The organism is Galbibacter mesophilus, assembly GCF_023721415.1.
GTDB lineage: Bacteria > Bacteroidota > Bacteroidia > Flavobacteriales > Flavobacteriaceae > Galbibacter > Galbibacter mesophilus.
In genome coordinates this window covers 980,414-1,211,099 of sequence record NZ_JAMQVC010000001.1, presented here as the reverse complement: position 1 = coordinate 1,211,099, position 230,686 = coordinate 980,414, and the positions used below count along the sequence as shown (strand labels likewise).

Here is a 230,686-nt window from a genome sequence, read left to right as displayed (position 1 = left end):
TGACCAGCTTTGTACAAATGAACCAAAAGAATAATGGGTACCAAACTACCAATATGAAGTGAATCGGAAGTAGGATCAAAACCAATATAAGCGGTTGTCATTTCCTTGGTAAGTTGCTCTTCTGTTCCCGGCATCATATCGTGCACCATGCCTCTCCAACGGAGTTCTTCAACTAAATTTGTTGTCATTTTGAATTCTTTTAAAACAGCCGCAAAGATAGGATAATTGATTTATACTGGGAAAGGTTTAAAGAAGGAAAGGTAAATAGCATTTTGGGCTACAAAGACAGGTTGTTTAAACATGCTTCACCTCAACGTCGTCTAGAATTTCCTCACCTCGAAGACGTAGAAATATCTGTGCTACGGCAATAACGTCTTTTTCACAATAGTTTATAATCTTATCAATGTCATTTTCCTGATAATAAACATGGGCCACCATGCTTCCGTCAATATCGTCTTTTGGCGATGGGATATTGAGAATGTGGGTTAAAAGCTTCAAGGAAGTAAAATGTTTATAGTCGCCAAATTTCCAAAGCTCCATAGTATCCAAATGAGGAATTTCCCAAGGTTTTTTCCCGAAAAGATTTAGTTTAGACGGCAGTTTTATTCCGTGGATAATCATTCTTCTGGCGATAAAAGGAAAATCAAACTCTTTGGCATTGTGCCCACACAAAAGCTTGTATGGTTCACTGAAATGTGACTCCAAAAGCGTTTTAAATTCATTTAAAATAGTTTTTTCCTCACCATGAAAGGATGTTACCCGAAAGGTACGCCCATCCCCTTTGAAAGTAAAATAGCCCACCGAAATACAAATTATTTTACCAAACTCTGCCCAAATACCAGCTCGGTCATAAAATTCTTCAGGCGTAAAATCCTCTTTTCGTTGATACTGTGTTTTATGCGCCCATAAATCTTTGCTTTCATCACTCAACGAATTGAAATCTCCCTTTTCCGGAACGGTTTCAATATCTAAAAACAAAATGTTTTCCAAAGAAATTTTATAAAGCATCTCCCAGTATTTTATAGGTTTCTTCAATATACTGATAAATATCTTCTGTATATGCGTCTTTGCCTTTTTTCGCAGTTGAATGACCAAGCCTCGTAATCATAATATTATCTTCTGGTTGTATAATTACATATTGCCCTAAATGCCCTCTCAGCATGAAGAAATCCTTATTTTTAAAATTCAAGAGCCAAAGTCCGAGCCCGTACACCTCACCGTTCTCAAAATGTGGCCGTGTGGCTTTGGAGACGAAAGAGGAGTCTAGCATTTGAGTACCGTTCCAGTTTCCTGAATTTTTATATAATTTTCCGAACCTAGAGAAATCCCTAGCGGTGGCAGCAATGCAACAATATGCTTTAACCAAACCGTTTTCTTCACTATCGAGTTGCCAGAGAGCAATATTTTCTGCTCCCATAGGTTGCCAAAAATTTCTGGAGAGATAATTGGCTAAACTTTGCTTGGTAGCTTTTTCAATAATCATGGCCAACAGTTGTGTATTTCCACTAAGGTATTTAAAGGATTTCCCTGGTTCTTCAACCACCTCCAAACCTAAAATCACCTTGGCCAAATCATCATCAAAATAGGCACGGGTAGTAATGGAAAACGGACTGTAGTAGGCTTCGTCCCAATTTAATCCACTCGACATTGCGGCGAGGTCCCCAACCGTCAATTTCTTTCCCATAGCGCTATTAAACTGGGGATAAAAATCTGCAACTGGTTGTTCCATACTTTCAATATATCCTTGTTGGATTGCTTTTTGCATTAGGGTGACCACTAGGGTTTTTGCCATTGAAAAAGAGTTGCTTTTAGAGGTTTCAGTATAGTTTTCATAATATTTTTCCCTATAAAGGCTATCATTTTTAATTATTAAAAAACTTACACTTTTATAGGTTTTGTTCAATTCATCCAATTCGGGCGAAAGTTTCGTGTTATAGTTTTTGGATTGAGGCCAGGGTTCTGGATGGTTTCCCTTTTGTATTAACTGATTATCGAAATATTTATAATCTTCTAGAAAAGCCGTTGAGTGTCCATTTAGATACGTTACGTTAACAGCTTTTATAAGGTAGTCGTACCCAAAAATATAGAGAGCAATAATGAGCAACGCTGTAAGAAAAAGTATGAATTTGATGATGCGTAAAACTATTTTCATAAAGGACAAGTATGACTATGATTATACCGTTCAATATAGCAATTTTCCCCTAAAATAGTTTTTGTTGCGGTGAGGGACTTTCATGTTCCAAAAGCCATTTTTTGCGCCATAATCCACCTGCATAACCTGTAAGCGAACCATCACTTCCAATAACACGATGACAGGGGACTATAATCCAAAGCGGGTTTTTGCCATTGGCGGCCGCAACGGCCCGAATGGCCTTAACATCGCCTATTTTTTTAGAAAGCTCCAAATAAGATGTCGTTTTTCCGAAGGGGATTTCCAATAATTCTTTCCAAACTTTTTTCTGAAAATCGGTTCCCTCTGGATTTAAAGTAAAAGTGAAGTTATTTCTGTCACCAGCAAAATATTCTTTTAACTGACGCACGGCCTCTTCTAGTTCCGAAGGAATTATTTCATCTTCCTTCAAGCGCTCCTCTAAAACGGTAATTGAAGAAATTCCGCTCTCATCTCCAACAATTTTGGTAAAGCCTAACGGCGTTTTAATGACCGCTTGTTTCATCGCTTTCGTTGTTTTGCGCTGGTGGATTCTCAAAAATCCCCATTCTTTCGGCTCTTATTTGCCAATTTCTTCTGGCCAACAACTGTAAATCTTCCACATTATCGCTTTCATCAACAATTTCCAACCCTAAAATGGTTTCAATCAAATCTTCCATGGTTACCAATCCACTTATGGAGCCATATTCATCTACCACAAGCGCAATATGATCTTGATTTCCGATGAATTTTTCGAACAATTCCGGAAGTGGAATGCTTCTCTTGGCAACTAAAATATCCCGTCTTAGGGTGCTTAATTTCTCGCCCCCTTGTCCGTTTATCATTGCCTCCAACACTTGGTCCTTGAGTACAAATCCGGTAATGTTGTCTACATTGCTCTTATAAACCGGTATTCGGGAAAAGCGCAGCTTTGGATTTTTCTGAAAAAAAGCTTCAATGGTAGTATCTTCAGAAGCGGTTTTCATAACCGTTCGCGGTGTCATAATATCTTTAGCCAAGATTTGGTCGAAACGCATTAGGTTTTTAATCATTGTGGATTCTGACTCTTGGAAAACACCTTCCTCTTGCGCGATATCTGCCATGGCCGTAAAATCTTCTCTGCTGAAAACAGAACCGTGGGCACTTTTACCGCCAATCACCTTTGTGGTAAGTTTTAACAACCAAATCATTCCAGTCCATTTCAGCGGAAAAATCATAAGAGTTAGAGCTTTAGCCGTAAAATTCCCTAAACTTCTCCAATACGTTGCACCAATGGTTTTGGGTATAATCTCTGAAACCACTAAAATTAAAATCGTCATAATGGCGGAAACCACTCCAACGATATTGAATCCAAAAATATCAATCTTATAAGGCAATTTTTCTGCCTGAACACCCACTAAAATTGCGCCAACGGTATGGGCAACGGTATTAATGGTTAGTATAGCAATTAAGGGTTCATCTACGTTATGCTTTAATCGCTCCAGCGTGAAGGCATACGCTTTCCCTTCCTGCTTTTTTACATTGATAAAAGTTGGCGTAACACTTAAAAAAACCGCTTCTAACACCGAGCATAGAAACGAAAAAAAGATTGATATCAGGGCAAATAAAATGAGTAATCCCATAGAAATGATTTGTAGCGAATTTAGCGATATATACGTTAAGAAGCAAAAGAAGAATAAAGGATGTGACTGTATTTATACATTGCGTTGTTATATTGTTAAAGGCTGCAAACTAAAACGATGAAAATAGAATAATAACCAAACCTTTGTAAGAAACACAAAATTAAGAATGTTCAACAAGCCTACCACCCGACATACTTCGGAGGCTTGATGTGGTTAAGATTTAAATAGACAATAATTTGTCCACGGTGGTGGGTAACATGGTCCTGAAGCAGATTAAGTATTTGCAGTTTTGTTTTCTCCCCAGCAAAAAAATCTACCTTTTTATGGAGTTCCTCTTCTGAAGTTTTTAGAACTGCTATTTTAACAGCATCGAAAGATTGCGCTATGACTTCTATAAGTTTCTGCTTGGTAAGTTTCTCCGGATTTTCTTCAATTTCAGCATTAAAATAAGTCTTGCCTAACCAGTTCATATTTTGCTGAATATGAATAAGTTGCTCCTTAAAACTCATTTCTCTTTCAGTAGGTTTGTAGTCGTAATTTTCTTCGGGCATGGATTGGGCGATTTCCAATAAATAGTTTTTGGAATTTTCCCATTTTTCAGTAAAAGTTACTACCGAAAAACTCTGAGCTTGGGATAGTGTTAGCATCAAAAGTGCACAAACCAGTAAAGTTCCCTTCATTTTTCTTAAGAAATCAGTTTTACTACATCTTTGGCAAAATAGCTAGCAATAATATCGGCGCCAGCCCTTTTTATAGCCATGGTTTGCTCGAGTACAACCGCATCGTGATCTAGCCATCCTTTTTCCGAAGCAGCTTTTATCATAGCGTATTCCCCGCTCACCTGATAAACTGCCACCGGTACTTCAAAAGCATTTTTTAAATCCCTAACAATATCCAAATAGCAAAGTCCGGGTTTTACCATAACTATATCCGCCCCTTCGTCGATATCCATTTGGGTTTCTTTTAATGCTTCCGTGCGGTTGGCGGGGTCCATTTGGTAGGTTTTTTTATCTTTAGGAATATCTTTTGCGTCCACAGGGGCAGAATCCAATGCATCCCGAAATGGCCCATAAAATGCCGATGCATATTTGGCGCTATAGCTCATAATTCCGGTGTTGATAAAGCCTTCGCCTTCCAATGCCTCCCGAAGCTTTAAAATCCTACCGTCCATCATATCGCTGGGCGCCACAAAATCTGCTCCGGCTTGTGCGTGGGAAACTGCCATTTTGGCCAATACTTCCGAAGAAGCATCATTTAAAATTTCTCCGTTTTCAACAATGCCATCATGTCCAAAAGCGGAATAGGGATCAAGCGCTACGTCTGTCATTACCAACATTTCTGGAACAGCATTTTTAACCGTTTTTATGGCTCGCTGCATAAGTCCGTTTGCGTTGAGTGCTTCCGTTCCTTTATTATCCTTTAAATTATCAGGAACTTTCACAAATAGCAACACCGATTTTAAACCAAGACTCCATAGTTCCTTTACCTCCTTTTCCAATAAATCTAAACTGAAGCGGAAATAATTGGGCATTGAAGCAATTTCTTCCTTTATATTACTTCCTTCCACTACAAAAAGCGGCACCAGAAAATCATTAGGTGTAATGATGGTTTCTTGCACTAAACTTCTTATGGCTTCGTTGGTTCTCAACCTTCTATTTCTTCTTAACGGATACATTTTATATATTTTATAATGTTTAGACTACACCAAAAATCAATCATTTAATTTTGGTAGACGTAACGTTTCATTTACTTTATCGGCAGTTTTATCTAGAATTTTAGGTGCTTTAAAACGGTAGCCTATAAAAAATTCAACAAACCGAATATTATCATTTAATTTAATACGATTACTTCCTTGATAATTTCGCATAGACAGATTGGTGTAAACACCTCCAAAAAACCTATCATAATTGAATCCTAAGGTAGCACTTCCGCCAAGCAAAAATACGGAAGAAACGATAGAATTATCACCAAAATCGTTATAGTTTAATCCAAAGCCCACATCGACACCGGCTGCCAAAAAGAGATTCTCACTAAACACATAATTATAGTAATAGCCCGGTGTAATTCCTAAATTGAGCGCATTTACATTATTTTCAAAGCCACTGGACTCCAACACGAAATTGGTATAATCATAAGAAACTTTGTATAAAACACTTCCTACACTCTTTAACTGCTTTTCTTTCTGACCAATAGTTGCACGGAACGAAAAATCTTCATTAAAAGAATAAGCCGTTGAGCCCGCGAATTTATTAGTTTCCAAGAAAGGTGCTTCCCTTATTTCTCCATTCTCCTCCAAGGTAAATCCGCGTTGATGATAAATGGTAAGCGTTTGTATCCACCCTTTATAAAACCCTTTGGCATTAAGATTATAAATTTTCGAGTCGATAGAATCGGATGTTCGATTACCTGGCAATCCGCTGGGAGAAATCCCAATGTTTGCTTCAATCGCGCGGTATTGAATACCTAATAAAATACGGTTCTTTTTATTTGGGAACGCTTTAAACTCACGATTCTGCCCATCTTCTTTCTGATTATAACTAAACCTATTTTCAGTAATAACATAAGAAACCTTCATTGCCAACTGATTTGGAAATGTTTGGATGTATTCACTCTTTTGAAGCGAATCATTTTGAGCCATTCCTAACCCGTGAAAAAGAAAGACTAAGAGGACAAGTATTTTGTTTACATAAAAACGCATTAAAATGGTCGCATGTTATTTCCCAGTTTTTTTATCATCTCTATGTTTTTACTTGGCAACGATAGCTTTACAACCAGTTTTTAGGATTTTCCAAAACCTTAATTAGCCTTTCTTCTTCGCTTCCTTTCTCGGGATGATGGTCGTACACCCATTGCACATGCGGAGGAAGACTCATTAAAATACTTTCTATGCGTCCGTTCGTTTTTAATCCGAATAAAGTACCCTTATCGTGAACCAAGTTAAATTCTACATAACGCCCGCGTCTAATTTCCTGCCAATTTTTGTTCGCTTCAGAATATGAAATTTCCTTTCTTTCCTCAACAATTGGCACATACGCTTCCAGAAAGCTGTTACCAACTTCCGTTACAAAATTATACCAATCCTCCATGGATTTTTCTTCGGAAGCCTTACAGTAATCAAAAAAGAGACCACCTATACCACGGGCTTCGTTTCGGTGGGCATTCCAAAAATATTCATCACACTTCTTTTTGTATTCAGGATAGAAATTAGCATCATGCTTATCACAAGATGTTTTACATACCTGATGAAAATGCGTGGCATCTTCTTCAAACAAATAATACGGCGTTAGGTCTTGGCCGCCACCAAACCAGCTATCAACAATTTCACCCTGCTTGTTGTACATCTCAAAATAACGCCAATTGGCATGCACGGTAGGCACAAACGGATTTTTAGGGTGAAGCACCAAACTCAATCCGCAAGCGAAAAAATCGCAGTCCTCTACATTAAAATATTTTTGCATCGCAGGAGGCAAAGGCCCATGGACTGCTGAAATATTTACCCCGCCTTTTTCGAAAACGGCTCCGTTTTCAATAACCCGAGTTCTTCCACCGCCACCTTCTGGGCGTTCCCAAAGGTCTTCTTGAAAGGTTGCTTTTCCATCCACCGCTTCCAATTTAGAAGTGATGGTATCTTGTAATTCCTGTATGTATTTATAGAATTTTTCTTTCATTTTTTCTTTTCTGAATGAGAAACTAGTTTTGCTTCAATAATTGCTAGTGCGCTGTAATACAAAACGCCTAAACAGAGCGCTGTTTGCGGCACATCAACAAAAGTGCCGGTTGCACTTTTAATGGCATTGTATCCCGATTTCTCCAAAAACTCAGCTGTGAGTCCGAATTCTGGGAGGATTTCCGCACTAAATAGCACCACAAAGGTAAGCACAAAATAAACGATGAGCGCAAAAACTGAAAATGCCGCTGCTCTTTCCTTCAATCTTTTATCAGCATTAAAAAAAGCAAAACGCATTCTGTTTAAAACAACCACCAAATAGGTGATTAAAACAACATTATTGGGGACAGCATGATTAAATGCCCAAGCAAAAACCCCATAAAACGGAATAAAAATGAAAAACGACCATTTCTTTGGCATTACAGCCATAAAAACACCGGAATGTACCATGACAAATTCAAAAATGATTAAAAATGACATGGAATATATTTTTTCAGCCTGTGTTTCTTCGGGGAAAAGCCAAAGCTGAAAAAATTGGCTTGCAATAAATACATACATGGCTATTCCCACATATTCAAATTGCTTGTCGTATTTTTCTATGATGTTCAAGGGCATATTTCTTTCGCTATTCACAAGCCAAATTTGATATTATGTTTTTGAATCTAAATTTCTTATAACTTGTACAGACATTAAAAGTTACTTTCGAAACGTCTTCTGCAGAAAATTTAAAACGGTATAAAAACTCTTCCTTCTTAAACATATTTTGGTCTATAAATCTGGTTGCAACGCTTTCTCCATTCACTTTCGTTTCTTGATCAAAAAAGTACTGCGAGTACTTTGCAGCAATTTCTTCCCCTTTTGAATTGTAAAATTTAAACGAATAGCCATCCAAATCAGGCTTTCTAACTTCTAGAAAGACGGTATCTTTATTAAACCATATTTTGTACTTAGAATTTTCAGTATTGGAAGTAACCTCAATTTTCTTTCGTTTTTGGGGTTTCCATACCGTAACATCCATACTAGTTTTATATACTTCCGGTTTTTTTTCATAGAAATTGTAATGATAAAATCCGAATAGAGCAGCAGAATCAGGCAAATTGCACGAAGTTAAATCTACTACATTCCCTTTCTTATTAAAATATGTAATATTATTGATTTTTATTTTTCCCCCGGCAGTAATTGGCAACATCTCCTTTTCTGTGGCACCGTGACTAACGGATAAATAATAGAATCCCACTTGCTCATCCTCGTAAATTGAAAAGTTATTTATGTAATTTTCTACCATATTACTTAGATCTTCATTAGCATCAACCAATGAAGGTATCTCCTTATACATATAATCAAAAAAATGCGGTTTCAATGGTTGCCCGCCTCTATCCTGCATGGCAAAGTAAGGTTTTATTCCGAAAAATTCTTCGTGTAAACTCGGAGCTTCGTAGTCAGTAAGTTTACTAATCATTAAAATATCATTGGCGTATTTGGCGACTGCAATGAATTTTGTATAAAGTGGAATTCCTGTTTTTCTATCAAGAACATATTTTACTGCCAAATCTGTTGTTATATTTCCATTGGTTATAGTGCCATTTCCCTTTACAACTACCTCCTTAGCAGTAATGTCATTTACATTGAAGTTGAAGTCGATTTCCATTTTTCTCAATCTATTAAAATCGACAACGATGGAGTCGGTTTGTTTCCAAGAATGCCCTTTTCTTAAAACTAAGTTTTCATAAAGACTATTGTAAATTGGGTTGTTCGCCTCTATAACTTCCTTTATGATTTTTTCTGTTCTATCTTGTTTATCAGATTTCGAACCATATTTAAAATGGTTGTCGGCGCGTACATACTGAAAAGAATTAAGTTTTGATAGCGTCTTTTCAGACTGAAAACTATTGTCATTATAACCTTTATTGGAATCTATAATGGTATCTGTTGTGTTTGCTCGAAAACGGACCGGAGTAATCTCAAGCTCATTTTTAGACAAGAATTGAGCATCATATTCTAGTCTTGATGCAAAATCCACTCCCCCATAAATTTCATGTGAAATTATTTCGTTTTCGTAGTGATATACTTTATCGGTTTTGGGTAGTAGTGAAAGCTCTTGACCTTTTACGGTTAGCGAAAGCAATAAAAGCAATATGAAGGTTCTCATTGAGAAATTGTATTTAATTATTAATAAAAATTGAATGAAAATAACGTATTATATACATTGGCTAGCGGCTTACTATTACCAATCTCTCTCGTCGACTGTTTTCTTATACTGATACTCTTTGTAATTCAGAAGCTCATCAAAAGTAACCTTAGAAACTCCTTTTGCTAAAAAATTAAGGTTGAGTTCCAATTCATTTTTGTTCTCTATTTGACCCATTATAAATGCATTCGCAATGGCTTTATTACCAATATATTCATCTAGTGTCAGGTAAGCTACCTGTACCATAACCGAATCTAATTCTTTACCATCTTCATTAAAAAACTTAAATGATAATGCATCTACCGACGTAAACTCTTTTACGCTCACCTTAACAGTGTCTTTCGCGAAGGTTAATTCATACTTTGAATTCTTCAAATTTGAAGTAGTACTTACAATTTCACGCTTGGTAGCTTTAAAAAAAGAAATAATGGCCTCTGTTCTTTCAATTTTACCAAGTTTTACAAAAGGCTCACAATAAACCGTTCCGAAGGCTTTGAACATTTTAAATTTGTCATTGGACATATCATGGTTTAATTTTTCACCATTTTTGTCGTAAAAATTAATTGTGTTTATTTCTAGATGGCTACCTGTTAGCAAAGCTTCAAATTTTTTTTCTAAAAGCTCAAAATCCAAATCTGATGAAAATATTAACGAGTTATCAGCATCAAAATACAACCTTTGACTGCTCATATATTCGTTCAACATTCGCTTTACCTCCTTTTTGTTTTTTTCTAGTGGAAATCTTCTAAACTGATACTTCATGGGCTCACTATCCATTATTTCGAGTGCTCCCTTATTATCCAACAACGGTCTTATCTTCACCGCCTCTTCAAATAAACTTGGTGCCTCATATTCAGGGATTTTAGTAATCATCAATATAGCTCCACTAAGTTCAGTGCTTGGGATAATAATTTGTTTGATGTAAAGTGGCATTCCGGTATTTTTATCCAAAACATATTTTATCGCTACATCTGCTTCCTCTCCTTCAAAAGGAATCGAACCCGTTCCCGAAATGATTATCTCTTTCCTTGTAATCTTATCTACAGATAATAAATACGAAATAGCCTGTTTTTCATCGGTGTCGTAATCAATCTTTATTGAATCTGTTCGCTCCCAAGAATACCCTTCTTTTAAATAAACTTTATTACTATTTGAAGTATCATCAAAGTAATCGTTTTGAATAGCTCGATTGAAGAATGTTTCTTGTCGCTTATTGAGTTTTTTTGAATTCTCTAAACGAAATCCATTTTGAGTAGGCTTAAAAATGTATGGCTCAGCGGTTAATTTAGATACCAGAATACTATCACTGCCACTCACATCCCTCGAATCAAAAACTAAATTGGGCAATTTCCCTCCATAATGATTTACCTTCACACTTAACCTGTCATCTTTTAAAAAGGTAACGTCGTAATCTATGTTAAAGGATAAAAAACCAAGGGAGTTCATTTTGTAAGCGAATGTTTCACTTTTATAATGGTAAGTATGATTTTTTTTAGGCTGAAAAATTAAATGCTGTCCATAAATGCTGAAAGATGCCAACAAAAATAGAAAGGAGAATTTTGTCATGTTCTGTTTTTTGAATTCACTGGCGCAAGAAAAGATTTTTTTTTGCCCCGAACATGACGAGTAACATTGGCAATAAATTATAATGTTTTTCCACCATAATTTATTGCCAATTTTTGAAGATTATTTAGTTTCCGTATTCTTTTACGGCTTCTATAAATGCCTTTGCATGGTCTACGGGAACATGCGGTAAAATACCATGACCTAGGTTCACTACATATTTATCTTTCCCAAACTCATCTATCATTTCATGAACCATCTTTTTAATGGTTGGAATAGGCGACAACAATCTCGACGGATCGAAATTACCTTGTAATGTAATATTTCCACCCGTTAAATAACGCGCGTTTTTAGGAGAGCACGTCCAATCTACGCCCAAAGCAGATGCCTTACTTTTTGCCATATCTCCCAAAGCAAACCAACACCCTTTACCAAAAACAATCACTTCGGTTTCATCGGCAAGTGCTTCTACAATCTGGTTGATATATTTCCATGAAAACTCCTGATAATCGGTTGGGGAAAGCATTCCGCCCCAAGAATCGAATATCTGCACAGCATTCACTCCATTTTTAACTTTTTCCTTTAAATATAGAATTGTGGTATCAGTGATTTTTTGAAGTAATGCATGCGCTGCTTCGGGTTGAGAAAAGCAAAAACCTTTGGCTTTGTCGAAGCTTTTCGAGCCCTGCCCTTCCACTGCGTAACAAAGAATCGTCCATGGCGAGCCAGCAAAACCGATTAGCGGCACCTCATCGTTCAACATTTCTTTGGTGAGCTTTATGGCATCCATAACATACCCCAACTCCTCATTGATTTCCGGCACCACCACTTGCTCAACATCTTTTGCAGAACGTATTGGGTTTGGCAACCAAGGTCCAACACCCGGTTTCATTTCCACCTCAATATTCATCGCTTGCGGAATTACCAAAATGTCAGAAAACAGAATGGCGGCATCCGGTTTTACAATGCGGATAGGCTGTACAGTAATTTCAGAAGCCAATTCGGGAGTACGGCAACGCGTAAAGAAATCGTATTTTTCTTTTAAAGCCATAAATTCCGGCAAATACCTTCCAGCTTGACGCATCATCCATACTGGAGGTCTACTTACTGATTCGCCTTTTAAGGCCTTTAAGAATAAATCGTTTTTTATCATATATCTTGTTTTTCCGCAGGATTTACAATCTATCTTGCAGGAGGTTATCTATTCAAAATGTTTTATTACTTGAACAATCACATTTTCAATAGTTGTTCTATTAGCGGTTATAATATTATTGGTATGTTTTCTTGCTTCTGCCTCTGTGGTTTTCCCCAAACAGAATACAGTGATATCTTCAAAAAGGTTTCGCTGCGCATAACTTTCCACGGCACTCGGGCTAAAAAATAAAATCCCATCAAAAGAACGAATCATATTTTTAGAGGTAAGAACGGTTTCATATACTTCTATTTCGGTTAACGTTACCCTATTTTCCTGTAGCAATTTTGGCAACTCTTCCCTACGGATGTTCCCACAAAAAAGTGTAAATGCTTTATCAGCATGCTTTTTTACTATTTGTTCGGCCAAAGCTTTTGCTTGATATGCTTTTTCTACTACGTTAAATCCATTTCTTTTAAGATAGGCTTCGGTCTTATCGCCTACACAAAAACAATTATTTATCGTAATTTCACGTTTAAGAATTGATTTAACGGCATTTTTACTAGTAAAAATAGCGTTTTCAATACTTTTTTCACTTTTAAATTTTTTTGGATTTATTTGGATAAAGTTCTCGTCAATACACTTTATACCTTCATTCAATAATAGTTCTTTTTGAGCGTTGGTTAATTTTTTGGTACTCAATACTTCTATCATATCATCTTATCATTTAGTCATTTCCTCACCAAAATTCGCAATATCTTCGTTTCTACCAAAGACAATTAACTGATCATTTTTTTGAATTTTAGTGTTGTTATCCGGTAACCCAATTACTTCTTTTTTCTTCAATTTATTTCCTAAAAAATTCTTTTTTTCGCAAGGACGAATTATGGTAACTACATTTAAATTATATTTTTTTCTAAAATCTAACTCATGTAGTGATTTCCCTTGAAATGAGTCTTTTGCTATAACTTCGGAAATGGAATATTCATCATCTAAATTAAAGTTATCCAAAACATTTTTTAGGTTAATTTTTCCGGTAAGGTTGGCTGCCGCTTCTTGCTCTGGATGAATTATATTGTTTATTCCCATTGCCTTTAGCACCGTATCATGCACTGGAGACAAAGATCTACTGATAATTTTAGCTTCAGTTTTGTCTTTTAATATTGCCGTAGTAATAATGGCTGCACCTTCATTTTCTCCAATGGCAACAATAGCAATATGTGCATCTTTTAATGGGAGTCTATCATAGGCTAGTTCGTTGGTAGCATCTAAACAAATGGTGTGTGCAATTTTATCTTTTAAAAGATTTACCTTTTCCATTTTTATATCTACTCCAATTACTTCGTTACCCGATTCGGTTAACTTTAAAGCTAACGAACTTCCAAAATTCCCTAAACCAAAAACGACAATTTTCATCTATTTAAAATTTCTATTCTACTAAAAAATGAAATAAAAAATTTTATTATTTCAGCGGGTAAGTAAAAATTAAATTTGTTTATGTTCATTTCAAATGATCAAATTTTCAACCTCTACTTACTTCAAAATTAGTTAATTAATATGTTTTCTTTAGGATATTCATAAAACTGATTATTCATCTGCCTTAAAACACCCACAAGTATATTTAGCATTCCAATTCTTCCTATAAACATAACTACTGTTATTACAATTTTACTGGGGTTGCTTAATGATGGTGTAAGGTTTAAGCTTAGCCCGACTGTACTGTAAGCTGAAAATGCTTCGAAAGCTACTGATATTAAATTGAGTTGAGGCTCGAAAAAAAGCAGCAATATAATAGCAATTCCAATAGTAATTAAGGATATAGAAACTATGGCAAAAGCACGATTCAAAGTGGCGTTGCTTATACTTCTCGTGCCGATTTCTATACGTTTTCTATTTCTGGCAATATTAAAAATGTTCAACGTTGCCAATGCAAAAGTGGTCGTTTTAATACCTCCAGCGGTTGAAGCTGGCGAACCACCAATCCACATTAATAAAATTACAAACAATAGGGATGGCATGGTGAGCTCTGCATAGTTTATTGTATTGAACCCTGCCGTTCTAGGAGTTACCGACTGAAAAGCAGTAGCGGTAATTTTCCCAAAAAGGGTTTGATGCTCTGAAAGCGTATTGTTTCCTTCGGAAAAATAGAAAAAAACAAAACCAGCAACTAGCAGAATAACCGTAGTTGCCATGACAAGTTTAGAATTGAGGGTTAACAACCTTACCAAATGTTTGCTATGCTTTTTATTGAAAAGGTTTAAAACATATATTTTTAGGTAATTATAGAAGTTGAAAATAATATTATACCCTAAACCGCCAATTATCACCAATAACATTATCACCCATTGAAAAGGATAGTCAAAACGCAAATTGTCGTTAAATAATCCGTCGCCCATATTGGAAAAACCAGCGTTACAAAAAGCAGAAATAGCATGGAAAATACTAAAAAAGATAGGGTGCTCAACCTTATTAAGATCTTCAATAGAAAGATATATAAATATAGCTCCAACAAGCTCAATAGCAAAAGTGAACAACACTATATTCATAGCAAATTTAAGCGCATCTTTTAAGGTTTCTGAAGCAACATAATCTTTTACATAAAGACTTTCCTTAAAAGAAGATCCTCCTTTAAAAAAGTATGCGAAAAAGGACGTAAAAGTCAAAATTCCCAATCCGCCCAGCTGAATTAAAAATAGAATAACCCCCTGGCCAAACAGTGTGAAATCGGCTGAAGTATCTAGAACCGCAAGACCCGTAACACAAACTGCACTTGTGGAAGTAAAAAGTGCGTTGATAAAATCTATTTGGCCAGAAGTTGTTGCTTTTGGCAGCATTAGCAAGAAGGCGCCCAACAAATCGAAAATAAAAAAGCTTCCTACAAATAATATCGCTGGATTAAAATAAACACTGTATAAATAGCGTATCAAAATACTTAATCGCATAATTAAGTATAGCAACAAAGCCCCTTCAATAAAAGGTTTTACACTTAAAAGGTATGCTTCCATGGCCTTTTCAGGACCAAATAGATAAAAGCCTGCGCTTAAAAATATAGCCGCACCGAATAGGCATGCGTAAGTTAGGCTTAAAATTTTTCTAGTTTTATCTGTATGTACCTTGTACCTATAAACATAGGTAACCAAAAGAATTACAATTATTACAGCTATTACAAGAAGTTTATGTGAGGTAAATTGTTCGTAAGCAATAAAGCCAAAATCAAAAATAAGAAAGCTTATGACAATAAAGTCAATCAATAAAAAAAACAGTCTTTGCTGACTTACTTTTTTCATCTGTTTACATTTTAAGCGTTTCTAATTTGAAAAGTATCCTTAAAAATAGGGAATACTCATTTTACAAGTTAAGCTCTTTGCGCAACTTATTCATTATTTCTTTCCCGCCATTTTGCAAAACTTCCTGCGCGCACAGTGCCCCAAGTCCGTCGCAATTTTCAATCAGCACCCTTTTTTCCACTATTACCTTCTGTTTTCCTTCCAAAGAAAACAATCCACCAGTAAACGTAACGTAATCTACATCAATAGTAGCTAAAGCACCAATAGGAGCTGTACAGCCACCCTCTAAGGTACTTAAAAATTCCCTTTCTATCGTTGTGCAAATATCTGTTTCGTAATGGTTTAAAGACTTTAAAGCTTCGCGGGAATACGCATCGTTTACCATAGCAACTACCAGCATTGCTCCCTGTGCGGGGGCAGGTATCATCCAGTCCAGAACAGTATGGTTTTTTGGCTTGAGGTTAATTCTTTCTAATCCGGCGGCCGCAAAAACAGCACCTTCCCAAGCGTTATTTTTAAGCTTTTCCAATCGTGTATTTACATTTCCGCGAAGGTCTTCCACTTTATTTTTCGGGAATTTACTTAACCACTGCGCCTTTCTGCGCAAGCTTCCCGTAGCTATAGTAGCCTTTTCAGGAAGCTTGTTAAGATCAACAATCTTGTCTTTGTGCAAAAACAAATCCATAGGATTAGCACGCTCCAAAACTGCTGCTTTAACCACATTTTTAGGCAACTTTGTTGGCACGTCTTTCATGCTATGCACGGCAATATCCACCATTCCTTTATGCATGGCCACATCCAAGGTTTTTGTAAAAACTCCCGTAATGCCAAGTTCATGAAGTGGTTTGTCTAACATTAAATCCCCATCTGATTTTACAGGAACTATTTCTGTTGCATACCCGTTATTTTCGAGTAGATTTTTAACATGGTTCGCTTGCCATAACGCCAATTCGCTATCGCGCGTACCAATACGTATTACTTTATTCATTTTGAAGTTTCTAATTGAAACACTTTTTTGATTAGTTCGATGCTTTCATCGGAGGTATTGGAGTTCCCTTTCAAATGGTTGGCGAAATGGGTGGTTATTTTTTGAATGATACGGTTGCTTATAATTTCCGCCTGCTCATCGTTGAAATCATCTATTTTCTTCCGCTGGAAATCTATTTCTGCATCCTTCAACGTTCTAAGCTTCTTTTTCAAAGCCTTAATGGTAGGCGCGAATTTTCTGGTTTCCAACCAACTTTTAAATTCCAATTCTACTTCAGCAATTATGCTTTCTGCTTTGGGGATAAACATTTCCCTCCTTCGCAAAGTATCGTCTGTAATTTTTGAAAGCTGGTCTAAATGAACCAACGTAACATTTGGAAGCGTTTCTACATTCGGGTCTACATTTTGTGGGATAGACAAATCTAAAACCAACAAATTTTTAGACGTATGGATCAATTCTTTAGAAACAGTAGGTTTTTGCGCCCCTGTAGCCACAATAAGCACATCTGCCTTACGTATCTCCTCTTGCAGCGCCCCATATTCTTTTACCTTAAGGTTAAACTTTCCTGCTACCTTTTCCGCTTTATCTTTAGTACGATTTATTAAAACAATATGGTCGTTTTTGGTATGTTTCACCAAATTTTCGCAAGTATTCCTCCCTATTTTTCCAGTTCCGAAAAGCAAAATGTTTTTTTCTGAAATATGGGGAACACGTGCCAAAATGTATTGTACAGATGCAAACGCCACCGAAGTGGCTCCAGAAGATATTTCGGTTTCATTTTTAATACGTTTACTGGCCTGTATAACACAATTGCACAGTCGCTCTAGAAAATGATTGGTGAGTCCTTTTTCTTTTGAAAAATAAAAACTTTGCTTTATCTGACTTATAATTTCGAAATCCCCCAAAATCTGGCTGTCGAGCCCAGTACCCACACGGAATAGGTGAGAAATAGCATTGTTATTTTTGTATACATAACCAATTGCCTGAAACTCTTCTACCGTTCCATTAGAATTCCCACACAAGAGCTGAATTAATTGAAAAGGGTGTTGGGCAAAGCCGTAAATTTCTGTTCTGTTACAGGTTGAAGTTACCAAAATGCCATCAATCCCGGCAGACTTAGCTTGGTCTAACAAGGCATTTTTTGCCGTTTCGTCCAAACTAAACTTACCCCTCAATGCTGCATCGGCTTTTTTATAACTTATTCCAATGGCGTAAAAAGAACTATGTTTTGATATATTGTAAGCTTCCATTCAGTTTTTTCTGAAGTCGGCACAAAATTAATTTTTAAAGAACTAAAAAAATAACGCTAGAAGAACTTTTTATATCGCTGCAAGAAAATTAGAAATCCATTCCTACATAATTCAGCAAAATACCTTATTTTTGAAGTAAAATAAACCTTTTTGAGCTAAATAGTTTAGAATAATTCTAAATAGTAAAGATCTATCGATCGGTTTGAAGGAGCAAAAAAAATATCGCTGTAAGTACCATGGAAGAAATTGTAATTGAAGACGGGTTTACATTGCTGAAAATACAAAATGAAACAAATGATATACAACATTTTAGCAAGCAAATAGACAGCAGTTTTATTCAGTTCCACTTTTGCTTAAAAGGAGGTGCCATCTTCCGTTTTAACCAAGGAAATTATGCGTTAGACATTAAAGAAGAAGAAGCGCTTTTGTTATACAATCCGCAACGGGATTTGCCCATAAATTTAGAAATGAATTCTAAAACTTGGCTCATTGCTGTGCTAATCCCAATAAAAAAATTCCATTCATTGTTTTCTTCAGAAGCCAATTACATCCATTTTTTAAATGAAGAAAATAAGGACAAGAAATATTACAACATTACACCAGTAACACCTGTAATGTCTGTAGTACTAAGTCAAATGATGAATTATAACCTGCATCAATCCATAAAAAGTTTGTACTTAAAAGGAAAAGTATACGAATTGCTTGGCCTTTATTTTAACAAACCCGAAGATGCCGATATTGAACAATGCCCGTTTTTAATAGATGAAGACAATGTAAGGCGCATCCGTAAAGCAAAAGATATTGTAATTTCCCGCATGGCAGAACCGCCCTCTTTGCAAGAACTTTCCGATGAAATAGGATTGAACCTTAAAAAACTCAAAGAAGGATTTAAACAAGTTTATGGCGACTCTGTGTACAGCTTTCTTTTCGACTACAAAATGGAGTATGCCAGAAAAATGCTAGAAACTGGCGACCTCAATGTAAATGAAGTTGGCTTAAAAGTAGGCTACAGTACCGCCAGCCATTTTATCGCTGCATTTAAGAAAAAATATAGCACTACGCCCAAAAAATATATAATGTCACTTAACAATTAAACCTAATCAAATTAATACAATTAAAAATGAAACACTTTTTTTTATCCGTAATACTACTAGCTTTTGTTGCATGTAACGACACTAAAGAAGAAAAAACCGATGAAACACCCCAAACCGTTGAAGAAAACGATTCTGTATCTACCAGCGCAGACAAAGTATTGGTTTTTACTAAAACAGCAGGTTTTAGACATAAATCTATAGAAACCGGAGTGGAACTCATTAAAAAACTTGGTAATGAAAACGATTTTAGCGTTACCCAAACAGAAGATTCTTTGCAGTTTAATACAGAAAATCTAAAGAAATACGATTTGGTAATGTTCCTTTCTACCACTATGGATGTTTTGGGTGAAGAACAACAAAACGCGTTTGAGGGCTACATACAAAATGGAGGAAGCTTTATGGGCATCCACGCTGCCGCAGATACTGAATACGAATGGCCGTGGTACGGTAAACTGGTAGGCGCTTATTTTGAAAACCACCCCAAAGGAACTCCAGAGGCTACAATTACAGTTTTAGATAGAAACCATGTCTCTACAAAAGGACTTCCTGAGAAGTGGATTAGAAAAGACGAGTGGTATAATTATAAAGATATAAACTCAGACATCAATGTGTTGATGAATCTTGAGGAATCTACATATGAAGGAGGAACTAATGGTGAAAACCACCCCATTGCTTGGTATCATGAATTTGATGGCGGTCGCGCTTTTTACACAGGAGGCGGTCATACAAAAGAATCTTTTGAAGAGCCACTATTTGTAGAACACGTTCTGGGGGGTATTTTTTATTGCTTGGAAAGGGAATAGTTCCAGTTCATTTAATCGAAGTAAAGTTTTTAAGGTATTCATTTGAAATAAGAAATGGAAATAACATCGATTATCTCTATATCGCCATAGAAACCTTAACATAAAATAGCAATCATTTCAGGCCGTAAAGCGGTAATTTTACACCAAATAAATCAGCTTATAAAAATTTTTATAACTATTGAAACATCCATCTGCCCATAAGACAGATGTTACAAAAACAACATATAAAAACACATGAAAGGAGTTTTATTGGTGAATTTGGGCTCTCCAGATTCTACAGACCCAAAAGATGTAAAACGCTATTTGGAAGAGTTTTTAATGGACGAACGTGTAATCGACCTTCCTTTGTGGCTTCGTACATTTATTGTAAAAGGCATTATTCTAAATACCCGTCCGAAAAAATCGGCGGCCGCCTATGAAAAAATTTGGTGGGAAGAAGGTTCTCCATTAATTGTTTTATCAGAGAGGTTGCAAGATAAAGTAGATTCTTTAACGGGGGTTTCCGTTGCTTTAGCGATGCGCTATGGAAACCCGTCTATAAAAAGTGGTCTAGAAACACTGAAAAAGGAAGGCGTTACAGAGGTTCTGCTCGTTCCATTATACCCTCAGTTTGCCATGGCCACTACGGAAACTATCTTGGTTTTGGCAGAAGAACTACGTAAACAGTATTTCCCTGAAATGCAGTTTACCAATGTTCCTGCTTTTTATAACCACCCAGATTACATTCGTGTTTTGTCAGAATCTATTCAGGAAAACCTGAAAGATAAGGAATGGGAGCATATCCTTTTTTCTTACCACGGAGTACCGGAAAGACACATCAAAAAATCAGATATTACTAAATCACATTGTAAAATCGACGGTCAGTGTTGTAAAACACTTTCTCCGGCACATCAATTTTGTTATCGCCACCAATGCTACGAAACCACTAGACAAGTTGCTGAATATTTAGGATTGAAAGAAGGAACCTACAGCTCTTCTTTTCAATCGCGCTTGGGTATTGATCCATGGCTACAACCGTTTACTGATAAAACCATTAATAAATTTGCAGAAGACGGTCTGAAAAAATTAGCTGTAGTAACCCCAGCTTTTGTTTCCGATTGTTTGGAAACTCTCGAGGAAATAGGCATGGAAGCCCAACATGAATTCAAAGAAAATGGCGGGGATGAATTTCATCTAGTTCCCTGCTTAAATGATGATGAAGCTTGGGTAAAAGTACTTTCCAGATGGATTGATGAATGGGCGTTAACTCCAGTGGAAAAGTAAATTATGGCAAACGTATCTTCTAAAGAGCTAGGAACAGATGCTATCGGAAAGCTATTGGTTAAGCAGGCTGTACCTGCTTCCATTGGTATTTTGGTAATGTCCCTTAACATTTTAGTGGACACCATTTTTGTTGGTAATTGGATTGGCTCGGTAGCCATCGCCGCAATTAATGTGGTGCTACCGGTTTCCTTTTTTATTGCCGCATTGGGTATGTCTATTGGAATTGGAGGATCTTCTATTATTTCCAGAGCTTTGGGAGCTGAAGATAAAGAAAAGGCCTTACAATCGTTTGGTAATCAAATCACCCTTACCATATTATTAACTTCCCTGTTGGTTGCTGTTGGATTGATTTTCGTTGACAGTATAATCCCAAGTTTCGGTGGAAAAGGACCCATTTTTGAACCCGCAAAAGTATATTATAAAGTTGTTTTATACGGAGTGCCTTTTTTAGCGCTCTGTATGATGGGAAACACCGTCATCCGTGCGGAAGGCAAACCAAAATTTGCCATGATTGCCATGATTATCCCTTCCGCAGGGAACTTAATTCTAGATTACCTATTTATTAATGTGTTGGATTTAGGTATGCTAGGTGCAGCTTGGGCTACAACAGGTTCTTACTTATGTTGCTTTGTTTATATTTTGTGGTTCTTTCTGTCTAAAAAATCAGAATTAAAAATAAGTTGGTCTCATTTCGGATTGAACACCCCTATAGTTTCAGAAATCGCCTCCCTTGGTGGCGTAACGCTGGCAAGACAAGCAGTGGTAAGCATTACTTATTTATTCCTGAACAATATTTTATTTGAATTAGGAGGCGCTTCTTCAGTTACGGTTTATGCAATTATTGGGCGCATGCTTATGTTTGCCCTCTTTCCTGTTTTAGGTATTACACAAGGATTTTTACCCATTGCTGGCTACAACTACGGAGCACAATTGTATGAAAGAGTTCGAGAATCTATAAACACTGCGATTAAATATGCCATTTTATTGGGGTTTTTAATTTTCCTGTTAATCATGCTTTTTCCCGAGCAAATAACCAGCGTGTTTACGCAAGATAATGAAGTATTAAAAGAAACTCCAGATGCCATGCGATGGGTTTTTGCCGCGACTCCCATTGTAGTCATCCAACTCATTGGTTCGGCATATTTTCAAGCGATAGGAAAGGCTATTCCCGCATTACTGCTAACACTGAGTAGGCAAGGATTCTTTTTTATCCCACTGATCCTTATTTTACCAAGATTTTACGGGGAGTTTGGGGTTTGGATATCCTTCCCAATTGCCGATGTACTTTCAACTTTAGTTACTGGTTATTTTTTGAATAGAGAAATTAAAAATAACTTAGTAGTTCCGAACGAACCTGAGACGTAATACTTACAAAATTTTAATTTAGCTGAAGGATGGATTACTACAATTATATTAAATCATTACACCTCATCTTCGTAATTACTTGGTTTGCCGGATTGTTTTATATCCCAAGACTGTTCGTTTACCAAATTGAAGCGTTCCACAAGCCATCGCCGGAAAAGGAAATCTTAGGCACGCAATTAAAATTAATGGCAAAGCGATTATGGTTTATCATTACCTGGCCTTCGGCTATTTTAGCAATTATCTTTGCGGTTTGGCTGCTTATTATCATGCCACAGTGGTTGCAACAAGGCTGGATGCACGTTAAGCTATTGTTTGTTTTACTGCTGATTGTATATCATTTAAAAACGCATCAAATTTTTAAACAACTTCAACGTGACGAGGTGAAATATACTTCACGATTCATGCGCATTTGGAATGAAGGTGCTACGATTATATTGTTTTCTGTAGTGTTTTTAGTTATTCTGAAAAACAGCCTGAATTGGATTTTTGGAGTAGCAGGTATTTTTGTACTCGCAATTCTATTGATGCTTGGAATTAAAATTTATAAGAGAATTCGGGATAAGAATCCGGAAGCTTAATTAGTTCTTTCTAAAACTATACAAATTCTGAAAATACAATCCGTAAACCTTTCTTCAACTTTAAATTAAACAAGTTTTCAATTTACTCATCCAACACGAAGTCTTCCACCGTCTCGGTTTCATCCACGTGCATCAAAGCTTCAAGCATTGGGTCGTTATCCTTCAAAATACGTTGTTGTGCATTTTTTCCGTAGAGTTGTTCCGCAAAGGTAGATTTAATGTGACGTTTCAGATTTTCCCGATACGGATTTAAATCGATTTTGAGTCCTCGATCTTCAGCATAATAAATAAAATCATCTACGGTAGCATCTTCAACTTCAATATTTTCAATAAAATCTTCTTCTGAAATAGCTGCAAATTTATTGCGATGGCCATCTAAATACTCAAAACTGAAGAATGACATGAAACCTGACTTCAACAACGTATTTACCCAAGCTGCCTCTTGTGACTCTTCCAAAGGCACAAAAACGTCTGGAATAATCCCGCCACCGCCATACACAATTTTTCCTTTGGGTGTTTTAAAAATTAGAGAATCAGCTACTTTTATGCTATCTGCTGAAAAAAGTTCTCCATTTTCATACCTTTTGTAAAATTGATTATAATAATCTTTTGTACCATTTTCGTACGACCGCTGGATGGACCTTCCCGTGGGTGTATAATAGCGGGAAACGGTAAGCCGCACCGAAGAGCCGTCTCCAAGACCCATTTCCCTTTGCACCAAACCTTTCCCAAAAGACCGTCTCCCTATAATCGTACCGCGATCGTTATCTTGGATAGCGCCCGCAACAATTTCACTGGCAGAAGCTGATTTTTCGTTAATCAACACATATATTTCGCCATCTTCAAAATCGCCCTTTCTGGTGGCAAAAGCTTTGTCGATAGCGCCACTTTTGTTTTTGGTAAAAAGAATAAGTTTATCATCCTCCAAAAATTCGTCAGCAATTTGCTCCGCAATACCTAAGTAGCCTCCAGGATTGTTACGCAAGTCAAGCGCTAACTTGGTTATCCCCTTTTCCTGAAGTTCATCCAATGCTGTTTTAAATTCACGATACGTACTTTCCGCAAACCGATTTATCCTAATATATCCGAAGTTATCACTCAATAAATAGTAAGAATCGACGCTTTTTAACGGCACAGCTGCCCTTTTAATGGTAATATCAAGGATTTTGGCTTCTGAAGGTCTGTAAACACTTAATTTTATCTTCGTTTTATCATCCCCTTTAAGAGTATTCACAATTTCCTGGCTACTCAAATTTTTTCCGTAAAGGGTATCTTGATTGGCTACAAGAATCCTATCCCCAGCTTTTATCCCCGCTTTAATGCTCGGTCCGCCTTCTATCGGTCGAATCACCGCAAGGGAATCTCTATACATATAAAAACTAATGCCTACACCTACAAAATCCCCTTTCATACTTTCGGCAACCCGTGCCTGTTGTTCCTTCGGAATATAAACGGAATGCGGGTCTAGCTTGTCCAAGATGTTGTTTACGGTAACATCTACAATACTATCGGTATTTACATCATCTACATACTCATAGTCGATGTAATCTATCAACCGATTAAGCTTATCCTTTTTGGAATTGGTTGAAAATAACTTTTCTGGCGTATCGTTAAAACTTAATTTTCCACCAATAAAAACCCCTACGGCTACAGCCGCAGCAATAATAATTGGCAATAAATATGTTTTGTTCTTTAACATCTATTCTTCTTCTATATTTTCCAAATGAAGCAGTTCCACACCAGCTTTTGCGAGAAATTGGAGTCCTTCATCATCTTTGTAAGCCCTGCTATACACCACTCTTTTAATCCCCGCTTGATGTACCAATTTGCTACATTCCTTGCAAGGCGAAAGTGTTATGTAAAGTGTTGCCCCATTACAAGATTGCGTTGAGGAAGCCACTTTTAAAATCGCATTTGCCTCGGCATGTAAAACGTACCATTTGGTAATATTATCCTCGTCTTCACATTTGTTTTCAAATCCGGTAGGCGTACCATTGTAACCATCAGAGATAATCATTCTATCCTTAACAATAATTGCGCCAACTTGTTTTCTTTTACAATGGGATAATTTTCCCCATTCACGAGCCATACGTAAATACGCTCTGTCGTATCTTTCTTGTTTCTTACTCATTAAATGAGAATTTAAAACCCGACTGCTGTCGGGAAAATTGTTTTAGGGTATGCACTTTTCCGCTGAAAGTAGGCAAAAAACGACGATGCATTTTTTAACCTAATGTTCTACAAAGGTTTTACATTGTTTGTCGTTTTAAAACGAAATAACTTAACCTTATTCTTGGGATATTACTTGCTAAAACCCATAGGTCGACTAAGATAACCGCTTTGGGATATATTTACAAAAGGAAGGTCGTTAATTTTAACCTAATTAAAAGCACATGTATCCAATAACATTGGTATAACAAAACCAACCACAATGGAAGAAGTAACCATAATCCAGTCTCGCTTATTAAACCTGAACACAGACTGAATTAAAAAGCCTATTATTAAAACGACTAAAGCAACAATAATTTGTGAAGCTTCAATTCCCAAAGCAAATTCAAGCAAAGGAATTATTTTGTTTGAAGAGCTGGCCACTATTTGTTTGAAATACGTGGAAAATCCGAGCCCATGTATGAGTCCGAAAAACAAAGTCGTAAAAAAAGTGAGTCCGAATTTTTCATTTTTAGCCCCTTTTCCTGCCGTAAAAATATTGAAGACAGCCGTAATAAAAATGGTAACGGGAATAAGACATTCCACTAAACTCGAGCTTATTCTTACTACTCCGTAGGTTGCCAAAATTAAAGAAAGTGTGTGACCTATGGTAAACATAGTTACTAGCCAAAGAATCTTTTTCCAATTGGCAAATGTATAAGGAACGATAAGTGCTATGAAAAACAGCACATGATCGTAAGCATTAATGTCTAAAACGTGGTCGAGACCCAGTTTAAAATAGAACCAAAATTGATCCATGGTAATTAGCGATTAAAGGATTTTCCAAACTTACAATTTTTTGGAAAAAAGGTTTTTATTTACTTCGATTTTTTCTGAAGGATTACATCCCGCGTTCCTTTTGAATCTGTTCGTAGGCGCGTTGCACTTCCTTAAACTTTTCTTCAGCGCCTTTTTTTATGGCTTCATCATTCGTACGCACTTTATCGGGGTGGTACTTCTTTACCATCTGCCTATAAGCTGCTTTTACGTCGGCATCGCTGGCTTCTTTGCGAACTTCCAGAATTTTATAAGCATTGTCGGCCGACTTAACAAACATTGCCATAACGCTTTCAAAATCGCGGTAATGAACTCTCAAATACCCAGCAATCTCCCTTATTTTTAAGGTCTCGGCTTCGGTTACGGCGCCATCGGCTTGCGCTATTCCGAAGAGAAAATGAATCAGCTGGACCCGCACTTCATAACGCGTTCTTTGATTGAGGTAATTACAAATTCTTTCCGCAGAAACCTCCCTTTTTTTAATTACTTCATTAAATGTTCTAAAAATAGCGTTTGCTTTGTCCTTTCCGTAGGTAGAAACAAAATACGAACGAACGTATTGAAGTTCATTATCGTTCACCTTTCCATCTGCTTTTATCACGATAGAACAAAGTGAAAGCAAGTTCAACTCAAAATCAGCAGGGGAAACTTCGTTTCTATTATTAAAATTAGTAGAGACTTGAATGCCTCCTTTTCTGTAACCATCTATTACACTTCCTAAAATAAAACCGATAATAGCACCAGGAAACCGCAAAAAATAATAGCCCGCAAAGGCTAAAATCCATTTAAACATAGTTTGTTTGTTTTTAACAGATGTCAAATATAAGTTTAATTTATCTTCAATAGAAGTCATTGTCTAAGAGATATTACTCCACTAAAAAGCTCATGGCTTTAGATTATCTAAAGTGTATGTTTTTCTTTATCTTTGCGACACAATTATGTAAGATATCCAAGGTATTCCCGAAAGGTATTTTTAGGGGTGGCAAAAACTACCTCCCAAACTGTTTGCAGTAATGCAGAAACAAAACCCTCAACGAGGTATTTAACAAAAATAATTTTAAAAAACATAACAGTTATGTATCCAGCAGAATTAGTAAAACCAATGAAAGAAGACCTTGTTGTTGCAGGTTTTCAAGAATTACATTCCCCAGCAGAAGTTGACGCTGCCATGGAAAAAAAGGGAACTACACTTGTTGTAGTAAACTCTGTTTGTGGCTGTGCAGCTGCAAACGCTAGACCGGGTGCTAAAATGAGCCTTAAAAACGCTAAAACACCTGACAACCTATTCACCGTTTTCGCCGGTTTTGACAAAGAAGCAACCGACAAAGCGCGTGAATACATGCTTCCGTTCCCTCCATCTTCTCCATGTATGGCCTTGTTTAAAGATGGCGAATTGGTACACATGTTAGAAAGACATCATATTGAAGGGCGTCCAGCAGAGATTATTGCAGACAACCTTACCGAAGCATACAACGAACATTGCTAAAAACAGACTATTTATTTTGGCAATTTATAACTTAAAAGACCACGTTTACACGTGGTTTTTTTAATTTTGCCTAAAGAAAATCAATCATCTCGGGATAACCCTTCCTTTGCCACAGGCAAGCATAAATTGCTTTTTTGGCAGGTGGAACCTCGAGAAAAACCCCTCGATGAGGGATAAATTACTGTTTTGGAAAACCGAATTTTATTTCTTTGCACAGGAAACTACTACCGCAGTAGGTTTGCAGAAATGCTTTTTAACCATTTGGCAGAAAAGAAAGGTCTAGCATATACCGCCTTTTCCAAAGGACTTCGCTTGTCCAAACGCAACAAAGGGCCGGTCTCTATACACACTGAGACCTATTTTAAAAATAAAGGTATCGAAGTTATTCCTACTTCCCGAATGCCCATCCCCGTCACAAAGCAAGATTTCGACTTCTATAATCGTATTATTGCGTTGGATGAAAAAGAACACAGGGATTTAATGAAGCAATTCTTTCCAGACAAAGAAACTGAAATTGAATACTGGAATTTTGCAGATGATTATATTGAAGAACCGGCAACGGTTTTACCAAGGTTAGAAGAAAAGGTTTATAGTTTAATAGAACAACTAAAAAAATAATTTTGCTGAAAATTTAAAATGAGAAAAATACTTGCTTACCCACTTACGGTCGTTTACTTTATAGTATTCGGACTTCTACTGGTGATTTTTCACCCCGTACAATGGCTATGTTTTAACGTTTTTGGCTACCAAGCGCATAAAAAAAGTGTAGATGTTCTCAACTTTTTCCTCGCATACTCACTCTTGCTTTTAGGCGATTGGATTATATTTAGGAATCCGCATAACATTCCTACAGACAAGCCTTGTATTATCGTGGCAAACCATCAAAGCATGTACGATATTTCGCCCATTATTTGGCATATGCGTAAGCATCACCCAAAATTTATCAGCAAAAAAGAGTTGGGTCGTGGCATCCCTAGTATTTCCTATAATTTGCGGCACGGCGGCTCTGCGCTTATAGACCGAAAAGACAAGGAACAAGCTTTCAAAGAAATTATAAACATTGCCAATTATGCCAATAAAAACAATCGGTCGGTAGTTATTTTTCCTGAAGGAACCCGAAGTAGGGACGGAAAACCCAAGCGCTTTCAAACAGGTGGTTTAAAAATTCTATTGAAGAAAATGCCGAACGCGCATGTGGTGCCTATTTCCATCAATAACTCTTGGAAAACGCTTCGCTACGGTAAATTCCCAATGGGCATTGGTATAAACATTACGTTTGACGTTCACAAACCACTCGGTGCAAGAGACCTTCCTGCGGAAGAACTGATTGAAAAAGTGGAGGAAATCGTTAGTAATGGTATAAAAGCATAAAAATGAGCAACACCGATACCATTGAGCAAACCATTGCTTTTGTAAAGGAAACACTAAAAAATGCAGAAGGCGGACATGATTGGTTCCACATACAGCGCGTCTTTAAAAACTCCCTTTTAATAGCCAAAGATGAAAAAAAAGCTGACCCGCTAGTAGTTGGACTGGGCGCTTTGCTACACGATATCGCAGACGCCAAATTTTATGATGGGGATGAAACGGTTGGTCCAAAAATGGCACAAGAGTTTTTAAGTAGTATCGGAGTTAAAAAAAACATAATAAATCATGTGGTTAAAATCATTGAGAACATCTCGTTTAAAGGCGGTAATTTTTCTCAAAAGTTTACATCCCTTGAACTTAATATTGTTCAGGATGCCGATAGACTAGACGCCATAGGCGCCATTGGTATCGCCCGATGTTTTAATTATGGCGGTTTCAAGAACCGGAAATTATACGACCCCGATATTGAGCCAAAAATGAATATGACCAAAGAGCAATACAAGAAAAATGATTCCCCTACCATCAATCATTTTTATGAAAAGCTTTTATTGCTGAAAGATAGAATGAATACGGAAACAGGAAAAAAGTTAGCCGAAAAAAGACATGATTACATGGAAACTTTTTTAAAGCAATTTTACGATGAAATCAATGGAAGAGCTTAATTTCTTCACCATTTCAGGAAAACTTTCCAATGATGAAATTGCTTTCATCGAAAAGGTGTATGTCCAAATTTTTGAAGATTACCAAAGAGATTCTTTCCTTAAAAGAATTTCAGAAGCTAAAAATCTATTTTCAGTTTACGCATCTTTAAATAACGAGGTGGTAGGATTTAAAATTGGCTACGAAACGTCCCCTGATACTTTTTATAGTTGGGTTGGCGGGGTTAAAGAAGAATACAGACGAATGGGAATCGCGAAAAAGCTTCAATCAATACAAGAAAAATACGTCGCAGAGAAAGGCTGCCAAAAACTAACCACCAAATCCACCAACAAGTTCAAACCCATGATGCAATTCAACTTAAAAAACGGATTTGACATCGTTGGTGCGGAACCCTCCAAAAACGGATTAAAAATCTTGTTTGAGAAGCGATTAGACCATTAAAAATAAACCCCAAAGGTTTTGGAAATCTTTGGGGTTTTGAAACTATTTTCCAGGAAAATCTGCTTTTCTTTTTTCTAGAAAGGCTGTGGTTCCTTCTTTAAAGTCTTCGGTACCGAAACATTCGCCAAAAGCTTCAATTTCTTTTTTATAACCACTTCCGCTAAAGCTGGCGTTAATAGCATTGATAGCCGCCGAAATAGCAACGGGTGAATTATTAATCATTTTTCCAGCCATTTTTTTGCAGAAAGGGATTAACTGCTCTTGAGCTACCATGTGATTTATCAAGCCAGACATGAGCGCTTGCTCCGTCCCTATCATTCCTGCAGTTAAAATCATTTCCATAGCGCGTCCCTTCCCTACCAATTGAGGAAGTCGTTGCGTACCACCGTACCCAGGAATAAGTCCGAGGGATGTTTCCGGCAATCCCATCCTTGCGTGATCGTTTGCTACTCTTATATGACAAGCCATAGCCAACTCCAAACCACCTCCTAAGGCAAAACCATTTATAGCGGCTATAACCGGTGTCTCCAAGCTTTCAATTAAATTGAAAAGAAGTTCTTGGCCTTTGGCGGCTAATTGAGACCCTTCATAGACCGAAAAATTAGAAAACTCTGCAATGTCTGCCCCAGCTACAAAAGCCTTTTCACCAGCACCAGTAATAATTATTGCCCGTACATCCTCATTTTCATCCATTGCAATAAATGCGTGATGCAACTCTTCTATGGTTGCTTTATTAAGCGCATTTAGCTTATTTGGCCGATTAATAGTTATTAACCCTATTTTATCTTCAACTTCGGTAATAATATTTTCAAAATCCATAGAATTCTATTTGTTTTTATTCTGTTTTAAATTTAGGAAAAGAAACTGTGAAAACCGTACCTTTTCCTAAAACTGATGACAAACCTATATTTCCGCTATACGTTTTCACGATATTTTTTACCATTCCCAAACCTAATCCCATTCCACTAGTTTTTGTGGTAAATTTGGGTTCGAAGATCTTCTCTTGGTTTTCTTCAGCAATCCCAACGCCATTATCGGAAATTGAAATTTTAACGGTATCCTTTTCTGTATAAACGTTCACTACGATTTTAGGCTCCCTCTCTTCTGGAATGGCTTGAATAGCATTTTTCACCAAATTGGTAATTACACGAATAAGCTGGGTACGATCTAACTTTACAATAATCTCTTTTTCATCAGCAATAAAACGAATGTAATCTTCATTAAAAATATCAACCGAAAGCTTTACAACTTCAATTACATTGAGCGTTTCGTTTTGTTGGGCAGGCATATTAGCAAAGCTTCCAAAGGCAGAAGCAATATTACTCATGGTATCTATCTGCTGAATAAGTGTTTTTGAAAACTCTTCGATTTTATTTTTGGCATTTTCATCACTGGGATCGAACTTTCTTTCAAAACTTTGAACGCTCAGGCGCATTGGTGTAAGCGGATTCTTAATTTCGTGCGCCACTTGTTTGGCCATTTCCCGCCACGCCTGTTCCCGTTCACTTTTAGCGAGTAGGGTGGCACTGCGCTCCAATTCATCAATCATGTCGTTATACGCATCTACCAAGGCGCCAATTTCTTCGCTAGGGTCTTCTAAATAAATCTTTTGGTTACGCTTACTTAGTCGGGTTTGGTGTAATTTATCACTTATGGCCTTAAGCGACCGAGTAATATATTTTGAAATAATATAGGCTAGTAGAACCGCCAATGCCAACAGCAAAATATAAACCGCTGCCAGCCGGAGCAGAAATTCCTTTAGTTCGTTATTATTGAAGGTATCATCTTCGTAATAGGGAATGTGAAGAATCCCGATAGGTTTAAATTTTGGATCTAAAATATAGCTGTAAGACGATTGAAAACGGTCTCCAGCGGCTTTCGTTTTTTCAATAAACCTTTTGTTAGCACTTGAGGCCAATCCTTGGATCACATCAAAATCTAATTTTCTTGAAAACTCATCAGCTTCAATCCTAGGTTTAGAACTTATGATTAGATTACCGTTAAGATCGTATACATTGAAGTTTATATCGAGTACATCCGAAGCTTCATAAATAGCATGTTTATATTCAAGAATGTATTGTAGATTTTCGGTCTTAACCTCCCAAGTAGTGTTTTTTAAAATGTAGTCAATCTGAGCGTTCAATTGGTCTTCTTTCCGCTCCAAATAGGCTTTATGATAATCTTCCGCTTGTTCTTTGTATTGATAGATGGTTACACCGGCAATTAAAACAGATGCCAGTACCACTATAAAAATCATAGTGATGAAGATGCGGGTTCTAAGCGATAGTTTGTTGTACAAAAGCGTTTGTTTTCCAAGCTAAATATAGCAATAATTACGCCAAGAAATTGATGGGTGAAATTTTCAGCAGAGAAATCTATTCTGCAATTTTATCGTGTACCTTGGTATGTTTTCCACCGTTCCAAAGCGTAAGTATGTCGGTAGCAACTTGAGCGCCACTTCCGGCGGCAATGGCAAACTGACTACGTCCTCCCGCCAATGTTCCAGCAACATATAGGTTTTCTTCCACCAAGTAATTGTTGTTTCTAAGCTGAACACGGTTCTTTTCAGCAGGGGATAAACGGTGCGGCTCGACATATTTCATCAATCCGTCGATAGAAAAAGTATCTGTGTATCCTAATGCTACAACAACGATTTTAGCTGAATGCTTGTTTTTATTGGTAACAACTTCAAAAAAACCGTCTTTCTTTTCTACGGAAAGAACCTTTTCCTTGGTGATTTGCGAAACGTGGGGATATAAATCGGTGAGTTGTTTTTTGCCTTGTTCCAAAATTTCCATTCCAGAAGTACCTGCCGGAATACCCAAAACATTATTCAACAAAGCCGATTGTAGATGCGATGCCCTTTGATGCATTACAATCGCAATATTCTTATCACTGGCGTAGGCTGTTTTCTTTGCTGAACCCAATACCAAAGCACATTGCATGCCAGCGGCACCGCCACCAATAATCAACACGTCCAACATTATTCCTGATCTTTTATTTTGTCCTGAATTCGCTTCGATTGATAAAATATTGCCAAAATTAAAATCGCACAAAAGGCAGCTACAATACCGATTAAGGCGATTAAACTGTCTCCTTCGAATAAATTATCAAAGTCGAGCATGGTAACGTTTACGCCGATCATAACAACCGCTACCAACATAAATATTATAGTAAAAATTTTCATTTTTATTTTTTATTAGATTCTTTAAAATGGAGAGATTTAAACTTTTTTCAGCTTAAAACAACCCAGTAACATTGCTTGCAAAAAGCTTAACTGCAATTGCCAACAAAACTACGCCAAAAACTTTACGTATAACAGCCAATCCAGATTTACCTAACACCTTTCCTATTTTGCTAGAGGACTTTAAAACCCCGTAAACAATGATTATGTTTACCACAATGGCCACAATAATGTTCTCCACATGATACTCTGCCCTTAAAGAAAGTAAGGTAGTCATGGTACCGGCACCGGCAATTAACGGAAAAGCTAATGGCACAATAGAGGCTGTTTCAGGTGCATCATCTTTATAGAGTGAAATCCCTAAAATCATTTCTATGGCTAGAAAAAATAAAATAAATGAACCGGCGACCGCAAAAGAATTTACATCAATCCCAATCAATTTTAAAATTTCTTCCCCAATAAACAGAAAAGCCACCATAATAACGGCCGCTACAATAGATGCTTTTTCCGATTGAATATGGCCAACTTTATTACGTAAATCGATAATTATAGGCACATTACCTACAATATCGATTACGGCAAAAAGGATCATTCCTGCTGTTACTATTTCTTTGATGCTGAAGTTCATAACCTTACTTTTAAAAAACGGTGCAAAGCTATAAATAACTAATTGATTTTTAGTCGCTAATTTCTATAAAAAGTGTAAAACTTTTTGTGCTTTTAAAGGCGCTAAAAATGCGTATCTTTGCGGCATGTTTCAACTAGGAAAAACAATCGTTTCAGAAGAGATTTTAGAGAATGATTTTGTATGCAACATTTCAGCATGCAAAGGGGCTTGCTGTGTGCATGGCGAGGCAGGTGCTCCCGTGGAGGATAATGAAACTAAAATTTTGCAAGAAATTTATCCAAAGGTGAAACCTTTTTTAAGAAAAGAAGGTATTAACGCTATTGAAAACCAAGGAACCTTCGTAAAAGGTGAAGATGGAGAATGGGAAACCCCATTGGTTAACGGCAGCGAATGTGCGTACGTTACTTTTACCGATAACGGCACAGCTCTGTGTGGAATAGAACAAGCCTACAATGCAGGGGAAGTAGCATGGAAAAAACCTATTTCCTGTTATTTATATCCAGTTAGGATTAAACAATATCAAGAATTTGCAGCGGTCAACTATCACAAATGGCACATCTGCGATGATGCCTGTTCACTTGGAAAAGAATTACAAGTGCCCGTTTATAAATTTGTGAAAGACGCACTTATTGAAAAATTCGGTGAACAATGGTATACTGAATTGGAGCAAGTGGCTAAAGATTTAGGACATTAATATTTTCTATCCGAAGAAAACAAATCAAAAGTATCTTTTTTTTATTTCTTAATACATTTTTTTCAATGGAACCGCTAGCGTTATTTTTTGTAGGTAACGCAATTTGTTCCAGCGTTTTAGATACTTCATCGTAGAATACCAAATACTTTTAACGATGTTTCTTGTTAATTCATCGAGCTTTTAACAAATTGATTAACAATATCTTAACAAGCCTTTGTTTTCAACAGCTCAAAGCACATTTCAACAATTCATGTTAAAAACTTTTAGAATTATTAATGTTAATAACCTTTCAATTTCGCCGTCATTTTTCAATCTTTGTTAGTCCCGAGTCACTCGAAAATTTCAAATAATAAATCGCTAAAAATCAGAAGAAATGTCAGCAGCAGTAGAGCCAATTTTACAAGAGAATAAAGACCGATTTGTCATTTTTCCTATTCAACACCATGATATTTGGGAGTGGTACAAGAAACAAGAGGCTTGTTTTTGGACCGCAGAGGAAATCGATCTTCATCAGGATTTGACGGATTGGAACTCAAAACTTAATGCCGACGAGCAATATTTTATAAAACACATTTTGGCCTTCTTTGCGGCTTCCGATGGTATTGTAAATGAAAATTTAGCTGAAAATTTTGTAAATGAAGTACAATATTCTGAAGCAAAATTCTTTTACGGTTTCCAAATTATGATGGAAAACATCCATTCTGAAACCTATTCGTTGCTGATTGATACGTACGTTAAAAACGAAAAAGAAAAAAATACGCTGTTTCAAGCTATTGAGAATTTCCCTGCCATTAAAAAGAAAGCCGATTGGGCCTTAAAGTGGATAGAATCTCCAAGCTTTGCAGAACGATTAATCGCTTTTGCTGCTGTAGAAGGAATATTCTTCTCTGGAGCTTTCTGTTCTATCTTCTGGTTGAAAAAACGCGGATTGATGCCGGGACTTACCTTTTCCAATGAACTTATTTCCCGTGATGAAGGAATGCACTGCGATTTTGCCGTTCACCTGCACAACAACCACTTGAAAAATAAAGTGAGTAAAGAGCGTATAAAAGAAATTATTATAGATGCTTTGGATATAGAGCGTGAGTTTATAACTGAATCGCTTCCTATTAGCTTAATTGGCATGAATGCTAAGCTAATGACGCAATATTTGGAATTTGTTACCGACAGGCTCTTGGTAGAATTGGAATGTGAGAAAGTTTACAATTCTAAAAATCCTTTTGATTTTATGGATATGATTTCCCTTCAAGGAAAAACAAATTTCTTTGAAAAAAGAGTATCAGAATATCAAAAAGCAGGCGTGCTAAGCAAAGATGACGACGACCAAAAAATTAGTTTTGACGCCGATTTCTAGAAAATTACTTCGGTAGTTTCTAAAAACCATTTTCAGTAAAAAATAAATAACCCTTGATACGGGCGTAAACCCCCAAGTTTACAAAAACATCAAAAAAATCATTCAGGCGTAAAGTCTGGACAGGAATCACTATCCTTTAACTTTAAAATTTTGTAGCGTATGTATGTAATCAAAAGAGACGGTAGGCAAGAACCCATCATGTTCGACAAAATTACGGCAAGAGTTCGTAAGCTTTGTTACGGTTTAAACGAATTAGTAGACCCTGTAAAAGTAGCCATGCGAGTAATAGAAGGGCTTTACGACGGTGTAACCACTTCAGAGTTGGATAATTTGGCAGCAGAAATTGCCGCTACAATGACTACCACTCACCCAGACTATGCACGTTTGGCAGCGAGAATTTCGGTTTCTAACCTTCATAAAAATACTAAAAAGTCGTTTTCTGAAACGATGACAGATCTTTATGAATACGTGAATCCGCGTACCGGCAAAAAAGCACCTTTACTTTCTGATGAAGTATATAAGGTAATTCAGGAGAATGCCGACAAACTGGATTCTATGATTATCTACAACCGTGATTTTGGATATGATTACTTCGGATTCAAAACGTTGGAACGCTCTTACCTTTTAAAGTTAAATGGAAAAATAGCGGAACGCCCACAACACATGTTGATGCGTGTTTCCGTAGGGATTCACCTAGACGACATAGACAGCGTACTGGAAACGTACGAACTTATGTCTAAAAAGTATTTTACGCACGCTACGCCTACCCTATTTAATTCAGGTACACCAAAACCGCAAATGTCTTCTTGCTTTTTGCTTACTGCAAAAGAAGATAGTATTGACGGTATTTACGATACGCTAAAACAAACGGCTAAAATATCACAATCTGCCGGTGGTATTGGACTTTCTATTCACAACATACGCGCTACAGGAAGTTATATTGCTGGAACTAACGGTACTTCCAACGGGATTGTTCCTATGCTAAAGGTTTTTAACGACACCGCTCGTTATGTAGATCAAGGTGGTGGAAAACGTAAAGGTTCTTTTGCTATTTATATTGAACCATGGCATGCCGATATTTTTGATTTCCTAGATCTTAAAAAGAACCACGGAAAAGAGGAAATGCGCGCCCGTGACCTTTTCTACGCCATGTGGATGCCAGATTTATTTATGAAGCGTGTTGAAGAGAACGGCGAATGGACACTTATGTGCCCGAATGAATGTCCTGGCCTTTGCGATGTACACAGCGAAGAGTTTGATGCATTATACACCAAATACGAAGCGGAAGGCAAAGGAAGAAAGACCATAAAAGCCCGTGAACTTTGGGAGAAAATACTGGAATCTCAAATTGAAACCGGTACTCCGTACATGCTTTACAAAGACGCGGCCAACAGAAAATCAAACCAAAAGAATTTGGGAACTATTCGTTCTTCCAACCTTTGTACTGAAATCATGGAGTACACTTCTCCAGATGAAGTAGCGGTTTGTAACTTGGCCTCTATCGCTTTACCAATGTTTGTAAAGGGAAAAGAATTCGACCACAAAGAATTGTATAAGGTTACCAAACGCGTAACCAAAAACCTTAACCGTGTAATCGACAGAAATTACTATCCAGTAAAAGAGGCGCAAAACTCTAATTTCCGTCATAGACCAATTGGTTTGGGGGTACAAGGACTGGCAGATACGTTTATAAAACTGCGCATGCCTTTTACTTCTGATGAAGCTAAAAAATTAAACCAAGATATTTTTGAAACACTCTATTTCGCTGCAGTAACTGCATCCATGGAAATGGCAAAAGAAGAAGGTGTTTACGAATCGTATGAAGGTTCTCCTATTTCTAAAGGCGAATTCCAACACAACCTTTGGGGAATTAAAGATGACGAACTTTCCGGTAATTGGGATTGGGAGAAATTGAGAAAAGACGTAAAGAAAAATGGAGTGCGAAACTCATTGTTAATGGCACCAATGCCAACAGCTTCTACTTCTCAAATTCTCGGAAACAACGAGTGTTTTGAGCCTTACACTTCCAATATTTATACAAGAAGGGTGCTTTCGGGAGAGTTTATCGTAGTAAACAAGCATCTTTTGGAAGATTTAGTAGAACTTGGACTGTGGACCGAAGAATTGAAGCAAGAGTTAATGAGAGCCAATGGTTCCATTCAGCATATTGAAACCATTCCGCAAGAAATTAGAGATCTTTATAAAACGGTTTGGGAATTGAGTATGAAAGACATTATCGACATGTCTCGCCACAGAGGATATTTCATAGATCAGTCACAATCGCTTAACCTGTTTATGGAAGGCGCCAATTACGCCAAGCTTACTTCTATGCATTTCTATGCTTGGAAAAGCGGCCTAAAAACAGGAATGTATTACTTACGTACGAAATCTGCAGTAGATGCTATTAAGTTTACGTTAGACAATACCAAGAAAACCGAAAAAGTTCCGGCTGAAGCAGCACAAATGCAAGCAGAAGCCGCAACAAAAGCAGCTCCCGTAGCTGTAGAACCGTTATCACCTCAAGAATTGAAGGAAATGTTGGCAAAATCGAGAGATGCCGAGGATGATGACTGCCTAATGTGTGGATCTTAGAGATCTTTTCATTTATATAATTGAGAAAGGGAAGTTGTGTAAAACAGCTTCCCTTTTTTTGTAACAGCACTTCAGCCAGTTATTACTTAAATCCACTGCATTTGCTTAGCCAATGCAATCAATTCGATTGAATTCTTAGTATTGGTTTTATTTAAAATGTTCTTTCTATGAGTAGAAACAGTTAAGGAACTTATACACAAATTATCGGCAATCTCTTTGGTTGTTTTGCCTAAGGACATATGCGCCACTACCTCGAGTTCCCTCCTAGTGACTTTTACTTCTGGAGAAAGTTTACACCCCTTTAAAACGTCACTCTTGTTGCCCTGATTGTTTTTAAGCGCCAATTTTAGGGTAAGGACAAGCTGATTGTTGTTAAATGGTTTTGTAAGGAAAGCATAAGGAGAAACCCGTTCCACTTTTTTTATTGTTTTATCATCGCTGTAAGCAGTTAAAAAAACAACCGGTATTTGATCTTTAATAACATCTTTCACGAAGTCAACCCCGTTTAATTGTTGATTTAAGTTAATATCGCAAACAGCAGCATCAAAACGATGTTGTTTAAAAAGAACTTCGCCCTTAGAATAACGAGTAGCAACAAGAACGTCGAAGTTATTTCTTGTTAAATCCAGTTGAATACTTTTAGCAATAACAATATCGTCCTCTAAAACCAAAATTTTCTTCCTCATTTAGCCGAAATTTTTACTTGTTGTTTCATAATTTCTTATTGAAGATTCCTTTCCCTTTTCCACAAAAACAAAATGGCTTCCTTTGGTTGTTTTCACTATAAACTCCATACCAAGTTCATCTATAAGAAGCTCTATCAATTTAAAGCCCATACTTTCTGAAGTGTCAATATCTTCTTTTGAACACCCCTTACCATTATCACGATATTCAAATACCAATTGATCATCTTGATTTTTCAAGAACAAAGATATTATCGGGGTATCCTTCGTGTCTTCGAAAGCATGTTTAATGGAATTAGTTATAAGCTCATTCAAAACAAGCCCAACATATGTCAATTTATCATTCGGAAATACCATCGGGATAAACTCTGTTTCAAGTTTGATGTAAAAACCCGAGAATGAAATAATATCTAAAGTAAGTTGATGAATAAATTTATCCAGCCGCACATTTTTGGAAATCTCCTTTTGCTGACTAAGGGAGTCATGAATTTTTGCTAGGGTAAAAATACGCGACTGCAACTGTTTAAGTTGACTACTTTGTAATTCGTCTCTGGAATTTATACTTTGAAAATCAATCAGACTTGTCATTAACTGCAAGTTGTTTTTAACTCTATGATTTAATTCTTGCATAAGGTATGAGATGTTCTTTTTTTGTTTTCTAGTAACCTCCAAAGAATCTTTTAGAGCAATATTCGTCTTTACAAGCTTATTGGTTCGCTCCTCAACCATTTCGCTCAACATTCTATTAACTTTTATTTGTCGTTTGTGCCTAAAATGAACCGCCCCTGCAAGAATCACAAAAAAGGAAAACGCCATCAATATTTTAAACCACAAGGTCTGGTACCAAGGTGCTTTAATGTTAATGCGAAAGCTATCTGTATTTCCCCATAACATTTCATTATTAGCGCCCTGTACCTTAAACGTATAGGTACCAGGGTTTAAGTTTGTGTAGGTTGAAGAATGTTGCTGGGTAACGGGTCGCCAGTCCTTATCAAAACCTTTCAGCATAAATCGGAAATGGTTTTTCTCCGGCCATAAATAATTTAAATTAACAAAGTTAAATGTAATTACATCTTCTTCATAGGACAAGTCAAGTGATTTATTGTAGACCACATTCGCGTCAATTGATTTCCCGAATAACTGAATATCTTCAACAATAGTATTTCCAGCAACATCATTCATAGCAATACTATCGATATTGATGATGTTGTAACCATTCATCCCCCCGAAATAGAGGTTTCCATAATTATCTTTATAGGAGGCTTTTCCGTTAAATTCATTGTTTTGAAGACCATCCTGTTCGGTGTAATTCGTAAATGTTTCGGTTTGCGTGTCAAGTTGGGACAAACCATAGTTTGTGCTCACCCAAATATTATTCTTTTTATCGACTTCGAGACCATAGATAAAATCATTTGGCAAACCTTCCTGCTGTTTGTAATAAGTTATTTCACCTGTTTCTGTATTTATTTTATTCAATCCCTTCGCTGTTCCAGCCCATATATTACCATTTAGGTCTTCAGCAATACAAAATACCCTTTCATTGGATAATGAACTGTAATACTCCGTTTCATCCTTATTCACTTGGTATAAACCATTATCGCTCGCAAGCCAAACATCACCATTAGAATCTACCAAACTATTTCTGGAACGGATTAAAGATGTACCGTTAAATACTTTTTTAGTCAGTTTTTGATTATGAATATTCATGGCATATATCCCTTCAGACCATGTATGAATCCATATAGAATCTTTTGATACTGGTGTAATTTGTATAACATCTTTATCTGAAATAGGCAACGTGACATTTTCAAAAATGTCTGATTTTCTATTATACCTCAAAAGGCCATCCCCGAAACCACCTGCCCATAACGTTCCCCTTGCGTCCTTAGCCAAGGTATAATCAAGATTGTTTGTAAGGTATAGTTTATATTGGTCTGTACTTTTTTGATGTCTAGCCAAGCCAAACTCAGTCGCCATCCATAAAGTATCGCCTTCTTTCAAGAAATTGAATATGCTAATAAAATCTTTTTTGGGAGCATTTGATACCGAAATGCGATGAGGTGTAAATTTTTGTTGTTCCGGATGATAATAAAACACCCCACGACCTTTAGTCCCCATCCAAATACCTCCTTGGTTATCTTTAGATAAACTACAGATGGTGGTCTGCATAGCACTCCCCTTATGCCCTATAAAAATAAGTTCCTTACATTGAAAATTACGATTTATCAGGTAATTATGGTTTGCGGCCGATACAAGAATATTTTTATCATCCCAACGAAAGAATCCAGATATATTCTTTTTTCCTATGGCGCTAGGCAACTCTTTAAGAACACCTTCAATTAAGTCATACACGAAAAGTCCTTTTTCGGTCCCAATGAGTATCCGCTCTTCATCCAGTTTTATTAGCGCCTGTACACCCTTAGGTTTCGCAACAAACGGAGATAAGCATTTTTCGGAAAAATTAAATACATAGGTTCTCTTGTAGTTTGTTGACAATAGAAAAGATCCATTTTTAAAAGGAATTATTGAAGTAATATACTCATTATCAACGCCACTATTTATCGGAAAAACTTCAAACTCCAATGTTTTTCGATCTATCAATACGCAATAATCGATAGTTCCCGCCAATAAATATCGTTCATTGATGGGGGTAAGCGTATATGCAAATTTTAGAGATGGAAATTTGTTAAAATCAAGTTTATCTTCAAAGGATAAGAATTTATTGCGCTTTTGAACATATGCGCAGATGGAATGTGTATTGGTAGCCAACCAAAGCGTATCATTACTGTGGTACATCGCTCTAATATGATCGTCTTTTAGTTGATGCGGCTTCGTACCAGTCTTGAAGACCGTCATCTGATGTCCGTTGTAACGATTCAAGCCATTCTCCGTTCCAATCCAAAGATACCCCAGACGATCAAAATCTAAGGTTAAAGCATTCAGTTGCGACAAACCATCTTCTTGGGCTATTGTTTTTACTGAAATAGTATCCGAAGGGATAAGCTGTGCCTTTCCGTAGAAAACAGAGGCACAAAAAAGCATAATGTATAGTTTTAATTGGTTTGGCATACTAGTTAGGGACGGGGAAAATAATATATATGAAAAAGATTACAAAATAATTTCTAAAATATACCTATAAATAGGTATATCCATTCCTAAAAAAATGTGTAATCAGCGCCAAAACATTCACTATACCATGCCTTAACAGCAATTCAGGTGTTTTTCCTGCAACAAATATCCTTGAAAATGTTAGGAAGAAATATTGTTAGATTGTTCTCCTCTCGCATCGAAATATACTTATAAATAGGTATTGTTTTCTACACAGGAAATACCTCCTTTTGTAACCGTAACACAATTTAAATCAATACCTATGAAAAATTTTAATCTAAGTTTACGAAAATCCTATTTGGTCACCTTACTGGGAGCAACAATGATTGCTTCTTGTTCTACAGACGACACTCCGTCTGAAGAAGTAACCGCAATTAGGCAAGCCGAATCGGCCAATTTAATGGCGAATGCAGAGGTTGCCGCAGCGCAGGCAGCCCTCATTAATGCTCAAGTACAAGTAGAAATTGCACAAGCTGCACAGATAGCACTGGAAAATGCACTACTAGAAATAGAAAATGCAACAGCTCAAGCAGAGGCAGACCTAACTTTTGCCCAGCTTCAAGAAGACATGTTAAGAGCGGAACAAGCAAAAGTAGAAGCACAACTTGCTTTGGATCAAGCAATCAATGCTATGCAAGAAGCCATGGCAGAAATGCAAGTAGAGGATGTGAAACAGCTAATGGGCAAACTTGCTGTGGAGCAAGAAAAAATGAATGGTTTGACAAACGAAAGACATGAACTTGCACAAAATATCAAACTTAAAAAGTATAGTCTCGAATTTGGTGTAGATCACTCTAATGAACAGGAATTAATTGGCTTAAATGCAGAGTTGGCCGACAGAAACGAATATATTTCAGATTTAGAATCCGATTTAGCTTTCTTGAAAGAAACCGCCGAAGGCAATCAAGATGTAGAAACAGTTTTAAACACACTTAAATCTGAAGAGATTGCACTACAACACAAAATCGATAGTTTAAGCAATATAGATTCCCAACTATCTATTGAAGCATCATCGGTATGGAATAAAATCAATGACGCCTTCAATTTAAAACAAACGTTCGAAAACTACTCCAATCAAGTTGCCAATTCTCAAGCTATAAAAGAGAACTTAGAAACTGAAATCGAAGATTTAAAACTAATGTTAACGGATGGCGAAGAAGAGTTGGCACTCAGCAAAAATAAATTGAGTGAAGCCAAAGCAAGGCTAACCACAGCAAATGCAGATTACGAAGCACGAATGGAAGCAACGGCTACTGCCAAAGCAAAATTACCTGCTTTGGAAACTGCAGTAGAATCAGCACAATTAGCATATAACACGGCGGTGGCCAAAAGAGACGAATACAACGGTACCGATCCAGCCGTAATCAGCCAATTGAATGAAGCTGTAACGGAAGCTGAAACAGCTTACAACGAAGCTGAAACAGCTTTAAATGAAGCAGAAGTAGTGTATAATGACAAATTAACACTACAGCAAGATTTCTACAACCGTGTGGTATTACATGAAGAAAACACCATTGAAAACCTTGAAAACAATATTACTTTTCTTACAAACTCACTGGAAACAGCCAAAATTGATATAAAAGACAAAGAGCTAGCGTTAGCAGAATATTCTTCAAACATGGTTCTTGCTCAAACTTTTATTGCTGAAAATGAAGAAGCCTACAACCTAGTGGTAGAAGAATATAGCAAGCTACTTGCTGAAATGCAAAAACTACAGGCTGAAAGAGCCGTTGTTGGCAATATGATGAACTCATTATACAACCAAAAAGCTAATAAAATGAGTTTGATTTCTCATTATACCAACATTGACAACAACAATGCTTACAACGATATAATGGTTAAAAATAAGGAAGAGCAAATCGCGAACGAACTTCTTAACTTAAAAGAACTAGAAGCCTATATCGGTGAAATTGAAAACAACATGATTGTTAATGCCGAAGATTTGCAACAAGAAATTGATATGCTAACAACAAAGCTTGCGTCTCTTGATTCCCAAATTGAAGGACAAACAGCTGTTGTTAACCACTACAAAGATTTACTATCTGCAGCCTTAACAGAATAACGTGATTGGGTATTGAAAAGAAGGCCACTATCCATTAATTTGAATTTAGCGGCCTTCTTTATCTCATGTTTAATTATAAATTTTAAATACTCAAAATCATGATTAGAAAAATTTTTGTAGCATGCGCATTATTGCTTTCAATACTAACTTATGCGCAATCAACTTCAGAAGGAACAACAACTCCGTTAAAAGGGGATTTCACTGGTTCTCTATTATTGGGCAGAGGGAGGTTTTTACAAGGTGGACTAACTGTTCCCCCACCTGTACCGCAAACCGTATCAGGCGACGCACCCTACAACAATACGGTAAGTGCAAACAGTAATGACGTCACAAATATGATTGGTGCAGAAGGTCGTTACTTCGTTACAGATCGTATATCCCTATTGATGAGCGGAGGTGCAATTATTAGAAAAACTCCAGGCATGACCAATATTCCAGGAGTGGATACGGGAAATAATGCTTCTTCTATTCCAGCATTCGAATCTGTCGTGGAAACAAGCAACGTAGACCTTAATGTAAATGTAGGTTCCCAGTACTTTTTTAATACAAAGTACAAACGGGTTCATCCTTATATGGGAGTAACCATTCCATTTTATTATGCTAAAAGATCACAATACGACCCTGCCATTCTCGGCAACGAAATAGTTGATGTAAGCGAGAGAAGAGTATCCTTGCATGGCATAGGTGCACAAAGCACAGCTGGAATAGATTATTATTTCGCCGAGGCATTATTTTTAGGAATTGAAATAAAAACTGTAAATTACGTTTTTGCTAAAACGAGTAAATATGCCGGACCTGGTTTTGGAGAAAGATCTGCCCAAACGTCTACAGTATCTTTCTTTTCCCAACCTTTTATTCGTTTAGGATTTAAGTTCTAAGGCATTCCTTATCTCTAAAATAAAGAATGAAAAAGATTTCATTTTTCCCTTCAAATACCTCGATGGGTTTTTTTAGACTCTAAATAGTCTGGCTACTCTGAGGATGTTAATTTAATACGTATAAAGAGACCGTTCTTCACGATTACGGTCTCTTTTACTTTGAAACAAAATCACTTAAAGCAATTGTCTTTTCAACTCTTAAACTTTCCAAAAACACCTGTTAATCAATGCTAATATTTTGCGCAACGCTTCTTAAAAGGGTAACTTAAACATTATGGAAAAAGCATTAGTAGCCGGTGCCAACGGTACCACAGGAAAAATAGTAGTTGCACTTTTGAATAAATCGCAATATTTCACACCAGTTGCCATGGTGCGTCAAAAGGATCAAATAGGTCAGTTTGAAGATAAAAACATTGAAACCATTTTAGGCGATTTGCAAGAAGATTTAACCCATACTGTAAAAGGTATAGACAAAATTATTTTTGCGGCTGGATCGGGCGGAAAAAACGTTGTAGAAGTAGATCAAGAAGGGGCTAAACGATTAATCGATGTAGCAAAAATAGCAAACGTGAAAAAATTTGTGATGCTGAGCTCCATGGGAGCGGATGAGCCGGAATCTGTAGAAAAACTACAAGACTATCTAAAAGCAAAGCAGAAGGCAGATGTTCATTTAAGGAACAGCGGATTAAACTATTCCATTGTACGCCCAGGAATGTTGAATAACGAGCAGCCCAGCGGAAAAATTCAATTAAGTGAAAAACTTAATAAACAAGGCGAAATTAGCAGAGCTGATGTTGCTCAAACCTTGGTAAGAGCTTTACACGACGATTCAGCCAACGAGAAAACCTTTGAAATTTTAAATGGAGAAACACTCATTGCTGAAGCTTTGGATAAAGCATAATTCATACAAAATATTAAATAAAAAAGCTTCCTGTGATAGGCAATAATATCCACAGGAAGCTTTTTGTATTCTGATAAATTTATTAAATCTTTTCTATTTATTATCGGTCTCTTCCGTATTTACAACCGGATGAGGAACCGAAGCATCATACTGATCGTAATATAATTCGAGCAGATTCATCGTCGCAACAATTAAATCCTTTGTTTCCGTTAGTAAACTGAAATACAAAGAGGTGTTTTTCGGACTGGATTCTTCGTTGCGTGTTCTAGAAATCTGTTTTTCAATTTTGTTGCTAACACTTTCCAACAACGCTTGTTTTTCCTCTATAATGTGATGAATATCTTCAAAAGCCCGTGCATCAAAACTCTTTTTGATTTTCTCAAACAAAGACTGTATATCATTTTGAAGATCTAGCAATTCTCTGGTCTGATTAAACTTGAGCTTTTTATGATTGTTATTTACATGTTTAAATGAAGCCTTTCCAATATATTCCAACGACTGCCCCATATCTTGTAAATACCCGAGCGCATTGATATAAAAATGACTGGCTCCAACACTGGATTCGTCAAGATTTTTAATAAAATAAAAAACGCTCTCTTGAAGTTCATCAATTTCCGAAGTCAGCTTAGCATTCCCTTTTTTCGACTTTTTGAGCAATTTCAAATCCTCCTTTGCAAGACCTGTAATCGCACCAGAATAAATTTTATGAGCTCTATTGGCCACTGCTGAAATATTATCGGCGCTTTCTTCGATAACTCCTTGAATGGAACTGCTTTCGGCTCTATTCAAACTGTCTTCCTCTTTAGCTCCGCTAGATTGTTTTTTATAATTAATGTAGTTTCTTGCCAAAAGAACAACGGCAAAAAACAAAAGGATAGCAATTGCTGCAGGACCGCCGATATAAATTAAATATGCCATCACAGAAGCCGCTACAAAAGCGATAATCGCGGTAAAAAACCAACCACCAATCACGTTAAAAACTCCTGCAACTCTGTAAACAGCACTTTCACGACCCCAAGCTCTGTCGGCTAGAGACGTACCCATGGCCACCATAAACGTAACGTAGGTAGTAGAAAGCGGTAACTTCATAGAAGTTGCAATGGAAATAAGAATACCGGCAATCATTAAGTTCACAGACGCACGGATAAGGTCGAAAGCTGGCGCCTCATTCGCTTTGTCCTTACTGATAGCCACAACAGGTTTTTCGAATTTAGCATTAATTTTGCGCTGCGTTTCTTTAGAAAGCAACATATTTATACCCAAACTTGTTTTCGTGGAAGCTCTCACAATCCATCTTGAAAGCAAGTTAGGCTGAAATTTTTCTTTTCCTTCATTCTGTCTTGAAAGTCCGATTTCCGTTTCCGCTACCGATCTCGCTTTTTTAGAAAACCATAAAGTTAAAACCATTACACCACCAGCAATGAAAAGTAGCAGTGGTTCTGTTGGCACTTTTTGAGCCAATGACCCCATTGCAAATTGATCTGGAGCAGCTCCAGAGGCTGCCCAAGCTTCGTAGGAGTGATATGCTGCCATTGGAACTCCAATAAAGTTTACCAAGTCGTTTCCAGAAAAGGCCAAGGCCAATCCAAAAGTACCGACAGCAATAATAACCACTAAAATATTTTTCTTAAATACAGTAGCGTACAACTGTGAAAACAAGGTCCAAACGATAAAACTTCCTATAAGAACATATACTTCATTTCCTTCAGTAAAATCTTTTAAATCTGCATAATACGGAGTCCCTTTCAATCCCTTCATGAAGATGAAATAAGTAATTCCCGTTAAGGCACCTCCACCAAAAAGCGCTCCGAAGTACTTCATTTTCTTTTCATACTGAAAGGAAAAAATAAGTCGTGATATAAATTGTACCAAGGCACCAACTGTAAAGGCAATTACTACGGAAAGTAAAATCCCGGAAATAATAACTAAAGCTTGATCTGAATTAATATATTTTGATAAATCGGCTACCGTTTCAGTGTCGTTGGCCGCAATTTTAATTAACGCTACGGCAACCGCTGCTCCTAGCAATTCGAATACTATGGAAACCGTTGTAGAAGTTGGCATTCCCAAGGTATTGAAAAAGTCTAACAAGAGAATATCTGTAATCATTACAGCCATGAAAATGACCATAATTTCATTAAACATAAACTCTTTCGGCATAAAAATCCCTTTACGGGCCACTTCCATCATTCCACTTGAAAACACAGCTCCGATAAAAATACCAATACTGGCAATAATCATAATGGATTTAAAGGAAATCGCTTTGGAACCAATAGCAGAGTTCAAGAAATTAACCGCATCGTTGCTTACTCCAACCACAAGATCTGCCACTGCTAAAATGGCCAATGCAACAATCATTAAAAAATAGATATTCTCCATAACTTAAAATATAAAAATTCGCTTTCGCAAAACTTCTTAGGGTTCTGCCATTTAGCTCCGCAAAAGTACTAAGTTTCTATTAGAAATGAACATCAACTTGTAAGCGGGCCATTAATTGATTGCTACTTTCAATTACCGAAAGGTAGCTAATATCTGTTTGTACCTTTAATTTATGTCCGACCAAATATTTAGAAACACCCAATGTATACTGGTTTTCTGTTGGTTTGCTCGTAATGGCTCGATCAAGGTCAATATTACTGTAACGAGCGGCTACTTCCCAATTATTCTTAAATAAATACCCTCCTTGTAAATTCAGTCCGTTTCCTACTTGCACCACTTGTCCGGTTGTGGTTCCATCTGAATTTTTAGCAATTGGATCATCGGCATTTCTATCGGCATACTCCCCCATAAACGAAAAACCTTTGTATTTAAATACTAAATCAACAAACAAGGTTGAAATGGTAGTTTGGTATAAACCTATATCATTTTCCATATACGTTCCCATGTTACTTCTTGTACGCACAGCATTCGCATTTATATCGTACGTAGAAGCCAACATAAGTTTTGGTGTTTCTTCCCTTTCCAAAGCAGAACCTTCATATTCATTATCATCGGTGAAAGCTCCAAATGGTAATAATTCTACTCTACTTGTATATTGGTAACCTCCAATGTTTCCCACCACAACATTACGTCCTTCCCCTTGGGAAAAAGCAAAAATTTCACGTACTAAAAATTTGGGTCCGAAAGTATGGGAATGTCTTAGTTGCGCACCAACATCTCGATCTATGTTAAATCGAGCGTTCAGCAAAGAACGATCAACCAGCTGAAGGTCTCCGGAAGAAATTACCCGCTCCACGTTTCCAGGCAATTTTGTCTGTCCAAACCATAAAACAAAATTCTTGTAGAAATTCCATTTTACCACCGCATCTAAAATATATCTTGGTGTATTTCCTGTGTAGATAGATCCTCCTGAAATGTCTCGATTGGAAAGTCCGAGCTCAAATTTATACTCAAATTTGTCACTGAACGCAAATCCATCAAACTTCAATCGGGCTCGTCTCACGAGAAAATTCGATTCAAAGTCATTGTAATCTCCATCATTTCCACTCCATGTGCCACTTCCTAAAAGCTGCATTCTAGCCGCAAATTTCAAGCTCCAGGTGCTATCCTTTTGCACAAAATTTAAAATTCCTTTACCAAAGCGCGGCGCTTCAATTTGTTGTGCGTTCACTTGCGTGCATAACAATACGAACAGCAATGCTGCCGATAAAAAATACTTCATTTACATTTTAGTTTTTGTCGCTGCAAAGAACATATTTCAATGTTAAGAAATTGTTTCCTGTGTATTAACTTATCAAGAAATAATCCCTTAAAGTTACTAAAAAAGGGCTGCTCCGTCGAGCAGCCCACATATTTCCATAACTAAGTCGACAAAAACTAAAAGTTAATGAAATATCATTCTATGTAAATGAGCCCCAAAAATCACTTTTTAACTTCAATTGAATGTAAAGAAATAATTAACTTACTATTAATTATAAATATATATCCTTCTATAATTTCAAAAAATGTTGAGATATTTTCATGTAGCTACAGTATCTTGCAACCATAAACTATTACAATGAATTGGGAAGAATTACTATCGCTTAAAAGATATAACGACAAACATAAAAGATTACGAAAGGAGCAGGATGAAACCCGTTTGGGCTTTGAGGTTGATTACGATAGAATTATTTTTTCTTCCGCATTTCGAAGTTTACAAGACAAAACCCAAGTTATACCACTTTCCAAAACCGACTTTGTACATACCCGCCTTACCCATAGCATGGAGGTTTCTGTAGTAGGCAGGAGTTTAGGAAGAAGCGTTGGAACAGCCATTTTAGAAAAACATCCCTATTTAAAAGATACCTACGGATATAAATTCAACGACTTTGGGGCTATTGTTGCGGCGGCGGCGCTGGCCCACGACATTGGCAACCCCCCATTTGGACATAGTGGGGAAAAAGCTATTGGGGAGTATTTTAAAAATGGTAAAGGTGCCCAATACAAAGCACAACTCACCGATAAAGAATACCAAGACCTCATCGATTTTGAAGGAAATGCAAATGGTTTTAAAATTCTTACCCAGAGCAGAAAGGGTATTGTGGGCGGACTGCGATTAAGTTATGCTACCCTTGGCGCTTTTATGAAATATCCGAAAGAGTCCTTGCCTAAAAAGCCTACCCAACAGATTTCAGATAAGAAATTTGGTTTTTTTCAGTCGGAAAAAGAGACTTTTCAAGATGTAGCCAATGAATTGGGGCTAAAACAAACGCGAGAAGGAAACGATATTTCGTATGCAAGACATCCATTAACGTTTTTAGTGGAGGCTGCCGATGACATTTGTTATACCATTATCGATTTTGAAGACGGCATTAATCTCGGACTAATACAGGAAGAATATGCGCTTGAGTATCTTATAAAGTTGGTAAAAGACAGTATTAATACTGATAAATACCACTCGCTTACCACGAAGGAGGATCGTTTGGGTTATCTCCGCGCGCTTTCCATCAATACTTTAATTGCAGATGCCACACGAATTTTTCTTGAAAATGAAGAAGATATCCTTAACGGAAATTTTCACGTGTCCCTTTTGGAAAAAAGCAAGTATAAAGCTCAGATTGAAGATATCATCAATTTAAGTGTTCAAAACATTTACCGAAGCAACGAAGTTATTCAGAAGGAAATTGTGGGGTATAAAATTATTAACCAGTTATTGGACGTGTTCTGCAGTGCTGTAATACGCACAAGTGAAGGTAACGAGACAAATTATGATAAATTACTGCTGAATTTACTTCCAGAGCGCTATAAAATTACCACTGGTGGCTACGCCTCCCTTATGGCCGTAACTCAATTTGTAGCCGGCTTAACGGATGGAAACGCACTTTTGATTTTCAATAAAATAAACGGAAAAATCTAACTTTAGGAATTACAACAGCACATAAAAGAATTAAAAGTTGTAAACAACACCAACACCCAGTGACTGTTTAAATTGGATACGCGGACTAAAAGCCACGGTTTCTCCGGATGCCGTTTCGCGTTCTTCAAATTTCACGTCGTTATCGTAAATGAGTTGGGTGCCCACATTGGCCACGACATATTCATTCACTTTAAGCTCTACATCAAAAATCCAGTTTACATCTATATTTCCGAAGCTATTTAGATAATCGGTGTATAATGTTAATTGGTTAGAGAGAAACATATTTTCATAGATTTTTGTTTGGTATGACCCTGTTAACAGAATACCAAGCTCCGTACGAACGTTTTCCCCATCTCTAATTTTCGCCCCGTTGGCATCATATTTAGCGCCTTCCACACCAAAAGAACCTTGATCGGCCAAATCCTGGTCCAATACAAAAGTTGATTTTTGCGTTATAGGAGAAAAATAGAGTTCGAAATCTTTGTCTTCCGGTGAATATTCACTACCAAAACCGAATAAGAAGTATCCCGGAGCCATAAAATCAGAAATTGGGTTCTCGCGATCTGGATATTTATAACCTTTTGCAAATTGCGTATTGAAATTCGCCTTGGCGGAAAAATACCAATTGGAAAGGCTATTCATTTTAAAACCTAAGGTAGAGTTCACAGCGAAAGCGTCTTCTGTTTTCCGTAGTTTCTGACCTTCTTGGGAGTTTAAACCAAAGCGTACAATCATCTCATTGTTCCATTGTACTTTTTCGTGCTTATAATTTCTTTCGAAACGAGCATTTCCTAGCGCAGTGATCGAGTTGTTTCCCCCCGCATTCCAGTTTACAAAAGCTATTTCGCTAATATTGGCTCCAACTTTATTTACTTTGGTCCATCTTGCCGGAAGCGGTTTGTATTCTGTAATTATTTTGGATAAGTTAACTGTATCCTTACCAGAAATTATGTACACCTCTTTGGTCCTTGGATTGGTAAACACTTGCTGGTCGTCGTCTTGCGCCTGCGCTAAAAATGAGAAAAAGAAAAAACAGAGAATAGCAGAAACTCTCATTAGTACAAAAAATGATTAGTTAGGTTTTACAAAAATGATAAAAAAAGCAATGTTATAAAAATTTATTAAGAACAACGGCTATGCTTTCCGGATTAATGGCAGCCTGCTGTTGCAATTCCTCAACGGTGCCGTGTTCCATAAATTGTTTAGGAACTCCTAAATTTTCAATTTTTAAGGAATATTTATGTTTTACAGCAAATTCGCATATCGCGCTTCCCATGCCACCGGCCACAACATTATCTTCTATGGTAACCACCACTTTGTGGGATGTAAAAACCTCATGTAGCATCGTTTCGTCCAATGGCGCTACAAACCTCAGATCGTAATGGGATACTTTTTTGGAGGCCGGCAAACTTTCAATAGCTATCCTTGCATTCTCAGCCATACTCCCGACCGTAATAACGGCAATCTCACTTCCTTTTTTTAGCTGAACTCCTTTTCCTATTTCAATTTTCTCAAAAGGTTGCCGCCAATCCATCGTAACTCCTCGCCCTCTTGGGTATCGAATGGCTATCGGCAAATCCAATCCAAGTTGGGCAGTGTACATTATATTTCTTAATTCAATTTCATTACGTGGTGCAAAAACAATAAGGTTCGGGATACATCGTAAATAGGAAAGATCGAACACGCCGTGATGCGTAGCCCCATCCTGTCCCACCAGTCCGGCCCTGTCCAAACAAAATATAACTGGTAATTTTTGCAATGCCACATCGTGTATTACTTGGTCGTAGGCACGTTGTAAAAAAGTAGAATAGATATTACAAAAAGGCACCAGCCCCTCTGCGGCCATTCCTGCAGCCAGTGTAACGGCATGCTGCTCGGCGATGCCCACGTCAAAAGCGCGATTTGGGTATTTTTTCATCATATATTTCAACGAACTCCCCGTGGGCATTGCCGGTGTTATACCCACAATTTTTTTGTTCTTGTCCGCCAACTCAATGATAGTCGCTCCAAAGACATCCTGGTATTTTGGTGGCTCTTCTTTTCTTGGCTGTACAATAAGTTCGCCGGTGTGTTTGTTGAATTTCCCAGGCGCATGGTATTTCACTTGATCTTCCTCTGCCTTTTTTAATCCCTTTCCTTTGGTAGTTATGACGTGCAAGAATTTCGGACCCTTTTTTTTCTTCAATCTTTCCAATTCTTTTAATATCCTCGGAATATTGTGCCCGTCAATAGGGCCACTGTAATCAAAATTGAGGGCGCGAATGATATTGTTTTTTGCCAATTTCCTGTCCACCTTCACATTGGTAAGATATTCTTTTAACGCTCCAACACTAGGATCTATACCAATAGCATTATCATTTAAAATAATTAAAAGGTTTGCATCGCTTACACCGGCATGGTTAAGCGCTTCAAAAGCCATTCCGCTGGCAATGGAAGCATCTCCAATAACAGCGATGTGATGTTTTTCGGTTTCCCCTTTTAGATTAGATGCCATTGCCATTCCCAAAGCTGCCGAAATGGAGGTAGAACTATGCCCTACGCCAAAAGCATCATATTGGCTTTCTTCCCGTTTGGGAAAACCACTAATGCCATTTAATTGTCTGTTGGTATGAAAAATATCTTTTCTTCCGGTAAGAATTTTATGTCCGTACGCTTGATGACCCACATCCCAAACCAATTGATCAACCGGTGTATTAAAAGCATAATGCAATGCAATGGTAAGTTCCACCACACCCAAACTTGCGCCTAAATGTCCTTCCTTGGTAGATACAATATCAATGATAAACGCTCGCAGCTCTTTGGCGAGTTTGGGAAGGTCTTCTTTGGAAAGCTTCCGAAGATCTTCAGGGTAAACTATACTATCGAGTAACGCTTGGCTCATTCAGCAAAAATACAAAGTCTAGCGGGTTGTTTATATAAATCTTATAAGTAAAATTATACTATCCTCATCTAAATTTATAGAATTGCGTGCGGCAATAAATCTTACTCCGCGAGCAGACTCAACAACAAGATTAATTATCTTTGCAACATGTACGCTTTGGTAGACTGCAATAACTTTTATGCTTCGTGTGAGCGGGTCTTTCAGCCTATGCTCAACAACCGGCCTGTGGTTATACTTTCCAACAACGATGGTTGTGTAATTTCCCGTAGCGACGAGGCCAAAAAAATAGGCGTTCCCATGGGGGCTCCTGCGTTTAAGTACAAAGCCTTTTTTAAACAACATCAAGTGCACGTTTTCTCATCTAATTATCCTTTATATGGCGATATGAGTTCGCGGGTTATGCGTATTTTAAGGCAATTTACCCCTCTTGTAGAACATTACAGTATTGATGAAGCTTTTTTAAAGTTTTCAGCTTACGGAAATTTAGATTTTCAAGCGGAAGGTGAAGTTATTAAAAAGCGTGTTTTTAAATGGACTGGCATGCCCATAAGCATTGGGATTGCCCCTACAAAAGCGCTCACCAAAATAGCCAATAAAATTGCTAAAAAATACAAAGATCATACAAAAGGTGTGTATGTAATAGATACTGAAGAAAAACGTATAAAAGCCCTAAAATGGACAGAAATACATTCGGTTTGGGGCATTGGCCGTGGCAATACTCAAAGGTTACAGGCGCGGGGCGTTAAAACAGCATGGGGTTTTGTGAATTTGGACGATGCTTGGGTAAAAAGCCATCTCGGTATTGTAGGGCTACGATTAAAAAAGGACTTAGAAGGAGAGCCTACGCTAGGCTTGGAAAACGATGTTACTGCTCCAAAAAAGGCCATTGCTACTACCCGTAGTTTTGAATACACCTTTTCTGATCTGGAAAACTTAAAAGAACGCATTTCTACATTCGCTGGCAGTTGCGCTGAAAAACTTAGAAAGCAAAACAGTAGCTGTAACTATATGTATGTGTTTTTAAGGAGCGATAAACACAAAAAAGAAGAAACGCAGCACCGTCCCGAGTTTTTGGTCACCCTACCCTACGCAACCGATTCTACTTTAACCCTTGTAAAATACGCCACGCAAGCGGTGGAAAAAATGTATCAAAAAGGGATAAAATATAAAAAAGCAGGAGTTGTAGTTTCGGGTTTGGTGCCTGCCAATGCGCGCCAACTAGACTTGTTTATGGAAGAAGACCCAAAACATCACCACCTTATGAAAACCATAGATTCCATCAACACTAAATATGGAAGCCTAAAAATTAAAGTGGCCAACCAAGACCTAAAAAGAACTTGGAAAATGCGGCAAGAACATTTATCGCCCCGCTACACAACTAACATCGATGATATTATAAAAGTGAAATGAAAATGCAAAAGGACAAAATAACCTTTTTTACACCAGAGCATGGCACATCTATGGAGATTGGGATGGCCAATAGTGGCATTTCTGCGGGTTTCCCTTCACCTGCGGAAGATTTTAAAGAAGGTACCATCGATCTCAACTCCGTTTTAATTAAAAATCAGGAAGCTACCTTTTATGCACGGGTAAGCGGCCAATCTATGATAGATGCCGGATTGGAGGATGGCGACCTTTTGGTTATTGACAAAAGTTTAGAGCCTGCTAATGGAAAAATAGCCGTTTGCTTTATTGATGGCGAATTCACCGTTAAACGCCTGAAGCTAGAAAAAGACAACTTATTTTTAATGCCTGAAAACAAAAATTACTCCCCTATAAAAGTTTCTGAAGACAATCAGCTCATCATTTGGGGTATTGTTACCTATGTTATTAAGAAAGTTTAATTTGAAGAGGGTTTCGTTTCTTCTTTGTCGTTCGTTTCTCGCTTAAAAGCTAAGAACATAAAACTGTGAACAAGAGAAAAAAAAAACCAACAGCCTCGTAAATCTAAAATCGTAATTCGTTAATTTGCTTATTCGGTGAGTCGATAAGTCAATTAGTTAATTAGATAATGAGTTAATTTGTTAAAGAGGAAAAGTCATAGTTACTTACCTAAAAACTAAGAACATAAAACTTTTAGCTAAAAACTAGAAACCGCTCCAGTGTTAAATATCCAGCACCCAGCACCTAACCCTTACTCCTTGGCATGTAGCAATCGGGTGAGCTTAATGGAAAGGTCGGTTAGAATGATCTTTGCGTTTCCGTTTCTTTCAATGTGGTAAATAGCATCTTCCAATTCTTTTGTAATCTCCAAAATATTATTACCATGTACAAACGCGGCAAACTTTTCCAACTTGAAATTTTCAACTGAAAAATCCATAAAGGCGAGTTCTTTTGCCTGATAATTTACAAGCATCGCTTGGCGGAAAACATCCATGCAGAACAGCAAAAACTTTTTCTGTGTTTCACGGCCTGTTTTGGCTACCTCTTCACTCCAAGAAAGCAATTCGTGGATAATAGCTTTGTTCCCTCTTGCCTTGAATGCAGCGCGAACCCATACTACAAACCACTTTTCAAACACCAAATCTTCTGAGTCGCGGTTTACTAGATCGATCGCTTTGTTATAATTACCATTCGCCTGATGCGCAATTTTTACCGCCGTATTCTCATCCAAACCTTTTTTCTGCAAAGCTTCCGTAATTACCGCTTCGGCAAGGGGTGGAAAATGCAATACCTGACAACGTGAACGGATCGTTTGTATAATCTGCTCTTCATCTTCAGCAATTAAAATAAAGAAGGTTTTATTGGGTGGTTCTTCTATAAGTTTCAGCAATTTATTGGCGGCCGCCGTATTCATTTTATCGGCCATCCAGATTATCATGGCTTTATAACCACCTTCATACGCTTTTAAAGAAAGGGACTTTACAATATCCTGCGCTTCATCAACTCCAATTTGCCCTTGCTTGTTTTCAATCTCCAGCATTTGGTACCAATCGAATAAATTTCCGTAAGGCTGTTCTTTTAAAAACGTACGCCATTCAGCTAAAAAATGACTGCTCACGGGGTGCGACTTCACCTTGTCTGTGGTTGCCACCGGAAAAGCAAAATGCAAATCGGGATGCGAAAAATTATTCAGCTTGATATTACATGCACTGTTTCCGTTATCATTTTCCCCATCATTATTCCCACATAAAATATATTGCGCATAGGCAATGGCCATGGGCAACACCCCACTCCCTTCTGGCCCAACAAACAACTGGGCATGTGGAATACGGTTATTATCGGCACTGTACGTTAGGTGCTTTTTTATATGTGACTGGCCTAATATTTCGCTGAATAGCATGTTTTGTAATTATGGTGTGAAAGTAACTTTTCTGTTTTATACACGCAAGCCTTATCACTTTTCTTAACCGAATTCAACTGAAAAAGTCTTTGTAAAATAGGTTTCAGAAATTAATAGCAATTTAACTTTATAAAACGTTCAATCTTTTCCTAGCTAATGATAAATAATTAAATTTGCTGCTTAGTTAACCGAATAGTAAAAGGAAGCGCCCACAACCAAACAATGAAAACAGACAAAAATATTTACTCGGGCATTCCGTATCACCTTTAAAAACAATTAAAAACAACAGATGAAAACGATAGACGATTTTAATTTTGAAAATAAAAAAGCTTTAATCCGCGTAGACTTTAACGTGCCTTTGGATGCTGAGTTCAACATTACGGACACCAACCGTATTGAAGCAGCCAAACCTACCATTATTAAAATATTGGAAGACGGCGGGAGCGCAGTTTTAATGAGTCACCTAGGTCGACCTAAAGGAGAAGCCCGTGACGACATGTCTCTAAAGCACTTGGTTAATAAAGCTTCGGAAATCATTGGAGTTCAAGTTAAATTCGTAGAAAAATCCGTTGGTCGTGTAGCCGAAGAAGCTGTGGCTGCCCTGCAACCTGGAGAGGTTTTGTTATTGGAGAACCTGCGTTTTTATGCTGAAGAAGAAAAAGGAGATGCTGCCTTTGCGGAAGAGCTTTCCAAATTGGGTGATATTTATGTAAACGATGCCTTTGGTACTGCGCACCGTGCACACGCTTCTACAACGGTTGTTGCTAATTATTTTGGCGAGAACAAATGTTTTGGCTACCTATTGGCAAAAGAAATAGAATCGATTAAAAAAGTAATGGAAACGGGAGAAAAGCCAGTAACTGCTATCCTTGGTGGTTCTAAAGTTTCTTCAAAAATTACCATTATTGAAAATATATTGGATAAAGTAGACCACTTGATTATTGGTGGTGGTATGACATACACTTTTGTAAAAGCACAAGGAGGAAAAATTGGTGATTCCATTTGTGAAGACGACAAACAGGAGTTGGCTTTAAACATTCTAAAAGAGGCAGAAGCAAAAGGTGTACAAGTGCACCTTCCAGTAGATGTGATTGCTGCAGACGATTTTAATAACGATGCTGAAACACAAATTTGCAAGGTTACTGAAATCCCAGACGGTTGGCAAGGATTGGATGCTGGCCCAGAAACGTTGGAGGATTTTAAAGAAGTAATTTTGAACTCCAAAACCATTCTTTGGAACGGACCTATAGGCGTATTTGAAATGGAGACCTTCTCCAAAGGAACCATTGCCATTGGTCGTTTTATAGAAGAAGCTACTAAAAAAGGTGCTTTTTCCCTTGTTGGTGGTGGTGACTCGGTTGCTGCAGTAAAACAATTTGGTTTTGAGAACAAAGTAAGCTACGTTTCTACTGGCGGTGGCGCTATGTTGGAAAGCTTAGAAGGAAAAACATTGCCTGGTATTGCAGCCATTCAAGAATAATTTTTTCTGATAATATACGGAAGATGCCTCTCAATATTTTGAGGGGCATTTTTTTATGCTGGAAGTTAATTGATGCTAAACGGTAACACTTAAACAATATCCGCTTACCATTCAACAATATTCGCTTTGTTCACAACAATATCCACTTCATGCAAAGCAGGAAGCTCTTCACTTAAAACAATACCCGCTTAGTCTTTAGCAGGGTGCACTTCGGGAGCAACAATATCCACTTCAGTCGCAACAATATCCGCTCCGTGTTCAACAATACCGGCTCGGTGCACTACAATATGCACTCGGCACTCTGCAATATCCACTCCGTGCATTGCATAAACTGTTAAAATTTGAGAAATCCTATGAAAAAAAAGGATTTATCTTAACCATAATTCAAATGCTAAATGAACACCCAAACCACAAGAAATTGGGATTTAACAAAATTGATGTTTTTTTTATCAAAAAAAATACGATTTTTACAAATTGTTCGTTCAAATGAAAATATGTATTGATTGATGAAGAAAGTTTTTATCGTGCTGATGTTCAGCATTTTTAGTACCCTGACTTACGCCCAAAAAAAGACGAATACCACTCAACAAAAAGAACAACCCACCTTTACCGCAGATAGCGTTACCGTGGTGGAGGAAACTTTGTTGGAAGAGGCAGATTCTGTTTTGATTGACGGAAAGCGTTATATCCTTTCCGAAGAAAAAACAAAAATCTACGGATTTGCAGACCACCCTGAAGCTAAGAAAATAGACAGCCTTTGGAAAAGGGAGTTTTTTAGTACTGGATTATCCGATACACTTTACGCCGATATTTCCAACCTCAGCTTTGAACCGGTCGATTATGTTGACCTCCCGACTGATACTTTAAAAGCCCGTCTAGCAAAATTAAACCAAAAAACACCTTTTAATGTAGCTTACAATCCTTCGTTGGAAAGCGTTATTAAAATGTTTTTAAAAAATAAACGTGCATTTCTTACTAGGGTAATGGCACGAAGCAAATTCTATTTTCCACTGTTCGAACAGACGATGGATAACTATGATATTCCGTTGGAAATGAAATATTTGGCGGTAATTGAATCTGCCTTAAATCCGAAGGCAAGATCCCGAGTTGGCGCTACTGGAATTTGGCAATTTATGTATCCTACCGGAAAGATGTATGGCCTAGATGTGAGCAGTTATGTAGACGAACGCAGCGACCCCATAAAATCTACCGAAGCTGCCTGCAAATACTTAGGTAAATTATATGAGATTTTTGGTGATTGGGATTTAGCGTTGGCAGCTTATAATTCTGGACCTGGAAATGTTAGCAAAGCCATTCGCCGAAGTGGAGGTTCTAACAACTATTGGAATTTACGCCCGTATCTTCCACGGGAAACCGCTGGGTATGTTCCCGCATTTCTAGCCACTATGTACATTATGGAATATGCTGAAGAGCATGGCTTTGAAAGCTTTGCCTCTAATGAAGCTGGTTATTATTTTGAAACCGATACTGTGCAAATTAAAAAGTTGATTTCCTTTGATCAAATATCCGAGTATCTGGAAATCGACCGCGAGGAAGTACAGTTTTTCAATCCTTCTTACAAATTGGATATCATTCCTTTTATAGACGACGAAAATTACAGCCTCCGTTTACCAATGGAAGCTATTGGGAGGTTTGTTGCCAATGAGGATTCCATTTATGCAAGGGTAGCCAAAGAGCACGAGAAGAAAGAAAAAACCCTGCCCGAGCTTGTAGAAACAAGCGCCCAAATACGCTACCGCGTTAAAAGTGGTGATGTTTTAGGCACCATTGCAGAAAAGCATGGCGTGCGGGTAAGCGAAATCAAGCGATGGAACGGTCTGCGTAACAATAATATCCGTATTGGTCAGCGCCTAACTATATTCCCCACAAAACCAGTAGCGACTTCAACTAAAAAGACTTCAAGCTCCAGTAACAACAGTGCTTCCAAAGAATATATTGTGAGAAGTGGAGACTCTCTTTGGAGCATCGCTAAAAAATTTCCAGGAATTTCTGTTCAAAATATTCAAGAATGGAACGATATTAGTGGTAGTAAATTAACGCCAGGAACAAAATTGGTTCTTTGCAAGTGCTAAAAATAGCTTTTATTAATAGCTGGTTTAATTAGTTCCTATTGGTTTTTAAACATCCAGCTGTCAGGCTGAGCTTGTCGAAGCCCCTTATGAAACTTTATGTTGTTCTAGTTAATAATTGTTCTTTTTAGCCTAACACGTACGTATTTATTACCGCTGGCTTTGGTTACTTTCTGAAACCAGCATAACAAAAACCTAAAACACAATGAAAAAACTATTCTTTGGTATTTTCGTTTTTTTATTGATTCTTTCTTGTAAAGACAATAAAGAAGAAAAGTATCTTCCTAATTCGGTAGGCGCCATTAACACCTTATCCGTAGTTATCGATAACGACATGTGGAAAGGGCGCGTTGGCGATTCCATAAGAAAATATTATGCCGCAGCCGTAGACGGACTTCCATGGGAGGAGCCGTTATTTTCTATCCATCAAATGCCACCAGAAATTTTTACTGATTTTGCTCGAAATAGCAGAAACATTCTTTACGTAAAAAAAGACTCATCGGTGGTGGCCGGTCTTAAAGAAGATCTTTATGCCAAACCGCAACAAGTAGGCATTATAAAAGCTCCAACGGAAGATGAAATTATAGCGGAGGTTGCTAAAAATGCCCCTCAAATAATTGAAGCATTTAAAAAGAACGACATTAGGGAAAGTCAGCATCGATTTACACGTTCATTGAATAAAGAAAGTGCTTTAGAAGAAGAATTGGGTATTTCCCTTACCATGCCTTCTATTTATAAAATTGCCAAGCAGGAAGGAAACTTCTTTTGGATTGAACGTCAAATACGTAAGGGGACCATGAATATTTTGGTATATGAAATGCCTTTAAACAGCATCCCCAACGATTCTTCCCGAGTAGATGCCATTATTAAAATGCGTGATTCCATCGGAAAGAAATATGTTCCTGGTCGTGAAGAAGGCATGTATATGATTACTGAAAAAGCCTATGCGCCGTATGTTTTTGATAAAGAAATTGCTGGACGCGATGCTATAGAAACTAAAGGAATGTGGGAAGTGAAAAACTTTGCCATGGCCGGCCCTTTCATTAATTACATCGTGGAAGACAAACCGAATGATCGTTTATTGGTAGTAGAAGGATTTACGTTTGCTCCTTCTACCAACAAAAGGGATTATATGTTTGAGCTGGAAGCCGTGCTTAAAACTTTAGAGTTTACAGACCAAGACAACAAAGATCTCGCCAAAGCCACAACTGAATAGCGAAATAATTTTACTGAATATAAAACACTAAAAAGCCCATTTACATTGTGTAAATGGGCTTTTTAAATTCGTTATCGTAAAAAAGAATCTTATTTATTTGTTCTCTTTCGTATGATCAACTTTAGTTTCATCTTCTTCTTTTGAGGCATCTTTAAATTCTTTGATACCGCTTCCAAGACCGCGCATAAGCTCTGGTATTTTCTTGCCACCGAATAAAAGTAGCACTAAAATAACTACAATGGCTATTTGCCAAGGCCCAATCATTCCGAGAAAAATGTTCAATGATATCATCTTAAATAATTTTAGATAACAAATGTAAGAAGAAATGAAGATAATAGATCAACTTTTTTCTTAAAATCATCATTTTTACCGCATTGTATTGTTAGCTTCGTTAAAATAAAACAAAAATTTTACCAGCAGAAACGTGGTAACATCCTTATATTTATATTTGCGATGATGAGTAAAAAGAAAAGAAAAAGAAAGCAGCTTAAGAAAAAGCTACTCCATAAATACCGATTGGTTATTTTAAATGAAGATACTTTCGAAGAGAAGTTGTCATTTAAACTAAACCGATTAAACGTTTTCGTTTTAGGTACCCTATTCGCGGTATTTATAATTGCCTTTACCACATTGCTCATTGCTTTTACACCTTTACGGGAATATATTCCAGGATACTCATCCACGACATTAAAAAGACAAGCAATAGATCTTACCTACAAAGCAGATTCCCTTACCGCCAGGTTACGTGCAAACGAATTGTATTATGACAAAATCCAAAAGGTTTTAAAAGGCGAAATAAACACACAGACCATAAACAAGGATTCCCTTTTTGAAGAGTTTAAAAAAGACACCATCGTAGCCAATTTAAAACCCAACAAACAAGATTCTTTATTACGCGAGCGAGTTGCCAATGAAGACCGTTACAACTTGTTTGAATCGGCCACTGCAAACTCCGATTTTGTGTTGTTCCCACCCGTAAACGGTACAATATCGCAAAAATACAATGCTAAAGAAAAGCATTATGCCGTAGATATCATTGCTCCAAAAGACACCCCCATAAAGGCGGTTGCCGACGGGATGGTTATTTTTGCCGAATGGACTGCAGAGACGGGCTACGTATGTATTATTGAGCATGGCTCTGGACTCATATCCGTTTACAAGCACAATTCTTCTTTGAGTGTTTCTCAGGGGAATATGGTAAAATCGGGAGAGGTAATTGCAATTATTGGCAACACAGGAGAACTTACCACGGGTCCTCATTTACATTTTGAATTGTGGAGCGAAGGGTATCCTGTAGACCCCACAAATTATATTGATTTTCAATAAAAAACTAAGCATGTCTTTAAAATCTTTTGCAGCCAGTCTATTTGCCAAATACATTCATTGGAAAGATCAAAAATGGATCAACAACCCCATTGAAGCCCAAGATGCGGTATTTGCTTCTTTAATTGAAAAAGCAAAAAATACTTCCTTCGGAAAAGACCATCAATTTAACGACATACAATCACACGAAGATTTCACCAAGTATGTTCCTGTTCGCGATTACGAAGCACTGAAACCATATGTAGAAAGAGTAGTTAACGGAGAAGAAGATATTTTATGGCCAGGAAAGCCGTTATATTTCGCCAAAACGTCGGGTACTACATCGGGTGCAAAATACATCCCGATTACTAAAGATTCTATGCCCAACCATATTGAAGCAGCCAGAAATGCCATCCTTAGCTATATCCACGAAACTGGAAATACCAAGTTTGTAGATGGTAAAATGATTTTTCTTCAAGGGAGTCCGGTACTTCAGGAAAAAAACGGAATTAAATTAGGACGCTTATCGGGAATCGTTGCCCATTACGTGCCGGGCTATCTTCAGAAAAATCGTTTGCCTAGCTGGGAAACCAATAAAATTGAAGATTGGGAAACAAAAGTAGATGCAATCGTCGTGGAAACATTGCCCGAAAATATGACTGTTATCAGCGGGATTCCTTCGTGGGTACAGATGTACTTTGAAAAGATTCAACAGAAAACAGGAAAAAAAGTTGGAGACGTCTTCAAAAACTTTAATCTGTTCATCTACGGAGGTGTAAATTTTGAACCCTACCGTGCCAAATTTGAACAGCTTATCGGCCGAAAAGTGGACAGCATAGAACTTTTTCCTGCTAGTGAAGGTTTTTTCGCCTATCAGAACGCTCAAAAAGACCATGGAATGTTGTTACTTTTGGACGCAGGCATCTTTTATGAGTTTATTAAAGCAGATGAATTCTATGAGGAAAATCCACGAAGGCTCACCTTAAAAGATGTGGAAATAGGTGTGAATTACGTGCTTATTATTTCCACAAATGCCGGACTTTGGAGTTATAATGTTGGTGATACGATTCAGTTTACCTCCGTAAAACCCTATAAAGTTATTGTTTCCGGTAGGATAAAACACTTTATTTCGGCTTTTGGTGAGCACGTTATCGCAAAAGAAGTGGAACAAGCCATGAAAGAAGCTTTAACTTCTTTTGATGCCTCCATCAATGAATTTACTGTAGCACCACAGGTAAACCCTGAAAACGCTGAACTGCCCTACCACGAATGGCTTATTGAGTTTGAAAAAGAACCAAGCGATTTGGCTGGTTTGGCCAAGCAAATTGATAAAAGCTTACAACAGCAAAATAGCTATTATTTTGATTTAATTGAAGGCAAAGTGCTTCAGCAGCTTAAAATAACATCATTAAAGAGTGGTGCATTCTCTCGCTACATGAAATCTCAAGGAAAACTTGGTGGCCAAAACAAAGTTCAACGATTGTCTAACGACCGAAAATTAGCGGACGAACTTTATAACGACCGAGAAAGTGACAAAATATAGCCGAATTTCAATCATTTTTTGGGAAAAAGAAAAATTCAAGATGGCTTCGTTAAGTAAATACTCACAAAAAACATAAAATATAAAAAGAACTTGTATTTTTGTTCAGTAAAACAAGGTATGAGTAAAATTAAGTCTAGAACGAGAGCCCAAGAATCTTCTGGGGCGATAGAGCGAATGTATATCGCTATGAGACACCTATTTAACCGTGGTTTCTACAAACCGATGGGTGTTTCAGGAGAAACTTTACGGGAATCTTTATTACAATTACGTCCTGAAATATACGGCTCGGTAGCCGAACAGAAATTAGAATTAAACGGTTTAGTTTATATTCTTGACCGACTTCCTATGGGAATCGAGCAGTGCCGGTACATCAATTTAACTTCTGAAGAGGGATACAAACATTCCAGTTTTCAAGTAATTGTTCCTCCGAAAAGACGCAGAAATTGCTACCGAATCGACAGCGAGCAGATGAATATTGAAATTACCCGTGGTCGGTCGGACATTTATGACATTTTAACACACCTTACCTTTCTTTTTATTGAATCCCACAAAATTGCCGATAATGTTTTTATTGAAGAATCGGGACAAACCATTCGCGATTGGCAAAAATTGGAGGAGGCTGTTAAGAAGAAAAAGCTTACTCAGCCGGAAAGGGAAATAGCACTAAGCCATGCAGCTAGCATTGTTGGTAGAACTTTTGAAGAATGTTTGGCGGCACACAAAGTTTTTGCCACCAAAGAGAATCCAGAACGTTTTTTAAAAATCGTTTATTGGATGGGTAAAATTGCTTTGGAAGAAATTATCGATGCAAACAAGCGAACCATCACATTTAGTCCTGTGCTTCGCGAGCGATTGGGTCACCATATTCATGGGGAAATTTGGGCAAATAACATAAAACGAGTTTTAAAAGAACACAATTTATTACAAAGGCCGCTTCATATTATTAGTGCCAACATGCACAGTGTTATGAACTCCCTTTTTGCTTCGGCCGTGTTGAAGAAAGAATTCAGCAGTCAGAAAAACGATTACGACGTTTACGAAATGCTTAGTCAGCCCGAGAGCTCCTTGCTACGCGGCAAAGTGAAAGCTTTTGCCGAAAAAAATGGCATGATCAGCATAGATGACACTTCTGGGACGAACATCGATGTTCAAATTTTTGATACCGCAAAAATTGATTTTGAGAAAATAAATTTTACTTTTGATGCGCAAGTTGAAAAAGACAACATGCCCGTTCTTTTTGTAATGGATTATGCGTTTGGCGAACAAGCCTATGAAACCATTGATGAGCTATTAAAACCGTACAAATCTAAAGGGGATAAACCAACCTTTTTGAATGTTGAGTCGGTTTCCATCATGGGAAAAGCCGGTATTCTAGAAGGAGGCAAAGGAGATTTAATGATTCCGAATGCCCATATTTTTGAAGGAACCGCCGATAATTACCCATTTAAGAACGAATTGTGCGCTGCTGATTTCGAAGGCAACGGATTAAAAGTTTTTGAAGGAACCATGATAAGTGTTTTGGGCACTTCCCTTCAAAACAAAGATATTTTAAAGTTCTTTTATGACAGCACATGGAATGTAATTGGTTTGGAGATGGAAGGAGCGCATTACCAAAAAGCGATACAATCGGCTTCTAGGATACGCAAGAGTATTTCCGAAGATGTAAAAGTTAGGTATGCTTATTACGCTTCCGATAATCCATTAGAAACAGGAAGTACATTAGCTTCCGGCGGATTGGGAATAACAGGGGTAAAACCTACATACTTAATTACAAGAAAAATTTTAGAACAAATTTTAAATTGCCAAGAGGCAAATCAATAAAGGATTAAAACAACTAACTAAGATGAGCGAACAAGTTCAACCGAATCAAAACCAGCACCAGAATCAAAACAACAGTTCAGAAGAAATTGATTTAGGTCAACTTTTTAAATTAATTGGAGACGGGTTTAGAAAGTTCTTCAACTTTATTGGAAAGATTTTCAAAGGTATTTTCGGACTTATAATCGCCTTTATGCTTTTTATACAAAGGCATATTATAAAATTTGTTATTGCTGGAATTGTTGGTGTTGCTTTTGGAACATTTTTAGATATTATCAAAAAACCAGTGTATGTTTCTACAATGACTCTGGAACCAAATTTTCAAAGTGTTCAGCAGTTGTACAACAATATTAAGTTCTATAACGAGTTGGCAGAGGCAGAAGATTCAGTTGCATTGGCCGAGGCTCTAGATATTACACAAACCGAAGCTGCTAGTATAAAAGAAATTGAAGCAGAATCGTATTCTGATGAAAACCAAAAAATAAAACTTTTTGATGAATTTGTAAGAAGTTTGGACACCACTACGCAAAAGGCAATAGATATGGAAAAATATCTTGAAAACTTCAACTCTTTTGATGCGAGATTTCATACCGTGGTGGTGAAAGCTACAGATAACAAGGTGGCAAAAAAAATACAAAATCCGATTATCGAATCCATATCTAATAATGACTATTTTAAAACTCAAAAGAAAACACGAAAGGATAATTTAAATTTTCAAGATAGGATTTTGGAAAAACAACTTGTGGAAATAGATTCTTTGCAAATGCTCTACAAAAGAGTCATGGAAAAAGAAGCGGAGAAACCCATGCAAGGAACCAACATCAATTTAGCCGATGGAAACGGCCAACAAAACAAAGAACTCGCTCTCATCAAGCAAATCGATGAGATTAAAGAAAGTATTGTAGAAATCCAACAAGAGCGAGCTAATAAGTCGGAGATTGTGAATGTAATTTCTGACTTCCCACGTCGTGGGGTTGAACAAAAAGGGATTTTTAGAAGCTATAAATTTTTAATCCCAGTAGCATTACTTGGCTTGGTATTACTAGCACTTTCCCTTTTAGAGCTGAACAAATTCTTAAAAGAATACAGCCTCCAGCAGAAGAAAAATTAGTGACAAACTAAATAAGCATCAATAAAAAATCCTATCGTTTTCACGATAGGATTTTTTTATAAACTGAAGTTATTTTAAATCTTATTGAACCGGCTGATAAGTATCTTTTTCGTGTTCGCTAAAAATCTTCATTTGCTTCATCCAATAAAAGAAAGCTGCAAAACCAATTAATATAAAGATTGTATTGATAGCGTTAGACAACCACCAGCTATCTAGAAAACGTAATGCGTCCAATGGAACGAACAATACCTCTTCAAATAAATACTGAATACCGTAGAAAAAGTCACTCATGAGTAAAAGAAATATTAAATTTACAGCACAAAAATACAAAAACCCACCATGATTTCAAGCATTTTTGATAGAACTAACCCCGTTAATTTTATAATTTTAGCTTTTTTTCTTTCATTATTTATGGTTGGTGGCTTCTTTCTATATCTCCATGCACCATTTAACATTCAAATTCTCTGGAAACTTTTTCAATCTTTTGTTCTTATTCTAATATCATTGTTCTTAGTCGATTTTGTAAATCGCAAGAACTTTTTAACCCGAAGTCATTCGTATACCATCTTCTTTTTTGTGCTGGTTTTCTGCCTATTCCCGAAAATTTTTAATGAAATAAACCTATTGATCGCTAATGCTTTTATTCTTCTGTCCTTTCGAAGACTCGTAAGTATTCGCTCCAATAAGGATGTGGAAATCAAAATTTTTGACGCCTCACTTTGGGTTTTTATCGCCACCTTTTTCTATAGCTGGTCGGTATTCTTCATTCTTTTGGTTTATGCTAGCATTTTTCTCTACAAGAAGAACGATTACCGAAACTTATTAATTCCATTGGTTGCTTTCTTTACGGTACTTTCCATAACTTTTACTGCCTTCTACCTTCTAAATGATTTGCAAACATTTTATGGGTACTTGCTTTTATTGCCCAAACTTGTACTTGAAAAATATGAAGATTTCCGGTATATCGTCCCTCTCATTTTTCTATTCATTATGGGTGTTTGGAGTACCATTGCTTTTTTTATTCGGAAACAAAGTAAATCGTTTGTAACGAGGGTTCCGGGCATTTTGATTATGGTAATGCTCGGTATTGCCATCTTAGTAGCTATTGTTTCTGAAAGCGCGAATACTTCCGAAGTAATTTTTAGTATTTTTCCTTTATCTGTTATAATGGCCAAATATGTAGAAAGCATTAACCGACTTTGGCTCAAAGAGATTTTTCTTTGGTCTTTTATTGTAATGCCCTTTGTAACGTTATTTCTGTAACCGTTCGCCAAACGCTAAATCGCCGGCGTCACCTAGACCGGGAACAATATACCCTTTTTGGTTCAGTTCTTCATCGATATCCCCAATCCATAATTGGGTGTCTTTTGGCAGCTGTTTTTCTAAAAATTCCACACCTGCCTGCGCACCGACCACAGAAAGTATATGAATTTCTCTTGGTAACCCAACTCTTGAAAGTGCCTCGAAAGTGGCTAAAAGGGACTGCCCCGTGGCCAACATAGGATCTGCCAGCACAAGAACTTTATTATCCAGCTTTTGCGATGCCAAGTATTCTACAGTCACCTCAAACTCATTTTCCGGATTTTGATAACGGTAAGCTGAAATAAAAGAACAATCCGCCCAATCTAAATAATTTAAAACTCCTTGGTGTAATGGCAAACCAGCACGTAAAATGGAACATACTACCAATTCATCGTCAACCAAAGAAGTCTCTTTTTTCCCTAAAGGAGTCGAAACATCTTCTGTTGAAAAATGAAGCGTTTTGCTCATTTCATAAGCAAGCACCTCTCCCATTCGCTCAATATTCCTACGGAAACGCATCCGGTCTTTTTGCGTTTTTTCATTTCTCAATTCAGCTAAAAAATGATTTACTATGGAATTCTCAGCGCTCAGGTTATGAATCTTCATTTTTTTGGTTTTTTAAAGGTGCTTAATTCAAATTTAGGAAATTCATCCTTGTTTAAGCCAGAAGCTATTTAATCTTTTATGAATTGGCTAAAAACTGCCTTTTTGCACCCCTATATCGCATTTTTATTGCTCCGTAGCCCTGCTATGCAGCTCAAAAAACACTTCGTATGGGCACAAAACCATCAATTTTTGCTTCAATTCAAAAAGTTTAAATCACTTCTAAGTATATTTGCGTTTTAAAGAAAGATTAGCATGTTTAGCGAACTCGCCTTTGGTGTTTTTGAAGAAAGTATAAAGAATTACCATATTTTGGATTCGGTTGACCAGCCTCTGGAAAACCCATACCCGAAAGATGATATAAAACATCTTTTATACCGAAAAAATTGGATTGACACTGTGCAATGGCATTATGAAGATATTATTAGAGATCCGAATATCGATGCTGAAGAAGCCTTGATTTTAAAAAGAAAAATTGATGCCTCAAATCAAGATCGAACCGATACGGTTGAATATATTGATAGTTTTTTCCTTCAGAAATATAAAAATATTACTCCCAAACCAAATGCCACTATAAATTCCGAAAGTCCGGCATGGGCCATCGACAGGCTTTCCATTTTGGCTTTGAAGATTTATCATATGGAAGAGGAAGCTAAAAGGGAAGAAGCTTCCGAAGAGCATAAAAACAATTGTCGAGCAAAACTTAACGTACTTTTAGAACAAAAGAAAGACCTTTGTTTGGCGATAAATCAGCTACTATCAGATATTGAAGCTGGAAATAAATACATGAAAGTCTATAAACAGATGAAAATGTACAATGATGAAAGCCTAAATCCAGTACTTTACAAAAAATAGAACATGAGCAATAAAAAAGATATCCATATTTTCTGCATGAAGTGGGGAACTCTCTACGACGCCACTTATGTAAACCGTTTGTACAGCATGGTGAAGCGCAATTTAACTTTGCCGTTTACCATGGTTTGTTTTACTGATGACGAAAAAGGAATTGATGAGGATATAAAATGTTATCCCATTCCGGAAGTAAACATCAACTCCAACCTGCCGGAACGCATGTGGAAAAAATTGACCACCTTAAAACAGGACCTATACGGATTGCAGGGAACAGCTTTGTTTTTAGATTTAGATGTGGTTATTGTAGATAACATCGATTGCTTTTTTGAAGATGATAATGAATTCATGATCATTAAAGACTACAACAAACAATGGCGCATTACAGGGAATTCATCGGTATATCGTTTTGAAATTGGCAAGCACGGCTATGTGTATGATTATTTCGTGGAAAATTTTGATACGATTCGAAAAGACCATCGCAACGAACAGGAATATTTGTCTTGGGCAGTGCATGAAAAAGGACTTTTAAACTACTGGCCTACAGAATGGTGCCCGAGTTATAAATACGATTGCGTGTCCCGAATTCCGTTTGCTTTTTGGAAAACGCCTATCATTCCGGAAGGCGCAAAAATTATTATTTTTCACGGCGAGATTAATCCGCATAAAGCCATAAAAGGTGGTCGGGGAAAATGGTACCGCTACGTTCGCCCTGCAAAATGGGTTGCCGATTATTGGAAATAACTGACATAGCCGGTTTAGCCTAAAGAGATTTTTCTAGCCGGCAACCGTTAAACAAAGCATGGAGAAATAGATTCTATGAAGCAACCAAAACATATTTTAGTTATTCGTTTTTCAGATATTGGGGATGCCGCCATTGCCGTTCCTGTCCTGCGTTGTTTGCTTCAGCAGAATAAAAATCTTCAAGTGACGGTAGCCACCAAATCTTTTTTGACTCCCGTCTTTGAAACCGTGGAAGGTGTGTGTGTTACCCCAGCAGACATTCGAGGAAAACACCAAGGTTTAAAAGGACTTGTAAAATTTTATGCTGAAATAAAAAACAATGGCTTTACGGAAATTGCCGATTTGCACGGTTCCTTACGAAGCAATGTAATTAAAGTGCTTTTTAGATTGAAGGGCGTTCGGAATAAAACGATCGACAAGGGAAGACTAGAGAAAAGAAAACTGATAAATGGCACAAATTTCAGTCAGTTAAAATCCACCGCAGAAAGGTATGCAGATGTCTTTAGAAAACTGGGCTATCAAGTAGACCTTTCCAATCATGTTTTTCCTGAAAAACCCCAATTGCCCGCAAAAGTTTATACCATTTTAGAAAAAGACGCTAAAAAATGGATTGGCATCGCACCTTTTGCTTTTTTTGACTCAAAAATGTACCCGATTGATTTGATGGAAAAGGTAATTGCCCATTTTTCAAAAACTCAACATTACAAAATTATCCTTTTTGGAGGACCAAAAGATGAAAAGGAACTCATCCGCTTGTCAGAATCCTATTCCAATACGGTTTTTACCTTCAAAAAATTATCCTTTTCAGAAGAATTGCAACTTATTCCACATTTAGATTTAATGGTTTCCATGGACAGCGGGAACGGGCATCTGGCGGCGATGTGGAATGTTCCCGTAGTGACACTATGGGGGGTTACCCATCCATATGCCGGATTTTATCCTTTTCAGCAGAATAACAATAACACTTTACTTTCCGACAGGGAAAAATATCCGCTCATTCCAACTTCCATTTATGGGAATAAAGCCCCAGAGGATTATAAAGATGTTATGAGAACAATCAGTCCCACTTCCGTAATAAACAAAATGGAAGAACTGCTGAATACTTAACAAGTTTCAAGTATTTCTCTTTTCTGAAAAAATGTCTGTAAGGAATTCGGTTAAATCATAACAAATCCCTATCATTAGATATAATATAATAATGCGATTACGTATGGTAAATCGTGTTTAATATCTTATTTTTGTAAACTATTTAGAAAGAAAGGTTTTATTATGATAAAAGTTTCTGAAACAGCAAAGAAGAAAATCGCCGAATTGATGTCGGATGATGGTTTCAACGTTGCTCAAGATTTTGTGCGTGTGGGCGTTAGGAGCGGAGGATGCAGCGGATTATCATACGACTTAAAATTTGATAAAAGCAAAGCAGATGAAGATAAAATGTTTGAAGACAATGATGTAAAAATTATTGTTGACAAGAAAAGTTTTTTATACCTCATCGGCACAACATTAGAGTATTCCGGCGGACTAAACGGTAAAGGTTTTGTCTTTAACAACCCAAATGCACAAAGAACCTGCGGTTGCGGGGAGAGTTTTTCGTTGTAGGTTTAAGTTTAAGAGTTAAAAAGGAAATAAGTTAATGGCGGGTGCTACCTTTGAAGATTTAGAAGTATATAAACTTACCATTGCTTTTACTATTAAAGTTTTTGATTTGTTGGATGGCCAACAGCTTAAAAAAGAATTTTCCGTTAAAGACCAATTGAAAAGAGCAACGTTATCCATTTCAAATAATATCGCAGAAGGATTTGAACGTGAAACGGATAAAGAATTAATAAGGTTTTTATATTTCTCTAAAGGCTCTGCCGGTGAAGTGAGAAATATTCTGAACATTTTAAAAGAGACAAATTATATAAATGAAGATAAATGGTTGGCGTTAAGAAGTGAAGTTACTATAATTTCCAAACAGCTTTCTAATTACATTAAATATGTTAAACGGCGCTGTCAAACTCCTTAACTCTTTGACTTTTATCTTATTTACTTAAAAGAATATGGCATATACCGAAGAAGAATTAAAAAAAGAGCTCGAAACGAAAGAATATGAGTACGGGTTTTATACCGATATTGAATCGGATACCTTGCCTGTGGGATTGAATGAAGATATTGTTCGAGCGATTTCCAAGAAGAAAAATGAGCCAGAATGGATGACGGAATGGCGGTTGGAGGCCTATCGCGCTTGGACAGAAATGGAAGAGCCGGAATGGGCAAATGTGAAATACAAAAAACCCGATTTTCAAGCGATTTCCTATTATTCAGCTCCTAAAAAGAAACCTCAGTACGATAGTTTGGACGATGTAGACCCTGAATTGTTGGACACTTTCAAAAAACTTGGAATTTCCATCGACGAGCAGAAAAAACTGGCTGGTGTTGCCGTAGATGTGGTAATGGACTCTGTTTCTGTAGCTACTACATTCAAAAAGACGTTGGCAGAAAAAGGCATTATTTTTTGTTCTATTTCTGAAGCGATTCAGGAACACCCAGAATTAGTGAAGAAATATTTGGGAACCGTTGTTCCGAAAAAAGATAATTTCTATGCAGCTTTAAACTCTGCCGTGTTTTCAGATGGTTCTTTCTGCTACATTCCAAAAGGCGTTCGTTGTCCGATGGAATTATCTACCTATTTCCGTATTAATCAGGCAGGAACTGGACAGTTTGAAAGGACATTGGTAGTTGCTGATGAAAGCAGTTATGTAAGTTATTTAGAAGGTTGTACAGCCCCAATGCGTGATGAAAATCAGCTTCACGCTGCCGTAGTAGAACTTATTGCGCTAGATGGCGCTGAAATAAAATATTCTACTGTACAGAACTGGTTTCCTGGAAATAAAGAAGGAAAAGGTGGGGTATTCAATTTTGTTACCAAAAGAGGACTTTGCGAGAAAAACTCCAAAATTAGCTGGACACAGGTTGAAACAGGTTCTGCCGTAACGTGGAAATATCCTTCTTGTATTTTAAAAGGGGATAATTCCGTAGGTGAATTTTATTCTATCGCAGTGACCAACAACTATCAGCAAGCGGACACGGGTACGAAAATGATTCACCTTGGGAAAAACACCAAGAGTACCATTATTTCCAAAGGTATTTCCGCAGGGAAATCACAAAACAGTTACCGCGGATTGGTACAAGTGCAAGGAAGAGCGGAAAATGCCCGTAATTTCTCTCAATGTGATTCACTTTTGATGGGTAACGAGTGTGGCGCACATACCTTTCCATACATCGAAACGAAAAACAAAACAGCACAAATAGAGCATGAGGCAACTACCAGTAAAATTGGGGAAGACCAAATTTTCTATTGCAACCAACGTGGAATCGATACTGAAAAAGCTATCGCATTAATCGTTAATGGTTTCAGTAAAGAAGTTTTAAATAAACTCCCAATGGAGTTTGCGGTAGAAGCTCAAAAATTATTGGAAATTTCATTAGAAGGTTCCGTAGGATAAAAAATAAGCAGTGTTTCATCAAAAAATGAAATTTAAGGATACGCTAACTGAAAATAACAGTATATAACAGAAAACAAATGTTGAAGATTAAAAATTTACACGCCAGTGTAGAAGATAAAGAAATTCTAAAAGGAATTAATCTTGAAGTAAAACCAGGTGAAGTACACGCCATTATGGGTCCAAATGGTTCCGGTAAAAGTACACTTTCCTCGGTTATAGCTGGAAATGAAGATTTTGAAGTTACTGAAGGAACTATTGAGTTTTTAGGTGAAAATATCGACGAATTGGCTCCGGAAGAAAGAGCGCACAAAGGTATTTTCCTCTCGTTTCAATATCCTGTTGAAATTCCTGGCGTAACGGTTACCAATTTTATGAAAACTGCGATTAATGAAACCCGCAGAGCTCAAGGATTGGAAGATATGCCAGCAAATGAAATGTTGAAAAAAATTCGTGAGAAATCAGAGTTATTGGAAATCGACCGTAAGTTTCTTTCCCGTTCTTTAAACCAAGGTTTTTCTGGGGGAGAGAAGAAGCGAAACGAAATTTTCCAAATGGCCATGTTAGAGCCTAAATTGGCAATTTTGGACGAAACGGATTCTGGTTTGGATATTGACGCCCTTAAAATTGTTTCTGATGGGGTCAACAGACTTAAAAGTAAAGACAACGCAGTAGTAGTTATTACGCACTACCAACGTTTGTTGGAATATATAGTTCCAGATTACGTACACGTTTTATTAAACGGAAGAATCGTTAAATCGGGTACGAAAGAGCTTGCTTTAGAGCTTGAGGAAAAAGGATACGACTGGATTAAACAGGAATTGGCGGTTTAGTTTAAAAACGTTCATAGTTTCTAGTTTCTTGTTTGAAGTTTACTATGGGAACAATAAAACAATTTGAGGATTTAGAAATTTGGCAAGAAGCTAGGAGGCTTACTCAAGAAATTATAAAAATCGTAAAAACTACCCATTTAAATGGGGATTTTAAGTTAAGAGATCAGATTAAAGGCTCTTCAGGTTCTGTTATGGATAATATTGCAGAAGGCTTTGAAAGAGATGGAAATATTGAGTTTAGACAATTTTTATCAATAGCAAAAGGGTCTGCAGGAGAAACGAGGTCTCAACTTTACAGAGTTTACGATTCATCATATATTTCAGAAGAAAAGCTTAATGAATTAGTTAAGGATTATAAAAAGTTAAGTCAAAGAATTGCAGCTTTTATTAATTACCTTAATAGAAAAGAATATAAGGGTATAAAATACAAAGAGTAGCTGTTTTTAGAAAAAGTAACCAGAAACTTGAAACAAGAAACAGCAAACTTGAAACAAGAATATAATGGAATTAAAAGATAAGTTAATATCGTCTTTTATGGCTTTTGAAAATCGTGTGGATGTGGACCATCCTGTACACGATATTCGTACAGAAGCGATAAAGGTTTTTGAAGAAAAAGGATTTCCAACAAAGAAGGATGAAGCGTGGAAATACACTTCCCTTAATGCATTGCTAAAAACCGACTACAGTGTTTTTCCGAAGGAAGAATCTGCGTTGGAGTTTAAAGATGTAAAGAAATACTTTATTCACGATATAGATAGCTACAAAATTGTATTTATCGATGGTATTTACAGTTCGCATCTTTCGCAAACTTCTCATGAAGGTTTGGATGTTTGTTTGATGAGTTCTGCGCTTACAAAGCCTAAATACCGATTGATTATTGAGAATTACTTCAATAAAATAGCTAAGAAGGATGATAGTCTTACTTCCTTGAACACGGCTTTTTCAAGGGAGGGTGCATTTATCAATATTCCGAAGGGAAAAGTTGTAGACAAACCGATACAAATCGTTCATTTGGCAACGGGTAAAGAGTCTTCCATTATGCTTCAACCAAGGTCTTTGGTTGTTGTTGGTGAAAATGCGCACGTTCAAATTATTGAAAGACATCAAAGTCTGACTGAAAATCCAGTTTTAACCAATTCGGTAACTGAAATTTTCACACATAAAAGAGGTATCGTAGATTATTATAAAATTCAAAATGATAATCAGCAGGCTTCTTTAATCGATAATACATACATTTCGCAACAGCAAAACAGTCTTGCCTCTGTGCATACGTTTTCTTTTGGTGGTAAATTAACGCGTAACAATCTTCAATTTATTCATAAAGGGGAACACATTAATTCTACCTTAAAAGGGATTACGATTACGGAAGATAAGCAACATGTGGATCACAGTACGTTAGTGCACCACGCGACTCCGAATTGCGAAAGCCACCAAGATTATAAAGGAATTTATGCTGATAGAAGTACAGGTGTTTTCAACGGAAGAATTATCGTAGAAAAAGAAGCACAGAAAACCAACGGTTTTCAGCAGAACAACAATATTTTAATTGACGACAAAGCTACTATTAACGCTAAACCTCAGCTAGAAATTTTTGCTGATGATGTTAAGTGTTCCCATGGTTGTACAATCGGGCAATTGGATGAAGAAGCTTTGTTCTATCTTCAAGCTCGTGGAATTCCTAAGAAAGAAGCCCGTGCACTTCTTATGTACGCTTTTGCCAACAATGTATTGGAAAGTGTAAAAATACCCGAACTAAAAACACGAATCAATAAACTGATTGCAATGAAATTGAATGTTAATATCGGTTTTGATTTATAAAAGCTTTCAATAACAACTTTTAAACCCCGAATAATCCAATGATTATTCGGGGTTTTTTTATTATCCCTTTTTGTCGCCCTCATCGCCTGTACTGAAACTAGCTTCAGTATGTCAAAGGGAAATTAGTATTTGTGCGTTGATACCCTTCGACAAGCTCAGGGTGACACACCAAGTTCAGGAATCATCAAATTTTTTAATTACTGATTTCCTGTAGTCTGAATAAATCGTATTCTTGTTGTTGATACGGATAATCCCAACAGCCCATTCGGTGGAACAAATCGCCTCCAAATCCTTTTTTATAGATATGAACACCACGCAACGGATGCGAATCATTTATGTTTGGCGCTGATCCAAACATATCATATTCGGTGCAACCGTGTTCCTTCGCTAACTTTATGGATTCCCACTGTAAAGCGTAGCTAGCCATTTTATTATTCGGTAAGGACGCACCGTACAAGTAACTTGCTCTTTTATGAGATAAAACTAAAAACATGGAAGCTAGATATTCGCCTTGATAATCGGCCATCAACATTTTTACGGAAACACCTTTCGAGTTATTGTCTTGATTGGTGAGAATATTTTCAAAAAAATCAACATTCTGCAAAGGCATATCATGACGCAAAGCTGTTTCCAAATATAATTGATACCAATCCTCTATTCCTTCTAATCCATACTCCCGAACATTTATGTCCTTTTTTATCGCCTTACGAATACTGTAACGGGTATTATAACGCATGTTGGCCAACAATTCAGATTCTTTCAAAGTAAGGTCGATGAAAAAAGTGTTTTTCGGTAAACTATCGCTGGCACTCTTACGAAGATTGAAATTATTGGTTTTATAATTCACCCTCATTTCTTGAATATTTACTTCCGGAGGTCCCTGCCAATTTCCGTTTGCATCAAAGTATTCATCTTCCGCAGCCCATTGATTTTCCCATAATAAATCGTATCGTATGAAAATACAGTTTGACGGTAAATTCGGTTTTATTCTTTCCGAAAGCTCTTCCAAAAATAAACCTTGATTTTCAAAAGCCGGTTCCAATTTTGGACCGTACGGCACATAGGCATAGCAAAAATTGTCATTTAAGTATTTTATTAGTACTAATAAATCATCTTTCACTTTCGTCGTTCCACCTTCATCAAAACCCAATAATTCTTTTGAAACCGTTATTTCAAAACCTTTTGGTTGAAACCCTTGATCATCTTTCAATCTTCCCCAATAAGGCGTTTGTGGTAAAACGTTTGTCGGACTAATATTCTCTACTTCTTTTTGCTCTACTTTACACAACATCCCATAAAATTTCGGGCAAAACTATAGATTCCCATTTGGAAAAGAAAGCAATATAAGGTTGATTTTTAAGGAATTGAAAATTCCTAAATAGAAGTCTTAACCGACAAAATACTCCTTTAAAATTCTAGGAAAGTATTGAGAATCTTTCAGAACTGTAACAAAGTCAAATAAAATCCATCTTTATAAGTGCAAATCATCATCAATCAAAAAAATCAAATCAATGAAGAATCACGTATTTACCTTAGTCAAAACTAGAATACTCTTAGCAATTCTATGCACACTCACATTTATACCCTCCTATGCAACTTGGTCTATTATTGCGGTGGACAGAACAACGGGCGAGATAGGAATTGCAGGTGCATCCTGCACTTTTGACGTTTCTGGAATTGCGTCCATAGTCCCCGAAAAAGGTGCTATAGTTGTTCAGGCGGCTAGTAACTATTTTGCCAGAATGAAAGCTGTTGAGCTCATGATGGCTGATGCCAATCCAAATGAAATATTAAATGTACTCAAGAACAAGGATTTTGATCCTGAAAAACAACAATACGCTTTTATTTCCCTTTCGGAAGGCGCAAAACCCATTGTTTATTCCGGAGAGGAAATAACGAACTGGAGCGGTTTCAAAATTGCCACGGATGTGGCCGTACAAGGTAATATCTTAGTAGACGAGAATGTTATAAGCAGCGCTTTCGAAGCTTTTCAAGGTTCGGAAGGTAAATCGCTAAATGAGCGTCTCATGCTGGCGCTGGAAGCTGGCGCAAGTGCGGGAGGCGATAAGCGTTGCGGAAAACAACATGCCCGATCTGCCTTTTTAATGGTTTACGATCCTAAAACAAAGTCCATCAACAAACTATCGGTATTTGGCATCAATAAAGACGGAAAACCCGCCGTATCTTTGCTTAAAAAGAAGTTTGAGAAATCGATGTCCTACCACCCTTCCATTCCTCCTTTTAAAACTCATTTTAAAAATTACGAAGGAAAAAGCTTTTCAAATTTTTTGGGCAAAGGTTCTTTAACCTCAACTATTGATTCCGTAAATGGGTGTGTAAAATTCAAACTATATGCATGTAAATACAATCCTTTTCCTTTTAAAATAAGGTCTTCTCGGCTATATTGTTGATCGCCTAGAATAGGATTTCCAATACTGGACAAATGCTTCCTTAATTGATGCCTTCTTCCTGTTTCGGGAGAAAGTTTTGCCAAATTAAGAAAAGTAAATCGTTTAGAAACTACTGTTTGAAGCACCTCATAATGCGAGCGTGCTTCTTTTTCGTCAATTTGGGATGTAATTTCCCCTGTAGCATCCATTTTTCCGATACAAACGGCAAAGTAAGTTTTCTGAATACGCTTTTCTTCAAATAATTTAGAAAGTTTCCGGATGCTGCTACTCGTCTTTCCAACTAACAACACTCCGGTGGTGGGATAATCCAATCGATGCACGGGTTGCGGTGATGTTGCATCATTGCTGCCACTAGTTAAAAGATTTTGTTCCAAAGCATTGGCAATCGTCTTGAAACGATTACCGCTTACAGCTATGCCTGCCGGTTTAGAAATAACCGCTAAATAATCGTCCTCAAACAAAACCTTCAGAGGAAAAACGAGTTTTTTGATTGAATTTTTTTCCGCGGAAGCGAGAAGCTTAATCTCTTCTCCGCCACAGATGAAAGTTCCCGTTGTGGCAACTACCCCATTCACCAATAATCGTCTTTTTTTGATAGCCTTTTTTAATGCGGACTTTGTTGGAATACTAGAAAAAATACCAACCCCATATTCTTGAAGCCGAATAGGACTTAACTGATTCTCTGCTGTATGGATTTCTAAAATTTTAATACTGAAGCATATAGTTTTCAAGTCTAAATCATTAAAATTTAGAACGATGTGAACGTCAAAAATAATCAATGTTTATTTAATGAATAGATAACATAGAAAATTGTGGACTACTCAGGAATAAAGTACTTTTGAAAATATTATAATGAAAGAATAAAATTTATTTTTTGATGAAAAAAAACTGTATCTCACTTATAGTTTTAGTTACCGTATTGATGACGATTTCTTCTTATTCTCAACAGAAAAAGGTAAAAGGAACTGTTTTTTTAGACCAAAATGAAAACGGTTTGTATGATAAGGGTGAAAGAGGAATAGCCAATGTAGCGCTTTCCAATGGAAGGGATGTCGTACTTACCAACAAAAATGGCGATTATAAAATTAAGGTTGAAAACGACCAAATAGTGTTTTTAATAAAGCCATCAGGTTATATCCCTAAGTTATCAGAAGATTTCGTACAGCAAGCTTACCAAGTTAACAAACCAAATGGCTCTCCAAACCTTCATTTTAAAGGAGCAGCACCAACTACCATACAAAATCCACTAAATTTTCCTCTCTATAAAAATGCTGGAGAAGACACTTTAAAAATAGGTTTAATTGGGGACACACAAACCAAAACTATTGATGACGTTTACTACCTAAGCAAGGTTGTAGCAGAAAAAATGATGGATGAGGAATATGACTTTTTAGTTCCTTTAGGTGATATTACCTACGATAATCTTCGTCTTTTTGAGCCTATAAAAGATGTGTTGGGAAAAGTCCAAGCACCCGTTTATTATGTGTATGGTAACCACGATAGAAATTATGATGGCAAAGACCTAAAATACCGTGATGAGACCTATGAAAACAGCTTTGGCCCTTCGTACTATGCCTTTAATTATGGGTCGCATAGTTTTATAGCGCTGAACAATGTTTTCCCTAAACCTCATCATAATTATGAGGCACGATTGGATGATGACCAATTAAAATTTATAGAAGGCTATTTAAGCACAGTTCCGCAGGAAAACGACGTGCATTTGCTTATGCATATTCCGCTAGAACAATTAATTAATCTGAAAGAATTTTCTCAATTGTTCAAAAATCACCCAAAAGTACACGCTTATGCCGGTCATACGCATACGCAATTTTTTGAAACCATTAAAAACGAAGATGGCTGGAGCGTTAATGCTCCTGTAGAAGAGTTAGTAGCCGGTGCTGTTTGCGGTTCCTGGTGGCATGGGGAAAAAGATATTTTTGGTATCCCGCAAGCAATGATGTCCGACGGTACTCCAAAAGGTTATTGGGTGATGCATTTACAAGCAGATGAAAAAAAATATGAATACAAAGTTTCTGAACCAGACAACCGTCAAATGCATATTTGGACTCCTTTTGACTTTGATAGGGAATTGATTGACTTTGAAGAGAGAAAAATTGTGGCGAATGTCTACGCAGGTAATAAAAATACGGAAGTACAGATAAAAATAGGTGACGGTGATTGGTTGCCGATGAATTATGTGGAAGGATTCGACCCATTCTATGAAAGATTATTTACCCTTCAGAAAAACGGTGTTACTTTAGATCAAAACACGTTGAAAATAGGGAAGCCTAGAAAAAGTTATCACTTATGGGAAATTCCTATTCCAAAAGACCTTGAAAGTGGCATCCACCTCATACAAGTACGCGCCTCCAACGACTACGGATTAGATGTTGAAGGACGCAGCATGCTATTTAATAATACCAATAACGAGCAGTATTTTATTCCGAAGAAGAAAAAGAAATAAAGCTTTCACGTAGCTAATTAATTTATTTGTAGAAAGTTCTATTCCTCCATTTTCAATAATACATACACGGGAAAATGATCGGATGGATATTTTAATGCTTTTGAATCGGTAAGGGTGGCGTATTTTTCAATTCGCAATCCTGATTTTTTATCTGTAAAAATGTAGTCTATTCTTCTGTCGGCAATTTTATCAGCTTTAAATCCGTTAAAAGTACCCTCATTTCCGAAAGTAAGTTTAGCTTCTTTGTAGGAATCCCTCATGGTGTTGGTCAACAACTTTATAGCCTCATCTTCCGGCAAAGAGTTAAAATCCCCCATTAGAACAACGGGTAGGTTTTCTTTATTAATGGCCTTTATTTTAGCTAAAATCAGTTTTACGGATTCCTTTCGGGCTTCTTCTCCCCTATGATCTAAGTGAGTGTTGAGGACATAAAACACTTTCTTGCTATTAGACACTTTAAACTTTCCGTACGTACAAATTCTTGGATACGCAGCATCCCATCCTTTTGAGGGCTGATGTGGCGTTGTAGACAACCAAAAAGTGCCCTGTTTTACATTAGTGAGCTTCTCTGTATTGAAAAATATTGCGCTATGCTCACCTATACTCCCTCCATTTCTTCCTTCTCCGATAAATTTATAATTGGGTAGGCTTTCTTTTATGAATGAAACTTGATGGGGAAGTCCTTCTTGAATTCCCATTACGTCTGGAGCATAAAATTTCACCTGATTTGTTAAAAATTCTTTACGTTTATCCCAAGCATTTTCTCCATCTGAGGCCACGTCCAACCGAATATTGTAGCTCATAAATGCTACATCCTGTGCTTGCATTAACGCTACCGATAGAAATGTGATTATTAAAAGTGCTTTTTTCATTTTTCTGCCTTTTGATATATCCTTACATAATCTACTAGCATTTCTTGTGGGAAAACGCTATCATCAATACCTTTTCTACCGCCCCACATTCCGCCAATGGCAATGTTTATTTTAAGATGGAATTTTTGGTCAAAAGGCCATTCTGCAGTGGTTTTATATTCATTTTTAAATGAGTTATAAACAGTACCGTCGAGCAGAAAATCAATTTTTTCTGGAGTCCATTCAACCGCATAAACATGGTAACTATCATAAGGATCTTCAATAAAAATACTCTTACCTTGCTCAGTTCCGTTCATATGATTGTAAGCCTTGGTATGTACGGTTCCAAAAATAGAATCTGAATTAAAACCAACATGTTCCATTATGTCAATTTCACCTGTTTCTGGCCAACCCACTTCTTTACGATTTTCCCCAAGCATCCAAATGGCTGGCCACAATCCTCTTCCTTTAGGTAATTTGGCTTTTATCTCTATTCGACCATACTTCCAAGCTACTTTACCAGCCGTCGTGACGCTTCCAGCCGAATAACTAGCAAATTCTTCCTTTTCTTGCCATATTTTTCCGTTTGAGTTAAATCTAGCATTCTTGATAGTGTCTTTTTGCGCTCGAATTACCAAATTTCCGTCATTCACAAAAACATTCCTATCGGTATAATATTGTTTTTCCTTATTTCTGATAAAACCCCTTTCAAAATCCCATTTAGTGCTATCTGGCTTGCCATCTTCAGTAAATTCATCTTGCCATACCAGTTGGTATTCTGAATTTACATCTTTAGTTTCTTGACTCTTTTTTGATTCATTGGTACCGCAAGAAACAGCGATAACTGTAAGCGATAAAAAAATTATTCTTTTCATGTGTTGGTGTTTATTTTTTTCAAATGTCACATGGAACCTCCATATTTTCGTCTGTAATGTTTCTAAAAATTATTTATGGATGTTTCATTTTTCTACAAAAAAAATTGGGTGAAGTTGTTTCTTCACCCAATTTACCTATTTTTAAAATTAATATCCGTCGTTTTGGGGGTAGTTTTCTCCCAATAGTTCCAATTCATCCTGTGGAATGGGCCAATTTACCATGTATGGCTGCATTTTTTCCCGAGCCATATCAAAAAAACCTTCGTTACTGGCATGGTCTTGTACATATTCCGTAAGCAAACCTAATCGCTTTAAAAAATAGAAACGTTGCCCTTCGAAACCGAGTTCTCTTGCTTGTTCTTCTACAATATCTATAAGCTGAACAGAAGTTAAAGGAGCCGCATTGGCACGTGTGCGTATAGCATTGATATACTCCAACGCTTTTGATTGGTTTCCTAAGTTTAAATGTGCTTCTGAAGCAATTAAGTAGGTTTCCGCCAGCCTGTAAATCATAATATTACTAATATGGCCTGGTTCGGCTGGTGCAGCATCCTCTTGGCGATATTTTATTACTGAAGGATTCATCGTCCTGTAGTAAAGGTTACGTTGATTTTTATCGCTACTAAATTGATCGTAAACATCTATGGTATCGCCGAGTTCTTTATCTGCCGGTAATGTTGCAGCTTCATTATAAACGTAGTTCATGATGTAATAATTTCCGTTATCACGATCGTCATTTGGATCTTCTTGCAAAAGGTTTCTAAAATAATTATTCATTAATAAAAATCCTCCTCCTCGTGCTCCATTTTCATTGGAAAAAGTAGCACCATCTATTAGGTGATATTGAGGAACGAAGCTAAAATTGATTCTGTTGAAACCTCCACCGCCTACAACGGCCTCTTCGAACTGCATCACAAAAAGGGATTCGCTATGATTCATATCTCCTTCAAAAACCTGCGAAGTTTCAGAAAGAAGGCTGTACCCGCCTTGATTTATGATGGCTTCCGCTTGTTCTGCGGCCTCGTTCCAATCCTTTTGCCATAAAGCATTTTTAGCACGTACGTGTCTGGCAGCCGCTTGCGTCCATCTTCCAAATTCATCGGTTGTCCACGGTAAATATTGAATGGCAAATGCGAGATCTTCATTTATTAAACTGAATATTTCTTCTTTGCTGGATGGCGCCTGAGGACGATCAAAAGCATTGTCTGGGTTTGTTTCTTCCGTAGTAATAAAAATATTACTAAACTGCCTGTAAAGCGTGAAATAAGCCTGTGCTCTTACCATTCTGGCTTCTGCAAGAATTTGGATTTTCTCTTCTTCACTCATTTCAACATTGGGCAGCGCATTAATGATGGCATTGGCCCGGTCTACCAATTTGTACCCATACCGCCAATGTTTTGCCAATCGTTTACTTCCGAAGCTATTTAAGTCGGCTCCCCATCCCAAGCGGGCATAAAACGCTAATTCACCGGTTCTTCCAACGGTAAGATCCGTTTTTGCAATAGGAATTAAAGGTATTGCCGAATTCCACTCAGAATCTGTCCAAATATCCCGTTGTAAATTGTACAATCCCACCACACCAGATTGTAATCCTTCGGGCGTATTGTAAAGGAAATCTGCTGAGGTTTCAGAAAGTAATTCATCTTCTAAATATTCTTCACAAGAAGTGAAACTAATGCCAATAAGCAACAATGCCGCAATTTTTCCTGCTATATCTATTTTTTTCATGACTTTTTGTTTTTATAATCCGAGTTGTACTCCAAATGTTAATCCCCTAGCATCTGGGAACTGTCCTGGGTTGTTTTCAGGACTATACGATTTGTAATCCGTCCACGTAATTAAATTGGTTCCTGTTAGATATATTTTAAACCTTTCCAAACCAATTTGGTCTAAGACCTTCCGTGGTATATTGTAACCAAGTGTTAGCGTGCGTAATCTTTGATAAGAAGCATCATCTACAGCCAAAGATCTTAAGAAGCTAGGTGTTCCTGTACTCGGCCTGATAACTGTGTTGGAGGGGTCTTCTGGAAGGTAGTAATCAACCGCAATTCCGTTTGCTCCACCTTTCAATGCCGCTCCAAGGTTGCCATCAGCAAAGTAAGGGTTGATTTTTGTCGCACCTTCAACAAAGTAAAAATCAGCGAAAAGTTCGAATCCTTTATACCTCACGTTTGTCGTTAAAGAGCCGTACCAATCTGGATTTTGGTCGATAATAATTCTATCATCATCATCTATATCGCCATCGGCATCCAAATCTTTTACCTTTACTTCCCCAACTCTAGCATCTGGCTGCGCAGAGTTTTCTATATCGTCACCGGCTTGCCAAATACCATCAAAAACAAATTGGTGAATGTTATCGATAGACTCTCCAATAAAAAGTCCTTGTGATTCGAAGTCTATTAGATTTCCTTCTTGATCCCTTTCTCCAGCAAGAGAAATCACTTTATTTTCATTTGTAGACCAAATAGCCCCAACCGACCATTGCAATTTGCTGTTGTTGATTATGTTGGTGTTTAAAGTGGCCTCTATTCCTTTGTTTTCTACTTCCCCAATGTTGAATCGGGTAACGTTAAACCCAGAAACCCCTGATAGAATTCTATCCAGCAGAAAGTCTGTTGTAGAAGCATGGTAATATTCTACTGTACCGTTAATAAAGTTGTTGAAGAGCCTAAAATCCAGCCCAGTATTTAAGGTAGTGGTGGTTTCCCATTTTAATGCTGGGTTTGGCAATCTATTTAAAGGAGCAAAACCACCGAATGTATTCCCTCCAAAAACATACGGAAGGTCGTCTGCCAATCCTAAAGATTCACTAGGATTTATACCGTCATTACCTGTGGCACCGTAACTTACACGAAGTTTGAGTTGATTGAACACTTTTGAATCTTTCATAAAAGGTTCCTCATTGATTTTCCAAGCAATGGCTGCTGCTGGGAAATATCCAAATTTTTCATCTTCAGCAAAAACAGAAGACCCATCTGCACGCATGGTTAGCGTTAATAAATACCTATCTAGAAAACTATACCTTGCCCTTCCCATAAAGGAAACCAACCTTCTTCTGCTTACATCACGGGAAGTTGCCCTAATAATATCCGCTTTTCCGTTATAACTCAAATTATCATTGGCAAAACCAGATTTAGTAACTGAAGTTTCGGTTGTTTTTCTTTGGTTAAAAGCATTTACAGCGGTAAAATCCAATGAATGTTTTTCTCCGATATTCGGACTATAATCAAAAATGTTTTCAATTAAATATTCCTCATAGTTGTAATCACCCAATGTGGCAAGTCCCCTTATATCGCCATCGCCTGCAGGGTGCGTAGAAGAATTGTAAATTCCTTGTTTTCCGTCGCGAACTCTTGAAAAGGCATTAAGTTTATACGAAAAGTTTGGAGTGAATTGGTACAATCCTACCAAATTTAAATCCCGAAGGTTTCTAAAAACATCGTTATCTGCTTCCCTAATATTCCAAAGCGGATTAACGGTTAATTTACCGTCTCCTAAAGGTTCCCGTATTAACTCCCCATTTTCGTCGAATGGTTTTGCTAATGGTGAAATATTGATCACGTCTAGATTTCCCGTTTCAATATTCTGTTCACTCTTTTGAATGTTAATATTGGTTTGAAGACTTAACTTATCGGTAATTTGCTGGTCGAGATTTAAACGGAAGGTCCCCCTTTTAAAACCAGAAGTAGGGATGATTCCGTCCTGATTGAAGTAATTTATACTCGTGTAAACTTTAGTTCGTTCCCCTCCACCGGAAGCGCTTAACGTATGGCTGGTAATCAATGCATCGTTAATTACCAGATCTTCCCAATCTACGTAATTTTCATTTTCAATAGCTTCTAATTCAAAAGGTTCAAAAATGGTAGCATCTTCTAAATATTCTTCTTCATTATCAGTCCTAAACGCCTCTCTTCTCACCTGCGCATATTCTTCCGCTGAAAAAATATCGAAGTTTTTAGTAAGGCTTTGGTTGGTGGTATATCCGTGGTAATTCACTTTAAAAACACCTTCCTTTGCTCTTTTTGTAGTGATTAGAATTACTCCGTTGGCCGCCCTTGCCCCATAAATAGCTTGAGAACTGGCATCTTTAAGGATTTCTACGGAAAGAATATCGTCTGGAGCAACATCGTTTATGTTATCGTAAGGAACTCCATCTACAATAATAAGTGGATCGTTACCTACCAAGGAAACCTTTCCCCTTATTAAAATATTGGAACTCCCTCCAGGTCTGGCATCACTTAAATTCACCTGTACCCCAGCAGCCCTACCCCGAATCATTTCTGACACATTGGTAGTGGGCACCGCTGTAGCTTCGTCTACATCTACACTCGTTACAGCGCCTACCACATCACTTTTCTTAAGCGTACCGTAACCCACAACAACCACCTCATCCAACTGGCTTGTGTTTTCGGTTAATACAATGTTTGAAAAATCGTCATTTATATCTTTTTCTATGGTTTTAAACCCAAGAAAAGAGATTAAAACAGCCTCTGCTTTCTCTGGTATTTGTATTTTAAAATTACCGTCGAAATCTGTAACCACTCCTTTTGAAGAGTTCTTAACCGCTACGGTAGCTCCGGGAAGTGGCACCCCCTGCGAATCCACCACTTTTCCAGTGATAGTGTTTTGAGCAATTGCGTTGGTTCCTAGCAACAGTAGAAACAACATAATTGAAGCTCTCAACAATTTCCTAAATTCCATGTGTTTTAATTTTTTTGATTGTTTTGGGCAAATGAAATTGATTTAAAGGGAAGCTATTTTGCCTGTTTGTTAACGAATATTAAATTAATTGCAAACATTGGGTTACTTGAAAAAAGAGGACTTACAAAAGGCATACAGCTTAAGAAATAAGCTAAAAACACTGCCATTCAATAGATTGTGTAGCGGGTAGAAGAAGAATCTTCTCCCGAAAATTTAGGGTGTATTTTAAATTGTAGTGGTGTTGTAGTGGTTACCTAAATGTTAAGTAGCAATAATATAGTCGGTCAAGCTTTCATCGGACTCTAATTCCAGTTTTTTCCGAAGCCTATACCGCCTAACTTCTACACTTTTTACTGAAATATTTAGCAGCGGTGCAATCTCTTTTGAAGACAAATTGAGCCTAAGAAAAGCACAAAACTTTAAATCGTTATTAGTTAGGTTTGGATGTTTCTTTTTAAGTTTTGAAAAGAACTCGTTATCGGCTTGGTTAAATGCCTTCTCAAAAAACTCCCAATCTTCTTTTCCATTGAGGTTTTTATCAATCAGCTGAAAAACAGGATGGTCTTTGTCCAGCTTCAAACTTTTTTTAAGTTCTTTTTTAATATTTCTAAGCACTTCATTTCTTTTTACAATGCTCATGGTAGAAATGGCCAATTCCCTGCTTTTGCTTTCCACCTGTTCACTTAGCCTAGCATTTTTAATTTCAGCTATTTCCTTTTCATTTTGTGCTTTGGTGTATTCTATTTCTTGTTGTTTTCTCAACAAAGCCTTTTCTTGCTTGTTTTTATAATAATTTTTATATGAATAATGGGTTGCAAATACCAATAAAATGAAAAGAGCAGCGTATAAAATGATGGCCATTTTAGAAAGATAAAAAGGCGGTTTTATGGTAAAATCAAAAGTTTCCATATTACTGGAAATCGTATTGCCTATTTTTGCCCGTACTTGAAATGTATAATCTCCGTAAGGTAATTTTTCAAATGTTACCGTTGGTTGTGTTTCCCATTCGCTCCATTCGTTCAAACTCCCTTCTAATTTATACTGATAAAAGGTTTTTTCGTATTTAGTATAATTAGGAACACTAAACTGAAATTTTACAGAGCCCTTTTTATAATCTAGTAGCCCTTTTTCATTCAAATGAAGATAATTTGTGCTTTTGCCTTCCCAATCCGAGCTTTGAACAGTATTTAGATGTACTTTAAAAGGTGCCCTTTGAAATTCAGAAGTATCGAAAATCAAATAATTGTTGGTCCCGCCAATGAGAAATTGATTGTCGGAAATTTGAGAGACATTTTCAAAACTAACAGTTGTTTTTCGGGAGTCCTGACTAAACGGAATTGTCTTTTTTACCAAGCTTTTAGAAGCTGGGCTAGCGTCACTAAAAATTATATTTTCCTTTGAAAACATCCATAAATGGTTTTCATCATCTGCAATCATCTTCCCTGAAAGGAATTTTTCAGATTCCATCAGGCTGTTCAGTTCACTCTTCCGAAGAATATTCGTTTCTGTATCAATTTCAAAAATTCCTTTTTCAGAAGAATAAAGTAACTTGTCATTGTAAAAAAGTAGTCCCGAATTTTTTGCCATCGCGGTACTATCGAGCAGGGTGACCTCTTTAAATCGGGTAAAATTTGCGTTTGGAATAAGTTTAAAAACGCCCTTATATTCATGGCTAACCCAAACCTGTAAACCGGATTCACTATTAATAATTTCGAAAAATCTGCTGGAGTTATCAAATCCCTTTATCAATCCTAAAGATTTCCACGTATCCTTTTGTTTTTCTAAAATGCTCAGCCCATTGTAATTTCCAAGTAGGAGTTTATTTGGGTTGTTTGGTATCGTCCTAAAATTCCAATTTCCTTGAACATTACTAATGCGCGTTGCGAGTCCGTTTTCAATTATAAAAGTTCCAGAAGTGTGTCCACAAAAAAGTTGGTCATCATAAATAAACAACGACCAGACTTGGCCACGTGTTTTTGGTATAAGCTTGAAATCTTCAGAAGAATTAGCCTTTCTATAAAAAAGCCCTTGGTTGGTTCCTAGATACAAATTTCCCTGAAAATTAACCGAAGCATAAATGGTTCCCAAACTACCGGAACTATCAAAATATTCACCCGTTGATGAACCCATATTTAAACAGGAAATTCCATTATCAAGTCCAGTCCATAAATTTCCATCAACATCTTGAAACAGTGCCAAAACAGTATTGTTTTCCAAGCCATCTTGTCGAGAAATTTCATGTAATACTTCCCCTTGCTTGTTGAGGATGAATATCCCGTTTGCTATGGTTCCCAGTGCTATTCTGCCATCTTTTAACTGAATCCCTGCAAAAACTTGGCTTTTTTCAATTAGAGCAGAGACTTTTATGTTCCATTTTTCAAAACTTCCATCTTTAATTTTAAACAAGCCTTTGCTTCGCGTAACGGCAATTAGCTCCCCTTTTTGGTTCTCGAAAACATTCATTATGAGTCCGATTTCCTCCTTTTCTTCAATAGTTGCCATCAGAAGCGTTTCACCGTTGGAAACACGATAAAGATTTCTGTCTTTCTTTTGAAGAAATAACTTATTATCCAGATTATAAATACGATAAAAGTTGTTGGTTTCCGTGAGGATTGTTATTTCTTCTTTGTTCGGATTAAACAAATAAAGTCGGTCATACGATTGAAAAACTACCCACTGGTCAATTTTTTTGATGTTCCATATATTCTCATCCTCAAACATACTTTCCTTCAACTTGGAAGAAACCGATTGGTATTTATACTTCCCGTTTGGTTGAAGTTGCCAGTACCCAAACTCTCGATAAAAACCGCCATACACTCTATCCCCAATGGCTAGAACACTTCTCATTACAGAAGAATTCGGACTTCTATAAAGGTTCCAAGTTGACCCGTTATACTCCAACATTCCAGCATTGTTGGCTACATAAATAAATTTATGGTCGTTTTGTGAAATTTTCCAGTTTTGATTTTCCCCTTCATAAGCAGAAGGCGGGAAGTTCACAATCGGCGGGTTTTGTGAATAAGCAAAACAAAAAATAACAAATACTATGCTGAAAACCAGAAGGTTTTTCATAATTAATCGTTTTACAACTTAATCTATTTTGGTTGTTCATGCACAAACACTACACAAAGTGGGCTGTACAATTGAGGTTGAGTCTAGCAGTACTAAAATTTACTCGAAGATATACAAAAAAGCCTTACATCACTGTAAGGCTTTTGCTTAAAAGTGGTCCCACATGGGCTCGAACCATGGACCCCCTGATTATGAGTCAGGTGCTCTAACCAGCTGAGCTATGGGACCCGCAAATTGCGGATGCAATATTACTACATATTTTTAACCTCTGCAAAACTTTTAACGGATTTTGTCCTGTTATTCGGCCTTTTCAATTTCTTGGCAAAGCTCTATTAATACACCATTGGTTGATTTGGGGTGCAAAAACACCACCCATTTGTTATCGGCTCCCTTTTTGGGCTTTTCGTTCAAAACTACAAATCCCTCTTCTTGAAGCCTTTTTACTTCCTGCTGAATATCGGCCACATCAAAAGCGATATGGTGAATCCCCTCACCTTTTTTTTCTAAAAATTTTGCAATCGGGCTATCTTTATCGGTCGCTTCCAACAACTCTATTTTACTTTCTCCAGTTTTGAAAAATGAAGTCCGCACCCCTTCCGAAGCCACTTCTTCCGTTTTATACGGCGCAACGCCCAAAAGTTTATGGAAAAGTTCATTAGATGCTTCCAAATTCTTCACTGCTATCCCTAAATGTTCTATTTTATTCATACCAATTCAATCTAAAAATGGTTCAACATGGTTTCCTTTCTACCCCTATGCTAGTCAACTACTCGATGCCGGCCTCGGAGATTCAAAAATAATGCTTTAAATTGTAATTATTATTCTCGTACTTTTGCAATATGGAAACAAACAGACAGAAAAAGATTGGTGGCGTTATTCAACGCGATTTGGCAGAAATTCTTCAAAGAGCAGCAAAAGATGGTGGCATGTCTGGAACTCTTATAAGTGTTACAAAGGTTAATGTAACTACAGACCTTTCCATTGCAAAGGTGTATGTAAGTATTTTTCCGCATAACAATGCCGATGAGCTTTTAAAAGGAATGCGCTCAAACCAACCGCTTATAAAGCACGAACTTTCGCAACGAACCAAAAATCAGCTTCGTCGCGTGCCGGATTTGGAATTTTTTATAGATGATTCTTTGGAATATATAGACCGTATCGATAAATCCTTGAAACGCAGCGAAAACCCTATTGAAAATAGAGATTTGTTAGATAAAAGAAAGAAGTCGTAATTTTTTGAATATTTCTCTCTACATAGCCAAGCGGTATCTCATTTCTAAAAGCAGCCAAAATGCGGTAAATATCATCAATTTTGTTACTTTTTTGGTAATCGTTATTGGTGCCGCATCGTTATTTGTGGTACTTTCTGCTTTTGCTGGTTTAAAAACGCTTAGCCTTTCCTTCTCCAATTCGTTCGATCCCGATTTAAAAGCAATTTCTTCGGAAGGAAAATTTTTTGATTTTACTGAAAATGATAAAATCCGTCTCGATGAAATTGAAGGTATTGCTGATTATTCCAAGGAAATTGAAGAACGTATCTTTCTAACTTTTAAACAGAAAAATCATATTGCATACATTAAAGCGGTAGATAGCAATTATACGAAAGTAACCGCTGTAGATAGCCTAATTTATTACGGAGGATGGATGGATGAAGATCCTTACCAAGTAGTTACCGGACTCGGAATTGCGAATATTTTAGGTCTTGGAATTAACGATTATAGGAATCCGTTGAAGATTTTAGCGCCAAAACCTGGAGAAGGAAGTATCACAAGTGGAATTTCGGGCACTAAGAAGCCATATAACGAACTTTCGGTTACGCTTTCGGGTGTTTATGCTGTGAATGATGAATTGGATAAAAAATACGTGTTTGCACGGCTTTCTACGGTTCAGCCACTTTTAGAAAAACATGAAAATCAAATTACAGGGATTAATTTTAAGCTTACCCCAAATGCCAATCCTGATTTGGTGATTCCTAAAATTACGGAAGCGCTAGATGGAAAAGTTACCGTAAAAACCCGGGCCCAGCTAAACGACTCCCTATACAAAATGCTGAATACCGAAAACTTAGCAATCTACCTCATCTTTACATTGGTACTGATTATCGCGCTTTTTAATGTGGTGGGCGCCATCATTATGATGATTCTTGATAAAAAGGAAAATGCTACTACTTTGTACAGCATGGGTGTTTCCATAAAACAGTTGAAGCGTATCTTTTTCCTTCAAGGATTATTGGTAACCGCCGTGGGCGGACTCATAGGAATTGTGGTGGCTTCATTATTGGTTTGGTCGCAAATTGCGTTTCAATGGCTGAAATTAACGCCTTCCTTGGCGTATCCTGTAGAATATCAGTGGGGAAATGTTGCCGTAGTCTTTGTTACTATTTTTGTGCTAGGCTTTATCGCTTCAAAAATTGCTGCCAACCGTGTGAATAAACAGCTTATTCAGTTTAATTAGTATATCTTCGGAAGAATAATCTTGAGCATAAAAAAACCTAAAAGGTTTTGAAGCCTTCTAGGTTTATATTTTTTCCTGCATCCAGTATCCTTTAAATACTAACGCATGGTACAACGGCAATTGCTTAATCCTTGGAAAATATCGATCCCCACCGTAATCATGTGTGTTCCACTACTGTACAGTTGAATTTCATTCAGAATAACTTGGTAAGAATACGCAAAGTAAAAAGCACCTTTTTTAAGACCAACCATCGGACCAACATTTAAGGGATCTAAAAACTGATCATTTAAGAAACGGTAGCTAATACCTGCCCAGTAGTAATCTTCAAAATCCCAATAGCGTACCTTCATGTTTATATCCGTACTGGAACGCTTATCACTTTCAAAAATTTGGTAAAAAACAGAAGGTTCCCATTCCCAATCGGAACGGATGTTCTTTTTGTACCGATACCCTGTGTACAAATAGTAATTACGCAGTTTATTAGGCTCATTGATGGCGAAAACGTTCAATTCTTTATTTAGGATATTTGAAGCGTTAACACTCGCAAAAAAGTTTCCCATACGCAGTAACATTCCCACATCAAAGTTATGGTTAGTAACTGCGCGGTCATCTGTAATGCTTGGGTCTGAATTATCTGGAATTCCGTCTCCATCGGTATCAAAATTGCTCGTATCCAATCTAAACTGGTTGAGGTTATACGAGAGTCCGAAAGAAAGGTAACGGTCTTCCGTAGCGTCCAACGTTAAGTGGTGTGCAAAAGAGATTCTAGCACCCATTTGGCGTGTATTTCCATTTTTATCGTTGTACAGCAAGGCACCCACCCCCGATTTTTGTCCCAATCGGCCATCACCAACAAGCGTTTGAGTGTCCGGAGCATCGTCTATTCCTACCCATTGTGTGAGTCCGTTGGCCCTAATTTTTATGTAGTCACCGATTCCTGCATACGCTGGTGAAATAACAAATTCGTTATCCGCCAAGTATTGGGTAAACGTAGGAAGCGTTAACTCCTGTGCCGAAGCAGAAAGGGCAACTGCCATGGCTAACGTAAGTAGGTACTTTTTCATGATTCTCTTCTATTCAAAATTCGTTCTCATTTCTAATTTGGGGCACAAATATTCTTAACGATACAAGGTAAAATGACCAACAAATTCCCTATCGTCTTCTTCTCCATTCAATTTCACCACATACCAGTAATCTCCTGTTGGTAATTGCTCGCCATTGTAGCGACCATCCCACTCTTCACCAATTCTCAATTCTGCAACCTGTCTTCCGTAGCGATCATACACTTTGGTAAGAATATTTGGGAAATGCAAGGTGTTCTTTGGTGTCCAAGTATCGTTATTGTTATCGCCATCCGGTGTAAATACATTCGGGATATTGATATCAATAAATTCCATTTCTATTTGAGCTATCACTTCACAACCATTCGCATCAATCACCTTTACTTCGTAGATTCCGCTACGTCTAATGATGTATGTTGGATTGCTTCCTTGGGATTCATCATTTACATAATATTGATAAGGTGGCACACCTCCTGTTGGCTCCATGGTAAATTGATTGATATTACTCTGGCCTACCGCCAAGTTTAATGGATCAATCGCATCAATTGTGAAGTCCACCGTTCTTTGACATCCGAAGTAAGAAACCGTAACCGTATGGTCTCCAGGAGCTAAGTTGGTAAATCTGTTCTCAAATTGATCTGGACCACCGTCTATAGAATAGATAACATCATCTAAATCTTGAGCCAACATTATTTCAACTTCATTAGCTGCGCTGTTATCAATACAAAGCATGTTTATTTCTGCTCTTGGAGCAAGATCTACTGGCGCATCTAATGTTACAATTACGTTGGAAGTACAACCGTTGGCATCTTTAATAAAAACAACGTAGGTTTGACCACCTTTAAGATTATCGAAAGTTGTTCTTCCTTCCACAAAAGCCGCATCGTTTTGCGTGTTTAAAGCTGTGGAATATGGAGCCGTTCCTCCCGCTATGTTAACTTCAAAGCTACCGGTGTTATCACCCACGCAATATTCCTGAGACATTACGCTGGCTTTTGCAGCAAGCGGACTAGGAGCTACAATATCTTTTTCGTAAACAAATGGGTTACAACCTTTGGAATCTTGAGCGATAATAGTGTATTTCCCAGGCTCTAGATCTTCAAATACATTTTTGCTTTGGAACTGATCTAAGTTTGGTGAAATCGCATATTGATATTCCCCTGTACCTCCTTGAAGTTCCAATTCTATTCTACCCAAATCCTCAGAGCACATAGGATTATAAATAACCGGCTCTTTAGAGGTTAATTCCATTCCTTCTAGGATTTCAACACGAAGTTGTTCCGAACAATCTTTACTGTCTACTTGAACAAAATACACTCCGGCAGGTAATCTGTTAAAAGTGTTGTCTGTTTGCTGCGGACGAATTTCATTTGTTCCTGAAACATCATATAAAGAATACAAATAGTCTCCTAATCCACCTGTCACATCTACATTAATGTACCCAGTAGCATCTTCATAACAGCTCACATCAGTAACTACATCCGGACTTATTACCAATGGACGAACCGGTTGAATAGTTACTGAATTGGAAACTTTGGATACACACAAGTTGGCATCCCTTACAAAGTACTGGAAGGTGCTTTCTGAAGTCACTGGGCCAGGAACATCAATAGTAACTGTATTATCGTTGGTATTGGTTCCGAAAGGAGTCCATGGACCACTGAGAGATGTACTGTACTCATAATCGGTTTCTGTACCTCCGCTAGCAATTAACTCTATTTGTGCTCCAGTAGCGCAAGTGTTGTTTTTAACTACACTTAACGTAGCCACGACCTCATCGGGTTCTCCAATTGTTATTGGATTGGTATCACTACTACAACCGTAGTTATCAGTTACGGTTACGCTGTACTGACCAGCTGCAAGATTAGTAAATACCGCCGTAGTTTGTGGAGCAGCACTGGAGACAATCACTCCATTACTATCCAATCTGTTTAAAATATACAAGTAATCTAAGGAAGGATCTATTTCTGGTCTACCTCCCGTAACGTTTACTACTGAAATACTAGCCGTTGGATCACCTTCACATAAAATTACATCTCCTTGTATTGCTGAAGCAGTTATATCATTTGGTTGCTGAAGTGTAACTGTTTCAAAAATCTCGTCACAACCTTCTTCATCACGCACATAAACATCGTAACTTCCTGCTGAAACGTCTGTAAATACCGTATTTGAAGCACTATACTGCGCATCCGTTGGTGTTTGTCCCTGCGGAACCATAGCGAATTCATAGAAACCGTAACCACCTGTGGCGCTCACCGTAACTTCTCCCAATTCCGTACAAGAAATGAATTTGGAGACTTCTGCATCTATCACTAATGGATTTTGAGGTTGCGTAATCGTGAAAAATCCTCTATTGGTACAGAAAGGTGTGTCCGTTTGAGTAATTTCAACATAATACGCACCAGCAAACAAATTTATTCCAGTATTGTCGGTATTATTTCCTGTTTTTACCAAACTATCATCCGAAGCTCTATAAATAGTCCAAGTAAACGGACCAGTATATACATCATCTACTAGGTTTACATCTATAATTCCGGTATCCGTTCCGTGGCAAACCACATCTTGTACTTTAATAATCTCCAATTTGAAAGTATTTGGATTGTTAAGTACTGCAGAAGTTTTTAGCTCACAATTCGTAGCATCATTGGTAACTGTAATCACATAGCTTCCAACATCTAATCCTGAGAACGTGTAGGTATCAGCATTAATCGATCCTGATGTTTCTGTAGTACCATCTGGTTTTTGAAGTACATAGGTAAACGTGGCTGCCCCAATTGGAGACTCCAATGTAGCGTTCACTGTAATTTCACCATCGGCACCATTACAAGTAGGTTGAATAACCGAAGTATTTAACTCTTCCAACCCAACATAAGGTTCGATGGTTCTCGTAATACTGGCAGGCGTACAACCATTGTCATCATAAACATTTATGGTAACCGTTCCTCCAATTGGATTTGAAACCAAGAATTCCGTACTTGTTGAACGTTGGGTATAATCTTCTGAAGGGTTTCCATTCGTGTAGATAAATTCATAGACATAATCCCCTGCTATAGCCACTGTACCCCCAATTACGGTTCCCGTGATATCAACACGAGCCACTTGGCTGGAATTGGTGCCAGCAGCACAAGCAAATTCAGTAACTGTCGCATCCAAACCAGTAATTTCCTCTGGTTGTATAATTCTTTGAACTATATCATCTTCACAATTATTGGAAGTAGAAGTAACTGTTATGGTATAATCGATTCCTGCTACAGAGCCTGCTAAGTTTTCAAAAGTTGCAGTGTAACCATCTTCCACAATTGGTAAAATAGGGGTAGTTACACTAGCATCTGTAGCACTTGTGATTTCGAATGTAAACGGACCGTAACCGTTGTCTTCCGCAGAAACGGTAATAGTTCCATTTGCAGCGTTGTAACAACTTACATCCTCAAAATCGTCGATAGTTAGGGTTGGCTCAATAGCTTGAGATACAGTTCTAGTAATTTGTCTAGAACATTCGTCTGGCGTACCCATGTCATAAATAGTGATTACATAAGGTCCATCAATACTAGCACCCGTCCAAACAAACTCGCCAGCTGTTAAAGTAAGTCCTGTTCTAGTTTGATCTACAGTGCCGGGTCCGTCAATTTCGTATTCATAATTACCAGAACCTGTCAAATTTTTAATGGTAATTTCTGCGTTTGCAGCGGTTCCTGGCTGGCAATCGAGTAATTTGGTGATTTGAGCGTTGAATTCTAAAGGAGGATAAATATCAATATTTACCGTTCCGGAAGGACAACCGTTCCGATCCTGCACAACTATGTCGTGCGATCCAGAACTTAATCCTGTTATTTGATATTCATTAGTTGTACTATCAAAAGCAATGTTCTGATAAGCTCCACCATCTACACTAATACTATATGGCGGAATCCCAGGAGATGAAAGCGTAACCGTTACACTAAACTCGCCTTCTGCCGCACAATTGTCGTCAATCGCTGCAGTAATTACTGGTGCTGGGTCAAGACCGACGGTGATTGGTTTTGAAACAATACAATTATTAATGTCTTTAACGTAAACAATGTAATCACCGTCAGAAAGATTAGAGAAATACCCCGACGTGTTTGTACCCGTCCAAGTAGTTGCATCTGGTATAACAGGTGTAGAAACATCTTGACTCTCAATTTGGTATAAATAACCACCTGCTCCATATCTTGCAGTAGTCGTTACTGTACCATCCTCGTTACAAGTGTCATCATTTGTTGCAACAGGGTCTTTTAATTCCAATAGTTGAGGCGCTTCCTCAATTAAGAAAATATCTGATGCCTGCCTACAACCAACATGAGTACCATCTACTTCTTCAAAATAAATATAGTATTGACCAGGGGCAATTCCAGTAGCCGTTTCCACTGTTCCAGGAGTTGCCGTTCCGGTAATGCCTATTCCTGTAAACTCGCTATTGTTATAAATTTCGTAATTAACAGATGTAGCATCAGTGCTCGCTGGATCTATTGTAAAAGTAACCGTTCCATCATTACTTCCAAAACAAGTAACATCTGACTCAGCGTCTAATGTTGCCATTAAGTCTGATTCGGAATCCACTACCACAATATCGTCATCTACAAACTCACAACCAGTAGCGGCGTCATGAACTACAATCGTGTATTTTACACCTGGATCTAAATTTGTAAAAGTATATTCTGTATTAAATCCTAGGCTTTTAGGATCTCCTGTGGCAGCATGCCAATCTGGGTCTGAAGGATCGAAAGGAGCCAAGGTTGATGTGTATATTGCAAAATAGAAATTTCCTGTGGTTAAATCTCCACTGGTGGTATTAGCTTCAACGGTTAATTGTCCTGATCCCGGTAAACATCCAGCAATACTTGAAGCAGATAAAATAAGGTTTGGTGGATTTGCAATCGTAATTTTTTCAATTTTATCACATCCCTCTGAATCTACCACTCTAATTTCGTAATCTCCAAACTTCAAATCGGTGAATGGATGAGAATAGGAAGGTCCACTTGCATTATAGCTATCTGAAAAAGTATTATCTGTTTTCTTTATAAAATATTGATAAGGTGCTGTTCCTCCTGTTGCATCTATAGTAATTGTTCCAAGTACCGTTCCTATCATTGGATCTCCAGAACATGTTATATCTGTTTTAACAGCGTTAGGATTAATTGCCGGAAGCTCATTGATAGTCACCGGATAAGGATCGGACTCACAACCTTTACCATCGGTAACTACTACAACGTAGTCTCCAGCAGGTAAATTAGTGGTTTGCTTTCCGTAAGAAATTGATCCAGGATTATCTGTTCCATCATTATTAAAAATCTCTATGGTAAAAGGTGCTAAACCAACTGTTTCATCAATTAATATATCTAGTTCACCTGTTTCGCTTCCATTACATAAAATATCAGTAGGAGTTACACTCGTTATCACTGGATTATCTGCTGGATTTACTGTAATAGCTTTAGTGACATCTTTACAACCTTTTCCGTCTGTGACTTCAAAATAATAAGTGCCAGCAGTATCTGTTGAAAAAACATTGCTTGCCATTGCTGTAAAAGGTCCTGCATCTGAAGTACCTGAAGCGTAGGTGTAAGTTCCATCCCCTCCCGTGGCAGAAACGGTTATTTGGGCATCTACCAAGCAAGTTAAATCAGTATCTAATTTAGCAGATGGATTAATCTTTCCACCAATCGTAACCGAAATAGCCATTCCGGAACAACCCAACTTATCTTTTACGTTGATGCTATAAGTCCCAGCCGATAGTCCATCAAAAGTAAAAGTGTTACTTGCTGGATTTGGAGTTTGCCAAGTACCGCCATCTATTTGGAATTGGTAGCCTCCATTTCCATCCGTTGCGGTAATTTCAATTTGCCCATCATTGTTTCCACTGTAACAATCGGTAGGTAAGGCTGTGAAAGTAACATTTTTAGGCTCTACCACATCCATTACCGTCGATTTTGCTTGCGAACAATCTTTGTCATCCCTTACGGCAACAACATATTTTCCAGCTGGCAGGTTTTTAAATGTTCGATTTGCTCCGTTGGCATCAAAATCGTAAGGTGCAATTACATTACCCACTTCGTCTTCTAACTGATAATCGTAAGGAGATGTTCCTCCTTGGGCTATCTCAGCTACAATAGTTGCTCCCATATTGTTACAAGAAAATGGCGTTGTTATTTTAGCTTTAACTGTAACTGCTTCAGGCTCGGTAACTTCCGCAGTGAAACTAACTTCACAAGCGGATGGATCGTTTTGGTCTCGTACGTCCCGTACCCAAACGGTGTAAGTCCCAGCTGCTAAGTCTGGAATAGTTACGGTTGGAGTAGTTTGGACTACAGACCAATTAACTTTGTTGTCTATGGAATATTGATACCCTTGCGCAGTATCAAAGTTTTCAGCTCTAAATGTAATGCTGCCATCGTCTTCGCCATTACAAGAAACCGTACCCGTTGCGGTTCTTTCAGCAGAAAAAGCTTCCCCATTAATAACAATGTCTATTTCTTTGGTAAGGTCGCAGATTTGAGGAATTTGGTATGCCAAAATATCGTCAATAGCAATATCGTTACCGCTTACCTCATCGTTTTGGGTGCGGATTACAATATCTAATTCAGTATTGGCACCTGGGTTCAATTCTACTGCATAGTTGTGCCAACTATTTGCATCTATGTGTCGTGGTATTCTATCGGTACTGGTTTGGGTAATTACACTACCATCGTTTCCTACCAATTGAATTACCAAAAATGGATCGTCCCTATTTACCGTTCCTTCTTTAATTAAGTTGAAGGCCTCCAATTCAATACTAATATCCTGATTTGGAACAACATCGAATACTTTCTTTTTAAAGATAACACCGTTAATTCCAGCTACTCCCCCAATATTAATGGCCATGTATCGGCCGTTAACATCTGAAGGGTCTGTATGGTCATTTGGTGAAATCCACCCCGAGAAATTAGCAACACTCGTAGTAATTTCTGAAGTAACGGAATATTCCCCATCGTTAATATCAGTATTGAACTCGCCGTTAGGATCGCAAGTGCTTGAATCTCCACTGTACTGAGACTCATAACAATATACTGGATCTATGTACGGACTCGTAGTATTTGCTCCACGACCAAAATCTTCTTTTAATAAATTGGAATAGGTAACGTAATTTGGATTGTTATAATTTATAACCAATTTATAAGACCCATTCGATAATCCATCTACTGTGAGGGTATCTCCTGAATAACTCGCACCATTTATTTCATAGGAATAATTGTATTCTGGAATACTCGGAATCAATTGAATATTACCAGTACCGTCACAATTGTATGAATAGGTTAAATCTTCGGTAGTTGGTTCCTCTGGTAAAGGAGGAATGGTAACTTCCATTTGGTAAGTACACCCTTCTGCATCTTTAATATATAATGTATGCGTGTTAGCTTCTAAAAAAGCAGTTGAAGAAGAACTATATGATCCCGATTCCCCGCCTCTAAAACTATACTCGTACGGAGGTGTTCCACCAAGTGGATTCGTAATTCTTACCTCAGCTAATTTGTTGTTCGAGCTATCACAACCAGGCAATTTAGAAACACCTGCTGAAGCCGTTAACCTATCTGGTTCAGCAAGGCTAATGGTATCTGTTGTTGCGCAAACTTGTTCTGTTCCAAAATTCTGTGTAACGGTTACTACATAATTTCTTCCAGCAGGAAGACTGGTGAACTCCCCGTCTCCATCATTTACAATTGTACCATCTGGTTTTTTAAGTTCATATGTTAATGCGTAACCATTTAGTGCGCCATGGTTTACTTTTATTACTCCATCATTAGATTGGAAACATTTTAAGTCATCCGCAGATAATGTCCAATCAACCGGTGGATTGTTGGTTATGGTAACGGCAGGAGAAATCGCAAAGCAGTTATTTTTATCGAAAACTATAAACTCATATGTTCCTTCTTCTCCTGGACTGATAGAAATCGGATTTTGTTCAGAGTCCTCAAAGTCCCTGTATTCAGATTCAGGTAAACTTCCCACAGGATCGTTTATATCATAAGATACTTGTACGACTCCTGATGCATCAGTATACTTCCATACAGCAAATGTATCATAATCTGGTGTACCTCCTTCGGCATTTAGTTCAATAATTCCATCGTCACAGGCTATATCTTTTTTAACTTCTGCATTAAGGGTTAGTTTTTCGGGACGAATTAGCTCAACATTAATAGTGTCTTTACATTGGTCTTGAGAACTAACAGTAATAGAATATTTTCCAGGGTTTAATTCTGTGAACGTTGTAAAATTATCGTTCGTGTTAATTTCCGATTTAACTCTATTTGTAAAATCGTTTTCCCTATAAATGTTGAAGGTATATTCTGGTCTAACATTATTAGCAGAAACACTTATAGAACCCTTATCATCAAAACAGCGAGGGTTGTTAATTTCAGTAGCTACCAATTCCATTTCACGGTCTTGAATTTGAACCGTTTCTGTTTTAAATAAACAAGGATTTCTGTCCTGAGGATTTGTGGAAATGTTTTTTTGCTGAATAAACACCGTATAAGTTCCCGGTGTAGTAATATTGTCGAAAACATTATTGTCCGTCCAGCTAGCAGAACTTCTGTCAAAATTTTCTGGGTCATTCGTTATAGCAAATTCATATGCAGAACCTACTCCCGAAACAGTTATTTTTCCTGGGGTTTCACAATAAATATCTTCGCCATCTGCGACAGGAGATACAGAGTTTTGATAGGATTTAAAATGAAATCTATTAAAACATCCTTCTTCATAGGTTACTACCAAACGATACTCTCCTTTATCATCTAGCTTATACGCACTACCGGTTCCAACTTGTTTCCATGTACAACTATTACTTCTTGTTGGACAACTTTCAATGGCTTCGTCTGCACATCCTTCATCAAGTTTTTCCCACACTAAAGATTTTATGCCACTGTAATTAACCGTTAAATTTCTTACATCATTTGCACCACAAAGGAAGAACTCTGGAAGAACTGAACCATCATTAGGGCAGATGGTGGTCTTTTTATCAGCTTGCGAAATAAAGGGGTTCTCAGGGTCTGTATTTCTTTGACGTAAAGTAATTATCTCAACATAATCTTTACATTCAAAGCTTCTCGTTTGATCAAACTGATCTACAATAACTTTATCAGATTGTTTAATTACTTTATAAGTACCAAAATCGTTTGCATCATAACTTTGGCCAGTTTCTCCATCTAGTTTAATAAATTCTCCATCGGCATCCTCCTTGAACCACTGATACCTGTCGAAACCTGAACCAGCCGTTAACGTAGCAGTATCATCACATAATTCCTGAACTCTTTCAAATTCCCCACAACTATCCAAATTGGGTAAAAAGTTAGTAGATCCAGGTAATCCGAAATTACAGTTATCAAACCCATAAAAACTTGGATCATCTGAAATTTCAGTGTCATTAAGAACACCTCGGTATGTTGCATATGCCAAATTCTGTATGATTCCTGAACAGGCATCCCTTAATTTTTCACAATCAGGTTGTACGGTTACTTCAATACGTATCCAATAGCTGTCCCTTGCCAATTCTACATACTTATCGGGAACAGTGAATATAATTTCATTGGTTGCTGGATCATGAGTGTAGGTAACTTCTCCATTGAGATTCGGGTCGAAATAAACATCATCTAAATCAACATTAATAGGTAGAATATCCCTAATGGTAAATTGCGTTCCATCGTCATTACCTACGTTATCAAACTCCAAAATATAATTAATAGTTTGACCAAGCTCCACTTGATCCCCTTCTATATCTACTGCATTGGAAGCATCTTTTACTTGCTTTGCAATTTGAATAATTGGTTCAATAATCTCTACGGAAAAAGAAGAAAAGAAAGCTCCATATCCATCTCCACTGGTGGTAAGTTTTAGTGTTGCCCCAGTTTCATCATTTGGAAGTATTTTGTTATTTGTATTCTTAAGGTCAACCAAATCAATATCCACTCCCAAAGTGTTGGTACCATTCGGGTTTCTGTTTAAAACCTGTTGCCCTTCATTGGTAATGGTTGCATTAAAAAAGTTATCCGCTGGATTCAAAGCATTGGTAACATTTGTGAACCCATCTCCATTAGCTTCTGCAATATCCGATCTAATTTGAAGTCGGTCTCCCTTAATACCTACATCTCCTTCTAAAGCACCTACACCTAATTTAGCATTAACAGGAAAACCAGGAGGTAATGTTCTAAAACCTTGTACTGGAATTTCGGCAGTATTACTACCCTGTACCCCAGCATACCCATCAAAAGTAGAAATAAAGCGTCCTGGCTCTAAGGGATCTTCATAAATGATAACTAGCATCCATCCCGCCGAACTAGACCCTACTCTTCTTCCCCTTGTAGCGTTAATATTTGCAACCGTGTAAGTCCCTTGAGCATTAGGTAAAGTTTGTAGTAAAGCTGTTACATCTCTGTAACAAATTGCCGGAGAATCCTTAAAGGAATTATTAATGTTGTCATAATCATAACCATCAAAAATAATATCGTCTTCTTCTCCTTCTGGATCCGGATTGTTATCCGCAACTATGTCTATATAGTTTCCACCAGGCAATTTAAATTTTATTTGATTCCAAGAGCTGTATCTCGGTGTTCCATCAAATGCAGCATCCTTATTTGTACTTCTTTCATTAGGATAGGTAGATGCCCAATATAACCCAGCATAGGCAATTTTGGCACACGTACGTGGAAATTCCAAATCAGCGCTACTAGAACTAAAGGTAGATGGATCATTATCAATATCAATATATTCCATCCAAAGGTTATTGTTGTTATCATTACCATTGTATGGAGTATTTGCTTGAGTTGTGTCGTTTTGTTGCGCTCGGTTTAATATGTTATTTCCAACGAGAACAATATCCCCTTTTATTCGAATACTACCATCTGGTAATCGTGGAGAGAAAGGCACCGCTAATTGCGCCGATAACGCAGAAATGCCTGCAAAGAATATGCACGCAAATAGGATGAATGATTTTAATGTAAAGTAGTTTTTCTTCATAGTGTTAAGCTTTGGGGACTTGTTACTATTCAATTTTGTTTGCTATGTTTTAATATGTGTGCTAAGTGTGTTTCAACGGCATTATCCAAATATCATTTTTGTAGTTAATGCTGCTTCGGTAAGATACCATCGCTTTGTTCCAACTTTCATACTTACTTAGGTACACATATTTGTAATTGTTTTTGGGGTTAATATAGATGTCAGCATCAAAACCTTCATCTTTTAATTTTTTTACATACCGATAAGCGTTATCATCTTTTGCAAACACATTCGCAATTAAATAATATCCTTTTTCTGGTTGAGGAACATTTTGTGTTATAGCTTCATCGTAATCCAGTTTATCGGAATTTAAAATACTATTTACATACCGATTGGTACAATAACTTAAGCCATTGCTTAAAAGTTCGCTATCGGTATTAATATCTGGGTGGATATTTCTTTTCTCCTTGGAAGTTCTTATGCTTTTCTGATTGCTTGCATATGCTCCTTCTTTTAAAGCGGCATCTGTTGTATTCTTAACATTCATTACCCAAACCTCTCCATTGTACTTTCCATTGAAATTGGATTTACCGGCTAGGCTTGCTTCTGCAGCAGAATTGTATTTGTCTATATACACATACTTAAGTCCGTTTTTCTCGAAGTAACCTGCTTCGATACCTTTGCTTTCAAGGTCGTCTATAAATTTGTGCATGTACGTTTCATCTTGGTACACGTTGGCAATAACGTAAGCTCCCGAGTCTACATTTGCTAGGTTTGTTGTTGCTGATGCAGCTATTCTGTTTTGGGAACTTACGTCTTTATTGCCCACGCTCGGTTTTGGGGAAACCTCATTGCTATTCTGTGCAATGCTATTTTTATTTTTTGTCGGCTTTGGATTGTTCGCAACATACGCACGTTTTTCGTTGGAAGCACCTATGTTGTTATAATCCCTCTCGTATTTTTGTTGCGCCTCATTGTAAGCGTCTTCATCAATTTCTTTCATCATGGCAACGGCACGCTTTTTAACCTCCGCCTCGTTACCTTTCCCTTTGTTATCGTTTACGTATTTTATGATGTAAGCAAAACGCTTGTTGATATCGTTTTTGCGGGCCTCTTCCATGGAATCCTGCTTAAACATCATTTCATCAATTATCATATTGTTTTCAGCAACCAAAGAACGTAACCGCTTAATCTCTGCTTTTTTGTCTGTTATGGTATCTATTGCCTCTTCTTCAGCTAAAAGTTCTTCTTCCTCCAAAACCAAGAGATTTTCATCCTCTTCTAAATCTTCAAATACTCTGTTTTCACTAAGGGTAGGTTGGAAAGCGTAGGCAAAATTGATTTCGTGAGTAACGCCAAAGTTAGCGACTTGACCGCTAACTCCTTTTTCAATTGTGTATCCTAAAGACAGACGTTTTGTAAAATTGAAACCAACGCCAGCGGCCACCCCGTAATAATCGTCGTATCCTGCTTGTACCCAACCAAGTTTAGGCAAGTCGAGAATTAAACTTCCGGAAAGGTTAACATCTCGGTCTGGTACAAAGCGAGCTCTGGAAAGTGCAGCTAATTTAGCATCCTCCATAATTCCTTGTCCGTTTTTAAACCGAGTGGTATACATTAAGTGACCCGTGAAGGTTTTCTCGTCGAATTCAGTTAATTGCTCTCCTTCATCAATGTTGTAATCAAAAGCATTTTCGGCATATACCCCAACATCAAACTTCCCAATGGAAAGGTTTAATCCTGGTTGAAAAGAAATCAGATTACCATCTTCCAAATTGGCAATGGTAGGATCATCCGGATCTGGCGTAATGATATTACTTTGGTCTACACCACTGTTGTAATACGATAAATTGAAACCAAATGTTAGATTACTTATTTCTGAAAGACGAATTCCGTATGCATAATTCGCTATAGCACCAAAGTTGGAAATAGTTCCAAAGCGCTGGTGGTAAACACTTACCCCTACTCCAGAACGATCACTAATTCTACCGGAATAACTTCCCAAATAGGTTTGATAATTATCCTCGAAACTTACCCATTGATTTCTATGATAAAGGTTTAGGTAAGAGAAATCTTCATTTACAGTAGAAAAAGTTGGGTTGATTAAGAACCGATCAAATTTAAGTTGATTTTGCGCCGGAATGTCAATAGCTGCCACAGGAGCATCATCCTGTGCAAAAAAACAGGTGCTCCATAAAAACATAAGTAGCAGTAAGGTTCCGGGGTAAATTCTCATTACTTAATTACGGTTATTGTTCCTTGTTTTAGGGTTTCTTTTCCTTTGGTTATTTGATAATAGTAAATTGGAGGTCTTCCACCTGTGTGAGTAATGCTGGAAGACTCTGGCCAGTTATTTTGGTATCCAGTAGCAGTAAATACAGTCGCTCCAGATTGCTCATAAATATTCACGGTAATGTCTTTCTGGTAGGCATACGATTTCGGTATAACCCATAAATCGTTATAACCATCTCCATTAGGCGTTACGATATTAGGCACTACAAAGCTAACAGCGTGGGTAACTTGCACCTTTTTGGTTACTTGACAGTCGCCTACAGAAGCTAACAACATATATTCACCTTCTTCGGATAAGGTAACCGTGGCATCGCTGCTCATTAATTCATTCTTTGTATTGAACCACTGGTAGCTATCCGCACCTGAAGCGGTAACTACTTTGCTATCCCCTTCTGGTATTGTTACCATTTCTGAAACATTCAAGCTTACTACGGAAGGATTGAATTCTTCAATAATAAACTCATTAGACATGGCAGAACAACCGTAAGCTTCAATCTTCAATTGATACTTCCCGGAAAGGTTTGTTGTAAATGAAGTACCCTTGTCTGTTAAAGCTACGCCATTGCGATACCAAGTGTAGGTGTACTCCGGTTTTTTAACAGTGGATACTATTTCTATAGAATTTCCATTATCACAAGTCACCGAACCATTCCCAGAAATTTGAGGATTTTCGGATATTCCCAATTTCACTTCAAAAGTATTGGAAGTAATTTGCTTTCCACCTTCCAAAGAAACTTGCAAAGCATATTTTCCATTCAACGAAGCTTTGGAAACCGATATAGTTCTATTGGTTTCACCAGTTAAAGGCTTTTGGTTATATACCCATTGGTATGATGCTGTAGCCATCATGCTTTCAGGAAGTTCGTAAGGATTCCCATTACTGTCTTCTGTTTCAATTTTATCTAAAGCAAGAGTAGCAGAAGCGCTCTCACAGGCCGAATAATTACTTGCGTTTATGGAAGCAATATATTCAGAAGGTTCTGTAACGGTAATCGACTCTGTAGTTCTGCTGGCTTGGCAACCTTCAATTTGAGTTACTTTGGCCGCATACTCGCCAGGAACATTTACTTGTAAAACACTGTTAGTTTCACCAGCCAATTCGGTTCCATTTCTGTACCAAGCATAGCTAGCACCTTCAGCATTTGTAGTTACTTCTATGGCAATGGACTGTTGGGGTAATACCAACGTACCATTAGGAGTATTTATGGCAACATCAAAACCTCCAGCTTGAATGCTAACGGTAGATGTTTTTTCATTACAACCACCAGGTCTTTCAATTTGCACGTAATAATCACCTGCAAAGCCAGGGTCGCTTCCTTTTACCTCTAGGGTATTGCTGTTGTTCTTAGTTAATAGTTCGCCGTCTTTATACCAAGCATAAATAACGGTTGGGTCAACAAAATCGGTGGTAAGTGTATAGGTTTGGCTTTCGCATAATGACACTTGTTTAGCGCCGATTAGTTCTACGCCTACTGAATTTTCTATATAAACCTCTACAAGATTTGAAGCGGTGGAAGTAGAACAATAACTTCCGTAGTCAATTTCAGCAAAATAAATTCCCGGTTCGGACACTTCGATGGATGGTCCGTTTTCACCTGGAATCAACGCCATGTCCTTGTACCAGTTATAAGATTCTTCGTTAGGATAATTATCAACTTCTAGAAAAACAGTAGTAGCTTCACAAACGGAAGCTTCTTCAAAATTGTTTACTACCAAAGGCTCTGCAACATTCAGGTAGTAAGCTCCAAATGGATTACTTTCTTTACCGGTTTTAGCAGGATTGGTACTTCTTACGCGAACTTTGTAATTTTCTCCACGAACAGTTTTTGGCATTTTAAAATTAATCGGGAAGTCGAAAGTGGTGTTCTTATCGGCGATGGTTGCCAATGTAGTTGGGGAAGAGAAACTGCCGTTCGCATCGGAAAGTTCGAGAATAAATTGGTTGTCGGATTCCACGATTGGCGTGGGATCCCATTTAAATTGTACGGAAAAACTATTGTAGCCTTCGGAAGCACAAGCATCTGAAAACCCTAGTACGGGTTTCTTCAAATCTTGAGCTTGCATTGTTGCAGCACTGAAACAGAGCGACAGCAGGCAAAGACGAATAGATTTTTTGGGTAAAGTTCTATTCATTGGTTCATGTTTTAATTTGGGTACGTACAAAATAACGACTTTCTAAAATAGAAAACCAAAGTTATTAGTTTTTTTAAACAAATTTTAGCTTTTGTGGTGAAACACCGATTTTTATATGCCAAGTAGGTTTTTTATAAAGTTATTCACAATTACAAACCTTAATATACTTATTGGTATTTGCTGTTTTGTCTGTAAAATTAGGGTTTTAGGGAAATTCCATCAATTCTGGTAGCGTCACTCAAATGACGCAAAATTTTGTTGATAACTTCCATTTTCGGTTACAATTAAACACCGTTTCAGCTCGATTTTCTATTTAGTTTCACCGCTAAGCCGTTTTAAATGGTTTAGGTTGTAATGTTCCTAATATAAATCAGACTATCATTCCCGAAACACTGCAAAATTTACGTAATTTTGCCACTTTAAGTTTTTAAAAACATGGCAGAAGAAACAAAATCATTAAATTTTATTGAGCATATCATTGAGGACGATTTGAAAACCGGTTTTCCAAAAGAAAATTTACGTTTTCGTTTTCCTCCAGAACCCAATGGTTACCTGCATATTGGCCATGCCAGTTCTATATGTCTTAACTTCGGTTTAGGTGAAAAATACAACGCGCCTGTTAATTTACGTTTTGATGATACCAACCCTGCAAAAGAAGAGCAGGAATATGTTGATGCTATTAAACGTGATGTTGCTTGGTTGGGTTATGAATGGGATGAAGAGCGTTATGCCTCCGATTATTTCCAACAGTTGTACGACTGGGCGGTTGAATTAATCAAACAGCGAAAAGCCTATGTGGATAGTCAACCTTCCGAAGCAATTGCAGAACAAAAGGGAACGCCTACAAAGCCAGGAACCGATAGTCCTTATAGAAATCGTTCCGTTGAAGAGAATTTGGAGCTTTTTCAGCAAATGAAAGATGGAAAATTTGATTCCGGCGCTCATGTATTACGGGCCAAAATTGATATGGCTTCTTCTAACATGTTAATGAGAGATCCGATCATGTACCGAATTTTGCATAAAGCGCATCACAGAACAAATACCGATTGGTGTATTTACCCAATGTACGATTGGACACACGGTGAAAGCGATTACATCGAGCAAGTTTCGCATTCCTTCTGTACATTGGAATTTGCCATGCACCGAGAATTATACAATTGGTTTTTAGAGCAAGTTATCGATTCTAAAAAAGTACAACCGAAACAACGCGAATTTGCCAGAAGAAACTTGAGTCATACCGTGGTAAGTAAGCGAAAATTGCTACGTTTGGTAGAAGAGGGCGTTGTAAATGGATGGGACGATCCAAGAATGCCAACCATTTCCGGTTTGCGAAGACGTGGCTATACTCCGGATTCCATTAAAAACTTTGCACATACTATTGGTATTGCAAAAAGGGACAATTTAATTGATGTTTCTTTATTGGAATTTCATGTGCGGGAAGATCTTAATAAAAAGGCGCCGCGTATCATGGGTGTTTTGAATCCGTTAAAGGTGGTTATCACGAATTACCCAGAAGATACCGAAGAGTATGTAGAAGCGGAAAATAATCCAGAGGAAGAAGTACCTACATTTAGAGAAGTTCCTTTTTCACGCGAACTTTATATAGAGCAAGAGGATTTTAGGGAAGAAGCCAATAGAAAATTCTTCCGTTTAAAATTAGGTGGTGAGGTACGTTTGAAAAATGCCTACATCATTAAAGCGGAAAAAGCCATAAAAGACGACGAAGGAAATGTAATCGAAGTACATTGTACTTATGATCCTTTGAGTAAAAGTGGCAGCGGCACCCCTGAAAGTCAGCGAAAAGTGAAAGGAACTTTGCATTGGGTATCCATTAAACACGCCAAAGAGGTGGAAGTTAGGGAATACGACCGTTTATTTACTGTTCCAGAACCAGACCGTCAAGAAGGTAAAGACTTCTTGGAGTTCTTAAATCCTGATTCACTAAATGTAATCAAAGGGTATGTGGAGCCTAGTGTGGCAGATGCAAAAATTGGAGATCATTTTCAATTTCAACGCATCGGGTATTTTAATATTGACAAAGATTCAACACCTGAAAAAATGGTTTTCAACAAAACGGTTGGATTGCGCGACAGTTGGGCGAAAATTGATAAATAACTTATATTTTACACCATATTATTATAGGGGGCATCTCGTAGCAAGATGCCCTTTTTTATTTCCTTAACACAATCTGTTAATAATAAACTAATTACGGCGTTTTATTCGTAAAATTCCTTCATTTTGCGTACCTTAGGTACTACTGATAAATAAATTATTAATTCAAAAAAATAAAACTATGTCAAGCAACACAGGAAATACGTTATTAGCATTATTAACAGGAGCAGCTATCGGTGCCGGAATTGGAATTTTATACGCTCCAGACAAAGGAGATAATACTCGAAAGAAAATTCAGAAGAACGCTAAGAAAACTCAAAAGGAGTTAGAGAAGCAATGGAAAAAAACATCTTCTAAATTAGGTACGAAAGCTGATAAGGCTCGCGCTGAATTTGAATCTAAATTAGAGGACACACTTTCGACAATGAGTTATAAAGCTGATGATATTTTGTTAGCCTTAGAAGACAAACTTGAAGACTTGAGAGCGAAAAATGCTAAGCTTCAAAAAAATACAACTGTTAGCAATGTAGAAAACAAAGTTGCTAAAGCAGTTAAATAATAATATATGGCATTTGATAATATCTCGGAAAGCGCCAGCGAACTACAAAAAAGTTCGAAAGATTTTATAGATAGAAATATTGAATATTATCGACTGAGTGCTTTTAAGAAATTGACCAAAGGAACCACTTCAATGATTATGTTTATAATCATTGGAGCTGTTCTGTTTGGAGCCCTGCTACTTTTAACCTTTGCCATGGCATTATTTATTGGTGCTTGGTTGGACAATTTAGCACTAGGCTTCTTAATACTAGGCGTATTTTATATCCTTGTGTGCTTTATAGTTTACTTCGGATTTAAAAAACGTATAGAACGAAAGGTGCTTATTAAAGCTTCCAAGGATTTTTTTGACGAAGACGACATTTAATAACCCATCCGAAAATAACCAACTGAAGAAACATTTGCCTTTACACCTATATTTATAGTAGTGTTGAAGGTTTTACAGGTGTTACTTCTGAAAAAACAAACGTTAGCACATGAAAGTATATACTTCATTTGAAGAAATAGATAAAGACCTGAAAGTGTTAAAGCTTCAGAAAGACATTGCTAAAGAAGAAATTAAATTGAATTACAACGATTTGAAGGAGGACCTTGGATTTTTGAATGTGGTGGGTAGAACTACCAGTTATATTCTTAGAAGAGCTTTAGCATTAAAAATTTTTCAAAAATTCTTTAAGTAAGATATCTCCCCAGACTTAAGATGCCGTTTGATACCAACGAAGACGGGAGAAGAAAAGCGTTGCTGAAAGTAATTTTCAGCAACGCTTTTTATTTTTTTATGAACTCGTGAGCTTTTAAGCTTCGCCGGAATCTTCCTTGCGTTTGCGTTTCATGGCCTCCCCTATTTGATTACTTGCAGTAAAAGAAGCAACCATATTGTTCAGCATATCACTTCCAGCTTGAGGTGAGTTAGGAAGTAAGATTAGATTACTATTGGTTTCTTCTCCAATTGATTGTAACGTATCGTAATGTTGTGTTACCACTATGAGCGCCGAAGCCTCTTGCGAATTGATACCCACCTTATTCAATACTTCCACTGATTCTTCCAGTCCGCGTGCAATTTCCCTTCTTTGGTCGGCAATACCTTGTCCTTGTAATCGTTTGCTTTCCGCTTCAGCTTTAGCCTTTTCCACAATAAGTATTCTTGCGGCATCTCCTTCAAATTGTGCAGCTATTTTCTCGCGTTCTGAGGCGTTAATTCGGTTCATGGCTGCTTTCACCTGTGCGTCGGGGTCAATGTCCGTTACAAGCGTTTTAATGATGTCAAAACCGTAATCTAACATTGCATCCTGCAATTCTGTCTTTACCGCAATGGCAATATCATCTTTTTTAACGAAGACATCGTCCAATTTCATTTTTGGAACTTCTGCCCGCACCACATCAAAAACGTATGACGTAATTTGTTCGTGTGGATACTCCAACTGATAAAAAGCTTCGTAAACCTTAGTTCGTATCACTACATATTGAACTGATATTTTAAGTTTTACAAAAACATCATCTAACGTTTTTGTTTCTACAATAACATCCAACTGCTGAATTTTAAGGCTTAACCGTCCAGCAATACGGTCTACTATTGGAATCTTTAAGTGCAGACCGGAATTTCGTATACTATGAAACTTACCAAATCGTTCGATGGCGACGGCAGTTTGCTGCTTCACTATAAAAAATCCCGTAAATAGGATAATAATTCCGAAGAAAATAATAGGTGCAAGAAAAATCATAACATTTTAATTTAAATACGTTTAATGCTGTAAATTACGAATTATCCCTATACCATTATGGGTTGTGAAGAAAATAATTGACTTTTCAACTAATATAAAGAAGCATAAACCCCAAAGGTTTTGAAAACCTTCGGGGTTTATATAGGATGTAAACGCCTGTTTACTATTTATCCAAGTGTTTCGACTGCTTTTTTCAAACGGGAAACAGTTTCATCTTTTCCTATCATGGCAATAATATCAAAAACGTGCGGACCTTTCATTTCTCCTACAAGTGCTAATCGCAATGGAGGCATTACTTTTCCAAAGCCCAGTTCTTTATCAGAAATCCACTGCTTTACAACCGTTTCTATATTTTCTGAAGAGAAATCCTCGATACCTATAATTACATCAGCGATTTGATTCATATACTCGCTCGTATTTTCTTTCCATTGCTTTTTGGCAGCTTTTTCTTCATAAGAATCTGGCGCAACGAAGAAGAAACTAGCCAATTCCCAAAAATCCGATACAAAATCGGCTCGCTCTTTAATGAGTCCGACAACTTGGCTAGCATACTCCAAATTGGTATTCACGCCTTGCTCTCCAAGAATGGAAACAAATTTTGAAGCTAACATTTCATTATCCTTTTGCTGCAAATATTGATGATTATACCATTTGGTTTTATCTGGGTCAAAACGTGCGCCTCCTTTATGAACCTTTTCCAGCTCAAAAGCGTTTACTAATTCATCGAGACTAAAAATTTCCTGCTCCGTTCCCGGATTCCAACCTAAAAAGGCCAAGAAATTAATCACTGCATCATGAAAATAACCATCTTCTCTGTATCCACGTGAAACATCTCCGGTTTTAGGGTCCTTCCACTCCATCGGGAAAACAGGAAAACCTAATTTATCTCCATCCCTTTTACTTAATTTTCCTTTTCCTGTTGGTTTTAAAATTAATGGTAAGTGAGCGAATTCCGGCGCTTTCCAATCGAAAGCTCTGTAAAGTAAAACGTGCAATGCTAACGATGGCAACCACTCTTCCCCACGAATTACATGGGTAATATCCATTAAATGATCATCCACAATGTTTGCCAAGTGATATGTGGGCATTCCGTCACTCTTAAAAAGTACTTTATCATCTAGAATATTAGAATCTATTTCAATATCCCCGCGAATTATATCCTTAAGCTGTAATTTTTCATCTTGCGGACATTTAAATCGGATGACATAATCCTCATTATCGTCCAATTTCTTTTGAACTTCTTCCGGAGAAAGGGAAAGCGAGTTCTTCAATTTTAATCGGTTATGCCAATTATAAATAAAGGTTTTACCCTTTTCTTCATGATTTTTTCGGTGCTCGTCCAGTTCTTCAGGAGTATCGAAAGCATAATAAGCCCACCCATTTTCAATAAGGGTTTTAGCATAATCTTCATACAAATATTTGCGCTCACTTTGACGGAACGGGCCGTACTTTTCTTGTACTTCCCGTGGGGAATCAGGCCCTTCATCGTAAGGAATTTGCAGCCAAATTAAAGAGTCAATTATATACTTTTCTGCTCCTTCCACAAAACGGGTTTGGTCGGTGTCTTCAATTCTCAACAGAAAATCACCACCGTGTTTTTTTGCAAATAAGTAGTTGAACAAAGCGGTTCTCACCCCTCCAATATGTAACGGTCCGGTTGGACTCGGTGCAAAACGCACACGCACTTTTGTACTCATCACTTAAATTTTTAGCAAAGATACTTTTTTTGGATGTAGTTGTAAAGAGGGTTTGGCTTTAAAAGTGGGCAGTTTTAGTTTAATGATAATTTTTTGTAGTGGGTTATGTTGCCACTGATTCACTAATGTTATTGTGAATTGTTTGATTGTGGATTTACACGGGTTGCAAAGTTGTAAAGGGACAGAGGGGAAAAGTTTTTTTTGGTGCTGTTTTATAGTAAGCTCTAAGCTTTACGCAATAGGCTTTTTTTTGAAATATTTGCTCGTTAATAGTTGATAGTTGTTCGTTTTTCCAGACAACTCAAAATTCCTGCCAACTGGATACTGACCACTGGCTACTAATTATAGCTTTCAGTATTCAATTAGGTCACAAAGGTTCAAAGTAGCAAAGTGGCAAAGTTGTTCGTTACTCGGGTAGAACTAGAAACTTTAAACTAAAAACCCGCTTCAAAATTAAAAACTTCCAGCATCGGTCTTCAGTCTCCTGTCTTCCAACTCCCATCTATTTGAGTTATTTAATACAGTTTTCACCCTAAATGACCCACTTTTTAGGTTAAACGATGATATTTTTAGGTGGTACACCCAAAGTTTTAGGTAGCAAAACTAAACGTTTAGGTTGTTCTTTTAAACTTTTAGGTGTTTTACCTAAAGTTTTAGGCTTTGAACCTAAAGTTTTAGCCTCAAGACCTAAAATTTTAGGTTCGGGACCTAAAAATTTAGCTTCAGGACCTAAAAATTGCCCGATTTGACCTAATAACTACGTTTTAAGACCTAAAAGGAATGTTATTTGGTCTAAACGGTGGGTTTTTAAACCCAAATGATTGGTTGTTGAGTCGAAAAGTTGTTCAAATGATGAGTGGCAAAGTGGGCAAAAGTTTCGTTGTTTGTTGACTGTCAATCGGTGCTCATTTTTCACAGACAACCGAAAATTCCTGCCAACTGAATACTGACCACTGGCTACTAATTCCAGCTTCAAGCTTCAATTACTTTCTTATTGCTTTATAGACTTTTGAAAATCCGCTGAAAACCAGTAATGCCAAAAAGCCTACAATCAATCCAACTAGAAAATCCTTAATCATACCAGGCATCCACGGAAAAATATGATGCAGATAATCAATGCTATGTGTAAAAATACCACCCGATACCAACAATAACGCAATGGTTCCAATGATGGTAAGTCCTTTAATGACTTTTGGTAAGGCATTCACTAAGAATTCACCCAACTTATGCAAAAAACTAGTTTCACTTTTACTTTTCGCCATAAGTTTTAATCCAGCTTCATCCATTCTAACAATTAATGCCACAATTCCATACACACCAACCGTTGCAATTAAAGCAATAACCGTTACAACCATTACTTGTGTCCAAATGTTTTCTTCTACTACTGTACCAAGGGCAATAATTACTATTTCTACGGAAAGAATAAAGTCGGTAATGATGGCTGATTTTATACGTTCTTTTTCAATAGCTAGAATTTCTTCTTTTGTTTGAACTTCTTTTATTTTTTCAGCTTTAGAATCGTGGTGAGGCACAAAATAATGATAGATTTTTTCGGCACCCTCAAAAGCAAGATAAATTCCTCCCAGCAGAAGTATCACGGTAATGGCAACGGGAAGGAATGCACTCAGAAGAAATGCAACCGGTAGAATTATAACTTTATTGAGCAGTGACCCTTTACTTATAGCCCATAAAACCGGTATTTCCCTTGCGGAAGCAAAGCCCGAAGCCTTTTCAGCATTTACTGCCAAATCATCCCCTAATATACCTGCCGTTTTTTTGGCAGCAACTTTGCTCATTGCGGCTACGTCATCCATTAACGTAGCTATATCGTCTAGAATTGCTAAAATTCCTGATGCCATGGTAAAAATTTAAAATTCAGTATAAAAATAGTGGAATGTTAAGATTAAATCCTAATGGTAATGTTTTAATTTTTTGAAGTCGATAATCTAAAACTTTCAGATGGAAATCAAAACCCACCTAAATGAAATAAAATTAAAAATGTTTTTTTCAATGGTCGTTAAGGTAAAATGATGATGTTTTTTGATTCAAAGACCCTTTTTTCAGGTTAAAACCTTAAATTCTAAATCCTCCTCGTCCAATATTTTAACGTTTCAACAGAATACTTATAGATTTTACGCGGCGATACTGGGTTTCATCTCCGAAGGAATTCTGGGATTCATAATTTTAAACCAAAGCGGTGGAATGAGCGCCAAAACCATTGACGTAGGATAACCATAAGGCATTTGCGGACTTATATCGTGGTATTCCAAAATTTGGTATTTTTTTGATGATCGGTAGTGGTGATCGCTATGACGCGTTAATTCGTACAACATCATACGGCCCAAGACGTGATTGGAATTCCAAGAATGTATTTCCTTAACTCGTTCGTATCTTCCGGAGTCTTTTTTCAGGCGTATCAATCCGTAGTGCTCAATGTAATTAGTAGTTTCCAAAAGTAAGAAACCTACTACTCCACTTAAGACTGCAAAAAGCAAACCTATACCTTGGAAGAGTAGAAATATGGTTACAAGATAAATCATTTGCGCGCAGAGATACCAAAGCATATCATTTTGAATGGCAAAAAAAGATTTATCCTCTCTTCGAAGCAGTTTTAATTGAATTTTCCAAGCACTAATGTATTGGTGCACAATCGACTGTATCCAAAAATTATAAATGTTTTGATTGTATCTAGCGGTAGCTGGGTCTTCATGAGTTGCGGCATTAACGTGATGACCAAAGTTATGCTCAATATAAAAATGCATATAATGAGAAGGCAATAGTAAAAGTTTGGCAAAAAATCTTGCAATTTTCCCCTGTCGATGGCCCAATTCATGTGCAACGTTTATTCCATTGGAACCTAATACAATACCAACTGTAAAAACTAATCCTATAAATTCTGTAGTTGAATAAGCTTCCGAGGTAATCATTTGTAAAGCGGCAAACAAAATTCCAAAAACTATGGGAACGTTAAGGTATAAAAGCGAATCAAAAAATTTAGATTTGGAACGCGATTCTATCTCCTTCGGGCTATAATTACTTGCATCCTGTCGCAGGATAATTTCAAGTATTGGGATAAGAACAAAGGAATAAAAAGGAGTTAGAAATGTAAAAACTCCACCGAGGTAAATTCCAACCGCCGCGGAGATAGGAATGGTGAATGCCATTAGATATTTAAAATCCGATTTCATTTTATCAATTGATTATCAACCTATTAAAGATAATAAAAAAAGAGAAAAGGTTTTTAGTTTATTAAGTTCTAAAATATTTCACGGCATCGAACTGGAGATAAATTTAATTCGTAGCGATAGAAGTGACTGATTATTAATAAAAAACAAATTGTATTTTTACGTACCTGCAGAATTGCTAAGAAGAAAAATTGTATGTCTACATTCACTATCATAAAGAAAAAACTGGAAGGTTTTTTGCGTAAATATTATACCAATGAACTCGTAAAAGGTGCTTTGTTGTTCGTTGGGATAGGTTTGCTGTATTTTATTATTACCGTTTTTTTGGAATATTTCTTATGGTTAGGAACTACTGGAAGGCTTATTCTATTTTGGCTTTTCGTAGGTGTGGAAACTATTCTTTTCGTTAAGTTTATCATCGTGCCAATCCTTTATCTATCTCAAATAAGAAGAGGGATTGATTATAAAAAAGCTTCAGAAATTATCGGTAACCATTTTCCAGAAGTTAACGACAAACTGTTGAACCTTTTGCAGCTTTCCGAAAATCATCAAAAATCGGATTTGCTACTAGCGAGTATAGAACAAAAGAGTGCGAAACTTACTCCTATTCCCTTTCAAACAGCTATCAATTTCCGAAGTAACCTGCGTTATGCTTGGTACGCTCTAATACCTATCTCGATTATACTGATTGTTATATTTTTAGGAAAAGTGAGCTTGTTTACTGATAGTTATAAGCGTGTCGTAGATTACAAAACGGCCTATGAACCTCCTGCTCCATTTCAGTTTTTTATTCTGAATGATTCATTAACAGCGGTAGAAGGAGAAAATTTTATTCTGAAAGTAAATACAGCTGGCGAACTCATTCCAGAAAACGCTCAAATTAATATTGATGGAAATACTTTCTTTTTGAAGCAGGCAAAAATGGGGGCGTTTTCATACACCTTTAACCAACCAAAGGAAAATGTAGCGTTTTCATTATCGGCCAACAACGTGAATTCGCGCCCTTACAATTTAAGGGTGATTCCCACTCCTTCGTTGATTTCTTTTAAAATGAAAGTTACCCATCCCGCTTACACCGGCGGCGAATCGAAAATTTTGGAAAGCACAGGAAATGCAACCGTTCCGGAGGGCAGTCAAATTGAATGGATGTTGGAAACGAAAAAAACAGTATCCGTTGCACTTCAGCTGAAAGATACATCTTTGCAATTTGAAAAAAACGATTCGCAATTTGAGCTCGCAAAGCGTGTTTATCAAAATTTTGACTACAGTATCGCTACAAGCAATGAATTCTTAAAGGATTACGAGAAACTGGGTTATTCCATCGCAGTTGTAAAAGATCAATATCCCGAAATAAAAATTTCTGAAAGAACAGATTCTACACAGTTGAACAGAAAATTATATCTCGGACAAGTCTCCGATGATTATGCGGTAAAAAAAGTCGAACTTGTTTATTTCAAACAGAAAAGTGACAGTTTACAACGACTTGAAATTACTATAAAAAAAGGAAGCTTTGACGAATTTGGATATGCTTTTCCAGGTGACTTGAATTTGGAAAAAGGAACTTCTTACGAATATTATTTTGAGGTTACCGACAACGATGCTATTCACGGAGGTAAATCGACTAAAAGTAGTGTGTTTTCCTACCGAAAACTTACCGACAGCGAAGTAAAGGAACTCCAACTTCAGCAACAGCAGGAAAACATTGAAGATATACAAAAATCGCTAAACGATGCTAATAAATCGCAAAAGGAGCTTCAAGAAATTACCGAAACTAATAAGCAAAAAAGTCAGCTGAATTTCAACGATAAGAAGAAAATAGAGAATTATTTAGAGCGACAGCAACAGCAGGATGAAATGATGAAAAGGTTCCACGATGAACTTAAAGAAAACTTGGAAGAATTTCAAAAAGAAAATAAGGAAGAATCCGATTTTAATGAACTACTGCAAGAACGCTTGGAACGTCAGAAAAAAGAGTTGGAAAAGAATGAAAAATTAATGGAAGAACTGAAAGAAATTTCTGACAAAATAAATAAAGAAGAGTTGGCCAATCGCTTAGAACAACTAGCCAAACAACAGAAAAAAGACAACCGCAGTCTTGAGCAAGTATTAGAACTCACAAAAAGATATTACACTTCTGCGAAAGCAGAAAAGGTAAAACAAGATTTAGAAGAACTAGCCAAAGAACAGGAAGAACTTTCTAAAAAGGAGGGCGACGAAAACAATGCCGAAAAGCAAGATTCTTTAAACAAGAAATTCAAAGACATTCAAAAGGAATTGGATGCACTAGAAAAACAAAATAAGGAATTGCAAAAGCCTATGGAATTGGGCACAGACCCAGATTTGGAAAAGGAAGTGGAACAAAACCAGCAAGAAGCCAAAGACAAACTTGAACAAAAAAAACAGGACCAATCAACCGACCAGAATAAAGAAGATAGTTCTCAAAAATCAGAAAAGGAAGCCAAACAAAAGCAGCGAAATGCAGCCCAAAAAATGAAGGAAATGGGTAAAAAAATGGGGGCTTCTATGCAGGCCGGCGGTCAAGAAGGAATGCAGGAAGATATGGAAATGTTACGTCAAATTCTGGATAATTTATTGGTCTTTTCTTTCGACCAAGAAACCGTCATGGAACGCATTCAGCAGTACAATTCAGAAATATCAAACCTTTCGGTATATTTAAAAAAGCAGAATGAATTACGGACTTTGTTTGAGCACATTGATGACAGTCTTTTCGCACTCTCCTTACGCCAACCAAAAATTTCAGAAAAAATAAATGAGAACATTACGAATGTATATTACCATATCGACAAGACCTTGGAACAATTTGCTGAAAATGAATTGTACCAAGGAGTTGCTAACCAGCAATATACTTTGACGGCAGCGAACGAACTCGCTGATTTTTTAAGTGACGCACTTGACAATATGCAAGAAAGTATGAGTAGCAGTGGAAGTTCGGGCGGCAGCTCTAAAGATTTTCAATTGCCGGATATTATTCAATCCCAAGAACAGCTTAACCAACAAATGCAGGAAGGAATGAAAAAAGGCGAAAAGAGTAAACAGAATTCCGAAAAAGGTAAAAATGGTGAAAAAAACGGTGAAAACGGAGTCCAAAAAAAGGACGGGCAAAAGGATGGTGAAACCGACAATAAAAGTTTTGGAGGCGAACAAATGTCTGAAGAACTCTTTGAAATTTACAAGCAACAGCAACAACTTAGAAATGCATTGGAGGAACAATTGAAAAATTTGAATAGTCCGAGCCAACAACAAAGAGCAAAATCTTTAGCGAAGCAAATGGAACAAATTGAAAACGATTTATTGGAAAAAGGGTTTACCAATGCGACGGAGCAAAAAATGATACAATTGCAACATCAATTATTGAAATTGGAGAACGCCGCATTTGAACAAGGGCAAAAAGAAGAACGTGAAAGCAATACAAACACCAAGGAATATTCTAATTCTTCTACAAATAATTTACAAGAGATACAACAATATTTTAATGAAGTTGAAATATTAAATAGACAAGCCTTACCTTTGCGGCAAAATTACAAGCAAAAAGTAAACGCTTATTTTAAGGAAGATGATTAGTTTTAATTACGAGACGGAATTTAAAATTAAAAATGAAGAAGATTATGTGTCTTGGATTGCTTCCATTTTACAATCTGAGAAAAAAATGGAAGGAGATATCAACTACATTTTTTGCAACGATGCTTACTTGCATAAGATAAATGTTGATTTTTTAAACCACGACACCTTAACAGATATAATAAGTTTTGATTATTCTGATGCCAAAACAATTTCCGGTGATATTTTTATCTCTGTTGAAAGGGTTGAAGAAAATGCCGACGAATACAACGTAGCTTTTGAAACTGAATTAAAAAGAGTGATGGCTCATGGTTTGCTTCATTACTGCGGATATAAAGACAAAACCGAAGAAGATACAAAAATTATGCGTGCAAAAGAGGAAGAAAAAATCGCGCTCTTTAAAAAAGATTAGATCTTTCCATTCGGTTATTCTACATAAAGAACCTAGAAACGGCGAGGTTTAAGAAAGCTGTTTCACGTGGAACCAACTTACCACGTCGTAATATTCCACGATAGTAAATTTTAATAAATAACTCAATTCGGCTTTTGATGTCGATACTGAAAACCCTCAAAAAAAATTAATATAGAAAACCATTTTTTATGTTTGATAAAGAATATGATGTGATTGTTGTTGGAGGCGGACATGCAGGATCTGAAGCTGCTGCTGCTGCTGCAAATATGGGTTCTTCTACCCTACTCATCACAATGAATTTGCAAAATATAGCCCAAATGTCGTGCAATCCGGCCATGGGAGGTATTGCAAAAGGTCAAATAGTTCGAGAAATTGATGCCATGGGCGGCTATTCTGGTATTGTTACTGACAGAACGGCTATTCAATTTAAGATGCTTAACAAATCCAAAGGTCCAGCAATGTGGTCGCCAAGGGCCCAAAGTGACCGAATGCGTTTCGCAGAAGAATGGCGCCTCATGTTAGAACAGACTCCAAATCTAGATTTTTACCAAGAAATGGTTTCTGGATTAGTTATAAAAGACGGAAAAATAACCGGGGTTAGAACCTCTTTAGGCATCGAAGTTAAATGTAAATCGGTTGTGCTTACCAATGGAACATTTTTAAACGGACTCATACATATTGGTGAAAAGCAATTTGGTGGTGGCCGTGCCGGTGAAAGAGCAGCCACTGGAATTACCGAAGATTTAATTAATTGTGGTTTTGAAGCAGGAAGAATGAAAACGGGAACACCACCCAGAGTAGATGGACGTTCATTGGATTTTAGTAAAATGACCGTGCAACCAGGTGATGATAAACCGGAGAAATTTTCATATTCAGACAAAACAAAACCGTTAAATCATCAACGGGATTGTCATATGACTTATACCAGTAATGAAGTTCATGATTTACTTCGTGAAGGTTTTGACCGTTCACCAATGTTCAATGGAAGAATAAAAAGTATTGGTCCGCGATACTGCCCTTCCATTGAAGATAAAATTAACAGGTTTGCTGATAAAGACAGACATCAAATATTTGTTGAACCAGAGGGATGGGATACGGTTGAATATTATGTAAATGGTTTTTCTACTTCCCTTCCAGAGGATGTTCAATTTAAAGCTTTGCGATCTGTAGCAGGTTTTGAAAATGTGAAATTCTTCAGACCTGGTTACGCTATTGAATATGATTACTTCCCTCCTACGCAGTTAAAACATACCCTTGAAACGAAATTGGTGGAAGGTTTATATTTCGCTGGTCAGATAAATGGAACTACTGGATATGAAGAAGCAGCATCTCAAGGTTTAATGGCTGGAATCAATGCAAGTTTAAAAGTACAGGAAAGAGATCCATTTATTCTACAAAGAAACGAAGCTTACATTGGCGTTTTAATTGATGATTTAATTACAAAAGGAACAGAAGAACCTTACAGAATGTTTACTTCCCGTGCTGAGTACAGAACCTTGTTACGACAAGATAATGCCGATCTACGTCTTACTCCAAAAAGTTTTGAAATAGGTCTAGCCACGGAAGAGCAATTGAAAAGGATGGAAGAGAAAGAAAATCTATCGAATGCATTTGTAAATTTCTTTAAAGATACGAGCGTTAAACCAGAAGTAATTAATCCTATTTTAGAAGAAGTTAATTCTGCACCTATGAAACAATCGGATAAAATGTTCAAAATATTCGCCCGTCCAAATGTAACTTTAGAACACTTAAGACAAGTTGAAGAGGTAGAAACTTACATTCAAGAAAATGAATTAGACCAAGAAGTTTTGGACCAAACTGAGATACAAGTTAAATATTCTGGGTACATAGAAAAGGAAAAGAACAATGCTGATAAATTGAATCGTCTAGAGGAAATTAAAATTCCAGAAAATTTCGATTACAGTAAACTCAAATCTTTATCCTTTGAAGCGGCAGAGAAACTAAGAAAAATTAAACCAAGAACTCTTTCACAAGCTTCAAGAATCAGTGGTGTTTCTCCAAGCGATATTAGTGTTATGCTCGTTTATATGGGTAGATAAAAATCAATAAAATAAATTTTATTAAAAGGGTTCCACGTGGAACCCTTTATTTATTGATACAAATTTCCATCAATAAAACAACTCAAAAGTTTAATAACGCAATAAACGGATTACAATAAAATAGTATCTTGGCGGTTTAAATAACTTATGAAATGAGTCATAATAGTTACCTCGATTTCAATAAAAAAATTGAATAGCGAAAACATTCTGACTTAAATGAGTCTAAGAAAAACAGATGAAATCACATACTCCAAATAGAACCTTTATTACCGTCCAAGATAATTTAGTAACGAAGGAAGTTTTTAAGATTGTAACTACTGAAGAAAAAGGATTACTAAGAACAATCCCCACTCCTCCACCAACAGAAATTGGTAAATATTACGAAAGTGAAGAATACATTTCCCACACCGATTCAAAAGAAACCTTCCTCGATAAAATCTATCAAACTGTAAAAAAGATTTCCTTAGGTAAGAAGAAAAAAATAATTAGAAAATATCATTCTTCTGCAAAATATATTTTAGACATCGGCAGCGGAACTGGTGATTTGATTTCATATTTAAAAAACGATTATTCCTGTTACGGGACAGAACCCAATGATAAAGCTCGCAACATTTCACAAACAAAAGGAAATACCGTTTTTAAAAGTTTAGAAGATATTGAAAACAACAAATTTGACGTTATCATGATGTGGCACGTTTTAGAACACGTTCACGATATAGATTCTCAAATTGAAAAGATAAATACTCTTCTAAACAAAAATGGAGTATTAATAATTGCTGTTCCCAATTACGAATCTTACGACGCAAAATACTATCAAGAAGATTGGGCGGCTTATGATGTTCCACGACATCTTTGGCATTTTAATAAAACAGCTATGAAATCACTACTCCAAAAACAATCTTTTTTTGTAGTAAAAATCCTACCTTTGATTTTCGACTCCTTTTATATTAGTCTTCTTTCAGAAAAAAATAAAACTGGTAAACAAAATTTACTAAAGTCATTTTTTATCGGTTTGAAATCAAATTTAAAGGCAAAAGCTTCAAAAAATCATTCATCTCTAATTTACATAGCTAAAAAGGACTAAAAACGAATTTTGAAGCGATTTAAGGCAGTTTTATTCCCTTTGATACAAGAGTACTAAGGAAACACATCGATAACTCTTTAAAATAGCTTTAAAAAATCAGTTCATTATCATTTAAAATTATAGTATTAAGAATTATAATTGTAAATACTTATAATTTATAAACACAATAGAAAAAACCTAAAAATCGGTTTACTTTTCTATTTTTGTCTGAAACAAAAAATTCTAACTTATAATGAAAAAAATACTATTAGTAGCCGCAATTGCTCTTGCTGCCATTTCTTGTGAACAAAATAAAATTGCCTTTGTAGATAATACAAAATTGATAAATGAATATCAGGAGAAAATCGATATAGAAGCTAAATACAAAAACAAGATTGAAAAGTTCGACAAAAAAACGGACAGTCTTTCTAGAGCTTTTCAAAGTGAAGCACAATCTTTTGAAGCTGAAGCGAAAAGTCTTTCTCAAATGAAAGCACAAGAAAAGTACAATGCTTTATTGCAAAAAAGACAAGCTATGAGTCAGCAATTGCAAATGGAAGAGCAACAACTTTCACAAGAAAGTCAGAAAGAGATCGATAGCCTAATTAAAAAAGTAAGAAGTTTTGTAAAAGATTACGCGAAAGAAAAAGGTTATACGTTTGTTTTAGGTTCTAACGAAGCTGGTAGCGTACTTTATGGAGAAGAAAGTAAAGATATTACTTCTGATGTTTTAAAGGCTATTAACGACGATTACAAGGCTAAATAAAACCTAAATACCCAATAATAAGTTAAGGCGCTTTAATAAAGCGCCTTTTTTTGTACCTTACCTTATCGGTTTACTAATAATTTTAATTTTTGAAAAAGAAACTACTTTACACGCTTCTGATATCCTTCGGCATTCTAGCCATTTTAATAATATCAGCAAACCTCCTACTTCCCAGTTTTATAGAAAAGAAAATTAGAAAACAGGTTTCCGAGTATAACTTGGACATTGGAAAAACATACGTGAATGTGCTTACCAGAAACATTTCCTTTGAAGACGTTCATATTTCAAATGAAAAAAAAGACTCCGCCTTTATTGAAAATATTGATATTGAAAGCATAGCCCTTCAAAATCTCTTTAAACCAGATACTTTTAAAATAGGAACTGTATACGTAAATAACGCTAAAGGATTTCTTCAGAAAAAAGAAAAATCAACGAAGAAGAATTCAGCTAAACCCTTTAAGATTTCCATTGAAAACATACAAGTAGAAAATTCAGAAATTAAATATAAAACTGATACCATTAAGGATCCTATTTCGGTAAAAAATATAGCTTTTTACATCAGTGACTTTCTTTTTGATTCCGAAATAGATTCACAATCGAAATTTAATTTTGATGAAATAACTTTATCCTGCGATTCACTTTTGCTCCCTATTAATGAACATTTAAATTTTACTACTGAAAATATTTCAGCAACTAATGACCGAATAAAGTTTTCCCATTCCGGAATTACAACTCTATATTCAAAACAAGAATTACAGAAGCATGTAAAAGTTCAAACCGATTGGATTGCGTTATCGATAGATTCAATTACAATTGATGAATTTAAAAAAGATAAAAACGGTGCACGAGACCTATTTAAATCACCTAGAATCGGAATATATTCAGGCGATTTAGAAATTTATAAGAATAAACTCCTTCCTCCACCCAACAAATATAAACCACTTTATAGCAAAGCCTTACGCCAACTTCCCTTCGACTTAAAAATAGATAGTATTCTTATACATGACACGAAAATAAAATACGCCGAACGCGTTAAAAATCATGATAAACCTGGAAGCATCGTATTTACAGAAATAAATAGCAGTATTGCCCACTTAAATACCTTAGAAAATTCTGGAAAAACAGAAATAGATATCACGTCTAAATTCATGGGTGACGCAGATTTTGAACTTCTTTGGGATTTTGACATTAACAATGAAAACGATTATTTTACCCTGCACGGGAATATGAAACGTTTAAATGCCGAAAAGATTAATGAATTTGTTAAACCCAATATGAATGTAATTACTGAAGGTTCTATTGATAGTATTATATTTGATTTATTTGCTAACGAAGATAATGCAACAGGGACTTTCCTAATGCAATATGATCATTTTAAACTATCCATCCTTCAGAAGGATAAAAAGGTAGTCAACAAATTTGTAACTTCTATTGCTAATATTTTTATCCCGAAGGACAAACATAAAAGCAAGAAAGTTCACATAGAAATAGAACGGAATAAAGAAAAATCCTTCTTTAATTATTTTTGGTTATCCGTAAGGGAAGGTGTAAAACAAACTTTCTTATAAATTGATTCCGTTTGTTAGCAGATATAAGCAAAAAATTGTTGGTATAAGATAGACTACTATTTTCATGGCTCCATCAAAATCTTTTGCGATACGCTGGCCTATTAAAAATATAAATAAAACTATAATGGCCATTAAACAAGCCATCACTCCTACTCCATTACTCCCCTTTAGATAATTAAAAATACCAACCACTGCCCCAATTCCAGCCAACAACTCTAGAAATGTAATAATAAATAAACTAATCGGAACGATACTTGCAACAAATGTATTTTTAAAATGTTCCTTTAAAAAAGAAATATTTCCCTTCCAGTCGCTTACTTTGTCCCAAAAACTAAACAAAAAAGTTATTGCAATAAATAGTAACAAACAAATAACCGGTAACTGTTTGCTAAACTCCATAATCTAAATTGGTTAAACCTTCAATAACATTTTCTATTCTTTCCTTTTCTTCAGGAAAAAAGCCTTGCAACATTAAAACAACTCCAAAAACAATAAGAATTATGCTAATTACCCTTTTTATTTTAAAAATACGTTTTGGTGTTAATTTACTTCTTAACTGCTTAGCCAACAATATTTTAATACAGTCTACAATTAAATAAGTGGTTAAGATAGTAGCGATAAAAACGAAGATTCTGTCTTGATTCATTTCCAGCTTTGGTCCGAAAATAATGATAATTCCCAACCAAAAACCCAGAACACCAACATTGATGAAGTTAAGAAGAAAACCTTTTAAAAATAACCGAACATAATCGTTTCTGCTCATTACTTCCTTAATGGCCTTTCTAATATCTTTTTTATAATCACTTTTATTCTTAAGAAAGGAAATAACTCCGTAGGTTACCAACAACATTCCCCCAAAAACAAATAAAGATGGGTCATCTTTAATTTTATGCAGAATTCTATTGGTACTGTAGTAAGCAATTAAAATGAAAGCCACATCGCCCAACACTACTCCCACATCAAAACTAAATGCTGCCCTAAACCCTTTAATGGCCCCTGTTTCCAATAAAACAAAGAAAACCGGACCTATAGTAAAAGCCAAGAGAATTCCCAATGGTATGGCAGAAAAGATATCTTCAATCATTTACAAAGAATAATTACATGGACGTTTAAACTCCAGAAATTAAAGTTGGTACAGGCTATTAATGTGGTTAACTATTCAAAAATAAAAAATCATCATAACTTTTTTACGATTATGATGATTTAATATATTTAAGTTTGTTCTGTTCTATGGGTTTTCGTTGATGGTACCTCCAACAAAAGTCTGTTTTTCGAGTACTTTTGGATTTCCATATACGTTGATGGTTCCACCTACTTTAACATCGGCGTCCAGAAATTCTGTAGCATTTACATCTGCAACACCACCTGCTTTAACATCTACTTCCGCCTGTTCAGAAATCAACTCTCCACCTTCAAAGCGTCCACCTGTATTAATAGAAACTTCTTGATTTTTAGCAGTTCCAATAAGTGTAATAATTCCACCCGTACTAGCTTTAGAATTTAAACGTTGGATATCAACATCCAAATCTATTTTAGCGCCCTCTTGAGCATTCAATTCCAAATCTACTTGCTTAAATTTTTCATCAGAAGAAATAAATGCATTTTCATTGGCATCCAAACTATGTATTAAATCCTTTGAATGTAAAACAACGAACGTATTGTATCCTTTGAAAACTTCATTAATCTTCATTCGTACTTTGAGCTTCCCTTTCTTATTAACAAAAACAACATCATTGGCATGCTTACCAGTGATAACTGCTTTGTTTTCATTGGATTTTTTGATCTTGATTGAGAGTCCGTCATAAGCTTTCACTTCATGGTACTCTCCTACTTCCTTTGTAACTTCCTTTTGAGCTGATAAAATTCCAGTAAATAAAAAGAAAGCACCTAAAATTATATGTTTCATCATTTTAAACTTTGTTTGTAATTTTTCATAAAGATACTTGAGAAATTTCCACCTGTTAAAATTAAAAATGATAAAAATTGTTAAAGCATTAAACGTTCTAACTGTTGACTTTCTTTCCAGTTAATTCGAAATCCAAATGTCTTTTTACCAAATCTGTACTCTTCAACTTTACAAAGACTTCATCCCCTAATTGATAAGTGTTTTTAGTTACTTCCCCAACCAAAGCGTACTGCTTTTCATCAAAAACATAATAATCATCTTTTATGTCGCGTGTACGAATCATTCCCTCGCATTTGTTTTCAACCAACTCAACATATATTCCCCATTCGGTTACACCGGAAATAACTCCCAAGAACTCCTCATCGTATCGACCTTCCATAAATTTAATCTGCATGTACTTAATGGAATCCCTTTCTGCACTAGTAGCCAAATATTCCATGCTGGAAGAATGTTTGCATTTCTCCTCAAATTTTTCTTCACTTACAGAAGCACCTTTATCCAAATAATGCTGTAACAAACGATGCACCATAACGTCTGGATAACGACGAATGGGCGAGGTAAAATGAGTATAATAGTCAAATCCTAATCCGTAGTGACCAATATTATCTGTTGTGTAGATGGCTTTGCTCATGGTCCGGATAGTCAAAGTATCTACTAAATTTTGCTCTTTTCTTCCTTGAACATCTTCCAATAAGCTATTTAAAGAGCTTGTAATGGTCTTTTTACTCTTCATATTAATACCATAACCAAATTTGGATATAACTCCCTGTAATAGCATTAATTTTTCCTCATCCGGTTCATCGTGTACACGGTAAACAAATGTTTTCTTTTGCTTCCCGATAAACTCCGCTACCTTTTTGTTGGCCAATAACATAAATTCTTCAATGAGTTTATTGGCATCTTTGGCGGTTTTAAAATAAACCCCAATCGGTTCATTTTTATCATTTAATTGAAATTTAACCTCCACTTTATCAAAAGAAATGGCACCCGCTGCAAGTCTTCTTGCGCGCATGAGCTTTGCCATTTTATCCAAAGTAATTATGGCATCAGAAATGTGCTGTTCGACTTCATAAGTATTCCCTGTAAGAGAAACATCTTCCGGAACTATATTGTTTTCATTTTCAATCATCGCTTGCGCTTCTTCATAAGCAAAGCGTCTATCGGAATACGTAACCGTTCTACCAAACCATTGATCCAATACCTGCGCATCTTTGTTCATTTTAAACACTGCAGAGAATGTGTACTTCTCCTCGTTCGGGCGTAAGGAACATGCATTGTTGGAAAGTATTTCCGGTAACATAGGTACTACCCTATCTACCAAATACACCGAAGTAGCACGATTATAGGCTTCTTCATCTAGAATAGAATCGGGAGTTACATAATGTGAAACATCAGCGATATGAATACCTACTTCAAAATTACCATCTTCCAAGATTTGAAAGGAAAGCGCATCATCAAAATCCTTTGCATCTTTTGGGTCTATGGTAAATGTAGGCACATCCCGCATGTCCCTTCGTTTGGCAATTTCCTCTTCGGTTATGGATGTATCGAGCTTATTGGCATAATGTTCCACCTCTTCAGGAAAACTATATGGCAAGCCATATTCGGCTAAAATAGCATGTATCTCGGTATCGTGTTCACCTGGAACACCCAACACTTTTACTATTTTTCCGTAAGGCGAATCTGCATTCTTAGGCCAATCTTGTATTTCTACAATCACCTTTTCGCCATGTTGTGCATCACCAATTTTATTCTTCGGAACAAAAATATCGGTGTACATTTTAAAATCAGTCGGATTTACAAAAGCGAAATTCTTTTGCATTTGAACAATCCCAACGAAAGCGGTTTTCTTTCGCTCTATAATCTTCGTAATTTCACCTTCAAGCTTTTTACCACTACGTCTTCTAGGGAAAACATATACCTCTACAACATCACCGTGCAGCGCTTTATTCAATAAATTAAACGGGACGAAAACATCACTATCCAATTCATCACAAATCACGTATGCATTGTTTCGACCGGTCATGTCGACTACTCCTTCGTAGTAATTTTGTGATTTTATAGCTTTGTATTTTCCTCTTTCTACTTCTTCTATTCTGTTTTTTTCTTTAAGTTGACCTAATCTCTTAATCAACAAATTCCTACTACTCGTATCTTTTATATCCAGTTTTGCAGCAATTTGTTTGTAGTTAAAACTCTGGTCCCGGTTACTTTCCAATACCGTAAAAATGCCCTTTGTAATCTCATTCTTCTGTTGCTTTTGGGCTCTTTTTTTTCTTTTCGTCATAAATTTTATTTCTTCCAGTAAAGTACAAATTATTATACTACCTATCCAATTAATTTTGTGTTACTAAATTCTTCTAACCAATTTCTGAAAAATATTCATTTCAATAATTCATAAAGTATTATTATTTAGAACATTATGATTTGGTTTACTAAATAGCTTCAGTAGAAATTAAAAAAGTTAAAATTTTATTAAATAATCTGTAACAATAGTATTTTTGCATCGTCTATTAAGAAAGTAGCACACATTATAACATTGAAAAAGTTTTATAAAATAGTCCTTTTTTTTATTCTCCTATTTATTTTGGGAGTGGTTTCCTTTGCCAGCTACATCGATTATTCTTTGGAGAAAAAAGAAAAAACGGAAACTGCCAAGTCGATGGAAATGAACTCTAAAAAATACAATAGGTTCAAATCTTTTTTCTTCCTTTAAAAAGAAATTTTAGCTATTTTTATTGACAACGCGCTTTTCTAAGCGAATTAATCCATTTCAGAATGAAAAATTTTGTTCTGGTTGCTACATACACCTATTCGCATGAATATATGGTACTTAAGTTTTTATTGAAAGATGAAGACATTCCTTTCTTTTTTGAAAATGAAACCATGATAGGAATTTCACCATTTTACTCCAATGCTATCGGCGGAATAAAACTATACGTACACAAAGAATACGCAAACTACGTAAAAGAAGTAATAAAAGACCTCGATAAACCAGACTCGCATTTAAAAATTGTTTAATTAGGTATGAGCGAAAAGTAGTTCGTTTTTAACCCTGAAAAAAAACACCCAAAACCTTACATCCAAGAGACATGCATCGGTCGTGGCTAAAAAATTTCAAACCAGAAAACCTTCAAAATTTCTAGACTCATACATCCAACTCAATTCAATAAAAAATTTTAGTTATTAACTATATAAACATATATATCTTTTTCTTTTTTAAAATTTAAAATAAAATTGATTATTATAATAGGGTGTTGATAGTAGGTAAAAGTTTATTCCGCTTTAGTAGTTATCCTAAAATAAATGGAGTTATAAAAAACTATCAACAGTTATTAAAAATATAAATGACTGAGAAAGAATAAATTTTAAGATTTTCTTCACAGTTGTCAACAACTCAACTAACAGGAAAAATTTAATAATTCACCTATAAAATTTCTGTTGATAACTGTTGAAAAGTGGTTGATGAAATGTAAACTAAAAAGCAAAGAAACTGCTTGCGAAAACCAATTATTTTTACAAATTGATACCCAGATTTATATAACCAAATTTTTTTAATAGAATTAAGCATATAAATATCAACAATTTATTGATTTTTATAATTAACTGAAAATTAAGTAATTGTAAAATTAAATTAACAATGGTGTTTATAATTATAAAATCTACTATTTAGTACCTTTGTTATCAACAAAACTCGAAAAAATGAAAATAGCTATAGGAAACGACCACGCAGGTACACAATATAAATTCGCGGTTTCAGAATACTTGAAAAACAAGGGAATAGAAGTTATTAACCACGGTACAGACGAATCTTCCAGTGTGGATTACCCAGATTTTGTACATCCCGTTGCGCAAGCAGTAACAGGGAAAACAGTAGATTTGGGAATTCTAATTTGCGGAAGTGGAAATGGCGTTGCAATGACAGCAAATAAATATCCAGAAGTTCGTGCAGGTTTGTGCTGGAGTAAAGAAATTGTGACACTTATTCGTGCTCATAATAACGCCAATATTTTGTGTATTCCCGCTCGGTTTACAGCGGTGGAACAGGCAATAGAAATGGTAGAAGTATTTTTAAATACTAAGTTTGAGGGTGGCAGACACCAAAACCGAATTAGTAAAATACCGCTGCACTGTTAGTATGGGCCACTCTCATTCTCACAACCATTCCCACACCCCTTTAAAAGGAACAAATTTACTTATCTCCATTGTTCTAAATATTCTTATAACCGTTTCTCAAGTTATTGGCGGATTGGTATCAGGTAGTTTAGCATTGCTTTCCGACGCACTGCATAATCTAACCGATGTTATTTCGTTGGTTATAAGTTACATTGCCAACCGATTGAGCGGAAAAAAAGCATCTACCAATAAAACTTTTGGCTATAAAAGGGCAGAACTTATAGCTGCTTTTGTGAATGCTTCCACGCTAATCGTTATTGCAGTTCTATTGATTATTGAAGCCATTAAACGATTTTTCAATCCGCAAACTATTGCTTCGGAATTGGTTATTTGGCTTTCTCTATTTGGAATCTTGGCAAACGGATTGAGTGTCTTTCTACTGAAAAACGATGCCAAGAAAAATATCAATATGAAATCGGCTTATGCACATCTGTTAACAGATATGTTGGCGAGCATTGCGGTATTGGTTGGCGGACTTCTAATGAAATTCTACCAATTATTTTGGGTAGATAGCGTTCTTACTTTTTTAATTGCGGTGTATTTGGTATACGTTGGTTTTGATTTGCTGAAGAACTCCACTAGAATGTTGATGCTTTTTACCCCTCCGGAAATAGATATTAAAGAAGTGGTGAAAGAAGTGCATAAAATTCCCACCGTAAATAAACTGCACCATATTCATGTTTGGTGTCTAAATGATGAAGAGCTTCATTTAGAAGCGCATTTGGACTTTAAAAAAGACATAAGTTTAAGTGAATTTAATGAAGTTTTAGCTGAAGTGGAAACAGTTTTGCACGATAAATTTGGTATTAACCACGTAAATATTCAACCCGAATTTAATAAAGAAGACGCTAAAGATTTTATTGTACAGGATTAGTTATTGGTAAATGGTGAAAGAGGTAATTTGTTAAGTTGCAAAGGTTCAAAGAGGCAAAGTAGGCTTTATGCTTTACGCAATAGGCAGAGTTTTTGTTAATTTGAAAAAAGCGAAGAGGGAAAAATTGTTCGTTTTTATTTCAAACTAGAAAAAAGAAACACCCCAAACCCCAAAACCAAAGGGCCAACACCCAAGAAACCAACATTCGTGTACCTGCCTTCTGCAGGCAAGGTTCGTGGCAAAAAAAAAAAAATCAAACCAAAAATCTACCGATACTTATTCTTAAACCATACCTTCTGCCATTCCCTTTTCAGCACCAAAAAGGTAACTTCTTCGGAAAGTTGTACCACATCGCTACCGTCCAAGGCTTTTACTTGTGATTCGGGAACATCTATGATATAAAGGAAATTCAAGTAGTCGGCGAAGCGCTCATTTATCAAAATAAAAATGATTTCATGCAAGTCACGTTTTAGTTTTTCAGCAGAAACATCCAATGAAAATTCTTCTTCTAGATTGGCCAGCTTCAAATCTTTATTCAGCTGAAGAATCAACTTTTTAAACAGTTTTTCTTCCGAAGCAACCTGTAAAAGTTCAGTGCTATTTAAAAAGTCCGATTTCATTTTTTCACTCTAGATTCATTCTGTTTCACAAACGCATCCCAACCCGAATAGCTTTTACCGGACACTATTTTTCCACTATTGTAGAAATGACAAACTGCTGCGGCCAAGCCATCGGTTGCATCTAGATTGTCGGGCAATTTTTTAAGTGTTAAAATACTTTGCAGCATTTTAGCCACTTGTTCCTTACTGGCACTTCCGTTACCGGTAATGGCCATTTTTATTTTTTTCGGGGAATATTCCGTAATAGGAATTTGCCTTGAAAGTCCGGCCGCCATAGCCACCCCTTGCGCCCTGCCCAGTTTAAGCATGGATTGCACGTTTTTACCAAAAAAAGGAGCCTCAATAGCAATTTCATCTGGGTGATGAGCCTCTATAAGTCCGATGGTATGCTCAAATATCTTCTGAAGTTTAAGGTAATGATCACTATATTTTTTTAGAATAAGCTCATCCAATTGAATGATTTTCATGTCCGACCCCACACATTTTATGAGTCCGAAACCCATGATGGTAGTCCCGGGGTCAATTCCTAATATTATTCGTTCTTTTTGAGACAAATTGGCTTTTTTTAGAAGTGCTAATGTACAAACTACTCTACTTTTATAATAATAGGAAGCTGTATTTTCATATTCACGGGAATATTTCTTTTAAGTGCTGGATAAACCCTTGGTAACGTTTCCACGCTATTGGCAATTAAGGTATCTATTTCTGGGATTTCTTTAGCAACTTTTTTATTTTTTTTAATCTGAAGAATAGTTACGTGCCCCTCTTTTCCAATGAGTAGGTGAACATTAATAGTATCGTGCAAATGTGTGTGACTTACTAAATGATTGTCGGCTAAAGTAGCTAAAAAATGGGCAGTAAATGTTTCTTGAAAACAAGCAATTTGTTCGTTTCTTGAAGCTGTTTCGTCACAAGTTTCAAAAAGCGGATATTGGTCTACATCGTTCCAATTGATGCTTTTCCGTTCCCTTTCTACAATGGCTTCTTTGGTTTCTTTTTTAGAGGTAAAAAACTCACAAGAAACCAGTAGAAAACAGCACAGAATGACCCCAATTTTCCGCATGAAAATATTTTAAACTGAAAATTACAATTTTTTTGGAGTTATACGGGCTATCGGAGCGAATTAGTATTGTAAAAAGTGATTTTTCTTTTCTAATCAAGAATTCATTAATCGAAAAACCCCAAAGGTTTCCAAAACCTTTGGGGTTTATTGAGGTTTAGTTGTTCGCAGCAAGATGTATTTCCTTTTTCAATTCAGAAATGCGGTTTTTGGCAAGTTTGGTATACAAATTATCAGGAAATACATCCACATAGTTTTTATATAAATTTAAAACATAGTTTTTGTCTTTATAATAATTGTCTGATTCACGGCAAACATTAAATAAAGCGTAGTAGTTTTTAGGATCTTGGTCGTAAGCTTGCTGATAATAGTTGATAGCAGTCTTTATGTTTTTTTCTTCTATCGTTATGTTGGCTAAAGCCATATATTCTGTGTTGAAATTTACTTTCTGTACTTCAATAGCGGTTTTATAATTAATTTTTGCACTGTCCCATTTTTTCTCCCTTGCGTATAAATGACCGAGACCACGATACCCCTCTGGATCTCCATTATCAAGCTGTATGACTGTTTTATAACAATCAAAAGCTTTTTCATATTCCCATTTAAATTCATAGCACTCTGCTAAACTTTTATAAATGTATGTTTTATGTTGATTAAGATCCAATAGCTTTTCAAAATATGGAATGGCGGGTTCTTTCTCGCCGTTGTTAAAATACGCTAAGGCCTTAAGATTGTTTAAATCAATAGAATTAGGTGCCATTTCCAGACCAATATCTGCATATTTGTGAACAGAATCCAACTGCCTCTGTTGAAGATGATGCTTCCCAATTTCATAAATGTTTTTAATGTTGGTGCTATCAAGTTGGTAAGAAGATTTAAAATAGCTTATTGCTTTAAATGGTTGTTTATCTATGTTTTCAATGCGACCCAGTTGATAGTAATAAAAAGGATTGGTATTCTCTGCTGTTACCAGTTTGTAATAAGTCAAACGTGCTTTTTTAAATTCAGAAATCTTAAAATACAGCATTCCCAATTCATTTTGTGCAATAAAAAGAGTGCTGTCTAATTCAATAACAGCTAAATATTGTTTTTCGGCCTTATCGTAATTTCCCAGGGCTTGGTAGGCACGGGCTATCTGTAGTTGAGATTCCGGCGAGGGATCTTCAGCAAATAAATTTATCGCTTTTACATAATTTCCTTTTTGGTAGTCAATTTGTGCGGAATTAAATGCAGCGGATTGGGCACCAACATTAATTACGCTAAGGAGTAAAATAAGGATAAATGGTTTAAACATAATCTGTTATTTGTACCCCAAAGATTTCAAAAAACTTTGGGGTTAGATTCAGTTAAAATCTCTTATTTATCATCTCCCAGTTTAAAAACAATGGGATAGGCAAAAGTTACGGGGTGCAGATTCCCGTTTTGGTCTTTTCCCGGAATAAGTGTTGGCAACGCTTCAATAATTCTTTTCCCTTCGGCGTCCAAGGAAGCCGCAGGAGCCCTAGTATTTAACACCGTAACACTTCCGTCGGTATTTATCCTAAAGTTAATGTAAACGCGTCCTTGTTCACCATTAGCCTTTGCTTCTTCTGGGTATTTAAAAGTTGCCCGTACATGGCTATCCAACTTTTCCTTAAAACAATCAAATTGGTTCTCTTGAGCAACGCCGTCGCAATCTGTAAACATCGGCTTTTGTGGAATAACGGTAAAAGGTACGTCAGCTCCTTGATCTAGTTTGTTCGCATCAAATTCTCCTTTGGAAGTAAATTTCCCTTTGGATGCCTTTACCGAGAGTGAAAAAATTCGTTTTCTTAAATCTGGGGAAATAGCTTCGCTTTCACTTGCCAAAGTAGTTTCCAGTTGTTGGATTTGCTCTTCCAAAGACATTTTCTGATTTTCCACCACAGTGGTTTCCTCTTTTTCACAGGATGTATAAAAAAGCATCCCTAAAACCAATGGAAATAGCAATAAATACTTCAGTTGCCACACTTTTTTAGATTTCGATTTTTGTAACATAACGATTCGTTTTTTGATTAATGAATGATTAAAAAATTGATTGACAAAGGAGATACGTTCCGTCTTAAATACTTCTTCAAGCAGGCGGTTATAATGCTCCTTTTTATTGTTTTTTACCGTTTTGGCATCGGCGATGAACTCGTGCAGTTCGGTAATTCTAGATTGGTAGATGTAAATAAGCGGATTGAACCAAAATACAATGCGAATAACTTCAAAAAAAAGTAAATCCCATGTGTGTTTTTCTTTTATATGAACCAATTCGTGCTCAATAATATGGTCATGCGGTTTTTGTAAGATTTTTTTACCGATAAAAATGGTATTGAAAAACGAAAACGCCACTTCTCTGTCTACTGAAACTCTTCGGTATCTCTGAAAATAATGAATATCCCCCTGATTTTTAAGTTGATGAAGCTGTATAAGTTTATATAAAAACCAACAAACACTTATAAAACTTCCAGCAATTAAAACCCATTCCCAAACAGCAATTGAACTTATAAAATTGACTGTGTTACTTTCAATTGTTTCTGAAGAATTTCCCACTACAACTTCGGGTAATAAAAAAATAGAATCCTCAGAAACGGTGCTTTTAAACTGTTCAATTTTTATGAATGGAAGCAAGAACGAAAGCATGGGCGTTGCTATTAAGTACATTCTGTTCCAGTTGAAGAACGTTTCTTTCTTCAGAAATAAATCATAAATTACCAAAAAAATTAATTGAAAGGTGATGGTTTGGATAATGTAGGACATAATTACTGGTCTTTATCGTTTTCAATTTCCTTTAAAATTGCTTCCATCTCTTTTATGCTGATGTCGTTTTTCTTTACGAAAAAGGAAACCATACTTTTAAAAGAACCTTGGAAATAGCCGTCTACCAATTTGTTGATGGATTGGTGACTGTATTCAGACTTTTTCATTGTAGGATAATAAATATAGCCTCGGCCTTCCTGCACATGGTCAACATAACCCTTGCTTTCCAAAATGCGAACAATGGTAGAAATGGTGTTGTAAGCCGGTTTGGGAGTAGGGAGTTGGTCTATAATGGCCGCCACGTTGGCTCGCTCCAATTGCCATAAAACCTGCATTACTTCTTCTTCTGCTTTGGTAAGTTGTTTCATCTATTTATAAATTTTATACTTTCTGTCACCCTGAGCGGCTCTGCTGAACATAGCTTCAGTATGTCGAAGGGTTTTAACTAATTTTTTAGTTGAATTGTTTATACAAATATAACTAAAAATATAGTTTAAACTAATAATTTAGTTTAAAAAATTTAAATGCTTGATACTTTTGATGAATTTAAATAAGTAATTATCTCTATTTTAACTACCTACGCGATTGTTTCTTAAGCTGATTACTGGTTAGTTCTTTATACTCTTCCCTATTTTTAAAAATATGAATAGCGGTAAAAACGGCTTCTTCAAAAGATTTATGGTTAGCTTCACCTTTTCCGGCAATTTCAAAAGCGGTTCCATGGTCGGGAGAAGTACGCACTTTAGAAAGGCCGGCGGTATAATTAACGCCTTTTCCAAAAGAAAGTGTCTTAAATGGAATTAACCCTTGGTCGTGGTATGAAGCTAAAATAGCATCAAAATTATGATGGTTACCAGACCCGAAAAAACTGTCCGCTGCATACGGACCATAAACTAACTTACCGCTTTCATTTATTTTGTTGATAACTGGGCGCAATACATCATCGTCCTCTTTGCCTATTACGCCATTGTCACCCGTATGCGGATTAATTCCCAGTACAGCAATTTTGGGTTTCCGAACCTTAAAATCTTCCACTAATGACTGATAAATCTTCTTTACCTTATTTTCAACTAATTTAGCAGTAATCTTCTTGCTTACATCCTTCACCGGTACGTGGTCGGTTAAAAGACCTACCTTTAAGTCATCGGTAACCATAAACATAAGCGCTTCACCCTGCAGCTCTTGGGCTAAATAATCAGTATGACCTGGAAATTTAAAATCGTCTGACTGTATGTTGTGTTTATTAATAGGAGCGGTCACCAACACGTCTATTTCATCATTCTTTAAAGACTCCACAGCAGCCTTCAACGACAAAAATGCATATTTACCACCTTCTTCGGTTTCTTTACCTGGTTCTATATTGGGCGTTTCGCGCCATACATTTACTACATTTAACTTTCCATCCACCGCTTTGTTGGCAGCATCAATACCGTTGTAAGCAATCTCCATTTTTAGCATTTTCCGTTGGTAATTAATCACCTTGGTAGAGCCAAAAATAATGGGGGTGCAAAATTCCAGCATTCGGCTGTCTTCAAAGGTTTTAAGAATTACCTCACAACCAATCCCATTTAAATCCCCTATTGAAATTCCAACCCGTATGCTGTTATCTGTACTCATAATAATTTGTTAGTTTAATACCGCTATGCGAATTTATAATTCTTAGGTAGGTTTATGTACCTTTGTAGATAGCAATGTCATACAAATTTAATTAATAAATATAGAAATGTTTACGGGAATTATAGAAGAGTTGGCAGTAGTTACCAATATTGTGAAGAATGGAGAAAATATAGACATCTCTGTAAAAAGTGCTATTACCAATGAACTTAAAATAGACCAAAGCGTGGCGCACAACGGTGTGTGCCTTACCGTAGTTTCTATTGATGGCGAAGAATATACCGTAACGGCAATTAAAGAAACACTCGATAAAACAGCAATTGGCAGTTTACAAATTGGTGATGAAATAAACTTAGAACGAGCCATGAAAATGGGAACCCGTTTAGACGGACATATTGTTCAAGGTCATGTTGACCAAACCGGAATTTGCAAAAACATCGCTGAAGAAGACGGTAGCTGGCGTTTCACTTTTACTTATGATGCTTCTAAAAACAACGTAACCATAGAAAAAGGCTCCATCACGATAGACGGCACCAGTTTAACGGTGGTAGATTCTAAAAAAGATGAGTTTAGCGTAGCCATTATTCCCTATACCTACCAGCATACCCGATTTAAAAACTACCGTATCGGTGATGAGGTTAATTTAGAGTTCGATGTTATTGGAAAATATGTTGCTAGATTGTTGGAGCTGCATAAATAAGAAGTGTTGCCGTATGGATTAAATTCATTATTTTGGTTTTAAATAACCAACCATGCGTTTTACGTTACTTTTATTATTCATTTCGCTATCGGTTACCGCTCAAAATCAACTTGGCGGTGTTATTTTGGATAGCGCTTCAAAAAGACCTTTGGAATTTGTAGATGTTTACAATCGCTATGATTATACTATAACCAACGCCGACGGTTCTTTTCTTTTCCTTTCTGAAGGAGATTCCGTTATACTGAAAAAATTGGGGTATAAAGAGCTTCGAACAACCTTTGAAAAGCTTCAAAATAAAAAGCATATTTTTCTATCGGAAGCTTCCATTGCTTTAGATGAAGTTGTGGTAACCAACGAAAGCAGCATTTTCGATAAAATAAACAAAGCCATTCCTTCCAATTACCCTTTTAGACCTTTTGAAGAACGCTTTATGCTTCGGGCGGTGTTAAAAAAGAACGACAGCATTTTAAAAATCGAGGATCTTTCAGGAAAAGTGAAAAGACAACAGCTGTTAGCAACTAAGGAGTTCCCTTTTCCCAAGAAGAACTTCGAAATAGAGTTGTTAAATATGCGAAAAGCAGGTTTGGAAGAAGAAGATGTTGAATTTAAGTTGAACGATTTTAATGAAATTTTCCGCTGGTTTAACATGTTATTTGTTTCCAGAAAATATGTGGATACCAATATTAAGGCTATTAATGAAAATACGGTTAAAATTGATTTTGCAACCAAAGATTCCGTATTTAAGGCAGACGGTGATAGAATTGAGGGATATTGGATGATAAACACTACGAATCATGCTATTCTTGAAGGGATGATCAGCTCCAATAGGACAAGAATTGAATACAATAAGAGCGGGCCATACCGCTATTGGACACCATTTTTCGCAGTTAATACTATTTTCAGTCAACATGAAAACGGACGCTATTTTATTAAAAATTCCAGAGTAGATTTTAAAACAGAAGTGGTCAACTCAAAAACAGAAAAAAAAGATTTCTACACCTGCAGTTATATTCTTACGAGTCAAGACAATTTTAACTACCTAAATACCAACTCAAATGTTTCCGAAAAGCGAGATATTTTTAAACTGAAGTATCCCTACAATCCGGATTTCTGGGAAAAACAGAACCAATTATTGTTTACAGAAGAAATGCTGGAATTTCTGGCTACGGTAAAAGACGAAAACAACGAATACCGTGCTGTCTCTAATTTGAATTAATTCTTTATTTGCAAAGACGCAGGATGACCGAAGCTAGATGTCGAAATGGTTTCAGGTTTTAAGTTTCAAGTTCTTGGTTCTTTGCTCATCTTTTTGTGTTCAATTTCTACTTGATCGAAGGTCGAAATAACGTCAAGAGTAAGTTAATGTGACATCTCCCTACGGTCGATGTGACTTCTTTTCTCTTTGTCAGGCTGAGCTTGTCGAAGCCTAACCAAAGCTAAACCTTCAACCGTATAAACTTATAAATAAGGATTCCCCAAGAAATAATTAAAAGCGTTCCGCCAATAGGCGTTACAAATCCTATTTTTTTAAAGTTGAAAGAGGTAAGAGCATTAGTTGCCAGTCCGTAAATAGAGCCAGAAAATAAAATTACCCCAATAACCACCAAATACAGAATCGTGCTTTTGGTACCGGAAGAAAGCATGGTAGAACTGCCAACAAAAAGGAGAAGCAGCGCATGGTACATTTGATATTTAACTCCGGTTTCAAACGTTTTTATCGCTTCAGCATCCAAAGCATTTTTTAAAGCATGTGCACCAAAAGCACCTAAAATCACCGCTAAAAATCCGAGAATCGCACCAGCGACCAATATTTCTTTGTTCATTTGTAAACTTTTTATGATTCTTATTGTTGTATTTATAACATTTTAATACATTAGTGTTATAAAATTATAAGCCCAACCGTATGCGAACTATCTTATTAATTGGAGCCGGTAAATCCACTTCACATCTTTTACAATTTCTTTGCGATAAAGCAAAAGCTGAAAATCTTCATATTGAAATTGGCGATATCAACTTAGCAAATGCCCAAAATCTTATAAGTGGAAAACCGAATTGCACCGCTATAAAATTAGATATTTTTGATGAGGACGAACGCAAAAAGGCAATAAAAAAAGCTGATTTGGTTATTTCCATGCTCCCTGCGAGATTTCATATAGAAGTAGCAAAAGATTGTCTTCATTTTAACAAGAATATGGTAACGGCGTCCTACGTAAGCAACGAAATGGAAGCATTGGATGCTGAGGTAAAGCAAAAAGGACTAATTTTTTTAAATGAAATAGGGGTAGACCCGGGCATCGACCACATGAGTGCGATGAAAGTGATAGACCACATTCGAAGCAAAGGTGGGAAAATGATTTTATTCGAATCTTTTACTGGTGGTTTGGTGGCCCCCGAAAGCGACACTAATTTATGGAATTACAAATTCACTTGGAACCCACGAAACGTAGTAGTAGCAGGGCAGGGGGGAACCGCTAAATTTATTCAGGAAGGAACTTATAAATACATCCCGTACCATAAACTATTCAGGCGTACTGAGTTTTTAGAGATTGAAGGTTACGGAAAGTTTGAGGGCTACGCAAACAGGGATTCGCTAAAATACCGAAGTGCTTATGGTTTGGAAAACGTGCTAACGCTTTACCGCGGAACGATTCGGCGGGTTGGCTTTTCCAAAGCCTGGAATATGTTTGTTCAATTGGGAATGACAGACGATAGTTTTGCTTTAGAAGATTCTGAAAACATGAGTTATCGCGAGTTTGTTAACTCCTTTTTACCTTACTCCCCGACTGATTCCGTGGAATTAAAACTTCGTCATTACCTTAAGATTGACCAAGACGATATTATGTGGGAAAAGCTGGTAGAACTGGATCTTTTCGATACCCAAAAGAAAATCGGGATTAAAAATGCCACTCCAGCCCAAGCTTTACAGAAAATTTTGGAAGACCACTGGCTGCTTCACGAAGAAGACAAAGATATGATTGTAATGTACCATAAATTTGGATACGAACTAAACGGTAAAAAACACCAAATCGATTCGAGCATGGTGGCCATTGGCGAAGATAAAATCTATACAGCTATGTCTAAAACCGTGGGATTGCCATTGGGAATTGCCGCCTTGAAAATTTTAAACAAGGAAATTACAGCTACGGGTGTTGTTATACCCATTCATAAGGACATTTATGAGCCCGTTCTTAATGAACTTGAAAACCACGACATAAAATTTACTGAAAAAGAAGTCCCTTACATGGGTTATAACCCTAATAACGTTGCTGGATAATTAAAGAAGTATTCCTGCAAAATCTTTATGGGGTCTGCCAGGAGACAAGTAATTGAGGCAAACTACCTCGGGGCGATCCTGCCTGACCGGCAAAGGCGGGCCCCTGAAGCATTGAAAGGAAATTCAAGTTTAATTTCGACGCAAGCGTCGGAGCATTTAAATCTCGCTTATGGAGTAAAATATAACGTGATTTTAATACTAAATTTAAGGGAGAGTAATATCTTTAAGAACAATTCATTTCAAGTTATTCTTAAAACCGAAATCGCTTAATTAATCCATGTAAAATGAAAGTTTATAATCTTTTTCTTTTCATAGGTCTTGCCGCTATTTACAGCTGTTCTTCTACTAAAAACAAGCCTACTGCGGATACTAAAATGGTGTTTCTGGATGAATATATTTTTCCGAATAAAATAATGCTAAACAACACCGAAATTGGTGGACTTTCGGGCATCGATTCTTATGAAGATAAATATGTTTTGGTTTGTGATGATTCTAAAAACCCGAGGTTTTACATGGCCGATGTTCAGATAAATAATACTTTGATAGACACGGTTATTTTTCAAAAGGTTGTTGAATTCAGTTTGGATGACCCTTTTATGGAAACTACTTTTTTTGATTTAGAATCAGTTTTGTATCGTGAAGTTTCGGAAGAACTTTTATTTTCTTCGGAAGGGAATATTAAAGACAAAAGAGATCCATCTTTGTTTAAAACTACTGCCGAAGGAAGTTTTGTAAACAGTTACTCCATACCATCTTATTTTTATGCGGAAAGCGAACAGGGGCCAAGACACAACGGCACGTTTGAAGGGTTAGCACGAAGTTTTAATAACGACGGATTTTGGGTAGCTACAGAACTTCCTTTGAAAAAGGATGGGGAAGAACCCAAAACAACTGAAACGTATTCGCCTGTGCGAATTACCTATTACAATTGGGAAAATGAAAATCCGCAAAGGCAATTTATATATCAGTTAGATAAAATTGATAAACGGCCAAAAGGCGATTTTGCCGTAAACGGAGTCTCGGAAATTTTTATGGTTTCTACTGAAAAAATGTTGGTTTTAGAGCGATCGTATTCTTCCGGTTGGGGTAAAAAGGCAAACGGACTCAAAATATATGAAATCAATATAACCAATGCTGAAAATTCTCTAGAGAAGGAAAATCTTTCTGAAGAAAAAATAGAAACTGTAGAAAAGAAATTGGTATTCGATTTGGCATCACTCCGCAAAAAATTGACTTCAAAAAGTATTGATAATATTGAAGGAATTTGTTTCGGACCAACATTAGAAAATGGTCATAAAACGGTGTTGCTTATTTCGGATAATAATTTTAACAAACTTGATCCACAAGTAAACCAATTTTTGTTGTTTGAAATTTTGGAGTAGATTTAACTTAATCTGCAGGTTACAATTTATTGTTTATTTAGCTATTTTTGTTAGTATCCAAAACTGTATAAATGAAATTCACTAACGAAATAGTAGAAATAGACGGTATCGACAAAGAAATCCTAAGAAATTTGATGGAAGATGCCCGAAAACCCATTTTAGAAATAGCGCGAAAAATTGGAATCTCCGGTGCGGCGATTCATCAACGCTTGCGAAAATTAGAAAACTCCGGACTTATTTCAGGTTCTAAATTTGTTATAAACCCGCGTTTATTAGGCTATCACACCATGGCATTTATTGGTATTTACTTAGATAAAGCCATGCGAAACCCCGAGGCGGTAAAACAGTTAAAAGAAATCCCCGAAGTGCTGGAATGCCATTATACAACTGGAAATTGGTCCATCCTAATTAAAATACTTTGTAAAGACAATGAACATTTAATGAATGTCTTAAATCACAAAATACAATCGATAGAGGGTGTTTCCCGTACAGAAACGTTTATTTCATTAAACCAACAGATTGAACGACAAATAAGTATATAAAAAAAAACCCAAAGGTTTCAAAAACCCTTGGGGTCTATAATTTAATAATCTCTTATTAATCACGCCCTCCAAAAACTTGCATCGCGAAGTACAAGAGTGTAGCCAAAGAACCTACTGCAGCCACCACATACGTTCGAGCAGCCCATTTTAAGGAATCCTCTGCGCCTTTGTATTCATCAGGGGCGAGCATGTTTTTATTTTTTAGCCATGCCAGTGCACGGTTACTGGCATCGTATTCCACAGGAAGAGTTACAAAACTGAATAACGTTCCCATGGCAAACATAATAAGTCCGATTACCGCCACCGTATAGCCCAAACCAGAAGTAGCACCCAATACCAAACCACCAAAGATTACCCAAACCGACATTCCGGAAGCCACACTTACAACGGGCACCAGTTTGGAACGCATTTGCAACCATTCATACCCTTTGGCATGCTGCACTGCGTGTCCACATTCGTGGGCGGCAACAGCTGCGGCTGCTGCGTTGCGTTGGTTGTAAACACCTTCGCTAAGGTTTACGGTTTTCTTGGCAGGATTGTAATGGTCTGTCAACATTCCTGGCGTGGAAATTACATCTACATCAAAAATGCCATTATCTTCCAACATTTTACGTGCTATTTCAGCCCCGCTCATTCCATTTCTTAAATGAACTTTAGAGTAATGCTTAAACTTGCTTTTCAGTTTCGAACTTACGTACATACTTAAAAGTCCGATTGCACCGATTAAAATCCAATATCCTATTCCCATGATTTTTATTTTTTCTGAATACTAAAATTACGATATAAAAAGCAAAAACCCCGCCAAATTTAGCAGGGTTTTAACAGCTGACGTTACGACAGTATTTTTAAAGATTTTATTGACAGATAGGAACGGTAAAGGCACCTTCTACTATAAAATCGTCATTATCAAAACCTTCCTCTTTTCCATAACCAACCTTCAGTCTTAAAGAAACATTTGAATCATTAATTGAATCTATAATGACAGTGGACTGTAAGCTATTATATGGGGTTTCTCCTTTTTTTCCAAAAGCAACGTTGGTTGAATAAGTACCTTCTGCTGCTGCTACTTTTACAACAGAAACATAATGTTCGTAGGATAAATTATCAGATTCACAGCCTGCTTCAACATTCGTAATATCAATGGAAAGTGTTTCTTCATTTGTATAAAAAGCAATACCACCCATGGCAGTAAAATTATCTCCGTGGACTTTTCCACTCAAAGTATCAAAGGTAATTTCGTCGTTGCCACTGCTATCATCATCACTTGAACAGGAAGAAATGGTTAATGCTAAAAAGGCAAGTGTAATTGCTAAGTACGTTTTTTTCATGGTAATTTGGGTTTAAAGTTCAATATCAAACATACTAAAAACATAGAAAATAAACACATAATATTTATGTTAAATTTCTATAAAGTGAAAAGGAATTTATTTATTGAAATTATAGTCAGTCAGCGCGTGTTCAAGACGCACTATTTTAAAGTTTATTGTACTTCGATAGGTTCAGTAAGACACTAGCTTAAGGACTAAACACCAAAGGCTTAAAAACCTTTGGTGTTTAGATTATCCTACTATGTTAACAATTTTTCCGGGAACGATAATTATTTTCTTCGGAGTTCTTCCTTCCAGTTGTGCTTGGGTTTTGGCATGTTCCATAACCACTTTTTCAATATCCTCCTTGCTCATATCCATAGGTAAATCAAGCGTAAAACGCATTTTCCCATTAAAAGATATTGGATAAGTTTTCATGCTCTCCACCAAATATTTCTCTTCAAATGCAGGGAAAGGAGCAGTAGCAATCGATTCGCTGTTTCCAAGCGCACTCCAAAGCTCTTCTGCAATATGTGGAGCATAAGGTGAAATAAGGACCGCTAATGGCTCCAAAATAGCTTTACTGGTACACTTTTGTGCGGTGAGTTCGTTAACGCAAATCATAAAAGTAGAAACCGATGTGTTGAACGAGAAATTCTCGATATCTTCCTCAACTTTTTTAATGGTTTTGTGCAAACTCTTTAAACTCTCTGCGGAAGGTTCGCTATCGGTAACTTTTAGTCCGTTATCATCAAAATACAATTTCCATAGTTTTTTAAGGAAACCATGAACTCCGGTAATTCCGGCTGTATTCCAAGGCTTGGCTTGCTCTAACGGACCAAGGAACATTTCATACATCCGAAGTGTATCAGCGCCGTAATTTTCACAAATCTCATCCGGATTTACGACGTTGTATTTCGACTTCGACATTTTTTCGACTTCCCGAGAGACTTTGAAAGTTCCATCTTCTTCTGTGATGAACTTAGCATCTTTAAACTCAGGACGCCAATTTTTAAAGGCTTCCATGTCTAATTCTTCCGAAGTATTCACAAAGGATACATCTGCATGAATCGGTAATACTTTTTTATCGCCAATTTGATTTTTTGATACAAACGTATTTTCGTTTTCCAAGCGATACACAAACGCACTTGTTCCTAAAATCATCCCTTGGTTGATAAGTTTTTTAGCAAACTCATCTACGGGAAGCAATCCTTGGTCGAACAAAAATTTCTGCCAAAAACGGGCATACAGTAAGTGTCCGGTGGCGTGTTCGCTACCGCCAATGTATAAATCTACATCTTGCCAATAGTTGAGTGCTTCCTGAGAGGCAAATTCTTCGGTATTTCCAGCATCCATATAGCGGTTAAAATACCATGAACTTCCTGCCCAACCTGGCATGGTGTTGAGTTCGAGAGGGTAAATTCCATTTTGCGATGCTTCGACAGGCTCAGCATGACAAAGGTCATTAGAAACGACTTTATTGTTTACCGAATCCCACGCCCATTCGGTAGCATTGCCTAGTGGTGGTTCGCCGGTTTCTGTGGGAAGGTATTTTTCCACTTCCGGCAATTCAATAGGCAAATGTTTTGCGTCTATCATTTGTGGGAGTCCGTTTACGTAATATACTGGAAAAGGTTCCCCCCAATAGCGTTGTCTCGAAAAAACGGCATCGCGAAGGCGGTAGTTTATTTTTCCTTTCCCTTGCCCAATTTCTTCTAATTTTTCAATCGCTTTCTTGGTAGCTTCTTTGTAGCCCAAACCATTTAAGAAATCGCTATTGGCAATCACCGTATTTTCTTTATCAGCAAAAGCCTCTTCGCTTATATCTACACCTTCAAAAATATTAGGAATATCAATCCCAAAGTGTTTTGCAAAATCGTAATCACGTTGGTCACCACAAGGCACGGCCATTACAGCTCCCGTTCCATAACCCGCCAATACATAATCGCCAATCCAAATAGGAACAGGCTCTTTGGTAAAAGGATGTTCAGCATAGGCACCGGTGAACACTCCGCTAATGGTTTTAACATCAGCCATACGTTCGCGCTCGCTACGTTTTGCAGTGGCTTCAATGTAGGTTTCTACAGCTTCTTTTTGTTCCGGAGTAGTTATTTTACTTACCAATTCGTGCTCTGGAGCAAGTGTCATAAACGAAACCCCGAAAATAGTATCAGGACGGGTGGTGAAAACGGAAATGGATTGTGACTTCTCGACTGCCTGCCCGAAATACTCAGGTAGGCGGGCGCTCGAAGTGACATCATCATTTGAAAGAACATTAAAATCAACTGAAGCACCAACAGACTTTCCTATCCAATTACGTTGAATTTCTTTTAGCGGCTCTGGCCAATCTACTTTTTCCAAACCTTGCAACAAACGTTCGGCATAAGCAGAAATACGCATGCTCCATTGCTTCATTTTTTTACGAACAACGGGATGGCCACCACGCTCGGAAACACCATTTACAATTTCATCATTGGCTAAAACCGTACCCAAAGCAGGGCACCAATTCACTTCCGTTTCAGCCAAGTAGGTAAGTCGGTATTTAAGTAATATTTCCTGTTTTTCTTCGGAAGTAAAATTTTTCCATTCTTCCGCAGAAAAAGTAGCTACCGTTTCATCATGAACGGCATTTACTGCTGAATTCCCTTCGGCTTCAAATTTAGAAATAAGCGTCTCAATATTTTCAGCTTTATCGGTATCGTTGTTGTACCATGAATTGAAAAGCTGAATGAAAATCCACTGCGTCCATTTGTAATATTCTGGATTGGATGTGCGGACTTCCCGACTCCAATCAAAAGAAAATCCTATTTTATCTAACTGCTCACGGTATCTTTTAATATTTGTTTCCGTAGTAATAGCAGGATGTTGCCCTGTTTGAATGGCATATTGCTCTGCTGGCAATCCAAAACTATCGTATCCCATGGGATGAAGCACATTAAAGCCTTTATGACGTTTGTAACGTGCATAAATATCACTTGCAATATACCCTAACGGATGCCCTACATGCAATCCTGCTCCAGACGGATAAGGAAACATGTCCAACACATAATATTTAGGTTTATCTGAATTATTGTTTGCTTTAAATGTTTGGTTTTTCGACCAATATTTTTGCCATTTGGCTTCAATTTCATTGAAATTGTACTTCATCACGTTGTTTTTTTAGTGAAACTCTCCCAAATCTTCGGGATTGAGAATCCGTCTAAGAAGTTGCAAAAATACAGTTATTGCTTGAATAAGGAAAGGGATTTGAAAGTCAAGTGAGTCAGTAAAATTATAGAGCACCAATAAGTACTTGCAAAATGTTACCTTTTTAGGTAACTTTGGTAAAAAATAGCGGTAGGATTGAGTGATTTTAATAGACAAATAGGCTTTTATGAAAACCATTTTATGGACTTTTACAAAAAGCAGCCGCTGGTAGTGAGAAATAAAATAGACTGGACTTTATTATTTATAAAAAGGACTAAAGTAGTACCACAAAAATTCTTAAAGCATTTAACCAATACCGATGGACTTTGGGAAGTACGTGTTTCCGCAGGAAAAGGGATTTTTAGAATTTTTTGTTTTTTCGATGAAGGAAATCTTATCGTATTATTAAGTGGGTTTCAGAAGAAAACTCAGAAAACACCTAAAAAGGAAATTAAAAGAGCAGAAAGACTTAAAAAAGAATATTATGAAAGCAAATAAAAAACTAACTTCATTTGATGACCATCTCAATGAGCAATATGGCGAAATTGGAACCGAATCAAGGAAAAAGTTTGAAGAAGAATTTGAAGCTTTTAAAATTGGGGTTCTAATTCAAGAGGCTCGCAAAAGACAGCAATTAACTCAACAACAACTTGCCGACAAGGCTGGGACTACCAAAAATTATATTTCGAGAATTGAAAATAACGCCAGTGACATTCGGCTTTCTACACTAATGCGAATCATTCACGAAGGTCTGGGCGGTAGTCTAAAATTGTCATTGGAAATTTAATATTCTAGACATCTCGAAATTACTTATGAAAGCATCATTTTTGCTTTTTTAACTGCTTCAACCAAGCCGTCTATCTCTTCTTTGGTATTGTAAAAAGCAAAACTCGCCCTAACGGTACCCGGAATTTTAAAGAAATCCATTATAGGTTGGGCGCAATGGTGGCCGGTACGCACGGCAATACCTAGTTTGTCTACAATGGTACCAATATCGTATGGATGAATACCTTCGATATTAAAAGAAATTACGGATGCTTTCTTGCTAGTATTCCCGTAAATTTTTAGTCCGTCTATCTCGTTTAACTTTTCAGTTCCGTAGGCAAGCAGTTCATTTTCGTATGCCAAAATGTTTTCAAAACCAATGCTGTTCATATAATCAATAGCAGCGCCAAAAGCAATTCCGCCGCAAATGTTTGGTGTTCCCGCTTCAAATTTGTGGGGTAAGTCGGCATAGGTAGTTTTTTCAAAAGTAACTTCAGCAATCATTTCACCACCTCCTTGATAGGGCGGCAATTTGGTGAGCCATTCTTCTTTTCCGTAAAGAATACCAACCCCGGTTGGGCCACACATTTTATGGGCAGAAGCCACATAGAAATCTACATCCAGCGCTTGAACATCGGGTTTTAGGTGCGGACACGCTTGTGCGCCATCCACTAAAACAGCGGCACCAACCGCATGTGCTTTTTCAATAATTTCTTCAATTGGGTTGATAACCCCCAAAGCATTGGAGATATGGTTGCAGAAAACCAGTTTTGTTTTTTCAGAAAGCAATTCAGCATACGCTTCCATCATCAACTGACCATCGTCGTTCATGGGGATAACCTTCAACTTTGCTCCTGTTCGCTCGCAAAGCATCTGCCAAGGAACGATGTTTGAGTGGTGTTCCAGTGCAGAAACAATGAGCTCATCATCTTTTTTCAGCAATGAAGAAAAACCGTTTGCCACTAAATTGATAGCGTGCGTAGTTCCCGAAGTGTAAATAATTTCTTTGGCTTTCTTGGCGTTAAAATGTTCTTGAATTTTAATACGCGCCTGCTCATATTTATCGGTAGCTTCTTGGGAAAGCGTGTGTACGCCGCGGTGTATGTTGGCGTTAAAGTTGGAGTAATAATCAACAATACAATCGATTACCTGCTGCGGTGTTTGTGAAGTGGCAGCATTATCAAAATAAATTAAAGGATACCCGTTTACTTTTCGTTGTAAAATGGGAAAGTCTTTACGTATTTTTTGTACATCAATCATAGTGGTTCTTACTAAAAAGATAAAGCACAAAAGTACGGTAAAGTTGGAAGCTTAAAAAGAGAAGGCGGGAAAGTTTTGTTTAAAGGGAGATGCCTAGAGGAAAGTATTTTTTATCTTTATTCGTCGATAATACAAACTCATATATTGTGAAAAACTTCAAACGCTTCGCCCTCTATACGATTCTCCTTATATGTTTTGCCCTTGTTGCCGTATTTTATTTCAACTATCCAAAACTGAATATCATAAGCGGCTACGCAGCAAAAAATGTATGTTCGTGCAATTTTCTCGATAATCGGACTATAGAATTTACCGAAAAACACGACAATAACTTTTCCCCTGTAAATCTCGCGAAAAACAAAGTGGACGAAGCAGATAAACTCGCAACATCCAGTGTTTACGGACTCCAAGAAAGGATTGCCGTTTACAGGGAAGGCTTAGGATGCGTGTTGGTACCTAAAAAAGCAGATTTGGAAACGATAAGTGCTGCAACAGCGCCTTCTCGATGGCAAAAACAGACTAATTTGCCCTATCCGTACGGAGAGTTGCCTCAAAAAGACACGGTTTTTGCCAATGTAAACTACCAACAAATAGACAAAGCGGTAGAAGAAGCCTTTTCCAATAACGATGTACAAAAAACACGGTCGGTTTTGGTGATTTATAAAGACCAGATTGTTGCTGAAAAATATGGTGATTCCTTAAACAGGGATTCAAAATTGTTGGGTTGGTCCATGACTAAAAGCGTCATGGCAACGCTGTACGGAATTCTGCAATGCGAAGGAAAATTGAAAGTTAGCAACCCCGCCCCGGTGGATGCTTGGCAAACAGATAGCCGTAAAAATATCACCTATAGCAATTTACTTCAAATGAATAGTGGTTTGGAATGGGAGGAAGATTATGCCACCATTTCTGATGTTACTAAAATGCTTTTTTTAGCTGAAGATATGAGCGCTGCACAAGCGAATAAGGAAGCAGATGCCAAACCGAATGAACAATGGAACTACTCTTCAGGAACCTCCAATTTATTATCCGGTTTGCTTCGGAAGGAATTCAGTACTTATGAAGAATACCTAAACTTTCCTTACCAAAAACTCATTGATCGTATTGGGATGAAGAGTATGGTGTTGGAAACCGATGCCGCCGGGAATTTCGTAGGCTCTTCCTACGGATGGGCCACAACGCGTGATTGGGGGAAATTCGGACTCCTATATTTGCACAATGGCTATTGGAACGGCGATCAATTATTTGATAAAGATTGGGTGGATTATGTGTCCACTCCCGCACCAAATTCCGAAGGCATGTATGGCGGTCATTTTTGGCTCAATGCCTCCAAAAAACTTCCCGATGCCCCTACCGATACTTATTTCGCAGACGGTTTCCAAGGGCAACGTGTCTACATTGTCCCTTCCAAAGATTTAGTTGTAGTGAGAATGGGACTTGCCTCTGGAGACGCTTTCGACTTTAATGGCTTTTTAAGCGGTATAGCTGAGGCGATAGAGTAGAAATAGTATTAAAAAAGAAATAAGATGAAGAGTAGTATTTCTCTATCCTTTCCTTTCCAGTATTCTTCAGCAATTAATATATAGATTATTTACTTTATAAGTCAAGATATTTTATATTCGTATTAGAATATAGGACAACCCCTAAATCTGCCTTCAAATAATGGTTAGGGAGAGGAAAATAACAAAAAACTTACATCAAATGACAAGTCGTACTGCGGTATCACTATTTATTTTATTAATTCTATTTCTGGGATTGCAATTGTTTCGGTACACTAAAAATACTTCCGAAGAGATTAACAATACCGCTGATTTTTTATATAGCACCTCAGCACCTAAAGAAATAAGTGATTTATTTTTAAACGCCTGTTACGACTGCCACTCCAACAACACCCATTACAAATGGTACGATGAGGTTGTGCCCATTAATTGGTACATCACACAAAATATTAATCAAGGAAAGTTTGTTTTGAATTTTTCTGAATGGGAAAGTTTAAGTGTTTTAGACAGGGAAGTGGCTTTACGAGCCATGTTGTTTGATATTCAAACGGAAAAAATGCCTAAAAAAATGTATGCTACCCTTCATAAAGAAGCAAGGCTTTCAGAAGCAGATAAAAAAAGATTGGTCGCTTGGGTAGATAAAATACATAAGCAGTTGGTGGAAAATCATGATCATTAATGGGCTGTTAACACATATTTCCGTTAAGGTAAGAAACAAAAAGAGTTTCAAAATACATTGAAACTCTTCTCGCGGCCAAACTGTTGTTGTTAAATATTTAAACATATTCATCATTGCAAAAACAACAACAAATCTGCCCATCATTGAAGCTTACCATTGCACATAAGCAACGGTTAAGTAATTCAAAAATCCAATTAATGAGACATTGCATTGGCATTAATTGGTTAATCCTTTTTAGGATAGATGATAAATATCCAAAAAGGTTGCGTGGCAAATTGTAGGATGCAAAAAGAAATAGTATTTTAGCACGAATCATAACAAAAGCAAAGAGAAAAAATGAGTTCTGAAAAAGATGCGAAGTTAAAAGCACTAAAGCTCACTTTAGACAAGTTGGATAAAACCTACGGAAAAGGAGCGGTGATGAAAATGGGCGATAGTGTAGTAGAAGATGTAGATGCCATACCAACAGGCTCACTCGGGTTGGATATTGCCTTAGGCGTTGGCGGTTATCCACGAGGAAGGGTTATAGAAATATACGGGCCGGAATCCTCAGGTAAAACCACCTTAACATTGCATGCCATTGCCGAAGCACAAAAGGCCGGAGGTATTGCAGCATTTATAGATGCAGAGCACGCATTCGATCGTTTTTATGCTAAAAAATTAGGGGTAGATATCGATAATTTAATCATATCGCAACCCGACCACGGTGAGCAAGCCTTAGAAATTGCAGATAACCTTATTCGTTCTGGAGCCATCGATATTGTAATTATCGATTCTGTAGCGGCCCTAACACCTAAAAGTGAAATTGAAGGCGAAATGGGAGACTCCAAAATGGGACTTCATGCTCGTTTGATGTCGCAGGCACTTCGAAAGCTTACTTCTAGCATCAGTAAAACAAAATGTACAGTGATATTTATTAACCAGCTTAGGGAGAAAATCGGGGTTATGTTTGGTAATCCAGAGACTACCACTGGTGGTAATGCTTTAAAGTTCTACGCATCGGTAAGATTAGACATACGTCGTTCTACGCAGATTAAAGATAGTGGTGGAGATGCCTCTGGTAACAAAACCCGTGTTAAAGTGGTTAAAAATAAAGTAGCACCACCGTTTAAATCTACTGAGTTTGATATTATGTATGGTGAAGGGATTTCCCGAGTAGGTGAGATATTGGATTTAGGAGTAGAGTTTGAAATCATCAAGAAAAGTGGTTCTTGGTTCAGTTATGGCGATACCAAACTTGGACAAGGCCGTGATGCCGTAAAAACCTTACTTCAAGACAATCCAGAACTTCTAGAAGAACTGGAAGATAAAATCAGGGAAGGCATAAAAGCGATTAATAGTTAATTCACGAAGTTTTAGAAAACAGCGCAAGCTGTTTTAATTGAATATTAAAAAAATCCTTATCCGGAGAATAGGAATCAAAAGCTCCGAAAACAGGAGCGTAGGTACGTAGCGACGCGGAGTTTTGATTGTGGTTTTTCGACTTAATGGTCGAAAAAATTCCTTGGATAAGGCGCCTTTTTCTTTGTTTCGTTTCTTTTGGGCGAGCAAAAGAAATGAAAGAAGGTTTTATTTTTATAAAGAATTAAAATCCTAACCAATAACGGTTAGGATTTTTTTATGCCTAACGCAACCCTTCCTACAAAGCCGCATCTAAAAGGAAAAGTAATTAAAATGAAGAAGTATTTTATCCCCCTGCTTTGTGGCTTTATGTTTTTAGGCCTCGTTTCATGCGAATTGAATGATGATGATGCAACCAATTTTGTTTACGAAGTAGTAGAAATTACCAATGCCAAAGTGCCGGATACTTTTGAACTAGGCAAGGTTTATCAAATAGATTTTACATACGCAAGGCCCACGGACTGTTATATTTACAGTGGTTTCGATTTTGAACCTACAGCTAAAACAGAACGTGCTATCTTTGCGATATCTTCTGTACTTCAGAGAGACGACTGTACAGCGATAGAAGACGGGGAAGGAACTGATAGTTTCGACTTTGAAGTAAGGTTTACAGACACCTATACGTTCAACTTTTATACGGGGGAGGACGAAAACGGTGAGAAACAATACCTTACTTACGAAGTACCTGTAGTAGAAGCTAGTAATTAACCATGTATGTATTTAATTTCCAGCCAAAACAAGGGTAAATACATGCTAAAAATAACCTTGCTATAAGAGTGAGTTTAGAGGAGCTCATAAAACAGTGTAAGCGGCAAGACAGAAAGGCACAAGAACAATTGTACAAGCTTTTTAGCGCCAAATTGTACGGTATGTGTCTTAAGTATTCCCGCTCGCAAACAGAGGCAGAAGATAATCTGCACGATAGTTTCATGGTTATTTTTAACAAAATAGACAAGTACAATTTTAAAGGTTCTTTTGAAGGTTGGTTAAAGCGGGTAACCGTTAATACAGTATTGCAGAAATACAGAAAGAAAGGCGATTTTGATGTTTTACCAAATAATTTAGAATCGGAAGTTGAGGTTGAAGTTGATGAAGAAAGTATTTCGTTGGATTATCTCTTGAAGATTATTCGGGAGTTGCCCGATAGGTACAGATTAACATTCACCTTGTATGTAATGGATGGATATTCGCACAAGGAAATAGCTGAAATGCTACAGATAAGCGAAGGCACCTCCAAATCCAATTTAGCAAGGGCCAAGATGGCATTGCGAAATAAAATTGAAGAAGACAATATAAAAAAGGAAGCAAATTCCTGTTAATATACCTACTAAATAGGTAGAAATAATGAAAGATAAAAAGAATATAGAGAGACTGTTCCAAGAAAAGTTCAAGGATTTCGAAGCGAATCCTCCGGAACATCTTTGGGACAGAATAGACACCTCTTTGCACGCCAAAAATAGCAAGAACCGAAAAGTGATTCCTTTTTGGTGGCAATTGGGCGGTGCTGCAGCAGCCATCGTTACTTTATTCCTTTTAGGGAATTTGTTTTTTAGTTCTTCGGAAGTTGTGATTCCTGCTCAGAATAAGGTTACCGAAAAAGAGGCTCCCCAAACAGAAGACTTAAATAATGCGATTCCAGAAACTTCTTCGGAAGATGCTGTAGTAAACACAAATGCTTCAGAAGAAACTAAAAGTGATGTAATTGGAATTTCTAATGAAACTGGTAAAACGTCTGAAGATAATTACAACGCAACTACATCCGAAGAAAAAAGGATAACAAATAGCACGAACACTCAAATTGCGAATGTTGCTGATAAAACGCCTAAAGAAAGCCCAAAATCTTCAGAAAAAATATCGGGAGAAAATTTAGGAAACACTATCGAGGTTGAAGAGAATGCTGTTGCCAATCTTAACAATGAGGCTTCAGAAAAAGAAAAAAGTATTGTTCAAGAAACCCCAAAAGAAACTTTTAATAACACAAATGCGGTTGCAGTAGCCGAAGAAAAAGATAAAACTTTCGAAAAAGAAATAGACGATACCAGCGATAAGCCATCCATTTATGATGTTATTGAAGAAATGGATAAAGAGGAAGAAATGGTGGCTGTTGCCAATGAAAAATCGTCTAAATGGGCGGTAAGTCCTAATGTGGCGCCTGTTTATTACAATTCTTTAAGTGAAGGTTCGCCTATAAGCAGGGATTTTTCTGAAAACACCAAAGAAGGAAATGTAAATATGAGCTACGGGATAAATGTAGCCTACAATGTAAGCAAGCGTTTGAGTATTCGATCTGGTTTAAATAGTGTTAACATGGGTTATTCTACCAACGATATTGAGTTTGCGCCGGTAGCTGCTTCTTCTACGTTTGGTAATAATAAACAATTATCGAATATTACATTTAAATCGCCAGACAATACTATTCGTGTCACTAATTCTAAGGTTCCTAGTTTTAATGATATGACTGAATTCGAGTCGAAAACTGAAAATATTTCCCAAGGAAGCATCAACCAAAAATTAGGCTACTTGGAAGTACCGATGGAATTAAAGTACCGTTTGGTGGATAAAAAGTTTGGCGTGAATGTTATTGGAGGCTTCAGTTCTTTGTTTTTAACCACCAATGAGGTTTTGCTAGAAACCAACAATCTTTCTAACGAAGTAGGAGAGGCCAACAACGTAAACGATGTTAGTTTTAGTACCAATGTGGGTATAGGTGTAGATTATCAATTGTCTAATTCTTTTTTACTGAATTTAGAGCCTATGTTTAAGTATCAATTGAATACTTTTTCAAAGGAAGACGGCGGTTTTTCCCCGTATTTACTTGGGGTTTACACGGGAATTAGTTTTAAGTTTTAAGCGTTTTTTAACTCTTTTAAAATCATTTCCCGAGAGGTCTCTTTTAATTTGGTGCTTGCTTTGGCATCTAAACCCTTTGTTTCCAGAAATGGTAGCACCACTGCTCTCATTTTACCTATGGAGCCACTAAAAAATTCGTAGGAAAAACGTTTTTTATTATCCAAAAAAGCAATGGATACGATAGGTATTTGATGTTCAATAGCCAATCGGAAAGCGCCGTCTTTAAATTCATCCAGAACGGTATTGGTGTCGTCTGGAACGCCACCTTCAGGGAAAATACAAATACTGAGCCCTTGTTGCAGTCGCCTTTGCGCACTTTTGTAAACAGCCGTTCTGCTACTCGCCGAACTTCGGTCAACCAAAATACAAGCCCTTTTGTAGAAAAATCCGAAAATTGGAATTTTACTCAATTCTTTTTTTCCAACAAAAACAAAGGGGTTTTTAGACGCTTTCAGCATCATCATAATATCGGCCATGGAAGTATGGTTGCCGATGAGCATATAGCTTTTACCCTTTACAATCTCTTGTTGCCGTTCTATCTTCGGAAAGAAAAGCATTCCGTACAAAACAAAGTTTGCCCAAATATTTCTGGCAATCCAAAAAAACTGAGGGTACAGGCGTTCACTGGAAGTAAGAATTAATAGTAAGGGAAAAAATAGGATGATGGGTATGGCTACGAGCAAATAAAACCAAATTCGATACAAAAGCTGAAAAACCCGAACAAAGAATACAATCATGGAGTCAAAAATAAACAATTGTTACTTACTTTTTCCAAAACATTATACCTTTGTGGTTTTGATATAAAAAATAGCAATGGCGAGAATACTTACAGGAATACAAAGTACAGGAACACCACATTTAGGAAATTTATTGGGAGCCATTATTCCGGCCATCAAAATGTCTGAACAACAAGGGAACGAATCGTTTCTTTTTATTGCAGATATGCATTCCCTAACCCAAATAAAAGACGGAGAAACATTGAAAAATAACACTTACAATGTTGCTGCCGCCTGGTTGGCTTTTGGGTTGGATATTAGTAAAGTTGCTTTTTACAGGCAAAGCGATGTTCCGCAAACAACTGAGTTAACATGGTATTTGAGCTGTTATTTTCCATACCAACGATTAACGTTGGCGCATTCATTTAAGGATAAATCAGATCGTTTGGAAGATGTTAATGCGGGTCTTTTTACGTATCCCATGTTAATGGCGGCCGATATCCTTTTATATGACGCTGAAATTGTTCCTGTGGGAAAAGACCAAATGCAGCACATTGAAATTACACGTGATGTAGCTTCAAGAATTCATACACAAATTGGCGAGACTTTTGTAATTCCAGAAGGAAAAGTACAAAAGGAAACCATGTACATTCCAGGCACCGATGGCCATAAAATGAGTAAGTCGCGTAACAATTTTATCAATATTTTTCTTCCGGATAAAAAATTGCGCAAACAGGTAATGAGCATAGAAACGGATAGCACACCGTTGGAAGAGCCTAAAAATCCAGATACTTGTAATGTATTTGCTCTTTACAAACTCCTTGCTTCTTCTTCTCAAATTGAAGAAATGAGAAAAAATTATGAGGCAGGAGGTTATGGTTACGGCCATGCAAAACAAGCTTTGTTCGAACTTATCTGTGACACTTTTGCTACCGAAAGGGAGAAATTTAACTATTACATGGAAAACCTCCATGAAGTAGATGAGGCTTTGGCTATTGGTGCAGAAAAAGCCAAAAAAGTAGCTAATGCTACATTAGCAAGAGTTCGTGAGAAGATGGGGTATTAAACCACCTCATAAAGTTTTCCTGGCAAAGGCCTAACTACACCTTTCATTTCCATACTGAAAAGTAGTGAGGATAATTTATGAACGGGCATATTGCAATCTAAAGCAATAACATCCAACAAGACTTTACCCTGTTTTTGCAGGTAATCAAAAATGGGTTGTTCGGTTGCATCCAAATCCACGAACAATTGTTTTTGAACAGGAGCATGTTTGGTGTTTGTTTTCTCTAGTTTCCAGCCCAAAATATAAATAAGGTCTGCCGCAGATGTAAGTAAGTGTGCTTGCTGTGTTTTGATGAGGTTGTTGCAGCCTTCGCTGTATTTGTCGTTTGTTCTTCCAGGAACTGCAAAAACTTCGCGATTGTAGGAAAGAGCAATATCCGCCGTTACCAAACTACCGCCTTTTTTGGCAGATTCTATAACAATAGTTGCGCTAGACAGTCCTGCAATAATACGGTTTCTTCTAAGAAAATGGTTTCTTTCAGGAGTTTGGTCGCTCCAGAAATCGGTTATGAATCCACCTTTCTCTACCATTTCATCCATATATTTTTTATGTGCTTTTGGGTATATTTCGTTAAACCCGTGGGCCAAGCAACCAATGGTTTGTAAATTATTTTTCATGGCGGCTTTGTGCGCACAAATATCTACGCCATAAGCATAACCGCTCACAATAACTGGATTAAATGTTGCCAGTTCCTCCATCAATTCATTACAGAAAGCGGTTCCATAAGAGGTTATTTGGCGGGTGCCAACAATGCTGATAAGTTTTTGCTTTGGTGAAGAAATATTTATTTTTCCTTTCTGGAATAGAAGTATCGGACTGTCAACACAATGCTTCAAATTATAGGGGTACTGCTCTTCAAAAAAAGCAGTGACTTGAATGTTGTTTTGCTGAAGGTAAGCAAGTTCTTTTTCTGCGTCCTTAAAGTTTTGGTCATTAAGAATATTTTTAACTGTGAAATCACCAATACCTTCAATGGATTGTAGCGTTCTACGCTTTTCATTAAAGATATTTTCGGCAGAACCACAATGTTGAAGCAGTTTTTTGGCGGTAATATCGCCTACTTTTGGAGCGCGTTGTAACGCCAATAGAAAAAATAATTCTTTTTCTGTCATCTAAATAAATGATTTTCAACTTTAAATGTATAGAAAAAAAACCACTGTTGATAAAAACTGAAAAAGTATTTTCAAATCAATTCTATTTTTTCACATCTTTGTGATATGCGAATAGAGAACTACATCAGCGATTTGTTATATAGATACGAGTGTGTAACTGTGCCAAGTTTTGGAGCATTTATTACGCAATATCAACCTGCGAAAGTACACGCTAATACAAATGCGTTCTATCCGCCTTCAAAATCCATTGCTTTTAATGAGCAACTTAAATCCAACGATGGTTTACTTACCAAATATGTGGCGGAATCTTTAAAAATTTCTTTTGAAGAAGCTACCCAGAAGTTGGAGGCTACGGTTCTTACTTGGAAAAAAGCATTGGAGAACGGAGAGAAAATTGAATTGAAAAATGTAGGTGAACTTTGGTTGGGAGCTGAGAAAAAATTACTTTTTCAACCTTCTTACCACGTAAACTACCTTACTTCGTCTTTTGGTCTTTCTTCTTTTGTGTCTCCTTCTGTTACGAGGGAAGAACTTAAAAAGGAAGTCGAAAAAATTGAAGAAAAAGCACCTATTGCTTTTACGCCAGAGCGAAGAAGAAGTCGTTCTTACTTGAAGTACGCAGCTGTATTTTTACTAGCAATTTCCGCAGGCACCATCGGTTACCGATTTGTGGATCTTCAGCAAAAAGAAAACATTCAAGTTGCGCAGCAGGAAGCGCAGAAGCAAATTGAAAGGGACATTCAAAAAGCTACATTTTTTGATACAACACCTTTAGAAATTCCTTCTATTACCTTAAAAGTTGAAAAGCAACCTTTAAAATATCACGTGATTGCTGGTGCTTTCCGAATTGAAGAAAATGCCGATAAAAGAGTTAAACAGCTTCGTGAAAAAGGTTTTGAAGCAGAACGTATAGGAAAAAACAAATACGGTTTGCACCAAGTTACTTTTGCTAGCTTCGCTGAAGTTCCGGAGGCATTGGAATTTCTACGCAAAGTTAAAAGAGAAGAATCTCCTGAAGCTTGGTTGCTTGTAGACGAATTGAATTAACTTCTTATTTACGAAATACGATTTTAGATTTACGTCTTTGCGAGTGAAGCGTGGCAATCTTCTTATTGTAAGTTCGATGCGGGAAGCTAGAGGCTGAAAGTTTGCAGTTGCCAGTAGCAGTATTCAGTTTATTGAACACTCCCAAAATACTTATTGTTTAAAGATTACTTACTTTTAAAAGCTAACAACGAGCAACTTACAACGAGTTCGCCCAATTAAAAATCTATTTTCATATTGTTGCATTAGAAATGTATCTTTGCACAAATTTTAAATGATGCAAGCAAAAACTCCCAGTGAATCACGTACCGTAATGACCGATCTTGTTTTGCCAAGTGAAACGAATCCGCTTAACAATCTGTTTGGTGGCGAACTTTTGGCAAGAATGGACCGAGCGGCTAGTATTGCTGCCAGAAGGCATTCCCGTAGGGTTACGGTTACCGCCTCTGTAAACCATGTAGCTTTTAATAGAGCAATTCCATTAGGAAGTGTGGTAACAGTCGAGGCATGCGTTTCCAGAGCGTTTAATAGCTCTATGGAGATTTATTTGGATGTTTGGATCGAGGATAGGGAAAACGGACATAAAAGCAAGGCGAACGAAGCTATTTATACCTTTGTAGCGGTAGATGACACCGCAAAACCGGTTGCTGTTCCTCCTATTCAGCCAGAAACTAAAATTGAAAAAGAACGTTACGAAGCGGCACTTAGAAGAAAGCAATTGAGTTTGGTATTGGCGGGTAAAATGAAACCCAACGAAGCTACAGAATTAAAGGCGTTATTTAAAGACTAGCCTTATACCTAAGGAAGGAGTTAATGCATAGGCTTTGCTAAAAAAATCTTTTAGTTCTGCTGAAGTATCTATATTGAAAAAATCCGCTTGCTGACTAACGGACACAAATACATTTAATTGCTTTGCAAGGTTATAGCCCGCATTAATATCGGCTGAAATTCCCCAACCTCCATCATAGAAATTTACGTTTCCTTTTGCGTTTCTGATTCTGGAAACAGCAATGCCAAGGGATGCATCTACTAAAAATTTCTTCGTCGAGACTAGATAATATCCACCATTGACACGATAATGAATTAAATCGGATCTGTCCACAGGGCTAACCAATTCTGGTCTTTCTACGGTTAAACTGGTATAATCAAATCCAAGACCAATGTAGAAACGTTTATAAATTGTAAAATTAAAATCAACATTAAAAGACGGACTTTTAATACTATATCCTTTGCTTAAAAATTGATCTCCAAAAAACAATGGAAAACCTAGTGAAAAAGTGGTATAGCCCTTTAAAGCATCAAATTCTTTGGAAATAGATTCTTCTTCGATTTTAAAATCGTTTTGGGCGTTTGCCACAAAAAATGAGAAAAACAAAACGAAAAATGCGCATCTCTTAATAACTGAATTCATAGGTTTTATCTTGTTTTTCTATTTCAATTTCTGTCGTTGCGCTGTCCAAAACCTGTTCATTCCTAATTTTATATTTAAAAACAACCAGAGAACTTTCCGGAATCCTGATGTTAATGGATTCCTGTTCATCCGAAGGTAAAAACAGCCCTCCAATTGATACTTGTTCTTGGTAGTATGGTCCTACTCCTTCAGAAAAATCAACAACAATATTTGGATTGCTATAGGTTACACTCCAGTTAAGGGTGTCTAGATTTTGGGTATTGCGATTTAATTGCAATTGAAAGGATGTTAGTTTATTAATCTGAATGGGATCCAATCTTAGGGCGTAGTTTTGAATCATGTCCTGAGGAATGTCTGCCAAAAGTACGCCGCCATAATTTGCTTCTACATTGGCATCCTTTGGAAGCCGAGAATAATTATTGATGCTAACCGTAAAGGGTAGTTCTGACAACGGTTTGAGAAAAGGAAATGCTATTTTTCCAGTTTTGGTGCTTTCGCCAGTACCTACGATTTCCGAATCGGTAAAATATATAACTCTAGAAGAAACCCCAATTTCAAAAGGTATCCCTGATACTGGAACGCCGCTTTGATCTACAACTGTCGATTCAAAATAAAGTCGGGTATTATCTTCAAAATCGATTTCGCAGGAAAAAAGTATACCTAGCAGTAATAGTAGCGCTCCTTTGTATTTCATATTAGAAAGATACATCAGAAACCTGAAAGTTGCGCGAGACTATATTAAATTAGTTTTACATTTTACTCACGAAGTGATATTTAGAATAAACTAAGGCTTACGAAGAAAAACTTTTAATGTTTTAGTTTTTGATGCCTCAAGCATCCAACTTCCTGCACATTATTACATTCTATAAATCCAATTGGCAGGATTGTCGGTATGGTTGTTGTCGTAAATCATGAATTTTAAAACGGTCTCGTTGTCACTCGGACTCGTAAAAACTTCACCGATTTCTTGTTTGGTGGTCACCTTTTCTCCTTCTTTTACATACACTTTTCCTAAGTTATTGTAAACCGAAATGTAATTACCATGTTGGATGAGAACAGCTTTATTTCCGCCTTTTATGGCTTGCACAGCTAATACTTTTCCACGATAGATGGCACGAGCCTGCGCACCATTTTCTGTTGCAATTCTCACACCATTACTTTGTATCGTAACCGATTTTACCACTGGATGCGGCTGTTTTCCATACCGCATTTTTACAACGCCTTTTTCAACGGGCCAAGGTAATTTCCCTTTATTGGCTTTAAAATCGGTGTCTACAAGTTTTGCTTCTGCTGTCAAGGCAAAATTGGATGATTTCGTGGCGCTTTCGCGGCTTTCCTTCGTTGTTTCCTTGTTGGCAGCATTCGCCTTTGCAATAGCATCCCGAATTATTTTATCGATTTGTCTATCAATGGCATCAGCTTGCTTTTGCTTTTCACGTATTTGTGCAGCATATTGCGATTCTTTTTCTTTTATACTGGCAATCAAACCTCGTTGATTTTCCATTTCCCTTTCTAGCGAGGCTTGTTCTTTTCGGTTTTCAGCAATTAAATTTTCTTTGTCTTTTCGTTGGGTTACCAAGCCGTTGTTTAACTCTTGAAGTTGCGTTGTTTTAGACTGAATTTCCGCCGCCTGTTCTTTCCTATGGTTTGTATATTGTTTCATATACTGAATGCGCTTGTAGGCCTGTAAAAAGTCTTCTGAAGACAATAAGAACATCAATCTGCTTTGCTGTGATTTGCTTTTATAGGATTTCCGAATCATTTCAGCATAATCACTTTTCAATTCTTTCAGGTCATCCCGCAATTTGGAAATTTTGTTGATGTTGTTGTTTATTTGACGGCTAATTAAATTGGTTTGCTCGTTGGTAACCTTAATAAGCTCTTTGCGGATGCGGATTTTCTGATTTAAATCTTCCACATCTTCCAAAACATCTGTTTTTTCCCGTCTTTTCTGCGATAACAGGGTGTTGAACTGTTGAATTTCTTCTTGTAAACGTAATTTACGGGCTTCTAGCTCTTTTTGTTCATCGCTTTGGGCATAAATGCTGCCTACCGATAAAAAGGCAAGTAAAAACAAACGAAAGAAGAAATTATTTACCGTCATATTATTCAATTTCTACTTGTTTAAATCCGCTTGGAATGCTGTAAGGAAAAGAAACTTCCCGATCGAAAACGACACTATTATATTCAATATCAATTTGATTTTTATGGTCGGCATCCAGCGCCAATATCTGTATTTCATTTGGAAGAACTTTACCATCTACTTCTTGGTAATTTTTGTATTCAATACTCAACAAACGGTTTTCTATTGGCTGCGAAATTTGCTGCAAATCCATTTTAAAATGAGTGGGTTCTAAAAGAAATAATGTTTTAAATAGTTCCGATTGTTTTTCAGGTTTTAACTGATATTTGTTGGCTACCGAAGCAGCGTAATACGGTTGCTCTTTCAGATTAAAAACGGCTTGTCCCAAAAGGAGATTTTGTACCATTTCAAAATTTAAATCGGCTCCCAGGAGGTTATTCAAATAAGAAAAATCCCCATCAAAATAAGTATTATCCAGCTTGTTGTAAAAACTCACGCGGTCGGGTGTTATTAATGCTTTTACCACAGAAAGAGGTGCGCTAATCCAAATAGCTTCATCCTTTTTCATTCGGATACTTACGGTAACACCTTGCGAGTTCTCCCCATCAGAATAATCAATTTTAATACGTCCCGTTAAGGTTTCAAAATCAAGTTCGTTTTTATAGTGGTTTGCTATGATATTTTTTGAAGAAAGATCGCTTTTTAATTCACCCTCACCCAACACATTTTTAGATCCACAGGAATTAAGTAAAATCGCAAAAGATACTACAAAAGCTATGGATATTTTTTTTCTGATCATCTTCATTAACAACACTAATTTTTAATTGTTTTCATTTATTTTTTGCTGAAATTCTTTAGCTTTTTCAGCATTGTTTAACCCATTGTATGCAACAACCATTTCTTTATACAGATCCTTCTGAAGCTGTTTGTCATCCAAAAGATAGATAAGTCCTTCTTCCAATACTTCAGTGGCCATTTTAAACTTTTGAAGCTTGTTAAGGGCAACTCCTTTTAAATAATAAAATTCAGGCTGCGTAGGATAATTGTCTAAAGCTTCACTGCTTACTGCCAGCATCTCATTATAATCGGTGCGTTCTTGTTGTTTGAGAATCTGGTTTTTGTAATCTTCAACTGGATTGTTAACCGAGGCATTTTCTTCAAATTTATCCCCTGATTCGCTTTTCAAGGCCTGTAAATTTTGCATCATCCCAATTTTTGATTTGCTCTGTACCACAAAAGCTTTATCAATTCCCTTGTTTTCCATTATTTCAAGAACAGCTAACGCCTTTTTGTAATCAGGTTTTTCTATGTACAAATTGGTAAGCATGCTGTAATATTGCGGATTCTTCTGCGCTAATTTTTCAGCAATTTCAATAGCTTTTTCTATGTTTTGCTGTGCTTTAAAGCAATCCAGTAAGGCATCTAAATACCATTTATTTTCAGTATCTGCCTCAACGGCTGTTTCCAAATAAGGTTGTGCTTCAACATATTTTCTTTGGTACATGTAATTAAGGCCCAACTCATAATCAATCACTTCATTTTCAGGCTGCAATAATTTACATTCCAAAAGAGCAGAAACCGCTTTATCATAGTTTTCAATGCCTTTTTGTTTCAAAGATTCGTAAAAGTACTCCTGAAAGGCATCGTTATTTTCTTCATGCGAAATATCTGCATCGGTTTCGGAAGGGATTTCTTGAGCAATAGCAAGTGGTGAGATTGCTAGAACCCCAAGAAAAACTGCTTTTATGAAACCTTTTTTTAGCATTTATTATTTGAAAAATAGAGTGATTTCCTTTATTCCAAAACGGAATAATCGCCAATGCTCACATCGGTAAAATTACCATCGAATTTGGCAAAGTTTCCAATCATAGCATTATCCAAATTAGCATTTTTTACAACAGCTTGTGTTTGAATTAAGCTATTTTTAATAGTTGCATTTTCCACCACTGTGCCATCACCGATGGAAACATTGGGTCCAATTTTCGCATTTTTAAGCACTACATTTTTTCCGATATAGCAGGGTTGGATTATTTCTGAATTTTCTTTTTTTACTTCGGAAGAAACCAAATTTTCCCCATCTGCGTGTAAAAACTGAAGCATTCTTCCATTGGTTTCCACCGTAACGTTTTTATTTCCGCAGTCCATCCATTCGTCCACCTTTCCAGGCACAAACTTTTTGCCTTGCGCCATCATGGCTTTAATACCATCGTTAATTTGATATTCACCTCCGTGGATAATATTGGCATCCAACACTTTTTGTAGCTCCGCTTTTAGTTGCTCGCCCTCTTTAAAGTAGTAAATCCCAATAACCGCCAAATCCGATACAAACTCCTGTGGCTTTTCAACCAATCCGGAGATATTCTTTTCTTCGTTCAATTCTACTACTCCGTACGCTTCGGGCTTGTCTACTTGTTTCACCCAAATAACGCTATCAGCAGAAGCATCCAAGTTAAAATCGGCTTTAAAAAGAGTGTCCGCATAGGCAATTACGCAAGGCCCTGAAAGTGATTCTTTGGCGCACATAATGGCATGCCCAGTTCCTAACGGCTTATCTTGGTAATAGATGGTTCCTTTCGCGTTTAAGCTAGCAGCTATTTCGTTGAGTTTTGCTTCTATTTCTGTTCCAAAATCGTCTTTTATGATAAAAGCAATTTCTTCAATTTCTTGGTCCAATACTTTGGCTATATCTTCCACCAAACGTTGAACAATCGGTTTGCCTGCAATAGGAATTAACGGTTTTGGTATTGTTAACGTGTGTGGTCTAAGTCTGGAACCTCGTCCAGCCATTGGTACGATTATTTTCATCTTCATGCCCGCGAAGGCGGGTATCTTTTTATGGTTAAACTTGTTTCCTGTGTGGGCAGGAATTTTTATACTTTTTAATGACGCTTTAAGTCAATGTTGTCTTTCTGAGCAGATGTCTAAAAAAGTAAGTAACAGTTGCCAAACTGAGCTTATCGAAGTTAAAATTGTTTTGAATGCAAAAGCCTTCGACTCCCGAAGCTTCGGGACAGGCTGACATACTAAAGTGTCTTTATCTATTTTAGACAGCCTATTTTATTAGTTAATTTATTTATTCTTTTCCTTCTATAGATTCTCCCCTTAGGGGAGATAAAGAGGGGTTAGTTGTTACTTCACTCCAGTACTTCCAAATCCTCCAGCGCCTCTTGTGGTTTCAGAAAGTTCACTGACTTCTGTCCAAGAGATGTGTTCATGACGTGCGATTACCAATTGTGCAATGCGCTCACCGTTTTCAATGGTAAAATCTTCATTGGAAAGATTTACTAGAATAACGCCTATTTCCCCGCGATAGTCTGCATCGATGGTTCCGGGCGCATTTAAAACAGTAATTCCTTTTTTGGCGGCCAAACCGCTACGTGGTCTTACTTGCGCTTCTGCTCCAACAGGAAGTTCAATGAACAAACCTGTTTTCACAATCGCCCTTTCCAACGGTTTAAGTACTATTGGCGCATCAATATTTGCACGTATGTCCATTCCCGCAGACGCAATGGTTTCGTAATTGGGCAATGGATGATTCGATTTATTTACAATTTTTACTGTCATTTTTTATTCTTTAGTGCTATAGATGAAAACATTTTTTTTAGCTCTTTATTTTCCAATCGGTAGATTAGCATCAAAAATACTAAAAGTAAAAGGGTTCCTATAAGTAAATTCCTATCAAAAATGTAAAAAGAAACCACCACAAAGAGGATAGAAACGCCTAGATAGCTTCCTATTTTTTTAAGATTGTATGGGATTGGATGTTTTTTTTGTCCGAAATAAAACGAAATCAGCATCATACTGCTGTAAGCAACCAAGGTAGCAATTGCTGAACCTTTGTAAGTTAATATAGGGATGAGAATAAAGTTTAGGGCAAGTGTGATTATAGCACCAAAAACGGAAATATAAGCACCAAAATGAGTGCGGTCTGTGATTTTGTACCAAACTGAAAGATTGTGGTAAATTCCAAGGCATAAGTTAGCTAACAGAATAAAAGGAACTATCCAGAGCGCTTCCCAATATTCAGAATTGTGGATGAGCAATCTTTTGAAAATATCTGCGTAAACAACTACAAACAAAAAGATAAACGAACCGAAAATGGTAAAGTACAGGGTAGTATCGGCATAGATTTCCTTGGCATTTTTTTTATTGGCATTGCTGAAAAAAAATGGTTCCACACCCAATTTAAAAGCTGTTATAAAAAGCGTCATAAAAGCGCCAAGTTTGTAACACGCAGCATAAATACCCACGGTTTCTTCAGCGATATTTTCGGGCAAGAGATATTTCAGCATAATTTTGTCGAATCCCTCGTTGATGGAAAAGGCAATTCCAGCAATCATTACTGGCAATGCGTAGCGGAACATTTTTTTCCAAATGAAAAAATCAATTTTCAAACGGATTCTAAAATACAAGGGGAGGATGAGTAATAATCCGAAGAAACTGGCCAGCACATTGGAGATAAAAATATAATGCACTTTATTATCAAAAACCATTGAATTGAAAACAGAAGTCCCTTCCGTAGTTAATTTTGGCAGTGCTAAAAAGAAAAATACGTTTAAACCTAGCATTACAACTACAGATGAAATCCTCACAAAGGAATATTTTATTGGCATTTCATTGTTGCGTAGCCAAGCGAAAGGGATAACGCAGAGCGCATCAAAAAACAAAATGAGAATAGCATAGCCAATGTAATCGGGATTGAATTGTAAAAAAGACGCGATATTGTCTTTCAGTAAAAAAGAAACAATTAGAAATATTCCTGAGCTGATAAATAGTGAAGTAAGTGCAGTGGATTGTACTTCGGCCTTTCGTTCGCTTTTGTTCATAAACCTAAAGAAGGCTGTTTCCATTCCGTAGGAAAGCATTACATTCCCCAAAATAAGATACACATAAAGCGAAGCATACACCCCATAATCCTCCGTTGGTAATTGGTCGGTGTACAGGGGCATTAAAATAAAGCTCAGCAATCGGGGTAAAACCGTTGCCAAGCCATAAATAAATGTATGTTTAAATAGTTTTTTAAGCGCTCCCAATTAAATTCTCTATTGAAGTGCTAAAAGTATCGATTTATAAAGACGCATCAAAAAGAAGCGCTCAGTTTTTTAGCGTGGGGATATCACGATAATGAATGGGTGTTGAAGGCGAAATTCCTTCAATTTTATAATAATTGGTTTTGCCATCCACAGTATAACTTACCACGGCTTCATTTTCTGAAAGCTCAAAAGGGTTTTTAGCATTGGTTTTTGGCGGTTTGTTCCCAAATTCCTTTTTTGGGTCCGCATGCATAATCATATCCGGCGGAGTATTAAAAAATGGAAAGCGACCAATATAGACCAAGTAATCGTCTTTTTTAATACGCTCTAGTTTTACTGCCTGGTTTTTGTAGTATAAGCTGTCTAAAGTGGCGCCGTTTTCTTCCGGAACAGGTATATAAATGTTTTCCCCTGTTGCTTCCTTGTTATCACCAGCTGTCCACGGTTCGCTTTTTACTTCTCCCAATTGAAAAGGAGCGTTTTCGGTAAGTTTTTGTGAAGAACCACATTGGGAAAAACCTAAGATTACCACCGTTCCCAAAAGTATATTTATTAATCGCATCATTTTTCTTTGTTTAATTAAAGATACGATTTCAAAATTGATGCCAAAATAAACCTCACCGGTTTTTTGAGGCGTCAAAATTTAGGTAAAGTAAGGGCTTGTCAAACTAAAAATAGGTTCCGACAAGCCCTAACTGACTTTGGTAATTATCCTTGTTGAGTCATTTTCATTAAAATGCCCTGTAGTTTTTGCTGTAAGTCTTTGTTAGACTGTATACTCATGGCTACCGCTTGGTATTTCTCCATGGTAAGTCCAGAATCTTTAATAATTCCTTGCATTTTGGCTTCCAGTGCCGGTTGCATTTTTTCCAATTCGCCAACGGCTGCTTTGTGTTTTGCCAATTCGTCGTCTGTGGCTTCCACTTCGGTGTTTGGATCCATAGAAGCTTTGTGAATCTCATTGAATCTGTTTAACTCCAAACCGCTTTCTTCAATTTTTGCAGCCATTTGTTGCTGAGCTTTTTGATTTTCCTGCTGAATACCAATATATGCTTCCGCAAATTTTTGTAAGTCGGCATCAGAAACGTTTTCAGCTGCTGCTGGCGACGCCTGAACAGGAGCTTGCACCTGCGCAAAAATGGCGGGGCTTCCTAGAAGTGCAACAAATATAAAAATGAGTTTTAAGTTTCTTGTTTTCAACATAATTATTTCTTTTTAGTTTTCTGAAGAGGCAAGATGAAATAATTACGATAGACTCAAAAAAAATCCGGTGCTAAATTCGCTAAGTTCACAAAGATTTAACAGAAAGTGATGTTTTTTACTGAAATATGCTTCATTTTCAATGAAAAGTTACCTTTTTTGAACAAAAATCTCTTCGGAAGGAGCAATGCTACTTTGATGATTCACAAAATACGATTTCGAACCTCTCGTTCCTTCAATTAAATAATGAGTTCCTTGAAAATAACATGCTTTCACTTTAAGTTTAAATGGAGATTCCTCTTGTACAATTTTCAATTGATGTGGAAACAGTAATATTTTTTTAGAAGAGTCACTGGAGTTATCAAAAAGTTTTTCAGGGATTTCATTAACTTCTCCAAACAAAGACGCGATGTATTTGTTTTTCGGTGCTTGATAAAGCGCTTCAGGTTTTTCTAATGCGATGCATTTTCCAGCCTTTAACACCATAGTTTTATCGGCATATGCCAATGTATCCGTATTGTCATGGGTTGCCGTGATGCAGGCGATATTTTCATCTTTTAAAAATTGAAATATATCCCTACGTAATTTGTTTTTTTTGAAATTATCGATGTTACTGAAAGGTTCATCCAGCAGTAATAATTCGGGCTCTTTTGCAAGCGCTTTCGCCAAGGCTACCCGTTGCTGTTGCCCTCCACTTAAGTCGGTTGGCTTGATTTTGGAAAATGATTCCATCTCTACCAATTCCAAAAGTTGCGCGATTCTTTTCTTCTTTTTCCTAGGATAGAAATTCGATAGAAACTTCCCAATATTTTCTTCCACCGTTATAAATGGCATCAAATCATAATCTTGGGCAACGTATTTTATAAAAGGTTCGCCCGGAACGATGTTGTAATTTGGACCCAACATCGGTTTTTTATCCCAAAAAAGCTTGCCTTTATCAAGATGATAAAGTCCGTAAATTATTTTGAGCAACGTACTTTTCCCAGAACCGCTTTCGCCAATTATGGATAGATGTTCTCCTTTCTGAAGGGTAAAGTTGATGTTTTTTAAAATGGGCGTTTCTTCATATTGAAAAGAAACCTTTTTAACTTCTAGCATGGAAGGTTTATTTTATCGAATAACTTAATTGTTTTTAAAAAATAGGCATAAAAAAACACCCTGAAAAATAGGCCTTCAGGGTGTTATAAAAAGAATTACTTTTTAAATTCTTTTAAAGCCGCTTTGTTGGGAAGCTCTTCATACCCCATATTATAAAGTGTAAAACCAAAAATATCGGCATATTGGTCGATAGTTTTGCTAACAGGCGTTCCCGCACCGTGACCCGCGTTGGTTTCAATTCGGATTAAAACAGGGTTGTTTCCACTTTGCTTTTCCTGTAATTCAGCAGCAAATTTAAAACTATGCGCTGGCACCACACGGTCATCATGGTCTCCGGTGGTGATTAAAGTTGCAGGATAAGAGGTTTCCGCTTTTACATTGTGCAACGGAGAATATCCTTTAAGGTATTCAAACATTTCTTTGTTGTCTTCCGCAGTTCCATAATCGTATGCCCAACCAGCTCCAGCGGTAAATGTATGATAGCGCAACATATCCAACACCCCAACGGCTGGTAAAGCTACTTTCATTAAATCGGGACGCTGTGTCATGGTAGCGCCTACCAATAATCCTCCGTTCGAACCGCCACGAATGGCTAAATATTCTGAAGAAGTATATTTGTTATCGATAAGATATTCCGCAGCAGCAATAAAGTCATCAAAAACATTTTGCTTTTGCAATTTCGTTCCGGCATTGTGCCATTTTTTCCCGTATTCACCGCCACCACGAAGGTTTGGAACAGCATAAACACCACCTTGCTCCAACCAAACGGCCATCGCTGTACTAAAAGAAGGCGTTAAACTGATATTGAATCCGCCGTACCCATAAAGGATAGTCGGATTTTTACCGTTTAACTCTGTTCCTTTTTTATAGGTGATTAGCATAGGAACCTTTGTTCCGTCTTTGGAGGTGTAAAAAACTTGCTTAGATTCGAATTCTTCACTATTGAAATCAATTTCAGGCTTCCAATAGACTTCTGAAGCACCCGTTTCTGGATTGAATTTATAAATGCTTCCCGGCGTATTGTAATTGGTAAAAGAATAATAAATTACTCTATCTTCTTTTTTGCTTCCAAAACCACCAACGCTTCCTAAGCCCGGTAATTCTATATCTCTAATTAATTTCCCGTCGTAATCGTATTGTTTTACTTGGGAAACCGCATCTTTCATATATTCAGCAAAGAAATAACCGCTACCGGTATTCGGACTCAAAACATTTTCGGTTTCAGGAATAAAATCTTCCCAATTTTCAGGGGATGGGTTTGCAGCATCAACCGTAACGATTTTTTTATTGGGAGCGTCCAAGTTGGTTACCAAATACAATTTAGAACCAACGTTTTCAATAACATACGTGTCGCTTTCCGTAGTTTCAATAATCGGTACCAATGGCGCATTTTCTTTGGTAAGGTCTTTTATAAAAAGCTTATTTCCAGAAGTAGAAATAGAAGCGCTAATCAACAAATAATTATCATCTTCAGTAACATTTCCACCTACGTAACGGTGTTTTTCTTCTTCGGTTCCACCAAAAATAAGTTTATCTTCTTTTTGAGGGGTACCCAACTTGTGATAGTATAATTTGTGTTGATCTGTTTTGGCTGAAAGCTCACTTCCTTTCGGCTTGTCGTAACTGGAATAGAAGAAACCTTCTTCGCCTTTCCATGAAAGTCCACTGAACTTTACATCCACCAAAGTATCTTCAATAATTTCCATGCTTTCGGCATCTTTAACGATTACCTTTCGCCAATCGCTTCCGCCTTCAGAAATGGAATAAGCCGCTAATTTCCCACTTTTAGAAAAACTTAAACCAGCAAGGGAAGTCGTTCCGTCTTCAGAAAAGGTATTGGGATCCAGAAAAACCTCTTCTTTTCCATCTTCTCCTTTTTTTCTGTAAACTACGTACTGGTTTTGTAGTCCGTCGTTTTTATAAAAATAAGTGTAATCGCCTTCTTTAAACGGGGCAGAAATTTTTTCGTAGTTCCATAATTGTTCCAAACGCTGTTTTAACTGATTTCTAAATGGAATTTTCTCCAAATAGCCAAAAGTAACTTCATTTTCCGCTTTTACCCATTCGGCAGTTTCATCAGACATGTCGTCTTCCAACCAGCGGTAAGGATCTTTAACTTCAGTATCAAAATAAGTATCTATGGTATCTACTTTTTTGGTAGCAGGATATTTCAATGTCAAATCTTTTTTCTTTTCATTCGTGTCACAGGAGTAGAGTAGTCCGGCAACAATGGTAAACGTAATAATTCTCCTCATCTTTAATTTTTAGATTAATTAATTAGCGAGGATAATTTAGTTAAAAAAAGCTCTAAATCAGTACTGATTTAGAGCTTTTAACAATTTTTAAGCAGATGCAGCTTATACGAGCTTATTTTCTACTAAATATTCTGCAATTTGCACTGCGTTGGTGGCTGCTCCTTTTCGAAGATTGTCAGCCACAATCCACATATTCAAGGTGTTTGATTGCGACTCGTCCCTTCTAATTCTACCTACAAAAACATCGTCTTTGTCATGTGCATAAATAGGCATTGGGTAGGTATTGGTATCGGGATTGTCCTGAACCACCACTCCTGCTGTTTCGCTAAGAATTCTGCGAACATCGGTTAAGGTGAAATCATTTTCAAACTGAACATTCACCGCTTCGGAATGCCCACCAGACGTTGGAATTCTTACAGCAGTAGCAGAAACAGCAAATGTTTTATCACCTAATATTTTTTGAGGCTCACGAGCCAATTTCATTTCTTCTTTGGTATAGCCGTTTTCTTCAAAAACATCACAATGCGGAAGTGCATTTCGGTTGATTGGGTAAGGATACGCCATTTCGCCATCTACGCCAGCCAATTCGTTTTCCAACTGCTTTACAGCTTTTACACCCGTACCGGAAATGGACTGATAAGTAGAAATCACCACACGCTTCATTTTATATTTTTTATGAAGAGGCGCCAACGCCATCACCAATTGAATGGTAGAACAGTTAGGGTTTGCAATAATTTTATCTTCTTTGGTAAGTTCTTTTGCATTGATTTCTGGAACCACCAATTTTTTAGTTGGGTCCATACGCCAAGCCGAAGAATTATCGATTACTGTTACTCCAGCTTCAGCAAATTTAGGTGCCCACTCAAGAGAAGTGCCTCCACCGGCAGAGAAAATGGCAATATCCGGTTTTGCCGCTACGGCATCAGCTAAGCCAATAACTTTATATGTCTTTCCGTTAAACGGAAGTTCTTTACCTACAGACCGCTCAGAAGCGACCAATAACAATTCATCAATAGGGAAATTACGTTCCGCTAAAACTTTAAGCATTACCTCGCCAACCATTCCGGTAGCTCCTACAACAGCTATTCTCATTTTTTTGTCTTTATTCTTTTACAGTGTTTTTATTCGGGCTTTTAAGCAGTCCCGTTTTCATTTAAAATTTTGAAAGACAAAAGTAATTAATATTCACGGTTATACAACCTCAAAATCAAAACATCAAAAAAATATAACAAATTGTTATAAAAATAAACAAACCTTTTTAGCTTTTAAAAATCCCTTATCCACAGAATAGTAATCAAAAGCTCCGAAAACAGGAGCGTAGGCACGGAGCGACGCGGAGTTTTGATTACGGTTTTTCGACTTCAAGGTCAAAAAAAGTCCTTGGATAAGGCGCCCTTTTCTTTGTTTCGTTTCTTTTGGGCGAGCAAAAGAAACCGACAAAGGAGGTTCATGAATACCCTTTAAAAGTAATTAAAGATTAATGAACTAAATGAAAGGATCTTCTTTTAAATCATTTTATACAAAAAAACCATCCAGTTCCCTAGATGGTTAAATTAAACATTTGTGTAGCGGTTTTGCCTCAATGCTGAGGTATATTATTTAGCGTTTTGCTTTTTTAGCTCGTCCCTAATTTCAATAAGTAATTCTTCTTGCGTAGGTCCTTTGGGTGCTGCAGGCGCTGCTTCCTCTTTTTTCTTGGTACGCTCATATGCTTTTAGCACCATGAAAATACAGAACCCGATAATAATGAAATCGATAATGGTTTGAATAAAGAGTCCGTAATTAATAGTTACGGCTTCGGTAAGCACTTCCTCGCCTTGCATTTCAGCTTCTTTAAGTACAACTTTTAATTCAGAAAACTTAGAATCGCCCAATAATAAACCAATGGGCGGCATTAAAATGTCTTTTGTAAAAGAAGTGACAATTTTACCAAAAGCGCCACCAACGATAACCGCCGTAGCCAGGTTTACAATATCACCTTTAAGTAGAAAAGCCTTAAAATCTTTAAAAAAACCCATAAACTGAAAATTAGTTGATTAGTATTCTTAAAGATAGAAATTTTTTTGGAAAACTATCAACTACCAAATTCAGATTATTTAGAATAATATAGGCACCATAAGCCGCTGGATGCTTTGCACAGTCCGCTCGATGGCAAACATAGCCCACTGATCGATTGGCTTAAACTGTTAAAATTTTGATTTGCGAAATACTTAATCTCCGACGAGGAACTCTTAAAAAAACTATCTATTCAATACAAAGTCTAACTCACCACTTTACGCCGTACACGTTGGGAAATAGCGGTAATCAATTCGTAGGAAATAGTGCCCGCAGTTTTGGCAAACTCACTGGCAGTGGGGTTTTTCCCAAAAACGGTCACCTCATCGCCCTCTTGGCAATCCACACCGGTAACGTCAATCATAAGCATGTCCATACAGACGTTGCCAACAATGGGGCATCTTTTTCCGTTTACGGTTAAAAAACCTTTTCCTTTGCCGTATTGGCGCCCTATACCATCGGCGTGTCCCAATGGAATAGTAGCCGTTTTCATGGCAGTTGTTGCCACATGTCCTTTGTTATAACCAATACTTTCATTTGGCCGGATTTCATGAATTTGGGAAATAACGCTTTTTAGCGAAACAACAGGTTTAAAGTGAGTGTTGTATTGCGGGTCGTTACCAAAACCGTACAAACCAATTCCGCTTCTTACCATATCAAACTGAGCAACATCAGCGTAATTCAAAATACCTGAAGTGTTTAGGATGTGTAGCATCGGTTGGTAATCGAGCGTATTTAAAAACTGCTCGGCCACATTTTTAAAAGTATGTATTTGCTGAAGGGTAAATTCTTTTTCATTTAAATCTTCCGAAGCACCCAAATGTGAAAATAGGGAAGCAATCTGTACATTTTTATTGCTGCTGAAGTGCTTCAAAATCTCTGAAACATCTTCCGAAGCAAACCCAAGCCGATTCAAACCGGTATTAAATTTTAAATGGACAGGATAGCCTTTCTCATTTTCCGAAGCTTTTAAAAACAATTTCAAAACCTGAAAACTGTACAAGCTGGGTTCCAATTTATAGGTAATTATTTCAGCAAAATGAATGGGCAGTGGGTGTAAAACTAAAATAGGCTTGGTTATTCCCGCTTTTCGAAGAGCGATGCCCTCATCGGTATAGGCAACTGCAAAATAATCCACGTTTAAATGCTGTAGATGTAAAGCGACTTGCTGTACATCACTGCCATAAGCATACGCTTTTACCACCGCCAAAAGCTTGGTAGAAGATTTAATTTTTGTACGTAGGAAGTTGAGGTTGTGCGTAATTGCCGAAAGGTCAACTTCGAGCGTGGTCTCCTGAATTTTCGTCATGTTCAGTCTTTTTAGCAGTCATTTTAGGAGAAATATCTTGAGGGTCTTTAACTTCCATTTTATTTACCTTTTCGCGCAACATGGCTTTAAAAAACGCAGCTCTACTCAGCGGTTCGTATTCTTCCGTCTCACCCAATAAAACCAGTTTGTCGTTGGTAGATTTTCTAAAACTGTAATTTGCCAAATTTCCGGTACGGGTGCAAATGGCGTGTACTTTGGTAACGTACTCTGCTGTGGCCATAAGTGCGGGCATGGGGCCAAAGGGATTTCCTTTAAAATCCATATCCAACCCTGCGACTACCACACGAATGCCTTTATTGGCTAGGTCGTTGCAAACGGAAACGATTTCATCATCAAAAAATTGAGCTTCATCAATACCAACCACGTCACAGCCATCTGCCAAAAGTCGAATATTGGCGGCCGCGGGTACAGGAGTAGAACGAATTTCATTGGCATCGTGGGAAACCACCATTTCGTCATCGTAACGGACATCTACGGCAGGTTTAAAAATTTCCACCCGTTGCTTGGCAAATTGCGCACGCTTTAATCTTCGGATGAGTTCTTCCGTTTTACCGGAAAACATCGAACCGCAGATAACCTCTATCCAACCAAACTGCTCTTTATGATTTACTGTATTTTCGAGAAACATTCTGTAATTTTCTATGCGGAAAAGAAAAACTAAACAAACTTACGCAATTAATTAAAGTTGATTTCAAGAAACCTGAAATAATATCAACAAATTATTGAATACGGAACCAACAAAATATTACCGCTATAGGTTTTCGAATTCTTACCGATTAGGATTTAAAAAATGGTTATTTTTTAGCTATCTTTATCATTGAAAATTGGGTGGAAATGCCTTATTTTATTCAATAAGAACTTACAATTTGAAGAAACTATTGTTATGAAGAAGAAACTAGAAGCAGAACTGGTAAGCATTGCACACCGTGTATTGAAATTGAAGGGGAAAGAAGATTTGGACGCGTTGCAAAAAGAAGCCCAAAAATTGTATGAAAAACTTACACTGCTGAAGTATGTAGAAGAACATTTTGGGGAGTTTCAACCAACTGCCGGGAGAAATGAAGTAGCAGAAAAGTTTGAAGAGTTGGCGAACGCCGTGCTTAAAGGAAATTCCGACGTACCAGAAACCAACCCCAATGCGGAAGAGGAAGCGATTATGACGCCTGTAATGGATACCATTAAAGATTTGGTGGAGGAAATGCCAGAGGAGGAAGAAACCTTGGAAGATATTTTATCTGATTTTAGACCCGATGCCACTTTTGTAAAGCGGGATATGGATACCGTAACCCCAAAAATAAGCAATGTTACCTATGTTACGGAAAAGCGTCCTTCATCCTTAAACGACCGTTTAAAAACTGGTTTTTCAATTGGATTGAACGATAAACTGGCTTTTATTAAGCATTTATTTGATGGAAGTAATGAAGACTACATTCGAGTAATTTCTCAAATAAACACCATGGATACTTTTGATGAGGCGAAGCAGTTCATTTCTGAAATGATAAAACCCGACTACAATAACTGGGCTGGAAAAGAAGCCTACGAAAACCGATTTATGGAGATATTGGAAAAGAAATTTTCGTAACGATTTGGCCTCAACCTACCATTTTCAACCAAAAAACATGAATTTATGAAAACGAAACGTATTTTTTATTGGATTACCACCGGACTCTTATGCGTGTTCCTCGCTTTTGCAATTTTTAATTATCTTACAAAGTTTGATGCATTGCAGGGATATCTTGAAAGCCTTAATTATCCATCTTATCTTTTATACATTCTTATCATTGCGAAAGCTTTAGGTATTATCGCATTGTTAGCACCTATTAAAGGAGTGGTTAAAGAATGGGCTTATGCGGGCTTGTTCTTTAATTTTCTATTTGCATTTATTGCCCATTACATGGCTGGAGATGGTGAAGGTGGCGGAGCAGTAATCGCTATGGTTCTTTTAATGGCTTCTTATTTTCTTGGTAAACAAGTGCGTCCTTGGATTATTAGGGGGTAGGAACCTAACCTTCGCGAAATTGAATTTTTTGTCAAACCTTAATTTATTTGGGATTGCTAGAAATCAACAAAAACTTCGTTTGCCTTTGGTTTACATATTCAAATCCGTTTTCGCCGTAGAAACCAGCTTCTTCCAGCATTACCCTAATATCGCGTTTCCATTCCTTTATATAAACTGTGGTATTTAATTCAATAGCATATACCGTATTGGGATAAAGCGGATAATCACCAGCACCTTTCACTCCGCCTTGTGCATCCCACATCCCGATGGTTGGTCCAGCAGAATGGCCATAAGTACCTAAAGGATGCGTATATATTGAAGGTTGTAAACCTTCAGCTTTGGCTTGTTCTAAAGAAGTTTTTAAAATTTCATTACCCGTACGTCCATTTTGAAAATTCTCTGTTAAAATGTCCTGTAATCGGTTTCCTTTTTCCAATGCTTCAACCAAAAATTTAGGTGGTTTTGTTTCATTAGGTTTTAACACATAAGCCAATTGCTGGCAATCTGTGTTTAGGCGTAAATAGCTTATTCCAAAATCGCAATGCACCAAATCGCCAGGTTTAATTATTTCGTCTGCAGGTCTATCGGAAAAAGCATAAAGGTGCCCTGGAAGTTCTTCCGCTGTTCGCTGCACATCCACCGTGGGATGAAACCAAGTTTCTAAGCCCAAATCGGTTACTTTTTGACGCATCCACCATTCCACATCGGCGGCGGAGGTTTGCCCTGGGGTAATTACTTTATTGGAAAATGCTTCTCGGATAATATTTCGAGTAATGTTTACCAATTCGCGGTAATATTTCATCTCGAGTGGGGTTCTGGTTTCAATCCAGGCCACGGCCAAATCTTCCGCAGAAACAATTCTGGACTGATATTTCTTTGGCAAGGCAGTAATAAATTCATCATAATCCGTTTTTACCAAACCATCGGCTATATTAAAGTGTTCAGAATAATTAAGTCCGATTTTCTCTGGTTGAAACTTTTCTATTATTTCAACCAGGCGTTTCCATTGGTCGGGTTGTTGTTCTTTATCCCAAGCGAAGACAATATTTTCACCAAAATTATAACGGGCGACTGCCATCTTGTGGAGCGTATCGTTTTGTTTGTCACGATAAAAAACGAGAATGGTACGTCTTCTAGCATTCAGCCACGTCGCAGGGAGCATGGTTTTTAAAACAGGATCTTCATTGTATTCCCTTGAAATGAGCACCCACATATCGATCCCTGAACGGTCCATTAATTTAGGTAAGACAGTTTCAAAGCGAACTTTCAACATGGAATCTACCTTAATTGCTCTTTCTTTTTCGTTTAGAATTGATTGAGAAGAAAGCGATGTGCAAGCAAAGAGTGCAATTAATATGAATTGTAGTTTTATTTTCATCTAAATAATTATGTTCTTAAATTCTCATAAATTTATAAAAACAATTGAGAATGTCTATCGTTGTTAAATAATCAAAATACTTAGTATCTTGCTTTCCTAGAGAAAACCGTTATGTCTAAACTGTTTATTGTTCCCACACCCATTGGAAATTTAGAAGATATTACGCTTCGCGCTATACGTGTTTTAAAGGAAGTAGATGTTATTCTTGCGGAAGATACTCGCACCAGTGGAAAGCTCTTAAAACATTTGGAAGTGCAAACGCCCATGCAAAGTCACCATATGCATAACGAACATAAAACGGTGGAAAGCATCTGCGACAGAATAGTATCGGGAACAACCATGGCCTTAATAACCGATGCCGGAACCCCCGCAATTTCCGATCCCGGATTCTTGCTTACAAGAGCCTGTGTAGAAAAAGGAATTGAAGTGGATTGTCTTCCAGGAGCAACTGCATTTGTTCCTGCTTTGGTGAATAGTGGACTCCCAAACGATAAGTTTGTTTTTGAAGGGTTTTTACCTGTAAAAAAAGGTCGGCAAACCCGATTTAAATTTCTAGCGGAAGAAAACCGGACCATGATTTTTTACGAATCTCCCCATAAAATCTTGAAAACCCTTGGTGATTTTCGTACTTATTTTGGGGAAGACAGGAACGTTTCCGTTTCTCGGGAAATTACCAAATTGCATGAAGAAACCATTCGTGGAACGGTTTCAGAAGTTATAGCTCATTTTGAAAATAAACCGCCCAAAGGAGAAATCGTGGTGGTGGTGGAAGGTAAAAAATGAAAAAATTGTTGAAGGAAATAGCGCAATGCGAAATCTGTAAAGCGCACCTCCCTTTAGGCCCGAAGCCAATTTTACGAGTATCAAAAAACACTAAAATCTTAATTATTGGTCAGGCTCCCGGTACCAAGGCACATGAAAGTGGTAAAGACTTTTACGATGCTAGCGGAAAGAAACTCCGTTCATGGTTAGGCGTAGATGAGGCCACTTTTTACAATACGGAATATATTGGCGTAATGCCCATGGGTTTTTGTTATCCCGGAAAAGGAAAAACAGGCGACCTTCCCCCAAGACCAGAATGCAAACCGCAATGGCATCAAAATATTTTAGATGAATTAACCGCTGTTGAGCTAATCATTTTGGTTGGACAGCATGCGCAGAAAGCCTATTTAGGAAAACAATTTCAGCGAAACCTTACAGAAACCGTAAAAAATTACCACACCTTCTTGCCCAAACTTTTTCCCATTCCGCATCCATCGCCTACCAATCGGTTTTGGCTGGCTAAAAACAAATGGTTTGAAAATGAAGTGGTTCCAATGCTGAAAACTAGAATTCAGGAGGTTTTGAAGTAAGCAATGTTCTCAAACAAGTATTTTTCTTGGTAGAATCCGTATTTTTGAACTTCATTTTTAAACTTCAGCAATCATGGGAACAACCAATACTGTAATAACAACTTGGAAACAAAACATGCAATTTCACTCAACCAATCCTGCTGGCGATTTACTTATCGATGCCAGTCCGGATGACGGTGGAAATGGGGATGGATTACGTCCAAAAGCGTTGATGCTTTCTGCATTGGCTGGTTGCTCTGGACTGGATGTCGCTCAAATGATTAAAAAAATGAGGCTGGAGGTTGACGACTTCAGAATTGACATTCATGCAGAACTTACCGATGAGCATCCAAAATATTACCATAAAGTAAAAGTGGAATATCATTTTTATGGGAGCGATTTAGCTGAAAAAAAGTTACAACGTGCCGTAGATCTTTCCGTAGAAACCTATTGCGGAGTAATGGAGATGTTCCGAAAGTTTGCCGATATGGAAATTGAAACCATTTTTCATAGCTCGTAAGGATAATCCATATCAAATACGCACAAGAAAGGATTAACCACCCAAGACTATTAATAGGCTTCGACATGCTCGGCCTGACAATAAACGCTACGGAAATATCAAGAATCAATAAAGACGAATAATGACCCGTTGGACAGTAAAAGCATCCCCGGATAAAGAAACTATCAAGGCACTTTCCGAAGCCTTGGGGGTGAATAGCATTATTGCTTCATTGCTTTTACAGCGAGGAATTTCCACTTTTGAAGACGCCAAAAAATTCTTTCGTCCGTCGTTAGACGACATTCACGATCCGTTTCTTATGAAAGATATGGACAAGGCAGTAGCTAGAATTGAAAAAGCCTTTGCGGAAGGTGAAAACATTTTGGTCTACGGTGATTATGATGTTGATGGCACCACCGCTGTTTCTTTAATGTCATCTTACTTATTGGAAAAGTATCCCAATGTTGCCACTTACATTCCAGATCGCTACGAAGAAGGATACGGCGTTTCCTATCAAGGAATCGATTTTGCAGATGATAATGGTTTTTCACTCATTATTGCATTGGATTGCGGGATAAAAGCGGTAGACAAAGTAGCCTATGCCAAAGAAAAAGGCATCGATTTTATCATTTGCGACCATCACCGTCCGGGTGAAATTATTCCAGATGCCGTTGCGGTGCTCGACCCAAAACAGGATGATTGTAATTATCCGTACGACGAACTTTGCGGTTGTGGTGTTGGGTTTAAGTTAATTCAGGCTTTAGGCACCAAACAGGGCGAAACTATTTTAGATTTGGTTCCTTATTTGGATTTAGTGGCCACAGCCATCGGTGCCGATATTGTGCCCATAACTGGCGAAAATCGTGTGTTGGCTTATTACGGATTAAAAGTGATTAATAAAAACCCAAGACCGGGGATAAAAGCGATTACCAAGCAACTAAAGAAAGAACTCACCATTACCGACGTTGTTTTTGTGGTGGCGCCACGAATTAATGCTGCCGGAAGGATGAAACACGGACTTCATGCCGTGCAATTGCTTACTGAAAAAGATATCAATATCGCTGTTTTATTTGCTGAAGAAATTGAAGATTTTAATGCAGATAGAAAAAGTAAAGACCAAGAAATAACGAAAGAAGCGCTGCTTCAAATTGAAGAAAACAAAGAAGAAAAAAATTTTACTTCCGTAGTTTTTAACGAGTCTTGGCACAAAGGAGTTATTGGTATAGTGGCTTCACGTTTAACGGAAACTTATTATCGCCCTACTTTGGTATTTACTAAAAGTGGGGAGAAATTGGCAGCTTCCGCGCGATCGGTGAAAGGTTTTGATGTTTACAATGCCATTGAAGCTTGCGAAGATTGTTTGGAACAATTTGGCGGGCATAAATATGCCGCAGGTTTAACTTTGAAGCCAGAACAGTACCCACTTTTTAAAACGAAGTTTGAAAAAATAGTTTCAGAAACAATTGATAAAAAGTTGCTTACACCGGAAATCCTTATCGATGCTGAAATCGACCTAAAGGATATAACGCCAAAATTTTACCGTATTTTAAAGCAATTTGCCCCGTTCGGTCCTGGAAATTTGGCTCCGGTATTTTTAACGCAAGGTTTAAAAGACAGTGGCTATACAAAATGCGTGGGTCAAGATGACAAACATTTAAAAGTATCCGTTTCCCAAAATGGAAGTCCTGTAATTGGTGGTATAGGTTTCAACTTAGGTGAAAAGCTTTCTGAAATTAAAAATAAACCTTTTTTTGCCGCAGTGTACAACCTCGACGAAAATGAGTGGAATGGAACGGTTTCCCTTCAATTGAGGGTTAAAGACATAAAATAACTTGCGATAGCACCTGCCCAACTTAAACTTTTGGTTAAATAGTACTTCAATTTTTGGGGGCTTTGTAAGTTCTTCAGTAAATTACCTTTTATTTAAGAATAAATTTTTCAGAAAAAATAGAATATTATTGAAAGTTGTAAGGAATTCATTCTAAAATCGACTATATAGTTGTATCAAAAAATTCTGGGTACAGTTTTCAATAAAAACATTATTAATTAAAATAAGAAAGGACACCAACGTATGTTAACTTGGAAAGATGTTATTAATTTTTCGGTAAAAGGAAACCCAACTCCCGATAGAAGAGTAGAAAAAACGGAAGCGGAATGGAAAGAGCTTCTAACTCCAGAACAATTTAGAATTACACGCTTAAAAGGAACCGAAATGGCACATTCAGGAGCGCTTTGTTCTATTTACGATGCGGGAAAATACAACTGTATTTGTTGTAACACACCGTTGTTTGATTCGACCATTAAGTACAATTCCAGTTCAGGATGGCCTAGTTTTACTCAGCCGATAAAAGAAAACGCCATTAAATATGAAAAAGATAACACCTTTGGAATGGTGCGTGTTGAGGTTATGTGTAACACTTGTGATGCTCATTTAGGGCACGTTTTTCCAGACGGTCCAGAGCCAAGTGGTTTGCGTTATTGTGTTAATTCAGAATCCATACAATTAGAAAGGGAAACAAATGAGCAAGAATAATTTAGCAGTAGCTACTTTTGGTGGCGGATGCTTTTGGTGTACGGAAGCTATTTTTCAGGAAGTAGCGGGCGTAGAAAAAGTGGTGTCGGGATACACTGGCGGCATTGCTCCGGGAAAACCTACCTACCGCGAAGTTTGCTCGGGGCTAACGGGGCACGCAGAGGTAATTCAGGTTACTTTTAATCCTGAAGTGGTGGCTTATGAAGATTTATTAGTGATTTTCATGACAACCCATGATCCCACGACCTTAAATAGACAAGGGGCAGATATGGGTTCTCAGTACCGTTCGGTAATTTATTATCATTCGGAAGAACAAAAGGAAATTGCAGAAGTGGTCATTGAGCAAATTGCTCCCTATTTTAAAAATCCGATTATGACAGAAGTTAGCAAAATCGGTACTTTTTATGAAGCGGAAGATTACCACCAAAATTATTATAGAAACAATAGGCAAGAAGGCTATTGTACCGTGATGATTGACCCTAAATTGGCTAAATTTAGAAAAATGTATGCCGAGAAATTGAAAAAATCGGTTGCTTAAAAATAGAAATTTGACAGGTTTGAAATTAAATATAAACAACACTTTTTCTGAAGAGCTCACAGCAGATCCTATTTTAGAGAATTCAAGAAGGCAAGTAAAAAATGCCTTCTTCTCTTATGTTACGCCTAAAAAAACGTCTTCTCCTGAAATTATCCATGTTTCAGAAGAGATGTTGCAGGAAATAGGTTTGCAACATGGGGATGAAAATTCAGAAAGGTTTTTAAAAATTTTTACTGGTAATGAGGTGCTGGAAAATACAGCACCTTATGCCATGGTTTATGGCGGACACCAATTTGGGAATTGGGCCGGACAATTGGGCGATGGTCGCGCCATTAATTTGGGAGAAGTAGTACACAACAATAAGCGTTGGGCTTTGCAGTTGAAAGGTGCCGGAGAAACTCCCTATTCTAGGTCGGCAGATGGATTGGCAGTGTTGCGATCTTCCATTAGGGAATATTTGTGCAGTGAGGCCATGTACCATCTGGGTGTTCCAACAACAAGAGCACTTTCTTTGGCAATATCAGGAGATAAAGTATTAAGGGACGTCTTATACGATGGAAATCCGGGGTATGAAAAGGGGGCCATTGTTTGTAGGGTGGCACCTTCCTTCATCCGGTTTGGGAATTTTGAGATTTTTGCAGCGCGAGGTGATCATGAAAACCTGAAAAAGCTTGCCGATTACACAATACGTCATTTTTATCCACATTTGGGCGACCCAAGTAAGGAAACCTATATCAAATTTTTTGATGAGGTGGCGAAAAGAACGTTAGAAACTGTTGTTCATTGGCAGCGCGTAGGATTCGTGCATGGCGTTTTAAATACGGATAACATGTCCATTTTAGGACTGACTATAGATTATGGGCCTTATGGTTGGTTGGAAGGTTTCGATTTCGGTTGGACGCCCAACACCACCGATGCTGTTAATAAAAGATACCGATTTGGAAATCAACCGAACGTTGGGTTATGGAATTTGTATCAGTTAGCAAATGCTATATATCCGCTAGTTGAAGAAGCAAAGCCGTTGGAATCAATATTGGAAAGTTACAAGTCCGACTTTGAAGAGAAGTCTTTAGAAATGATGAGAAGTAAACTAGGATTGTTTATTAATGAAGACGGTGACGCTAAATTAATTTTGGAACTGGAAGAAAATTTAGAGCTTTCTGAAACAGACATGACGATATTTTTCAGAAATTTAAGTAAATTTACTCCGAGTGATGACGATGGAATCCGAATTGTTCAAGATTCTTTTTACAATCCAGAAGATTTAAAAGGGGAAATTGAATTCAAATGGAAAGAATGGTTTCAGAAATATAAGAAGCGTTTACAGTTAGAAATGCTGGGAAATGATGAACGTGCGAAAAAGATGAATGCTGTAAATCCGAAATATGTTTTAAGGAATTATATGGCTCAATTAGCAATAGATGAAGCAGATAAAGGCAATTATTCCTTGATAAACGAGTTATATACAATATTGAAAAACCCTTATGAAGAACAGTCCAAACATGAAAAGTGGTTTGCCAAACGCCCTGAATGGGCACGCCATAAAGTGGGATGTTCTATGTTATCATGTAGTTCTTAACCAAATCTTTTAGAAATGAAAAACTTTTTAATAACCTTTCTGTTACTGGTAGTCACCAGTCTTTGTAGCTACTCCCAAGATGGGAATAGCTGGGTAGGGAAAGTATATTCCGTAAAGGGAAGCTGGTCTATCGTTGAAAACGACGGAAGTTACTTGTTTAAACTCGGAGGAAACTTTAATACCCTACCGGGACCAGAATTAAAATTGTATCTCTCCCCCGTGCACATCACCGAGATTAAGGATCGTGATGCGATTCATGAGCAAGGAGGGGTGTTCATAGCCGAACTTAAATCCAATAAAGGGAGTCAGCAATATAAACTTCCGGAGGGAGTTAGATTGGAAGATTTCCAGTCGCTAGTTATCCACTGTGAAAAATTTTCTGTGGTTTGGGGTGGAATTGACCTCAATGGCGATTAAACGTTGTCTTCCAAATTAAGTTTGCCGCAAAACTTTAATCACACTTTAGAAATTTTGTTATGAAATTTAAAGCTGTTTGGAATGGTGTAGTGATTGCAGAAAGTGATGCTACCCAAGAAGTGGAAGGGAACCAATATTTCCCGGCCGAAAGTATAAATAAGGAATATTTTAAAACAACCGAAACCCACACGTCTTGCCCTTGGAAAGGAAAAGCATCTTACTATTCTCTTGAAGTGAATGGGGAAACCAACAAAGATGCGGCTTGGTATTATCCAAATCCAATGGAAGCCGCAAAACATATAGAAAATTATGTTGCCTTTTGGAAAGGTGTAACAGTAGAACAAGTGGCTAATTAGAGGACAATGAAAATAGCATTTAGCGGAAGCTGCTACTGGTGCATGGAAGCCGTTTTTCAGTCCTTGATAGGTGTTGATACAGTTGAGCAGGGGTTTATTTCAGCAAAAGAAAATAAAAAATTTTTTTCTGAAGGTGTTATAGTGCACTTTAATGAGGATGAAGTTTCCCTAAAAACATTGATTGAGATACATCTTCATACCCATAAAAGTACGGTAAACCATAGCCGAAGGGACAAGTATGTCTCAGCGATTTACGGTTTTTCTAAAGAACAGAGGATAGCTTCCAAAGAATTTTTAACGGCACTTCAGTCTGATTTTGCAGAAGATTTGGTTACCGAAGTGTTGGATTTTCATGAGTTTAATGCTTCTGAAGAAATATTTCATAATTATTATTATAGCAATCCTGACAAGCCTTTCTGCAAAACTTATATTGACCCCAAGCTGGAAAAACTTCTTTCTAAATTTTCCCACTACACTTTAAAGAATAAATTGGGCAGTCAGCGCAATGGTAAACGGTAATTAATTTCAACTATTTTACCGCTTTCATTCTATTTTTTCGATTATAAATCTGTATTAAAAAGTAAGAAAATGGGTGTTTTTTTATCAGAATTAGTTGTAAAAAGACATTTTATGACGAATATTTTGCCCTTAAAAACGCTTATTATATATATATTAGATGTTTTTTATCGCAGATAACTACTGATTAATATCTACGCTAAAATTTTAACTAACTGAAAAACAAACATTTAATAAGCTATTTTATTTAGAACAGTTTTAAATCTCATTAAAATATATTTTTTTCTCAATATGCGATTGCTGTGTGGTATTAATTTGTACATTAGCTTTATATAATGTAGTAAATAAACTTCAAATTTATTATTTATGAAGATAAATGTGAAAAACAAATTCTATTTAGCACTGTGTTTAGCGATTTCTTTCTATTCGTGTAAACAGGAAAAAAATGAATCTGAAAAAGAAAAAACTCCTGCAAGCACTGTCCAAAAAGTGGAGGAGAAGGAAATGGAAAAAAAGCCAAAGACTTCAATTTGGGATCCAACTGCGGAAACTCCAGAAGGATTAAATCTTGATATTCCATTGAGCAAGAATGAACTATTTGCTTATCTGAAAGAAGGGAAGTACAGAGATTTTGAAACTCAAGAGAAAGAATTACACCCGTCTTTAGGGCCTCACCAGAAATTAAACCTACCGGTAAAGGTGTTTATTAATGATGTTTTAGCCAAATCTCTGGATGATAAGAATGCAGAGCACCCAAAAGGATCTGTAATTGTTAAAGAAATGTACGATGAAAATGAGAGTCCAATGGGCTGGGCTGTCATGGTGAAAACATCCGACAAAACAGATGGAGGAAAAGGATGGTTTTGGTATGAAGTTACTTCCAATGACAATCCAGACGATATTGCCGCTATGGGGAATGGAGTAGTTGGCTGCTATAGTTGCCATGGTATAGGGAGAGATATGGTAAGAACAGAATATCCATTTAAGAACTAAAACGACTTAAGAAGAACGAAAATTAATCTAAACTGTAATAACATGAAAAAAGGAGGTTATTTAAAATTGGCCGGAGCCGCTTTGTTTGCGGTGTTTGCTCTTCAGTCTTGTAGGCAAGGCGGAGAGGCAAAAAAAGAAATGGATACTGCGTCTGCAACGACTAAGAGTAGCGACGAATACACAACAGTATCTTACTTTACAATGAATTCTAAGGGAGAGCTAGAGCGTCCTGAGAATTATCGTACATGGGTGTTTGTGGGAACTCCAGTAACACCAAACGATTTGAACAATGGGAAAGCTCCGTTCCCGGAAATGCACAATGTTTACATCGATCCTGTAAGTTACGAGCATTACAAAGAAACGGGCAAGTTTCGTGAAGGAACTATTCTTGTAAAGGAATTAGTAAGTGTAGGTTCTACAGCCGCCGTGAGTGGAAAAGGTTACTTCATGGGTGAGTTTATTGGTTTGGAAGCTTCTGTGAAAAGTAAAGAGCATTTTCCAGATGAACCTGGAAACTGGGCTATTTTTAGTTTTACAAGCCCTTCCGATGGAATTTTGAAGGATACTTCTCCAAAACTTCCAGTAGCATCTTGTGTAGCATGCCACGATGCGAATGCAGAAGATGACTTCGTATTTACTCAGTACTATCCAGTACTACGTGCTGCTAAAGGTGCAGGTAAGAATACCGTACCAGAGAATACAGCGGAAAGAGTGGCAGAAGCCGATCTATAATAAATACCATTACTATAATTTATTGACCTAGTTAAGCATACGCTCAAGAATAACATTTTTGAGTGTATGCTTACAATTACTATTGCCAAAACCCAAAATAATCCCTTCCAAAATAACTTGGTAGATAGCAAATAATTGTCTAAAAATTAATTTTTAATACCGATCTATTTTGAAAAAGCTTAAAGAAAAATGGAATATCCAAAGCAACCTGCAACTGGCAACAATCTTGATTGTATTCTCGATTAATGGGTCTTTAGCAGTAGCATTGGTAAAACCAATAATGAATTTAGTAGGGCTTGAAGAGAATGTTAGCGCTTTTGTGTTCTGGCCAGTCCGAATTTTGCTCATGTTTATTGTTTATCAACTGTTGCTTGTTGTTGTGGGCACGCTCTTCGGACAGCAAAAGTTTTTTTTAAACATGCAGAAGAAGATGCTCAGCCGGATGGGAATTGGATTTAAACAATACAATAATGCACATCATGAAGAATAGTATTTTAATCGTCTTTGTATTTCTCATCATGTTTTTTTCAAATGTTAGCGCCCAAGAGCACAGTGAGGAAAAAGAACATAAGCCTGGACTCGAAGCCGTTCTAACGGGAGTATCGTTCTACACTCCTGAAAACGGCGATTTTGAATTAGGCAATGAGTTTTTGATTACCTATTGGACATCCCACAAATGGGCATTTGGTGGGGCTTATGCAATAGTTTATGAAGATTCTGGTAGAATCGGGCATGAACTCTCTGCATTGGTCAGCCACAAGCCTTGGACGTTCTTAACTATAAATGCTGGTCCAACCTTTATTATGCCAAACTCGCACCGGGATACGGAGGTGGCCTTTACTTTAGAGGCTGAATACAACTATTTTTTCGGTAATTCAGGATGGCATACCGGTCCAGTAATAGGGGCGCAATTTGGGGAACATTTTAAACTCATGACAGGAATTCACATCGGCTACGAGTTTTAGTATTTGTAGTTAATCTTTCTAATCAACTTAAAACTAGATATAAATGTTTTTATCAATAATATTATCAATAGCATCGGTTTTCAATACAACTGATGCAAGTAAACAAGCGGAAGAAGTAAATCCTATAAGAAAAGCGCCAAGTCAAACGGAAACAGTATATGTGGCCACAAACAACGCTTCCGAAAATTCAATTGTAGCCTTTAATCAAAATCAGGATGGTTCGTTGACCATGCTTGGAGAATACCCTACCCAAGGAAAAGGAACAGGCAATATCGAAATATTTGATTGGGGTTACGACAACACACATCCTTTAAAGGATGGAGTGGACCCACTTATTTCTGCTTACGGTATTCAGAAAACACAAGACAATTCTTTTGTTTTAGTGGTTAATTCAGGCGATGCCAGTATAAGTTCTTTAAAAGTGAATGCAGATAAGTCGTTAACTTTCGCTGATAAAGAAAAAGCAGGGGACATTCACCCACTTAGCATTGCTACTTATGGTAAAGTTATTTATGTAGCAAGTGCAGGTGATGGAAAAACACCGCCTTTTAGTGGAAATATAACAGGTTACACGATTGATATCAATGGAAAGTTAACACCTATTGAAAATTCAACACGTAATTTAAATGCAAGACCTTCTTGCGTGGCATTTACACCAGACGGAAAGTTTTTGGTTGTAAATGAATTGGTAACAGGTCTAGTAAAAGTATTTGAAGTAACCGCCAAAGGGAATTTGTCTGAAAAGCCTGTTTCCTCTATCGGATCTCCACACGATGCACCAAACGGAAGATGGCTTCCTATTCCTGTTGGTTTTGATATTGTAAATAAAAACGGAAACAACATTGTTTTGGTTTCCGAAGCACGTTTCTTAAACAACAAAGGAATGTTGCGCGAAGAGGCAGGAAAGGTGCCGCAATCTCCAAAATATTCTTGGCAAACAGGTTCCACTTCTTCCTATGTTATCGATGAAAAAGGAAGTATAACCTTGGTTTCTCCGGATGTTAAAACGGGATCAGCAAAAGAAGGTGGGCAAATAGCAAATTGCTGGGTAGAAGTTTCTAAGGATGGAAACACCTTATGGGCAGCCAACGCCCTTTCAAGTTCTATTTCTTCTTATGCTATAGAAAGCGAAGGAGATATTGAGTTATCCAATGGAACCACTTTTAAAGATAAAAGCGAAACAAAGTTTTTCAGTGATTTATACCTAAGCCAGTCAGGTAGATACTTGTATCAGCTTATTGGAAACGAAGGTGCTGTAATGGTTTTTAAGGTAAACCAGAAAAACAACAAGCTTTCCAAGGTTGGTTATTACACAGCTACCCAACTTCCAAAAGTAGGTGCCTACGGAATTATTTCCCTTTAGAAAACTAATTGCAACTATACTGCCATGAACCCTGCATCTATTTGTTTTGGTAACGCTGAAAACAAAATATGGTGCAGGGTTTATTTATCGAACTTCAAATAAGTGCCAAGCAAAGGGGGTGTGAAAGTTTGAATGAGCCCATTATTCATTCAGGATTTGGAAAATTTAAATTGAAAAACCATGAAATCATTAAACGAATTAAAAGGAAAAGAAAACCTGAATGCGTTTGACAACAGCATTTTGTCTTATATGGAGTATTTGCATCCGTATGTAAAGCACCGTCTGCACGTTGCTGAAAGCAAAGGGATTTTGCCAAAGAATCTGTATAACTCTACAGGTATTATCGATGATGCTATTCTGAAGATGTATGAAGATAGAACCGAGAAGGAGTCATCAAATAGTAAAATTCTACTTTTTAAAACGGTAAATGAAGTTTTAAAGGATACGCTCGCGAAGGAAATTGAAAACTCAAACACGGAAAATTCTGATGATTTTTTGAAGGGTGAGCTTCAGTCCTTGGAAATAGAATTTTTTGTGGATGCCGATAACGAAACGATCTTGTACAAAGATTTGGATGATATTTCTTACAACAAAAATCAGCAAAACAACTTTGATGAAGTTTACACGGATGAAGATTCCAATAAAGCTGTTATTAACGATTTCAACTTGCACAACGAAGTATATCATTCCGATAGCGAAACCGTAGGAAGGTTCTACAATCTATTGCCCGAATGCGTTTCGAATATTGTGGATCTAAGTGTTTTTGGGAAACTCTCTCCAAAAGAAATCGCCGAAATACATGATGTAGAAGAAGCAAAAATTGCCAAAGTAGTAGAAAATGCTAAGGATAGTTTTAAAGCGCATATGCATTAAAAAAGGGGGATTATGAAAAAATTTACGGAACTCGCTTCGGAAGCTGTTTTAAATACGTTAGTGGAAAATTTAAAGAAGCGAAATATAATTCCGCATCGGGTGGCTACCAAGGAGGAAGCACTGGCGGCAATTAAGAATGTTATTCCTGAAAATGCTGAAATCGCAACAGGGTCTTCGGAAACACTACACGAGATTGGTTTCATTGAAATATTGAAGCAAAAAAAACATCCATGGAAAAATTTCAAGGATAACCTTTTTACCGAAGTGGATCATTTAAAACGTGAAGAACTCCGAAGGGAAAGTGTGTTGGCAGATTATAACATACAAAGTGTACATGCCATCACACAATCAGGTCAATTGATTATAGCTTCTGGGATGGGCAATCAAATAGCAGCCATAGCCTATCCAAGCAAGCACATCATTTTGGTAGCTGGAACACAGAAAGTAGTAAAAGATTTGGAAGAAGGGATTCAACGAATTCACGATTATGTAATTCCGCTGGAAAATGAGCGCATGAAGCGTATTGGATTTAAAAAAGGAACTACCCTTGGTAAAATTCTAATTTTTGAAAAGGAAACCCGTAAACGAGACATCCACTTAATTCTTGTTGATGAGGTTTTAGGATTTTAAGCAAAACCCGTAAACGTAATATATCCGAACCATGCTATTAAAATTAAACAATACCGAAGGTATAAAAGAATATATGCATACCGACCAAGTATTGCATAACATAGGAAGAATTTTGGGCGCCTTAGGACATCAATTGGTCAATACCAAAGCCGATGACAGTCATTCTAATTTTACTTGTAAAGACACTGAAAAATGGCTGGAGGGCAGGTCTTTTCTTGTTAATGAAAGTGAACTGCGGTTCGTTTTTTCGTTAGAACATTGGGAGTTTATCTTATTGGACGCGAGCAATAATTCCCTTGCTAGAGTTCCAGTAGCAAAGATGCCTTTGCCAGAAATTATTTATCAATTGGAGATGATTTTAACAGCAAAGACATTAAATATCAACGGCTTTGCTTCCCGAATTTATTTTAAACATCAACACGTTATTTCTTCCGAAGGAATAATGGGTCAACCTACAGAAGAATCGCTAGAAACTTGGGGCGCTTTACGAGCATTGGCAAATGAAAAATTGAAGGAGTTTTTAAATGAAATCCAAGAGAATAGCGAACACCCAATTTGGCCAACCAATTTCGATACAGGTGTTGCAACCCGAATGGGTGAGAATTTTCACTACTCCGGACTTAGTCCAGCAGACGAAGTAAGCAACGAACCCTACTTTTATACCGCTCTCTATGCCGTTGGTGGAGGGGGAATTCCAACAGACGGTTTGGGTCAGTTGCCCTATGGATTTTGGAAAAATGACCATTGGAAAGGGGCTGTTTTAAAGCTTTCTGATATAGATTTTACGGGAGGTGTGGACCATCAAGTGCTGACATTTCTGGTGAGTAGTTACAATTCATACATAACTAAGGCTCGATGAAATTAAACAACACTACTTTTTCAGAAAACCTTTCGCAGGTTTATGATTCATGTACTACCCAGGAATATTATAACATGTTCCCAAATAGTATCTTGTTTTATGCGCAACAGGAAATAAACATAAAAGGAAGTAAAGTGTTTGATATTGGCTGTGGAAATGGCAATTTATCTGCAGCGATGGGTATATTGGGAGCTTCGTATGTTTTAGGGCTTGATATTAGCGAATCGCAAATAGAAATAGCGAAAGCAAAGCACCCTTACAGGAACATCGAGTTTGTTGTGGACGATGCGTATACTGTGAAACAACAACCATACGGGCCATTCGATTTGGTAACTTGCATGTATTCTTTTCATTTTATTCCTAATGTAGATGTGCTAAAGGCAGCTTTCCAGAATATTTATAAAAACCTAAAAGAAGGCGGCACACTTGTTTTTTTGGATATCACTCATGATTATAAGTACAGTAAAGCCAAAATGGAACAGTTAAAATCTTTGACATCGTACTGCTATAAACCAAATGTTGCGGAGGGAGAAATACCCAAATTGTGGGATTTGGTTCCAGGGTACGTAACATTGCCAAACAAACAGTTATTGGTAGACCATTTCGCTATCCACGGAGAGCAACTAAAAGAAACAATGCTAGAAATAGGCTTTCGGAGTGTAGAAAGAAAACCCTTTGTTTTTCATGACCTAAAGATGGTAGATTTTTTTGGACCGGATGGATTTAACCATCACTTATTTGTAGTTAAAAAGTAAGACTAATCTTTAAAGGTTTTTAGTCGCATTTTTTCACCGTCAAACTCTGCATAGGTATAGTAGTGAATCCAATCGCCAAGATTAACGTAGGTGCTTCTATCATTTAATGGGATTTCCATTGGCAGGTGTCGATGCCCAAAAACGAAATAATCCCGATGTTCCGTTTCCAATTTGCGTTTGCAGTATTGTACAAGCCATTCGTTGTCTTCCCCTAAAAACTTAATATCTTCATCTCCCGAAATTAATTTGTTTTTTACGGAAAGATATTGGGCCAACTTAACTCCCAAGTCGGGATGAAGCCATCTAAAAAGCCATTTAGCAATTGGATTGGTGAATACTTTTTTCATTCGCTTATACCCTTTGTCGCCCGGGCCTAACCCGTCGCCGTGTCCTATTAAAAATTTCTTATCGTTGAAGGTAAATTCTTGTGGGGTGTGGTACACGGGGATGTTCAATTCTTCTTCAAAATAACCGTTCATCCATAGGTCGTGATTTCCTACGAAATAATACATGGGAATTCCGGCGTCGGTAATTTCAGCCAACTTTCCAAAAGTTCTTGTAAATCCCTTAGGAACAACGGTTTTGTATTCAAACCAAAAATCGAAAAGGTCCCCTAATAAAAAAATAGCGGCCGCATCTTCTTTAATTTCATCCAACCAAGCAACAAATTTCTTTTCCCTTTCGGCACTTGCCATTCTGGAGGGTGCGCCTAGGTGATTATCGGAAGCGAAATATATTTTTTTTCCTTCGGAAATATTCATTTGTTGGTTTTAGAAAGCAAATATATATTGTTTTTTTATCACCTATGCATTATCAGCTGCATGCCACTCCGCAAACGAAGTTTCTGTTTCTTGTAACTTTAAAGAATGTAGGTCAATATTTTCAGGCAAGCGCTTCTTTATTTTTTCAGCAAAATCTATGACCATATTTTCGCTGGTAGGCTGATAATCCACTAAAATCACATGATGTCCACGTTTGGAGAGCTCTTCAGCAAGTTCAACGTGAGGGGTGTTTTTATTGAAAACAGTTGCATGATCAAAGACATCTACAATGTCCTCCTTTACAATTTTCTTAAGGTCACCAAAGTCAATCACCATCCCAAACTTTACGTTCGATGTATCGGTAATGGGACTTCCAATAACAGTTACCGACAACTTATAGCTGTGTCCGTGTACATTTTTGCACTTCCCGTCGTAACCATATAGGGCATGACCGGTTTCAAAGTTAAACTGTTTGGTAATCCGTATTTTACTCATTATTACTGTCAATTTTTTGCAAATATAAGGGGTTTCTTAATTAAGGTTGGTAAAACTGGAATCAAAATCCTATTTTCTACATTTCTGAAATTTAGCACTTTAAAAAATAATATTTATTAATAGATTTTTTTCTACTATATTCGCCCCTAAATTAATTTTAAATACCAATCAAATGATTAAGAAATCCCTAAGATTACTTACTGCAATTTTCGCAGTTTCTATGTTGTTTACTTCGTGCTATTCTTACACAAGTACTGTTGGACAAGGAGCACAAGGCTACAATCAAAAAACAGCGTGGAATCACTACGTTATTTATGGTTTAGCGCCAGTTGGAGTTTCGGATTCTAAAAAATTAGCAGATGGAGCGGAAGATTACACCGTTCACACCAGACAGACCTTTGTAAACGGGCTGGTTTCGGCGCTTACTTTTGGAATTTACACACCTACAACAACTACAGTTACTAAATAATTTTTAGTAGAATATAGGGTGGGATTTTATCCTACCCTTTTTTAATAAATATTTTAAATGAAGAAGCTTCTTTTTTATTTATTCCTTTTTATCTCAATACTACTACTACTGCACGTTTTAAAAATTGTAATCTTCGATTTCAGTAGATTGACCGACTATGGCTACGGCTATTTATTTGGAAGAATCTTGTTAGTGTTAATTTTCTCACTTGTCACCTTTTTTACATATCGAAAAACAAACTTTTAGTCTATTTTCATTGGGAGCTTTTTAAGAACTCCCATAATCCACAATAATTGTACTATTTTAACGTTCTAAAGACCCAAAATCTTATTAAATGAACCATTATGAAAAAAATGTACACTTCTGTGGTGCGCCTTGCAGGTAGCTCTTTTTTATTACTTTTCTTAGCAATAGCCCTACATTCATGCTCCTCAGATAATGAGGAAATCCTAGAAGAGGAACCCGAAGCATCCATTCCTGAACCCGAGCAACCCCAAGCGGAATGTAATGATGTGTCCAAATATGTATTTCAGGAGAAAGACGGTTTGATAAAAGTAGAGTTTGAAAATGCCATTTTTGGTGACGATTGGGAATTAGGCTCTTCAGAAGAAAACTACTCCGGTGAAGGATATATGGTATGGACAGGAAATGATAATTTGGGAACACCAGGCGTAGGAAAAGCTACTTTTAAAATAAATATCAAAACACCAGGAGTGTATCAACTTTTATGGAACTCTGCGGTTACCATTGGGGATAATGGCACGGAGCATAACGACACTTGGTTGCGTTTTGATGACGCCGATGATTTCTTTGGAAAAAAGGGAGAAAGTTTTGTCTATCCAAAAGACCGAAACAAAAGTCCGAATCCAAAAGGAGCCTCAAAAGATGGTTGGTTTAAAATATACCGAAGCGGAAATGACCTTGGGTTTAAATGGCAAGCCCGCACCTCCGACCATGATGCGCACGATATTTTTATTCAGTTCGACAATCCCGGAATATATACCATGGAAGTTTCGGCAAGATCGAAAGGCCATGCTATCGATGCCTTTGTACTCTTTAAGGAAGGAATGGATAAGAATGAGGCCGTAAATACTGACAGTTTTAGTGAAATTAGCTGTGATTAGCGCTCTTAAAGCGTAGTTACTTTGCAAAGCATTGGGTTTTCTGCTGAAAAGGAGTACTTTTGCAAAATAATAATTCTTTAACCTTAAAATATTGGTATAGCATGCAACTGTACAATAACTTAAGCGCAGAAGAAAGAGCTAAACTTATTGAAGAAGCCGGAAAAGACCGGTTGACAATCTCTTTCTATCAATACGCAAAAATTGGAAACCCCGAAATTTTTAGGAACCACTTGTTCATTCACTGGAATGAGCTGGATGTGCTTGGCCGTATCTATGTAGCTCATGAAGGAATCAACGCGCAACTTTCGGTACCGGCAGATAACTTTCATGCATTTAAAGCGCATCTTGACTCTATTTCATTTTTAGAAAATGTGCGTCTTAATATTGCTGTGGAACAGGATAACTTTTCTTTCTTAAAGCTGAAGGTGAAAGTGCGTAAGAAAATTTTGGCAGACGGTCTCAACGATGCCACTTTTGATGTTACCAACAAAGGCGAACATGTAAACGCCGCCAAATTCAACGAACTTATTGAGGACCCCAATACGGTTTTAGTGGATATGCGAAACCACTATGAAAGTGAAATAGGTCATTTCAAAAACGCGATCACACCAGATGTAGATACTTTTAGGGATTCTTTATCGATTATAGAAGAGGATTTAAAAGAGCACAAGGAAGATAAAAACTTGGTGATGTATTGTACAGGCGGCATCCGTTGTGAAAAAGCGAGCGCTTACTACAAACACAAAGGATTTAAGAATGTTTTCCAACTGGAAGGTGGAATCATCAATTACGTGCGTCAAGTAGAAGAGAATGCGCTGGAGAATAAATTTATTGGAAAGAACTTTGTTTTTGATGAGCGCAGGGCAGAGCGTATTAGTGATGATGTAATTGCACGCTGCCACCAATGCGGAAAACCATGCGACACGCATGTTAACTGTGCCAATGAGGCTTGTCATTTGCTCTTCATTCAGTGCGAAGAATGTGCTGAAAAAATGAACAATTGCTGTTCTACAGATTGTATGGATATTATTGCATTGCCTTACGAAGAACAAAAAGCGCTTAGAAAAGGGAAAGGCGTAAGCAATTTGATTTTCAAAAAAGGAAGATCGGAAGTTTTAAAGTTCAAGGAATAACTTTGTTTATTTTACCATAACAATTTTTGAAAAGGAGCGAAGCAAAAAAACTTATCTGTAGAATAGTGATTGAAAGCTCCGAAAACAGGAGATGAGGTACGAATCGACGCGGAGTTTCAATTACGGTTTTTCGACTTTATGGTCGAAAAAATTCCTTTGATAAGACGCTTTTTTCTTTGTTTCGTTTCTTTTGAGCGAGCAAAAGAAATGAAAAAGAGAGTTAGGTAAAACTAAACTCTAACTAAAACTAATTTGAAAATACTATCTTTACGATAGTAAAAAACATTTATGAACCATAACCGAATAGCTACTTTTTGTAGCTCATTCGGTTCAATATATAAAATTATGGGATGTAGCAGTTGTTCAACCGGTAAGGATGGACAACCACGTGGGTGTAAGAATAACGGTACTTGCGGAACTGATGGTTGTAATAAACTTACCGTTTTTGATTGGCTTTCTAATATGTCGCTACCCAATGGTCACGAACCTTTTGATTGTGTAGAAGTTAGATTCAAAAATAGTAGAAAAGAATTTTTTAGAAATAAAGAAAACCTAACGCTTTCTATTGGCGATGTGGTGGCTACGGAGGCTTCTCCGGGGCACGATGTAGGCGTAGTAACGTTGGTGGGGGAATTGGTAAAAGTCCAAATGAAAAAGAAAAAAGTAGATCATAAGGATGAGAATCTTCCTAAAATCTACCGAAAAGCTTCCCAAAAAGATATTGATATCTGGCAAGCAGCTAGGGATCGCGAACCGGAGGTACAGAAACGTTCCCGTGAGTTGGCAATCCGACTTCAACTGCAAATGAAAATATCAGATGTTGAGTTTCAAGGAGATGGCTCTAAAGCCACTTTTTACTATACTGCAGAAGAAAGGGTAGATTTCCGTCAACTTATTAAAGATATGGCTCGGGCCTTTAGTACGCGTATCGAAATGCGCCAAATTGGTTATCGGCAGGAAGCTGCTCGGTTGGGTGGTATTGGTTCCTGCGGAAGAGAACTCTGTTGTTCTACTTGGCTAACCGATTTTCGTTCGGTAAACACGGCTTCGGCACGTTACCAACAACTATCCTTAAATCCGCAAAAATTAGCTGGACAATGTGGTAAACTCAAGTGTTGTTTAAACTACGAGCTAGATGCTTACTTAGATGCTTTAAAAGATTTTCCAAACCAAGAAACCCGTTTGAAAACCGAAAAAGGTGAAGCTGTTTGTCAAAAAATTGACATTTTCAAGCAAATTATGTGGTATGCCTACGAAGGAGAATGGGCAAATTGGTTTGTACTTACTACCGACCAAGTACACGAAATTATCGAGCGAAACAAGAAAAAGCAACCAGTGGTCAGCTTAGAAGAATATGCACTCGATTTAACCGATGATACTAAAACGGCGTTTGAAAACGTTGTAGGTCAAGATAGTTTAACCCGTTTCGATAAACCTAGAAACAGTAGGGGTAGAAATAGAAAAAAGAAAAAACGCACCAACAACAAAAGAAAAAGAACCAACAAGAATGCATAAGAGCGTTGTTTTATTTTTTATAGCCATTCTTTTGTTGGCTTGTAACAATGGTACAGTTTATGGTGAATACCAATCGGTAAAAGGAAGCTGGGAAATGGACGAAATAATCGATTTTAGTTTTCAAGCCCCCGATTCCCTTAATTCTTATAATATTTTTTTGAATCTTAGAAACGATAATGATTACCCTTTCAGTAATTTATTTCTTATCGTAAATCTGGATTTCCCCGATGGAAAAACGGTTTCTGATACATTGGAATATGAAATGGCGAAACCCAATGGCGAATGGTTAGGGAAAGGATTTTCTTCCGTTAAGGAAAACAAATTGTTGTACAAGGAGAAAGTTGTATTCCCAAATATGGGCGATTACCATATTGCTGTTGAGCACGCGATGCGAAAAAACGGGGAAATTAATGGCGTATCATCTTTAAAGGGGATTACAGACGTAGGTATAAGTATAGAAAAAACAGCTAACGAATAAAATGGCAAAAAAGGCATCAACAAAAAAAACAAATAAAAAGCCACAGGGTTTTAGAAAGTATATCGTTTGGTTTTGGCGACTGTTTGCAGCAGGCGTTCTTTTTGTAGTACTTATTTTTTTATTGGCTTCTTGGGGCGTATTTGGCGCGCTTCCATCCTTCGAAATTTTAGAAAACCCACAAACCAATTTAGCTTCTGAAGTTATTTCTTCTGATGGTAAAACGCTTGGAAAATATTATCTAAACGACAATAGAACTCCCGTAGAATTTGAAGAATTGCCAAAACATTTGGTAAGTGCTTTAATTGCTACGGAAGATGAACGCTATTACGACCATTCTGGTATCGACGCGTGGGGAACACTTCGCGCGGCCGTATTTTTAGGAACCCGTGGTGGTGCTAGTACCATCTCCCAACAGTTAGCAAAACAGCTATTTACAGAACAGGTTTCAGATAATATCGTAGAGCGTATCATTCAAAAAATTAAAGAATGGATTATCGCAGTGCAATTGGAAAGGCAATACACCAAAGAAGAAATTATTGCCATGTATTTCAATATTTATGACTTTGGAAATAACGCTGATGGAATTCGTTCGGCGGCACGTATTTACTTTGGAAAAGAATCTGGAGAATTGAATGTAGAAGAGTCAGCCATGCTGGTAGGGATGTTTAAAAACTCATCCCTTTATAATCCTCGTAGGAATCCGGTTGGAGTTAGCAATAGACGCAATGTGGTACTCAACCAAATGTATAAAAATGATTTCCTAACGGAAGAAGAACGCGATTCGCTTACTGCTATTCCTTTGGAGATTGATTATCACCCCGAGTCACATCGCGAAGGGATTGCAACCTATTTTAGAATGTACTTAAGAGACTGGTTACTTAATTGGACATCCAAGGAAGAAAATTACCGTCCCGATGGTGAGAAGTATAACATCTACTTAGACGGACTTAAAATTTTCACTACCATTGATTCCAGAATGCAAGATTATGCCGAGGAAGCTGTAAAAGAACATATGAAGCGATTGCAGGCAGAGTTTTTCGTACAGAATACCGATAAGAGAAATCCAACGGCTCCATTTCTGGATCTCACCCCTGAAGAAATTGATGCGGTATATAAACGTTCAATCCGTCAATCGGAACGTTGGAGAAAGATGAAGTATGACATGAAAAAATCCGATGAGGAAATTATCGCTTCTTTCAAAAAGAAAATCCCAATGGAAATATTTACATGGGAAGGAGATAAAGACACTATAATGTCTCCTTTGGATTCTATAAAATATTATAAATACTTTTTACACACTGGAATGATGTCTATGGAACCGCAATCAGGACACGTAAAAGCTTGGGTTGGAGGTATAAACTATAGACATTTTCAATACGACCATGTACAACAAGGGCGAAGACAGGCAGGTTCTACTTTTAAGCCTTTTGTGTATGCAACGGCTATTGACCAATTGCATTTATCTCCTTGTGATGAATTCCCCGATATTTACACTTGTATTGAGGCTAATAAATATGGAAATATAGAACCTTGGTGTCCTAAAAACTCCAATGGAGAATATTCCGGAGATATGTACACCTTAAAATACGCTTTGGCGAACTCGGTAAATACGGTTACCGCTCGTTTGATGGACAAAGTTGGCCCTCAGCCCGTGGTGAATTTAATTAAAAGAATGGGAGTAGAAGCACCAATTCTACCAGTGCCATCCATTGCATTGGGAACACCTGATATTTCTGTTTACGAAATGGTTGGAGCGTTCGGGACCTTTGCCAATCAAGGAGTATATGTAAAACCCGTAATGATATCCCGAATTGAAGATAAAAATGGAACCGTGTTATTCGAATCGGTGCCCGAGACACGGGATGTGCTTAGTAAAGAAGTGGCCTATACTACCGTTAAATTGATGGAAGGAGTTACACAATCGGGCTCTGGAGCTAGATTACGTGGAAATTGGGCTGTAAATAATACACTTTACAAAGAGATTATTACTGGATATCCATACGAGTTTACCAACCCCATTGCTGGAAAAACAGGAACTACCCAAAACCAAAGTGATGGTTGGTTTATGGGAATGGTACCGAACTTGGTTACCGGGGTTTGGGTAGGTGGTGATGATCGTTCTATCCACTTTAAAAGCATTACTTACGGACAAGGAGCGAGTATGGCCTTGCCTATTTGGGGCTCGTACATGAAGAAATGTTATGCCGATGAAGAATTGGAAGTTTCTAAGTCAGAATTTGAAGCGCCGGAAGAGTTGAGCATACGTGTGGATTGTGACGCTCCAGCGGAAGAAGAAAAAGATTCTATCAAAATCGATTATAACGAAGGAGTTGAAATTGATTTTTAAGTTTATTAGAACTTTAAAAATCACTTATCTGTAGAATAGTTATTAAAAGCTACGAGAACAGGAGCGTAAGAATGAAGCGACGCGTAGTTTTAATTACGGTTTTTCGACTTCATGGTCGAAAAAATTCATAAGATAAGCCGCCTTTCCTGCCTGCCGGCAGGCAGGTTCTTTATTTTACTCTCTTTAATAAACCTAGAAGATGAAAGCGCTGTTGATAGTGGATGTACAAAACGATTTCTGCACCGGTGGAGCCTTGGCTACCAAAGGAGGGGAAGAAGTAGTGCCTGTTATTAATAAAATAGCTGCGGAATTTGATATCGTAGTGGCTTCTAAAGACTGGCATCCTGAAGAAACGATGCATTTCGAAAAGTGGCCAAATCACTGCATACAGAATACGAAAGGAGCTGAATTTCATAAGGATTTAGACACTAGCAACATCCATCAAATTGCCTACAAAGGAACGGGAACTAAAGATGATGGCTACTCTGCTTTTGAAGCAACCAATATCAATTTGACTAAGTACCTTCAGCAAAACAAAATCACCGAAGTTTATGTAAGCGGACTCGCAACTGATTATTGTGTGCTGAACACAGCTTTGGATTCCGTAAAGCATAATTTCAAAACCTTTGTTATTACCGATGCTATCCGTGCGGTAAACGTAAAGTCTGACGATTCGGAAAAGGCTTTGGAAAAAATGAAATCAGCAGGTTGTAAGTTGATTTCTTCCGAAGTTATTCTTTCGTAATGAATTTTAATAGTTTGTTCAATTAGTTCTTATTTGGGTTTAAATAATATTGCTGTCAGCTTGAGCCTGTCGAAGCCCATCATGGAACTTTATCATACTCTCATTAATATCAGAATAAAAGCAAACCTTTTTTGAAACCGTGCGTAATGCTTTGTATATTTAAAAAACAAATCATTTGCGCCACCATGAAAAAGCTACTTTGTCTTTTTACCATAATCTTTTTTCAACAATTACATGCCCAACTTCCAGATGAAAACCAATTGGGCGCTTGGTATATGTACTTTTATAGCACGAATTTTGGAGAATCCAATTGGGGTGTTCAAGGAGATTTTCAGTATCGGGATTGGCGCGGATTAGGAGATAGGGAACAATTGCTCTTAAGGTCGGGGCTAACTTATACTCCCGAGAATTCTGGTGTTAAGTTTACCCTTGGATATGCTAACATCTCTACAGGTCAATACGGAACGGAAATAGACGACCCCGTTATTGAGAATAGAATTTATCAAGAAGCGCTATTTTCCAATACCCTGGGAAAACGCTTTTTGCTCACCCATCGTTTCCGCTATGAACAGCGCTTTGTGGAATCCATGGATTTTAGAACCCGCTATCGCTACAATCTTTTTATAAATGTGCCCTTTAACAACACTTCACTGGTTAAAAACACCTATTACTTTGCCTTTTACAACGAACTTTTCATCAATGGGGAAAGAGATATTGGTGACGGAAGAACGGTAGAATATTTCGACAGGAACCGAACCTATTTGGGACTTGGATATACGCTTAACAAATCAATTAGGTTTCAATTGGGTTGGATGAAGCAAATCACCAATAACTGGGGAAAAAGTCAACTTCAATTCAGTATGCACCACAGCTTTTAATGGGAAGTATTTAAAAAACAGACAGATACAATATTAAAGGCTCAATTTTTAACGTAGTTTAAGAAATCAAATTTCTTTTTATGTGTATTTTTGCACCGCAATTTTAAGCGGATGAAAAAAGACGGACATATAGAGTTGATGGCGCCTGCGGGGAATTTTGAATCGCTGCAAGCAGCACTTACCAATGGAGCTGATTCGATTTATTTTGGGGTAGAGCAGTTAAATATGCGTGCTCGCGCAAGTATTAATTTCACGATTGATGACTTGCCGGAAATTGCCAAACGTTGTGAAGCTAAAGGGGTACGAACGTATCTTACCCTAAATACTATTATTTACGATCACGATTTATCTATTATAAAAACCCTTTTGGATGCTGCGAAAGCCGCCAACATCACTGCGGTAATTGCCATGGATCAAGCGGTAATAGCTTATGCGCGACAGATACAAATGGAAGTTCATATTTCTACACAAATAAATATTACCAATATTGAAACGGTAAAGTTCTATGCACTTTTCGCGGATACCATGGTGTTGAGTAGGGAGTTGAGTTTACGCCAAGTGAAAAAGATTTGTAATCAAATAGAGAAAGAACAAATTAAGGGGCCTTCGGGGAATTTGGTGGAGATTGAAATTTTTGGTCATGGCGCACTTTGTATGGCTGTTTCAGGTAAATGTTACCTCAGCTTACATTCCCACAATTCGTCAGCTAATCGGGGAGCTTGTAAACAAAATTGCCGTAAAAAATATACCGTTATCGACCAAGAAAGTGGGTTTGAGATTGAAATCGATAACGAATATATGATGTCTCCAAAAGACTTGTGTACGCTTGATTTTTTAGATCAGGTTATTGATGCGGGTGCAAAGGTTTTAAAAATTGAAGGCCGCGGAAGAGCTCCTGAATATGTGGCAACCGTTATTAAAACCTACCGGGAGGCTATCGATGCCTATTACGAAGGAACTTACACTAAAGAAAAAGTGGCAGAATGGATGAAAGCCCTTGAAAAAGTGTACAATCGCGGTTTTTGGAGTGGTTATTACTTGGGTCAGAAATTAGGTGAGTGGAGCGACGGACCAGGCTCTCAGGCCACACAGAAGAAAGTATATGTAGGAAAGGGCATGCATTTCTTTCCGAAGAGCAACATTGCAGAGTTTAAAATTGAAGCATACGATATAAAGCTTGGCGATAAATTACTTATTACCGGTCCTACAACGGGAGTGGAGGAATTCACCTTAGAGGAAATGATGGTGAACGATGAAAAACTGGAGGTTGCCAAGAAAGGAGATTCCTGTACAATTCCAACTAAATTTAGAGTACGCCTTTCTGATAAACTGTATAAAATTGTAGCATCTTAATGGTAGTAGTTACGCTTCAAAGGAATAAATGTATTGGCTGCAACTACTGTGTGGAGCTTGCGCCACAACAATTCCAAATGTCTAAAAAAGACGGGAAATCGGTGTTGTTGGGTGCTACGGATAAAAAAGGATTTTTTACACTGAAATCTTTTGACGACAGTATTTTTGATGGTTGTAAGCAAGCACAACAGGCCTGCCCAGTAAAGATTATCGATACCAAACAAGTCTAACATCGTTTCGTTCTACAGTAGTATCAATTCATAAATGATACTATTTCTTGCTGAAAACATTTGTCTTCCGAAGAAAATAAAAGAAATCCGAAAGTGTTATACCCTCGGATTTCTTAATTCTACTATTGTAACTAATTCTTATAGTGCCTACTTGAGTTTCTTCATCACTGCCCGAGCTCCGGCAAGGATAACTTCATTTACCGCAGGATGAATATGCATCATGTTTCCTAAGTGTTTTATATCATTATCAATATGCATTACGGCAAGCACCTGATGAATAATGGTTGAACTCTCTGGACCGATAAGGTGACACCCTAATATTTTATGCGAGTTTGGGTCCACAATAAACTTAGTACGCGGATACTCCAATCGGGTGGAACGTGCTTTAGCACTGTTGGACCATGGCGTAATAGCCGTAACATACTCTATATTTTGTGCCTTGGCCTCTTCTTCAGTAATTCCAACGCTACCAATTTCAGGGTCTGAAAACACTGCATGCGGAACGTATGGATATTGTAATGGCTCAGAATGGTTATCAAACAATAGTTTGCCCAAATACACCACCTCATGACTGGCAATGTGTTGCAAAGCATACTTGCTAGCTACATCCCCCACAGCATAAATACCTTTAACGCTGGTTTCGCAAAATTCATTTTTTTCAATATAACCCCTATTGGTAACATTAATCTTGGTGTTTTCCAGCTTTAAATCTTCCGTGTTTGGTATACGTCCAGTTGCTTCAATAACTGCTTCCGTTTCATGAGTAATTTCCTCGCCTTTCTCGTTTTTCAAAATAAGCGTAAACCCCTTTTCATTGTGCGTTGCTTTTTTCACTTCCGTATTAAATAGCACTTCCACATTTTTGCTGAATTCCTCTTTAAAAATGGCTTGGATATCTTTATCCTCCTGCTTCAGTAGTTCGGCACCTCTTGCAATAAGTACGGTTTTTACGCCAATGGCATCAAAAAAGTTCGCCAATTCTACCCCTATAAATCCGCCACCCACAATGGTTATGGATTTTGGCAAAGGTTCATGTAAAGGAAACAAGGTATCGCTTGTCCATACCTTTTCGTGAATGGTTTTGCGTGGCCTTGCGCCAGTAGCAATAATAATAGTTTCGGCAGTTAGTTGTTCATTATTTACCGTTACCACTTTGTCTGCTACAAAAGAGGCTTCACCTTTATAGATAGTTACTTCGTCTGGAATTCCGTTTTCAACGATACCTCCAATGGAGTTGACAAACTGATTGTTGGTATCGAAGATTTTTTGGGTATCAATGTTCTCTATTTTTGCTGAAATAAAGTGCCTTTGTGATTCTTTAATGCTTCTAATAACATGGGCATGCCCGATGAGCAGTTTAGAAGGTATGCACCCACGATTGGGACACGTACCCCCAAATGCGGATTTCTCTATAATAGCTACTTTTTTACCTTTAGCGGCGGCACTTCTGGCTAGGTTGGTAGCTCTTCCTGCACCGATAATAATTACGTCAAATTTGGTCATTGCTGTTAATTCTATTGTTTACGTTTCTGATTTCTTTTCTGAAAGGTTTTTAGTTATCCACAATTACGCGGGCGGCATTATAACCGTTGTAAAAAGACGGTTCTTTTCTTTTAAGTACTTTAATAACCTTATCTAACTTGTTGTTTAAAAGGTCGGTTGCTTCTTTAAAAATGGTTTCCAAATCCTTTGTAGCCCTAGTTTCTTTAATGCGGTATTGGCGTGGGAGACCACGGAAGACAAGAAATGCATCGAAACTATTTTTGAAGTCCTGTATCTGATTGTCCGTAACGCCATAGTCGGCAAGTGCTTCCAAGTGAAGACTTAGTAAATCAATTATTTCGTGTATAACTGTTATAAAGTCGGTATTGGGCAAACGAAATAAATCTGTAAACGACTTATCGGCCCTGCTTTTCAATTCATCGTTGTTGCTTACTTCTCCATGGACTTCTAGAATATCATTAAGTATATCAGCTTTTTCGGCTACAATTTTCTTTTGTAATACCTTATTTTGATGCACATAGACTTTAGCTTCTTCCTGTGCGTCCTTATGTTCATAAACTTGAAGCAGTAGCTCATTGAGTTCATTTTTATGTTGAACAATTTTATTGATGGCTTCCCATTTATTGGAATTTGCGTCGAGATAGGTTTGAACAGCTTCAAACATTTCAAGTTTACTTCTTTGTCCTGATGTCATGCTATATATATTATGGGTTAACACGCAACAATATAGTAAAAAGTATATATAAAGAGCTTAAAAACTATACAATTAAATTTTGAAAGGCTCCTCTGAAGATTAATTTTCTGGAAATGATTTTAACAGTTCATGCTTTAAGTGAAGTGGTTCATGCTATACAACAAGTGGTTCCTGCTAAGCATAAAGTGGAGCATGTTGGCCGTGAAGAGGGCAATGCTATACACGAAGAAGGTATTGCTTCGCACAAAATGGACGATGTTGCCCACCAAGTGGTTCCTGCTGTAGATAAATTGGATATTGCTATACCTAAAGAGCTTCCTGCTGTGTGTTGAGTGGGTGATGTTGTGGGTTTGGTAGCAAATTTGGAGTTATTTACTCATTGAGGTATAAATTAGTTTTCCGATGCCTCCTCGACTTTTTATCACTTCGTATACTGTTGAGCCTGTCGTAGATCTTTTAGTTACAGACTTTTCTTTTTTTTTCTTCTTAGATTTATCTAGTGTAATTTTGTTTTTCTTTTTTTGTGATTTTTCAATATTTGATAAAGCTCTTAGTCTTGAGTCAAAAAAGTCGATTAACAATTCTTTTTCCGCTTGATCTAAAATATAATTTTCATCAAAATTCTTGATTCCGAAATTTTTAGCGACTCCCGATAATTCGTTCAAACTTAGGTGTAAATTCTTTGCCAATTCAGAATTGTTCGAGTTGAAATTATCTAATAAAAACTTTCTTACAAGGTCATCATTTCTCTTTCGGGGTTGAGTGCTAAAAACTCTTGCTTCCAATTTTTTGTATCCGTTTTGGTTCTTTTTATATGCTTTTAACTCTACTTTCATTTTATTATGCCAAGTCTCAAGATCCTTTTTGCTAGTACTTGAATAAATACGTTTCCATAATTTATTCAAATCTTTTGTAGAGAAAGAATCTTGCTCAAAAAACCTTTCTATGAGGATTTGTTTATTGCACATAAATTTATATTAGAATTCTAAAAACTACTCAAAATTTAATTTCCCGACATAGAAAACAAACATCAAGTTTTCCAAACCTACTAAATATTTCAGAAAAAACTGAAAAACAATTGTATATAATCATTTGCTGGTGTTATCAATCGAAAACGTGCTCTTTATAATCTGCCCACCATTGGGGGATATCAACTTTTGGTTTTCTGCAAATGTAAAGTGGAATGCCGTTTTCCTCCCCAATAGCATATTTATGGGTAATGATTTTTACAAGTTCAACTTCTTTAAAAACATGGGTTACCGCAGGTTTTTCGTTGCCTAAACTTATCCAAACTGTGGCATCTTTGTTTCCGTATCCCCATAACCAAAAACTACCATGTCGACTAATGGGATTTGGCAATCCATATTTTTTACCAATAATTTTTAGTGCGCCTGCCTCGCCATAGTTCTCGGCCCATAGCACGCAGTTGTTTCGTTCGTCTTGTGATAAAGATTGGTAAACACTGTCTACGAGACGTACCTGCTCTTCCCAACCAAACATATCGGCATAATCGCTTGTTAGTTCTATACGGCCTTTATCTTCTTCTAAACTTTTATACGTAACAAACTTTTCAATGGGTAATACGGGCGTGGCTTCTGGAATAAAATATAAAGTTGGTGCCAATACTGCCACCGCTATTACGATTACCCAAACAGTTTTTTTTGACAATAAGCGCTCTATCGTAGCCGCTCCGCTGGCAAAAAGCACGGGATAAATGCCAAACACATAATAGGCTTTTGAGTGAAGCAACCACAGCGTTGAAAAGATTATGACCACACCCACACCAACTGCGCGGTATTTTTTTAAATGTTCACTTGCTAGAAGCGCAACAGCCCCAAACAGACTTATTACAAGTGTAAATGGAAAGTTTAATTGCGCCAGAGCAAATTCCCAGGGATTTATGTCTTCAAGTTGGTTTTGGTTGAGGGCTTGCAGATGTTTTAAAAGCGGGAAGTCATTTTGTACCTGCCATATAACATTCGGTAGAAAAATTAAAAACCCAATGAATGCAGCGACGTACAACCATTTGTTTTTGAAAAGGGCTCCTTTTTTATAGAAAAACAGTCCGATAAGAAGTCCGAATGCCCAAACCAGCATGGTATATTTATTCAGCAAACCGATTCCTAAAGTGGCTCCCAAGAGAAGCAGGAATTTTTTATTACTGGTGTTGACGTATTTTATAAAAAGGTAAAATCCGAGTGTCCAAAACAACTGATTGAATGCGACCGGTTGAAATAAGGTGTGGTTTCTATAAAAGGGAAGAAAAGCAAGTATGCAAACACCAGAGAGCAATATGGCTTTGGTTTTCCCGCCAAGCTCCTTGGCCATCAAACAGCATATAATTAGGATGGCAACACCTGCAAGCGTGGGAAATAAACGAGTCCCCCAAAGGGAATAATCAAAGAACCAATACGATAATTTTCCGATGGCGGCAATAAAGGGTGGGAACTCCATAAACCCCCAATCCAAATGTTCGCTTGCCGATAAGTGCAGTAATTCATCTCGGTGAAAGCCATAGTTTCTGTTTCCGAAGCAATGAATTACAAACTTCACAAGTGAAAGACAGATAATTATGGGCAGGTATTTTTTCATGGTTGGTCAGGTGGTTTTAATCAAAATTACAATCGCTTCCAAAAATGAAAACCGAGAATGGAAAAACCGTTATTGAAATAGAATTTATGGGAGCGGGCGTTTTGCACGTAAGTGTTTAGTTCAATGGTTTTGCATTGGTTTTCCTTCGCCCAAGCATTGATATGTTCAAAAAAGATTTTTCCCAATCCTTTGGACTGAATGTTGCTATCGATAATTACATTGTCAACTTCCAGTTGTTTGCCGGAATAGAGGCGAACGGTAATCCATCCACTGGAAATCCCCACGAGCGAGTCTTCCATAAACAGACCGAAGCAATGATAATTAGGGAAAGTAAACATTTCCTTTTGGTAGGCTTTCACCTCTTCCAAAGTTAGTTTTGGATTTAATTGCTGCCCCAATAACGAGATTTCTTGAATATTCTCTTGGGTGAGTTTTTTAAAAATTAGCTTGTCGTTTTGCAATGGGATTGGGCTTTAGGGGAAAGGGTTTTGTTAAACGTTAATAAATAAAGAAAGGGAAATGCAAATATCATAAAAAAAGACCTCCTTTGGAATATTAAATGCTTGTAGTTGGCTCGCTTTGTTAATTGAATGTAAAACTACTTTATGATTTGTATCGATTCAAGCAAATATGCTAAGAATCACATTGAAAATAATTACGGCACAAACAATTCCATTTTCTTTGAAATATTCGTAATTTTCAGTAAAAATATTGTCAAATGATTAATAAGAAAGTAGCATCGGTGAAAGAAGCCCTTAAAGGAGTAACCGATAATATGACGTTTTTGCTGGGAGGTTTCGGACTTTGTGGGATTCCCGAAAACGCTATCCAAAGATTGGTGGAGCTTAACATTAAGAATCTTACCTGTATTTCCAACAATGCTGGAGTGGACGATTTCGGACTCGGACTTCTACTTCAAAAGAAACAAATAAAAAAAATGATTTCCTCTTATGTTGGTGAGAACGATGAGTTTGAACGGCAAATGTTAAGCGGAGAATTGGAGGTGGAACTTATTCCACAGGGAACTTTAGCCGAACGTTGCCGTGCCGCGCAAGCCGGAATTCCCGCATTTTATACCCCTGCAGGGTATGGCACCGAAGTAGGCGAAGGAAAAGAAAGTAGAGTTTTTAACGGCAAGCCACACATTTTGGAGCATGCCTTTGAGGCTGATTTCGCTTTCGTAAAAGCTTGGAAAGGTGATGAAGCGGGAAATCTGGTTTTTAAAGGAACGGCCCGAAACTTTAATCCCGTGATGTGTGGAGCAGGAAAAATTACGGTTGCGGAGGTAGAAGAATTACTCCCAGCCGGAAGCCTAGACCCTAACGAAATCCACATCCCTGGCATATTTGTACAACGCATCTTTCAAGGCGAGCGCTACGAAAAACGAATAGAACAACGAACAGTTAGAAAAAGGGTTTAATATTTTTGATGTGACAATGGGATAATTTGAAGATTTGAAAATGAGAAATGAAAAAGAAAATTTAATCATTCAACTTACGTTTGAATTTTCATTAGCCATTATTAGTTATTCTGAAGATTTGAGGTCTTTGCATAAATATGAAATGGCTTCCCAAATTTTTAGATCTGGGACGTCTATCGGTGCAGATGTTTCCGGGGCCCAGAATGCCGAAAGTAAGGCTGACTTTATTCATAAATTTAAAGTAGCAGCAAAGGAAGCAGATGAAATTTCGTATTGGCTTAAATTATGTTTAGCATCACCTTATTATCCCAATCCAAAGGAAAAATTATTTAGAGATTTGAATTCAATCATTTTGGTTATAAGCAAAATCATTGCAACCAGTAAGAAGTAAAATCTTTAAATCTGCAAATTCACGAATTAACAAATCAATTATGGGTTTAACAAAAGAACAAATAGCACAACGCATCGCCAAAGAAGTTAAAGATGGTTATTATGTAAACTTAGGAATTGGCATTCCAACTCTGGTGGCCAACTATGTGCGCGATGATATTTCGGTAGAATTCCAAAGTGAAAATGGCGTTTTAGGAATGGGGCCTTTTCCGTTTGAAGGGAAAGAAGATGCCGATATAATAAATGCAGGAAAACAAACAATTACCACCCTAAAAGGAGCCTCCTTTTTCGATTCTGCCTTAAGTTTTGGTATGATCCGTGGTCAACATGTAGATTTAACCATTTTGGGCGCGATGGAAGTAGCTGATAATGGCGATATTGCCAATTGGAAAATTCCTGGTAAAATGGTAAAAGGTATGGGAGGCGCGATGGATTTGGTGGCTTCCGCAGAAAATATTATTGTGGCTATGATGCATACCAATCGCGCTGGTGAATCCAAATTACTCAAAGAATGTTCCTTGCCTTTAACAGGTGTAAAGTGCGTTAAAAAGATAGTTACCAACTTAGCAGTTTTAGAAATTACTTCGGAAGGGTTTAAGCTGTTGGAAAGAGCACCAGGGGTTTCCGTAGCAGAAATAAAAGAGGCTACGCAAGGTCGTTTGATTGTACCCAATGAAGTTCCCGAAATGACATTATAATTTTAACATTGCATTTCATCGAATTTTTATGTTCGTTAATCTGATATTTGGGTAAAAAGTATAGTTTTGCAGGCAATTGAAGTTCTTAAAAAGGAGTGAAAAGTATGTTATCTTAATGTTAACAACAATTTTTTGGGGCTTCACAACAAAATTATGGTTTTCTTGAAGATTTGCTATAGATTTATGCTTCAAGACTTTAAAAAAGAGATACAAACCCTACTTAATTTTATGCTGATGAGAGACTATACCTTAACCTACGAAGACAACCAACAGGATGAAACTATTTTTAATGTTTTGGGAGAAAACATTAGAGGAACTGTTACATTACTTAAAAGTTTACTTATTGTGGCTAAAAAACTATTAATGTTCTAAACGCCCCAAAGAACAAGCCCCAAAAGTTTTTTGCTAAGATTTGAAAAGGGAAGTAACTGAAAAGTACTTCCCTTTTTATTTACCGTGATATTTAACTCGACTGCCGTCAGACAAGTTGCTTCGACGCTTGCGTCGAGGTTAAGTACTTTCTCTTTTTTCAATCTTTATCTTTTTCCGCTCATTCCCACATTCACTTTTTTACCCTTTGCCTTTTTAGGCTTTTCCTTTAATTTTGTTAATACAAAAGGTTTTAAAATATCCATGTCCAACAGAATTAAAAAACCATGGCCCACTAAAGATGCTATGGAGCAAATTTATGAGCTAAATCTTTGGGGCGGCTTTCACACCGATTTTTACTCGGGGGATGGCTCCCATAATCCAAATCTTGTAGAGCCTTATATAAAAGCCGTAAGGGATTTTCTAACCACTTTTGCGAAGCCACTTGTGGTGTGCGATTTGGGTTGTGGTGATTTCAATATTGGCAGACAGCTTTTTGGTTTAACGAAAAGATATATAGCTATTGATATTGTTGAAAGTCTGATTAAAAGAAACAGAAATAAATTTGGCGGGGAAAATATTGAATTTCATTGCCTGGATATCGCCACTGATAATATGCCCTCAGCAGATTGTATTTTACTGCGTCAGGTGCTTCAACACTTATCAAATAACGAGGTGGAAAGTGTTGTAAGAAAGCTTCCAAACTATAATTATGTTATTTTAACTGAACACCTTCCGGAAGGAAATTTTCAACCCAATAAAGACATCATTTCCGGACAGGGAATCCGATTAAAGAAAAATAGTGGTATTGATTTATTAGCGCCACCGTTTAATTTGAAGGTTAAAGAAACCATTCCGTTGCTTTCCATTCCCTTAGATGAAAACAAGGGAGTTATTGTTACTACTTTATTTCAGATGTATTGAGGTTGGGGATTATTCAAAAAGAAAAACCCTAAGCAATAAAATTGCTCAGGGATTCCAATTATCTTTAAGCAAGTTGCTTACTTATTTTTTCACGCTTGCCGCAATATATTCACGGTTCATTCTAGCGATGTTTTCCAAAGAAATTCCCTTTGGACATTCAATTTCGCAAGCACCAGTGTTGGAACAGTTTCCAAAACCTTCTTCATCCATCTGTCTTACCATGTTTAAAACACGGTCGGTAGCTTCTACACGACCTTGTGGTAATAAGGCAAACTGGGAAACTTTAGCAGAAGTGAACAGCATCGCACTAGCATTTTTACAAGCAGCTACACAAGCCCCGCACCCAATACAAGTTGCCGCAGCAAAAGAATCGTCTGCATCATGTTTGTTAACTGGAATAGCATTGGCATCGATAGTATTTCCTGAAGTGTTAACGGAAATAAAACCACCCGCTTGCTGAATTCTGTCGAAAGAGCTTCTATCTACAATTAAATCCTTTATAACTGGAAAAGCTTTTGCTCTAAATGGCTCAATGGTAATAGTATCGCCATCGTTGAACATACGCATGTGCAATTGACATGTGGTAACTCCTCGGTCTGGACCATGAGGCTCTCCATTAATTTGTAAAGAACATGCTCCACAAATTCCTTCACGACAGTCATGATCAAATTCCACAGGCTCTTCTCCTTTAGAAATGAGATCTTCGTTTAAAACGTCTAGCATTTCCAAAAAAGACATATCTTCATCTACCCCAGAGATTGGGTAGTCTACCATCTTTCCTTTTGTGTTGGCATCTTGTTGACGCCATATTTTTAATGTAAGATTCATATTATTTAGATTTTAGTATTGAGTATTGAGTATTGAGCAGTTAATCTAACATCTCATATCTCAACACTTGCATCTATTTGTATGAGCGTGTTTTAAGCTCAATGTTTTTGTATTCTAATTCTTCCTTGTGTAATACGGCTTCGCTAGGTTGTCCTTTATATTCCCAAGCGGCAACGTATTTAAAGTTCTCATCGTCACGTAAAGCTTCTCCTTCTTCTGTTTGGTATTCTTCCCTAAAGTGTCCTCCACAAGATTCGTTTCTATGTAAGGCATCTTTAGCGAAAAGCTCACCTAATTCTAAGAAATCTGCTACACGCATGGCTTTTTCGAGCTCGCTGTTTTTACCTTCGGCGCTACCAGGAACCAATACATTTTTGTAAAAGTCCTCTCTTAATTCTTTAATTTCGGTAATAGCTTCCTGTAATCCCTGCGCGTTACGGGCCATTCCGCATTTGTTCCACATAATTTTACCAAGCTTTTTGTGGTAATAATCAACGGAATGATTTCCTTTATTATTTACCAATTTAGCTATTTGGTCGCGAACATTCTTTTCTGCTTCATCAAACTCTGGTGAATCCGTAGGTATTTTTCCAGTACGAATATCTTGCGCTAGATAATCTCCAATAGTGTATGGCAGCACAAAATATCCGTCTGCCAAACCTTGCATCAAGGCAGAAGCACCCAATCGGTTTGCACCGTGATCAGAGAAGTTAGCTTCACCCGCTGCGTAGCAACCAGGAATGGTAGTCATTAAATTATAATCTACCCAAATACCACCCATAGTATAGTGCACCGCTGGATAGATTTTCATTGGGGTTTTGTACGGATTCTCATCAACAATCTTCTCGTACATTTGGAAAAGGTTTCCGTATTTGTTTTCTACTACTTTTTCACCTAATTCCCGAATTTCCTTTTCAGAAGCATTTGGATTACCGTGAATGATAGCCTGTTCTTTTCCGTATCGCATAATGGCCGATTCGAAATCCAAGAACACTGCTTCTCCGGTTTTGTTAACACCAAATCCGGCATCACAACGTTCTTTGGCAGCTCTCGATGCCACGTCACGAGGTACAAGGTTACCAAAAGAAGGATATCTTCTTTCCAAATAATAATCTCTATCTTCTTCGGCTAATTCCGTCGGTTTTAATTTTCCTTGACGGATAGCTTCAGCATCTTCTTTTTTCTTCGGAACCCAAATCCTACCATCATTCCGAAGGGATTCAGACATCAACGTTAATTTCGATTGATGATCCCCTGACACCGGAATACAGGTTGGGTGAATCTGTGTATAACACGGATTCGCGAAATAAGCACCTTTTTTATGGATTTTCCATGAAGCGGTAACGTTACTTCCCATCGCATTTGTAGACAAGAAGAACACATTTCCGTACCCTCCTGATGCCACAACTACCGCATGGGCAGAATGGCGCTCAATTTGTCCGGTCACTAAATTCCGTGCGATTATTCCCCGTGCTTTTCCGTCAACAATAACAATGTCTAACATTTCATGACGGTTATAAGACTGAATCTTACCACGGTTTATTTGTCGGTTCATCGCTGCGTAGGCTCCCAACAAAAGTTGTTGACCTGTTTGTCCTTTTGCATAAAACGTACGGGAAACCAATACCCCTCCAAAAGAACGGTTGTCTAGTAGCCCACCATATTCACGCGCGAAAGGAACCCCTTGCGCCACACATTGGTCAATTATATTTGCGGAAACTTCTGCCAATCGGTAAACGTTAGCCTCGCGAGAACGATAATCCCCACCTTTTACCGTATCGTAAAACAAACGGTAGGTAGAATCTCCATCTCCTTGATAGTTTTTAGCCGCATTGATACCCCCTTGTGCTGCAATAGAGTGCGCACGGCGTGGGGAATCTTGGTAACAAAATGTTTTTACATTATATCCTAATTCTGCTAACGTAGCTGCTGCTGAACCACCTGCCAATCCGGTTCCTACTACAATAACATCGATGTTACGTTTGTTTGCCGGATTAACAAGATCTATACTGTTTTTATGATTGGTCCACTTTTTTGCTAAATCGCCTTGTGGTATGTTAGAATCGAAAATTGCCATAATACGTACCTCTTTTAATGATTAAAAAAATGGAAAAGTGCAATAAAAATAAATCCTAATGGGATAAAAATTGCATAGAATTTCCCAATTGATTTTAGGGTAGCATTGAATTTGTTGCTCACCCCAATCGACTGGAAAGCCGATTGAAAACCGTGCAATAAGTGCAATGCTAACAAAACAAAGGCAATTACATATGCCCCTACTCTAATGGGGTTATGAAATTTCTCTACCAATTCGTGGTAGTATCTTGTTGGGTCTTCTGGAGCAAACTCGATATACTTATGGTTTATCTCCGGAAACCAAAAATCAATAAAATGCAGAACCAAAAACGCAAGAATTACGAGTCCGCTGTAAATCATGTTTCTTGAAACCCAGGAGCTATTTGCGCTTCCTTTGTAACTTGCATAACTGATGTCTCTTGCTTGTTTATTTTTAATTTCCAGTATAAAGCCCATCACAAAGTGAAAAACAACCGCAAAAATCAAAATGGGCTGCATTAAAAATTGAACCAACACATTGGTGCCCATAAAGTGTGAAAGTTCATTAAAAGTATTTTCGCTTATTACAGAAGTAAAATTGATGATAAAATGCTGTAAAAGGAAGATTAACAAGAATAAAGCTGAAAGCGACATAGCGACTTTTCTAGCTATTGTTGAATTTAACATTCCGCTCATTAGAATTTTTTTATTTAATACGCACAAAAATACAGTACGAATCAGTCATCTACAAACTTTCGTTTCTGTTTTAACGGCAATTTAGAATGAATTTAAAGTAATTGTTACAAAACAATCAGAAATGTACTACAACGTTATAAATACGTATAATTACGTAGTTTATTAATTACTACTTACTTTTAGGCCTCTTAATCCCATATCGGTTAGTTCTTCTCCAGCGGTAGGTTCGTACTTTCCGTCCATGTTAACTTCTTTCCACTCAAAACTGTTATTTACAGAAAAAGAAAGTGTAACTACAATATCTTCAGTTTCATTACCAGTAATTTCCAATTCTTCACTAAAATCTCCTGTTAGCACGCAAGAGCCTTGGGGGATGGGTGATGTTTCAAAAAGCGGATTCGGAACCGTTACGGCACCTTCTGGAGCTTGACCGGTTAGGGTGTAGCCTTCAGCTTCAAATCCCCAAAAACCTTGTAATTTGTTGTCGTTTACCTCAATAGTTTTTCCGTTAAGTTCGAAAGACTCAATATAGTTATTATAGCCGATAAAGCCTGCTATGGTCGCATCATACTCTGTTCCCTCATTCAAAAGTTTAATACTTCCATTTTGATAGGATGCAGAAATACGTACCCATTTGTAGGTTCCCTTTTTTATTTCGCTAAGCGGAATTTCCAAAAATGTTTCGTTGTCTTGTACCAACGTAGCTTTAGAAAAATCTATGGCCTTAGCGCCACCTTTTGTTGTTTCTTCTCCTTCGTAGATAATCTCTCCGTCCCCTAGAAGTGTAGTCGCTGTTGGGGCCAACTCAATATAATGGGCGCTGAAAGCATTTATTGTCGGAGTTTGTGCGGCATTTCCTGCTGCAACGGTAGCGGGATTTCCTAAATTGTCTAATCGCTCTTGGTTTTTGTCGAACTTAATTTTAACAATCAAATTACTACTAGCAGCAACTTCATCGTTTTTTTCGTTTGAACAGGAAAGCGATAGAAATGTAACGCTTAAAAATAAAGCTATTCTTTTCATTTGTATTTAGATTTGAGGTTATTACGAGTGCAAAAGTAAGAAATTTTCAAATATTTGGATTGTTTATTCTTAAAACAAACTTTATACGAAGTTTAACAAGAAAAGCATTGATTCTTTTTAATTTTGGCAAAATTCAAAATTTATTTCCGATGAAGTACGATCCGATTGACAGCAATCTATTTATAAAAAACCGCCAGAAGTTTATGGCGAAAATGAAACCTAATAGTATTGCCGTTTTCAATTCCAACGATATTTATCCAATAGGTTCCGATAGTACCATGCCTTTTCAGCAGTCTAGAGACCTGTTTTATTTGAGTGGGGTGGACCAAGAAGAAAGCATTTTGGTACTGTTTCCAGATGCACACGAAGCCAAACATCGTGAAATTCTATTTGTACGCGAAACCAACGATCATATTGCAGTTTGGGAAGGTGAAAAACTTACCAAGGAAAAAGCCTTGGAGGTGAGTGGTATTAAAACTACGTATTGGTTGAAAGAATTTGATAAAGTATTTTTTGATATAATGACGGAAGCTGAAAGTGTTTATTTCAACACGAATGAGCATTATCGTCAGTCGGTGGAAACAGAAACACGAGAGGACCGTTTTATCAAATGGTGTAAAGACAAATTTCCTGCCCACAAATGGGAAAAAAGCAATCAAATACTGCAAGAATTGCGAGGCACCAAAGAACCTCAGGAAATTGAATTGATGCAGCAAGCGTGTAATATCACTGAGAAAGCGTTTAAAAGAGTGCTTCAATTTACCAAGCCTGGTGTGTGGGAATACGAAATAGAAGCTGAGTTTATCCACGAATTCACGCGTAACCGTTCCCGTGGTTTTGCTTACACCCCAATTATTGCTTCTGGAAACAATGCGAATGTCCTTCATTATATTGAAAACAAAATGCAGTGTAAGGAAGGCGAGCTTTTGCTAATTGACGCAGGCGCTGAATATGCCAACTACGCGAGTGATATGACAAGGACAATTCCCGTGAGCGGAAGGTTTTCTGAAAGACAAAAAGAAGTGTATAATGCGGTGCTTAAAGTGAAAAAAGAGGCAACACAAATGTTGGTGCCGGGAACCATGTGGAAGGAATTTCATGTGGAAGTGGGTAAATTAATGACTAGTGCCCTTATAGATTTAGGTCTGTTGGATAAAACAGACGTGTTAAAGGAAAATCCAGATTGGCCTGCCTATAAAAAGTATTTTATGCATGGTACAAGTCACCACATTGGTTTGGACACGCACGATTATGGTGCGTTAAAAAAACCTATGAAAGCCAATATGGTGTTTACCGTTGAGCCTGGTATTTATATTCCAAAAGAAGGCTTCGGTATCCGTTTGGAAGATGATGTTGTTATTCAGGAAACGGGCGAACCATTTAATTTAATGCGTAATATTCCAATCGAAGTTGAGGAAATCGAAGATTGGATGAATAGATAAACCATTTGTCACCCTGAGCCTGTCGAAGGGCATTTACAACTAATGTTTTTCGCCAGGTTCAGGATTTTATTGGCATCGCCAAAGGTTATATTACCCGAGGCTTGCCCCGATATTAAAATCTTGTTTCTGAAAAATATCTCTTGTACATACGCCGAGGTAGTTTACTTATCAATTAATGATACATAATTTTAAAGGAACCGATATTTTTTACAAAGACGCTGGTAAAGGCCCTGCAGTGGTTTTGCTTCACGGCTTTTTAGAAAACATGTCTATTTGGGATTCCTTAAAAGAAAAGCTCGTAAAAAAGTACCGTGTTATCACCATTGATCTTTTAGGCCACGGGAAAACAGGCTGCTTGGGTTATGTTCATACCATGGAATTGATGGCTGAAACCGTGAAAGCAATTTTGGACGAGCTTAAAATAAGACGTGTTTCTTTAATTGGTCACTCCATGGGCGGCTACGTAGCGCTTGCTTTTGCAGAGGCCAATCCAGATCAAGTGAAGGCACTTGCATTGGTAAACTCCACGGCTAGGGCAGATTCCGAAGAAAAGAAAAAAAACAGGGATCGTGCGATAGAAATGGTAAAGAAAAACCATAAAAGCTTTGTGCGAATGGGTATTTCTAATCTTTTCCGACCTAAAAACCGTAAAATTTTTGCTGAAGAAATAAAAGCCTTAAAAAAGGAAGCATTAAAAACACCGCTTCAAGGAATTGTTGCTGCTTTGGAAGGAATGAAAATTCGGGACGACAGAGAAATTTTACTTCACTTTACGCCCTTTGCTAAACTGATGATTATCGGGAAAAAAGACCCAGTCCTCGATCACGCCGCTTTAATAGAACAAACCCAAAATACTGAAGTAAAAGTGGTTGAATTTCCTGACGGACACATGAGTTTTATTGAAAACCAATCGCAATTCATCGATAATGTGAAGAAATTCTTAAAAAAAATTTGATAATTAGCAGAATTTGTATAAGTTACGGTACCCAAAAAACATAACCTATATGAAAACCTCTAAATCTACATTCAGAAAAGCACTCTGTTCGGTAATTGGATGTCGCTATGAAGTATCGAAAAAAGTCACTTCCCACATTACGGAATATCGATGCAAGACATGTAAGTGCGAACTTACTACCACCGAAACAGGTCACTTGGATATTTTAACCCCAGAATGGAAAGAGATTAATAAAACGTTGGCATATCTTTATGAGAAAAGACGTGCGCTACAAACGGTTGCTTAATCTTATTCTTGGTTAAAGGAATTCCATCCTCTAGCTTGTAGCTGAATCTTTGTATTGGCACGCGTCACCAAATGCATGCCCTCACTCTCTTGTGTCATGTGGCCAATAATGGATAAATGCGGATTTCCTTTTATTTTAGGAAAATCATCTTGGGAGATAGTGAACAATAATTCGTAATCTTCCCCACCGCTTAAAGCTACAGTAGTGCTACTAATATTAAATTCTTCCGAAGTAGAAATTACTTGCGGATCAAGCGGAATTTTGTCTTCATATAAATTACAGCCCACTTTCGATTGCTTGCACAGATGTATTATTTCCGAGGAAAGTCCGTCACTAATATCAATCATAGAAGTAGGCTTCACTTCCAATTTTTTTAGAAGTTCGGGAATATCTTTACGGGCTTCGGGCTTTAACTGTCTTTCAATGATATAAGTGTATTGGTCTAAATCCGGTTGATTTTGAGGATTTACCTTAAACACTTCTTTTTCCCGTTCTAGTACCTGAAGTCCCAAATAAGCACCACCAACATCACCGCTTACTACCAAAAGATCGTTTGGTTTGGCGCCATTTCTGTAAACTATTTCTTCCTCATCGGCTTCGCCCAAAGCGGTTACTGTAATTAAAAGCCCTTTATTTGAAGATGTAGTGTCGCCACCAACCAAATCAACATTATACATGTCGCATGCAAGTTTTACACCAGCGTAGAGTTCTTCGAGTGCTTCCAATGGAAATCGGTTGGAAACCGCTACGGAAATAGTAATCTGCGTAGCCTTGGCGTTCATGGCATACACATCCGATAGGTTGACAATTACCGATTTATACCCTAAATGCTTCAGCGGCATATAACTAAGGTCGAAATGCACATTTTCCACTAAAAAATCGGTGGTAACCACTGTTTTCTTTCCTTTAAAATCAAGTACGGCAGCATCATCACCAATGCCTTTCACGGTGGATTCGTGCTTAATTTTAAACTGTTTGGTGAGATGATCTATCAAACCAAACTCGCCAAGCTCAGAAATGGAAGTGCGTTGTGGGTTTTTGTCTTCTATCATGCTGCAAAGATAATCAGAGTTTAGTAAAATGCTTCAAAAGAGGCTTTGTTTTCTTTTTTCAAAATTCAGAAAATAGCATTTCTGCAACAATTGGAAAAACAGTTGAATAGCCCATATTCTTGTTGTATTTTTGTTGAAAATTATTAGTATGACGATTCAAGAAATTCAAAATGAGATTGTTGATGAATTCTCTATGTTCGACGACTGGATGCAGCGTTACGAATACATGATAGAATTGGGGAAATCATTGCCGCTTATTGATGATAAATATAAAACGGAAGACAATATTATTAAAGGTTGCCAGAGTAAGGTTTGGGTTCACGCAGAGCTTGAAGACGATAAATTAGTGTTTACTGCAGATAGCGATGCCATTATTACTAAGGGAATTATTGCTATTTTAGTAAGGGCATTTTCAGGCCAGCGACCAAAGGATATCATGGAAGCCAATACCGATTTTATTGATGAAATAGGTCTTAAAGAGCATTTGTCGCCCACGCGCGCTAATGGATTGGTGAGCATGATAAAGCAATTAAAAATGTATGCAATTGCGTACCAAACACAATTAAACTAGAAGTAATGAGTGAAACTATAGATACAACAGCTTTAGGTGAAAAGATTGTAAAGGTTTTAAAAACCATTTACGATCCCGAGATTCCCGTGGACATTTACGAATTGGGTCTTATTTATGATGTTTTTGTAAATGAAGACCATGAAGTAAAGATTTTAATGACTTTAACCACCCCAAACTGTCCTGTGGCTGAAACACTTCCAGTAGAGGTTGAAGAAAAAATAAAGACTATTGAAGAAGTGAAAGATGCAGAGGTGGAAATTACTTTCGATCCGCCTTGGAGTCAAGATTTGATGAGCGAAGAAGCAAAATTGGAGTTAGGGCTTTTATAAGCCTAGATACAAATATTTCACCTTAATTATGCAAGAAGAAATAATAAATAGAGTTGCGCAGAGCAAATTAGTAACTTTTAATTTGGAAGATTACTACCCAGTCGGTCAGCGTGTACTTTTCGATATTTCCGATTGGCTTTTGGAAGGTTTTCTTCTGAAGGAAAAAGATTTTCGGGAACAGGCAAAAAACCATGATTGGTCCCAGTATAAAGACAATTACGTAGCATTAACTTGTTCTACGGATGCTATTATCCCTGGTTGGGCATATATGTTGCTAACCACTTATTTATCCCCTTTTGCCAAAAAGGTTTTTGTGGGCTCGTTAGAGCAATTGGAAACGGCCATTTATCAAGAAGTTATTGCAAATTTGGATGTGTCTGAGTTTAAAGATCAACCGATAATAGTAAAAGGGTGCTCTAAGAAGCCGGTTCCAGAAAATGCGTATATCATGCTAGTTCAGAAACTATTTCCGGTTGCCAAAAGTATTATGTACGGCGAGGCCTGTTCATCTGTTCCTCTATATAAGAGAAAATAAATAACATATTCCCCTAAAATATCTACAATAAGTATTAATATTGCACGAATTTTAAAAATCTAGTAAACTTAAAATTGAAATCAATGAAAAAATTAATGGTGCTAGGAGCGCTTTTATTGGGAGTATCTTTTACGTACGCGCAGGATGCAGACGGGGAAGAAGAACAAACACAAGGGTGGACTAAAGGGGGAACATTCACTTTTCTATTAAATCAATCAGCTTTTAGCAACTGGGTTGCTGGGGGACAAAATAACATCTCGGCTACAGCGGGAATAAATTACGACTTTAATTATTTAAGAGGTGAATGGTCCTGGGACAATAAAGTAATCGCCTCTTACGGTATAAATAGTAACGATGATCAAGGATTACGTAAAACCGATGACCGTTTTGAATATAACTCCCTAGTTGGCAAAGAAGCTTTTGGAAATTGGAACTATTCTTTCTTTCTGAACTTAAGGACTCAATTTACCGATGGATATGATTACGACAATGATCCAGATGGTGATTTTAATACTTCTGGACTTTTTAACCCTGCTTA

214 protein-coding genes, 1 tRNA gene and 1 pseudogene (2 of these 216 cut by a window edge) are annotated in these 230,686 nt (G+C 37.2%); 114 read left to right on the top strand and 102 right to left on the bottom strand.

Annotated elements, in window-relative coordinates:
- The 18 genes from tyrS to hemA form a co-directional block, all read right to left on the bottom strand.
- Positions 1–188: the 5' portion of a tyrosine--tRNA ligase gene (gene tyrS / locus NDQ75_RS05240; protein ID WP_202028344.1), read on the bottom strand. Its footprint begins 1,126 nt before the window's first position; only the first 188 of its 1,314 coding nucleotides appear in the window; it begins with the start codon at positions 186–188; its stop codon lies off the left edge, out of view.
- A gap of 106 nt (positions 189–294) precedes the next feature.
- On the bottom strand, positions 295–1,008 hold the full coding sequence (locus NDQ75_RS05235; RefSeq protein ID WP_202028343.1) for a 3'-5' exonuclease: 714 nt from the start codon (positions 1,006–1,008) through the stop codon (positions 295–297).
- A complete protein-coding gene (locus tag NDQ75_RS05230) occupies positions 998–2,152 on the bottom strand; it encodes a serine hydrolase domain-containing protein (RefSeq protein ID WP_202028342.1) in 1,155 nt (384 codons plus the stop codon). The genes NDQ75_RS05235 and NDQ75_RS05230 overlap by 11 nt, the downstream gene beginning before the upstream one ends.
- A gap of 49 nt (positions 2,153–2,201) precedes the next feature.
- Complete coding sequence (locus NDQ75_RS05225; RefSeq protein WP_202028341.1) at positions 2,202–2,675, bottom strand: methylated-DNA--[protein]-cysteine S-methyltransferase; 474 nt, start codon at positions 2,673–2,675, stop codon at positions 2,202–2,204.
- Positions 2,656–3,771: a CNNM domain-containing protein gene (locus NDQ75_RS05220; RefSeq protein WP_202028340.1), complete on the bottom strand. Its 1,116-nt coding sequence runs from the start codon at positions 3,769–3,771 to the stop codon at positions 2,656–2,658. The genes NDQ75_RS05225 and NDQ75_RS05220 overlap by 20 nt, the downstream gene beginning before the upstream one ends.
- Before the next feature lie 179 nt (positions 3,772–3,950).
- On the bottom strand, positions 3,951–4,451 hold the full coding sequence (locus tag NDQ75_RS05215; RefSeq protein ID WP_202028339.1) for a DinB family protein: 501 nt from the start codon (positions 4,449–4,451) through the stop codon (positions 3,951–3,953).
- Between the two features lie 5 nt (positions 4,452–4,456).
- A complete protein-coding gene (gene hemB / locus NDQ75_RS05210) occupies positions 4,457–5,446 on the bottom strand; it encodes a porphobilinogen synthase (RefSeq protein ID WP_202028338.1) in 990 nt (329 codons plus the stop codon).
- A 36-nt stretch (positions 5,447–5,482) separates the two neighbouring features.
- Positions 5,483–6,409, bottom strand: coding sequence for a DUF4421 family protein (locus NDQ75_RS05205; RefSeq protein ID WP_202028337.1), 927 nt, complete (start codon positions 6,407–6,409; stop codon positions 5,483–5,485).
- A 127-nt stretch (positions 6,410–6,536) separates the two neighbouring features.
- Positions 6,537–7,439 carry an oxygen-dependent coproporphyrinogen oxidase gene (gene hemF / locus NDQ75_RS05200; protein ID WP_202028336.1) on the bottom strand — a complete coding sequence of 301 codons (903 nt, stop codon included), beginning with the start codon at positions 7,437–7,439 and terminating at the stop codon, positions 6,537–6,539.
- Positions 7,436–8,071 carry a hypothetical protein gene (locus NDQ75_RS05195; protein ID WP_202028335.1) on the bottom strand — a complete coding sequence of 212 codons (636 nt, stop codon included), beginning with the start codon at positions 8,069–8,071 and terminating at the stop codon, positions 7,436–7,438. Before NDQ75_RS05195 ends, hemF begins: the two co-directional genes overlap by 4 nt.
- On the bottom strand, positions 8,064–9,587 hold the full coding sequence (locus tag NDQ75_RS05190) for a hypothetical protein (protein ID WP_202028334.1): 1,524 nt from the start codon (positions 9,585–9,587) through the stop codon (positions 8,064–8,066). The genes NDQ75_RS05195 and NDQ75_RS05190 overlap by 8 nt, the downstream gene beginning before the upstream one ends.
- A gap of 75 nt (positions 9,588–9,662) precedes the next feature.
- On the bottom strand, positions 9,663–11,192 hold the full coding sequence (locus tag NDQ75_RS05185) for a hypothetical protein (protein ID WP_202028333.1): 1,530 nt from the start codon (positions 11,190–11,192) through the stop codon (positions 9,663–9,665).
- 124 nt (positions 11,193–11,316) lie between these two features.
- A complete protein-coding gene (hemE, locus tag NDQ75_RS05180; protein WP_202028332.1) occupies positions 11,317–12,342 on the bottom strand; it encodes a uroporphyrinogen decarboxylase in 1,026 nt (341 codons plus the stop codon).
- A gap of 48 nt (positions 12,343–12,390) precedes the next feature.
- The gene (locus NDQ75_RS05175) at positions 12,391–13,035 is read right to left on the bottom strand and encodes a uroporphyrinogen-III synthase (protein WP_202028331.1); all 645 of its coding nucleotides are present in this window, start codon (positions 13,033–13,035) and stop codon (positions 12,391–12,393) included.
- A 9-nt stretch (positions 13,036–13,044) separates the two neighbouring features.
- Complete coding sequence (locus NDQ75_RS05170; RefSeq protein ID WP_202028330.1) at positions 13,045–13,737, bottom strand: potassium channel family protein; 693 nt, start codon at positions 13,735–13,737, stop codon at positions 13,045–13,047.
- 128 nt (positions 13,738–13,865) lie between these two features.
- Positions 13,866–15,608: a TrkH family potassium uptake protein gene (locus NDQ75_RS05165; protein ID WP_202028329.1), complete on the bottom strand. Its 1,743-nt coding sequence runs from the start codon at positions 15,606–15,608 to the stop codon at positions 13,866–13,868.
- 61 nt (positions 15,609–15,669) lie between these two features.
- Positions 15,670–16,596 carry a hydroxymethylbilane synthase gene (gene hemC / locus NDQ75_RS05160; protein ID WP_202028328.1) on the bottom strand — a complete coding sequence of 309 codons (927 nt, stop codon included), beginning with the start codon at positions 16,594–16,596 and terminating at the stop codon, positions 15,670–15,672.
- On the bottom strand, positions 16,593–17,846 hold the full coding sequence (gene hemA, locus NDQ75_RS05155; RefSeq protein WP_202028327.1) for a glutamyl-tRNA reductase: 1,254 nt from the start codon (positions 17,844–17,846) through the stop codon (positions 16,593–16,595). The genes hemC and hemA overlap by 4 nt, the downstream gene beginning before the upstream one ends.
- Positions 17,847–18,082: 236 nt before the next feature.
- Here hemA and NDQ75_RS05150 point away from each other — a divergent pair, with 236 nt between their 5' ends.
- The 5 genes from NDQ75_RS05150 (at position 18,083) to NDQ75_RS05130 (ending at position 22,949) form a co-directional block, all read left to right on the top strand.
- Positions 18,083–18,940 carry a helix-turn-helix domain-containing protein gene (locus tag NDQ75_RS05150; RefSeq protein WP_202028326.1) on the top strand — a complete coding sequence of 286 codons (858 nt, stop codon included), beginning with the start codon at positions 18,083–18,085 and terminating at the stop codon, positions 18,938–18,940.
- A gap of 26 nt (positions 18,941–18,966) precedes the next feature.
- The gene (locus NDQ75_RS05145) at positions 18,967–19,743 is read left to right on the top strand and encodes a ThuA domain-containing protein (RefSeq protein WP_202028325.1); all 777 of its coding nucleotides are present in this window, start codon (positions 18,967–18,969) and stop codon (positions 19,741–19,743) included.
- Positions 19,744–19,977: 234 nt separating this feature from the next.
- Positions 19,978–21,006 (top strand): ferrochelatase, encoded by a 1,029-nt coding sequence (gene hemH, locus NDQ75_RS05140; protein ID WP_202028324.1) that lies wholly within the window; start codon positions 19,978–19,980, stop codon positions 21,004–21,006.
- Between the two features lie 3 nt (positions 21,007–21,009).
- Complete coding sequence (locus NDQ75_RS05135) at positions 21,010–22,371, top strand: MATE family efflux transporter (RefSeq protein WP_202028323.1); 1,362 nt, start codon at positions 21,010–21,012, stop codon at positions 22,369–22,371.
- Positions 22,372–22,400: 29 nt separating this feature from the next.
- On the top strand, positions 22,401–22,949 hold the full coding sequence (locus NDQ75_RS05130; RefSeq protein WP_202028322.1) for a CopD family protein: 549 nt from the start codon (positions 22,401–22,403) through the stop codon (positions 22,947–22,949).
- A gap of 82 nt (positions 22,950–23,031) precedes the next feature.
- Here NDQ75_RS05130 and NDQ75_RS05125 read toward each other — a convergent pair whose 3' ends face one another.
- From NDQ75_RS05125 to NDQ75_RS05110, 4 genes are all read right to left on the bottom strand, one after another.
- On the bottom strand, positions 23,032–24,648 hold the full coding sequence (locus NDQ75_RS05125; RefSeq protein WP_202028321.1) for a S41 family peptidase: 1,617 nt from the start codon (positions 24,646–24,648) through the stop codon (positions 23,032–23,034).
- Positions 24,649–25,080: a deoxycytidylate deaminase gene (locus NDQ75_RS05120; RefSeq protein ID WP_202028320.1), complete on the bottom strand. Its 432-nt coding sequence runs from the start codon at positions 25,078–25,080 to the stop codon at positions 24,649–24,651.
- 248 nt (positions 25,081–25,328) lie between these two features.
- Positions 25,329–25,916, bottom strand: a complete 588-nt coding sequence (locus NDQ75_RS05115; RefSeq protein WP_202028319.1) for a HupE/UreJ family protein — start codon at positions 25,914–25,916, stop codon at positions 25,329–25,331.
- Positions 25,917–25,998: 82 nt separating this feature from the next.
- Positions 25,999–26,727, bottom strand: coding sequence for a tellurite resistance TerB family protein (locus tag NDQ75_RS05110; RefSeq protein WP_202028318.1), 729 nt, complete (start codon positions 26,725–26,727; stop codon positions 25,999–26,001).
- Positions 26,728–27,009: 282 nt separating this feature from the next.
- On the opposite strand from NDQ75_RS05110, the gene NDQ75_RS05105 reads away from it, so the two are divergent.
- The 5 genes from NDQ75_RS05105 to NDQ75_RS05085 all read left to right on the top strand — a co-directional run bounded on the left by NDQ75_RS05105 (position 27,010) and on the right by NDQ75_RS05085 (position 29,889).
- Positions 27,010–27,420, top strand: a complete 411-nt coding sequence (locus NDQ75_RS05105; RefSeq protein ID WP_202028317.1) for a BrxA/BrxB family bacilliredoxin — start codon at positions 27,010–27,012, stop codon at positions 27,418–27,420.
- A gap of 186 nt (positions 27,421–27,606) precedes the next feature.
- Positions 27,607–28,038, top strand: a complete 432-nt coding sequence (locus tag NDQ75_RS05100) for an arsenate-mycothiol transferase ArsC (protein WP_202028316.1) — start codon at positions 27,607–27,609, stop codon at positions 28,036–28,038.
- An 18-nt stretch (positions 28,039–28,056) separates the two neighbouring features.
- Positions 28,057–28,791: a lysophospholipid acyltransferase family protein gene (locus tag NDQ75_RS05095; RefSeq protein ID WP_202028315.1), complete on the top strand. Its 735-nt coding sequence runs from the start codon at positions 28,057–28,059 to the stop codon at positions 28,789–28,791.
- Positions 28,792–28,793: 2 nt separating this feature from the next.
- Positions 28,794–29,450, top strand: coding sequence for an HD domain-containing protein (locus NDQ75_RS05090; protein WP_202028314.1), 657 nt, complete (start codon positions 28,794–28,796; stop codon positions 29,448–29,450).
- A complete protein-coding gene (locus tag NDQ75_RS05085) occupies positions 29,428–29,889 on the top strand; it encodes a GNAT family N-acetyltransferase (RefSeq protein WP_202028313.1) in 462 nt (153 codons plus the stop codon). Before NDQ75_RS05090 ends, NDQ75_RS05085 begins: the two co-directional genes overlap by 23 nt.
- A gap of 42 nt (positions 29,890–29,931) precedes the next feature.
- Here the strand turns inward: NDQ75_RS05085 and NDQ75_RS05080 are convergent, their stop codons facing one another.
- The 5 genes from NDQ75_RS05080 to NDQ75_RS05060 all read right to left on the bottom strand — a co-directional run bounded on the left by NDQ75_RS05080 (position 29,932) and on the right by NDQ75_RS05060 (position 33,701).
- The gene (locus tag NDQ75_RS05080) at positions 29,932–30,708 is read right to left on the bottom strand and encodes an enoyl-CoA hydratase/isomerase family protein (protein ID WP_202028312.1); all 777 of its coding nucleotides are present in this window, start codon (positions 30,706–30,708) and stop codon (positions 29,932–29,934) included.
- Positions 30,709–30,724: 16 nt separating this feature from the next.
- Entirely contained in the window at positions 30,725–32,146 is a 1,422-nt protein-coding gene (locus NDQ75_RS05075; RefSeq protein ID WP_202028695.1) for a sensor histidine kinase, read from the bottom strand.
- 118 nt (positions 32,147–32,264) lie between these two features.
- A complete protein-coding gene (locus NDQ75_RS05070; RefSeq protein WP_202028311.1) occupies positions 32,265–32,873 on the bottom strand; it encodes an FAD-dependent oxidoreductase in 609 nt (202 codons plus the stop codon).
- Entirely contained in the window at positions 32,873–33,076 is a 204-nt protein-coding gene (locus NDQ75_RS05065) for a hypothetical protein (protein WP_202028310.1), read from the bottom strand. Before NDQ75_RS05065 ends, NDQ75_RS05070 begins: the two co-directional genes overlap by 1 nt.
- A gap of 52 nt (positions 33,077–33,128) precedes the next feature.
- Positions 33,129–33,701 carry a MarC family protein gene (locus NDQ75_RS05060; RefSeq protein WP_202028309.1) on the bottom strand — a complete coding sequence of 191 codons (573 nt, stop codon included), beginning with the start codon at positions 33,699–33,701 and terminating at the stop codon, positions 33,129–33,131.
- 124 nt (positions 33,702–33,825) lie between these two features.
- Between NDQ75_RS05060 and NDQ75_RS05055 the strand changes: the two genes are divergently transcribed.
- The 3 genes from NDQ75_RS05055 (at position 33,826) to NDQ75_RS05045 (ending at position 38,341) form a co-directional block, all read left to right on the top strand.
- Complete coding sequence (locus NDQ75_RS05055) at positions 33,826–34,395, top strand: DUF3109 family protein (RefSeq protein ID WP_202028308.1); 570 nt, start codon at positions 33,826–33,828, stop codon at positions 34,393–34,395.
- 373 nt (positions 34,396–34,768) lie between these two features.
- Positions 34,769–35,749: a ribonucleotide-diphosphate reductase subunit beta gene (locus tag NDQ75_RS05050; protein WP_202028307.1), complete on the top strand. Its 981-nt coding sequence runs from the start codon at positions 34,769–34,771 to the stop codon at positions 35,747–35,749.
- 159 nt (positions 35,750–35,908) lie between these two features.
- On the top strand, positions 35,909–38,341 hold the full coding sequence (locus NDQ75_RS05045; protein WP_202028306.1) for a ribonucleoside-diphosphate reductase subunit alpha: 2,433 nt from the start codon (positions 35,909–35,911) through the stop codon (positions 38,339–38,341).
- Positions 38,342–38,427: 86 nt separating this feature from the next.
- Here NDQ75_RS05045 and NDQ75_RS05040 read toward each other — a convergent pair whose 3' ends face one another.
- Together NDQ75_RS05040 and NDQ75_RS05035 are read right to left on the bottom strand one after the other, a co-directional pair.
- On the bottom strand, positions 38,428–39,027 hold the full coding sequence (locus tag NDQ75_RS05040; protein ID WP_202028305.1) for a response regulator transcription factor: 600 nt from the start codon (positions 39,025–39,027) through the stop codon (positions 38,428–38,430).
- Positions 39,028–42,066, bottom strand: a complete 3,039-nt coding sequence (locus NDQ75_RS05035; protein ID WP_202028304.1) for a ligand-binding sensor domain-containing protein — start codon at positions 42,064–42,066, stop codon at positions 39,028–39,030.
- Between the two features lie 328 nt (positions 42,067–42,394).
- On the opposite strand from NDQ75_RS05035, the gene NDQ75_RS05030 reads away from it, so the two are divergent.
- The 3 genes from NDQ75_RS05030 to NDQ75_RS05020 all read left to right on the top strand — a co-directional run bounded on the left by NDQ75_RS05030 (position 42,395) and on the right by NDQ75_RS05020 (position 45,973).
- The gene (locus NDQ75_RS05030) at positions 42,395–44,194 is read left to right on the top strand and encodes a coiled-coil domain-containing protein (protein WP_202028303.1); all 1,800 of its coding nucleotides are present in this window, start codon (positions 42,395–42,397) and stop codon (positions 44,192–44,194) included.
- Positions 44,195–44,292: 98 nt separating this feature from the next.
- Complete coding sequence (locus tag NDQ75_RS05025; protein WP_202028302.1) at positions 44,293–45,072, top strand: BT1926 family outer membrane beta-barrel protein; 780 nt, start codon at positions 44,293–44,295, stop codon at positions 45,070–45,072.
- 274 nt (positions 45,073–45,346) lie between these two features.
- On the top strand, positions 45,347–45,973 hold the full coding sequence (locus NDQ75_RS05020; protein ID WP_202028301.1) for an SDR family oxidoreductase: 627 nt from the start codon (positions 45,347–45,349) through the stop codon (positions 45,971–45,973).
- Positions 45,974–46,066: 93 nt separating this feature from the next.
- On the opposite strand, the gene NDQ75_RS05015 is transcribed toward NDQ75_RS05020, so the two are convergent.
- Positions 46,067–48,352: an inorganic phosphate transporter gene (locus NDQ75_RS05015; protein ID WP_202028300.1), complete on the bottom strand. Its 2,286-nt coding sequence runs from the start codon at positions 48,350–48,352 to the stop codon at positions 46,067–46,069.
- Positions 48,353–48,431: 79 nt separating this feature from the next.
- Entirely contained in the window at positions 48,432–49,634 is a 1,203-nt protein-coding gene (locus tag NDQ75_RS05010; RefSeq protein ID WP_202028299.1) for a porin, read from the bottom strand.
- A 336-nt stretch (positions 49,635–49,970) separates the two neighbouring features.
- Between NDQ75_RS05010 and NDQ75_RS05005 the strand changes: the two genes are divergently transcribed.
- The gene (locus tag NDQ75_RS05005) at positions 49,971–51,308 is read left to right on the top strand and encodes a deoxyguanosinetriphosphate triphosphohydrolase (protein ID WP_202028298.1); all 1,338 of its coding nucleotides are present in this window, start codon (positions 49,971–49,973) and stop codon (positions 51,306–51,308) included.
- A gap of 30 nt (positions 51,309–51,338) precedes the next feature.
- Here the strand turns inward: NDQ75_RS05005 and NDQ75_RS05000 are convergent, their stop codons facing one another.
- Both NDQ75_RS05000 and NDQ75_RS04995 read right to left on the bottom strand, forming a co-directional pair.
- Complete coding sequence (locus NDQ75_RS05000) at positions 51,339–52,364, bottom strand: DUF3078 domain-containing protein (RefSeq protein WP_202028297.1); 1,026 nt, start codon at positions 52,362–52,364, stop codon at positions 51,339–51,341.
- A 52-nt stretch (positions 52,365–52,416) separates the two neighbouring features.
- Positions 52,417–54,189, bottom strand: coding sequence for a 1-deoxy-D-xylulose-5-phosphate synthase (locus NDQ75_RS04995; protein WP_202028296.1), 1,773 nt, complete (start codon positions 54,187–54,189; stop codon positions 52,417–52,419).
- Positions 54,190–54,336: 147 nt separating this feature from the next.
- On the opposite strand from NDQ75_RS04995, the gene NDQ75_RS04990 reads away from it, so the two are divergent.
- Complete coding sequence (locus NDQ75_RS04990; RefSeq protein WP_202028295.1) at positions 54,337–55,599, top strand: Y-family DNA polymerase; 1,263 nt, start codon at positions 54,337–54,339, stop codon at positions 55,597–55,599.
- A gap of 2 nt (positions 55,600–55,601) precedes the next feature.
- Positions 55,602–56,033, top strand: a complete 432-nt coding sequence (locus NDQ75_RS04985) for a LexA family protein (RefSeq protein WP_394368761.1) — start codon at positions 55,602–55,604, stop codon at positions 56,031–56,033.
- Between the two features lie 290 nt (positions 56,034–56,323).
- Here NDQ75_RS04985 and NDQ75_RS04980 read toward each other — a convergent pair whose 3' ends face one another.
- Positions 56,324–57,472 (bottom strand): DNA polymerase III subunit, encoded by a 1,149-nt coding sequence (locus tag NDQ75_RS04980; protein ID WP_202028293.1) that lies wholly within the window; start codon positions 57,470–57,472, stop codon positions 56,324–56,326.
- 289 nt (positions 57,473–57,761) lie between these two features.
- Here NDQ75_RS04980 and NDQ75_RS04975 point away from each other — a divergent pair, with 289 nt between their 5' ends.
- Positions 57,762–58,952, top strand: a complete 1,191-nt coding sequence (locus NDQ75_RS04975; RefSeq protein WP_202028292.1) for a phosphoglycerate kinase — start codon at positions 57,762–57,764, stop codon at positions 58,950–58,952.
- Between the two features lie 188 nt (positions 58,953–59,140).
- On the opposite strand, the gene NDQ75_RS15905 is transcribed toward NDQ75_RS04975, so the two are convergent.
- A complete protein-coding gene (locus tag NDQ75_RS15905) occupies positions 59,141–59,275 on the bottom strand; it encodes a hypothetical protein (protein WP_262895540.1) in 135 nt (44 codons plus the stop codon).
- 183 nt (positions 59,276–59,458) lie between these two features.
- Between NDQ75_RS15905 and NDQ75_RS04970 the strand changes: the two genes are divergently transcribed.
- Both NDQ75_RS04970 and NDQ75_RS04965 read left to right on the top strand, forming a co-directional pair.
- Positions 59,459–61,045: a lytic transglycosylase domain-containing protein gene (locus NDQ75_RS04970; RefSeq protein WP_202028291.1), complete on the top strand. Its 1,587-nt coding sequence runs from the start codon at positions 59,459–59,461 to the stop codon at positions 61,043–61,045.
- A 202-nt stretch (positions 61,046–61,247) separates the two neighbouring features.
- Complete coding sequence (locus NDQ75_RS04965) at positions 61,248–62,258, top strand: DUF4837 family protein (RefSeq protein ID WP_202028290.1); 1,011 nt, start codon at positions 61,248–61,250, stop codon at positions 62,256–62,258.
- Between the two features lie 93 nt (positions 62,259–62,351).
- On the opposite strand, the gene NDQ75_RS04960 is transcribed toward NDQ75_RS04965, so the two are convergent.
- Positions 62,352–62,549 (bottom strand): Sec-independent protein translocase subunit TatA/TatB, encoded by a 198-nt coding sequence (locus tag NDQ75_RS04960; RefSeq protein WP_317191279.1) that lies wholly within the window; start codon positions 62,547–62,549, stop codon positions 62,352–62,354.
- A 165-nt stretch (positions 62,550–62,714) separates the two neighbouring features.
- Between NDQ75_RS04960 and NDQ75_RS04955 the strand changes: the two genes are divergently transcribed.
- The 4 genes from NDQ75_RS04955 to NDQ75_RS04940 all read left to right on the top strand — a co-directional run bounded on the left by NDQ75_RS04955 (position 62,715) and on the right by NDQ75_RS04940 (position 68,032).
- Positions 62,715–63,584 (top strand): M23 family metallopeptidase, encoded by an 870-nt coding sequence (locus NDQ75_RS04955; protein WP_202028693.1) that lies wholly within the window; start codon positions 62,715–62,717, stop codon positions 63,582–63,584.
- A gap of 10 nt (positions 63,585–63,594) precedes the next feature.
- Entirely contained in the window at positions 63,595–65,103 is a 1,509-nt protein-coding gene (locus tag NDQ75_RS04950; protein ID WP_202028289.1) for a GH3 auxin-responsive promoter family protein, read from the top strand.
- A 117-nt stretch (positions 65,104–65,220) separates the two neighbouring features.
- Positions 65,221–66,924, top strand: a complete 1,704-nt coding sequence (locus NDQ75_RS04945) for a DUF6909 family protein (protein ID WP_202028288.1) — start codon at positions 65,221–65,223, stop codon at positions 66,922–66,924.
- A gap of 22 nt (positions 66,925–66,946) precedes the next feature.
- Positions 66,947–68,032, top strand: coding sequence for a hypothetical protein (locus tag NDQ75_RS04940; RefSeq protein ID WP_202028287.1), 1,086 nt, complete (start codon positions 66,947–66,949; stop codon positions 68,030–68,032).
- Positions 68,033–68,113: 81 nt separating this feature from the next.
- Here NDQ75_RS04940 and NDQ75_RS04935 read toward each other — a convergent pair whose 3' ends face one another.
- Positions 68,114–68,323: a DUF6341 family protein gene (locus NDQ75_RS04935; protein ID WP_202028286.1), complete on the bottom strand. Its 210-nt coding sequence runs from the start codon at positions 68,321–68,323 to the stop codon at positions 68,114–68,116.
- Positions 68,324–68,371: 48 nt separating this feature from the next.
- Between NDQ75_RS04935 and NDQ75_RS04930 the strand changes: the two genes are divergently transcribed.
- Positions 68,372–69,295, top strand: a complete 924-nt coding sequence (locus NDQ75_RS04930; protein WP_202028285.1) for a DUF6427 family protein — start codon at positions 68,372–68,374, stop codon at positions 69,293–69,295.
- Here the strand turns inward: NDQ75_RS04930 and upp are convergent.
- The gene (upp, locus tag NDQ75_RS04925; protein WP_202028284.1) at positions 69,284–69,940 is read right to left on the bottom strand and encodes a uracil phosphoribosyltransferase; all 657 of its coding nucleotides are present in this window, start codon (positions 69,938–69,940) and stop codon (positions 69,284–69,286) included. The two genes, NDQ75_RS04930 and upp, sit on opposite strands and share 12 nt — an antisense overlap.
- Before the next feature lie 252 nt (positions 69,941–70,192).
- On the opposite strand from upp, the gene NDQ75_RS04920 reads away from it, so the two are divergent.
- The 9 genes from NDQ75_RS04920 to sufD all read left to right on the top strand — a co-directional run bounded on the left by NDQ75_RS04920 (position 70,193) and on the right by sufD (position 77,666).
- The gene (locus NDQ75_RS04920) at positions 70,193–70,792 is read left to right on the top strand and encodes a DUF4254 domain-containing protein (RefSeq protein WP_202028283.1); all 600 of its coding nucleotides are present in this window, start codon (positions 70,193–70,195) and stop codon (positions 70,790–70,792) included.
- A 3-nt stretch (positions 70,793–70,795) separates the two neighbouring features.
- Positions 70,796–71,530: a glycosyltransferase gene (locus NDQ75_RS04915; protein WP_202028282.1), complete on the top strand. Its 735-nt coding sequence runs from the start codon at positions 70,796–70,798 to the stop codon at positions 71,528–71,530.
- 75 nt (positions 71,531–71,605) lie between these two features.
- The gene (locus tag NDQ75_RS04910; protein WP_202028281.1) at positions 71,606–72,637 is read left to right on the top strand and encodes a glycosyltransferase family 9 protein; all 1,032 of its coding nucleotides are present in this window, start codon (positions 71,606–71,608) and stop codon (positions 72,635–72,637) included.
- Positions 72,638–72,799: 162 nt separating this feature from the next.
- A complete protein-coding gene (locus NDQ75_RS04905; protein WP_202028280.1) occupies positions 72,800–73,129 on the top strand; it encodes a HesB/IscA family protein in 330 nt (109 codons plus the stop codon).
- Between the two features lie 34 nt (positions 73,130–73,163).
- Entirely contained in the window at positions 73,164–73,538 is a 375-nt protein-coding gene (locus NDQ75_RS04900) for a four helix bundle protein (RefSeq protein WP_202028279.1), read from the top strand.
- Between the two features lie 34 nt (positions 73,539–73,572).
- The gene (gene sufB / locus NDQ75_RS04895; RefSeq protein WP_202028278.1) at positions 73,573–75,018 is read left to right on the top strand and encodes a Fe-S cluster assembly protein SufB; all 1,446 of its coding nucleotides are present in this window, start codon (positions 73,573–73,575) and stop codon (positions 75,016–75,018) included.
- A 77-nt stretch (positions 75,019–75,095) separates the two neighbouring features.
- Positions 75,096–75,848: a Fe-S cluster assembly ATPase SufC gene (sufC, locus tag NDQ75_RS04890; RefSeq protein WP_202028277.1), complete on the top strand. Its 753-nt coding sequence runs from the start codon at positions 75,096–75,098 to the stop codon at positions 75,846–75,848.
- A gap of 44 nt (positions 75,849–75,892) precedes the next feature.
- Positions 75,893–76,285: a four helix bundle protein gene (locus NDQ75_RS04885; RefSeq protein WP_202028276.1), complete on the top strand. Its 393-nt coding sequence runs from the start codon at positions 75,893–75,895 to the stop codon at positions 76,283–76,285.
- Positions 76,286–76,349: 64 nt separating this feature from the next.
- A complete protein-coding gene (sufD, locus tag NDQ75_RS04880; protein WP_202028275.1) occupies positions 76,350–77,666 on the top strand; it encodes a Fe-S cluster assembly protein SufD in 1,317 nt (438 codons plus the stop codon).
- Positions 77,667–77,859: 193 nt separating this feature from the next.
- Here sufD and NDQ75_RS04875 read toward each other — a convergent pair whose 3' ends face one another.
- Positions 77,860–78,957, bottom strand: coding sequence for a lipid II:glycine glycyltransferase FemX (locus tag NDQ75_RS04875; protein ID WP_202028274.1), 1,098 nt, complete (start codon positions 78,955–78,957; stop codon positions 77,860–77,862).
- Positions 78,958–79,177: 220 nt separating this feature from the next.
- On the opposite strand from NDQ75_RS04875, the pseudogene NDQ75_RS04870 reads away from it, so the two are divergent.
- Positions 79,178–79,798 (top strand): annotated as a pseudogene (locus tag NDQ75_RS04870) (DUF1028 domain-containing protein); the annotation flags it as partial.
- Positions 79,799–79,926: 128 nt separating this feature from the next.
- Here NDQ75_RS04870 and NDQ75_RS04865 read toward each other — a convergent pair.
- Positions 79,927–80,808, bottom strand: coding sequence for an RluA family pseudouridine synthase (locus NDQ75_RS04865; RefSeq protein WP_207190434.1), 882 nt, complete (start codon positions 80,806–80,808; stop codon positions 79,927–79,929).
- Positions 80,809–80,954: 146 nt separating this feature from the next.
- Here NDQ75_RS04865 and NDQ75_RS04860 point away from each other — a divergent pair, with 146 nt between their 5' ends.
- Positions 80,955–82,541, top strand: coding sequence for a calcineurin-like phosphoesterase C-terminal domain-containing protein (locus NDQ75_RS04860; RefSeq protein ID WP_202028273.1), 1,587 nt, complete (start codon positions 80,955–80,957; stop codon positions 82,539–82,541).
- A 38-nt stretch (positions 82,542–82,579) separates the two neighbouring features.
- Here NDQ75_RS04860 and NDQ75_RS04855 read toward each other — a convergent pair whose 3' ends face one another.
- From NDQ75_RS04855 to mce, 7 genes are all read right to left on the bottom strand, one after another.
- Positions 82,580–83,413 carry an endonuclease/exonuclease/phosphatase family protein gene (locus NDQ75_RS04855; protein WP_202028272.1) on the bottom strand — a complete coding sequence of 278 codons (834 nt, stop codon included), beginning with the start codon at positions 83,411–83,413 and terminating at the stop codon, positions 82,580–82,582.
- Positions 83,410–84,267 carry a glycoside hydrolase family 16 protein gene (locus NDQ75_RS04850; protein ID WP_202028271.1) on the bottom strand — a complete coding sequence of 286 codons (858 nt, stop codon included), beginning with the start codon at positions 84,265–84,267 and terminating at the stop codon, positions 83,410–83,412. Before NDQ75_RS04850 ends, NDQ75_RS04855 begins: the two co-directional genes overlap by 4 nt.
- 147 nt (positions 84,268–84,414) lie before the next feature.
- Positions 84,415–85,995, bottom strand: a complete 1,581-nt coding sequence (locus NDQ75_RS04845; RefSeq protein ID WP_202028270.1) for a RagB/SusD family nutrient uptake outer membrane protein — start codon at positions 85,993–85,995, stop codon at positions 84,415–84,417.
- A gap of 12 nt (positions 85,996–86,007) precedes the next feature.
- Positions 86,008–88,968, bottom strand: a complete 2,961-nt coding sequence (locus NDQ75_RS04840) for a SusC/RagA family TonB-linked outer membrane protein (RefSeq protein WP_242513658.1) — start codon at positions 88,966–88,968, stop codon at positions 86,008–86,010.
- A gap of 261 nt (positions 88,969–89,229) precedes the next feature.
- Positions 89,230–91,968, bottom strand: coding sequence for a triple tyrosine motif-containing protein (locus NDQ75_RS15965; protein WP_202028269.1), 2,739 nt, complete (start codon positions 91,966–91,968; stop codon positions 89,230–89,232).
- A gap of 226 nt (positions 91,969–92,194) precedes the next feature.
- Positions 92,195–92,268 (bottom strand) — tRNA-Ile (locus tag NDQ75_RS04830).
- Positions 92,269–92,337: 69 nt separating this feature from the next.
- Positions 92,338–92,748, bottom strand: coding sequence for a methylmalonyl-CoA epimerase (gene mce / locus NDQ75_RS04825; protein ID WP_202028268.1), 411 nt, complete (start codon positions 92,746–92,748; stop codon positions 92,338–92,340).
- 131 nt (positions 92,749–92,879) lie between these two features.
- On the opposite strand from mce, the gene rbfA reads away from it, so the two are divergent.
- Together rbfA and NDQ75_RS04815 are read left to right on the top strand one after the other, a co-directional pair.
- Positions 92,880–93,272, top strand: coding sequence for a 30S ribosome-binding factor RbfA (gene rbfA, locus NDQ75_RS04820; protein WP_202028267.1), 393 nt, complete (start codon positions 92,880–92,882; stop codon positions 93,270–93,272).
- A 4-nt stretch (positions 93,273–93,276) separates the two neighbouring features.
- Positions 93,277–94,494 (top strand): ABC transporter permease, encoded by a 1,218-nt coding sequence (locus tag NDQ75_RS04815; protein ID WP_202028266.1) that lies wholly within the window; start codon positions 93,277–93,279, stop codon positions 94,492–94,494.
- Positions 94,495–94,592: 98 nt separating this feature from the next.
- Here the strand turns inward: NDQ75_RS04815 and NDQ75_RS04810 are convergent, their stop codons facing one another.
- The 4 genes from NDQ75_RS04810 to NDQ75_RS04795 all read right to left on the bottom strand — a co-directional run bounded on the left by NDQ75_RS04810 (position 94,593) and on the right by NDQ75_RS04795 (position 110,963).
- Positions 94,593–95,558, bottom strand: coding sequence for a PorP/SprF family type IX secretion system membrane protein (locus NDQ75_RS04810; RefSeq protein ID WP_202028265.1), 966 nt, complete (start codon positions 95,556–95,558; stop codon positions 94,593–94,595).
- Positions 95,559–95,612: 54 nt separating this feature from the next.
- Positions 95,613–106,559 (bottom strand): T9SS type B sorting domain-containing protein, encoded by a 10,947-nt coding sequence (locus NDQ75_RS04805; protein ID WP_202028264.1) that lies wholly within the window; start codon positions 106,557–106,559, stop codon positions 95,613–95,615.
- 61 nt (positions 106,560–106,620) lie between these two features.
- Positions 106,621–108,774 carry a PorP/SprF family type IX secretion system membrane protein gene (locus NDQ75_RS04800; RefSeq protein ID WP_202028263.1) on the bottom strand — a complete coding sequence of 718 codons (2,154 nt, stop codon included), beginning with the start codon at positions 108,772–108,774 and terminating at the stop codon, positions 106,621–106,623.
- Positions 108,774–110,963: a T9SS type B sorting domain-containing protein gene (locus NDQ75_RS04795; RefSeq protein ID WP_202028262.1), complete on the bottom strand. Its 2,190-nt coding sequence runs from the start codon at positions 110,961–110,963 to the stop codon at positions 108,774–108,776. Before NDQ75_RS04795 ends, NDQ75_RS04800 begins: the two co-directional genes overlap by 1 nt.
- Before the next feature lie 435 nt (positions 110,964–111,398).
- Between NDQ75_RS04795 and NDQ75_RS04790 the strand changes: the two genes are divergently transcribed.
- The 4 genes from NDQ75_RS04790 to NDQ75_RS04775 all read left to right on the top strand — a co-directional run bounded on the left by NDQ75_RS04790 (position 111,399) and on the right by NDQ75_RS04775 (position 114,313).
- Positions 111,399–113,078 (top strand): glutamine--tRNA ligase/YqeY domain fusion protein, encoded by a 1,680-nt coding sequence (locus NDQ75_RS04790; protein WP_202028261.1) that lies wholly within the window; start codon positions 111,399–111,401, stop codon positions 113,076–113,078.
- Between the two features lie 178 nt (positions 113,079–113,256).
- Positions 113,257–113,634: a YtxH domain-containing protein gene (locus NDQ75_RS04785; protein WP_202028260.1), complete on the top strand. Its 378-nt coding sequence runs from the start codon at positions 113,257–113,259 to the stop codon at positions 113,632–113,634.
- Positions 113,635–113,640: 6 nt separating this feature from the next.
- Positions 113,641–114,000, top strand: a complete 360-nt coding sequence (locus NDQ75_RS04780; protein WP_202028259.1) for a phage holin family protein — start codon at positions 113,641–113,643, stop codon at positions 113,998–114,000.
- A 109-nt stretch (positions 114,001–114,109) separates the two neighbouring features.
- Positions 114,110–114,313: a DUF6327 family protein gene (locus tag NDQ75_RS04775; RefSeq protein ID WP_202028258.1), complete on the top strand. Its 204-nt coding sequence runs from the start codon at positions 114,110–114,112 to the stop codon at positions 114,311–114,313.
- A 114-nt stretch (positions 114,314–114,427) separates the two neighbouring features.
- Here NDQ75_RS04775 and NDQ75_RS04770 read toward each other — a convergent pair whose 3' ends face one another.
- Together NDQ75_RS04770 and gltX are read right to left on the bottom strand one after the other, a co-directional pair.
- Positions 114,428–115,354, bottom strand: a complete 927-nt coding sequence (locus tag NDQ75_RS04770) for an SPFH domain-containing protein (RefSeq protein WP_202028257.1) — start codon at positions 115,352–115,354, stop codon at positions 114,428–114,430.
- Between the two features lie 167 nt (positions 115,355–115,521).
- Positions 115,522–117,051, bottom strand: coding sequence for a glutamate--tRNA ligase (gene gltX / locus NDQ75_RS04765; RefSeq protein WP_202028256.1), 1,530 nt, complete (start codon positions 117,049–117,051; stop codon positions 115,522–115,524).
- Positions 117,052–117,611: 560 nt separating this feature from the next.
- On the opposite strand from gltX, the gene NDQ75_RS04760 reads away from it, so the two are divergent.
- Positions 117,612–117,800: a hypothetical protein gene (locus NDQ75_RS04760; RefSeq protein ID WP_202028255.1), complete on the top strand. Its 189-nt coding sequence runs from the start codon at positions 117,612–117,614 to the stop codon at positions 117,798–117,800.
- A gap of 234 nt (positions 117,801–118,034) precedes the next feature.
- Here NDQ75_RS04760 and NDQ75_RS04755 read toward each other — a convergent pair whose 3' ends face one another.
- Entirely contained in the window at positions 118,035–118,910 is an 876-nt protein-coding gene (locus NDQ75_RS04755) for a DUF808 domain-containing protein (protein ID WP_202028254.1), read from the bottom strand.
- A gap of 273 nt (positions 118,911–119,183) precedes the next feature.
- Positions 119,184–120,239 carry an alkane 1-monooxygenase gene (locus NDQ75_RS04750; protein ID WP_202028253.1) on the bottom strand — a complete coding sequence of 352 codons (1,056 nt, stop codon included), beginning with the start codon at positions 120,237–120,239 and terminating at the stop codon, positions 119,184–119,186.
- A 192-nt stretch (positions 120,240–120,431) separates the two neighbouring features.
- Here NDQ75_RS04750 and NDQ75_RS04745 point away from each other — a divergent pair, with 192 nt between their 5' ends.
- The 6 genes from NDQ75_RS04745 (at position 120,432) to NDQ75_RS04720 (ending at position 129,684) form a co-directional block, all read left to right on the top strand.
- Positions 120,432–123,818: a DUF4175 family protein gene (locus NDQ75_RS04745; RefSeq protein ID WP_202028252.1), complete on the top strand. Its 3,387-nt coding sequence runs from the start codon at positions 120,432–120,434 to the stop codon at positions 123,816–123,818.
- Positions 123,811–124,227 carry an rRNA maturation RNase YbeY gene (ybeY, locus tag NDQ75_RS04740; RefSeq protein ID WP_202028251.1) on the top strand — a complete coding sequence of 139 codons (417 nt, stop codon included), beginning with the start codon at positions 123,811–123,813 and terminating at the stop codon, positions 124,225–124,227. Before NDQ75_RS04745 ends, ybeY begins: the two co-directional genes overlap by 8 nt.
- Before the next feature lie 188 nt (positions 124,228–124,415).
- Entirely contained in the window at positions 124,416–126,287 is a 1,872-nt protein-coding gene (mnmG, locus tag NDQ75_RS04735; RefSeq protein WP_202028250.1) for a tRNA uridine-5-carboxymethylaminomethyl(34) synthesis enzyme MnmG, read from the top strand.
- Between the two features lie 235 nt (positions 126,288–126,522).
- Positions 126,523–127,371 carry a class I SAM-dependent methyltransferase gene (locus NDQ75_RS04730; protein WP_202028249.1) on the top strand — a complete coding sequence of 283 codons (849 nt, stop codon included), beginning with the start codon at positions 126,523–126,525 and terminating at the stop codon, positions 127,369–127,371.
- Positions 127,372–127,603: 232 nt separating this feature from the next.
- Complete coding sequence (locus NDQ75_RS04725; protein WP_202028248.1) at positions 127,604–128,116, top strand: OmpH family outer membrane protein; 513 nt, start codon at positions 127,604–127,606, stop codon at positions 128,114–128,116.
- Between the two features lie 89 nt (positions 128,117–128,205).
- Positions 128,206–129,684: an AsmA family protein gene (locus tag NDQ75_RS04720; RefSeq protein ID WP_202028247.1), complete on the top strand. Its 1,479-nt coding sequence runs from the start codon at positions 128,206–128,208 to the stop codon at positions 129,682–129,684.
- Here NDQ75_RS04720 and NDQ75_RS04715 read toward each other — a convergent pair.
- From NDQ75_RS04715 to rnr, 4 genes are all read right to left on the bottom strand, one after another.
- Positions 129,679–130,083 carry a DoxX family protein gene (locus tag NDQ75_RS04715; protein WP_202028246.1) on the bottom strand — a complete coding sequence of 135 codons (405 nt, stop codon included), beginning with the start codon at positions 130,081–130,083 and terminating at the stop codon, positions 129,679–129,681. The genes NDQ75_RS04720 and NDQ75_RS04715 overlap by 6 nt on opposite strands.
- The gene (locus NDQ75_RS04710; RefSeq protein ID WP_202028245.1) at positions 130,073–130,768 is read right to left on the bottom strand and encodes a LysE family translocator; all 696 of its coding nucleotides are present in this window, start codon (positions 130,766–130,768) and stop codon (positions 130,073–130,075) included. The genes NDQ75_RS04715 and NDQ75_RS04710 overlap by 11 nt, the downstream gene beginning before the upstream one ends.
- Before the next feature lie 144 nt (positions 130,769–130,912).
- Entirely contained in the window at positions 130,913–131,593 is a 681-nt protein-coding gene (locus NDQ75_RS04705) for a head GIN domain-containing protein (protein WP_242513657.1), read from the bottom strand.
- A 94-nt stretch (positions 131,594–131,687) separates the two neighbouring features.
- The gene (gene rnr, locus NDQ75_RS04700) at positions 131,688–133,877 is read right to left on the bottom strand and encodes a ribonuclease R (RefSeq protein ID WP_202028244.1); all 2,190 of its coding nucleotides are present in this window, start codon (positions 133,875–133,877) and stop codon (positions 131,688–131,690) included.
- A 491-nt stretch (positions 133,878–134,368) separates the two neighbouring features.
- On the opposite strand from rnr, the gene NDQ75_RS04695 reads away from it, so the two are divergent.
- From NDQ75_RS04695 to NDQ75_RS04685, 3 genes are all read left to right on the top strand, one after another.
- The gene (locus NDQ75_RS04695; protein ID WP_202028243.1) at positions 134,369–134,611 is read left to right on the top strand and encodes a DUF2007 domain-containing protein; all 243 of its coding nucleotides are present in this window, start codon (positions 134,369–134,371) and stop codon (positions 134,609–134,611) included.
- A 681-nt stretch (positions 134,612–135,292) separates the two neighbouring features.
- Complete coding sequence (gene rpiB / locus NDQ75_RS04690; RefSeq protein WP_202028242.1) at positions 135,293–135,727, top strand: ribose 5-phosphate isomerase B; 435 nt, start codon at positions 135,293–135,295, stop codon at positions 135,725–135,727.
- A gap of 1 nt (position 135,728) precedes the next feature.
- Positions 135,729–136,640, top strand: a complete 912-nt coding sequence (locus tag NDQ75_RS04685) for a cation diffusion facilitator family transporter (protein ID WP_202028689.1) — start codon at positions 135,729–135,731, stop codon at positions 136,638–136,640.
- A 266-nt stretch (positions 136,641–136,906) separates the two neighbouring features.
- On the opposite strand, the gene NDQ75_RS04680 is transcribed toward NDQ75_RS04685, so the two are convergent.
- From NDQ75_RS04680 to pdxA, 7 genes are all read right to left on the bottom strand, one after another.
- On the bottom strand, positions 136,907–137,260 hold the full coding sequence (locus NDQ75_RS04680; RefSeq protein WP_202028241.1) for a hypothetical protein: 354 nt from the start codon (positions 137,258–137,260) through the stop codon (positions 136,907–136,909).
- Positions 137,257–137,814: a crossover junction endodeoxyribonuclease RuvC gene (ruvC, locus tag NDQ75_RS04675; RefSeq protein ID WP_202028240.1), complete on the bottom strand. Its 558-nt coding sequence runs from the start codon at positions 137,812–137,814 to the stop codon at positions 137,257–137,259. The genes NDQ75_RS04680 and ruvC overlap by 4 nt, the downstream gene beginning before the upstream one ends.
- A 32-nt stretch (positions 137,815–137,846) precedes the next feature.
- Positions 137,847–138,323, bottom strand: coding sequence for a hypothetical protein (locus NDQ75_RS04670; RefSeq protein WP_202028239.1), 477 nt, complete (start codon positions 138,321–138,323; stop codon positions 137,847–137,849).
- Between the two features lie 154 nt (positions 138,324–138,477).
- The gene (locus tag NDQ75_RS04665; protein ID WP_202028238.1) at positions 138,478–139,614 is read right to left on the bottom strand and encodes a tetratricopeptide repeat protein; all 1,137 of its coding nucleotides are present in this window, start codon (positions 139,612–139,614) and stop codon (positions 138,478–138,480) included.
- A 62-nt stretch (positions 139,615–139,676) separates the two neighbouring features.
- A complete protein-coding gene (locus tag NDQ75_RS04660; protein WP_202028237.1) occupies positions 139,677–141,083 on the bottom strand; it encodes a M56 family metallopeptidase in 1,407 nt (468 codons plus the stop codon).
- A 2-nt stretch (positions 141,084–141,085) separates the two neighbouring features.
- The gene (locus NDQ75_RS04655) at positions 141,086–141,451 is read right to left on the bottom strand and encodes a BlaI/MecI/CopY family transcriptional regulator (protein ID WP_202028236.1); all 366 of its coding nucleotides are present in this window, start codon (positions 141,449–141,451) and stop codon (positions 141,086–141,088) included.
- Between the two features lie 205 nt (positions 141,452–141,656).
- Positions 141,657–142,700, bottom strand: a complete 1,044-nt coding sequence (gene pdxA, locus NDQ75_RS04650; RefSeq protein ID WP_202028235.1) for a 4-hydroxythreonine-4-phosphate dehydrogenase PdxA — start codon at positions 142,698–142,700, stop codon at positions 141,657–141,659.
- Positions 142,701–142,806: 106 nt separating this feature from the next.
- Between pdxA and NDQ75_RS04645 the strand changes: the two genes are divergently transcribed.
- On the top strand, positions 142,807–143,397 hold the full coding sequence (locus NDQ75_RS04645) for a riboflavin synthase (protein ID WP_202028234.1): 591 nt from the start codon (positions 142,807–142,809) through the stop codon (positions 143,395–143,397).
- A 52-nt stretch (positions 143,398–143,449) separates the two neighbouring features.
- Complete coding sequence (locus tag NDQ75_RS04640; RefSeq protein WP_202028233.1) at positions 143,450–144,613, top strand: peptidase associated/transthyretin-like domain-containing protein; 1,164 nt, start codon at positions 143,450–143,452, stop codon at positions 144,611–144,613.
- Between the two features lie 220 nt (positions 144,614–144,833).
- On the opposite strand, the gene NDQ75_RS04635 is transcribed toward NDQ75_RS04640, so the two are convergent.
- Positions 144,834–145,220, bottom strand: a complete 387-nt coding sequence (locus NDQ75_RS04635) for a DUF423 domain-containing protein (RefSeq protein WP_202028232.1) — start codon at positions 145,218–145,220, stop codon at positions 144,834–144,836.
- Between the two features lie 80 nt (positions 145,221–145,300).
- Between NDQ75_RS04635 and NDQ75_RS04630 the strand changes: the two genes are divergently transcribed.
- The 3 genes from NDQ75_RS04630 (at position 145,301) to NDQ75_RS04620 (ending at position 148,595) form a co-directional block, all read left to right on the top strand.
- A complete protein-coding gene (locus tag NDQ75_RS04630; RefSeq protein WP_202028231.1) occupies positions 145,301–146,671 on the top strand; it encodes a saccharopine dehydrogenase family protein in 1,371 nt (456 codons plus the stop codon).
- Between the two features lie 284 nt (positions 146,672–146,955).
- Entirely contained in the window at positions 146,956–148,053 is a 1,098-nt protein-coding gene (locus NDQ75_RS04625; protein WP_202028230.1) for an esterase-like activity of phytase family protein, read from the top strand.
- 71 nt (positions 148,054–148,124) lie between these two features.
- A complete protein-coding gene (locus tag NDQ75_RS04620) occupies positions 148,125–148,595 on the top strand; it encodes an Lrp/AsnC ligand binding domain-containing protein (RefSeq protein ID WP_178950248.1) in 471 nt (156 codons plus the stop codon).
- A gap of 55 nt (positions 148,596–148,650) precedes the next feature.
- Here NDQ75_RS04620 and NDQ75_RS04615 read toward each other — a convergent pair whose 3' ends face one another.
- The 3 genes from NDQ75_RS04615 to leuS all read right to left on the bottom strand — a co-directional run bounded on the left by NDQ75_RS04615 (position 148,651) and on the right by leuS (position 153,049).
- A complete protein-coding gene (locus tag NDQ75_RS04615) occupies positions 148,651–149,343 on the bottom strand; it encodes a zinc metallopeptidase (protein WP_178950247.1) in 693 nt (230 codons plus the stop codon).
- A gap of 106 nt (positions 149,344–149,449) precedes the next feature.
- Positions 149,450–149,923, bottom strand: a complete 474-nt coding sequence (locus NDQ75_RS04610; RefSeq protein ID WP_202028229.1) for a hypothetical protein — start codon at positions 149,921–149,923, stop codon at positions 149,450–149,452.
- A 231-nt stretch (positions 149,924–150,154) separates the two neighbouring features.
- Complete coding sequence (gene leuS, locus NDQ75_RS04605) at positions 150,155–153,049, bottom strand: leucine--tRNA ligase (RefSeq protein ID WP_202028228.1); 2,895 nt, start codon at positions 153,047–153,049, stop codon at positions 150,155–150,157.
- 195 nt (positions 153,050–153,244) lie between these two features.
- Between leuS and NDQ75_RS04600 the strand changes: the two genes are divergently transcribed.
- Positions 153,245–153,586, top strand: a complete 342-nt coding sequence (locus tag NDQ75_RS04600; RefSeq protein WP_317236658.1) for a type II toxin-antitoxin system RelE/ParE family toxin — start codon at positions 153,245–153,247, stop codon at positions 153,584–153,586.
- A complete protein-coding gene (locus NDQ75_RS04595; protein ID WP_202028226.1) occupies positions 153,573–153,875 on the top strand; it encodes a helix-turn-helix domain-containing protein in 303 nt (100 codons plus the stop codon). Before NDQ75_RS04600 ends, NDQ75_RS04595 begins: the two co-directional genes overlap by 14 nt.
- Before the next feature lie 23 nt (positions 153,876–153,898).
- On the opposite strand, the gene NDQ75_RS04590 is transcribed toward NDQ75_RS04595, so the two are convergent.
- The gene (locus NDQ75_RS04590; protein ID WP_207190433.1) at positions 153,899–155,113 is read right to left on the bottom strand and encodes an aminotransferase class V-fold PLP-dependent enzyme; all 1,215 of its coding nucleotides are present in this window, start codon (positions 155,111–155,113) and stop codon (positions 153,899–153,901) included.
- A 146-nt stretch (positions 155,114–155,259) separates the two neighbouring features.
- Between NDQ75_RS04590 and NDQ75_RS04585 the strand changes: the two genes are divergently transcribed.
- The 6 genes from NDQ75_RS04585 (at position 155,260) to NDQ75_RS04560 (ending at position 161,539) form a co-directional block, all read left to right on the top strand.
- A complete protein-coding gene (locus tag NDQ75_RS04585) occupies positions 155,260–156,612 on the top strand; it encodes a serine hydrolase domain-containing protein (protein ID WP_251762014.1) in 1,353 nt (450 codons plus the stop codon).
- A 199-nt stretch (positions 156,613–156,811) separates the two neighbouring features.
- Positions 156,812–157,288: a heme-binding domain-containing protein gene (locus NDQ75_RS04580; RefSeq protein ID WP_202028224.1), complete on the top strand. Its 477-nt coding sequence runs from the start codon at positions 156,812–156,814 to the stop codon at positions 157,286–157,288.
- A 336-nt stretch (positions 157,289–157,624) separates the two neighbouring features.
- Positions 157,625–158,632, top strand: coding sequence for a recombinase RecA (gene recA, locus NDQ75_RS04575; protein ID WP_202028223.1), 1,008 nt, complete (start codon positions 157,625–157,627; stop codon positions 158,630–158,632).
- A 330-nt stretch (positions 158,633–158,962) separates the two neighbouring features.
- Positions 158,963–159,397: a hypothetical protein gene (locus tag NDQ75_RS04570; RefSeq protein WP_202028222.1), complete on the top strand. Its 435-nt coding sequence runs from the start codon at positions 158,963–158,965 to the stop codon at positions 159,395–159,397.
- 68 nt (positions 159,398–159,465) lie between these two features.
- The gene (locus NDQ75_RS04565) at positions 159,466–160,008 is read left to right on the top strand and encodes an RNA polymerase sigma factor (RefSeq protein WP_202028221.1); all 543 of its coding nucleotides are present in this window, start codon (positions 159,466–159,468) and stop codon (positions 160,006–160,008) included.
- 25 nt (positions 160,009–160,033) lie between these two features.
- Positions 160,034–161,539, top strand: coding sequence for an outer membrane beta-barrel protein (locus NDQ75_RS04560; RefSeq protein ID WP_202028220.1), 1,506 nt, complete (start codon positions 160,034–160,036; stop codon positions 161,537–161,539).
- Here NDQ75_RS04560 and NDQ75_RS04555 read toward each other — a convergent pair.
- Positions 161,536–162,276, bottom strand: a complete 741-nt coding sequence (locus NDQ75_RS04555) for a lysophospholipid acyltransferase family protein (protein WP_202028219.1) — start codon at positions 162,274–162,276, stop codon at positions 161,536–161,538. The two genes, NDQ75_RS04560 and NDQ75_RS04555, sit on opposite strands and share 4 nt — an antisense overlap.
- A 76-nt stretch (positions 162,277–162,352) precedes the next feature.
- Between NDQ75_RS04555 and trpS the strand changes: the two genes are divergently transcribed.
- Positions 162,353–163,321: a tryptophan--tRNA ligase gene (gene trpS, locus NDQ75_RS04550; RefSeq protein ID WP_202028218.1), complete on the top strand. Its 969-nt coding sequence runs from the start codon at positions 162,353–162,355 to the stop codon at positions 163,319–163,321.
- Here the strand turns inward: trpS and dprA are convergent.
- Entirely contained in the window at positions 163,318–164,433 is a 1,116-nt protein-coding gene (dprA, locus tag NDQ75_RS04545; RefSeq protein ID WP_202028217.1) for a DNA-processing protein DprA, read from the bottom strand. The two genes, trpS and dprA, sit on opposite strands and share 4 nt — an antisense overlap.
- A gap of 105 nt (positions 164,434–164,538) precedes the next feature.
- Here dprA and NDQ75_RS04540 point away from each other — a divergent pair, with 105 nt between their 5' ends.
- Together NDQ75_RS04540 and NDQ75_RS04535 are read left to right on the top strand one after the other, a co-directional pair.
- Positions 164,539–165,480 (top strand): HU domain-containing protein, encoded by a 942-nt coding sequence (locus tag NDQ75_RS04540; protein ID WP_202028216.1) that lies wholly within the window; start codon positions 164,539–164,541, stop codon positions 165,478–165,480.
- A 274-nt stretch (positions 165,481–165,754) separates the two neighbouring features.
- Positions 165,755–166,267, top strand: coding sequence for an acyl-CoA thioesterase (locus tag NDQ75_RS04535; protein ID WP_202028687.1), 513 nt, complete (start codon positions 165,755–165,757; stop codon positions 166,265–166,267).
- Here the strand turns inward: NDQ75_RS04535 and NDQ75_RS04530 are convergent.
- The 16 genes from NDQ75_RS04530 to NDQ75_RS04455 all read right to left on the bottom strand — a co-directional run bounded on the left by NDQ75_RS04530 (position 166,253) and on the right by NDQ75_RS04455 (position 182,570).
- The gene (locus NDQ75_RS04530) at positions 166,253–166,888 is read right to left on the bottom strand and encodes a hypothetical protein (RefSeq protein ID WP_202028215.1); all 636 of its coding nucleotides are present in this window, start codon (positions 166,886–166,888) and stop codon (positions 166,253–166,255) included. The two genes, NDQ75_RS04535 and NDQ75_RS04530, sit on opposite strands and share 15 nt — an antisense overlap.
- A complete protein-coding gene (locus tag NDQ75_RS04525) occupies positions 166,872–167,582 on the bottom strand; it encodes a hypothetical protein (protein ID WP_202028214.1) in 711 nt (236 codons plus the stop codon). Before NDQ75_RS04525 ends, NDQ75_RS04530 begins: the two co-directional genes overlap by 17 nt.
- A 162-nt stretch (positions 167,583–167,744) precedes the next feature.
- Complete coding sequence (locus tag NDQ75_RS04520; RefSeq protein WP_202028213.1) at positions 167,745–168,992, bottom strand: murein hydrolase activator EnvC family protein; 1,248 nt, start codon at positions 168,990–168,992, stop codon at positions 167,745–167,747.
- A 1-nt stretch (position 168,993) separates the two neighbouring features.
- A complete protein-coding gene (locus NDQ75_RS04515) occupies positions 168,994–169,776 on the bottom strand; it encodes a DUF4292 domain-containing protein (RefSeq protein ID WP_202028212.1) in 783 nt (260 codons plus the stop codon).
- 15 nt (positions 169,777–169,791) lie between these two features.
- Positions 169,792–170,736, bottom strand: coding sequence for a tetratricopeptide repeat protein (locus NDQ75_RS04510; RefSeq protein ID WP_202028211.1), 945 nt, complete (start codon positions 170,734–170,736; stop codon positions 169,792–169,794).
- A gap of 29 nt (positions 170,737–170,765) precedes the next feature.
- Positions 170,766–171,776 carry a sugar phosphate nucleotidyltransferase gene (locus NDQ75_RS04505; RefSeq protein WP_202028686.1) on the bottom strand — a complete coding sequence of 337 codons (1,011 nt, stop codon included), beginning with the start codon at positions 171,774–171,776 and terminating at the stop codon, positions 170,766–170,768.
- Positions 171,777–172,100: 324 nt separating this feature from the next.
- Positions 172,101–172,535 (bottom strand): dUTP diphosphatase, encoded by a 435-nt coding sequence (dut, locus tag NDQ75_RS04500; RefSeq protein ID WP_202028210.1) that lies wholly within the window; start codon positions 172,533–172,535, stop codon positions 172,101–172,103.
- On the bottom strand, positions 172,532–174,004 hold the full coding sequence (locus tag NDQ75_RS04495) for a lipopolysaccharide biosynthesis protein (protein WP_202028209.1): 1,473 nt from the start codon (positions 174,002–174,004) through the stop codon (positions 172,532–172,534). Before NDQ75_RS04495 ends, dut begins: the two co-directional genes overlap by 4 nt.
- A gap of 61 nt (positions 174,005–174,065) precedes the next feature.
- Entirely contained in the window at positions 174,066–174,569 is a 504-nt protein-coding gene (locus tag NDQ75_RS04490) for a hypothetical protein (RefSeq protein ID WP_202028208.1), read from the bottom strand.
- 143 nt (positions 174,570–174,712) lie between these two features.
- Entirely contained in the window at positions 174,713–175,207 is a 495-nt protein-coding gene (locus tag NDQ75_RS04485; RefSeq protein ID WP_202028207.1) for a DUF4168 domain-containing protein, read from the bottom strand.
- Between the two features lie 147 nt (positions 175,208–175,354).
- Entirely contained in the window at positions 175,355–176,302 is a 948-nt protein-coding gene (locus NDQ75_RS04480; RefSeq protein ID WP_202028206.1) for an ABC transporter ATP-binding protein, read from the bottom strand.
- A 95-nt stretch (positions 176,303–176,397) separates the two neighbouring features.
- A complete protein-coding gene (locus tag NDQ75_RS04475; protein WP_202028205.1) occupies positions 176,398–178,557 on the bottom strand; it encodes a prolyl oligopeptidase family serine peptidase in 2,160 nt (719 codons plus the stop codon).
- Positions 178,558–178,659: 102 nt separating this feature from the next.
- Positions 178,660–179,649 (bottom strand): aspartate-semialdehyde dehydrogenase, encoded by a 990-nt coding sequence (locus NDQ75_RS04470; RefSeq protein WP_202028204.1) that lies wholly within the window; start codon positions 179,647–179,649, stop codon positions 178,660–178,662.
- Between the two features lie 503 nt (positions 179,650–180,152).
- Positions 180,153–180,575 (bottom strand): large-conductance mechanosensitive channel protein MscL, encoded by a 423-nt coding sequence (gene mscL / locus NDQ75_RS04465; RefSeq protein ID WP_202028203.1) that lies wholly within the window; start codon positions 180,573–180,575, stop codon positions 180,153–180,155.
- A gap of 242 nt (positions 180,576–180,817) precedes the next feature.
- Entirely contained in the window at positions 180,818–181,921 is a 1,104-nt protein-coding gene (alr, locus tag NDQ75_RS04460) for an alanine racemase (RefSeq protein WP_202028202.1), read from the bottom strand.
- On the bottom strand, positions 181,887–182,570 hold the full coding sequence (locus NDQ75_RS04455; protein ID WP_202028201.1) for a thymidine kinase: 684 nt from the start codon (positions 182,568–182,570) through the stop codon (positions 181,887–181,889). The genes alr and NDQ75_RS04455 overlap by 35 nt, the downstream gene beginning before the upstream one ends.
- 255 nt (positions 182,571–182,825) lie before the next feature.
- Between NDQ75_RS04455 and NDQ75_RS04450 the strand changes: the two genes are divergently transcribed.
- Together NDQ75_RS04450 and NDQ75_RS04445 are read left to right on the top strand one after the other, a co-directional pair.
- Positions 182,826–183,524, top strand: coding sequence for a hypothetical protein (locus NDQ75_RS04450; RefSeq protein WP_202028200.1), 699 nt, complete (start codon positions 182,826–182,828; stop codon positions 183,522–183,524).
- A gap of 45 nt (positions 183,525–183,569) precedes the next feature.
- Positions 183,570–183,941, top strand: a complete 372-nt coding sequence (locus tag NDQ75_RS04445) for a DoxX family protein (protein WP_202028199.1) — start codon at positions 183,570–183,572, stop codon at positions 183,939–183,941.
- 43 nt (positions 183,942–183,984) lie between these two features.
- Here NDQ75_RS04445 and NDQ75_RS04440 read toward each other — a convergent pair whose 3' ends face one another.
- Entirely contained in the window at positions 183,985–185,319 is a 1,335-nt protein-coding gene (locus tag NDQ75_RS04440; protein ID WP_202028198.1) for a M24 family metallopeptidase, read from the bottom strand.
- Positions 185,320–185,430: 111 nt separating this feature from the next.
- Here NDQ75_RS04440 and rsmI point away from each other — a divergent pair, with 111 nt between their 5' ends.
- The 19 genes from rsmI to NDQ75_RS04345 all read left to right on the top strand — a co-directional run bounded on the left by rsmI (position 185,431) and on the right by NDQ75_RS04345 (position 200,258).
- Complete coding sequence (gene rsmI / locus NDQ75_RS04435; RefSeq protein WP_202028197.1) at positions 185,431–186,102, top strand: 16S rRNA (cytidine(1402)-2'-O)-methyltransferase; 672 nt, start codon at positions 185,431–185,433, stop codon at positions 186,100–186,102.
- Positions 186,099–186,671, top strand: a complete 573-nt coding sequence (locus NDQ75_RS04430; protein WP_202028196.1) for a uracil-DNA glycosylase family protein — start codon at positions 186,099–186,101, stop codon at positions 186,669–186,671. Before rsmI ends, NDQ75_RS04430 begins: the two co-directional genes overlap by 4 nt.
- Before the next feature lie 73 nt (positions 186,672–186,744).
- Positions 186,745–187,170, top strand: a complete 426-nt coding sequence (locus tag NDQ75_RS04425; RefSeq protein WP_202028195.1) for an OsmC family protein — start codon at positions 186,745–186,747, stop codon at positions 187,168–187,170.
- Positions 187,171–187,291: 121 nt separating this feature from the next.
- A complete protein-coding gene (recJ, locus tag NDQ75_RS04420) occupies positions 187,292–188,980 on the top strand; it encodes a single-stranded-DNA-specific exonuclease RecJ (RefSeq protein WP_202028194.1) in 1,689 nt (562 codons plus the stop codon).
- Between the two features lie 240 nt (positions 188,981–189,220).
- Positions 189,221–189,682, top strand: coding sequence for a peptide-methionine (R)-S-oxide reductase MsrB (msrB, locus tag NDQ75_RS04415; RefSeq protein WP_202028193.1), 462 nt, complete (start codon positions 189,221–189,223; stop codon positions 189,680–189,682).
- Positions 189,669–190,220 carry a peptide-methionine (S)-S-oxide reductase MsrA gene (gene msrA / locus NDQ75_RS04410; RefSeq protein ID WP_202028192.1) on the top strand — a complete coding sequence of 184 codons (552 nt, stop codon included), beginning with the start codon at positions 189,669–189,671 and terminating at the stop codon, positions 190,218–190,220. Before msrB ends, msrA begins: the two co-directional genes overlap by 14 nt.
- 19 nt (positions 190,221–190,239) lie before the next feature.
- Positions 190,240–191,799 carry a protein adenylyltransferase SelO gene (locus NDQ75_RS04405; RefSeq protein ID WP_202028190.1) on the top strand — a complete coding sequence of 520 codons (1,560 nt, stop codon included), beginning with the start codon at positions 190,240–190,242 and terminating at the stop codon, positions 191,797–191,799.
- A gap of 15 nt (positions 191,800–191,814) precedes the next feature.
- Entirely contained in the window at positions 191,815–192,216 is a 402-nt protein-coding gene (locus tag NDQ75_RS04400; RefSeq protein WP_202028187.1) for a DM13 domain-containing protein, read from the top strand.
- Between the two features lie 59 nt (positions 192,217–192,275).
- Positions 192,276–192,572: a DUF427 domain-containing protein gene (locus NDQ75_RS04395; RefSeq protein WP_202028186.1), complete on the top strand. Its 297-nt coding sequence runs from the start codon at positions 192,276–192,278 to the stop codon at positions 192,570–192,572.
- A 6-nt stretch (positions 192,573–192,578) separates the two neighbouring features.
- Positions 192,579–193,091 carry a peptide-methionine (S)-S-oxide reductase gene (locus tag NDQ75_RS04390; RefSeq protein WP_202028185.1) on the top strand — a complete coding sequence of 171 codons (513 nt, stop codon included), beginning with the start codon at positions 192,579–192,581 and terminating at the stop codon, positions 193,089–193,091.
- Positions 193,092–193,454: 363 nt separating this feature from the next.
- Complete coding sequence (locus NDQ75_RS04385; RefSeq protein WP_202028184.1) at positions 193,455–194,081, top strand: cytochrome P460 family protein; 627 nt, start codon at positions 193,455–193,457, stop codon at positions 194,079–194,081.
- A gap of 42 nt (positions 194,082–194,123) precedes the next feature.
- Complete coding sequence (locus NDQ75_RS04380; RefSeq protein WP_202028182.1) at positions 194,124–194,813, top strand: cytochrome P460 family protein; 690 nt, start codon at positions 194,124–194,126, stop codon at positions 194,811–194,813.
- A 169-nt stretch (positions 194,814–194,982) separates the two neighbouring features.
- Positions 194,983–195,303, top strand: a complete 321-nt coding sequence (locus tag NDQ75_RS04375; RefSeq protein WP_202028180.1) for a DUF6787 family protein — start codon at positions 194,983–194,985, stop codon at positions 195,301–195,303.
- Entirely contained in the window at positions 195,293–195,778 is a 486-nt protein-coding gene (locus NDQ75_RS04370; RefSeq protein WP_202028179.1) for a hypothetical protein, read from the top strand. Before NDQ75_RS04375 ends, NDQ75_RS04370 begins: the two co-directional genes overlap by 11 nt.
- Before the next feature lie 43 nt (positions 195,779–195,821).
- Positions 195,822–197,141, top strand: coding sequence for a lactonase family protein (locus NDQ75_RS04365; RefSeq protein WP_202028177.1), 1,320 nt, complete (start codon positions 195,822–195,824; stop codon positions 197,139–197,141).
- A 180-nt stretch (positions 197,142–197,321) separates the two neighbouring features.
- Positions 197,322–198,014: a hypothetical protein gene (locus tag NDQ75_RS04360; RefSeq protein WP_202028175.1), complete on the top strand. Its 693-nt coding sequence runs from the start codon at positions 197,322–197,324 to the stop codon at positions 198,012–198,014.
- Between the two features lie 12 nt (positions 198,015–198,026).
- Entirely contained in the window at positions 198,027–198,644 is a 618-nt protein-coding gene (locus NDQ75_RS04355; RefSeq protein WP_202028173.1) for a lactate utilization protein, read from the top strand.
- A 31-nt stretch (positions 198,645–198,675) separates the two neighbouring features.
- Positions 198,676–199,503, top strand: a complete 828-nt coding sequence (locus tag NDQ75_RS04350; protein WP_202028172.1) for a hypothetical protein — start codon at positions 198,676–198,678, stop codon at positions 199,501–199,503.
- Positions 199,500–200,258 (top strand): class I SAM-dependent methyltransferase, encoded by a 759-nt coding sequence (locus NDQ75_RS04345; protein ID WP_202028170.1) that lies wholly within the window; start codon positions 199,500–199,502, stop codon positions 200,256–200,258. Before NDQ75_RS04350 ends, NDQ75_RS04345 begins: the two co-directional genes overlap by 4 nt.
- Positions 200,259–200,260: 2 nt before the next feature.
- Here NDQ75_RS04345 and NDQ75_RS04340 read toward each other — a convergent pair whose 3' ends face one another.
- Both NDQ75_RS04340 and NDQ75_RS04335 read right to left on the bottom strand, forming a co-directional pair.
- On the bottom strand, positions 200,261–201,019 hold the full coding sequence (locus NDQ75_RS04340) for a UDP-2,3-diacylglucosamine diphosphatase (protein WP_202028169.1): 759 nt from the start codon (positions 201,017–201,019) through the stop codon (positions 200,261–200,263).
- Between the two features lie 42 nt (positions 201,020–201,061).
- Complete coding sequence (locus tag NDQ75_RS04335; protein WP_202028167.1) at positions 201,062–201,514, bottom strand: 6-pyruvoyl trahydropterin synthase family protein; 453 nt, start codon at positions 201,512–201,514, stop codon at positions 201,062–201,064.
- A 172-nt stretch (positions 201,515–201,686) separates the two neighbouring features.
- On the opposite strand from NDQ75_RS04335, the gene NDQ75_RS04330 reads away from it, so the two are divergent.
- From NDQ75_RS04330 to NDQ75_RS04285, 10 genes are all read left to right on the top strand, one after another.
- The gene (locus tag NDQ75_RS04330) at positions 201,687–201,983 is read left to right on the top strand and encodes a Bor family protein (RefSeq protein WP_242513656.1); all 297 of its coding nucleotides are present in this window, start codon (positions 201,687–201,689) and stop codon (positions 201,981–201,983) included.
- A 344-nt stretch (positions 201,984–202,327) separates the two neighbouring features.
- Complete coding sequence (locus NDQ75_RS04325; protein ID WP_242513655.1) at positions 202,328–203,107, top strand: carbohydrate-binding protein; 780 nt, start codon at positions 202,328–202,330, stop codon at positions 203,105–203,107.
- Between the two features lie 101 nt (positions 203,108–203,208).
- Positions 203,209–204,240, top strand: a complete 1,032-nt coding sequence (gene trhO, locus NDQ75_RS04320; RefSeq protein WP_202028165.1) for an oxygen-dependent tRNA uridine(34) hydroxylase TrhO — start codon at positions 203,209–203,211, stop codon at positions 204,238–204,240.
- Between the two features lie 345 nt (positions 204,241–204,585).
- The gene (locus tag NDQ75_RS04315; RefSeq protein ID WP_202028163.1) at positions 204,586–205,755 is read left to right on the top strand and encodes a PSP1 domain-containing protein; all 1,170 of its coding nucleotides are present in this window, start codon (positions 204,586–204,588) and stop codon (positions 205,753–205,755) included.
- On the top strand, positions 205,748–206,233 hold the full coding sequence (locus NDQ75_RS04310) for a gliding motility lipoprotein GldH (protein ID WP_202028162.1): 486 nt from the start codon (positions 205,748–205,750) through the stop codon (positions 206,231–206,233). Before NDQ75_RS04315 ends, NDQ75_RS04310 begins: the two co-directional genes overlap by 8 nt.
- A 1-nt stretch (position 206,234) precedes the next feature.
- Entirely contained in the window at positions 206,235–208,580 is a 2,346-nt protein-coding gene (locus NDQ75_RS04305) for a penicillin-binding protein 1A (protein ID WP_202028159.1), read from the top strand.
- Positions 208,581–208,779: 199 nt separating this feature from the next.
- On the top strand, positions 208,780–209,325 hold the full coding sequence (locus NDQ75_RS04300) for a nicotinamidase (RefSeq protein ID WP_202028158.1): 546 nt from the start codon (positions 208,780–208,782) through the stop codon (positions 209,323–209,325).
- A gap of 185 nt (positions 209,326–209,510) precedes the next feature.
- Positions 209,511–210,203 (top strand): DUF2490 domain-containing protein, encoded by a 693-nt coding sequence (locus tag NDQ75_RS04295; RefSeq protein WP_202028156.1) that lies wholly within the window; start codon positions 209,511–209,513, stop codon positions 210,201–210,203.
- A gap of 111 nt (positions 210,204–210,314) precedes the next feature.
- Positions 210,315–211,556 carry a peptidase U32 family protein gene (locus NDQ75_RS04290; RefSeq protein WP_202028154.1) on the top strand — a complete coding sequence of 414 codons (1,242 nt, stop codon included), beginning with the start codon at positions 210,315–210,317 and terminating at the stop codon, positions 211,554–211,556.
- The gene (locus NDQ75_RS04285) at positions 211,556–211,786 is read left to right on the top strand and encodes a ferredoxin (protein ID WP_202028153.1); all 231 of its coding nucleotides are present in this window, start codon (positions 211,556–211,558) and stop codon (positions 211,784–211,786) included. Before NDQ75_RS04290 ends, NDQ75_RS04285 begins: the two co-directional genes overlap by 1 nt.
- 147 nt (positions 211,787–211,933) lie before the next feature.
- Here NDQ75_RS04285 and NDQ75_RS04280 read toward each other — a convergent pair whose 3' ends face one another.
- Both NDQ75_RS04280 and NDQ75_RS04275 read right to left on the bottom strand, forming a co-directional pair.
- Positions 211,934–213,289 (bottom strand): dihydrolipoyl dehydrogenase family protein, encoded by a 1,356-nt coding sequence (locus NDQ75_RS04280; RefSeq protein WP_202028151.1) that lies wholly within the window; start codon positions 213,287–213,289, stop codon positions 211,934–211,936.
- A 49-nt stretch (positions 213,290–213,338) separates the two neighbouring features.
- Positions 213,339–213,983, bottom strand: a complete 645-nt coding sequence (locus NDQ75_RS04275) for a hypothetical protein (RefSeq protein ID WP_202028150.1) — start codon at positions 213,981–213,983, stop codon at positions 213,339–213,341.
- Between the two features lie 113 nt (positions 213,984–214,096).
- Here NDQ75_RS04275 and NDQ75_RS04270 point away from each other — a divergent pair, with 113 nt between their 5' ends.
- Positions 214,097–214,315 carry a hypothetical protein gene (locus NDQ75_RS04270; protein WP_202028149.1) on the top strand — a complete coding sequence of 73 codons (219 nt, stop codon included), beginning with the start codon at positions 214,097–214,099 and terminating at the stop codon, positions 214,313–214,315.
- A 36-nt stretch (positions 214,316–214,351) separates the two neighbouring features.
- Here the strand turns inward: NDQ75_RS04270 and NDQ75_RS04265 are convergent, their stop codons facing one another.
- From NDQ75_RS04265 to NDQ75_RS04255, 3 genes are all read right to left on the bottom strand, one after another.
- Positions 214,352–214,951, bottom strand: a complete 600-nt coding sequence (locus NDQ75_RS04265; RefSeq protein ID WP_202028148.1) for a hypothetical protein — start codon at positions 214,949–214,951, stop codon at positions 214,352–214,354.
- A gap of 136 nt (positions 214,952–215,087) precedes the next feature.
- Complete coding sequence (locus NDQ75_RS04260; protein WP_202028147.1) at positions 215,088–216,575, bottom strand: ArnT family glycosyltransferase; 1,488 nt, start codon at positions 216,573–216,575, stop codon at positions 215,088–215,090.
- Between the two features lie 26 nt (positions 216,576–216,601).
- Positions 216,602–217,036, bottom strand: a complete 435-nt coding sequence (locus NDQ75_RS04255; RefSeq protein WP_202028146.1) for a GNAT family N-acetyltransferase — start codon at positions 217,034–217,036, stop codon at positions 216,602–216,604.
- A 257-nt stretch (positions 217,037–217,293) separates the two neighbouring features.
- Here NDQ75_RS04255 and NDQ75_RS04250 point away from each other — a divergent pair, with 257 nt between their 5' ends.
- The 5 genes from NDQ75_RS04250 (at position 217,294) to NDQ75_RS04230 (ending at position 220,376) form a co-directional block, all read left to right on the top strand.
- Positions 217,294–217,995, top strand: coding sequence for a CoA transferase subunit A (locus NDQ75_RS04250; protein ID WP_202028145.1), 702 nt, complete (start codon positions 217,294–217,296; stop codon positions 217,993–217,995).
- Between the two features lie 40 nt (positions 217,996–218,035).
- A complete protein-coding gene (locus tag NDQ75_RS04245; RefSeq protein ID WP_202028144.1) occupies positions 218,036–218,386 on the top strand; it encodes a four helix bundle protein in 351 nt (116 codons plus the stop codon).
- 40 nt (positions 218,387–218,426) lie between these two features.
- A complete protein-coding gene (locus NDQ75_RS04240) occupies positions 218,427–219,083 on the top strand; it encodes a CoA transferase subunit B (protein ID WP_202028142.1) in 657 nt (218 codons plus the stop codon).
- A gap of 234 nt (positions 219,084–219,317) precedes the next feature.
- Positions 219,318–219,455 carry a hypothetical protein gene (locus NDQ75_RS04235; RefSeq protein ID WP_202028140.1) on the top strand — a complete coding sequence of 46 codons (138 nt, stop codon included), beginning with the start codon at positions 219,318–219,320 and terminating at the stop codon, positions 219,453–219,455.
- A 261-nt stretch (positions 219,456–219,716) separates the two neighbouring features.
- On the top strand, positions 219,717–220,376 hold the full coding sequence (locus tag NDQ75_RS04230) for a class I SAM-dependent methyltransferase (RefSeq protein ID WP_202028139.1): 660 nt from the start codon (positions 219,717–219,719) through the stop codon (positions 220,374–220,376).
- An 81-nt stretch (positions 220,377–220,457) separates the two neighbouring features.
- Here NDQ75_RS04230 and NDQ75_RS04225 read toward each other — a convergent pair whose 3' ends face one another.
- From NDQ75_RS04225 to NDQ75_RS04210, 4 genes are all read right to left on the bottom strand, one after another.
- Positions 220,458–221,204: a succinate dehydrogenase/fumarate reductase iron-sulfur subunit gene (locus NDQ75_RS04225; RefSeq protein ID WP_202028137.1), complete on the bottom strand. Its 747-nt coding sequence runs from the start codon at positions 221,202–221,204 to the stop codon at positions 220,458–220,460.
- Between the two features lie 73 nt (positions 221,205–221,277).
- Positions 221,278–223,281, bottom strand: a complete 2,004-nt coding sequence (locus NDQ75_RS04220; RefSeq protein ID WP_202028135.1) for a fumarate reductase/succinate dehydrogenase flavoprotein subunit — start codon at positions 223,279–223,281, stop codon at positions 221,278–221,280.
- 14 nt (positions 223,282–223,295) lie between these two features.
- Positions 223,296–223,955, bottom strand: a complete 660-nt coding sequence (locus NDQ75_RS04215; protein WP_202028133.1) for a succinate dehydrogenase cytochrome b subunit — start codon at positions 223,953–223,955, stop codon at positions 223,296–223,298.
- Between the two features lie 162 nt (positions 223,956–224,117).
- Complete coding sequence (locus NDQ75_RS04210; protein WP_202028131.1) at positions 224,118–224,978, bottom strand: hypothetical protein; 861 nt, start codon at positions 224,976–224,978, stop codon at positions 224,118–224,120.
- Positions 224,979–225,127: 149 nt separating this feature from the next.
- Here NDQ75_RS04210 and NDQ75_RS04205 point away from each other — a divergent pair, with 149 nt between their 5' ends.
- The 3 genes from NDQ75_RS04205 (at position 225,128) to NDQ75_RS04195 (ending at position 227,661) form a co-directional block, all read left to right on the top strand.
- Complete coding sequence (locus tag NDQ75_RS04205; RefSeq protein ID WP_202028130.1) at positions 225,128–226,420, top strand: aminopeptidase P family protein; 1,293 nt, start codon at positions 225,128–225,130, stop codon at positions 226,418–226,420.
- A gap of 175 nt (positions 226,421–226,595) precedes the next feature.
- Positions 226,596–227,375, top strand: coding sequence for an alpha/beta fold hydrolase (locus tag NDQ75_RS04200; protein ID WP_202028129.1), 780 nt, complete (start codon positions 226,596–226,598; stop codon positions 227,373–227,375).
- Positions 227,376–227,424: 49 nt separating this feature from the next.
- Positions 227,425–227,661 (top strand): hypothetical protein, encoded by a 237-nt coding sequence (locus NDQ75_RS04195; RefSeq protein ID WP_202028128.1) that lies wholly within the window; start codon positions 227,425–227,427, stop codon positions 227,659–227,661.
- A gap of 2 nt (positions 227,662–227,663) precedes the next feature.
- Here the strand turns inward: NDQ75_RS04195 and thiL are convergent, their stop codons facing one another.
- The gene (gene thiL, locus NDQ75_RS04190) at positions 227,664–228,713 is read right to left on the bottom strand and encodes a thiamine-phosphate kinase (protein WP_202028127.1); all 1,050 of its coding nucleotides are present in this window, start codon (positions 228,711–228,713) and stop codon (positions 227,664–227,666) included.
- 148 nt (positions 228,714–228,861) lie between these two features.
- On the opposite strand from thiL, the gene NDQ75_RS04185 reads away from it, so the two are divergent.
- The 4 genes from NDQ75_RS04185 to NDQ75_RS04170 all read left to right on the top strand — a co-directional run.
- Positions 228,862–229,284 (top strand): SufE family protein, encoded by a 423-nt coding sequence (locus NDQ75_RS04185; RefSeq protein WP_202028126.1) that lies wholly within the window; start codon positions 228,862–228,864, stop codon positions 229,282–229,284.
- Between the two features lie 5 nt (positions 229,285–229,289).
- On the top strand, positions 229,290–229,613 hold the full coding sequence (locus NDQ75_RS04180; RefSeq protein WP_202028125.1) for an SUF system Fe-S cluster assembly protein: 324 nt from the start codon (positions 229,290–229,292) through the stop codon (positions 229,611–229,613).
- 28 nt (positions 229,614–229,641) lie between these two features.
- The gene (locus NDQ75_RS04175; RefSeq protein WP_202028124.1) at positions 229,642–230,148 is read left to right on the top strand and encodes a DUF2480 family protein; all 507 of its coding nucleotides are present in this window, start codon (positions 229,642–229,644) and stop codon (positions 230,146–230,148) included.
- An 83-nt stretch (positions 230,149–230,231) separates the two neighbouring features.
- A protein-coding gene (locus NDQ75_RS04170; protein WP_202028122.1) for a DUF3078 domain-containing protein crosses the window boundary here: on the top strand, positions 230,232–230,686 show its 5' portion. The gene runs 472 nt beyond the window's last position; the window shows 455 of its 927 coding nt (coding positions 1–455); the start codon lies at positions 230,232–230,234; its stop codon lies off the right edge, out of view.

Excerpts from the sequence above, each read along its gene's own strand:
- NDQ75_RS05235 (WP_202028343.1), bottom strand. The coding sequence starts at position 1,008 with ATGCTTTATAAAATTTCTTTGGAAAACATTTTGTTTTTAGATATTGAA.
- NDQ75_RS05230 (WP_202028342.1), bottom strand. The coding sequence starts at position 2,152 with ATGAAAATAGTTTTACGCATCATCAAATTCATACTTTTTCTTACAGCG.
- NDQ75_RS05225 (WP_202028341.1), bottom strand. The coding sequence starts at position 2,675 with ATGAAACAAGCGGTCATTAAAACGCCGTTAGGCTTTACCAAAATTGTT.
- NDQ75_RS05220 (WP_202028340.1), bottom strand. The coding sequence starts at position 3,771 with ATGGGATTACTCATTTTATTTGCCCTGATATCAATCTTTTTTTCGTTT.
- NDQ75_RS05215 (WP_202028339.1), bottom strand. The coding sequence starts at position 4,451 with ATGAAGGGAACTTTACTGGTTTGTGCACTTTTGATGCTAACACTATCC.
- hemB (WP_202028338.1), bottom strand. The coding sequence starts at position 5,446 with ATGTATCCGTTAAGAAGAAATAGAAGGTTGAGAACCAACGAAGCCATA.
- NDQ75_RS05205 (WP_202028337.1), bottom strand. The coding sequence starts at position 6,409 with ATGGCTCAAAATGATTCGCTTCAAAAGAGTGAATACATCCAAACATTT.
- hemF (WP_202028336.1), bottom strand. The coding sequence starts at position 7,439 with ATGAAAGAAAAATTCTATAAATACATACAGGAATTACAAGATACCATC.
- NDQ75_RS05190 (WP_202028334.1), bottom strand. The coding sequence starts at position 9,587 with ATGAGAACCTTCATATTGCTTTTATTGCTTTCGCTAACCGTAAAAGGT.
- NDQ75_RS05185 (WP_202028333.1), bottom strand. The coding sequence starts at position 11,192 with ATGACAAAATTCTCCTTTCTATTTTTGTTGGCATCTTTCAGCATTTAT.
- hemE (WP_202028332.1), bottom strand. The coding sequence starts at position 12,342 with ATGATAAAAAACGATTTATTCTTAAAGGCCTTAAAAGGCGAATCAGTA.
- NDQ75_RS05175 (WP_202028331.1), bottom strand. The coding sequence starts at position 13,035 with ATGATAGAAGTATTGAGTACCAAAAAATTAACCAACGCTCAAAAAGAA.
- NDQ75_RS05170 (WP_202028330.1), bottom strand. The coding sequence starts at position 13,737 with ATGAAAATTGTCGTTTTTGGTTTAGGGAATTTTGGAAGTTCGTTAGCT.
- NDQ75_RS05165 (WP_202028329.1), bottom strand. The coding sequence starts at position 15,608 with ATGAAAAAAGTAAGTCAGCAAAGACTGTTTTTTTTATTGATTGACTTT.
- hemC (WP_202028328.1), bottom strand. The coding sequence starts at position 16,596 with ATGAATAAAGTAATACGTATTGGTACGCGCGATAGCGAATTGGCGTTA.
- hemA (WP_202028327.1), bottom strand. The coding sequence starts at position 17,846 with ATGGAAGCTTACAATATATCAAAACATAGTTCTTTTTACGCCATTGGA.
- NDQ75_RS05150 (WP_202028326.1), top strand. The coding sequence starts at position 18,083 with ATGGAAGAAATTGTAATTGAAGACGGGTTTACATTGCTGAAAATACAA.
- NDQ75_RS05145 (WP_202028325.1), top strand. The coding sequence starts at position 18,967 with ATGAAACACTTTTTTTTATCCGTAATACTACTAGCTTTTGTTGCATGT.
- hemH (WP_202028324.1), top strand. The coding sequence starts at position 19,978 with ATGAAAGGAGTTTTATTGGTGAATTTGGGCTCTCCAGATTCTACAGAC.
- NDQ75_RS05135 (WP_202028323.1), top strand. The coding sequence starts at position 21,010 with ATGGCAAACGTATCTTCTAAAGAGCTAGGAACAGATGCTATCGGAAAG.
- NDQ75_RS05130 (WP_202028322.1), top strand. The coding sequence starts at position 22,401 with ATGGATTACTACAATTATATTAAATCATTACACCTCATCTTCGTAATT.
- NDQ75_RS05125 (WP_202028321.1), bottom strand. The coding sequence starts at position 24,648 with ATGTTAAAGAACAAAACATATTTATTGCCAATTATTATTGCTGCGGCT.
- NDQ75_RS05120 (WP_202028320.1), bottom strand. The coding sequence starts at position 25,080 with ATGAGTAAGAAACAAGAAAGATACGACAGAGCGTATTTACGTATGGCT.
- NDQ75_RS05115 (WP_202028319.1), bottom strand. The coding sequence starts at position 25,916 with ATGGATCAATTTTGGTTCTATTTTAAACTGGGTCTCGACCACGTTTTA.
- NDQ75_RS05110 (WP_202028318.1), bottom strand. The coding sequence starts at position 26,727 with ATGTTTAAATGGATTTTAGCCTTTGCGGGCTATTATTTTTTGCGGTTT.
- NDQ75_RS05105 (WP_202028317.1), top strand. The coding sequence starts at position 27,010 with ATGTATCCAGCAGAATTAGTAAAACCAATGAAAGAAGACCTTGTTGTT.
- NDQ75_RS05095 (WP_202028315.1), top strand. The coding sequence starts at position 28,057 with ATGAGAAAAATACTTGCTTACCCACTTACGGTCGTTTACTTTATAGTA.
- NDQ75_RS05090 (WP_202028314.1), top strand. The coding sequence starts at position 28,794 with ATGAGCAACACCGATACCATTGAGCAAACCATTGCTTTTGTAAAGGAA.
- NDQ75_RS05085 (WP_202028313.1), top strand. The coding sequence starts at position 29,428 with ATGAAATCAATGGAAGAGCTTAATTTCTTCACCATTTCAGGAAAACTT.
- NDQ75_RS05080 (WP_202028312.1), bottom strand. The coding sequence starts at position 30,708 with ATGGATTTTGAAAATATTATTACCGAAGTTGAAGATAAAATAGGGTTA.
- NDQ75_RS05075 (WP_202028695.1), bottom strand. The coding sequence starts at position 32,146 with ATGATTTTTATAGTGGTACTGGCATCTGTTTTAATTGCCGGTGTAACC.
- NDQ75_RS05070 (WP_202028311.1), bottom strand. The coding sequence starts at position 32,873 with ATGTTGGACGTGTTGATTATTGGTGGCGGTGCCGCTGGCATGCAATGT.
- NDQ75_RS05065 (WP_202028310.1), bottom strand. The coding sequence starts at position 33,076 with ATGAAAATTTTTACTATAATATTTATGTTGGTAGCGGTTGTTATGATC.
- NDQ75_RS05060 (WP_202028309.1), bottom strand. The coding sequence starts at position 33,701 with ATGAACTTCAGCATCAAAGAAATAGTAACAGCAGGAATGATCCTTTTT.
- NDQ75_RS05055 (WP_202028308.1), top strand. The coding sequence starts at position 33,826 with ATGTTTCAACTAGGAAAAACAATCGTTTCAGAAGAGATTTTAGAGAAT.
- NDQ75_RS05050 (WP_202028307.1), top strand. The coding sequence starts at position 34,769 with ATGTCAGCAGCAGTAGAGCCAATTTTACAAGAGAATAAAGACCGATTT.
- NDQ75_RS05045 (WP_202028306.1), top strand. The coding sequence starts at position 35,909 with ATGTATGTAATCAAAAGAGACGGTAGGCAAGAACCCATCATGTTCGAC.
- NDQ75_RS05040 (WP_202028305.1), bottom strand. The coding sequence starts at position 39,027 with ATGAGGAAGAAAATTTTGGTTTTAGAGGACGATATTGTTATTGCTAAA.
- NDQ75_RS05035 (WP_202028304.1), bottom strand. The coding sequence starts at position 42,066 with ATGCTTTTTTGTGCCTCTGTTTTCTACGGAAAGGCACAGCTTATCCCT.
- NDQ75_RS05030 (WP_202028303.1), top strand. The coding sequence starts at position 42,395 with ATGAAAAATTTTAATCTAAGTTTACGAAAATCCTATTTGGTCACCTTA.
- NDQ75_RS05025 (WP_202028302.1), top strand. The coding sequence starts at position 44,293 with ATGATTAGAAAAATTTTTGTAGCATGCGCATTATTGCTTTCAATACTA.
- NDQ75_RS05020 (WP_202028301.1), top strand. The coding sequence starts at position 45,347 with ATGGAAAAAGCATTAGTAGCCGGTGCCAACGGTACCACAGGAAAAATA.
- NDQ75_RS05015 (WP_202028300.1), bottom strand. The coding sequence starts at position 48,352 with ATGGAGAATATCTATTTTTTAATGATTGTTGCATTGGCCATTTTAGCA.
- NDQ75_RS05010 (WP_202028299.1), bottom strand. The coding sequence starts at position 49,634 with ATGAAGTATTTTTTATCGGCAGCATTGCTGTTCGTATTGTTATGCACG.
- NDQ75_RS05005 (WP_202028298.1), top strand. The coding sequence starts at position 49,971 with ATGAATTGGGAAGAATTACTATCGCTTAAAAGATATAACGACAAACAT.
- NDQ75_RS05000 (WP_202028297.1), bottom strand. The coding sequence starts at position 52,364 with ATGAGAGTTTCTGCTATTCTCTGTTTTTTCTTTTTCTCATTTTTAGCG.
- NDQ75_RS04995 (WP_202028296.1), bottom strand. The coding sequence starts at position 54,189 with ATGAGCCAAGCGTTACTCGATAGTATAGTTTACCCTGAAGATCTTCGG.
- NDQ75_RS04990 (WP_202028295.1), top strand. The coding sequence starts at position 54,337 with ATGTACGCTTTGGTAGACTGCAATAACTTTTATGCTTCGTGTGAGCGG.
- NDQ75_RS04985 (WP_394368761.1), top strand. The coding sequence starts at position 55,602 with ATGCAAAAGGACAAAATAACCTTTTTTACACCAGAGCATGGCACATCT.
- NDQ75_RS04980 (WP_202028293.1), bottom strand. The coding sequence starts at position 57,472 with ATGCTATTCAGCGAAATATTAGGCCAGTCACATATAAAAAAGCACCTA.
- NDQ75_RS04975 (WP_202028292.1), top strand. The coding sequence starts at position 57,762 with ATGAAAACGATAGACGATTTTAATTTTGAAAATAAAAAAGCTTTAATC.
- NDQ75_RS15905 (WP_262895540.1), bottom strand. The coding sequence starts at position 59,275 with ATGCACGGAGTGGATATTGCAGAGTGCCGAGTGCATATTGTAGTGCAC.
- NDQ75_RS04970 (WP_202028291.1), top strand. The coding sequence starts at position 59,459 with ATGAAGAAAGTTTTTATCGTGCTGATGTTCAGCATTTTTAGTACCCTG.
- NDQ75_RS04965 (WP_202028290.1), top strand. The coding sequence starts at position 61,248 with ATGAAAAAACTATTCTTTGGTATTTTCGTTTTTTTATTGATTCTTTCT.
- NDQ75_RS04960 (WP_317191279.1), bottom strand. The coding sequence starts at position 62,549 with ATGATATCATTGAACATTTTTCTCGGAATGATTGGGCCTTGGCAAATA.
- NDQ75_RS04955 (WP_202028693.1), top strand. The coding sequence starts at position 62,715 with ATGAGTAAAAAGAAAAGAAAAAGAAAGCAGCTTAAGAAAAAGCTACTC.
- NDQ75_RS04950 (WP_202028289.1), top strand. The coding sequence starts at position 63,595 with ATGTCTTTAAAATCTTTTGCAGCCAGTCTATTTGCCAAATACATTCAT.
- NDQ75_RS04945 (WP_202028288.1), top strand. The coding sequence starts at position 65,221 with ATGAGTAAAATTAAGTCTAGAACGAGAGCCCAAGAATCTTCTGGGGCG.
- NDQ75_RS04940 (WP_202028287.1), top strand. The coding sequence starts at position 66,947 with ATGAGCGAACAAGTTCAACCGAATCAAAACCAGCACCAGAATCAAAAC.
- NDQ75_RS04935 (WP_202028286.1), bottom strand. The coding sequence starts at position 68,323 with ATGAGTGACTTTTTCTACGGTATTCAGTATTTATTTGAAGAGGTATTG.
- NDQ75_RS04930 (WP_202028285.1), top strand. The coding sequence starts at position 68,372 with ATGATTTCAAGCATTTTTGATAGAACTAACCCCGTTAATTTTATAATT.
- upp (WP_202028284.1), bottom strand. The coding sequence starts at position 69,940 with ATGAAGATTCATAACCTGAGCGCTGAGAATTCCATAGTAAATCATTTT.
- NDQ75_RS04920 (WP_202028283.1), top strand. The coding sequence starts at position 70,193 with ATGTTTAGCGAACTCGCCTTTGGTGTTTTTGAAGAAAGTATAAAGAAT.
- NDQ75_RS04915 (WP_202028282.1), top strand. The coding sequence starts at position 70,796 with ATGAGCAATAAAAAAGATATCCATATTTTCTGCATGAAGTGGGGAACT.
- NDQ75_RS04910 (WP_202028281.1), top strand. The coding sequence starts at position 71,606 with ATGAAGCAACCAAAACATATTTTAGTTATTCGTTTTTCAGATATTGGG.
- NDQ75_RS04905 (WP_202028280.1), top strand. The coding sequence starts at position 72,800 with ATGATAAAAGTTTCTGAAACAGCAAAGAAGAAAATCGCCGAATTGATG.
- NDQ75_RS04900 (WP_202028279.1), top strand. The coding sequence starts at position 73,164 with ATGGCGGGTGCTACCTTTGAAGATTTAGAAGTATATAAACTTACCATT.
- sufB (WP_202028278.1), top strand. The coding sequence starts at position 73,573 with ATGGCATATACCGAAGAAGAATTAAAAAAAGAGCTCGAAACGAAAGAA.
- sufC (WP_202028277.1), top strand. The coding sequence starts at position 75,096 with ATGTTGAAGATTAAAAATTTACACGCCAGTGTAGAAGATAAAGAAATT.
- NDQ75_RS04885 (WP_202028276.1), top strand. The coding sequence starts at position 75,893 with ATGGGAACAATAAAACAATTTGAGGATTTAGAAATTTGGCAAGAAGCT.
- sufD (WP_202028275.1), top strand. The coding sequence starts at position 76,350 with ATGGAATTAAAAGATAAGTTAATATCGTCTTTTATGGCTTTTGAAAAT.
- NDQ75_RS04875 (WP_202028274.1), bottom strand. The coding sequence starts at position 78,957 with ATGTTGTGTAAAGTAGAGCAAAAAGAAGTAGAGAATATTAGTCCGACA.
- NDQ75_RS04860 (WP_202028273.1), top strand. The coding sequence starts at position 80,955 with ATGAAAAAAAACTGTATCTCACTTATAGTTTTAGTTACCGTATTGATG.
- NDQ75_RS04855 (WP_202028272.1), bottom strand. The coding sequence starts at position 83,413 with ATGAAAAAAGCACTTTTAATAATCACATTTCTATCGGTAGCGTTAATG.
- NDQ75_RS04850 (WP_202028271.1), bottom strand. The coding sequence starts at position 84,267 with ATGAAAAGAATAATTTTTTTATCGCTTACAGTTATCGCTGTTTCTTGC.
- NDQ75_RS04845 (WP_202028270.1), bottom strand. The coding sequence starts at position 85,995 with ATGAAAAAAATAGATATAGCAGGAAAAATTGCGGCATTGTTGCTTATT.
- NDQ75_RS04840 (WP_242513658.1), bottom strand. The coding sequence starts at position 88,968 with ATGGAATTTAGGAAATTGTTGAGAGCTTCAATTATGTTGTTTCTACTG.
- mce (WP_202028268.1), bottom strand. The coding sequence starts at position 92,748 with ATGAATAAAATAGAACATTTAGGGATAGCAGTGAAGAATTTGGAAGCA.
- rbfA (WP_202028267.1), top strand. The coding sequence starts at position 92,880 with ATGGAAACAAACAGACAGAAAAAGATTGGTGGCGTTATTCAACGCGAT.
- NDQ75_RS04810 (WP_202028265.1), bottom strand. The coding sequence starts at position 95,558 with ATGAAAAAGTACCTACTTACGTTAGCCATGGCAGTTGCCCTTTCTGCT.
- NDQ75_RS04805 (WP_202028264.1), bottom strand. The coding sequence starts at position 106,559 with ATGAAGAAAAACTACTTTACATTAAAATCATTCATCCTATTTGCGTGC.
- NDQ75_RS04800 (WP_202028263.1), bottom strand. The coding sequence starts at position 108,774 with ATGAGAATTTACCCCGGAACCTTACTGCTACTTATGTTTTTATGGAGC.
- NDQ75_RS04795 (WP_202028262.1), bottom strand. The coding sequence starts at position 110,963 with ATGAATAGAACTTTACCCAAAAAATCTATTCGTCTTTGCCTGCTGTCG.
- NDQ75_RS04790 (WP_202028261.1), top strand. The coding sequence starts at position 111,399 with ATGGCAGAAGAAACAAAATCATTAAATTTTATTGAGCATATCATTGAG.
- NDQ75_RS04785 (WP_202028260.1), top strand. The coding sequence starts at position 113,257 with ATGTCAAGCAACACAGGAAATACGTTATTAGCATTATTAACAGGAGCA.
- NDQ75_RS04780 (WP_202028259.1), top strand. The coding sequence starts at position 113,641 with ATGGCATTTGATAATATCTCGGAAAGCGCCAGCGAACTACAAAAAAGT.
- NDQ75_RS04775 (WP_202028258.1), top strand. The coding sequence starts at position 114,110 with ATGAAAGTATATACTTCATTTGAAGAAATAGATAAAGACCTGAAAGTG.
- NDQ75_RS04770 (WP_202028257.1), bottom strand. The coding sequence starts at position 115,354 with ATGATTTTTCTTGCACCTATTATTTTCTTCGGAATTATTATCCTATTT.
- gltX (WP_202028256.1), bottom strand. The coding sequence starts at position 117,051 with ATGAGTACAAAAGTGCGTGTGCGTTTTGCACCGAGTCCAACCGGACCG.
- NDQ75_RS04760 (WP_202028255.1), top strand. The coding sequence starts at position 117,612 with ATGATATTTTTAGGTGGTACACCCAAAGTTTTAGGTAGCAAAACTAAA.
- NDQ75_RS04755 (WP_202028254.1), bottom strand. The coding sequence starts at position 118,910 with ATGGCATCAGGAATTTTAGCAATTCTAGACGATATAGCTACGTTAATG.
- NDQ75_RS04750 (WP_202028253.1), bottom strand. The coding sequence starts at position 120,239 with ATGAAATCGGATTTTAAATATCTAATGGCATTCACCATTCCTATCTCC.
- NDQ75_RS04745 (WP_202028252.1), top strand. The coding sequence starts at position 120,432 with ATGTCTACATTCACTATCATAAAGAAAAAACTGGAAGGTTTTTTGCGT.
- ybeY (WP_202028251.1), top strand. The coding sequence starts at position 123,811 with ATGATTAGTTTTAATTACGAGACGGAATTTAAAATTAAAAATGAAGAA.
- mnmG (WP_202028250.1), top strand. The coding sequence starts at position 124,416 with ATGTTTGATAAAGAATATGATGTGATTGTTGTTGGAGGCGGACATGCA.
- NDQ75_RS04730 (WP_202028249.1), top strand. The coding sequence starts at position 126,523 with ATGAAATCACATACTCCAAATAGAACCTTTATTACCGTCCAAGATAAT.
- NDQ75_RS04725 (WP_202028248.1), top strand. The coding sequence starts at position 127,604 with ATGAAAAAAATACTATTAGTAGCCGCAATTGCTCTTGCTGCCATTTCT.
- NDQ75_RS04715 (WP_202028246.1), bottom strand. The coding sequence starts at position 130,083 with ATGGAGTTTAGCAAACAGTTACCGGTTATTTGTTTGTTACTATTTATT.
- NDQ75_RS04710 (WP_202028245.1), bottom strand. The coding sequence starts at position 130,768 with ATGATTGAAGATATCTTTTCTGCCATACCATTGGGAATTCTCTTGGCT.
- NDQ75_RS04705 (WP_242513657.1), bottom strand. The coding sequence starts at position 131,593 with ATGATGAAACATATAATTTTAGGTGCTTTCTTTTTATTTACTGGAATT.
- rnr (WP_202028244.1), bottom strand. The coding sequence starts at position 133,877 with ATGACGAAAAGAAAAAAAAGAGCCCAAAAGCAACAGAAGAATGAGATT.
- NDQ75_RS04695 (WP_202028243.1), top strand. The coding sequence starts at position 134,369 with ATGAAAAATTTTGTTCTGGTTGCTACATACACCTATTCGCATGAATAT.
- rpiB (WP_202028242.1), top strand. The coding sequence starts at position 135,293 with ATGAAAATAGCTATAGGAAACGACCACGCAGGTACACAATATAAATTC.
- NDQ75_RS04685 (WP_202028689.1), top strand. The coding sequence starts at position 135,729 with ATGGGCCACTCTCATTCTCACAACCATTCCCACACCCCTTTAAAAGGA.
- NDQ75_RS04680 (WP_202028241.1), bottom strand. The coding sequence starts at position 137,260 with ATGAAATCGGACTTTTTAAATAGCACTGAACTTTTACAGGTTGCTTCG.
- NDQ75_RS04670 (WP_202028239.1), bottom strand. The coding sequence starts at position 138,323 with ATGCGGAAAATTGGGGTCATTCTGTGCTGTTTTCTACTGGTTTCTTGT.
- NDQ75_RS04665 (WP_202028238.1), bottom strand. The coding sequence starts at position 139,614 with ATGTTTAAACCATTTATCCTTATTTTACTCCTTAGCGTAATTAATGTT.
- NDQ75_RS04660 (WP_202028237.1), bottom strand. The coding sequence starts at position 141,083 with ATGTCCTACATTATCCAAACCATCACCTTTCAATTAATTTTTTTGGTA.
- NDQ75_RS04655 (WP_202028236.1), bottom strand. The coding sequence starts at position 141,451 with ATGAAACAACTTACCAAAGCAGAAGAAGAAGTAATGCAGGTTTTATGG.
- pdxA (WP_202028235.1), bottom strand. The coding sequence starts at position 142,700 with ATGAGTACAGATAACAGCATACGGGTTGGAATTTCAATAGGGGATTTA.
- NDQ75_RS04645 (WP_202028234.1), top strand. The coding sequence starts at position 142,807 with ATGTTTACGGGAATTATAGAAGAGTTGGCAGTAGTTACCAATATTGTG.
- NDQ75_RS04640 (WP_202028233.1), top strand. The coding sequence starts at position 143,450 with ATGCGTTTTACGTTACTTTTATTATTCATTTCGCTATCGGTTACCGCT.
- NDQ75_RS04635 (WP_202028232.1), bottom strand. The coding sequence starts at position 145,220 with ATGAACAAAGAAATATTGGTCGCTGGTGCGATTCTCGGATTTTTAGCG.
- NDQ75_RS04630 (WP_202028231.1), top strand. The coding sequence starts at position 145,301 with ATGCGAACTATCTTATTAATTGGAGCCGGTAAATCCACTTCACATCTT.
- NDQ75_RS04625 (WP_202028230.1), top strand. The coding sequence starts at position 146,956 with ATGAAAGTTTATAATCTTTTTCTTTTCATAGGTCTTGCCGCTATTTAC.
- NDQ75_RS04620 (WP_178950248.1), top strand. The coding sequence starts at position 148,125 with ATGAAATTCACTAACGAAATAGTAGAAATAGACGGTATCGACAAAGAA.
- NDQ75_RS04615 (WP_178950247.1), bottom strand. The coding sequence starts at position 149,343 with ATGGGAATAGGATATTGGATTTTAATCGGTGCAATCGGACTTTTAAGT.
- NDQ75_RS04610 (WP_202028229.1), bottom strand. The coding sequence starts at position 149,923 with ATGAAAAAAACGTACTTAGCAATTACACTTGCCTTTTTAGCATTAACC.
- leuS (WP_202028228.1), bottom strand. The coding sequence starts at position 153,049 with ATGAAGTACAATTTCAATGAAATTGAAGCCAAATGGCAAAAATATTGG.
- NDQ75_RS04595 (WP_202028226.1), top strand. The coding sequence starts at position 153,573 with ATGAAAGCAAATAAAAAACTAACTTCATTTGATGACCATCTCAATGAG.
- NDQ75_RS04590 (WP_207190433.1), bottom strand. The coding sequence starts at position 155,113 with ATGATTGATGTACAAAAAATACGTAAAGACTTTCCCATTTTACAACGA.
- NDQ75_RS04580 (WP_202028224.1), top strand. The coding sequence starts at position 156,812 with ATGACAAGTCGTACTGCGGTATCACTATTTATTTTATTAATTCTATTT.
- recA (WP_202028223.1), top strand. The coding sequence starts at position 157,625 with ATGAGTTCTGAAAAAGATGCGAAGTTAAAAGCACTAAAGCTCACTTTA.
- NDQ75_RS04570 (WP_202028222.1), top strand. The coding sequence starts at position 158,963 with ATGAAGAAGTATTTTATCCCCCTGCTTTGTGGCTTTATGTTTTTAGGC.
- NDQ75_RS04560 (WP_202028220.1), top strand. The coding sequence starts at position 160,034 with ATGAAAGATAAAAAGAATATAGAGAGACTGTTCCAAGAAAAGTTCAAG.
- NDQ75_RS04555 (WP_202028219.1), bottom strand. The coding sequence starts at position 162,276 with ATGATTGTATTCTTTGTTCGGGTTTTTCAGCTTTTGTATCGAATTTGG.
- trpS (WP_202028218.1), top strand. The coding sequence starts at position 162,353 with ATGGCGAGAATACTTACAGGAATACAAAGTACAGGAACACCACATTTA.
- dprA (WP_202028217.1), bottom strand. The coding sequence starts at position 164,433 with ATGACAGAAAAAGAATTATTTTTTCTATTGGCGTTACAACGCGCTCCA.
- NDQ75_RS04540 (WP_202028216.1), top strand. The coding sequence starts at position 164,539 with ATGCGAATAGAGAACTACATCAGCGATTTGTTATATAGATACGAGTGT.
- NDQ75_RS04535 (WP_202028687.1), top strand. The coding sequence starts at position 165,755 with ATGCAAGCAAAAACTCCCAGTGAATCACGTACCGTAATGACCGATCTT.
- NDQ75_RS04530 (WP_202028215.1), bottom strand. The coding sequence starts at position 166,888 with ATGAATTCAGTTATTAAGAGATGCGCATTTTTCGTTTTGTTTTTCTCA.
- NDQ75_RS04525 (WP_202028214.1), bottom strand. The coding sequence starts at position 167,582 with ATGAAATACAAAGGAGCGCTACTATTACTGCTAGGTATACTTTTTTCC.
- NDQ75_RS04520 (WP_202028213.1), bottom strand. The coding sequence starts at position 168,992 with ATGACGGTAAATAATTTCTTCTTTCGTTTGTTTTTACTTGCCTTTTTA.
- NDQ75_RS04515 (WP_202028212.1), bottom strand. The coding sequence starts at position 169,776 with ATGAAGATGATCAGAAAAAAAATATCCATAGCTTTTGTAGTATCTTTT.
- NDQ75_RS04510 (WP_202028211.1), bottom strand. The coding sequence starts at position 170,736 with ATGCTAAAAAAAGGTTTCATAAAAGCAGTTTTTCTTGGGGTTCTAGCA.
- NDQ75_RS04505 (WP_202028686.1), bottom strand. The coding sequence starts at position 171,776 with ATGAAAATAATCGTACCAATGGCTGGACGAGGTTCCAGACTTAGACCA.
- dut (WP_202028210.1), bottom strand. The coding sequence starts at position 172,535 with ATGACAGTAAAAATTGTAAATAAATCGAATCATCCATTGCCCAATTAC.
- NDQ75_RS04490 (WP_202028208.1), bottom strand. The coding sequence starts at position 174,569 with ATGATGCGATTAATAAATATACTTTTGGGAACGGTGGTAATCTTAGGT.
- NDQ75_RS04485 (WP_202028207.1), bottom strand. The coding sequence starts at position 175,207 with ATGTTGAAAACAAGAAACTTAAAACTCATTTTTATATTTGTTGCACTT.
- NDQ75_RS04480 (WP_202028206.1), bottom strand. The coding sequence starts at position 176,302 with ATGCTAGAAGTTAAAAAGGTTTCTTTTCAATATGAAGAAACGCCCATT.
- NDQ75_RS04475 (WP_202028205.1), bottom strand. The coding sequence starts at position 178,557 with ATGAGGAGAATTATTACGTTTACCATTGTTGCCGGACTACTCTACTCC.
- NDQ75_RS04470 (WP_202028204.1), bottom strand. The coding sequence starts at position 179,649 with ATGAGAATAGCTGTTGTAGGAGCTACCGGAATGGTTGGCGAGGTAATG.
- mscL (WP_202028203.1), bottom strand. The coding sequence starts at position 180,575 with ATGGGTTTTTTTAAAGATTTTAAGGCTTTTCTACTTAAAGGTGATATT.
- alr (WP_202028202.1), bottom strand. The coding sequence starts at position 181,921 with ATGACGAAAATTCAGGAGACCACGCTCGAAGTTGACCTTTCGGCAATT.
- NDQ75_RS04455 (WP_202028201.1), bottom strand. The coding sequence starts at position 182,570 with ATGTTTCTCGAAAATACAGTAAATCATAAAGAGCAGTTTGGTTGGATA.
- NDQ75_RS04450 (WP_202028200.1), top strand. The coding sequence starts at position 182,826 with ATGAAGAAGAAACTAGAAGCAGAACTGGTAAGCATTGCACACCGTGTA.
- NDQ75_RS04445 (WP_202028199.1), top strand. The coding sequence starts at position 183,570 with ATGAAAACGAAACGTATTTTTTATTGGATTACCACCGGACTCTTATGC.
- NDQ75_RS04440 (WP_202028198.1), bottom strand. The coding sequence starts at position 185,319 with ATGAAAATAAAACTACAATTCATATTAATTGCACTCTTTGCTTGCACA.
- rsmI (WP_202028197.1), top strand. The coding sequence starts at position 185,431 with ATGTCTAAACTGTTTATTGTTCCCACACCCATTGGAAATTTAGAAGAT.
- NDQ75_RS04430 (WP_202028196.1), top strand. The coding sequence starts at position 186,099 with ATGAAAAAATTGTTGAAGGAAATAGCGCAATGCGAAATCTGTAAAGCG.
- NDQ75_RS04425 (WP_202028195.1), top strand. The coding sequence starts at position 186,745 with ATGGGAACAACCAATACTGTAATAACAACTTGGAAACAAAACATGCAA.
- recJ (WP_202028194.1), top strand. The coding sequence starts at position 187,292 with ATGACCCGTTGGACAGTAAAAGCATCCCCGGATAAAGAAACTATCAAG.
- msrB (WP_202028193.1), top strand. The coding sequence starts at position 189,221 with ATGTTAACTTGGAAAGATGTTATTAATTTTTCGGTAAAAGGAAACCCA.
- msrA (WP_202028192.1), top strand. The coding sequence starts at position 189,669 with ATGAGCAAGAATAATTTAGCAGTAGCTACTTTTGGTGGCGGATGCTTT.
- NDQ75_RS04400 (WP_202028187.1), top strand. The coding sequence starts at position 191,815 with ATGAAAAACTTTTTAATAACCTTTCTGTTACTGGTAGTCACCAGTCTT.
- NDQ75_RS04395 (WP_202028186.1), top strand. The coding sequence starts at position 192,276 with ATGAAATTTAAAGCTGTTTGGAATGGTGTAGTGATTGCAGAAAGTGAT.
- NDQ75_RS04390 (WP_202028185.1), top strand. The coding sequence starts at position 192,579 with ATGAAAATAGCATTTAGCGGAAGCTGCTACTGGTGCATGGAAGCCGTT.
- NDQ75_RS04385 (WP_202028184.1), top strand. The coding sequence starts at position 193,455 with ATGAAGATAAATGTGAAAAACAAATTCTATTTAGCACTGTGTTTAGCG.
- NDQ75_RS04380 (WP_202028182.1), top strand. The coding sequence starts at position 194,124 with ATGAAAAAAGGAGGTTATTTAAAATTGGCCGGAGCCGCTTTGTTTGCG.
- NDQ75_RS04370 (WP_202028179.1), top strand. The coding sequence starts at position 195,293 with ATGAAGAATAGTATTTTAATCGTCTTTGTATTTCTCATCATGTTTTTT.
- NDQ75_RS04365 (WP_202028177.1), top strand. The coding sequence starts at position 195,822 with ATGTTTTTATCAATAATATTATCAATAGCATCGGTTTTCAATACAACT.
- NDQ75_RS04360 (WP_202028175.1), top strand. The coding sequence starts at position 197,322 with ATGAAATCATTAAACGAATTAAAAGGAAAAGAAAACCTGAATGCGTTT.
- NDQ75_RS04355 (WP_202028173.1), top strand. The coding sequence starts at position 198,027 with ATGAAAAAATTTACGGAACTCGCTTCGGAAGCTGTTTTAAATACGTTA.
- NDQ75_RS04350 (WP_202028172.1), top strand. The coding sequence starts at position 198,676 with ATGCTATTAAAATTAAACAATACCGAAGGTATAAAAGAATATATGCAT.
- NDQ75_RS04345 (WP_202028170.1), top strand. The coding sequence starts at position 199,500 with ATGAAATTAAACAACACTACTTTTTCAGAAAACCTTTCGCAGGTTTAT.
- NDQ75_RS04340 (WP_202028169.1), bottom strand. The coding sequence starts at position 201,019 with ATGAATATTTCCGAAGGAAAAAAAATATATTTCGCTTCCGATAATCAC.
- NDQ75_RS04335 (WP_202028167.1), bottom strand. The coding sequence starts at position 201,514 with ATGAGTAAAATACGGATTACCAAACAGTTTAACTTTGAAACCGGTCAT.
- NDQ75_RS04330 (WP_242513656.1), top strand. The coding sequence starts at position 201,687 with ATGATTAAGAAATCCCTAAGATTACTTACTGCAATTTTCGCAGTTTCT.
- NDQ75_RS04325 (WP_242513655.1), top strand. The coding sequence starts at position 202,328 with ATGAAAAAAATGTACACTTCTGTGGTGCGCCTTGCAGGTAGCTCTTTT.
- trhO (WP_202028165.1), top strand. The coding sequence starts at position 203,209 with ATGCAACTGTACAATAACTTAAGCGCAGAAGAAAGAGCTAAACTTATT.
- NDQ75_RS04315 (WP_202028163.1), top strand. The coding sequence starts at position 204,586 with ATGGGATGTAGCAGTTGTTCAACCGGTAAGGATGGACAACCACGTGGG.
- NDQ75_RS04310 (WP_202028162.1), top strand. The coding sequence starts at position 205,748 with ATGCATAAGAGCGTTGTTTTATTTTTTATAGCCATTCTTTTGTTGGCT.
- NDQ75_RS04305 (WP_202028159.1), top strand. The coding sequence starts at position 206,235 with ATGGCAAAAAAGGCATCAACAAAAAAAACAAATAAAAAGCCACAGGGT.
- NDQ75_RS04300 (WP_202028158.1), top strand. The coding sequence starts at position 208,780 with ATGAAAGCGCTGTTGATAGTGGATGTACAAAACGATTTCTGCACCGGT.
- NDQ75_RS04295 (WP_202028156.1), top strand. The coding sequence starts at position 209,511 with ATGAAAAAGCTACTTTGTCTTTTTACCATAATCTTTTTTCAACAATTA.
- NDQ75_RS04290 (WP_202028154.1), top strand. The coding sequence starts at position 210,315 with ATGAAAAAAGACGGACATATAGAGTTGATGGCGCCTGCGGGGAATTTT.
- NDQ75_RS04285 (WP_202028153.1), top strand. The coding sequence starts at position 211,556 with ATGGTAGTAGTTACGCTTCAAAGGAATAAATGTATTGGCTGCAACTAC.
- NDQ75_RS04280 (WP_202028151.1), bottom strand. The coding sequence starts at position 213,289 with ATGACCAAATTTGACGTAATTATTATCGGTGCAGGAAGAGCTACCAAC.
- NDQ75_RS04275 (WP_202028150.1), bottom strand. The coding sequence starts at position 213,983 with ATGACATCAGGACAAAGAAGTAAACTTGAAATGTTTGAAGCTGTTCAA.
- NDQ75_RS04270 (WP_202028149.1), top strand. The coding sequence starts at position 214,097 with ATGATTTTAACAGTTCATGCTTTAAGTGAAGTGGTTCATGCTATACAA.
- NDQ75_RS04265 (WP_202028148.1), bottom strand. The coding sequence starts at position 214,951 with ATGTGCAATAAACAAATCCTCATAGAAAGGTTTTTTGAGCAAGATTCT.
- NDQ75_RS04260 (WP_202028147.1), bottom strand. The coding sequence starts at position 216,575 with ATGAAAAAATACCTGCCCATAATTATCTGTCTTTCACTTGTGAAGTTT.
- NDQ75_RS04250 (WP_202028145.1), top strand. The coding sequence starts at position 217,294 with ATGATTAATAAGAAAGTAGCATCGGTGAAAGAAGCCCTTAAAGGAGTA.
- NDQ75_RS04245 (WP_202028144.1), top strand. The coding sequence starts at position 218,036 with ATGAGAAATGAAAAAGAAAATTTAATCATTCAACTTACGTTTGAATTT.
- NDQ75_RS04240 (WP_202028142.1), top strand. The coding sequence starts at position 218,427 with ATGGGTTTAACAAAAGAACAAATAGCACAACGCATCGCCAAAGAAGTT.
- NDQ75_RS04235 (WP_202028140.1), top strand. The coding sequence starts at position 219,318 with ATGAGAGACTATACCTTAACCTACGAAGACAACCAACAGGATGAAACT.
- NDQ75_RS04230 (WP_202028139.1), top strand. The coding sequence starts at position 219,717 with ATGTCCAACAGAATTAAAAAACCATGGCCCACTAAAGATGCTATGGAG.
- NDQ75_RS04225 (WP_202028137.1), bottom strand. The coding sequence starts at position 221,204 with ATGAATCTTACATTAAAAATATGGCGTCAACAAGATGCCAACACAAAA.
- NDQ75_RS04220 (WP_202028135.1), bottom strand. The coding sequence starts at position 223,281 with ATGGCAATTTTCGATTCTAACATACCACAAGGCGATTTAGCAAAAAAG.
- NDQ75_RS04215 (WP_202028133.1), bottom strand. The coding sequence starts at position 223,955 with ATGAGCGGAATGTTAAATTCAACAATAGCTAGAAAAGTCGCTATGTCG.
- NDQ75_RS04210 (WP_202028131.1), bottom strand. The coding sequence starts at position 224,978 with ATGAAAAGAATAGCTTTATTTTTAAGCGTTACATTTCTATCGCTTTCC.
- NDQ75_RS04205 (WP_202028130.1), top strand. The coding sequence starts at position 225,128 with ATGAAGTACGATCCGATTGACAGCAATCTATTTATAAAAAACCGCCAG.
- NDQ75_RS04200 (WP_202028129.1), top strand. The coding sequence starts at position 226,596 with ATGATACATAATTTTAAAGGAACCGATATTTTTTACAAAGACGCTGGT.
- NDQ75_RS04195 (WP_202028128.1), top strand. The coding sequence starts at position 227,425 with ATGAAAACCTCTAAATCTACATTCAGAAAAGCACTCTGTTCGGTAATT.
- thiL (WP_202028127.1), bottom strand. The coding sequence starts at position 228,713 with ATGATAGAAGACAAAAACCCACAACGCACTTCCATTTCTGAGCTTGGC.
- NDQ75_RS04185 (WP_202028126.1), top strand. The coding sequence starts at position 228,862 with ATGACGATTCAAGAAATTCAAAATGAGATTGTTGATGAATTCTCTATG.
- NDQ75_RS04180 (WP_202028125.1), top strand. The coding sequence starts at position 229,290 with ATGAGTGAAACTATAGATACAACAGCTTTAGGTGAAAAGATTGTAAAG.
- NDQ75_RS04175 (WP_202028124.1), top strand. The coding sequence starts at position 229,642 with ATGCAAGAAGAAATAATAAATAGAGTTGCGCAGAGCAAATTAGTAACT.